The organism is Chitinophaga caseinilytica (assembly GCF_038396765.1).
GTDB lineage: Bacteria > Bacteroidota > Bacteroidia > Chitinophagales > Chitinophagaceae > Chitinophaga > Chitinophaga caseinilytica.
On record NZ_CP150096.1, the window covers coordinates 2,300,901 to 2,531,586 of the forward strand.

Here is a 230,686-nt window from a genome sequence, read left to right on the forward strand (position 1 = left end):
CCGCAGTATTCCGATTATTACCTGGAACCGGGCGGGTTCGTGAAGCTCGACAACGTGACCATCGGCTACAAATTCCCCGTGAAATCCGGCGTGATCCGCCAACTCAGGGCATATGTTTCCGGCAGGAACCTGGCTACCATCACCAAATACTCCGGCCTCGACCCCGAGCTGCAAGACAACGGGATGACCACCGGTATCGACAACCGCGGGTTCTATCCGCGCACCCGTTCGTTCACCGTCGGCCTTAACCTGGGCTTTTAATTCACCGAAACCGAAGAAATCTTATGCAAAAGAAACATATCGTGCTGGGGCTGACCGCGCTGTTGTGCGGAGCGGCTTCCTGCACCAACCTCGACGAAAAAGTATATTCCGAGCTGGTTGCGGACAATTACTATAAAAACCGCACCGAAGTAATGACCGCCGTACTGCGTCCTTTCACCCATGCCAATGCCTGGGCCTCACCCACGGGGCAGGTAGGGTACTGGCGCGTGAGCGAGCTTTCCGGCGACCAGCTTGCCTGGCCGCAGAAAGGTATCCACGGGTTCGACGGCGGGCAATGGATCCGGCTCCATAATCATACCTGGACGGTAGACGACGATGTGGTCTGGAACCCCTGGCGGCTCATGTATTGGGGGCTCGGGTTTTGCAACAGCACCATCGGCGACCTGCAGAAAGTCGATTTCACCAAGATCGGCATGACGGAGGCAGACAAGGTGTCGATCATCGCGGAAACGAAGGTGCTGCGCGCCTGGCATTACCTCCGCCTCATGGACCTCTACGGGAACATTCCCATCGTAACGGAAGTGGGCGTGCCGGCTCAGCCGAAAGTGGCGCCGCGGAAGGAAGTCTGGGAGTTCATCGAAAAGGAGATCCGGGAGAACGTGGAACAGCTGCAGCCGCTGGGGCCGTCGATGGTAGGAAGAGTGAGCAAGGCCGCAGGATACGCCATGCTGGCGGAATTGTACCTGAACGCGCAGAAATGGGCGGGCGTAACGAAGTGGGACGAATGTGTGGCCGTCTGCAACAAAATCCTCAATGGGGACGGGGGCAGCCTGAAAGGTGCGGCGCCTGCGCTGGAGACCGATATCATGAAACCTTTCAATAATGTCAATCACAATTCACCCGAAAACCTATTCCAGATTGCCTATAACTTTACAGTAGGCAAATTCCGTTTCGGTTGGAATGGCGACCTCTGGCATTACGAGCAGCGGCAGGCGTATAACGCCACCGAGCGGGGGAATAACGGCATCGTGGTGATCCCTACGGCGTTTGACGCGTTTGCCGATAACGACCTCCGGAAAAAGCAGTGGATGTTGATCGACACGCTGAAGAAACACCCGGCTGTGCGAGCCAATGTAGCGGATTCGGTGGTGATGGCGACGGAAGAGTATAAGAACAAGCCGCTGGTGTTCGTGAAGGAGATCCGCCGCAATTCGGAAGGCGAAACCGGCGCTGGTGGCATGACGAGAGGGGAGGAGAACAGCGGTGCGCGCTTCTCGAAGTACCTGCCCGGCGCCAAGGATGACGCCGAATATTGGAATAACGATTTCGTGCTGTACCGCCTGGCGGAGATCGTTTTGAACAAGGCCGAAGCCATCATGCGGAAGAACGGCGGGGCCGCAAATGCGGAGGCTGTGGCGCTGGTAAATTCGGTGCGTCAAAGAGCGTTTACGGCAACTGATTGGCCTTCAGCGGCTTATACAACCGCGACATTAACTTTGGACGAACTTTTGGCAGAACGCGGAAGGGAATTTATTTTTGAAGGGAAAAGACGCCAAGATTTGATTAGGTTTGGTAAATTTACGACCGCAACATGGTGGGACCATGCTGCGACGAGCGCCAAAGCCGAATTATTTCCGATACCGGGCCGCCAGATCAGGCTAAACCCCAATCTGGAACAACATGAAGGCTACAAATAGGCGTCGAATGAATATGTGCTTATCATACAAACAATAAAGAGTAGCATCTAACGGCTGGCCCATTCCTGGGCCGGCCCCTTTCTTTTACAAAATCGATTTTGCAACATGAATACATTTCGCTGGTGCCTTGTCGCATTATGTGCAGGCTTTCACGCAAACGCTCAGACCGTAACAAAGATCACAGATCCCGTGGAGTGGGTAAACCCCCTCATGGGCACAGATTCGAAAGGCAGCTTGTCTAACGGTAACACCTATCCCGCCATCGCCACCCCCTGGGGCATGAACTTCTGGATGCCGCAAACCAACCAGAACGGAAACGGATGGGCCTATCAATACAGCGCCGACAAAATCCGCGGGTTCAAACAAACCCATCAGCCCTCCCCCTGGATCAACGATTATGGCCAGTTCTCCCTCATGCCCGTCACCGGCCGCATGAAATTCTCGCAAGACGAACGCGCCAGCTGGTTCTCCCACAAAGCGGAAACCGCCAAACCTTACTATTATAGCGTTTATCTCGCAGACGCCGACGTCACCACCGAGATCGCCCCCACCGAAAGGGCCGCGCAATTCCGGTTCACCTTCCCCAAAACCGATAGCGCTTTCATCGTGGTAGACGCCTTCGACCGGGGCAGCTATATCAGGATCATCCCCTCCGAAAGGAAAATTATCGGTTACTCCACCCGCAACAGCGGCGGCGTTCCGGAAAATTTTAAAAATTATTTCGTGCTCGTGTTCGACAAGCCCTTTGCCCTCGCCCACACCTGGGACGGCAACCGCCTGGCCAAAGACACGCTCGAGCTCAAAGCCGGCAACGCCGGCGCTATCATCGGCTTCGCCACCTCGAAAGGGGAAAAAGTACTCGTAAAAGCCGCCTCCTCCTTCATCAGCCACGAACAGGCCGCCCTCAACCTCCAGCGCGAAGTAGGGGCAGACAGCTTCGAGGCCACCAAACAGAAAGCCAAACAGGCATGGAACAAGGAACTGGGCCGCATCGTTCCGGAAGGAGGCACCTCCGACCAGGTGCGCACCTTCTATTCCTGCCTCTACCGCACCCTGCTCTTCCCCCGCAAATTCTACGAATTCGACGCAAAAAACCAGATCGTACATTACAGCCCGTACAACGGCCAGGTACTCCCCGGCTACATGTTCACCGACAACGGGTTCTGGGACACCTTCCGCGCCGTATTCCCCTTCTTCACCCTCATGTACCCGGAACTGAACGGCCAGATCATGGAAGGCCTCGCCAACACCTACAAGGAAAGCGGTTGGCTGCCGGAATGGGCCAGCCCCGGGCATCGCGACTGCATGATCGGCTCCAACTCCGCTTCCCTCATCGCCGACAGCTATCTCAAAGGCATCCGCGGGTACGACATCGAAACGCTGTACCAGGCGCTGCTGAAGAATTCCGAGAACGAAGGGCCCCTCAGCTCCGTAGGCCGCAAAGGCGTGAAATACTATAACAGCCTGGGATACGTGCCCTATGACGTCGATGTCAACGAAAACGCCGCCCGCACGCTCGAATATGCGTACGACGATTTCACCATCTATAAACTCGCCGTGGCACTGAAACGCCCGCAGGAAGAGATCGAACGGTTCAAAAAACGCAGCCAGAACTACCGTAACCTCTTCGATCCGGAAACAAAACTCATGCGCGGAAAGAACCAGGACGGAAAGTTCCAGGCGCCTTTCAACCCCTTCAAATGGGGCGACGCCTTCACCGAAGGCAACAGCTGGCACTACACCTGGTCCGTGTTCCACGACGTGGAAGGCCTCGCGCGCCTCATGGGCGGCCGCCCGCAATTCGCGCAGATGCTCGACTCCGTGTTCGTGATGGCGCCGGTTTACGATGAAAGCTACTACGGCTCCGTGATCCACGAAATCCGCGAAATGCAGATCGCCAACATGGGCCAGTACGCACATGGCAACCAGCCCATCCAGCACATGATCTACCTCTACAACTACGCCGGCCAACCCTGGAAAACCCAGTACTGGGTGCGCCAGGTGATGGACCGCCTATACCATTCCGGCGCCGATGGCTACTGTGGCGATGAAGACAACGGCCAAACATCCGCCTGGTACGTGTTCTCGGCAATGGGCTTCTATCCCGTATGTCCCGGAACAGACCAGTATGTGTTAGGCGCGCCCTTGTTCCCGAAAATGACGGTAACGCTGCAAAACGGTAAGAAATTCGTGATCGAAGCACCGGGCAACAGCAAGACGAACGTGTATACCCAAAACGTTACGCTGAACGGCAAACCGCTCAACGCGAACTGGATCAGCCATTCGGCGATCCAGCAGGGCGGTGTGATGAAAGTATCGATGGGGGCTAGTCCTAATAAACAACGGGGCACAAACGAGTCTGCTTATCCTTATTCGTTCACAACAACTGGAAAATAATCAAGATCCTGGAATAGTAGCAATCTATGCTATTTCATTGTTCACTGTAAATTTCGCATCCCGGTTCTCCGGGATGTTTTTTTTGTCCCTACTTCGCCGGTTTTGCGCTCATGTGAAACACCAGCGTTCCGCCGTTCATGATGTCGTCGTGGGAGATGAAGCGGTTTAACACTTTACCGTTCAGCTCGGCCTTCCTTACGTACACGTTCTTCGCGCCCTGGTTAACGGTTTTGACGTTGAAAGTGCGGCCGTTTTCCAGTTTGATCTCCGCGGAAACAACGGTCGGGCTGCCCAATGCGTATTCCGTGGAACCGGGGCAAACCGGGTAGAAGCCCAGCGCGGTGAAGAGGTACCAGGCGCTCATCTGCCCGCAGTCGTCGTTGCCGCCAAGGCCGTCTGGCGTGGGTTTGTACATTTTTTCGATGATCATCCGCACGCGTTCCTGCGTTTTCCATGGCGCGTCCGTCCAGTTGTACAGATAGGCCGCGTGATGTGCGGGCTCGTTGCCGTGAACGTAGTTGCCGATAATGCCTTCGCGGGTAATGTCTTCCGTTTCGGCGAAAAACGCGTCGGGCAGGTGCATGGTGAACAGCGAGTCGAGGTGGCCGGTAAACTGTTTCTTCCCGCCCATCATATCGATCATTGTCGCAGGCGCATGGGGCACATACAGACTGTAGTTCCAGGCGTTCCCTTCGATATAGCCCTGCCCGTGAGTGCTCAGTACGTCGAAATCCTTGCGGAACGTGCCGTTGCTGAGGCGCGGGCGCATGAAGCCGGTGGTGCCGTCGAACACGTTGCGGTAATTTTCCGCGCGTTTGGAGAATTCCGTGTAAAGGTCGTTCCGGCCGAGTTTTTTCGCGACCTGCGCAATGCACCAGTCGTCGTACGCATATTCGAGGGTCTTGGAAACGGAAGAGCCGTTCTTATCCTCCGGCACATATCCCAGTTCCATATAATAACCGATGCCGTCGTAAGGTTTGTAGCGGGCGGTGGCGGCACAGGCTTCGAGGGCCTGCAGGGCGTCGTACCCTTTGATATTGCCTTTCATGATGGCATCTGCGATCACCGAAACGCTGTGATAACCGATCATGCACCAGTTTTCGTTGCCCTGGTGGCTCCAGACGGGCAACATTTTGTGCACGCTTTGGTTATAATGTTCCAGCATCGATTTCACCATGTCGGCATTCCGGCCGGGTTGAAGGATGTTGAAAAGGGGGTGAAGGGCGCGATAGGTGTCCCACAGCGAGAAAGTACTGTAGTTCGTCCAGCCCTCCGCGCGATGGTTGTTCTGGTCGATCCCGCGGTAAGTGCCGTCTGCGTCGGCGTAAGTGGTTGGGCCGAGATACGTATGGTACAATGCCGTGTAAAAGTTGACGAGATCGTCTTCCTTCAGCATATCCGCCTTCACTTTGGAAAGCTCGCGGTTCCAGGCGTCGCGGCCCTGGCGGCGCACGGCGTCAAAGTCCCAGCCGGGATTCTCCGCGCGGAGGTTGTTCAGCGCGCCTTCCGTGCTCACGGGCGAAAGTGCCATTTTCACGGTCACGGCTTCGCCGGGTTGCGCGTCGAACCCGAACCAGGCACGGATCTGGCGGCCGGCCATTTCGGGGAAGTTCTCCGTCTGGTTGAATTTGCGCCAGAACCCTTTGTAGACGTCGCTGGCCAGGTTCTGATGGCCGTAGCGGCGGATGGGTTTGGAAAAGGTCATGGCGAAGTAGAGCGTCCGCGTACGGGCCCAGCCGTTGGTTTGGCGGTAACCGGTCACGAGGGTGTCGTTTTCCACCCGTACGAACGTCCACACATTCTTGTTTGTGTAGTTGTAGAGGTTGGCCATGAGGTCGAGCACGATATGCGGGTTATCGCCCGAGGCGAAGGTGTACCGGTGCATGCCGGTGCGGTTGGTGGCGGTGAGCTCGGCGGTAATGCGGCTTTCGTCGAGCAGCACCTTGTAATAAGCCGGTTCAGCGGTTTCGTTTTGATGGGAGAACCTCGACCGGTAACCGTTTTCCGGATGGTCGGCCGTTCCGGGATTGAGCTGTACGGGGCCGTTGGCGGGCATGATGAGGAAATCGCCCAGGTCGGAATGGCCGGTGCCGCTGAAGTGGGTGTGGGAAAACCCGGTGATGGTAGGGTCCTGGTACTGGTAGCCCGCACAGTAACGGTACACGTCCGGGTTGTATTTCCCGTTCATTTCGTACGGGATGGTGTCTGTGTCCGGGCTGAGCTGCACCATGCCGAAGGGGACGGTGGCGCCGGGGTAAGTGTGCCCCATTTTGGCGGTCCCGATAATGGGCCTGACGTACCGGGCCGGGTCCTGCGCAAACAGGAGCGCAGGGGCCAGCAACGCCAGGCTGGTAATGAATAAACGCATGAGTAAGGAAGGATTGATTATTGTAGCCAAAGATAACAAAATCGTTTTTGCACCCATAATTCAGGCAGTTTGCGGATGTTTTGTTAGATTACCGGTTGAATTTTTTTTCGGACGATACACCCTGCGGGGATGCAAATTCCATCTATTAATGTAACACCACTGAGTCTATGGCAGAAAATTTAGATCATATAAGGCAGTTGTACCTCCAGAAACTGGCAGGAGCTACCACCGAAAGTGAGGATGCCGAACTGGCCGCGGCATTGACCGATCCCCGGATCCGGAAAATGTGCGACGAGCTGGACGAACTCTATGAGTCGCCCGAAATGAAGGAACTGTTACGGGAGCGGCCCACCAATAAGCGGTGGGACGAGCTGGCGGCGCAGGCGATGGAAAGCGCCGGGCGCGCCGGGCGGACGATCCGGATTTTCCGGTATGTGGCCGCGGCTTCCGTGGTGCTGATGATCGGGGCGGTCGTTTATACCCGGTACATCCATCATCCGCAGCCCGAAATCCGGGAAATGGCCCGCCTCTCGCCGGAATACGCTTCCGATGAGGTGACGATCAAAATGGCCGGCGGCGACCGGATCCCCCTTTCTCCCAATTCGTCGCGCCTGGTGTCGCGGGTGAAATTGCGGATGGAGGGAGACAAATCCATCAAATATGAAGACCCGACCGGGCAGGCCGACGGCTGGAACCAGCTGGAGGTGCCACAGCGGCTGGATTGCAGGCTGGTGCTGTCTGACGGCACTGAAGTGTGGCTGAATTCCCGGAGCTCGATCCGTTTTCCTTTCACCTTTACCGGCAACAGGCGGGAAGTGGAGGTTACGGGCGAGGCATATTTCAATGTATCCCCCGATGCGGGCAAGCCGTTCGTGGTGCTGACGCCGCAGGGTGAAGTGCAGGTGTTGGGAACGAGTTTCAATGTGAACACCTATGAGCCCGGTAAGGTGGTGACTTCGCTGGTGAGCGGAAGCGTTCGCGCGGAGGGGCACGGCGGTACGGCTGTTTTGAAGCCGGGGCAGGAAGCGGTGTGGACGGAGAATAAAGCCCTGGAAGTGGTGCGGTTCGAGCAGCGTGACAAGCTGTCGTGGATGCAGGGGGTATATTATTTCAAGGCGGCTGATTTCCGGGAGATCGCCAAGATGGTGGAGCGTTGGTATAAGCTGGAGCTGGTGGTGGATAAACCGGAGCTGGCGGCGCTGAAGTTCGATGTCAGGATGGATAAGAACAAATCGATCGATGAGTTCATGAACATTTTGAAGGTCATGAACGGGTTGGATTACCGGATCGAGGGGAAGGAGCTGCACATATTCTAATGTATTTCACGCGAATCACGACCATATATTAATTTTTTCATTATGGAAAATTCATATCTGACGAACCGATTGCAGTACATTTTCCTGACAGATAACCTGAGTTGGGACGATTTCGTTCATCGTGCGGGGGAGAATGGTTCGAACCTGCGGGAGGAGCTGCTGGATTTGCTGGAGGAGTCCAGCGAGTTATTGTCCAGGATCGGCTACCACCTGGAGATCATCAAGAACAATGAGCATATTCTCTAACCTGATTGTTAGTTATTCCCTGAGTTAACCATTATATTTGTTTTACGGGGGTGCATGTTAGACATGACCGGTGTCCATTAACGCGAGATTAACATTTTCGCTTTTTATTGCATGCTGTTTTTTCACTAACTTCAGTGAAGAAATTTTCCGTATAAGCATATGATTGATACATCTGCGACGATTCCCGGAAAATAGACGTTCGGGGATACGGGTGGGTGGTTTTTAACAGATCAAAAACATTGACGCGTAATTTATATGCCGGAAGAATCGTTCTCATCACATCAGGATCATGAGTCTGGAGCAATGCTGGCATTGGTCCGTGATTTGTTCGCACAACATCGTAAGGCGTTGATTGTGGAGGCTACGCTTATTCTGAAGAATATCTGGGAGGCGGAAGATGTGGTGCAGGATACGTTCGAAGTGATTTTGAAAGGCGGCCACCTGAGCAAGGTGGAGCCGGACAAATACCATGCTTACCTGTACCGGGCGGTGCGCAACAATTGTTTGAGCACACAGCGGAAGGCGGTGGCGGATAAGCGGAAGAAAGACCGTTTCGAGGAAACGGAGCCCAGGTTCGAGCCCGGCGAGATGCTGGAGGCCTGGGATACGCGTCAGCGTTTACGCGACGCGGTGAAATCTTTACCGGAGCAAAGGCGGTTGGCGTTCGAGAAAACGTACCTGGAAGGGAAACCGCACCGGCAAGTGGCCATGGAAATGGAGCTGAAACTGGAAACTGTGAAAAGCCACATCAAGATCGCGCTGAAGAACCTGCGCGATCGCCTCAAACACCTGCGATAAATTGCCCTTATGGTTGGGCCTATCATCTACACAAACTTGTTAGCATGCTTGGACAAAAACAAAAATCCTATTTTTGACAATAGGATTTTTGTTCATTTTATGAGACAACCCCCGGTTTCCCACATGGCCCATCTCCATGTTAAGTACCCCGGAGTCTGCTGCCAGAACGAACGAAGTACAAACAACCAAAATTTGTAAATGATTCGCATGGGCAAAATTGCAGCGATTCTGGTCCACACCTTATTAGTTACCATGTTCTTGAGCGTGGGCAGTCCGTCCCGCGCCCAGCAGGAAGCGCTTCCGCCGCCGCAAAACGTTCCTAAAGGACTGACGGTTAGCCTGTCGGGCACGTTTACCGTTGCACAGATATTCGATTCTTTGCACCGGCAGACCAATGTGTACGTCAACCGCAATCACGAGATCATCGATTTCGACCGGAAGTTGACGGTCCATTTCCGCAATACGCCTATCCGAGAGGTGATGGAGAAGGTATTGGGGGATCTGCCGATCGATTGGATGATCACCGGGCTCGATATTGTGTTATTCCCCAGCTCCACGCCGGTGCGCCTGAAGGAGGAAACGATCACGGTCACGGGATTGGTGATGGACAAAGACGGGGTTGTGTTGCCGGGCGTCACGATCATGGTGAAGGGGGAACCGAAGGGCGGGGTAACCAACGGGGAAGGGCGGTTCCGGATCGAGAAGGTGTTGCCGAAATCCACCTTGGTGATCAATTCCATCGGGTTCCTGAGCCGGCAGTACCGGTTAGACGGGGAGCGGAAAGTGACGTTCATCCTGGAACCGGCCGTTTCACAGATCGAGCCTGTGGAGATAACGGCGAACACGGGGTACCAGGTGCTGAAGAAGAAGGAGACGCCGGGGGCTGTAGCGGTGATTGACAGCGTTTTTATTAACCGGTCTACAGGGTTGAGTATTCTTGATCGGTTGGAGGGTGGAGCTAGTGGTATTCTAATGTTTAGGACGGCAGCTTTATCGCAATTCGTACCAAAATTACCTCTGGCCGCAGACATGGGAATGTATATTCGCGGACTCAGTACTATCAACTCAAATCGTGTAAATCCAAATCCGCTGTTCGTTTTGGATAATTTTCCATATGAAGGGAATATAAAGAATATCAATGCTAATGATATCGCCAGTATAACAATTTTGAAAGACGCAACTGCAGCAGGAGTTTGGGGGGCGCGAAGTGGTAATGGCGTAATTGTATTGACGACGAAGAAAGGCCAATACAAAGAGAAAATGAAGGTCGACTTCTCAACGAGCCTGACATTTGTAAAAAAGCCGAATTGGCGTTACGATCGTTCCAATCTGAATGCCACTGATTATATTGAAGTTGAAAGATACTTATATCAGCAAGGGTATTTTGCGTCCGACTTTGCAGATCAAACTAACTTTTATCCTATATCACCAGCTGTGGAGATTTTTGATCGTCGCGCTAAGGGGGAGTTAACCCAGGCCGAAGAAGAGCGTTTGTTAGATAGACTGAGGAAGAATGACTTGCGAGCTGATATTGCTAAATATTCTTACCGGAATGCCTTAAATCAACAGTACTCAATTAGCGTAAGAGGGGGGACTAAGGACTTCGCCTATTATGTTTCACTCGGGCACGATAGAAACCAGGCGAATATGGTAAGAAACCGAAACGAGCGAACAACGATAGTTTCTTCTAACCAATTCAAGCCGATTAAAAACTTGGAGGTTACTGCAATGCTTAATTACAGCCAGCAGAAAATTGAAATGGGGAATGAAATTAAGGCAAATAACATTTACATGATGGGAGGAAAGTACAGATTCCTATACCCATATGCATCACTATATGATGAAACAGGAGCAGCTGCAAGTTATGCGAGAGATATAAGGAAGAGTTTTGCCGACAGTATGCAATCTTTAGGATTCCTGGATTGGAGCTTCAGGCCGGCCGAGGAGATATATAATACTCATAACAATTTCTCACTACAGAATTTGTTGCTGCGAGCTTCTGTTAAGTATAGCTTCCTCAAGTGTTTTAATATTGACCTAAGTTATCAGAATGAACGGCAGATGGTTTTCTCCCAAAAATATTCGGATGGAAATTCAGCTTACTCCAGAAATCTGGTTAATACATTCTCCGTTTACAACTCAAACACAAGAACGATAACCCAAGGGCTGCCTGAAGGGGGTATTATGGCGATTAGCGACTATGATTGGCAGGCAAATAGTCTGAGAGGAAGCGTAGGTTTTCAAAGACAATTGAATTCACATATTATTAATGCAACAGTTGGGGGCGAAATTAGGGAATTGTCTGCTTCAGGATTCGATAGGGTGAATGTCGGCTACGAAAACATTAAAGGGATCCCAGTAACTAACCTGAATCCAAATATTAGTCTTCCACTAACGCCCACAGGAACGGCAACAATCAACGATAAAATTAGTCTCAGTGGGGAAAATGAAGGGTTATTAAACAGGTATTTATCTTATTATGCGATAGTTAATTATAATTTGTTAAGGAAATACGATTTCACAATCCTAGGAAGGAAAGATGGAACTAATTTGTTCGGTGCGCGGACAAATAATCGGATTCAACCTTTTTGGTCGTCTGGTGGTGGTTGGCATATTGATAAAGAGGCGTTTTTTAGGTCTAAGTTGATAAACCAGTTAAGATTGCGAGCTTCTGTAGGTGAGAATGGAAATATCTACAATGGAAGTGCATATGTAACAGCAAACCGGGGTACGGATCAGCTAACAGGGTTACCTAATAGTATTATTGCGAATCCAGCCAACGAAGACTTGAGTTGGGAGAAGGTGAAAATACGCAACCTTGGAGTAGACTTTGCAATATTGAAGCATCGCATTTCGGGTTCATTAGATGTGTATTCAAAGAAATCTTCTGATCTGGTTGAACAAATTAATCTGGCTCCTCAAACGGGATATACATCTGCATTGGTTAATTCTGCCGCAATGAAAGTGAAAGGATTGGAAGTGACTTTGAATGGAAATTTAAAGATAAGGAGATTGGATTGGTTTACGAAGTTGTACATCACTTACATGAAAGATGAATTGGTGAAGTATGATAAGGCACCGGTTAGACAAACCATGTTTTTGAATGATCCTGGCTTCGAAACAATTTTGGTGAAGGAGCATTCATTGAAAGGAATATTTAGCTATAGGTGGGCGGGCTTAGATCCTAAGACGGGCGATCCTCAAGGGTACTTAAATGGTGAGGTAAGTAAGGATTATACTAGGATATTGAACAACATTAATCCAGATAGCTTGAATTATCATGGTTCCGCGGCACCACAATTGTTCGGTATTTGGAGGAACGACTTTACCTTCCATAATTTTACATTTTCCTTCAGCTTAAACTATAAGTTTAAGTATTTCTTTCGTCGGCCTACAACCGAAATCAACTATGCTGACATAATTGGTAAGCTTCCCAATGAGGACTATGGCAAGAGATGGCAGGTTCCTGGAGATGAATTACGTACTAATGTGCCAAGCATTGTTTATCCTGCTAACATTTCGCGTTCACAATTCTATCAGAGATCAGCGGTATTGGTGGAGCGGGGAGATCATATACGACTACAGGATATACGCGTTTCTTATCTTTCCCCAATGAAAGAAAATGGTTTTATTAAGAATTTTGAATTTTTTGCCTATTTAAACAATCTGGGAATATTGTGGCGGGCAAACAAATATGGGTTGGATCCGGATGTTGCGCATTTAAGCACATTTACGAATTTTAATCATATACCTAGCCCGTTTTCTGCATCTATTGGTTTAATTATGAAACTATAAGCTATGAGATTTACATGGTTTGGCATATTGTTTATTGTTATACTTCAGCTTGCATGTAAGAAGGCTAATGATTGGTTAAATGTACCAAGAACAAAGCAGGATGTTGTATTTAGTACATTAAAGGATTATCAGGCCCTTTTAAACAATACGTCAATATTAAACGCGGCCCTACCCACTATCGGACTTATTGGATGTGACAACCTAATAGTATTAGATAAAAATATTCAGAGTCTCCCCGTAATCGAACGAAATTCGTATGTATGGAACAAGGATATCTTTGAAGGAAGAAACTCTGTTGAGTACAGCACTTCTTATCTGGCCATAAATTATGCGAATGTGGTATTGGATGGAATTGAAAAAATCGGAAGGTCGTCTTCAAATTATCATGAATTTAATTCGATTAAAGGACAGGCGCATTTCTTCAGAGCAATTTATTATTTAGAATTGGCTAGTTTATTTTGTAAGCCATTTTATGACCAGACTGCAAGTGAAGATAAAGGTCTCTGTCTGAGGAAGAGTCCTGATATAAATGAAATTGTGAAACGTTCCTCCTTAGCTGAAACTTATAAACTCATTCTGGAAGATGCGCGGTTGTCTGCGGATTTGCTAACTTCTGCTAATAATGTGAAAACCCAGCCAACTAAAAAGGCCGCGTATTTGCTATTGGCTAGAATTTATCTAAACATGTCTAACTTTGAAAACGCTAAAAAATATACAGATTCTTGTTTGTTGCTTGGCAATTCCTTGATAGATTTTAATATAGTTCCAAGAGAAAGTTTGCCCTATAGATTTCCTGATTTTAAAGGGGGAAACGATGAAATCATTTTCTATGCGCAAGGGAATTTATATCAAACGATCTATCCAAGTGAGAATACTGCGGTAAGTTTAGTTGATACTCTTCTTTATAGGCAGTATGAGTTGACAGATCTTAGACGCAAAGTCTTTTATCGTGAATTTGATTCAATTACAATAAAATTTAAGGGAAGTTATACTGGTGTAGCGAGTAATTTCTGTGGGTTAGCAACTAATGAGGCATATATAATTCGAGCGGAATGTAATGCACGTATGGGAAATTTGCCAGATGCAATCAAAGATATAAACGACTTGCTGAGAAAAAGATATCAGAGGGGAACGTATGTTGACTTTTGGTCGGATAACCAAGATGTTGTTTTGAGGAAAGTGTTGTTGGAAAGAAGAAAAGAGCTGCCTTTCACCGGCTTAATAAGGTGGCAAGATCTTAGGAGATTGAATCTTGATCCTAGCCTTGCCACATCAATATTTCGATATAATAAAGGAGTGTTAATTGAATTGAAGCCAAATGACAGTAAATATGTTTATCCAATTCCACAAAATGAAATCAATCTTGCAGGAATTGAACAAAACATACGATAGTTTTCAGTCATCATAAGTTGAAAGGACTACACAGAGATTAGACGGTATCTGTGTGCCAGGAGAATAAGAGCCACTAGCTGAGAAAGTGCAAACGTATGTAAACAAAGCGCCTCCAGAGCAAGAAAATGCTGGCGAAGAAGATGCTACTGTAAAGTGATTTTGGCTCGGTACTACGCTCGGTATGCAATAATAAGTTGTAAACCTCAACCCCCCATAAGCCTGAACACCACCAATTAATAACGCGATTGCAATTAAGCCAATTTTGAGCTTTTTCATAATAAAACGGTTTTGTGAGATCAATACGATTTTTTAAATTTTAGATGCTAGTAATAAAAGACAATACAATACGTGATTAAGAAAAGAGACAATAAACATTACGCGGTTAAAACAAGAGACAAGAATCAATAAGTAACAAAAAAGCGATACTACAAGCGCAGACCATTGTCATAGTCTATCTACTTCAGACGCTGCAATAAAAATGTTAAAGGGAAGGGGAAAGTTGGCGAAAACAGAAAGGAGAAAATGCGTGTGTAGCTTCAGGATAGCTGTACCTCCGAAGGAGTTATATCACTTTGCGGCTTGTTAACCTGAAAGATGGCATATATAGTAACTGTCAAGATTGCAATATTGAAAATGAGATGGTCCGCCCAGCCGAAATGCTTCACGATACCAGCGCAACTGCAAGGTACATGCGAAAACACATTCAACAAAATCATTCCGATATACCCGCTGAAAACAGCCAGCAACCCGGCTCCCGCATATAATCCCCACTTCACCGTTCTCCCTGAAATCATTAACGCGGCAATAACAAATTCAAGCAAGGGCAACCCCCAGGCCAACGGTTCCGCGAACGCATCGCTGAACGGCTGCTCCAGTAACCGGAACTTCCATAAACTAATGTCCGCCAACTTCACCACGGCGGCATATATCCAGAATAAAAACAGGAAAAATATAATACCCTCAAGCAGCCTCTTGTGCTTCATAGATACGTAATTAACGACGGTTATCAGATGCTAGTTCCCTCTTGTGTAGACATTATTTAGCGTAGCATGAATCGTGTTGGTCAGTTGTGCATTCTCATGTCGTTCATGCTTCTAATGTAAATCTACTCTTCTAATTTTATTTTCCAACTACCAAATTGACGGATTTCTTTGCATTTTTTTCATTCGTACAATTTTATTCCCTTCGAATATTCATCGGCGGCTGCTGATAATAATGCGCGAACACCCGCGAAAACCCCGCTGCAGACTCATATCCCACTTCCCACGCGATCTCCTGCACGGGAAGCCCCGTCTGCGTCAGCAATTTGCGTGCCTTGTCTAATCGCAGGTCACGGATGTAATCGCACAAATGCTGGTGGAACACTTTGTAATATCCCCGCCGCAACTGCGTGGGCTGAATCTCGAAACGCTTTGCCAGGTGCTGTATCGACAACTTCTTATCGATGTTCTCGGCGATGTAGCGCTTCACATTGTTAAGCGTTTGGTAATCGCGATGGTACACCGCCAGATCTTCCGCCCGGAAACTTACACCCGCCTTGCCGAGCGAACGGAACAGCAGGTCGAGCAGCAACACCTGGCGCTTCAATCGCCAGATATTGCCTTCCATCCCGCGCTGGTAAAGGCCCTGGAGCTGCTCCAGGTCTGAAGGCCCGAGGAGCACGCGGTCCGGTCCTTCATGCGGCAGCACGATGGATTCTTCTTGCACGAGCGACTGCATGGCCGGCGAAAAGAACAGGAAAAGAAAACGATGTGCGCCTTCCGGCAACTCCAGCTGGTGCGTGCCGGGCTGCAGGTTGAAGATCTGGAAGCTGTTGGGCTCCAGTTCCAGCGCGCCGCGGCCACGGGTATGCAGCCAGGCAGTGCCGTTGAGGTTGTACATGGCCACGGTGGCGGTAGTGGCAAGGAGGACCGACAGCATTTGGGTTTCCGACTGCTCCGTTTCGTATACCCACGTATGCAGGTACTGGTCTGAAAAATACTGGGTGAGGATCTCGCCGCCTGCGTTGCTGTTGTGATTGGCGATGGCTTCTTCGATGAGGCATTCCCGGTAGTTCGGCGGAATCTGCATGGTAAAATCATAGTTGGCCCCGTGCAGGATGCCTGCGGTTGTTTTCATTGGCATGGAAATTCTACTTTATGGTAATGAAATAGGTGTCGTGATATGGTTGTGCGCGACAGATAGCTTGATCGTTTTTTTGGAGCGATGGATGAAACTTCTACTGAAACAATACCGCAGTGGGAAATGTTGTGCCCTGACCCAAATTAGTATGTCATTGGTTCGTCAGCCGAAGCGGGGCCCTTCTGCCCGGGTTCTCCTGTTTTCCGCCGCGGTGTGTTCAAAAAGTTGGCCCGATGAAGGCTGTAAAGGTGGATTTGTTCATTTCCGGTGGATGGACCGCTTCCGGCCGGCGGCGCAATGTCATCCGCTGTTCAGATTTCTGCGGAAGCCGTTCGCGTTGCTTCCGGTGGTGAGTATCTTGTGCGCAGCTATCCGATCTATAGTGAAAACCCTTCAGAGGCCCAAAGCCGTAAGATGCTACACTATATTGTTCGGACGGGCGAAACACCCGTTCACGTAAACGAAAATCAACCGGTACATTCGCAAAAAAGCAGCTATATGGGGCATCCTTCGGGGGTGCCCTTTTTTCATGCGGCAGCTGATCGAAAAGATTTATATTTATCGGCATAACCGAAAACCATGAGATCCCGTACTTTACTTTTCCTGTTCCCGTTCCTGGCGCTGTGCGCCCTGGCTTCCGCCCAGAAAATCGACATTTCCTCCGGCAAGATCGATGCGCTGAAAGGCATCGATACTTTTCAGATCATATATAAATACGATAAACTGATGGTGGGGGATTTAGGGAGAGAATCGAATTATATCCGGAAGAAAAAGGCCGACGCCGAAAAAAGGGCCCCCGGCAGCGGGTACGCCTGGGAAGAAATGTGGATCGGCGACCGGTCGAAATATTACGAGCCCCAGTTCCTGGAAGCCATCCGGAAATTTTCGGAGAAAGAGATCGGCGACCACCCCGGCACCCGCTACCAACTGGTGCTCAGCTCCACCTACATCGAGCCGGGCCAAAGCGGCCTCATCCGGAAATCCGCCAAACTGAAAGGCACCATCACCGTCATCGATACCCAAAATCCGACCAAACCCCTCGTGAAAATCCAGATCGACGAAGCCACGGGCGAAAGCAATAAGGAAGATAACGGTACCGGCGGCCCCCGGATCGGCGCCGCCTATGCCAAAGCAGGGAAGGAGCTGGGGAATTACCTCCGCCAGCGGCTCGACTAATCGGCTTTCTTCAACTGCCGGCGGATGTTTTCCTTGTGCTGGGTGCCCCATTTACGGAGGGCGTCCACCACTTCGCCGAGGGTATTGCTATAATCAGTGATGCAGTATTCTACCAGCACGGGCGTGGTATCGTGTACCCGGCGGGTCACGAACCCGTTCAGTTCCAGCTCTTTCAATTCGTGGGAGAGCACTTTCGCCGCGATGCCGGGCACGGTTTTCTGCAGCTCGTTGAAACGCTTGTTGCCCGAACTGAGGGCCACAATGATCGGCAGCTTCCATTTTCCGTGCAACACGTACAAGGCGTCCTGTACCGCCGATAAAGCCGTACAGGTTTCCCATTCTGCCGAAATTGTTTGTAACTTTAACATAACCGGGTTGTTCTTTATATCTAATCGGGTAACATTGTCAAACTTACCTCAAAGTAACTACTTACCTTTAGGTAACTACTAACAAGTTGAAAGCAAATGTACATAAGTTTGCAATCCTGTTAATAACCAAACAGCACACAATATGAAAAAAGTAATGAGCCTCCTGCTGGCAGTCACCGTATCTGTTGGCGCCTTCGCACAATCCTCCTGGAAATCCGACGCAGCGCACTCCCAACTGAAATTCGATGTGCAGCACCTGGGCCTGTCCACCGTATCCGGTTCCTTCACCAAATTCGAAGCAGCCGTTACCGCATCCAAAGCGGATTTCAGCGATGGCCAATTCACCCTCACCGCAGAAACGGGTTCCATCAATACCGGCATCGAACAGCGCGACAACCACCTGAAATCCCCCGATTTCTTCGACGCAGCTACCAACGCCACCCTCACTTTCAAGAGCACTTCCCTGAAAAGCGCGGGTAATAATAAATATACCATCACCGGCGACCTCACCCTCCATGGCGTGACCAAACCCGTGACCCTCGAGCTCTGGTACCGCGGCACCATCGAAAACCCGATGAGCAAGAAGCCCACCGCAGGTTTCCGCGTAACCGGCAGCATCAAACGCAGCGATTTCGGCATCGGCGCCAAATTCCCCGCGCAAATGCTGAGCGACGATATCGCCATCTATGCCGACGGCGAATTCGTAAAACAATAGGAATTTCCCCTTTCGGATATTCGAAACCCGCCACTACGGCGGGTTTTTCTTTTTTCTAAAATAAAAGTCTACAAATGTAGTGGACTAATAGGTTTTCTCCCTATCTTTGTATCGTCATCAGAAAATCAGCATCAAAAACCAACCTACGATTATGTACACCACCAACCGCTATGCAGATTTGCTCCCCTTCCGTTACGAAATCATTTCGACCCGTCCCAAAGACCGTACCCCCATTCAGCCCGCTTCCGAAGGTTCGGTTGTACCGCTTTCCCATTTGCAGCGGGAAGATTTTATCGTACCATTTTCGTTCCTGGGCGCGGAAGGCGCTTACGTTCCGGGTAGCGAACTGCTGAACCAGCCGCTCGTGCTGGCTTTTTATTCCCGCCACTGGAACGGGTATGCCCCTGATTTTGTACGGCAGTTGGAAGATTTGTATGCGGATATCCAGGTGATGGGAGGGCAGTTGCTGGTAGTTTCCGGCGATCCGGTGGAAGAGCTGAAAGCCCTTGGCGCGAAGTTCCCGCTGGCATATGACAAAGATTACGCCATCGCGAAGAGCGCGGGGATTTATGCGGAAACGGACCCGCTGTGGGCGCGCCTGTCCGGTTTCGAGGAAAATGCGCCCTTGCCGGCAACTTACGTGCTCGGCCAGAGCCAGCGCATCGCCTGGGCGTTTACCGACCCCTTGTTCGACCAGCGCATTCCCCGCCGCGAGTTGCTCACGGCCGTTTATACCGCCGGCCAGGCCCAGGCGCTCAGCCGGGCCATCGCGTAAGGCCTAGAGGTAGGGTTTCATTTCATCTTCAATGTTCTTGCGGAGGTCCATCAACCGGTGGGCGTATTCCTCCATACTTTTCTCGGGCTCTGTGCGCGGCGTCCATTTCGGGACCTGCACGGTCTGGCCCTTTTCGTCGATCGCGGCGAACACCATGATACAGTGGGTCGTTTTCACTTTCTCCTTTTGACGCGGGCTGCCGGCATACACATGAATGGAAATATGCATGCTGGTGTTGCCGGTGTAGATGATGGAGGCATCGATCTCTACGAGGTCGCCGATGGCGATGGGCTTGTAGAAGCGGATGCCGCCCACGTAGACGGTCACGCAGTATTGTCCGCTCCAGTTGGCCGCGCAGGTGAACCCGGCCTGGTCGATCCATTTCATCACGGAGCCTCCGTGCACTTTGCCACCGAAGTTAACATCGGAGGGCTCGGCGAGGAAGCGGAGGGTTACGGTGTGGGGGGATGATGTTTCCATATATTATAATTGAGCGTGAAACTGTGATGTGCGGCGGTGTTGCTTCCGCCAGTTCCAGGGGGCCATGGGCTGTGGTTCTGCCCAGAGCCCTTTCCGTTCGGCCCGCGCTTTTTGCTGGGCGCGCGCCATGTCGGGGTTTTTGCTGAACTGGGTATAATGCCAGGCAAACCCCGCCGCCACGAGGCGATGGTTCAGGGAAGTACCGTCTGGCAGGTAAATTTCCGCCACGATCCTCCCGTACTGGTCTTTGTCTTTCTTCTCCATGCGTACGGTTTTCCCGAAACAAAGGTCGGCCGTGTATTGCCGCGATTTCTCCCCGAAAGGCTGCCCCTTCTCCGGCGCGTCTACCCCAAAAAGCCGGATGCGCACCGCTTTGCCGTTTATCAGCATTTCAATCGTATCGCCATCCTTTACCGAAATTACTTTCCCCGTTTGTGCGCTGGTTGCGCAGCCAGTAAATATTAAAAAGAATAATAAAACAAATCGCATGGATGCAATATGTAAAAAAATCCTTGGATAATCCGGATGGCTTGCTATTTTTATGCAAACGTTTGCACGTTCTTAGATCCATTTACGCGTTTACAGTTTAAATTGTTATCCATGATTTCCACCTTCGGAAAATGGGCCTCCGCACTGGCATTCCTCGTTATGCCGGCCGCCGTTGCCGCCCAGTCGAAAAACGACATGCGCCGGCTCATCGCCGACAATCTCGATTTCGCCGTACAGCAGTACCAGGTGCTGCAAGACAGTACGCCGGCAGACCGCATGCCGCGCACCTTTCAGCACGGCCGCTCCGTCACCTCCGACACCGAATGGTGGTGCAGCGGTTTTTATCCCGGCACGCTCTGGTACCTGTACGAATATTCCAAAGACGCGAAAGTGAAAGCCGAAGCGGAACGCCGCCTCGCCATCCTCGAAAGGGAAAAACGTTACACCGGCAATCACGACATCGGCTTCATGATTTTTTGCTCCTTCGGCAACGCCTATCGCATCACCGGCGATAAAAAATATAAAGACGTGGTAGACACGGCGGCGGTTTATCAAATCACCCGATATCGCCCTTCCATCCGGTCTATCCAGTCGTGGAACAAAAACAAACGCCTCAACTGTCCGGTAATCATCGACAATATGATGAACCTCGAACAATTGCTCTGGGTATCGCAACAGGGCGGCGACAAACGTTTTGCCGACATCGCCGTCACCCACGCCAACACCACATTGCAGAACCACTACCGCCCAGACCACAGCACGTTCCACATCGTGGATTACGACCTGGAAAAAGGCACCGTGATCCAGAAAGTGAATGGCCAGGGCGCGCACGACACGTCTGCCTGGAGCCGCGGCCAGGCCTGGGGATTGTATGGCTGGACGATCATGTACCGCTTTACCCGGGACCAAAAGTATCTCGAGCAGGCGCGCCATGTGGCGAAGTTCATCCTGCATCATCCCAACCTGCCGGCCGATAAAATCCCGTACTGGGATTACAACGCGCCGCAAATCCCCACTTCCCGCGATGCTTCCGCCGCCGCCATCGCCGCATCTGCGCTGCTGGAACTGGGCCAGTATGTCGACAAAAAAGAACAACAGGAATATGTGACCGCCGCGGCCACGATGCTGCGGTCGCTCGCGTCGCCGGCCTACCGCGCGAAGCTGGGCGAAAACGGCGGATTTATTTTGAAGAACAGCGTAGGGCATTTCCTCGCCAACGGGGAAGTGGACGTGCCGCTGACGTACGCGGATTATTATTTTGTGGAAGGCCTGCTGCGCTATAAAAAATGGTATTTGTAAATGGAGAGAAGGAATTTTTTGAAGTGGACATCGCTTTTCGGCGCAGCGGCCGCCGTGCCGGGCGCTGCGGCCATGGGCATTTCGCCCGAAATATTACCGGCTCCCGCCGGCGATCGTGCTTTTTGGGTGGAACTGCTGCGGAAGATGGCGATGCCGGTGCTGGGGAACCTCAGCGCAGGAACGCTCCGCAAAAACTGGGAGATGGAATACGCACCGCAATGGGGCAACCGTGAAAAAACATCCGCCTGGCTGGAGGCGTTCGGCCGGCTGACGGCAGGTATCGCGCCATGGCTCGCCCTTCCGGACGATGCATCCGCCGAAGGCAAGCTGCGCAGCACCCTGCGCGCGCAAATGCTCCAAAGCCTCGACCACTGCGTAGACCCCTCCAGCCCGGATTACATGAACTGGTCTGTAGGCGGGCAACCGCTCGTAGATGCCGCGTTCCTCGTCCATGGTTTTCTGCGCGCACCAAAAGCCCTGTGGGAGCCGCTTTCTGCCATCACCAAGGCAAGATTCGTGAAGGAATTACAGCAATTCCGCCGCCTGGGAGGGTTCAAAAATAACTGGACTTTGTTCGCGGGTATCGTGGAGGCGTTTTTGTGCCACATCGGGGAAGAATACCGGAAAGACCGGATCGATGAGGCGCTCGACAAAACGGCGTCGTGGTACAAGGGTGACAGCCAATACGGCGACGGCCCGTCTTTCCACTTCGATTATTACAATGCGTTCGTGATCCAGCCGATGTATGTGGATATTCTGAAAGTGATGGCCGGTAAAGACGCGGCTTACCGCAAGGCGTACGACCTGGCGCTTCGCCGGATGCAGCGGTACGCCGTGATCCTGGAGCGCCAGATTTCCCCGGAGGGCACATACCCGATCGTGGGCCGGTCTGCCACTTACCGGGCGGCGGTTTTTCAGCCGCTGGCGCAACTCGCACTCACGGGCGAACTGCCGGAGGAGCTAACGCCTGCGCAGGTACGCTGCGGTATGACGGCGGTGATGAAGCGCCAGTTCAACCATCCGGGTACCTTCGACCGGAAAGGCTGGCTCACGCTGGGTGTGATCGGGCATCAGCCGGGCGTGGCGGATTATTATTCCAACTCGGGAAGCATGTACCTGGCCGCGGTGGCGCTGCTGCCTTTAGGGTTGCCGGCGAGCCATCCGTTCTGGGCGGCGCCTTTCGCTGACTGGACGATGCGCAAGGCCTGGAAAGGCGAAGCATTCGGGATCGATCATGCCATAAATTTTTAACGTCACGGTTACGCCTAATCGAAACTTTTAATGGCTGAAATGTGTTATATTGGATGTAGAATGGCGAGCGCCTCATCGTGCCGCCGTTCTGCATTGTTTATTTAGTAGTAATGATGAAAAAAAACTAGGGCTGGTATTTTCATACCAGCCCCTTTTTTATGCGTTGATTATCAGGATGATCATGGCTTTTGGGCCTTCGCGAAATCGCGGAGGTAGCCGCATTCTTTGATAATATCCTGGTAGAAGCGCGTGTTTTTGTAATCTGCCTGCAGCGCAGGGAAATACGGATTTTGACGGATAGCCTGCATATGCCATTCCAGCTGCTCGGAATAAGGCAGGTGCTTTTGGGCGCAGCGGGCGGCCAGGAACAGGGCTTTCGCCTTGAATTCCGGATCGGTGGACGCGTCTGCCGCTTTTTTATAGTATTCTTCCGCGCGGTAGCAACCGTAATATTCTTTCAGCCAGGGCGTTTTATCGTACTCCGGCTGCCACCAGTCGGTACTGGGGCGGTAATCCGCTGCAAGGTGGTATGCTGCGCCGTAGTACGAGAAACTGAACAGTCCGTTGGCGTATTCGAAATACGTTTCCGGGTTGACTTTCGATTTCTTCATCTCCTTTTCCAGCGACACCATTTTTTCCGCGAACTGCAATTCCGTTACAGGCGTTGCCAGCGAATCCGGATCCGTATAGCCATAATCCTGCAACTGCGGGCGGAGCGCCAGTTCCGTTTTCCGGCTGCTGCCGCTGCGTTTGAACCATTCCACCGCGTCGGCGAACTGGTGGTTGCGCACGTAGCTGATGGCGATGGCTTCGCCGAGCTCGTTTTCTGACAGTTTCAGGCTTTGGTAGAGATAGGCTTCGTAGGGCGACTGGTTCCTGGCTTTCCGGCCGTTGTACAGCGAAATCATGGCGTTGGTGCTGAGGCTGTCTGTGATATAGCTTTTGGCGGAAACGAACGTCCAGTAGTATTGATATTGCTTCACGCGGTCGCGGACGGAAAGGGCGAGGGCCTGGCGAACGGGATCGCCTTGTTTGGCGTAGCGCGGGGCGATGATGAAGTCCATCAGGTTGCGGTACAGCCGGGAATAGAAATCACCGTCGAGCGATTCGGGTGCGGGGTCGTACCAGTATTCACGATCGGTCTGTTTGGGTAGTTTGGTATCGAGCCAGCGGAGAGAAGGGAGGAGGGCTTGCTCGAAGGGCGCGTCCAGCCTGGGTTGCTCCGCGATGGTCAGCAACAGTTTCACCACTTCGAACTGATCTTTCACCGCAGGCCGCGCCGGCAGGGTTTGTGCGGTGGCGAGGCTGGCGCGGGCGGATTTGAAATCGCGCATGATGTAAGACAGGTACGCGCTGGAAATGTGGTACAGCGACGTTTCCTTCACTTTGCCTTCTTTCGCGATGCGGTTCACCACTTCGCGGAGGTTTTCCACTTTATCGGGGGCGTATTCGGAAGATTCATAATAGTTTTGGAACATGCCGCTTTCCTTGCCGAGCGCGGCGGTCAGGTAATTTTCTTCCAGCTTCGCGATCTCCCGGCTGAGGAGCACGTCCAGCAGCGGGTGTTTCGGGTCGTGGGCGTAGGTTTGTTCCAATCCCTGCGGATAATAATCCGTTTGCCGCATGGCGTAAATGGCGGTGATGGTACCTCTTTCGTACGGGGTTTTGCAAAGTTGCAGCACGCTGTTTTCGTAAACGCCGGCCCATTTCATATTCAGGAACGCAAGCCTGCGCTGGCTGGGCACTTTGTCGAAAATCTGTGAGAAGAGGTACGCGCTCTGCGCTTTCTTGCCTGTGCGCATGAGGGCGCCGGCTTTGAGGGCGAGGGTGCGGTAGTGGATGAGCGATTCGCCTTTCAGCGGGGCTGCGAGGGAATCGTAATATTGCAGTGCCTGGTTGTAGTTCTTCGCGAAGTGGGCCATGCGCACCGACTGGAAAGCATATCGCTCGCGGATCTGCGGGTTTTGTGCGGCGCGGTACAATTGCATCCCGTTCTTCGCCAGGCGCAGCATGGCGACGGAGTCGCGTTTGGGCTCCTCCCAGGGGTTGTCGGAACCGGAATTGGCTTCACATTGCTTGGCGTACATGAGGTAGCCGAGCGTTTCGCGGTCTTTCGATTCCAGGAAATATTTCGTCAGCCCGTTTTTCTCTACGCTGTCCGGCAGTTGCAGCGGCTGATTTTTTTCAATGTGATTGTACAGTGTGCTCATCTGCGGCCGGGAGTAGGTGTAGATGAATTCCGTCAGATCGTCTTTCGAAACTTTCCCGTTGAAAAACGTTCCCCATTCCTGCAGGTTCAGTGTTTGTTCCGGCGTTTCCGCGGCATAATAATCCGTGAGCGCGGTGTAGTAAAATGGCTCGAAGCCAGGCTTTTCCGCCAGGTTGGGGTTGAACATCGAGGTGTAATAATCGTAGGGGTCGGCTTCTCCGCCGCACGACCATACATAGGCCGCGCCAGCCAGCGTCATCGCCAGGGCGCTACCCGAATAGACGGTAAATCGTTTCCAGTTCATGGAGGTCATATTTTTTGAGAATTCCAGGTTCGAGATGATAGAATATGATGGTGGGCTCGCCGGGCTGGCGCTGGTCAGATAGCTGCCTGGCGGCCTTTTTCAATACATCCGGCGGACTGTCTTCGTGCCTGACCACATCGCCGGGATGCAGCCGTACGCCGCCGATGGCCGTGTCTTTCACAACGGTGTAACTGAATTCGCCCGCGGGCCGGAACACCTGTTCGTTTTGCAGGGGCATGTTGCGCGTGAGGCCGGCGTATTGCCCTTTCCGGAAAAGGACGTCCCATTCAAAGAGCGGCAGCGCGAAATCGAGCGGCAGCGGATAGGTTGAGATGCGGTCTTTGCCGGTATAGGCGCGTAAGGTGTTGAGATCGATGATGGAGTTATGGTCGCCGGGTTTGCGGAGGTCGCCCATGTTGTAGCACATCAGCAAACCTTTATCTACCGGCGGAACCCCGCTGCCGGCGGAGTATTTCACCTGGTGGAGGCGGATGGTGGCCGACAGCAGGCGGTTTTGGAAGAAAGGTTCCCGGCGGATGGCGCGCAGGAAAGCGAAATACGGCTCGCGGGTGCTGCGGGTCCAGTCGCAATCGAGCTGGATTTCCGGGATGCGTTCCTGGGGGATGTTGCGGCACACCTGTTCGAGAAGCTCCGCGGTCCGCCGCGCGATTTCGGTGGTCCAGCTACTGTCTTGCCGTTGCCAGACTTCGTTCATGATAAACAGGACGGGGATGACGAGCGCGCTGTCCGGAAACGGGGCGCGAAGGTCTGTGATGGCAACCGGCACGGCGTTATCCGCTTGCCGGTCGATGTCGAAGCACTTCACATAGAGCCGGGTAACGCCGAGTTTTTGCAGCGCCTGCGATTCGCCGGGGGCGGGTTCGTACCGCTGTTTCCAGTGATAGAAGGCGCGGTGCGTTTCGCGGGGTTGGTGGCAGGCGAGGGCAGCCATCAGGAGGGGTAACCATATATATCGGTGTATCGGCATCAGCTGCAAATATCGGAAAACAGCCATAGAATAAAATCAGTGGAATCAGGGATATTCTGTAATACCGTGTTCAGCGGGAGGCGGTTGCGTTTTGGCGTTGGGGGTTATTGGCGGGCGTGTTCGTGCCAGGCCGAGTACAGCTGCGCCCGCCCGAATTTCGACGGCATGGTGTGGATTTTCTGCAGCGGATGCATGTCCAGCTCCAGCAGTAGCGCCTGAAGGGACGAAAAACTGAGGGGATAGGGCACCCAGGGATTGGGCGTATCGGTATCGTATTCCACAAAAAGAAAAATGCCTCCCGGCAGCAGATGTTCTGCCGCGCGACGGAGAAACGCATGCTGGTCTTGTACGAAATGCAGTGAATTGGCCATGAGGATGCCGTTGAGTGGCGGGAACGGCCAATCTTCGGTCACGAAATTCATGATATGCGGCACGATGCCGGGAGATGTTGGCGGTGTGGTGTCGCGGTCTACGGCGTAAACCTGGCTGTTGGCGGGGAGTTGGCGGAGGAGGGCCTGGGAAAAGAGGCCCTGTCCGGCGCCGAGGTCGGCCCAAGTTTGTGGTTTGCCGGTGGCGGGAAATGGTAGCCGGATGAGGCGGAGGGCTTCTTCAGCGGTCATGGTGGGGATGGGTGGACGGTTATTTCGGATTGATGGCGATGATGCGGTAGCCTTCGGGGAGGGGCGCGAACCAGATGCGTCCGCCGGCGATCATGGCGCCCTGGGAGTTGCGGAAGATGCGGTCGAGCCGGAGGGTGTCGATGGCTGTTTTGAGGGAAGGGTCGAAAACCTGTTGATATTGGGAGGTGAAGTCGGTGGCGGAGGGGTAGAGGCGAAGGGGGAATCGGATGACGGCGGCGATGCTGTCTGCCTGGTTTTCCCGAACCCAGGATTTAAACCGGGCGATGAATTGTTTGAAATCTGCGGGGTCGTCGAACCCGGCGGTTTCCCAGCTGGTGGGGATGGACCCGTCGTCGAACACGGAGTCGGGGGCCTGGATTTGGGCGGTGGTGACGTTGATGGAAGGCGGAGGGGCTACGGGCACGAGGTTTTTGACGTCATTGACGATGGAGGAGTCTTGTGCCGGGGGCTTTGCGGCCTGGTTGCAGGACGCGAAAATGGCGAGGAGGGTTATGGGGAGGAGGTTTTTCATATATCACGGATTGAGCGTGAATGAAATTAGCCAATTCCTGCCGAAAAAAATTCGGTGAAAAGATTTGCGTTTATGGGAATTTTGTCCTTATCTTTGCAATCCCAAAACGGAACAGCCTTCGGGTTTTTTTGTAGGGAATGGATCGGTAGTTCAGTCGGTTAGAATGCCGCCCTGTCACGGCGGAGGTCGCGGGTTCGAGTCCCGTCCGGTCCGCATCTAAAAGCTCATGCAAACTGCATGGGCTTTTTTGTTTTTAGCGACTTCCCTTTCTTTCAATGACCACTCCGGTGAATAACCGTGGATATTTTGATATAAATTCTTTTTTGTTGGTGTCATGCATTTGTTCCAAAGCCGGATTGTTCTATGAATCATTTTACACAAATAATATTAAGGTAAAATGATAGCAGTACTGGAAGGGAAAGAAATAAGGACAACTGATGATTTTCACAAAGCAATCAGTGAGCAATTGGCGTTTCCCAGCTACTATGGAAACAATCTTGACGCGCTTTGGGATTGTATGACCGGATGGATAGATCCACCTGCCAAGGTTATTTGGAGAGATTTTGAATTCAGTAAAATGTACTTAGGTGAATTTGCGGATAAGGCTAAACTGATATTTGATGATACCGTGAAAGTGCTTGAGGGGTTTAGGTTTGAATGTAGCTAAATACAAATCGATAATCGTTCTTCCCGGCCTGTAAATCATTTCAGAGACCCGCGCCTAGTGCGGGTTTTCTATTTTTAGTCGGGTATTTGGCCGAGTTCTCTTTTATTTTCAATGAGCTTTAAGGAAGTTAACTAAATTATTCAAACAGTTGCCGGTGATGAGGCTCGACAGTTAGATTAAAAAGGACTTTGACCTATGATCCAAAGATGATCTCAAGACCGCTGCCGGGAGCGGCTTTTGTGTTTTTGATTATTATTCATCTCCTCTTTTGAGCACATGATTGAGGGCGAGGTCGTCCCGGTCCAGTTGCTGCTCCAGTTTTCTGATGGATTGGTAATTATATCGGCTGTCTTTATGAAGCTTGATCAGTAATTCACGCCGGAACTTGCTGATTTCCAGTTGTGCCATCAGTATGGGTGCTATGGGCACCGCCAGCCAGGGAACTTCATCCAGGTATGCGGGCTGCAGATTTCGGTCGGATTTTATTTTTTGTTGCAGTTGAACGAGCGCAACTTCGTACGAAGCCTTGATCTGTCGCTTAACATCGTCTTCCATGGGGACCGGAATTTCATGCTCTATAAAATGCAGTGTGTTTTGCAACACGAGCAATTGCAGCTCCAATTCTTCTTTTTCGGCCTGTAAGTTGGGCTTTAGGGCCAGTATCCGTATCATGAGCGGAAGAGACATGCCCTGAATGACCAAGGTAACAAATATGACCACGAATGTCAGGAACAGGATCAAGGCGCGGTGAGGAAAGGGCGCGCCGCTGTTCAATGTCAACGGCAAGGCCAGTGCGGTGGCCATGGATACGATGCCCCTGGTGCCCGTCCATCCCACAATCAATACGTTTCTCCATGTCGTCTTCATTTCATCCTGCATCTCCTGCGAGCCGGCGGTTTTGGCGTCGCCCCAGAACAATTTGTGCGAATATGCCGTAGCGAAAACCCACGCCACGCGAACGATAATGACCACGAGGCTAACCAAAAGCCCATAAGCCAGCAGCATCAGCAGCGGATACTTCCCCAGTTCCTTTAATGCATCCGGCAATTGTTGGCCGATCAGTAAAAAAATAAATCCATTCAGTAAATAAATCAAGGTATCCCAAACGGATCTCGACCGCATCCTTGTCTGGTAAGAAAATATCTTCGGCGAACGCCACGCGATGAACAAACCGGTACATACCACCGCCAGCACCCCAGACACATGTAGCCTTTCGGCCAGGATGTAGGAAATGAAAGGCGTCAGCAAGGTAAGACTGGTGCTCGTGATGGAGTTGTGGGTGATCTTTTTGTGCATCCACACAAAAATGTAACCGGACGCGACACCGCACAAAATTCCTCCGCAAACAAGTATGGAGAACTGCAGGCCGGCCTGCCAGAGCGCGAAAGTTCCGGTGTTCACTGCTATCAATGCAAAACGGTAGCCAATAAGGGCGCTCGCATCATTGACCAGGCTCTCGCCTTCAATGATGGTTACCACTCTTTTATTGAGCCCCAGCCCTTTGGTTATTCCGGTAGCAGCCACTGCATCGGGCGGGGATACGATGGCGCCCAGTACGAACGCCAAGGGCCAGCTGAACCCCGGAATAAAATAGTATGCCGTTAGCGCCACCGTAATCGTCGTGAAGAAAACCAGCGCGATGGCCAGCGTGGAGATGGGCAGCATGTCTTTCCTGAAGTCGTGCCACGACGTTCGGGACGCCGCGTCGAACAGCAAGGGTGGAAGGAAGAGGAGGAAAACCACGTCCGGGTCCAGGATGAGGATGGGGAATTGAGGTATCAAACCGAACAATGCGCCGGTCATCACCAAAAGGATGGGGAATGGAAATTTTACCTTCCCCTCAAAAACGGACAAAGCAACTAAAACAACCAATGTAAGGATGACCGCATCAAATTGTTGCATCAGTGGAAAAGGTAGGCTAATTAAGCAGCCTGCCACGTATTTAAAAATACCTTACATAAGCCGGGGTGTGGAGCTGCAGACTATGTATATAAACATTACATACTATTCAGGTAGATGCTGAATTTGCTGCCCATTCCGGGAGTACTTTCCACCCGCAGGTTTCCTCCTGCGGCGTGTATGATCTTGTTGGCCAGGTACAAGCCTACGCCATGGCCTTCCACCTGCATATTCAACCGCCCGTAGATGGTGAATAATTTCCGTATACCGTCCGGTGAGATACCGATCCCGTTGTCTTCAACGCTCAATACAACATATTTCCCTTCCTGGCGGGTATGGATGTGCACCCTTGGTTGTTCGCGGCTGGCGAATTTCATCGCGTTGGAAATCAGGTTGTATAATATGCTCCGGAGATTTTTGGGCGAAAAGTAAACCGATTTCACTTCCAGGCGCGTTGTAATAATGGCATTGGACGCCTTTATCTTTTTCTCAAGGCTCCACTCGATATTGCTGAGCACTTCCCCGATGTCTACCGCTTCCATATCCGTCATGTTGTTTTCCAGTTTGGCGATAGCGGCAATGTTGTTGATCAGCATCCTGAATTTTTTTATGGAAGAATTAATGATGGACAAAAACTGCGTCAGTTCGGCGTTGCTGTTATCTACCAGGTTCATCAGGGCAATACTGGTTTCTATACTGCTCAGGGGATCGAGGAGGTCATGGGAAGCCATATGGATGAAGTGGTCCAGGTCGGCATTGATCCGCAACAGGCTTTCGTTTTTTTCATCCAACTCGATCTTAGCATGCTTGAGTGCGGAAATATCATTATAGGAAACGACCACTCCCTTTCGCCTGTTTTCCGCCTGCTGGATGTATGGCACGATCACCATTTGGTACCAATGGCCATCGCTGGTCTCTATTTCCCGGGTAATTTCCACCCCATCTTGCTGAACACTTTTCACGTCTTTTACCAGGCTGTCTGTTTTAATATTGGTCGAAATATGGCCGATCGGCCGCCCGATGTCCGTTTCCTGCAGATTGATCAGTTTTACGGTTGCGGGCGAGAATTTCATTATGCGCAATTGTTCATCGAGAAAAATCTGGCCGTTGATATTGCTCCTGAAATAATTGTTCAGGTCATCGTTTATTTCCAGCAACTGTTTATTCTTCAATTGGTAGTCTGCGTTAATCGTATGCAGCTCTTCATTGACGGACTGCATTTCCTCGTTGGTACTTTGCATTTCTTCGTTAGAGGAGATCAGCTCCTCGTTGAAAGACTGCATATTCTCATTATATGCGTCTATTCTTTCATCGGCGGCGGAAAGTTGCTCTTTCACTGCTTTTAATTCCTGTTCAAGGCTGGATACGTATTTGATGTTGTAGGTACGTTCGTCGAATGCCTCGTAACCAGGAGCAGTGGTGCCTGGCCCGGTATCTTCTTTCAGTATGACCAGGAATGTGGCCGGCATACCTGGCTTGCGCGGTATCGGGCTGATGGTGAGGTTGACCGTGATAGCGGTTCCGTTTGTTTGGAGGGGAATACGGCTGACGCCGGCTTGCTGTTGCGTTGCAGACACCTGGCTTATCAGGGTATTGAAAGCCAGGGCCAGTTGAGATGGCAACAGCTCCAGCAGATTCGTATTGAAGTTTTGTTGCAGCAGGTACCGGGAAGTATCTCCGTATGATTTGATTACCTGGTAGTTTTCATTGATGCTAATGGCCAGGCAATCCAGTTCCCTGGCCAGCACTTCGTTCACGCTTTCGGCCATGTCAATTCCCCTGTTCCTGCCTGTATTGTCCCAGGTATGAGCGGGCGCATCGATGCTTTGCGATTCAGGGAGCGAAAACGCATCGAAGTTGATGATCCGTTTTTTGCTGATGTTTTTATACAGTCTCCATTTTTTGTTGATCACTTCCAGGTTGTCGATAATGGATGCGGGAGTTTCGCTGGCGCCCAGGAAGAGGTAGCCGTTGAACTTCAGGCCAAAAAGCAGCATGGAGAACACTTTCTTCTGCAGGAGGGGTGTCATATAGATCAGCAGGTTCCTGCAACTGATGAAGTGCATGTTGCAATAGGGAGGATTCCTGGCCAGATCGTGCTGGGCGAATATGACCATTTGGCGGATAGCGGGAATGATCCTGTAGTTTTCCTGCTCTTTAATAAAATACTGGTGGAGTATTTCAGCCGGGATATCTTTTACACTATCCCAGTGATACAATCCTTTGCCGGCATATAATAAGGCCGCACTGTCCAGATCTGTCGCAAAGATCTTTACCGGCACATCTTTATAGGGCCCGGTCAGTTTTTCCTTGACCAGGATCGCCAGGGAATATACTTCTTCGCCGGTGGCGCATCCCGCGATCCACAGTTTTAGTTCTTCGCCCGGCTCCAATTTTGCCAGGAGGTCGGGCAGGATGCTGTTCCCGATGATGTCAAACGCTTCCCTGTCCCTGAAAAAGGCGGTTACGCTGATCAGGAAGTCTTTTGCCAGGGCTGATACCTCCGGAGGGTTGGCACGCAGGAAGTTATAGTAATCTTCGAGTGAGTTCAGATTGGCGGATGCGGCTCTGCGTTTGGTGCGCCGGAGCAGGGTGGTGAGCTTGTAGTCTGAAAAGTCGAGCGGCAGCCGTTCTTTTATGAAATCGACAATGGTGACGATCATATTTTCATTTTCCCGGATTCCGGCCTCTTCTTCCCGTTGATGCAGCACGTAGTTTTCGATCACTTCGGGCATGGCGGAGGGCTCTAATATATAATCAACCGCTTCCGTAGCAATGGCGGCCGACGGCATTCCGGGGAATTTTGAGGTGGCGGGGTCCCTGGCAATCACCAAACCGCCTTCGTGCTTAACAGCAATAATCCCTTCCGACCCATCGGCCCCGAGGCCCGATAAAACAACCGCAATCGCTTTGGGGCCATGGCTCACGGCCAATGAACCGAAGAATGTATTGATCGTGAGATGCGGCGCTTTTTCATTTTCCTTGGCCGTCAGGTAAAGCCGTGAATTGCGGATGGTCATGAACTTGTCATTCGGGATCAGGTAAACATGATTGGGCATTACCTCCATCGAATTTTCGGCTTCCTGCACTAAGAGCTTACTGTGCCTGGAAAGCAGTTCAACCATCCTGCTTTTGAAATCCGGCGACAAATGCTGGACGATTACATAGGCCACCCCATCCAACGGTGTATTATCAAAAAATGTATTGATCTCATCCATGCCCCCTGCGGAAGCACCGATGGCAATGATGTGGTGGGGCTCTCTGGTAATCATCGAGAAATGTGTTTTAATTTGACCGGAATAAAGATGTTCTGGAAGCAGGCGTTAAGAACGGCACAAGTTATGTTAATATTCCAAAAGCCGTTCCACAAAAAGGGACACCGTGGAAGTAATGGTTGTTTTTACAGAATAAATGATGCCATTGCCGCGAAAAATAGCCGATCTTTATGTAAGATGTTTCCCCGGTGCTCCCATTGCCATTCATAGCTTGTTTAAACTAATATAAAATGAAAGTCACGAAGTTGAATATTGTTAGGTTTGCCTCTAAAGGGGATGGTAGTTTTATTGATACCGTTACAGCGCGTGTGCAGGAGTACTTTAGCGTTTCAGGTACCTCCCCATATGCCAACAGGGGGATGTGGATAAAAACAATTTTAATGATATTGGCGTACTTTATACCATGGATATTAATAATCAGTAATACCGGGGCGAGTCATGTGATGCTATTCTGGCTATGCTGGTTTGTGATGGGATGCGGTATCGTAGGGATCGGCACCTGTGTAATGCATGATGCCAACCATGGAGCGTATTCCCCTAATAGGAAAGTTAATGTATTTCTGGGACATATGATGGAATTAATTGGTGGGTACAGCGTGAATTGGAAGATTCAGCATAATTTGCTCCACCATACCTACACCAATATTAACGGCCTTGATGAAGATATCGACAGTGTCGTGTTCCTTCGGCTATCGCCCAGGCAGCAATGGTATTGGTTTCACCGTTATCAGTACCTGTATGCCTGGTTTTTCTATATGTGCATGACCTTATTCTGGATGACGGCGAAAGACTACCTGCAGGTGATCCGTTACAAACGGCGCAACCTGCTGGTTAAACACAAGATTTCGTTAAAGAAAGCCATTTTTCATATTACATGGTACAAAATGTTCTACTACGGCTATGTGCTGGTATTACCAATCTTGTTCTCCGGCCAGCCATGGTACTTCGTGGTGGCGGGGTTTATTGTCATGCATTTTACAGCCGGCCTTATGCTGGCCTGTATTTTCCAGCCTTCCCATATTATGCCGCATGCTACATTCCCAGAGCCGGTGTTGGAAAACGGCAAGCGTTGCATAAAAGACAGCTGGGCCATTCATGAGTTGGCTACTTCCACCAATTTCGCCCCGCGAAGCCGTTTTTTGACCTGGTGTATTGGAGGGCTTAACTTTCAAATCGAACATCATCTGTTCACAAATATCTGTCATATCCACTATAGGAAATTGTCGCCGATCGTAAGGGAAACCGCGGCCGCATTCGGATTGCCGTATCACGTAAAGCGAACTTTCTGGGGAGCCTTGAAGGATCATGCCAGAATGTTGAAGGTCCTGGGGAAGAATCAATTGGCACGATAACCTATTACATTGCCGGGTTCGATAATTGGCCCTCTCAGCCGGCAAAGAGGACAAATCACTTAAAAGGTGATTGTCCTCTTTTTCGTTTTTGGTCGGGTTCCCATTTGCGTAAAATGCGACAATGAACTGCTTAACTTATGATGGAAACACGCCGTGCGTTTCACTGCTTCAAATAAGTTATCGGCGGGCCTACCTTCTCAAATCCGTGCGCTTTTCTAAGTTCATTCCTTTCTTCCTCTGTCATATTCCTGGCTACGCCTTCACTGAGTTTCCTGAAGTATTCTTCCATTTTTCCCGCAGGCTGATGGGCAATCATGACCCTGGCTTCGCCCTTCCCGATTTTTGCGAAAGTGTGAGGCACCATTCGGGGCCCGAATACCAAATCGCCTGCTTTGGCAGTGTATGTCGTTTCACCCACTCTGATAAGGAACTCACCTTGCAGCACGTACCACCATTCATCCGTTTCATAGTGCGTATGCAGGATTGGCCCGCCTTCTTTGATACGGGTGGATTCGAAAACAAACATCCCGCCATCTGTGTCTTTTGCCGATACTTTTGTATAAAAAACGTCTCCTTCAAACGGAGAAATACTTTTTCCGGCGCGATCTTTCCCGGCTTCCACCTTAAAGCCTTTTTCATCCCCGGATCTTGCACTTAATTTTGCAATCAGGTTGAATGGAATAGAAAACAGGGCTCCCATAACAGCCCCAAGCTTTAAGAAAGTACTGCGTTTCATAGCATCTGTTTTGGAGTTTAGGAATGTAAGAAGTTGAGCTGTCTGAAACAATTTTCCAATTGGTGTTTCCCATTAAAGCAATCCGCTGATGTCAAACAATGGCTGAATGAGAATTATAAACGGGATTAAAGGAATTCTTTTCTATATAGCTAAATTAATTTTGCCGGCAGTATTGCATAACCGTACGATTTCCTCAGCGCATATAAGATGATACAGCATGAATGCGACTTTTGGGCTTGCCTAAAGGTACAAATTCTGCCGGAATTGAAATACTACGGCCCTTTCGCGAAAGTTCGATAATTGACCCTCCCTGTCGGCATCCCATGCTCATGCAAACTGCATGGGCTTTTTTGTTTTAACGTCTTCCCTTTCTTTCAATGACCACTCCGGTGAATAGCCGAAGATATTTTGATATAAATTCTATTTTTGTTGGTGTCATGTAATTGTTCCAATGACGGATTGTTCTATGAATCATTTACACAAATAATATTAAGGTAAAATGATAGCAGTATTGGAAGGGAAAGAAATAAGGACAATTGAAGATTTTCACAAAGCAATCAGTGAGCAATTGGCGTTTCCCAGCTATTATGGAAACAATCTTGACGCGCTTTGGGATTGTATGACCGGATGGATAGATCCACCTGCCAAGGTTATTTGGAGAGATTTTGAATTCAGTAAACTGTACCTGGGCGAATTTGCGGATAAGGCTAAACTGATATTTGATGATACCGTGAAAGTGCTTGAGGGGTTTAGGTTTGAATGTAGCTAAATACGAATCGATAATCAGAAATCCACGGCATCGGCGCGTGCTTGCGCTTAACTATAGCATAAAATCGTCTTCCCGGTGATTCGCATATTTTACCCGCGGTTACCGATGGATACAGCATTGAAAGATGGAACGGTTAGCAGATGCATGGAATCGGCATCAGGCATTTATGGATAATTGTTTGAATATTTGCTATCTTTTGGTGATAATCTATTTTTCGGAACCCAGCGCGAATTCAATTTTATGTTGATAATCAATACAAATCCCGCCTAACTACCCATGAAGCAGCTCCATATTTTCTTAATGACATTCCTTTTGTTCCCAGCCGCCGCGTTTTCGCAGGAAGCATCTTCAGACAGTTTAATCGTAATTCTCCAGGAAAAGGATCCCGTACCTGAAGGCGCCACCCGCGTAGGTGCCATCAGGATCAAGGACGGGGGCTTCAAATCCCGGTGTGGCTACGATCAGACATTGGAAGAAGCCCGCGAAAAAGCCCGTACATTAAAAGGAAATCTTATCAAAATAACCGAACTCAAACCGCCCGATAATTGGAGCACCTGCTATCGCCTGCGGGCCGATGTGTACCATCACGACGGGCTCGCCGATATCGTTGCCGCACAACAAGCCGAGGCCGCCGCCGCCATCCGCACGATGCTTCCTGATACTGCTTCCTACGCGCTGTTGTGCGTATACCGGCCTAAAACCGGTGTGGGCACGCTGGTCCAATACAACCTGCATGTCAATGATTCTGTGGTATGCCGCGTAAAGCGCGGAGGCAGCTACATGATCAAACTGCATACCATGGGGCAAACCCAAATATGGGCGCGAACCGAATCCAGGGCCGAAGTCTCGGCGGATATACAGCCCGGCAAAGTCTACTTCCTGAAATGCGGCATCGGCATGGGCGCCTTCGTGGGCCGTCCGCAGTTTTACCTGATGAATACAACGCAAGGAATGTCCGAGTTCAGCTCCATGTACGGATCGGTAGAGGAGGAAGAATGAGGAAATGATAGTTTTGCCCTGACAAGGCCTCCCATCCACCACAACCGAAATTAAAAAAGGGGACATCATTTTAAATGATCGTCCCCTTTTCTGTGGTTCCTTATATCGTATTACCCGTCACTTCCCCATGCCGCTGCTCAGTTTCACGAACAGCCGCGGCGCCGAGCCATCGCGGTTGGTCTTGTATAGGTTCCAGTTGTTGCCGTCTGTTTCTTCCAGGTGGAACGACTGCGTGGCGTCCATCAGTTCTTTTTTACCCACCGCGGGAAAGCGTTGGCCGCCCTTGCGTTCTCCCAGGTCCTGATGACGGTGAAGATCTTTTCCTTCTCCGGACAGCTTTCCACATCCTTTTGATTCAGCGTGAGGCTATAGGTTGTGCCCACGCCCACCGATATGGCCTGCACATGCTCGTAATCGGCGGCTTTCGAATTCGCTTTGATGGGGAAATTGCCGCCCATGCCCACCGGGAAGAAGTTGGCATAGGTAACGTCGCGGAGGTCTTTCCCCTGGCTGGTGGCGCTGCCCCATTCGCGGGTGTCGGTATCGTAGAGGTTTTTCCCGCCGCCAACGTTCCAGATGCTCTGGTAATGCCACGAGCCTTCAGACAGCGTAGCGCCCGTAAACCGGATCGTACCAACGCCCGATCGTTCCGCTTTCTCGAACATCTTCCGGAAGAAACGCTTGGCGGAATAATAGCCATGCCCGTTGTTGAACAGGAATTCCTGTCCGTCGAAATCGTAATATCGAAGTCCGTTGATGGCGCACACATCCGCGTAATGCGCGGCGATCTCGTCTTGCAGCTCCATGTTCGGGATCAGCCCGTCGTACCCGTAATTCACCGTTACCTGCAACTTGTAGATCACATCTCCGGCAGCGTGTGCCGCCGGCGTGGTTTTCCAGTAACCGCGTTGTACCTGCAGGAGCCGGTAAGGCTTCGTGGTGGAAACGCCCATGTAATGAATGAGCTCCTTGCCGATTTTTATCATGTTCAGATTGGCGCAATGCCCCTCCCAACTGGCGATCTCTTCGAGGTATTTGGGATCGTCGACGAGGATAATGGTATCTGTGGCGCCGATGCCTTTGGTCAGCAGGCGCTTTTGTTGGTAGCAGAGGCTGTCGCTGGGAACCGGACTGGCATCGAGGGTGCCTGGGGCGAGGGAGTTCGTGATGGGCGTCCGGCCGATGGTAATGCCTTGCCTGGCGGCGATATCGGCGAATTCTTTATGGGAAAGGTTCCCACTGGTGAGCTTGAGGGGTTTCTTTTCGAAGTTCCTTCCGTCGATGTAACCGGCATTTCCCCTGTCTGGCCGCAGGAACCCCTGGTCGTACAGGCTGATCGTTTTGAATCCGAGCCTGGCCGTGTAGGAAATGATGCTGTCGTACAATCCGCCGGCGGTAATGGCATCGGGAACGTAGGCGGAGGGGTCTTTCACCCATTTGCCGTTGATGGTCGGGTAGGGCAGCTTTTCGGCCAGTACGATTTTTTGGATAACGTCCAGCAGCGCGGTGCTGTCCGGGCTTCCCCACAACGCCACGGAGGAACCGATGTAATCCACGCCGGGCAAGGGTTGTACCTGCAAATGGTTGGGTGTATTGGCGGCCATGTTGGGAATGAGGGAGAAGTAGACTTCCCGTTCGATCGTGCGGTCGCGGGATTGGTAGGCGATGGATATCCTGCCTTTGGCGTCTACCATCGCGGCATTTCCGTACATGATCCGGAACCAGGGCTCCTTATGCGCGTAAAATGCCACATCGCTGATGCCGTTGCCGCCGAGGGTGAAAACCTGTCCTTCGTGAAGGGAATCCGGTAAGGGGAACCGCTTCGCGTCTGGCGTGTGGATGATGTACTGGAAGGGGGCGGCGTCGCCGATGGTTTCGGCCGTTCCGCCGAGGGTATTATCGTTCAGCGCCAGCAGCCCGATCGCAAAATTGACCGCATCGCTGGTATCGCGGCTCACGCCGATGATCTCGCCCATGAGGTTGGTGATATTGGTGTGGATGGAGCCCCATTGCACCGCGTCTATCCCTTTGCGCGGGGAAAGAGAGCGCAACACGAGCCTGAAGTAACGCTGCTGCGGCTGGATGCTGATGGTAGCCACCGAGCCGTTCGGGTATTGCAGCGCCAGGGTGCCGTTCCCTTTCGCGTAAGTGGCCTTTACAGGCTGGTAATACTGCTTCCTTTTACTGTCGTACAGGCTCAGCAGGGGCGATGGCTTGTCTTTCGGACTGAACTCACGGTTCGGCTGAACGGTGATGTTTTTCATGCTGGTGATCCACCCCTTGTTATTGATGTGGATCCTGAAATAATCCGTTTGGAAATCGTGCTGCGCGCGTACAGCGCCGGCCAACACGGTGGCCAGGAGCAGGAAAATACTTTTCTTGAATATCGTTCTCATATAAATGATGCGAAGCGGCCCCGCCGGCTGAACGCCCGGCCGGATGCCGCATGTTTTAATTTACGAATTTGCCGCGAATGATCGTCAATGGCCATATCCCGGTTCGCCGGACGCCATCCGGTGCCGGAATTTCAGCAAGGTAAATTTTCATGAAATATCAGGGGACTGCAACCGGTAAATTGATCTTTTATAATGCTTTATTTGCAGCCTCCGGCCCGCCACTGCTACCTTATTTCCTACGGATCGGCCGATTTTAGCAATGCCCATCAGCATTTAACCTCAACGTGATAACACTATCCCGTACCGTTGTGATGATGATCCTCCCTGAAATTGCCCAAACGACCTATACCCCCGATATCCTCAAAAATGGTTACCATGATCATTGCTGAACTACTCGTCATCGTCTACCTGGCTGCATGCGTCTGCTACAACTTTGCCTTTTCGGTGGCTGGCCATTTTTTGTCTGCCACACCCGCCGCCGGGCTGGACGAAGGAGCGCCCTGTTGCCGCATTGTGGTATTAATACCGGCTTACAAGGAAGACAACGTAATCGTAAATACGGCGAAAAGCTACGATAGCCTGAATTATCCGCGGGCGAGCTACGATGTGGTGGTGATTGCCGATTCGCTGCAGTCCGCAACCATTTCGAAGCTGTTGCAGGAAGGCCTGTACGTGCTACCGGTTCAATTCACCGTCAGCACAAAAGCGAAAGCCCTGCATGCGGCATTGGAGACACTGCCGCCGGTGTATGATATTGCCCTGGTTTGTGATGCGGATAACGTGCTGGAAAGGGATTTTCTGCTGAAAGTAAACCGCGCCTACCGCCGGGGCCACCCCGTCATCCAGGCGCAGCGGGTGGCTAAGAACCTGGATATGCCGTTTGCGATATTGGATGCGGCCAACGAGATGATCGCCAACCACATCCACCGCAAGGGCGCTAATGCATTCCGGCTTTCCGCGTCCCTGGCGGGTTCTGGCATTGCGGTCGATTTTCAGCTCCTCCGGGAAACGATGCAGCAGGCCGTTGCCATCGGCGGGTTCGGGGAAGATAAAGTGTTGCAGCAATTGATCGTGGAAAGAGGGCACCGCATCCATTACCTCGAAGATGCGCTGATCTACGATGAAAAGGTCTCCAACGCACACGCGTTCGAAAACCAGCGGAAGCGTTGGCTGTTCGGCCAGCTATACTGCCTGCGGCAAAACTGGTGGAAAGGGAACCAGGAGCTGCTGAACGGGAACATCGATTACTGGTATATTTCCGTATGGCAGAACCTCCTGCTCCCCCGGCTCCTGTTGCTGACGGCCACCCTGTCGCTTTCCGTGATCTACCTGCTTTTTAACGCTTACCTGGCAATTCCTTCCTATTGCTGGATCGCGCTGCTGGGCATGTGCTGCGGGAGCCTGTTGCTGCCTTTGCCGGTGAAGTTTTACACCCGCTTTCTGCTGCGGGCGGTCTGGCACCTCCCCTGGGCTATGTTCCTCATGCTGATGCTCGTTTTCAGGAACCGGAAAGCCAACAGCGCGTTCATCCATACACCGCATCATAAAACAGGCGTGGATAATGTACTGTTCGACCGGAAATGGCAGCATCCGTGACCGCAGCGCCGGACAGAAAAAAGGCTTCCCCGGGAGGAAGCCTTTTCTTCTGGCATATGTTCCGAATGGCATCGGGAGAGGATAAATAGCGGCGGATCAGTGCGCCTTGAAAACATCGTCCATCGCTTCCAGCGAGCGCCCCTTTGTTTCCGGGACCATCCGCAGAACGGTCCAGAAGGCGAGAAGGCAACAGCAGGCGAAGAACCAGAAAGTGGCGGCGCCCCCGAATTTGCCCAGCAACACCGGCGTGAGCTGCCCCACGATGGAATCCGCGACCCACATGGTCATCAGGCTCACGGCCATGGCCTGTCCGCGAATATGCGTGGGGTAAATTTCGGAAGCGATGACGAACTTCAGCGGCCCCAGCGAAAACGCGAAGCAGGCGAGAAACAGGATGATCGCTACTACCAGCGCCAGGTTCCCCGTGGCCCCGGTATGCATGCAATATCCCGCGAAAATGAGGCTGGCGGCGGCGCCCAGCGAACCCACCATATACAGCGGCCGCCGTCCCATGCTATCTACTTTCCAGATGGCGATGAGCGTAAACACGAAATTGGCGATCCCGAAAATCGTCTGGCTGAGCAATGCGTTCGAAATATTGATCCCGGCTTCGTTCAGGATACGCGGGCCGTAATAGATCACCGCATTGATGCCGCTGAACTGGGAGAACAAAGGCAGCAAAATGCCGATCAGCATGGGTTTGCGCAATGCCGGCGAAAACAGCTCCCGGAAAGCGCCCCGGGAAGCCGCGGCGGGCGAAGCGGGAACATCTATATTACCGTTCATTTTCTGCAGGATGGCCATCCCTTCGGCCGTACGCCCGGTTTGCAGCAACCAGCGTGGACTTTCCGGGATAAACGCGATACAGATGATAAACAGCAGCGAAGGAATGCCGCCGATGCCGATCATGGCGCGCCAGGGCTCGGCAACGAGCAGATTAGCGGCAGGCGCTTGTTGCGCATATTGAAGAACGGCTGCATTCGTCAGATAGGCGAGGAGGATGCCCGCGGTGATGGCCAGTTGGTACAATGTAACCAACCGCCCGCGGATATGCGCCGGCGCGATCTCCGAAATGTACAACGGCGCAACGATAGACGCGATGCCTACGCCCACGCCGCCTGCGATGCGCGCCAGCACCAACACCGTAAAACCCGGGGAAAGCGCGCTGCCGGCGGCCGACAGCAGAAACAGCACCGCCGCGGCGGCGAGCATCTTCTTTCTTCCCAAACGGTCGCTCAGCACGCCGGAAACCGCGACGCCGGCAATGCAGCCCACGAGGGCAGACGATACGAACCAGCCCTGAACGGCGTCTGTTAGCTGGAACTGGTCTTTGACGAAAAGCAACGCCCCTGAAATAACGGCCATGTCAAAGCCGAAAAGGAGCCCGCCGAGCGCGGCGGTAAAAGTGGCGAGACCAACGTACTTGACGAATGGATTCATAATATCGGTATAGAGATTAGCAGCATTCTTCTTTCACGAAAGACCTCACAACTTTCACTTCCTCACCGCTGTCGTTGAGGAGCGTATAAGCGCCGGCGGCGGCGGGGATGATGAAGGTTTCGGCATAATGCACCACCTGCTCCCGGCCGTTCGTCACCACGCGGATGCGCTCGCCTTCCACGAGGCTCAGCACATGGCATTGGTTGCCGGTATCGAGCTGCACGGTGGTAGAGAATTCCACCCGTTCGATGCGGTAGAAATGCTGTGGATGGGTGGGCAGGTGAAGGAGGCGCCAGTCTGCCCCCTGCTGGATGGTCACCGGGGCCGACAGCAGGGTTTCCCTTACCACATCGCCCTTCCGGTCAAAATCAAGGTTCTCGAACGCCCGCGCGATGTTCAGCGTGCGGGGCCGGCCGTTGAGGTCGGTGCGCATCCAGTCGTACATTTTGAAGGTGTAAATATAGGGCGTGGCGCTGATTTCCAGTACCAGGTTGTCTTTCCCGGAACTATGCACGGTGCCGTTGGGGATGAGGAAAAGGTCGTGGCGGTTGGATGGGAAAACCTGTACGAATTTTTCGATGTCGACGGCCTGTTGTTGTTCCACACTGTTTTCGAGCGCACTTCTGAAGGTAGTGGCATCGATATCGTTCTGGAAGCCGAGATATACTTTGGCGCCGGGTTTGGCGTCGAGGATGTAATAGGTTTCGTCTTGCGTGAACGGCTCGCCGAAGTTGTCGCGGGTGTAGGCGACGCTGGGGTGGCACTGGATGGAGAGGTTGCCGCCGTCGAACGTATCGAGGAAATCGAATCGGATGGGAAAGGTGTTACCGAAGCGGGGCGCGGCTTTGCCGAGCACGGCGGTGTTATCGAGCATGAGCATCGTATCCAGCGAAATTTCCTGGAGCAGGCCTTCATGTTCGAGGAGGATGCCGTTTTCCGGAGCGATCAGTTCGAACGACCATGCATAATTCACGACGTTGGGATTGAGCTCCGCGATGTTTTCCCGGATCCAGTGGCCGCCCCATACGCCCGGTTCGAACCAGGGCCGCGCGCGGAACATGTTGCGTGACATTTCGCGGAGCGTATTGCGGAGCGTATCGCCTTCGCACCAGGTGATCTCGTTGAGGCGCTGCTCGTCGATGAACAGTTCTACGGAAGGGAGCAGCGTTTTTTTATGGCGGTTCAGCACGGGCCAGTCTACGAAATAGAACGATTTGTATTGCTGGCGCGCGTCGCCGGAAATACTGTGGTGGCCGATGTTGCAGACCTGTCCGGCGCGGGAGCGGAACTGGATCTCGTTTTTAGGGAGATCGATATAGAGGAGTGCGCCGTCCCAGCCGCAAAGCGAGGCGCCGCAGCCGTAGAGGATATTCAGTTGGCCGTTTTCGGGCTGGATGTTGCGGAGTTTTTCCGGGGTAAAGAAATCGCTCAGTTGGCCGTCGAAGACTTTTCCGAAGAGGGGATCGCCGTTGCCGAGGCTGGGCGCAACGAGCGCATCGCGGTCGGCTGCGGGAATGAGGGCGGCGTTGACGTTAACGAAGCGGGCGTTGGTCTGAAGGCCGGCGAGGCGGGATTGGAGGGCGGCAATGAAATCGTCCCACTGAACGCCTACGTAGCCATCGATGATGATGTTGGCGCGGCGCTGGAGGATCCAGGTGAGGAGGGAGTCGAACCCTGCGTGGATGGGGCCTGCTGCACTGAAGCAGGGATAAATATCATAGCCTGCCTGGTCCCGTTTTTCCTTGGTATGTGGCGCCAGGAATTGTTCTGTGGCCCTGAACCGGTGTTGATGCTGGGTTTGTGCTGGATTAATGGTAGACATAAGGTATATAAATGTAGTAATGTACAAACATATACCAAATCAAATTAAATTCCAAACCAGGGAAGGGGATGGATCAGGAAGAGCGCCTGCTTTCGACGGTGTAGATGAAGCTTTCCGCTTTGTAGTAGCCGAGGTTGTATTCGATGGGGCGGTCTGCCTGGTCGAACACGAAGCGTTTCCGGAGGAGGATGGCGCTGTCTACATCTACTTCCAGCTTTTGGGCGATCAGTTTATCGGCCAGCCGGGCGCTGATTTCTTCTTTAGACAGGGTGGCGATGACGAAGTGTTCCTGTTCCAGCATTTCGTAGAGGGGCATTTTGAAGTCTTCGTCGCCGGTGAGCCCCACCCTTGGGTGGAAATAGGAGATGAAGTATACGAAAGGCTCCTGGGTATTGCCTCTCAGGCGTTCGAGCTTGAGGATTTTCTGGTCGGTTTTGATATCGAAGAAGCCGGCCACGGTTTCGTCGGGGAATACCCAGCTGATGTGGAGCTCGTAGTTTTTGATGACGATCCCCCGGGCCTGCATTTCCTGGGAAAAGCTCAGCCAGTTCATGGATTTGGAGCTCATCTTGGCGTTGGCCACTTTGGTGCCGAGGCGCTTCTTGCGCACCAGCAGTTCTTCGTACACCAGCTTGTTGATGGCCTGGCGCAGGGTGGTGCGGGATATGGCCAGCCTTTTGGCCAGCTCTACTTCGTTGGGCAACAGCTTTCCGGCCTGGTACTCGGGCTGCTTGATGAGCTCCCGTAACAGGTTCTCCGCCTGGATATGCAGCGGCACAGCGCTTTGATGGTCAATCTTTAATCGCATACATGTATAAACATAACTTACCTGCAAATTAGAAAATAAAATCCGTTGCCAACCCATCCCGCCCGCAGATTCCTCCCGAATGTCTGGACCATGCAAAAAAAGCATCATTCAGAATAATGGGGAATTATGCGTAATTATCATATTATCAATTAATTATAAAAATGTTAAAATTTTTCCCGTCAAAATGTTTGTAGTTTCCCGGGTTTATATGTAAATATGTACACACAATTAAAACATATTCACATTCCCGTTCACTATGAAGAAGAACTACCCGATGTTATGTAGAAAGCGGTACCTCTTCCAATGGCTACTCCTGTTGCTCGCCAACGCAGCCATCGGACAGGCACCGAAAATATCCGGCAGTGTGACCGATACGAAAGGACAAGCCATTCCCGGCGTAAACATTCGCATCAAACACACCCAGTCCGGCACCGTCACCACACCCGATGGCAAATTTACCCTCCAGCTGAAATCCGCCGCAGACACACTCGTGTTCTCCTTCGTCGGATTTCAATCCCAGGAAATCGTGGCCGGCGGCCGGAGCACCGTCAACGTAACCCTGCTGGAGGATAAAAACGATCTCGACGATGTGGTGATCGTAGCTTATGGCCACCAGAAAAAACAAAGCATGGTGAGCTCCATCACCACCATCAACCCCAAAGAGCTGAAAGGCCCCACCAGTAACCTGACTACCATGCTCGCTGGCCGCATTTCCGGCATGATCTCCTACCAGCGCAGCGGCGAGCCCGGGGCAGACAACGCCCAGTTCTTCATCCGTGGCATCACCTCTTTCGGGTCCGGCAAAATCGACCCGCTCATCCTTATCGACGGCATGGAATCCACCGCCACCGAACTGGCACGCATCCAGCCCGACGATATCGCAGGGTTTTCCGTGCTCAAAGACGCCGCCGCTTCGTCGCTCTACGGCGCCCGCGGCGCCAACGGGGTGATCCTCGTCAACACCAAATCCGGGAAAAGCGGCGCTACCAAAATGAACGTGCGGCTGGAGAACTCCATGACGTCGAACACCCGCAACTTCAAGCTGGCAGACAATATCACCTACATGCGCCTGGCCAACGAAGCCATGCTCACCCGCGACCCGCTCGGCGTGCTCCCGTATTCGCAGAACAAAATCGACCACACCGTGGCGGGAGATAATCCCTACCTCTATCCGAACAACAACTGGATAGAACAAATGATCAAAAAGAACACGAACAACCAGCGGCTCAATCTCAACCTCAGCGGCGGCACCCCCAAAGCACAGTATTACGTGGCCGCCACCGTGAACCAGGACAACGGTATCCTCAAATCCCAAAGCGGCAGCGGCTTCAACAGCAACATCAAGCTGCGCAGCTATGAGGTCCGCTCCAACGTGAACCTCCAACTCACCAAAACCACAGAAGCCATTTTCCGTACCACGGGCAACTTCGACGATTACAACGGCCCGATCGGCGGCGGTGGCGCCATCTTCGGTAGCGTACTCAACGCCAATCCCGTCCGCTTCCCCGCCATTTTCCCGGCCAGCGACCGCCCGCAGGTGAAACACCCGCTGTTCGGCAACGCCGCCCGCGGCACAGACGGCGCCGTGTTCACGAACCCATACGCCGACATGGTCTCCGGCTTCCAGCAATACAATACTTCTACGCTGAACGTGCAGTTGGAACTGAAGCAGGACTTCAACTTCCTGACGCCCGGCCTCACGGCCCGCATGATGATCTATACCAAACGGTATTCGAGCTTCAGTCTGTCGCGCCAGTTCTCGCCGTTCTATTATTCCGCCAACCCCTCGCTCGAAGTACCGGGCGGTTATACCCTGTCGCTCCTTAACGAGAAAACCGGGACGGAATACCTCAGCTACAACCCCGGCGCCAAGATCGTCAATACCACCACGTATGCGGAAGCGGCTGTCATGTACAACCGCACCTTTAATAAAGTGCACAATGTCGGCGGTTTGCTGATCGGTATCCGCCGGAACTATCTGAACGGCAACTCCACCGACCTGCAGCAATCGCTCCCTTTCCGCAACCAGGGCGTTTCCGGGCGGGTGACTTACGGGTACGACGACCGCTATATGTTTGAAGGCAATTTCGGTTACAATGGTTCCGAGCGTTTCGCGAAAAGGAACCGCTTCGGGTTCTTCCCCTCTGTGGGCGTGGCCTGGAACGTGAGCAGCGAAGATTTCTTTTCCGATTTATCCAATACCGTTTCCCGCCTGAAACTTCGCGCCACATACGGTTTGGCCGGCAACGACCAGATCGGGCGGGCGGAAGACAGGTTCTTCTATCTTTCCAACGTGAACCTGAACTACAATCCGTATGGGGCAACGTTTGGCGAGAATTACGGGTACGGCCGGCCGGGCGTGCTGATCTCCCGCTATCCCAACGAGCTGATTACCTGGGAACGTGCGCTCAAGACGAACGTGGGCATGGACCTCAGCCTTTGGAACTCGGTGAACTTTACCATAGACGCTTACAAGGAGCGCCGCAACAGCATCCTCATGCAGCGGGCTTACGTACCTACCACCATGGGCTTAACGGCGCCGGTGTCTGCCAATGTGGGCGTGGCCGAAGGGCGCGGGTTTGAGCTGCAGGCCGATTACAATAAAACCTTCGGGAAAGCCTGGTTGCAGGCCCGCGGTACGTTTACCTACGCCACCAGCGAAATCCTGGTGAATGAAGAGCCGGAATATGCGGCCAACATGAAGTACCTCTCCCGCGTGGGCCACTCCGTTGGCCTCGCTTACGGTTTGGTGGCGGAAAGATTGTTCGTAGACGATGAAGATGTGAAGAATTCCCCCAAGCAGCATTTCGGCGAAACCCGCGGCGGCGACATCAAATACCGCGACCTGAACGGCGACGGCCAGATCACCGACCTGGACATGATCAACGGGCTGAGCTATCCCGTTACCCCGGAAATCATTTACGGGTTCGGTTTCTCGTTCGGGTACAAAAATTTCGACATCAGCACTTTCTTCCAGGGATCGGCCCGCTCTTCGTTCTACATCGACCCCGCCAAAATCTCGCCTTTCGTGGCCGACGGGCCCAACGAAAACGGATTGCTGAAAGCGATTGCAGACGACCACTGGTCTGAAGACAACCGCAATATTTACGCTTTCTGGCCAAGGCTGGGGATGACGCAGAGCGCCAACAACAATAAGATGTCGAGCTGGTGGATGCGCGACGGCGCTTTCCTCCGGATGAAGAACGCCGAGATCGGGTACAACATCGGCGACAAGGGTTTGAAAAGATACCGCATCAACGGGCTGCGCATTTATGCGAACGCCGTCAACCTTTTCGTGATCAGCGCCTTTAAGCTCTGGGATCCCGAACAAGGCGGCAACGGGCTGGGATACCCCGTCCAGCGGACGTTCAACATGGGCATCAATGTACAGTTGTAACAATTCGCGCCATACATTTCAATCACCTGAAACATTATATTTTCATGTCAGTTAGAATATTAAAGGGCCGGATGGTGGCCGTGGTGCTGCTGGGAGTTGCGGCGATGCTGGGGTCCTGTATGAAAGGGTTCCTCGATATGGTGCCCGACAACGTGCCCACGCTCGACCATGCTTTCGCCAACCGCCTCGAAGCCGAAAAATATCTTTTCACCTGCTATTCCTTTCTCCCGCAGGAAGGCCATCCCGACAAGAATCCCGCTTTCAGCGGCGGAGACGAGGCGTGGACGTATTGGCCCATGCAGGAAGATTACTTTTTCCTCGACCCCTACAACATCGCCCGCGGTAACCAGCAAAAGGCTTCGCCGTATATGAATTATTGGGACGGGTACGACGGGAAGTCGCTCTGGCAGGGTATCCGCATATGCAACATCTTCCTGGAGAACGTGGGCAAGGTGTACGATCTGCAGCCTTACGAAAGGGACCGCTGGATCGCGGAAGCCAAGTTCCTGAAGGCTTACATGCACTGGTACCTTTTCCGGATGTATGGGCCTATCCCCATCATGGATAAAAACCTCCCGATCGATGCGCCGCCGGCAGCCATGAAAGTGTACCGCCAGCCGGTAGATTCCGTCGTGAACTATATCGTGCAGACGCTGGACGATGCCGCCGCCGGCGAAGCGTTGCCCATGAAAATTACCAGCGTTACCACCGAACTGGGGCGCGTTACCAAAGCAGCGGCGCTGGCCGTAAAGGCACGGGTACTCGTTACGGCCGCCAGTCCTTTGTTCAATGGCAATAACGATTTTGCGAATTTTAAGAACAATAACGGGCAGCTGCTGTTCAACGCGCAGGCCGACGATCAGAAATGGGTGCGTGCGCGCGAGGCCTGTAAAGCAGCTATCGACATGGCTGCCGCAGCGGGCCTGAAGTTGTATTATTTCAATTCGGCCGTGGTGGAAGTCAATAATTTCACCCGTACGGAGCTCAACATCCGGAATGCCGTTGGCGAGAAATGGAACAGCGAGCTGATCTGGGGGAATACCTCCGGCGGAGCGCCTACCTACTGGCTCCAAACCTATGCCTGCCCCCAGCTCGATCCCAACAACTTCAACATCGCCCTGAAAGCCAAACTGGCCCCGCCCATGAAGATCGCGGAGCTGTTTTACACGAAGAACGGCGTGCCCATCACCGAAGACAAAACCTGGGACCATGCCAATCGTTTCAAACTGCGCACGGCCACCACGCTCGATTCCGGTATCCAGGAAGGGTATAAGTCGGTAGGGCTTCATTTCGACCGCGAGCCCCGCTTCTATGCAGACATCGCTTTCGACGGTTCCAAATGGTACATGCGCAACGGCGAATTCAAAGTCCAGAGCAAATCCGAACAATGGGCCGGCAAAAAGCAAAGCCGCATTTACTCCATCACCGGCTATTACACGAAGAAGATCGTGAACTGGAACCTCGTGTTCGACAAAACCAGTCTTACCGTTGAGTCTTATCCCTGGCCGGTGATCCGCCTGACCGATCTGTACCTGCTGTATGCCGAAGCACTGAACGAAACCGGGGACGCTGCCAACGCGCTGCGCTACCTGAACATGGTCCGCGAAAGGGCCGGCCTGAAATCCGTGGAAAGCGCCTGGTCCACCTATTCCACCAATCCCGCCAAATACACCTCCAAAGCCGGTCTGCGGGAAATCGTACACCAGGAGCGCACCATTGAAATGGCGTTCGAAGGCAGCCGGTTCTGGGACCTCCGCCGCTGGAAAACCGCGCCGCAGGAACTGAGCAAAGCGATTTACGGTTGGGATATCATTCAGACCACTTACGAAGACTACAACCGCCGTGTGCTCCTGTACAGCCCGCAGTTCATCGCCCCGCGCGATTACTTCTGGCCCATCGCGGAAGGGAACCTGCAGATCAATCCGAACCTGGTACAAAACCCCGGATGGTAACGAAAAACTCATGATAACATTTGCGAAAGCAGTTTAAAAATATCGGTATGCCAAACAAATTCACCCTCGCCGCATTGGCCATTTTACTGGCGGCGGGCGCCTGCAAAAGGGACGAGGCCGGTCCTGTGGAAAAGGACGGAACGCCTCCGGGCGCCGTCCGCAACCTGACCGTGGAAAACCTCCACGGCGCGGCAAGGATCAGCTTCGAATTGCCCGGGGATAAAGACCTTCAGTACATCAAAGCCCGATACACCGCCCCGGGAGGCACGGTGCGCGAAACCCGCGTGAGCCGTTTCAACCGCAGCCTCCTCATGGAAGGGTTCGGCGATACGAATCCCTACACCGTAACGCTTTTTGCGGTAGACAAGAGCGAGAACGTTTCCGCACCAACGGAAATCACCGTCAATCCCCTGGAACCGCCTGTCTGGATCGTGCGCAGAACGCTGGGTATCATTCCCGACTTCGGCGGCGTGAACGTTTCTTTCGAAAACGAAGAAGAGAAAGATCTCGCCATCGTGGTTTTGTCGATCGATTCGCTGGGCCAGTTTTCCCCCCGCGCCACACAATACACCAAACTGAAAAAAGGCGATTTCTCCACCCGGAACATGCCGAACAAACCCACCCGGTTCGGCGTGTACGTGCGCGACCGCTGGGGCAACCTGTCAGACACCCTCCTCACCGAGCTCACCCCGCTTTTCGAAGAGCAGCTCGACCGTACCAAAATGAATGGCGTGATATTGCCAGGAGACGCGCCCATCGGGCACCTTGGCTCCATCGCCGGCCTGTTCGACGGTAACACGCAGGCAGGTTTCTATCACTCTTCAGACGATGCGCGCATGCCGCAATGGTTCACCTACGACATGGGCGTTACCGCCAAGCTGAGCCGGCTGGTGTGGTTCATGCGCCCGGGGTTCTTCTTCAGCCTCCATAACCCGAAAGAAGTAGAGATCTGGGGCAGCAACAACCCCAATCCCAACGGCAGCTTCGACGATAGCTGGGTGCTGCTGGCCCGGTCTACACAGATCAAACCTTCCGGCCTGCCCGAAGGCCAGCTTTCCCAGGCCGACCAGGACGCCGCGCTACTCGGGCACACCGTCACCTTCCCGGTAAACTCGCCGAAAGTGAGATACATCCGCTTCAAAACGCTGAAGAACTGGTCGAACGGTACGTACGTGAATTTCCACGAGATCAAAATGTTCGGAGATACGCATTAATCCATCCCATTAACCAATCAAAATCATGAAAGAGTTACGCATTTCACTGTTAATCGGGATGATCGTTCTGGCCGCCGCATCCTGCTCCAAAGACAAACGCGACGCATATAAAGACTTTATGAAAGGCGGGGAAATCATCTATCCCGGCCGTGCAGATACCGTGCTCGTTAAACCCGGCCTCAACCGGATCAAATTGTCCGTAGTTTTGGGGAACGATCCGCTGGTGAGCCAGCTGCGCGTGTTCTGGAGCAATAACGCCGATTCTGTCACCGTGCCCATAAAGCGCACTTCCGGTATTGATACCATCGACGTGCTGGTGCCGAACCTGAAAGAAGGGAATTATAACTTCGCCGTGTATACCTACGACGATGAAGGCCATGTTTCCATCATGGTCAACGCTTTTGGCGTGGCATACGGCCAGAATTACACCAGCTCGCTGGTAAACCGTACGTTGCGTTCGGTGGAACAGTCGACCGACGGGAGCCAGGTGCTCCTGAACTGGGGAGAGCCGGCCGGCGGGGAACTGGGCACGGAAGTGAAGTATAAAGGCGCCGACGGGGTGGAAAAAACCATCACCGTTCCGTCTACAGAAGCGGTGACCACATTGCCCGATTACGAAAGCCGGTCGCAATTGACGTACCGTTCGCAATACAAGCCCGATACCATGGCGTTCGAGTTTTTCTATCCGCCCCTTTCTTCCGCCACGCTGCCCGTTTTTGAGCGGCAACTGGCAAAATCCGGGTTCAGTGTGCTGGAACTGCCGACCGATGTAAAAAGCAATCACGGCTGGCTGATGCATTACCTGTGGGATGGGAACATCAATTCAGGCTTCGCCACGGCCAACCAGGTGCCGGCGTGGTTCACCATCGACGCGGGGCAATCGGCCGCGCTGAGCCGCATCAAATACTGGCAGGCTACGGACAGGCTGTACAGGATCGAGAACGTGAGAACGTTCGAAGTGTACGGGAGCAACAGTCCGGCGGGCGACGGCAGTTGGGACAGCTGGACCAAAATCGGTTCCTTCGCGTCGGTGAAGCCGTCGGGCAAGCCGGTTGGGGAGAACACGCAGGAAGACGTGGACTTTGCGCTGGCGGGAGAAGATTTCGCCGTTGCCGCAGGCACCGCCAAATTCCGGTATTACCGCTTCAAACTGCTCACCAACTGGGGGAACAGTGCATTTTTTACCATGGGAGAAATATCGTTATTCACGCACGACCGGTAATGCCGGTCTGGATATAGCAACAATCAACAGGAACCACAAACAAGTAGCATGAAACGTTTGATTTTTTTGAGCTTTTTATTCACTTCGGCGGCATCATTTGCGCAGACGGGGGATTTGAAACTGGTGTCTTATCCGGGAAGGATAGAAGAAAGCATCGGGAAGCGCGCATTGGCCAGGCAGATATTGAGCGACAGCCGGCTGGATACCGTGGAAACCCGCGCCCTGCGGATCCTCAACGGGTTCAACGCCGGCAACGGATACGGAGAGATCTGGATCCGCGACCTCAATACCTTCATCACCGGATCGCTGCAAGTGCGCGATAAAAAGGACGTGAAAGAGGCGCTGCTCCTGTTCTTCAAGCTCCAGGGGGCAGATGGAAACATCCCCGACGGCGCCATCGCCAAGAAAGATGCCGCGCTGGCCTACAAATACGCCAGCACAGATCTCGCTCCGGGATGGGTGAGCCACAAGAATACCGTGGAAACCGACCAGGAAACCTCCCTCATCCAGGCCATCCGTAAATACATCGACGCCACCGGCGATAAATCCATCCTCGATGAAAAAGTGGGCGGGCAAACCGTGCTCCTCCGCATGGAAGCCGCGATGAACTTTCTCCTGAAAGAACGCTGGGCCGCGGATTACGGCCTCATCAAAGGCGCCACCACCATCGACTGGGGCGATGTGCAGCCCGAAAAAGGCTGGGGCGTTGCGCTCAACGATAAAACCAAATGGACCATCGATATCTACGACAACGCGATGTTCATCATCGCCCTGAACGATTTCATGACCCTGTTGCCGAAAGGTGACATGCATAAAAAATGGAAACAGACGGCCGGCGATATTAAAAAGAACGTCCGCAAGCACCTCTGGGACGCGGAAAAGAAAAAGTACATCCCGCATATTTACCTCGACGGAAGCCCCTTCCCAGCGGATTTCAACGAAAACGAAATCCTCTATACCGGCGGTACCGCCTGCGCCATCCTGGCCGGGCTGCACTCCAAATCCGAGATCCGCGCCATCAACGACCAGTTCCTGAACGCGGCGGAAAAAGAGAAATTCGCGACGATCGGGATGACCGTTTACCCGCCCTACCCGGTGGAAGTATTCCCCAACATGGCGGCGTACCATTACCAGAACGCCGGCGACTGGACCTGGTTCGGCGGCCGCATGATCCATGCGCTGCACCTCAACGGTTTCAACAATGAGGCTTACGCGGAAATGAGCCCCATGCTCGACCGCGTGATCCAGCACGGGTTCCACGAATGGTACGAAGTGCGCTCCGGCAAACCTTCCGGCTCCGGCGACTTCCGGGGCGAAGCCGGCGTGTTGTATGATGCGATCCAGCTGCTGCGCAAATGGGCGGCCAAAAACCAATAATTAAAGAAAATGAAGATCACAGCGGTGGACATTGGCGGCTCGCACATTACCGTAGCGGCCGTTGATATGGAAAGCAGGACATGTAACGGAGGTTCCCGGATGCAGGTGGATTCCCGGAGCCCGGCAGGCGAAATCCTCGATTGCTGGGCCGCCGCCATCGCCCGGTGCGCAGAAACGCATGATGGTACGCAGATAGCGGTGGCAATGCCGGGGCCGTTCGATTATGCGTCCGGCGTTTGCCGGGTCCGCGACCAGTCGAAGTTCGACGCACTGTACGGTGTGAATGTAAAGGACGCGCTGGCGGAAAGATTACAGATCGATGCCGGCAACATCCTTTTCGACAACGACGCCACCTGTTTCCTGCGCGGACATTACTTCGCAGGATGTTTCCAGGAAAACGAGAACGTGTTGGGACTGACGCTGGGAACGGGTTTTGGATCGGTGATCCGGACTGGAGAAGGGTATTTTTCGCCGGATTACTGGTGCCGGTCTTTCGGGGATTCCATGGCCGACGATTACTTTTCTTCCCGCTGGCTCCTGCATGCATTCGCGGCGCTGGGCGGAGAAAAGCTGACTTCCGTGCGGGAACTGGCTACCCGCGGAAATAGCGGCGAAGTGTTCCGGAAATTCGGCGCGAACCTGGCGGGTTTTCTGTCGGAAGCAGCGCCGGATGTAGATGCCATCCTGCTGGGCGGCAATATCGCAAAGGCGTACCCCTTGTTCGGGGATGCGCTGGAAGCGGGACTGGCCGCGGCTGGAAGGCATTACCGGTTCCAGGTGTCTGCACTCGGCGAAGAAGGCATTTTGCTGGGCGCGGCCGCTTTGCGGGAAAAGGAGCCGGTGGGTTCGGAACGATAAGAAAATGACAATAAAGACCTTGGTTAGTTCAAGCAAATCTTGATTTGGTACGCACGGGCCCTTCTGGGCCCGTGGATTTTTCAGAGACCCGCGCCTGCCGCGGGTTTCTTTTTGCCCTTATTCGGAATCTGTTTCCCTGGGCACCATCAATTCCATCAGCAGGTCTTTGGAAACTTCCTTCCACTCGATCCAGATATGGTCGTGGATGTGCTCGTCGCCCGTCATCCGGTCTGCGATGTCGGATTTGCGTTGCCGGTAGAACGCGATCTTTTGTATCACGCGCCCGGTATCGGTATCCACTTCGCCCTGCATCAAATCGGCATGCACTTCAATTTTCCGGCCGATGTTGATCCGGTTTTCCGTGAGGGTAAGGTGGCCGTTGGGGCCGGAAACTCTGATGCCCGAAGCCTGCAATTCGTCCAGGATGCTGCCGGAATTGTCGTCCTGCCCATCGTCTTCCCAATTACACACGGCGCAGATCTCAAAGTCGCATCGTTCTTGCAGCGTCGGGAAACCACAGCCCGGACAGGTACAAAAGGGAACATCGTTCGCCTGCAGCCAGGTGTCGTAATGCGCCCTGCGGGCGCGGAAAGCCGCTATGATTTCAACGTCGTCCATCCCTTAAAAATACCATAAATATCCGGAAAGGAAGTTTCCCGTAAAAATGAAAAACCCGCGCGGCGCACGGGTTTTTTATTCGATTCGAGAAGGAAAAGTATTTATTCGTACAGCACAAAATTCATCTTGTCGACCCCTGCATTCCCTGTTTTTTCATGCCATGCATGCAACACCAGTTCATAATTCCCGGTTTGTGTGATGGGGCAATCCCCTTCGAAAAGGTTCGCCGAAACGAGCGAAAACTTCACTTCCCGGATCACTTTCCCGTCTTTCTTCAGTACGCCTTTCACTTCCATTTCATCGGAATTCCAGAGGCCGCCTTTGTCGATCACGCAGCCGCACATCATGACGATGTTCGCCTGGAACTGGAAAGGTTTGTCTTTCACGGTTTTTAACGAAATGAACTGATGCGTGCGGGGCCTGAGGATGTCTACGATGAACCCCGGGATTTCGAGGATGATACCGTCGCCCAGCACGTTTTTGCCGGGAAGGAGCCAGAGTTCCGTGCTGACGATCGTTTGCGCCTGCTTCTGGTTGAACGGTGCGATCACTTCGATGTTGACGAACGTGGGCTCGTCGATATCGATGGTCGCTAAAAATCCCGCCGTTTGATCGTCGCAGATAGCGGTGCCCCTGGCCACGGGGTTCTTCATGATCAGCTGCGTGTTCCCGGGCGTGCCGGTGGTTTTCCCTTCCGCGAGGATGCGCTGGTTGGCCTTGTTGCGGATAATAATGTAAGCGCCGCCGAGGGAGCTGCCGATGAATTTGGCGTCCCGCGCTTTGGCCCGCACCATCACTTTGGTTTCGATGGCGGAAGCTGCGAAGGGCAGGAGCAGTGCGATAAATAATGTGAGTGTCTTCATGATATGCTGGAATCTAAGTAAGCTTGCTGGAAGCGGTCGTGAAAAGATCGTGTTTTCAATGCAGCGTCGATTTGGTCGAGGTGGCGGAGGATGGCGAGATCGTCTGCCAGCACCTGCAGGATGGCTTTTTCGCAGCTGTCCCAGATTTTTTCCAGCTGCGGGAGCAGTTTTGCGGCTTTGGGGGACAGGGAAACCAGCTGCTGGCGCCTGTCTTTGCTATCCTGCTTCACCAGCAGGTATTTCTTTTCCGCCATTTTCCGCACCAGGATCACGACCGAGGGGTGCGCATATCCCAACCGCTCGGCGATAGCGGCGATGGGGACCGCTTCGCCGTGGCGCAGCAGCATGAAAACGAGGTACCAGTTCGGTTCAATGTCCAGCCCCTGTTCTTTGTAGAACTTCCGGACGTCGTGCGCGATGCGGTCGCTGATACGCTTCAGCCGGCTGTCCAGCGCCTTGTAACCCAGTTCTTTAATAAAATCCATCTGCATGGCTTTGCCTGTTTGTCAGCGAATGTACGATTATATAGTTAAATATATAGTCGTCTATATAAAATTTTTGGAAAAGGAAAAGGCCTCCTCATGACAAGGAGACCTTTTTTCTATCTGGGCGTACAAAACACTAGGTAGTCTGTTTCCGGGGAGCGAGCAGGAACAGCGCCGCGCCAAGGACAACGATGCCGATCTTGATGGACCAGGCCACCACATCGCCCCACTGATAGATCCACATGAGGATTTTGGGAACACGGTCGAAGTAGCCGGCGGCAATGGATAAAAGGCCGATAATGACGAGGAAGGAGCCGATTTTTTGCATAAAATATGATTGGGAGTTTGATGGAAGGGGTTACGCTTTTGTATCGAGGAAGGGGAATTGCCGTTCGAACATCGCGCCGACTACGGGAACGGGCTTTTGCAGGCCGTTTAGTGCGTTGATGATGCCCAACACCCACAGCACGAGGATCGCGATGTTGGCATATACGACTACTGACAGTGCCGGTACGATCCGCACTACCACATTGATGGCCACGCCCAGGATGATGCTGATGACCGCGATGCCCAATGCCTGCTTCAGATGATAGGCCACGAAAGGATCGCGGGGCTTGTCTTTGTACTGGAAATAGGCGATGAGCCAGCCGATGATGCTGATGTAGGAAATGATCGCGACGGTTTTTCTGTCCATACTGGTTTCGTTTTGATGGTGAATATTTGTTTCCACAAAACTACGCCGGGCAGAGGGGCGCCGATATCCCTGAAAACCGCCATTTTTTCCGCGATCTTACATCAAACCGTATTGCGTCGCCAGTTTGATGACGGCCATCATCGTGCCTGCGTCGAATTTTTCGATGAGGTTTTTCCGGTGGCTTTCTACAGTATGGGAGCTGATAAACAGTTGCTCGGCGATCTGCGTGGTAGTCAGGCCCTTGCTCACGAGCAGCATGATCTCCTTTTCCCGCCGTGTGATCTTGGGGATTTCCGCCAGTTCGCCTTCCTGGATGGTGCTGAGGATATCGCGCGCGGCGCGGCAGAGGTAGGTTTCGCCGTTCAACGCGGTATTGATGGCGGTGATGATTTCTTCCCCTACCGAATTCTTCAGCACATACCCGTTGGCACCGCTGGCCAGGAGGTTTTTGATCACGGGCCGTTCGTTATGCACGCTCAGCGCGATGATGCGGATGTCTTTGTCTTGCTTGCGGACCTGCCGGCAAATATCGATGCCGCTTACGTCGGGCAGGTTGATGTCCAGCAACACCACGTCTGGCGCGAGCTCCGCGATGGCGGCGAGGCCTTCCTGCCCGGTGGCGCAACAACCTGCGATGGTAAAATCTTCCTGCCGGGAAAGCAGGTTCTTCAATCCTTCCATGACGATCGGGTGATCGTCTATCAACAAAACTTTTATCATATCATCAGTTTACGGCACATTCGATCGTAAAAGCGGAACCCGTGCCGGGTGAGGATTCCACTTCCAAAGTTCCCTGTAATATCTCCACGCGCGACTGTATATTGGCCAGTCCCGCGCCTTTGAGCGCATGCAGTTGCGCGGTGTCGAACCCTTTCCCATCGTCTTCCACAACAAGAAAAATCCGGTTGCCACGCTGTTGCAGCTGAACGAGGATTTCCTTTGCTGCGGCGTGTTTTACGGCGTTGTTGACCAGCTCCTGCATGATGCGGTACAACGTCACCTGCCGGCTGGGGCTCATGTCATCGCGGTAATTGAACACCTGGCAGGAAACGGGCACGCCGGATTTTTTCAGTCCGTTGCAGAATTCCCGGATCGCTTCTCCCAGGCCGTAGTTCAGCAATACCTCCGGCATCATGCTCCGGGCGATGCGGCGAAGCTCTTCTACGGCGTTATCGAGATGCCCCATCGTTTTTTGGACCACCGCCTGCTGCGGCGTGGTAGTGGCGGGTTGATGGATGGCCGACAGTTCGATCTTTACGCCAGACAGCAGTCCGCCGAGCCCGTCGTGCAAATCGCGCGCCAGTCGCGTGCGTTCCTGTTCCTGGCCTTCGAGCATGGCGGAAAGCACGGTCATCCGGTGTTCCTGGCTGATGCGGTCCAGCTCCAGGTTGTGCAGTTGTTGCCGTTGCCGCAGGGCTTTCGACCGTTGCTGGAATGCGTAATAGAGGAAAGCGGCGGCCAGGAGCAGCGCCACTGTGAGCACGGCGTAGATTTTGTTCAGTTTGCGGTTGTAGGCGAAGCGCTCACCGATGGTTTTGAGTTCCTGTTCGCGTTGCGTGGTTTTGAAATTGGCGCTGTCGAGGGCTTTTTGCTGTACTTCGGATGCGTATTTCGCGTTGAGCAGGGCTTTATCTTTCACGACGGCGGCGTATTGCGCTTCCAGTAGCTGTTTGTCTTTAATGCCGGAAAGGTACCTGGCCTGGATGAGCTCCCGGTTCCGCTGTTCGGCCAGCAGCTTTACTTCCAGCAGCGCGCGCTCTTTGTGGGCCATTTCGTACCGGGCTTCCAGGTCTTTGGCTTTGTTCATTTTTTCTACGTCGAACAGCTCGCGGTAAAGGTCCATGTACTGTTTGTAATTGAACAGGGCCATGGCGGTGTCGCGTTTCAGCTCGTACGCGTTTGCCAGCACGAGGTACGATTGGGAAAGATTGAATTTGTCGAACAGGGGGTCTTTCATGCTGGTAGCGATGGCGTTGTGGAGGTGCGCGATGGCATCGTTATAGTCGCCCCTGTCCATGGCGATATTGGCCAGGGTGTTGTACACGCCGGCTTCCACGGTGAATTGCCGGGTTTTGCGGCTTTCGTCCAGCGCAATATTGTTGTAATAATCAACACTGTCTTTATTGGCCGCCGTTGCGGGGAAATGGTCGAGGAAGATGTTAGCGATGCCGATGGCGGAAAAGGGAATATTGCTGGGCGTGACGAGCCTGTCGCGGTTGTTGCGCGCCAGGTTCAGGGAGTGCTGCATGTAGAAGAGGGCGGAGTCGAGGGCGGGTTTGCGGGACTCGTCTGTCCGGTAGAGATTCAGGAAATAGCCTCCCCGTTCCTGGGTGGCGCTGATCTTTTTCTCGAGCTCATTCATCCGGAGGGCCGCTTCCAGCGACAATCTCGTGTATTTTTCCACGTTCATCAGATCGTACCATTTGAAGTACACGCCGGCCAGTTCGGAGTACACGGCCTGGCGGTACTTCAGTCCCTCGGGTTCTTTTTCCAATACGTCGAGCGCCTGCTGGAGGGTGCGGATGGCGTCTGTTTCCTTATGGTCCCTGCTTTCCATCCAGCCTTTCATATAAAGCACATATCCTTTGATGAGGCCGCTGTTCGACCGGCGGATGTAAAACTGCGCGCTGTCCAGATACCGGTATGCGGCCTGCGATTCTCCGGCGATGAAGCAGGAAGCGGCCATCATGCCGTAGGTGCGCGCACGGTAGCGGCCGTCTTTCATGGGGGCAGACAGGGCGATGGAGCTACGCAGCACTTCCAGGCCTTCGTTCCATCCCTTATTGAAAAATACCACCTGGCCGAGGCGGTCCATGGCGTCTATCCGCTGCTCCAGCGGCAGGCGGGGCTGCGAAACGATCTTCCGCAGCGAGTCTTCCACCACCTGCGCGTATCCGGCGGCAGACAGCAGGGTGAGGAGCAAAGTATATATGATATTGTATAAAAATCGCATGGTTCCGGTTCAGGTGCAAATTTACTACTCTGCTCGGTTTGAAAATACCGGATTTCAGGGATATTCCAGCAGGGCATTCACTCCTACTTTTGTGATATCAAATCACGAAAAAAATACCGGAACATGAAAAAACTCACGACAATGATGGCCCTTTTCGGATCACTCTTTTTCGCCAGCTGCGGCAACACCCCCAACCCCGTTGAATACAACAACAAACTGATGACCGTGATGAACGAGAACGAAAAACACATGAACGCCATGAACGCGGCCATGACCGGCGACGATTACGCCAAAGCGGAAACCGTTCGCAAAACCTGGTCGGAACAACTCGGCAAATCGATCGGTGAAGTGGAAAAACTGGGCACCATCAAAGAAGACGGCGGCCTGAAAACCGCGGTAACCGAAGGTTTGAAAGGATACAAACAGATCGCCGACGAATCCTACAAACAGCTCATCGAACTGCGCACGAAGGAAAAAGGCGGCGATACCACCGTGCAGGCCCAGATCCAGACCACGCTCGATAAGATCAATACTTCTTTCGAAACCATCGGCGGCAATATCAACAAGGCATCCGACGCGTTCGAGAAGCAAGTGAACAAGCAGTAGTACAGCCATGTCCCTATAGGTTAGAACAGGGGAGCCGCTATGGCTCCCTTTTTTCGTGCCGTCAAAAATTAAAGAAACCATAACCCCCGCATCCCGCAAACCCGCTTAATTTTACACCGGGCGCCCATGCCCTTGCTCAATGGAAACATGCGAACTCACGGATATGGAATTATGGGGCCAGGTCAGGCAAGACGATGGCGCGGCGTTCAGGCAGCTGTTCGACCGTTACTGGGAGCGCCTCTACGTGTATGCCCTCAACCGGATCAAGTCTGAAGCCGACGCGCAGGACGTGGTGCAGGATGTGATGGTCCGCGTCTGGACGCGCCGTGCGTCCATTACCATAGAAACCACGCTGGCGGCCTATCTCCACGCGGCCGTTCAATACGAGACCATCGCGCAGGTGGCCCGTGCGGCCAAAACCGCGGGGCGCAACAGCGAACTGGAACAAAGCATTTTGCCGGACATCACCGCCTTTTCCGATCCATTGCGGTATAAGGAGCTCCAGGCGCTGGCGGAACAGGAGATCGCACGGCTGCCGGAAAAAATGCGGCAGGTGTACCGCCTGCGGCAGGAAGAACATTATTCGGTGAAAGAGATCGCCGGCATGCTCGGCGTGTCGGAACAAACCGTTCGCAACCAGCTGAACACCAGCTACCAGAAACTCCGCAAACAGCTCAGGGAAGCCATCCTCAGCGCCATTTTCCTTTGGTAATAATTTGGTAACATTCCGCGATAGTTGAAATCGATGGTTGGATACGCATATAGTTGGGAACGGAAAATTCCCGTAACGATATGAACGTAGAACAACTCGGAGCAGCGTTTGAAAGGTACCTCGCCGGTACGGCATCCGCGGAAGAAAAGGAATGGATCGGGAAGTGGCTGCAGGAGCGGCCGGAAGACCACCATGCCCTGGAGCCCCATCGCCGGCGGGCGGTCCAGGCCGCCCTTTGGCAATCCGTTTCCCGAAAAGCGGACCTTCCGCTCCGCCCCGTCCGCAATTCCCGGAAATGGCTGGCATACGCCGCTGCCGTGGCTTTGCTGGTAGCCTGCGGTACCTGGGTGCTGCTGTCCAGACAAGCGCCTCCCGCCGCATTCGTCCAAACGATCATCACCCAGCCCGGTTCGCCCAAAACTGTGTACCTGCCCGATAGCAGCGTTGCGCACCTCTTTCCCGGCGCCACGCTCACCATCCCCGATAACTATAATGCAACAGACCGCCGCATCGCGCTGAGCGGAAGGGGCTTTTTCGAAGTGAAGGAAAACCCTTCCCGGCCGTTTTTCGTGCGGGCGGGGAAACTCACCACGCAGGTGCTGGGCACCTCTTTCGAAGTGAAATCGACCGACAGCCTTTCCGCTTCCGTGATCGTTCGCACGGGGAAAGTGGGCGTGGCGTTCGACGGCCAGCACCTGGCCAACCTCACACCCGGCAAGCGTTTGCGCTACAATGCGCGGCAGCACGATTTTATGGTGGATACGGTAGACGCGGCCTTGCTGTGTGAATGGTGGGACCGGGGGATGGTGTTCAACCAGGCGCCGCTCGGCGAAGTGGTACAGTCGATTTCCGACTGGTACAACGTACCCGTCGAAATCCGCAACGCCCGCTGGCAGCAGGAAACCGTGACCATCCGCATCCGTCGCCAGACTTGCACGGAAGCCATTGCGCTGCTGTCTGAAACGCTGGGTTTCCGGTATAAAAAGGAAAACGACAGGATCATCATTTACTAACCGCTCAAAACACCGATCAACCGCATGCTTTAACATCTACCAAAGAAAAAACCGGCCTGCACGAACAGTCCGGTCCATGCCGCAAGGGTATCTCACCACCCGTGCAGCGGCTAAACGCACAGTACTAACATGAGTCTGCAACATTTAATCCATAAAATTATGCAAAACAGGATACTTTGTATCGCTGCATTTATTATCCCTTTGATATTTCCTGGTATTTCCCAGCTCCGGGCCCAGGATATGGCCAAACTGATCCCGCTTCCGAAGCAGGAATTGAAAGGGCGGGAAGTGATCGCCCTGATCGAGCGGTCCGAATCCGTACAGTTCACGTTCGGGAAGGAAGTGAGCGGGCGGCTGGAGAAACCGGTCCATTTCCGCAGTGCGAGCCCTTCGGTGAAGGAAGTCCTCGAAACCCTGCAAACCACGCTGGGCATCACGCATAGCGCCAGCGACATGGGCGCCGTGATCCTCAAACCCGGTGCGCTTCCCGAAGCGCCGGCACCCGTGGCCGCGGCTGTTCGGGCCGACGGGCGCATTTCCGGGAAGATCATCGACGAATCGAACGGTGAGCCGTTGCCTTTCGTGACGGTGCGCATCGGCAGCAAGGGCACTACCACCAAAATCGACGGTTCCTTCGTGCTCAGCCTGCCGCCGGGAAAATACGAAGTGGAGATTTCCTCCATCGGCTACGGCACCAAGCGCGTAACGGGGATCGAAGTGAAGGATGGACAAACCTTCGAGCTGAACGCCACCCTGAAACGCCAGAAAAGCACGCTGAGCGGGGTGGTGGTGACATCTTCCGCGGGAAAGGAATCCGTGGCGTCGCTGTACGCGCGGCAGAAGAACGAAGCCGGTATTTCGAACGGGATGAGCCGGGAGCAGATTTCGGCGCTGCCAGACAAAAACGTTGGCGAAACGTTGAAACGCATTTCCGGCGTGAGCACCAACGACAACCGCCGGGTGGTGATCCGCGGCATCGCGGAGCGGTACAACCTGGCGATGATGGACGGCGCCATTCTCCCTAGCACAGACGTACAAATCCGGGATTTCGAGTTCGACATCATTCCCAGCAATCTCATCGATAACGTCGTTGTTTCCAAAACCGCTACGCCGGACATGAGTTTCGGGTTCGGCGGCGGACTCGTACAGATCAATACCTTCGCCATTCCCAACGAGAATTTCACGACGGTCAGCATCGGCAGCAAATACATCTCCGGCGTTACCGGGAAGGAATTTCTCGGGTACGGCCGCGGGAAGAACGATTATCTCGGATTTGACGACGGCAGCCGTGAGCACTTCCCCGACAACATGATCCTGTTCGACGGCCGGAATTACGACCCCGCCAACCCCAACGCAACGCCCGCGCCCGGGGTGACGCTCATTACACCGGCGCAGGTGGCCGAACAGAATAAAAGGATCGGAGGACTGGAGCGCCTGGGCACCCGCAAATACACCGCCGCTCCGGGACAGAATTACCAATTCAGTCTGGGGCGGAGCTATAACGTGAAGAACAGCCGCATCGGGTTCGTGGGCTCCGTGAGCTACCGCAATGAGCAGTCGATCGACGATGTTTCCCACTTCGAGCGGGGGAACTGGGAGAAGCTGAACAACCGCGTGTACAACGCCGTTACCGGCGAAGAAGAAGAGCCTACCTACGCCAACTACTACAATTTCAGTACTGCCTGGGGCGCGTTGCTGAATGCCGGTTGGAGCGCGAAAAACCACAAGATCACGGTGCGCAATTTCTACTCACGTGTGTTCAATAATCAGTTTTCCCGGCTTGTGGGATGGGGGAACGAGATCGGGTACGGCGATATGCCTGCAGTAAGGGAGTACGATCGCCCGAAGTTCCTCGATATGATACAAAACCGCATCAACGGCGACCATACTTTCGGGAAATTCCGGTTTGAATGGAACGTGGCGCGCAATAAGGTCACCAACCGCGAGAAAGACGCGGTGGAAGCCTGGCTCATGCCCATCCACACCCTCAACGGGATGATGTACAACATAGTGCCCACGGCCATCACGAACCCGGGGACCGGTACCTTCAACCGTGCGCAATATCTCTACGAAGAAACCAACCGCATCGCCGAAGGCGCCCTCAGCTATCAAACCCAACTGTTCGGCCAGAAGCAGATCGCGAAGGCCGGCGTACAGTATATGGACAGGCATGGTTATTATGACTGGATGGTGTTGCCGATCGGCGCGCTGCTGTCGTCTAACGGACTGTATGGCTATGCACCGGTGCAGGAATGGAACAAATTCCTGGAATACAAAGACCCGCTGAACGACCTGCTGTATTACCCCGCCGCGTTCTCGCGCAGCGGGTACGAGGGCAAGAACACCAATAAGGCCGGTTACTTCATGCTCGATAACCGGTTTACGGACTGGATGCGCCTGGTATGGGGGCTGCGCGCCGAATATTATAATTACGAAAGGATCAGGAACGGGGCCAATGACCAGCAGATCAACAACCTCATCCTCGAAGGGGAAAGGGTACGGTACATCGACCCCGAAACCGGTAAAGTCGTAAGCGCCTTCGCCGATCCTGTCAACGAAGAAAAAGCCTGGCGCTATTTGCCGTCGGCCAGCCTGACGATCAGTCCCACCAGGGATTTCAACATCCGCGCCGCATACGCGCAAACGGTGGTGCGCCCCTCGCTGATCGAGAACTCCCGCATGGTCCGTTACGACCCCGCCATCGCGGCCTACCGCATGAACGAAGGCGTATTGTCTACCCTCATCGACCACTACGACCTCCGCCTCGAATGGTACCCCAGGCCCGGCGAAGTGATCTCCTTCGGTTATTTCTACAAATATTTCGACAAGCCCGTGGAAATCTACCGCGACCAGCCCGACGCTACCGGCCGTATTTATGTCAAAACCAACAACTCCGAATGGGCCAAAGTGAACGGCTGGGAATTCGATATCCGCAAGAGCCTCGGGTTCGTGTACCCGCAATGGAAATTCCTCCAGGATTTTTACCTCAGCGGCAACTTCACGCTGCAAAACTCTACCGTTCAGGCGGCGCAATTCGGCGGACAAACCCTCATTACCAATAAATACGGCTACGAATACCGCTACCGCACCAAGCAGCAACTGAAGGAGAAGCGGCCGCTTTACGGCCAGGTGCCCATCCTCTACAACATCGCCATGCAATACGCAGGTAAACGCCTCGGCGCCAACCTGGCTTTCAACCACATGGGGTACAAAACCTTCACCACCGGCCTTACCCCCAATATCGTGGAGTACGAACGCCCCCGCGACCAGCTGGACGCGCAAGTGAGCTACGCCTTCCTTAAAAGCAAAAAACTGATGGTAAGGCTGAATATGAGCAACCTCACCAACAGCGCGTACCGTTTCTACATCAATAGCGACGATACCTACAAGTACCTCGACAAATGGAAGGGCATGGCCGGCTCGGCCATCACCGCTACCGACTGGAACGAGATCTACGAATGGAAATACGGCTTTTCGCAGAAATATGAAGCCGGATACCTGGAAATGACGGAAGACGGAAAGCGGAAACGCAGGATCGGCGACCAGGACACTTTCATCCGGAAAGTGGGCACTTCGTTCAGCTTGTCTGTCGGCTATACATTTTAATTTTTTTGCGCAACAAAATGCAAATTATGAAAACGAAACATATCGGTTTTATCCTGCTGGCGGCCATGGCGATCTTTGCGGCGGCCTGTGATAAAGGGGACGATTTCCTGTACAAGGAAAAAATGCTGTCTTTTGCTTTGTCTGGCTACAACGGCAGCGGCCAGGACCTCGAAGTACAGATCGATACCCTCCAGAAAAAGTTTTATCTCTCCAACGGGAAATTCAATGCCAATGCGGCTTATACCTTTCCTGAAGGTAAAAGCACCGTGCATATGACGGTGAGGGAAAAGTCTGGGAAAGTGGTACTGGAAAAGGATGTGAAGAAAGAAGAGGGCACTTTCAAGCTCAATTTCTTTTACCTGAATGGACAGGTGGGCGACATGCCCGCGCCGCCGCCGTTCGAAGAAGGGAAAATCAAGCTGAAGTACATGTGGATGCCGACACAGACGAAATATACCGGCCCGGTGGATATCGCCGTGGGCAAGTTGTATTTCCTGCCGAAAGTATTCGAAGAGCTGGCCCGTGTGAAAAACGTAAAGCCCGGCGAATTCTGTGAAACGATCTCCATTGATCCCTTCCCGACGGCAGGGCAAACCTACAACGGGCAGCCGACCCCGGTGCTGTTCGTGATCTACATCTACAAAGCCGGCACCAACGAGTTTTACACGAACGGTACTGGCTATGATTGGAGCATCACCACTACCGCGCCGAAACCCGCAGCCAACGTGGCTTCGACGAGGATGTTCATTTTCTCGGAGAACCCGGCGGGCTCGCTCATGGCATTCGTGAAGAACCTGGAAATATAAAACCGAACATCATGCAAACGTTTATCAAGAATAGAATTTTCGTCCTGCTACTGGTATTGGCGCCTTTTGCGATGGCATCCTGCAACAAAGACGATATTAAAATGGAAAGGGCCATGCAGGTTATGGTGACAGGATACAACGGGTCTGAACATGCCTTGCAGTTTTCCATCGACACTACTGTTTTCGACGTGAGCGTCAAGAACGGCGACTATATCGTTAAACCCGCTTCCGTGCTGCATTTCTACGCGATGTACAACTATCCGCAGAGCCGGAAGAACAAAACCCTCGTGATTACGGATACCGTGACGAAAGCGGTGATCTTCCGGCAGGTGCTGCCCGAGTCCGGCTCCAGGGCGCATTTCAATTTCGTGTATATCGACGGGAAGGAAGTGCCTTCGCAACCGCCTGCGGCCGATCCCAACACCAATAAACTGGGTTTCTTCGCGCGCAACCCGGGCAGCAATGAGCCGATCGACATCTTCCTCTACCGGACGGAAGAGAATGGTAACGAGCACCGCGCCTACCTCGCCAAAAACGTGCGGCCCAATAGCTGGACGTACGTCGATTACCTGGCGGCAGAGAACTTCACCACCAAGGGTATGCTCGACAAAGCGTTCATTTGTTTCACCAAAGCCGGGACCACAGACCAATGGGCCTTCCAAAACGATGAAACGCAGAGCCGTATAGCCGCCTCGGGGCTGTACCTGCCGCTGGCCGGCGAAAAAGGCCTGGTGCAGCAGTATTTCTTTACCCCGGGAACGTGGGCGCTGGAGGTTTCGCGGATGTTTTTCGTCCCGGACAGGGCCCGGTAACATTGTTTCCTATATATCCTGAAAGGAGCCGCCGCGAGGCGGCTTTTTTTGTTGGAAAGCAGCGAATGTGGATTTGAGTATATTTGGATGTGATCGCATAGGTTATCAAATTTTTGCAGGATGAACGACATGTACCCTGAACTGGAAGACTACATCTTTAATTATTGTTCCTCGTTCTGGACGCCGGAGGAAGGGAAAGCATGGAAAACGTATAACGTCCAGGTGAATGCGGGGAGTTCCGAAAGCGTCCGTAACAGGGCCGTTGAAATGGGATGGATCAGCCAGGATCCCGCGGTGCTGGCGTTATTGGCGGATGGTTATCCTGCCTTTCGAAGCAATGTTGCCAGACGGATCTGGACCGAACATCGCGATGAACTGGAATTAAATTATTGTTCGTCGTGCCGGAAGATCGCGCGCACCCCGCTGGCAAAGCAATGCCGGTTTTGCGGGCATGATTGGCATTGAAGCGAAGCATCAATGGTTCCAGACCGGCATGCTCACCCGCCTACGCACCCCGGGAAACCGTGGGAACTGCTGCTACATATCGCGGTTTTCTAACACATTACGGCTGTCGAACATTTCTTGTTGCCTGATTGTTAGTAAAATGTACCGTACCGAAGAGTATGGTACAACCTTTGTAACAATATGAATCTTAATCCTTTTGTATGAAAATTATAGGAATATCGACGGCGGTCGTAGCGATCGCCATCTTCGGCAGCAGTTGCGTCAGCAACAAGAAGTTCGCCGCATTGCAAGGCACTTACGGTGAATTACAGAACGACTACAAGGCACTGAACGACAAGTACCAGGATTGCCAGCGCGAAATGACCGGCTCCACCACCCGTGTGCGCAGCCTGGAAGAGCAGATCGCGCAGCAGCGCGCCGGCCTTCGCTCCCTGCAGGACGCGCTGAACAAATGTCTGAACTCCTCCAGCCAGGGGAATGTGAATATCTCCAAACTGGTAGACGAGATCAACGCATCCAACCGCTACATCCAGCAACTGGTAAACTCCAAGAACAAGAGCGACTCCCTCAACATGGTGCTCACCAACAACCTGACCCGCTCCCTCAGCCGCGAAGAAATGCGTGATGTGGACGTGCAGGTACTGAAAGGTGTCGTGTACATTTCACTGTCCGACAAAATGCTTTACCGCTCCGGCAGCTACGAAATTTCTCCCGCCGCCGGCGAAACGCTCAGCAAAATCGCGAAAATCATCACCGACTACCGCGATTACGAAGTGCTGATCGAGGGTAATACGGACAATGTGCCCATTAGTCAGAAAAACATCCGCAACAACTGGGACCTCAGCGCCCTGCGCGCTTCGTCTGTTGTACAGGCCCTCCAGACCACTTATGGTGTGGACCCCAAACGGCTGACCGCAGGTGGCCGCGGCGAGTACAACCCCATCGCGTCCAACGACGCGGAAGAAGGACGTTCCCGCAACCGCCGCACCCAGATCATCATCACGCCGAAGCTCGACCAGTTCATGGAGCTGATCGACAAGGCACCGGAAAAAGCGGATTCGGTATCTCCGACCGGCCAACCGGTAACGGGTTCCTGATCCCGGTAAACGAACTTTTTACAGGCCCGCGCAAGAGCGCGGGCTTTTTTATTTCCGACCGGCAAACACCGGCCCGGTTGCAAAATCCGGCTTAATGCCTTACCTTGGTAACATCTTTTTAGAAGCGATTCATCCGCCCCTTATCAACCAACTAACGAGCATGACCGGGAATTTGCACACGCAGGAGTATTGGAACCAGCTACGGGACGGGAATACGGATGCATTGTCCGCTTTATACCAGCTGCATTACATAGGATTGATCAATTACGGGGTAAAACTCACCGGCGACCGCGATCTCGCCAACGATTGCTTTACCGCCGTGCTGCTCGACCTTTGGGAAAAGCGCCACACGCTGCCCGAGGTCGCCAATGTGCGTGCATACCTCATTACCTGCCTGCATCGCCGGATCATGCACGAGATCGCTTCCGGGAAGAAGCGGCAGGAGCGCCACCTGGCAGTTCCGGATGGTCAGGAGCCCGAATGGTCGCATGAAGATTACCTCACGGCCATCGAAGGGAACGATGCGTTCACCCAGGCGTTTTCCCACGCTTTCCGCCGACTCACGCAGCGCCAGCAGCAGCTCTTGCGGATGAAATTCTTCGATGATCTCGACTACGACCACATCGCCCTCACCTGCGGCATTACCAAGCGGACCGCCTATAATATTATACACGATGCCCTCAAACAGTTGAAGAACGAGCTGAAGGGGCATGTACAGCAATCGGGGCTACCCATTGAAGCCCTCATCTCCGCGGCATTGCTGCTGATTTTGCAATAGCGGAAAAAAAATTAACATTTTCATAGTAAATCGATGTGATCTGCTCCTCTATAGGGTAAAGAGCGGAATGAATTACTTGCGGCATAAGGCGGAAGATCTGGTGATGGATGAGTCTTTCCAGCAGTATTGCACCGGAACGAACCCGGCGGCAGTGCGGTTTTGGAAGCAGTGGCTGGCCGCGCATCCCGAGAAGCGGGAGCTGGTGCAGGCCGCCAAAGTGATTTATTTGCGATTGAACGGCGGGCTGGATGCGGAAACATTCGCCGGCCATCACCGCCGGTTCACGGACGCCTTGCTGGCAGAAGGGATCAGGCCGGGGATGCAGGCGCCGCAGCTGCGGCCGGTAACCCGGGCCAACGGCTGGAAGTGGTACACGCTCGCCGTGGCGGCCACGCTCACGGGGCTGGTGCTCACGATGGTGTGGATGCAGGCCGGGAAAGATGCGCCTGCGGCGGGAGCGGGGGATGGGAGTACGGCCATATACGCCAGCAAACCCGGCGAGCGAAAGGCTTTCCAGTTGCCGGACGGTACGAAGGTAGTGCTCAACGCCGCCAGTACCCTGTGGCTGGACGATGGCTTCCAGAAAGGGAAGCGCACGCTCACACTGGACGGCGAAGCGTTTTTCGACATCGCGCAAGACGCGTCTTCGCCATTCGTGATCCATACCGAAGACATGGATATAACCGTGCTGGGCACGGCTTTTAACGTAAAAGCATACAAAGACGACGAGACGGTGGAGACTTCACTGATCAGGGGGCGGGTGCGGATAGACACGCGCGCCGGCCACCAGGTGTACCTCCAACCGAAAGAAAAACTGGTGATCGCCAGGCATAAAGAGATTCAGGACATTCAACCATTAACGCCCCGGCAGGCAGATACGAAAAAAGCCGGGAGCCACTATCTTATCGACTCTCTCACACACATTCCACACGACAGCGCAATTGTTGAACTATCATGGGTCGACAACCGGCTGATTTTTGCCGACGACACTTTCGGGGACATTGCCCGGAAGCTGGAACGCTGGTACGGCGTGCAGATCCGGTTCGAATCCGAAGAACTGCGCGGGTACCGCTTCACGGGGCATTTCAACAAGGAAACCCTGCAGCGGGTGCTCGAAGTGCTGCAGTTATCGAGGGGCTTCCGGTTCCGGTTCGAAGACGACCATACCGTGGTATTGCATCCGTAGGATGGAAGGGAAGGAGCGGTGACGCGCTGCTGCCCTGCATCAAGACATAAAAAAAGGGGAATGGTGACGCATTCCCCCCGGTAAAAGCTGGGAGACAGGCACACTGTTGACGCGGTAACCTGTTTCCTGTTTATTCACTTTAAACCTGTACGAAAGTATGCAAAAAAACCAACTTCCAGGCTGGGGAAAGGGGGCGCCATGGGTGCCTGTCAAATTGTTGATGTGTATGAAACTAACCATTATCCTTACGGTGATGGCTTGCCTTCACGTAAGTGCGAACACCTATTCGCAGGACACTAAAGTGACTTTGAGACTGAATGATGTTTCCGTTCAGCAACTGTTCAATTCGATCGAGAAGAAAACGGATTACCGGTTCGTTTTTTCCAACGACGTCATCCCCCGCAATTACCGGGTTAGCATAGATGTGCAGAACACCGCCGTGTCTGAAGTGTTGAGCCACGCGCTGGGCCGCACCCTGCTCGATTTCAGGATGCTGGAAAACGATATGATCGTGGTGGCCGACCGGCGCGCGATCAGCCAGATGGTCCGCGTGGAAGGTCGCGTCACGGACGCTTCCGGGGAGCCGCTCGAAGGTGTGAGCATTTCCGTCAAAGGCTCCAGCGGCGGCACTTTCAGCGGTCAGAACGGAGAATTCGCCCTCAACGTTCCCAGCCGCAATTCGAACCTCGTGTTCAGTTATGTGGGCCTGGAAACCCAGGTGGTACCGGTAAACGGCCGCAGAACGATCAGCGTGGTGATGAAAGGCGCGCGGACATTGGGCACCGTAACCGTGGTGAACACCGGTTTCCAGCAACTGAACAAGGAACGTGCGACGGGATCGTTCGGGTATATCGACAAGGAACAACTGGCCCGGCCTTCCACCAACATCGGCAGCCGCATCATCGGCACCACGGCCGGCGTGCAGGCCAAGCTGGACGTAGACGGCAACCCCACGTTCGAAATCCGCGGCAAATCGAGCCTCTATGCCACGGCCGCCCCGCTGGTAGTGGTAGACGGTTTCCCCATCAACGGCGACTTCAACACCATCAACCCCAACGACGTGGAAAGCATCACCGTCCTCAAAGACGCGGCCGCCGCATCTATCTGGGGCGCGCGTTCCGCCAACGGCGTCATTGTGGTGGTAACGAAAAGAGGACAGCGCAATACCCCGCTCCGGATCGATTTTTCCGCTTTCACCAAAATGGGCGGCAAAATGGACCTCGACTACGTGAACCCGCTGGCCACTTCCGCCGAAACGATCGACTATGAAAAACGCGCCTTCAACAAATGGAGCGCCGAGATCAATTCCGGCTCCGTAGACGAGGCTACGTTTGCATGGTCGCCCGGCCTGGTCGCCCTCAGCGAGCATTACCTCGGCATCATTTCAGAAGCGAAGCGCGACGAAATCCTCGCCCAGCTGAGCCGCCAGAGCAACAAAGGCCAGATCCGCGACCTGCTGCTCGATAACCCCACCACGCAGCAGTATAACCTCAGCCTGTCGGGCTCCACCGGCAGAATGACCAACATGGTTTCGCTGCTGTTCGAGAACAATAACTCCAACTTCCGCAACACCGGATACCAGAAATACCTCCTCAACTTCCGCTCCGTGGCCAACCTCACCAAATGGCTGGACCTTAGTATCGGCGGGATGGTGCATTACAATAAACAGGACTCCAGCGGCATACGGCTGTCAGACATCCAGGAGTTCACCCCCTACGAAATGCTCCTGAACCCCGACGGGTCGTACGCCAACATCGCGCAATATTATATGCCCATCCTGGAACGGTCGGTACCCACCGGCAGGTTCCCGTATGCAGACTGGACGTACAATCCCGTGCAGGAAATCAACAACCGCAAACGGACCCGCACGCAGCTGAACGCACGCTTCATGGGCGGGCTTACCTTCAAACTGATGAAGGGGCTCACGTTCGACAGCAAGTTCCAGTACGAGATTTTCAACAACTTCGTCCGCAACCTCAACAACGAGAACACGTTCGCCGTGCGCAAACGGATCAACGAAGCGACTTCGTGGAATCAGAACACCGGCGCGCTGACGCCGAACATCGCCAAAGGCAGCATCCTGGAGCAGAACCGTTACCGGACGCAGGCATACAACTGGCGGAACTCCGTGAACTATAACAATATTTTCAAACGGGACCATGAAGTGAATGTGATCGCCGGTGTGGAAATCGCCAACCAGGTGACGGAATTCTTCGGCAGCCCGATCACGTACGGGTATAACGATGAAACGCTGACTTCGGGGATTTTCCCGAACGGGCCGGGCGGAACGTTCAAAACGATCCAGAACTGGCTGGGGAATAATTTCACCATTCCGTACGGCAGCACTTTCGCGTACAACACCAATCGCTACTTCTCTTCTTTCGCCAATCTGGCCTACACTTACCGGGGCCGGTACACCGTTTCGGGAAGCTTCAGGACGGATGCGTCCAACATCATCGCCGACGATCCGAAATACCGGTATTCTCCGTTCTGGTCGGCCGGTCTGGGATGGGCGGCGCACCGCGAGCGTTTCATGGAAAACGTGAAATTCGTCAACCGCCTGAACGTCCGCGCCACTTATGGTTACAACGGCAACGAAGACAGGACCACTTCCTTCAAGCCGCTCATCGCCATCGGCGCCGTTCCGAACGTGTTTACCAACGATTACACGGCTACCATTTCCAGCTTCGGCAACCCTTCCCTCCGTTGGGAGAAAACCGCCACCTGGAACCTCGGGCTGGATTATGGCCTGTTCGGCAACAAACTGTTCGGCAAGATCGATGTGTATAATAAGTATGGGAAAGACCAGGTAGCGCAGGTGACGATCCCGGCCATCAACGGTACCACTACCCAGAAACTGAACAATGCAGAGATCAGCAACCGCGGCATCGAACTGGAAATCGGTACGCAGCAGCGCATCGCCAAACGGATCAGCTGGCAGGGGAACGTGAATTTCGCGTATAACAAAAACCGCATCGAGAAGCTGTTCATCGCCAACTATTCCGCTTATACGCTGGTAGACGGCGGATCGGCCTCCTATGTGCAGGGCGCCAACGCCAACGATATCTGGCGCTACCGCTACGCCGGTGTGCACGACGGCCAGCCGATGGTATATGGCGACAAGGGGACTTTGTACAATTTCTTCGCTTTCACGCCGGGCGACGGCCGCAGTTACCTGCAGAACATGGGTACCACCGTGGCGCCGTATACGCTGGGCGTGATGAATACTTTCCGGGTGTATGACTTCGACCTGTCTTTCATCGTGACCGGGAAATTCGGGCACGTGTTCGACCGGATGAGCTTCAACTATCCTTCCGTATGGAGCCGCGTGCTGCCCAACAGCAAGTATGCCGGCGTGCTGAACGGCGATATGCAACAGGTAGTGCCGCTGCCGCAGAACGATGTGGAAGACCGCTACTATTTCTGGGACCGCTTTTATCCCTACATGAGCTACCTGGTGGAAAACGCAGGTCATATCCGGATGCAGGAAGTGAACCTCACCTACAATCTCGACAAGGCGAAGCTGGCTAAGATCGGCTTCCAGCAGGTGCAGATTTTTGCGCAGGGGAACAACCTGTTCACCGTGTATGCGAACAAAGCGAAGGAAGATCCCGAATACCCGATGGGCAATATGCGTCCGCAGCCCACGGTTACCCTCGGTATCAAGTGCAGTCTCTAACCTGTTTTTTTTGATGTAAAATCTGTTCACAATGACGATCCAATTCAAACATATATTCCGAACCGCCGTGATTTGCGGCGCCCTGGGCCTGACGGCCTGCGACAAATTCCTGGAAGAGCGCCCCAGCAAAACTTCCGCGCTGGAAGTAAAAACCGCTGCGCAACTGGAATCACTCCTGAATGCGCACAACAGCTTCATCACCGAAACCAACCGGTCCGCGTCTATCAGCACCGATGACTATGGGATTCTGGCGGAAATGTACGCCGTAACGCCTACGCCTTTCAACATGGCGGTTGTCCAGTTCGCTACGTGGGACTGGCAATACCTGCCAGATGATAACCGGGAGCTTTTCTGGACCAACGAATACAAGAAGATCTTCACCGCCAACATGGTATTGAGCCTCCTGGAAACCGTTTCCGGCACAGCGGAACAGAAAGCCTCGCTTGCGGCCGACGCGCATCTCATCCGCGCCTACAGCTACTTCCAGCTGGTGAACACTTATGCGCTGCCGTACAACGACGCCACGAAAAACGAGCCCGGCGTGCCCATCAAACTGTCTACCTCGTTCGACGAGCCCATGGCCCGCGCGCCCATCGAGAAAGTGTACCAGCAGATCGAGTCCGACCTCGCGGAAGCCCTCAAAACTAATGTGGCCCTCGTGCAGAACGGCCGCGCCCGGCATTGGCGCGCCAGCAAAACCGGCGTGAAAGCTTTCGCCGCCAGGTACCACCTCACCCGCGGCAACTACGCCGAAGCCCTGAAATTTGCACAGGGCGCGCTGGACGAGTACAGCACCATGATGGATTACAATACCGACATGCGCTACGGCAGAACGCAAACCCTGACCGTGAACGCCGGTACGCCCGATGCCAAAACCGTTACGCTGCAATACCCGTACACCCACGATAACCAGAGCGATCAGACCGATCTCATGGGCTGGAAGGAAACCCTCTACCTGCGCGTGCTCGGCATCGACAGCTGGTGGTTCATCCCCAGCAAGGCATTGCTGGACCTTTACGACAAAGATCACGACCTCCGCTACCGTTACCATATCGTGGAAGGCTATTCCTACGACCGCGGCATGATCAAGCCGGCATACGATTACCCGGGGTATGTCTGCTTTTATAAGGATCGTATGCTCAACGGCCCCACCGTTGCCGAAATGCTCCTCATCAAGGCCGAGTGCCTGGCCCGCACCGGCAAGCGGGGAGACGCCATGGCGGCCGTTAACCAGCTGCGCGCCAAGCGCATGGAGCCCGGGGCCTGGGTAAACCTTTCCGCCACTTCCGACGACGATGCCATCGCCAAGGTACTGCAGGAGCGCCGCCGCGAAATGCCGTTCGCGCAGCGCTGGTTCGACATTCGCCGGTATAACAACAACAATTATCCGAATGATGATGTGTCGCTCACGCGGGAGTTCTATCCTTACAATTCCGCCGTGGTGCAGAAAGATCAGCCGAAGATCATGTACTCCCTGCCGAAAGGGAGCCGCCGCTTCGCAGCGCCGCTGCCGAGAACGGAAATCATCGCCAGCAACGGCGCCATCATTCAAAACACTTATTGATCCATCGTTCCATAACCAATAAATTATCAGACCCATCATGAAAAAACTCATCATATTGCTGGCCATCGCCGGTATACAAACCATAAACGCCCACGCACAGGGGCCGGTTCCTGAAAAGAAAAAAGGAACGCCTGCCGAAATCGCCGCCGCACGGAAAGCGGTAGAAAAAAACTTCAAGAACGCGAAAGCGCATGAAGATTATATTTACCTCGCCGGCGTGGAAAACCCCGAAGTGAAGGCGCAGTACGACAAATGGATCAAAGCGCACCCGAAATCCGTGGAAATCCCTTTCGCATTCGCCCTGGCGCTGTACGACGCGGAACTTCCCGCTGCCAAGCCCTACCTGGAGAAAGTGATCCAGCTCGATCCGAAAAACGGAGAAACGTATGAAATGCTCTGGATAGACGCTGAAAGATGGGGCGATTTCGCCGCCGGCCGCGAATACCTGCGCAAAGCCACCGAATCGGACCCCAAAAACGCCAACTTCGCATTTTACTACGCCAGCTCGCATGAAGATGTGGATTCGGCCAAGCACCACAACCTCATGCTTTCCATGCCCGACCGTTTCCCCGGAACGGAAAGAGGCGCACAGGCGCTCTACTGGCTGGCCCAGCGTTCTACCAACGCCGCAGTGAAAGTGCAGGTGTGGGAACAGTCGAGAAGGCAGTTCGATCCCGGAAAATCTTCCTGGGCATCCGGCTCCATGACCAGCTATTTCAGCTACCTGCTTCCCAACGATGCGCAAAAAGCGCAGCAGCTCGCCAACGAAATGCTGCAAAACGATTCCCTGCGCGAAAACAAACAATGGCTGCAGAACAGGTCGGTCGCTGAAAAGGTGCTCGCAGGCCGTATCCTGATGGCCAAAGGGAATCATGCCGATGCCATCGAAATGCTGAACTCCGCGCCGAAAATCCGCTACAGCAGTTCGCAAACCGTGCTGCTCAAGGAAATCGCCCTCGCTAACGACGCCATGGGCAATGCGGCCGGATCGTACGACAGCCTGTTGAAATATTACGCCGTAGACCCTACCGACGAAGTGTACGGCCTCATGAAAAAATACGCCGGCAAACTGGGGAAAAACAACGACGCCATCCAGGCAGACGTTTGGAAAGTGCGCAAATCCACCGCCAAGCCCGCTACTTCTTTTTCGCTGGACAACTACATGACCGCCGGTAAAACTTCGCTGGCCGATCTGAAAGGGAAAGTGGTGCTGGTAACGTATTGGTTTCCCGGATGCGGCCCCTGCCGCGGAGAATTCCCGCATTTCGAAGCGGTAGTACGGAAATACGGAAAAGACCAGCTGGCCTACATCGGGATCAACATCGCACATGAGCAGGACCCTTACGTGGTGCCTTTCATCAATCAAAGCGGCTATTCGTTCACGCCCGTGCGCGACGAGCCCACCAAACGCGGAAACCTCGTGGCCCGCGGCGCTCCGACCAATTACCTCATCGACAAGGAAGGGAACATCGTTTTCTCGAACTTCCGGACAGACGAGCACAACCACCGGACGCTGGAATTGATGATCAACGAATTACTGGATAAATAACAAGCTGAAAAAAGCCTCCCGGACCGGGAGGCTTTTTTATTTCCCGGAAATGCTGTTCAGGAACGCCAGCACGAGCGGATGCGGTTTGGCAGCGGTGGAATTGTCTTGCGGAACAAAAAGCGTGGCGATGAAGAAAGGATGATCGCGAAGCTCCAGGATGCGGGCTTCCCGGTGTTTGTCCGTTCCCGTGATGCGGAACCCGAGGTCGTGCAGTTGTTGCTGGTAATCGGGATTGAGGCCGAAATTGCAATAGTATTTTTCGTTGATCTGGCCCGTTCCGTAGATTTTCCGGGTGAGGGAATTTTCGATGGGAAGGTCGATCTGGAGGGTTTGTCCGGCGAGGGAGCAGCTGAGCGGGTTCACGACGAGTTTTGACGCGTAGGGGTCGTATTCGGCGTGTTCCGCATCGGCGATGCCCATCACGTTCCGCGCAAACTCGATGACCATATGCTGGAATCCGCCGCAGGTGCCGAGTGTGGGGATGTTGTTTTTCCGGGCATGTTCGATAATCCGCAAAGCGCCGGCCATGCTGTGGTACGGGCTTCCCGGCGCGATCCAGAAGCCCTGGTAACGGCGAACGATGTCGTCGAACTCATGATCGATCCTGTCGGTGGAAATCCAGTTGTAATCTATTTGATGGGCGAGGTGAGGGAGCGCATGGGCGATGGCTTCGTTGGTGGCCAGGTGTGGTCGGAAAGACGCATTGTAGTCTCCGATGATGGCGATTTGCATGGTCTTCAGGATTGAATGGGTAGGTTGAAATGGTTTGTCGATGTTGAAATTACTGAAATTGGGGAATTGACGGTCAGGTTTACGGCAAAGGAAAACCCGGCCATTTGACCGGGTTTTCGCATATATCGGGTTAATAATCAATGTTTCGGTTCTTCTTCGTTGCGGAAAAACTTCGCGTCGCGGGTGTTTTTCTGCACGGCGATGGCGCCGAAGATGGCCAATACGAAAGACATGGCGTAGAAGCCTTTTTCGCTTTTGGTGAGATCGGCGTTCCACAGCCCTACAGTCAGCAGCACGATGCAAAGGATGGTGCTGAACCACGACAGGCCATAGTATATTGTGGTAACGGGGACGCCTTCCATTTGGTCGCGCACAGATTTTTGCACGGAAACGGCCGCGAACAGGCCGAACATCAGCACGGTGAAGTAATACCCTTTTTCGTTGAGCTGCATGGTGGCGGCATTCCACAAACCGATGTTGTAGGCTACCATGCCGGCGAGCAGGGCTATCCAGGATGCGGCTACGAATGCGGAGGAGGGCTGTTGTTGTTTAGTTTCCATAAAGGTGTTGATTTATGGTACCAAGGTAGGGCGCCCTTTCCTGCAGACTTTTGACATCCGTCAAAAAACAGAACGGGAAATGTTAAATGCGCCCCCGCACCCGGCTCAGCGTTTCCTGCGAAATGCCCAGGTAAGAGGCCACGTACCCCAGCGGCGCGCGCTCCAGGATGTGGGGCGCCTGTTCCAGCAGCTGCTCGTAACGCTCTGCTGCCGTGCGGAACTGGGAATTTACATAACGCTCCTCCAGCCGGAGGTAGTATTTTTCATACGCAATGCGCACCAGCCGCTCCAGTTCATGGTAGGTGTCGAGCAGCCGGAGGAGATCTTCCCGGGAAACCGACCAAAGCACGGCCCCCTCCATCAGCTGAATGTTCTCCACCGCAGGCTGGCCGGTGGTGAAACTGTGGAACGAGGTCACAAAGTCGCGCTCGAAGCCGAACCAATGCGTCACTTCCTTGTCTTCCAGATGGTAATACCCGCGCAAGCAGCCCTTTTCCACGAAATACAACCGGCGGCAGACTTGGCCCTGGGTGATGAGCATGTCGTTTTTGGCGTGGACCTCTTCCCGGAAGCAGGCCGCCGCTGCCTGGCGGGCCGCGTCGCTGATGGGGTGGTACTGGGAAAGATGCGCGAATAACTGTTCCATCGGAATACAATTTTACACCTGCCGTCGGTCAGGCTTGATAAAATTACAGCGATGTACCGCTTATGCAAAAACGATTTTTACGATGGATGCTTTGCATGGCAGACATTAGGCACTAACTTGCACGCCTAAACCATTATTCCCTATGGCAGAAATCCCGTCCCCGGTCCTCCGCAAAACCCGCCCGATACCTCCGTGGTACCATGTTTCACGTATGATCCCCCTGGCTTCCGCCCATCGCTGGCCATAAGTTATATGTTGAAATAAAATAACGTGTCTTGCTCGGTTTCCGGGGGCTAAAAAAGCCGTCGCATTTTCCTGTTTCCTGACAATATTTGCGTAACTTATGTCTGCAATGATGTAGTACCGCCCCTGATTGTCTGTTAAACTCATTGTGTCGAAGCACCCCGGGCAGATAGAAATTTGAGCGACTGACATATCAACCAGATCGAAATTTTTTAAAATCATGTACACCCATGCATATGATGGAATCCTATACAATTGTCCGGGATTGGCTGAAAAAGTCCCCGGCAGTTCTCCTTTTACCTTTACTGGCCGTCGCACCGAGACCTGCTGAAGCCGCGCCACGGTCGTCCTTTTACCAGGACTCCATTCCCATGGCCCGAGGCCGCGTCCTGGACGCGGAAGAAAATTTTCCCCTCCCCGGCGTCACCGTGGAAAACCTCGTCAGCCGAAGGGGCACACTTTCCGATGTCAACGGTTATTATGCGCTCGCCGCCCGCAATGGCGACAGCCTCCGGTTCACCTTCCTCGGCAAACGGCCGCTGGTAGCTATTTACCGCGGACAGCCGCTGAACATCAGTCTTCGTAAACAGGAAGGCCAGCTCTCTGAAGTGGTAGTAACCGGCTTCCAGGACCTGGAAAAGCGCAAGTTCGCCGGTGCCGCCACCACGTTGAAAGCAGATGACGTGAAGATCGACGGTGTGGCAGACCTCAGCCGCATGCTCGAAGGCCGCGCCGCAGGCGTTACGATCCAGAACGTTTCCAGCACCTTCGGTTCCGCTCCCAAAATCCGGGTGCGCGGGGCCACTTCCATCAACGGCGACAACAAACCGCTGTGGGTGGTAGACGGCGTGGTGCTGGAAGATGTGGTGAATATCTCGAACGACCAGCTCTCTTCCGGCGACCCCACAACGCTTCTCGGCTCCGCCGTGGCAGGGCTCAACCCGAACGATATCGAAAGCTACGCCATCCTGAAAGACGCCGCGGCCACCGCCCTGTACGGCGCCCGCGCCATGAACGGGGTTGTGGTGATCACGACCAAGAAAGGCCGCATCGGCAAACCCGTCGTGAATTACACCGGCAACTTCAGCACGCAGCTCGTGCCTTCTTACGGGGAATACAGTATTATGAACTCCGGCGACCAGATGTCGGTGCTGGCCGAACTGGAAAGGAAAGGCTTCCTGAACGTGGGACGCCTCAACGATGCCAACTGGGGCGTATACGGCAAAATGTACCAGGGCCTGCAAGCCGACGCCAACGGGAACTTCAAGGTGCCCAACACCGTCGAAGGCCGGCGGAACTTCCTGAAAAGATACGCTTCCGCCAATACCGATTGGTACGACGAGCTGTTCAAGAATAACTTCCTCCAGGAGCATTCCCTCAGCATCTCCTTCGGTACAGACCGCTCGCAGTCGTATTTCTCCACCAGTTATTATGGAGACAACGGCTGGACGATCGCCGACCGCGTGAGCCGGTACACCCTGAACTTCCGGAACAACTATAAACTGTCTGACCGCTTTTCCGTAGGCTTCTCCACACTGGCCTCCGTTCGCCAGCAGCGCGCACCGGGGTCGCTCAAACGCAATCCGAACCCCGTGCAGGGGCAGATGGACCGCGATTTCGACATCAACCCGTTCAGCTTCGCCCTCAACGCCAGCCGTACGATGACCCCGTACGACGAAAACGGCGATCGGGAATACTTCCAGCGGAACTACGCGCCATTCAACATCCTTACCGAACTGGAGAACAACTATCTCGACATCAACGTGGCCGACCTCCGGCTGCAGGGAGATTTCTCCTTCAAGATCACCGACGATCTGAAACTGGACTTCGTGGGTGCGCTGCGGTACGTGAAATCGTCGATGGAGCACCAGATCAAGGAAAACTCGAATATGGCCAACGCCTATCGCGCCGCAAGCACCTCCGTTATCCGGAACAACAATAAATTCCTTTACCGCGACCCGGCCGATCCGGAAGCGGAACCGGTGGTAGTGCTGCCGTACGGTGGTTTTTATAACCGGACGGAAGACCAGATGGTCAATTACGACATCCGTCCCAGCCTGAACTACATCAAAACGATCAACGACAAGCATTCCCTGAACCTCCTGGCAGGTATGCAGGTGAAATCCACCGACCGTCAGAACGCCAACAATACCGGGTTCGGTTATCAATATGGTAACGGCGGGGTGCCGTTCGTAGACTATCGCATCGTGAAGCAAACCCTGGAGGCGAATTTCCCGTATTATGGTATGAGCAGGGATTACGACCGCTTCGTGGCATTCTACGGCTCGGGTGGCTATTCCTACCGCCAGAAATATAACCTGACGGCAACCGGCCGGTACGATGGTTCCAACCGCCTGGGTAGTTCGTCCCGCGCCCGCTGGCTCCCCACCTGGAGCGTGGCTGGTTCCTGGAACGCTGACGCAGAGCCGTTCATGAAAGAACTGACCTGGCTCGATTACCTGACGGTGCGCGCCTCTTACGGTCTTACGGCGAGTATGGGCCCGGCTACCAATTCCACCATCGTGCTGCGCAATATCAATACCAACCGGCCTTACCTGAACGAAATGGAATCGGTGATCGTGCTGGCGGAACTGGAGAACGAAGACCTGACCTGGGAGAAAGCCTACACCACCAACGCAGGGATCGATTTCGGCCTGTTCAAAAATAAAGTCAACGTGAGCATCGATGCATATATGCGCCAGAGCTTCGACCTGATCAGTATCGTACGTACTTCCGGCATCGGCGGGCAGTCGCTCAAAGCGGCCAACTACGCAGATATGGACGCGAAAGGGATCGAGTTCCTCATCGGTGGACAGGTGATCAAGAAGCAGGATTGGGGTTGGAAAACGAATCTGACCTTCGGATATAACACCACGAAAATCACGCGGCTGCGCAACCGGCCCAATATCTTCGGCCTGGTAGTGGCGGAAGGCGGGGCGAAGGAAGGGTACCCTGCGCGGGGGCTCTTCTCCATCCCATTCGCCGGCCTCGACCCGCGGACGGGCAAGCCCACTTTCAACAACGAGAAAGGCGAAGTGTCCGGAGCCGTTTACCTGCAGGATTACAACGTCGGGTTCCTGAAGTATGAAGGGCCGGTAGACCCCACCATCGCCGGCGGTTTCTCCAACACCTTTAACTACAAATCGCTATCGCTGAACATCTTCCTGACGTACCAGGCCGGCAACACGATCCGCCTGTACCCCGCATTCAGCGAAAACTATTCTGACCTGACGGCTACCCCGAAAGAATTCAAAGACCGCTGGGTAATGCCGGGCGACGAGAAGTATACCCGGGTGCCTTCCATCCTCGGGGCCTTCGAAAAGAGCCAGCTGATCGGGGAGTATCCGTACAATAACTACAACTATTCCACGGAGCGCGTGGCCAAAGGAGATATGATCCGGCTGAAAACGGTGTCGCTTTCCTACCAGGTGAGCCCTTCGCTGCTGAACCGCCTCGGCCTCAACAGCGCCAGCGTCACCGCCGCTGCCATCAACCCCTGGCTCATCTATGCCGATCCGAAGCTGAGAGGCCAGGACCCGGAATTCTTTAACGCGGGCGGCGTTGCGCAGCCCGTGCAGAAACAATTTACGCTCTCCCTGAAAGTTGGGATCTAAAAGTAATGACCATGCAAAAGCATTTAAAAATATACGCACTCCTCGCCCTGCTCTCCACAACAGGCTGCAAGAAGTTCCTGGAACAGCCGCCCGATAACCGGGCGGTACTGAACACGCCGGAACAGGTGTCTCGCCTCCTCGGCACGGCTTACCCCGGCGCGAGTTACGTCGTGTTTGCCGAACTGTCGTCAGACAATGTGACCGACAGGGGCGGTGGAAGCACGGATAACGAATTTCTCGATCCGTTTACTTTTGCGGACGTCCGCAGCGATCAGCAGGATTCACCCGAATTTTACTGGGACGCCTGCTACACCGCCATCGCTGCGGCCAACGAAGCATTGCAGGTTTGCGAAAAGGCACCGAACCCTTCGGCCTACATGGCCCAGAAAGGCGAAGCGCTCCTGTGCCGCGCCTATGCGCACTTCATGCTGGTGACTTTCTTCTCCGAGATCTACGATCCCGCTACCGCGGCTACCAAAGCCGGTATTCCGTATGTAACCGAACCGGAAAAAGAAGTAGTGAAACAATACGACCGCAAAACGGTGGCGTATGTATATGAAATGATCGAAAAAGACCTGCTGGCAGGTTTGCCGCTGATCGATGAAAAAACATATTCCGTACCCCGCTACCATTTCAACAAAGCGGCCGCCAACGCCTTCGCCGCACGGTTCTATCTCTTTAAGAAGGATTACACCAAAGTAGTGCAACACGCCAATGCCGTTTTTTCTGACGGAACGGTAGTGGATAAGCTGCGGCCCTGGAATTCCCGTTACCTGCAGTTTACCGCGCAGGAAATGATGGTGACCTATGCCAAAGCGACCGAACCTGCCAACCTGCTGTTGTGCGAAACGGCGTCCTGGTACGCACGTGGCATCCGCAGCAGCCGGTATGGTCTGAACCGGAACCTGTTCTCTTATTACTTCAACTTCAACGTGGTAGGGGCAGACTGGTCGTTCCTGAACCAGGCCTACATCGGCAGCGGCGGTACTACCAGCGTCTTTTTCCCGAAAGTGAACGAGTACTTCGTGCGCCAGAGCGTGAACGCGGAAATCGGCTCGGGTTATGTGATGGTACCGCTTTTTACGACGGAGGAAGTGCTCTTCAACCGCGCAGAAGCGAACGCTTATCTCAATAATACGGCCAGTGCGCTGCAAGACCTCAACGCTTACAGCAGCACGCATTTCGACAATTACAATCCGTCGGCCGATGCGCTCACCATGCCGAAAATCAAGAATTATTATGGCAACGTCTCCGACCGCGACGGCATCATCTTAACCGTACTGGATTTCAAACAGGCGGAATTCATGCAGGAAGGCATGCGCTGGTTCGACATCCTCCGGTACCGCATCCCCGTTGTGCACGAAACGATCGACGGTAAAACGTATAGTCTGACCGCCAACGATCCCCGCAGGTTGTTCCAGATACCGCAATCGGCCGGAGAATCGGGCGTTCCGCAAAATCCCCGTTAACCAAATCATTCAATCCCGAACCATTATGCAAATGAAGCATTTAACGATATCGCTGCTGTTGCTCGCCTTGTTCGCCGGTTGCCGTAAAGACGACGACCCGGGCAACGTTGATAACATCCCCGGACTGGGGGGCGACGACTGGGTGAAAGGGCCCGTAGACACCTGGATCATCGACAGCATGACCACGCCCTACAACATGACCGTGAAATACAAATGGGAACAGGGCGAACTGGACCCCACCAAGGCGCTGGTGCCCCCGCACGAAGCCAAGATCATCCCCGTGCTCAGCACCATCCGCCGCGGATGGATCAAGCCGTTCGAAGATGAAATGGGCGCCTTGTTCGTGAAACGATATACGCCCAAGTACTTCGTGCTCGTCGGCAGCTCCCAATATAATATGGACGGCACCATCACCCTCGGTACCGCCGAAGGTGGCCGCACCATCGAACTGTACACCCTGAACGATTTCCGGGTGAACTGGATGCCGGGGTTCGTTCCGGGCGACTCCGCCAATGTGAAACAGATGTTCCACACTATCCAGCACGAATTCGGGCATATCCTGAACCAAACGGTATCCTACTCGCCCGACTACAAGCGCATTACCGTGGGGAAATATACCGCCAACTGGGTGAACTATACGGATAACGAAGCCCGTCGCCGCGGGTTCATCACCGCCTATTCCATGTCTGGCCCCGACGAGGATTTCGTGGAAATCGTAGCCACGATGCTGACGGAAGGCCGTAGCGGCTTCGACCGGCTCGTCAACAACGTGACCGTGGCCGGGGGCGACGGTACCCAGCCCGCAACGGCGCGCGCACTGCTCCGCCAGAAGGAAGCCATGGTAGTGGAATATTACCGCAACAGCTGGGGCGTCAATTTCTATAACCTGCAATCCCGGACCCGCGCGGCACTGGTAGCTTTGATCAAATAAAAAGAAACGTCATGAAGAGAATTTTCTCCTGTATCATACTGGCCGCCGTTACGCTCGCCGCCTGCCGGAAGGAACCGGACCCGGTTTTTTCGGAAACGGCCGACCAGCGCATCAACCGCGTGCTGAACGAATACCAGGCCACTCTCGCCGCCTCGGCCAACGGCTGGAACGGCGAATTGACCACGAAGAACAACGTTACCTACCGGTTCCACTTCAGCTTCGACAACGCCAACCATGTGAAGATGTTCTCCGATTTCGACGGCACGTCATCGTCCGTAAGAAAAGAAAGCAGCTTCCGCCTCAAAGCGTTGCAGCAGCCGTCGCTCCTGTTCGACAGCTATTCCTATATCCACATCCTTTCCGATCCGGCAGATTCGATTTCCGGCGGGCCGGAAGGCGTGGGGCTGAACGGCGATTTCGAGTTTTCGATGGATTCGGTGACGGCAGACGTCATCAAACTGACCGGCCGCCAACAGGGCGCCAAAATGACCCTGCGCAAAGCCTCCGCAGCCGACCTGGACGCCTGGCAATCCGGTAAATGGGCCGGCGGTGCGCGGATCGCGGACCTTTCGAAAAAGATCCTCAATTACTTCAAGCGCCTCACCATCAGCGGCCGGCAATACGAAGTGCGCATCGATCCCAGCTTCCATACCATCACCTTCACCTGGCGCGACGGCGGCGGAAACCCGCAGTCGCACACCACGGAATACAATTATTCCGCAGACGGATTGATCCTCACCGAGCCCCTGCAAGACGGTGCCAATACCATTTCCCGGCTGTCGGGCATGACCTGGAACGGTTCCACGCTCAACCTGAGCGTCAACGGCGCTACGGCAGGCACCATCAATGGTGCCATCGCTCCGCTGGTGATAGACGTTAACGCGGGAAGGCGCTGGTACCAGGCTTCCCAGCAAACCTACTGGCGCGGGACTTCCTTCAACATCAAAGGCGTGTGGGATACCTACGGTTTGTGGAAGCTGGAGAATTTCGCCTTCCTCATCTTCCAATACGGCTCCCAATACGATATTTTCGGTTTCGTTTTCCTCGAATCGGGCGGCCTCGCATTGAATTTCGGGATCGGTACCGATACGCCCAATTTTACCGGTGGGAAAACCGTTTTCCCATTTCTCGGTGAGCTCGGGGATGTGCCGCCCGAAGCCATGGACGCATACGTGAAAACCGCCGTCAAATTCCTCAACCCCGACGGATGGTGGTTCATCCAGACGGGCCCGCACCAGTTCGACATGGTAGACGCAACAGACGCCACTTCGTACATGGTTTGGTATTAAACTTTGAATCGTTTAAAATCACGCAACTATTTTATAACCTAAAATCTGATTTTATGAAAACGAACATGCCCCGCGTTTTATATGTCCCATTACTTTTACTGGCGCTATTTGTGGCCGCATGCGGTAAAGACGGAGATGCTGGCCCCGCAGGCCCTGCTGGTCCTGCCGGCCCGGGTGGCGCCGCTGGCCCGGGTGGCCCCGCCGGCCCGAAAGGCGATCCCGGAACGGCCAACGTCATTTATTCAGACTGGTTGGATGTCGGGTTCCCTGAAATAGATACGAACGTGGTGGCAGTAGGCGACACCATCTTTACTTTCTTTGGTGGCATGAACGCGCCGAAGATCGACGCGGATATGCTTGCCAAAGGCGATATCAAGGTATATATCAACTTCAGGACGGCCGCTAATCCCTTGGTAATGCCTTTGCCTGTGGCGGATTTTGCGTTTTTCGGCATTTTTGTGAACATCACGCCTTTGTTTACCGTAGGAGCGGTTAACCTGGTTTCGAATATCGATGCCGGTACCGGTTTGAACGCGCAGAACGAGAAAGTCTGGCAATACCGGTATATCCTCATCCCCGGTGGCGTTGCGGCGCGGAAAGCAGCTGGTGCGGACGTGGACTGGAACAATTACAAATCCGTGCAGAAGTACCTCAACCTGAAAGACTAACCTTCGCCCGAATACAAATGGAAACGGCTGGTGCGTTGTGCATCAGCCGTTTTTTATTTTTGGTGGGATGGGTGATCAGATAATGCCGTGCAGCACGCCGCCTTTCTTCCCCAGCTCGTCCACTTTCGCTTCCACGGCAGCGTCTTTAATGAGCGGTGGTGCGTGATGCGGCTTGATGCGCGCGTCGATGATAAGCGGGCCGGTGCATCCCCAGTGCTTGTGCCGGATGAAGCTGTTGATGCCGTGCATGTCGTGGGATGGATTGCTCCGCGTGAACGTTACCCACACGAAGTTGTTGATATTCTCCGCCGTAAAGCCCGCATCGTCGCACAGCACGATCAGCGGAAGGCCGTCCAGCTGCCGGTTTTTGAGATGTTCATCGAGCAGGGCGATTTGTTTCGCCGTTTCATGCTCGTCGGTAAAAGCGGGAGCTTCCACCGCCAGCACGCCGGGCAAAGCCATTTTGAACTGTGCGAAAGGGCGCGGCAGTTCGAACCCTGTGGGCAGTTCGCGCCAGAGCTCCCTGCGTTTTTCGCCCGCCGCGGCAATGGCTACCTTGCTGCCGGCATTGAGATCGCTGCCGGTATAATCGAGCGTATCGATAGTGGTGTTGGTATAAAAATGCAGGTCGCGCGCGGGATCGATGCGCTCCAGCATATGCAGGAGGAACTTTTCGATGTCGTGCGTGTGCAGCTGCGGATCGTCTTCCTTCGCGCAAATGAACAGGAACTTGGCCAGGCTCAGCTGATTGCTGCCCAGGATGTGGTTGGCGATGGTAAGGATTTCCTGGGGCTTGCGTTCCTTTAGGTACGGCGTATACCGCTCGCTGCCGATGGCGAACAACAGCGGATGTACGCCCGCCGCGTCTACAGCATGGATTTCATGAACGCCGGGAATCTCTTTCGGAATGGCATTGCCCGTGATCTCGTGGATCAGCGCGCCGAAGCTGGTATCTTCCTGCGGAGGGCGCCCTACTACGGTGAACGACCAAACCGGGTTTTTCCGGTGATATACGCGGCTCACTTTCATGAGCGGGAAAGGATGGGTAAGGCTGTAGTAACCGAGGTGGTCGCCGAAAGGCCCTTCAGGCTTGTTCTCCAGCGGCATCACCGTTCCCGTGATAACAAAGTCCGCGTCGGCCGAAATGCAATAGCCTTCATCGTCGTAGAAATACCGGAAACGGCGGTTTCCCAGCGCGCCGGCGAATGTCATTTCCGACAAACCCTCGGGCAGCGGCATCACGGCGGAAAGGGGTGAGACGGTGGCCCGCCCACGAAAATGCTCACTTTCAGCGGTTGCCCTTTCGCGTTAGCCTTAGCCTGGTGGATCCCGATGCCGCGGTGCAACTGGTAATGCAACCCGATCTCCTTGTCCTGGATATATTCATTCCCGCCCATCTGGATGCGGTACATGCCGAGGTTGGCGCCCATAATGCCGGGCTTGTCGGCGTCTTCGGTATACACTTGCGGCATGGTCACGAAGGGCCCGCCGTCCATCGGCCAGTTCACGATCTGCGGCAATTCGCCGATGGTGGTGCGGCCGAAGTTGATGGGCGCGCGGCTACCGGTTTTCATGGGCAGCGCGGAAAGCGCCGTGGCGGCTACGTTCAGGTATCTGAAAGGATGCTTGATGGCTTTGACGGGGTCTCCCTTGATGTCTACCAGCGTTTTGATTTTTTCCAGCGTGTCGCGGAACATGAACTTCGACCGGTCGAGGGTACCGAACAGGTTGGATACCGCGGGGAATTTGCTGCCTTTGATGTTCTCGAACAGCAATGCCGGCCCCTGGTGCTCATATACCCGCAGGTGGATGGCGGCCATTTCGAGGTAAGGGTCCACTTCCTGTTTGATGCGCACGAGGTGCCCGTGCTTTTCCAGGTCCGTAATACAGTCTTGTAAACTTTTATATCCCATGGGTAATTGCCGGTAATGTTGAATCCCGCCAAAATTAAACAAGTTTGGGGAGAATCGGGCCGGCGGTCAGGACAGGGCAGGACAGTTCTGACGGCGAAATTCCTTTTCATTGTTGGGATTTTCCCCGGGGCATGCCTACTTTTGAAAGAAGCTCGTTGCCCGGAACGAACGTTATGAAGAAAATCCCGTCGAACATCGATCAGCCATAAATCAGAAAACCATGTTGAGAAAGAACGCGTCCCGATGCGGGCGATTTTTTGTGGGGATCATGCTGATGGTCGCGCAAATGGCGGTGGCGCAGGTCAAAACGGCCGACCTCCGCATACGCGATCCATTCGTGTTCCCGGATCCGGCAGACAGTACGTATTATCTCTACGCCAACGAAAACCCGCGCATCGCGGTCTACAAAAGCCGGGACCTCGAAAATTGGGAAAAAGCCGGTATCGCCTTTGAACCGCCGGCCGGATTTTGGGGAACGAAAGATTTTTGGGCGCCGGATGTCTACAAATACCGCGGCAAATTTTACATGCTCGCCACTTTTAGCGCACCGGGCCGCAAGCGCGGCACTTCCATCCTCGTCGGCGATCATCCCGCAGGGCCTTTCGCACCGCTGAAAAACGGCCCGGCCACGCCGGATTCCAATATGTGCCTCGACGGCATCATCTATACCGGAAAAGACGGGAAGCCCTGGCTGGTTTGGTGTTGGGAGTGGCTGGAAGTGGGAGACGGGCGCATCATGGCGCAACGCCTTTCCCGCGACCTGAATTCCGCCGTTGGTAAGCCTATTGAGTTGGCCAGGGCTGGAGATGCGCCATGGACGGGGCCGGTAGGAGGTGAAGGGAAGAGGGGCATCGTGACGGACGGGCCTTTCTTCCACCGGATGCAAAACGGAGAAATGATCATGATCTGGAGCAGCTTCACCAAAGCGGGGAAATATGCGATCGGCGTTGCCCGCTCTGAGAGCGGCGAGCTGAAAGGCCCGTGGAAACACGATCCCGAACCGCTGAATACCGACGACGGCGGCCATGCCATGCTGTTCCGCGATTTCAGCGGTCAGTTGCGCATTTCCTTTCATGCTCCCAACGGCGCGCCGCATACGCGCGTCCGGATCCATAAAGTGACGGAAGAAAACGGAAAACTGAAAATCATACAATAGCCCATGCAATCGAAATGGATGTTCCTGGCGCTGATGCTGTGCGCCCAAATCACGTTCGCGCAATCTGCCGCGGTTTCGGCCGTGGAACTGAGTTGCGAATACCGAAGCAATCCCCTCGGCATAGACGCGCCCGCTCCCCGGCTGAGCTGGATGATCGGAGGGAACGGCCGCGATCTCCGGCAGTCGGCTTATGAAATCATCGTCAGCTCAAATATGCAGGGAAATGGCGATGCATGGCGCTCCGGCAAAATCAATTCCACCGAAAACATCCATATCCCCTACGCAGGCACGCCTTTGCGGAGCTTCACGCGGTATTGGTGGAAAGTAAGGGTGTTCGATGACAAGGGCCGCGCATCCGCCTGGAGTCAGCCAGCCTGGTTCGAAACGGCGGCGATGCGGCCGGAAGACTGGTCGGCCAGCTGGATCGGCGACGGCAGCGGCGTTCCCGAAAAGCCACAGGATTTTTACGCCGAAGATCCCATGCCGCTGTTGAGAAAGCAATTCACCGCATCCGGGAAAATCGTTTCAGCCCGGTTGTACATCACGGGCCTTGGCTATTATGAAGCCTACGTCAACGGAAAAAAAGTAGGCGACCAGGTGCTCGATCCGGGATGGACGACCTACAACAAAAGAATCCTCTATGCCGTGCACGACGTTACGCCGATGTTACAGTCCGGCGAAAACGCCATGGGCATCATGCTGGGCAACGGATGGTACAATCCGCTGCCACTGCGGATGTGGGGCTCCCGGAACTGGAGAGATTTTTTACAGACCGGCCGCCCCATCGCCAATGCGATGCTCCGCATCACCTACGCGAACGGTAAAACCGAGACCATCGGCACCGACGGCTCCTGGAAAACCGCGCCCGGGCCTGTTGTCCGCAACAACGTGTACCTCGGGGAGCAGTACGATGCGCGCCGCGAAATCAGGAACTGGGCAGCGTTGCAGCCCGCGGGAACCTGGAAGGACGCAGTGCCGGCAGCCGGGCCGCAAGGCAGGATGGAAGCCCAGGGGCAGCCGCCCATCCGCATCACGAAAACATTGAAGCCCGTCCGCATAAAAGAAGTGAAGCCCGGCGTTTTTCTCGCAGATATGGGACAGAATTTCGCCGGCGCCGTGCGCCTGCGCGTGCAGGGGCCCGCGGGGAAGGAGATCGTATTGCGGTATGGAGAAGATACTTTGAAAGATGGACAACTGAACGTAATGACGGCAGTTGCCGGCCAGATCAAAGGTGGGAACGGCGGCCCCGGGGCGCCGCACATCGCCTGGCAGGAAGACAGCTATATATTAAAAGGCGGCGGCCTCGAAACCTGGCACCCGCGGTTTACCTTCCACGGTTTCAGGTACGTGGAAATTTCCGGATGGCCGGGGAAACCGGGGACAGGGGATATCGACGGACTTCGGATGAGCGCCGACCTCCCGGCTACAGGCAGTTTCAGCTCGTCCAACAAAATGCTGGACCGGCTGGATGAAGTGATCCGGTGGACGTTCCTCAGCAATGTATTCAGCATTCAATCCGATTGCCCCGCGCGGGAAAAACTCGCGTATTCCGGCGATATCCTTTGCAGTGCGGGTTCGTTCATGCATCATTTCGGGATGCCCGCTTTTTATGTCAAAACCATCCGTGACCATATCGACGCGCAGCGGCCGATGGGCGGCATTCCGGAAACCGCGCCCTATGTCGGCATCGCAGACGCAGGCCCCGGCGACGGTTCCGGCCCGATGGGCTGGCAGGCCGGTTTCCCGTTCCTCATCAAAAGAATGTACGAGCATTACGGCGATAAAGGGATCGTGGAAGAAAGCTATCCGGCGATGAAAAAGCAGCTCGAATTCCTCCGGAAACGCGCCACCGGGAACCTTTTCGAGAAGGAAGACCTTGGCGATCATGAAGGGCTCGACGACCGGGAGGTGCCTCTTACCGCATCCATTTTCTACTATCTGACCGCCAAAATGATGGCGGATTTCGCCGCAGTGCTCAACAAAACGGAAGATGCCGCCGATTACGCCAAACTCCGCGACGATATCCGCTTGGCCATCCAGTCGAAATTCTTCAATTCCGCTACCGGGGAATTCCGGAAAGGAACGCAAACAGCCCAGTCAATGGCGCTATGGGCGGGCATTCCGCAGGGCGATGATGATGGAAAAACACAACAGGCGCTGTTGCGGGCCATCGAGAACAAGGATTCCCATCTTTCCACCGGCATCTTCGGTACCAAGATGATGTTCGACGTGCTGCGGGAGCGGAATTTGAACGATGTGGCCTACAAAATCGCCGACCAGCGTACATTCCCGGGGTGGGGACATATGATCGAAAACGGCGCTACCACGCTGTGGGAAACCTGGAAATATTCAGACAATACCTATTCCCAAAACCATCCGATGTTCGGCTCTATCGGCGAATGGTTTTACCGTTCGCTGTTGGGGATCAATGCCGCGGCGCCCGGTTTCAGGAAGATCATCATCAAGCCGCAACCCGCCGGGAACCTGACTTTCGCGAAGGGGCATATCCAAAGCATGTACGGAAAGATCGCCAGTGAGTGGAACATCAGGAACGGTGTATATACCCTCAAAACCACGATCCCCGGCAACACAACGGCTGAAGTATACATCCCGCAGCAATTCGGAACGGTGGTGAAGGAAAGCGGAAAGCCACTGCAACCGGCACGAACGGAAAACGGGTACGCCGTATTCACGACGGGTTCGGGGAATTATGTTTTCACGGTTTCGAAATAATAATCACAAAAAGTTGGCGTATGCGCAAGTTGGCTTTGGGGCTAATGCTGTTGACCGGCACCGTTTCCGCGCAGGAAACGATTTTGCTCTATGGCGGAAAAGTGCCCGGAATGCTGCCGGCCGCCGCTGCTGCGAAAGAGAACGTGCGTACCGATAAAACGGTGGGACTGCTCGTGTCCAACATCACCCAACCGTCGCTGGAGGTATTTGCCCCTGAAAAAGGGAACGCCAACGGCACGGCGGTTATTATTTGTCCGGGTGGCGGATATGGCGTGCTGCTCCTTGGCCGCGAAGGCCGCGATGTGGCCAGGGCTTTTGTGCAGGCGGGTGTCACGGCTTTCGTGCTCAAATACCGGTTGCCCAGCGCCCAACTCATCGCGGAGCCCGCGCAGGCGCCATTGCAGGACGCGCAGGAAGCCATTCGTATCGTTCGGTCGAAGGCGGCGGATTGGAAGTTAGATACCACCAGGATTGGGATCATGGGTTTTTCCGCCGGTGGACATTTAGCGGCCACGGCAGGTACGCATTTCAAGGGGAATGCGGGAAATGTTCGCCCGGATTTCATGTTGCTCGTGAACCCTGTCATCAGTTTCACGGATAGTATCGGCCATGCCGGATCGCGGCGGAATTTGCTCGGCGATGCACCGGGAAATGCTTTGGTAGAAAGCTTTTCGAATGAATTACAGGTGGATGGGCGCACCCCGCCCGCGTTTCTCGTACATGCGGGCGACGATTCCGTGGTCGGTGAGCAGAACAGTATCCAGTTTTACCTGGCGCTCCGGGCGCACAAAATCCCGGCATCGCTGCATATTTATCAGAAAGGGGAACATGGGTTCCTGAAGGAGCCGTCGTTCGACGAATGGTTCGGCCGTTGCCTGTTCTGGATGCGGCAGGCGGGTTGGTTACATTGAAAATTTCTTCCTCCCTTTTTCGGTGAGATAGGGCCAGAAAAGGCCCGCGAAAACCTGCCGGTAAGCCCTGGCGGCCTCTTTGCCTTTGAGCCGGGCGGTGAGCTCGTTGTGGGAAAGCCAGTAATCTCCTGCAAGAAATATCTGGGTGACGAGCGTTTGCAGGATTTGAGGGGGCACATCTTTCCGGAAGATGCCCTTTTCCTGCCAGGCCCTGAAAAACGATAAAAACTCCTTTTCCCTCCGTTTCACCAGTTCCGTGTATTGTTTCTTGACGGAAGGCACGCGCAGCCCGATTTCCGGGAAGTGCAGGAAGATAAAGCGATACTTGAAAACCACCGGGAACGTATGCTCCGCGAAATCCAGCAAAGCTTCCGGCCGGGCGTTTTCGATCCGCTCCATCTCCAGTACCAGCGCGTCCATTTGTGCGGAAAGCGCCTCGTAGAGGGCCACGATGATATCGTCCGTATGCCGGAAATGATAATGCAGGTTGCCCGGACTGATGCCCATTTCGGCGGCGATGTGCCTGCTGGTGACGCTTTGTATCCCTTGTTCGTTATACAGCGCCAATGCTGTTTCGAGGATCCTGGATTTGGTGTCCATACCCAAATATAAGCCGCTATTCCGAAAAACTGATTTTAATTAGGTCTTTTGTTCTAATTGATTAGTACATTTGTTCTAAATCGATATGTATGGAACAGGACGGTTTACAGCAAAAGCAGCATGAAAATTGGTTCCAGGGCATCCGGGCGATGTTCCTGCCCCTGAAGCCGGGCGACGGGCCGGTGGTCAGGACCCTGAAAGACAGTGCATTTTACCTCTTCGGCACCCTGGCGCTGATCATCAGCGTATCGTTGGCGGGGGTGATTTTAATGGTGGTCTGACATGCGGTTGCTGATCGGTTGCGCCACGGTATGGGCGTTTATCCACTTTTTCCGCGGCATCGGGCATCCCTTGCCCTTTCTCAATAGCTACCTGACCGATTTCCTGGCTGTTCCTGCCATGGCGCATCTGGCGTTGCTCATCATCCGGCGCGCCGTGGCCCGCGATCCGGGTTTCGTGTTTCCTTTCGGCTGGGTGCTTTTCGTGGCGGCGTATGTGTCTTTAGTGATGGAGGTGTTCGCGCCGGCATTTTCGCCGCGGTATACGGGAGATTGGGGCGATGTGGTGGCTTATTTCGCGGGAGGGGTTTGCTACCAGTTGTGGATGAAAAGGAAAGCCGTTTTTGCCGGAAATAAAGGGGAGCCGGTATAAGCCGGCTCCCGGTGAGATCGTATCGATATCTGTCAAACGTATTAATGTTCTTCCACGAAATCGAGATCGCGGTGATGGGTTTCGTCGATCGTAAAGATGGAATAAAACCCGATCGCGAAGCAGACGGCGCCCACGATGGCCGCGGCGTTCACTTCATGCACCAGCGGTTTGAGGAATCCGTAGGATAAGGTCATCGCCACAACGGTGCCCCGCACCATGTTGGGAATGGTGGTAGCGGCCGTGGCGCGTATATTGGTACCGAACTGTTCTGCCCCGATGGTCACGAACATCGCCCAATACCCGATCCCGAAACCCAGCCACAGCGTAGCAAAGTAGAGCATGGCGGCGGTATTGATACCGGCGTAGAGGAAAATCACGCTTCCCGCGAAAGTAAATCCCATCAACAGCATCACCGCTTTCCGCCGCGATTGCATCCGGTAGCTGATGTAGCCGCTGAGCAGGTCGCCGCCCGCGAGGCCTACGTAACACCACATCACGGCCAGCCCCGGTTTCACTTCTTCCACGATGCCCAGGGCTTTTCCGAATTCATTGCTGAAGGTCGAAAGTATGCCGATCACGTACCAGGTGGGCAACCCGATCCCGATGCATTTCAGGTAGCGGACCAGTCTGTCTTTCCGCGTGAAGAACGACAGGAAGCTCCCTTTCCGCACGCCCGTCATATCTTTCATGTTCACATACAAACCGGATTCGAACACCCCGATGCGCAGGAGCAATAACATCGCCCCGAGCGCGCCGCCTGCGAAATACGCGTTCCGCCAGCTGAACAGCTCCACGGTAAAGTAGGCCGCCACTGCGCCAAGTAATCCCACACCCGCTACGAGCGAGGCACCCAGCGCCCGCAGATGTTTCGGCAGGCTTTCGGATACGAGCGTGATCCCCGCCCCGAGCTCCCCGGCCAAGCCCACACCGGCAATGAACCGGAGGATTTTGTATTGCGGCACGTCCTGCACAAAACCGCAGGCGAAATTGGCCAGCGAATAAGTGATGATCGACCCGAAAAGCACCGACAGCCGGCCTTTCCGGTCGCCGAGCACACCCCAGAGAATGCCTCCGAGCAGCAGTCCGGTCATCTGCCAGTTGAGGATGGAAGCGCCTTCTCCGGAAATGGCGGCTTCGCTCAGCCCCAGGTCGCGCAGGCTCGGGATGCGCACAATGCCGAACAGCAGCAGGTCGTATATGTCCACGAAATATCCCAGCGCCGCTACGATCACGGGTGCGGAAAACAGTGCGCGAAGGGCAGGTTTTTCTGTTTGCATGGTTTGCGTCATTTTATTCATATTTCATCCACACGGTGGCGGTACAGTCTTTGTCGGCTACAGCCCTTATCCAGTGCGCATTGTAACCTTCCGGGAATTCGTGGCGCACGGTTTGGCCGGCGGGAACGCGGATGTTTTTGTAAGTATGCCAGCCGGTAAGATCGGTATTCACCTGCAGCGTGATCTGCACGGTTTTGTCGGATTGAAGGGTCACCGATTTTTTGTCGTACCCCGTCATGAGGAACGGCAGGGAAGGATCGTTCGCCTTTACCGCCGTGTTTTTCCACATGCCGCCTTCGCCTACGGGCTTGCCGAGTTTCCAGAGGTCGTCGATGGCGCCGAACCACAATCCTCCGGCGGGCCCATGGGTATCGAAGTAATGCCCGTCGGGCGATGCGCCGCCGCGGGTGCCGCTGATCACCAGCAATCCGCGCCAGGTGCAGTAATCCGCGATCTTTCTTTTGTGGGTGGAAACGGGACGGATGGATGCGAACCCTGACTCCCGGCCGATTTCATAAAACGTTCCATGCGCGTTCAGCATGTATCTTTCCGATTCCAGTTCCCTCGCGCCGCGGGGCCAGCCGAACGCCATCGGCTGATCGTACCGCGCGGAGGTTTTCGGCAGGCGGAACGTTCCGGTTTTGTCGGTCACGATCACGGAGGCATCATCCACTTCAAAATCCCTTTCCAACGCGAGTATCTTTTCCATCTGAGCCGAACTATCCCCCACGGAAGCCACGTTCTGCAAGGTTTCCCCGATTTCCGCATACCGCTTTTTCCCACCTTCGATGTTCAATACCTGGAGGTTTTTGTTCCCCGCCGAAGGCCGGATCAACTGTGCGCCGGAAGCACCGTTTTCTTCGATGCCCGCCAGCGAAGCGAAAATGGGATCGGCCTGCTGGTGCAATTGGCCGCCGTAATGGAAGAAAGCCGTAGCCACGCAGTTCTTATCTGCCCGGATGCGGACCCAGCTGGCGTTGAAGCCGTCCGGGAAAATGAAGAAAGCATACCCGTTTTTGCCGGTCGTTATCTTTTTATAGGTCGTCCATTCGTTGGTCCCTTTCCCGTCGGTTTCAATGGTAAAAACCACCGGCGATCCGTTCCCATGGCTGAGGTGCAGCACTTTCTTCCCCGTTCCGGAAGCGAGATAGGGATCGGAGGGAACGCCGGCTTTCACGGAATCGCCCATCCAGGGGCCGCCCCAGCCGGAGGCGGGGCCCCAGGTTTTCAAATCTTCAGGCGTGCCGAACCAGAGGTTGGACTGCGACCGCCCGGCGTAGGGGTTTTCGAGGATCGTGGTTTCGTCTGTCGAAAGCACCAGTTGCCCGTTCCATTCGCAGAAGTCCGGAATGTAGCGCAGGTGGCTGCCGATGGGTGTGATGCCGCCGCTATTGGCCCTGGTGAAGGTTTTGGGGAAGTCGTAGAACATGCCGTGCATATCCATGAGCATTTTGCCGTTCCCGATCTCGCGGATGCGCGGCCATTCGGTGTACCAGCCGCCCCAATGGTCGTAGGTGCGGGCGGCTTTGGGCAAACGGTAGGTGTACCATTGCCCGTTGTCGAGGAGTTTGAGGATGACGGAACGCTTGTCCCACCCGATGCTCCAGGCCGGCGCTTTATCGTCGGGCGAACCGTAAATGCCGCCGGGGCCGGTGATGTCGGTGAATTGCTTCCGCTCCACGATCGTCCATTTCTTCCCGTCCCATTCTGCCAGCACGCCTTTCTCGTCGTCGTTTTTCGGTGCGCTGCCGGTTTGCAGATCGGCCGCTTTGATGTCGAAAACCTTGTGCTCGCCGTTGTTGGCGATGATGAAGCGGCCCTGCGCGGTGTAGGCGCCTTTGCCATGCCATCCGGGAACGGGCTTGTGGAAGAGTTTATTCACGGCCAGGGTGTGCACATTCGCTTCATACACCATCCCTTCCATGTCGTAGAAATATACGCTGTTGGCGGGATCGGTGAGGTGGCGCGCCGTGGCCGTCATGCGGCCGGGCATGGTCGAAAGCGGGACCACGCGCACTTTTCCCTTGTTGTCGATAAAATACGAACCGGTGATCAGTTGGTTGGATTCGCGGTGGATGAGCCGGTTGGCCGGTGTGCCGCCCACGCTTTCCGGATGGGTGGTGAGCCGGAGGTCTTTGCTGATGCTGTACAGCTTGTCCGAACTGCCGTTGGGACAATGCGGGGAATAGGTCACCATCCATAACTGGCCCGCCCAGGGCGTGATGGCGCCTATGCCACCTTCTGCGCCGTCGCCCTTGCAGGGGTAACCGCCGCCTTCGTTGAAGACGGTGAGGTGGGGGTACACGCCGCTGATCTGCAGCGGTTTCCCCCCGCCGTTATCCGATTGGGCCGCCGCTGTGTTGCTGAGCCCCGCGGCGAGGACTGTCATCATACAAACTGTTGATATCTTCATGTGTCTCATATTCACTTTTATCAGTAATGCTCGTTCTGGGTGATGGCCGGGTTCACGCGTCTTTCTACGGCAGGTATCGGCCAGAGGTATTGCTTCGATTTATCGAATTTCCTTTCCACCAGTATTTTCACGTCTGCCCCAAAAGAAGAATAGTCGGCGATGCCGTCGTTATCCAGCGGGGTGACGCCGGGGAAGGGCCATTTGGCGCGGTTTTGATTGGCGGGGTCGGGGAGGCCGATCACCGGCCTGGTCAGGACTTTTTCCGCCAGCCGCCAGCGGATGAGGTCCATGTAGCGGAGGCCTTCCTTCGCCAGCTCCACCCTTCTTTCCCTGCGCACGATTTTTTTCAGTTCGGCAAGATCGGCGGTGGTAACGGAAGGATAGTTCGCTATATCGGTAACGGCTACACTGTAAGCCCGTGCCCTCACGCGGTTGAGCGCCTCGCGGACGGATGCATCGCCTTCGCCGAGCTCGATTTTGGCTTCTGCATAGGTCAGCAGTATTTCGGCGAAACGGATAATGATGGCGTCGTTATCTTCCACCAGCCTGTCTGCCCAGGTCTGATCGATCCCTTTTTCCAGAGAAAGCCAGTGTAGCTGGCAAAGGGGCGTACGGCGCGGTTGTCGAAATTGGGGACCATGCCGCCGGTTTTGAAATTGCGGGTTGTAAGCGAATCCGGGTGCGGCTGATAGGAGAACCCGAGCCAGGGCGTCCCGAATTCGACGATGGTCATCGTAAGCCGGGGATCGCGGTTTTGGAAAGGATGTTGCGGATCGTAGGACGCCGATTCGTCGATGGGTTTGCCGTCCGTACATTCGTAAGCGTCCACGATGTCGCGGGTGGGGAGCCATGCGCCGAAGCCGCCGGCATTCCGGCAGATATAATCCTGTACGAACCCCGCGCCGTTGAACACTTGCTGCTTTTCGTCGCGGGGAATGCTGAGGATGATCTCCTTGCTGGTTTCCCCGGCTTTCAGGAAAAGCTGGTCGTATTTCTCTTCCAGCTTGTACACACCGGTATTGGCGAGTTGCATCACCTTGTCTGCCGCGGTTTTCGCTTCCGCCCATTTCCCTGCGTACAATGCCGTACGGGCTTTGATGGCCAGCGCGGCGCCCTTCGTCAGGCGTTTCACTTCGCCTGCTCCGTATGTGGCGGGCAGATTGTCTGCCGCCCAATCCAGCTCTGCGAACACGAAATCGAGCACGGTACTTTGCGAAGTGCGCGTAATGCCGCCGGATTCCTCCAACGTCAGCGGCTTCGTGATGAACGGAACATCGCCGAACCTGGCGATGAGGCGTGCGTATTGATAAGCCCGGATGAGGCGCATCTCGGCTTCGAGTCGCGTCATTACCGCAGCGGGCGTGGTGGCGGCGGCGCGCTGCATATTCGCCAGGTAAGAATTGGCCCGGGCGATAGCCTTGTAGGCATTCAGCCAGTACGTTTGCACGCTGGCGTCTTCCGCGTTCATGGTACCGCCGATTACGGCATTGGTCAGTTGCGCGCGGTGCCAGTCGTTGTCGGTAAACAGCTCATTGTCGTTCCCCCAGAACGGCAGCCGGTACAGGTCGTTCACGGCCAGTTCCAGCTCGGTCTGGTTGGAATAGAACCCGCCGGTAGAGGGTTCCGACGGTGGTGTAAGGTCCAGTTTGGCGCAGGAAGCGAGCCCCGCGGCCAGGCATATGATGGATAATGTCTTTTTCACGTGAAATCGTTTTTGGTTGAACTTAGAATTTGACGATGGCGCCCACCATAAATGTGGCCACAATGGGATAGCTGTAACTGCCGGCCTCGGGATCGAGGTATTTGGGCAATTTGCTGAAGGAAAGGAAATCGTTGGCGGACAGGTACACCCGCAGCGACTGCACCCCAACCGTCTTCAACAATTGCTCCCGCAAGGTGTAACCCACCGTCGCGTTTTTCAGGCGGAAGTAGGCGCCGCTTTTCAGCCAGTAGTCAGACAGCGTGTAATTATTCCCGTTAGACGTTCTCGACAGGCGGGGATAGGTGGCCTGGAGGTTTTGCTCCGCCGTATTGTTTTTGCTCCAGAACTTGCCGACCATTTCCTGCGGCACGTTCCCGAAAGCTTCGGCGAACGGTTGCACGATGTCTGTCCCCAAACGGCTCAGTTTTTTCCCGATGCCCTGGAACGTAAGCCCCGCGTCGAATCCCATGTAATCCGCCCGCACGTTGCCGCCATAGAGGTAACGGGGCAGCGCGCCGCCGAGGAGGATCTTGTCGTCCGGCGTAATCACCCCGTCTTTGTTCATATCCACATAACGGACGTCGCCGGGCTTGGTGTTGGCGCCCATCACGGGGCCGGCCGTTACTTCTTCCGGTGTTTGGAACAGTCCGTTCGACACATATCCGAACCATTCGTTATACTCCGAGCCGTTGCGGATGATCTGATCGCCGCGGAACTCGGTGCCTTTCAGGTCGCCGATGCGCGAGCGGGCGTCGGAGAAGTTGGCGCCGATGGAATAGCGGACTTTTCCGATCTGGTCTCTCCAGTTCACATCCAGTTCCCAGCCTTTCACATGCAGAGTGCCGGCGTTCTGATTGGGTTTGTCGTAGCCGATATATAAAGGAATATCGAGCGGGAGGAGGATGTCGAAAGTCGATTTTTTGAAGTAGCCGGCGGAAATGTTGAGCCGGCTATCGAGGAACGCCGCGTCGATACCGATGTCTGACGTGCGGGTGGTTTCCCAGGAAATATTCTCGACGGCATATACCTGCTGGCCCGCGCCGCTCAGCGGCACTACGCCGCCGCTTTGGTAGAATAGGGCGTTGGTGAAATCGAGCGTGGCCTGGTAGGGGTAATTGCCGATCCTTTCATTGCCGGCTTCGCCCCAGCTGCCGCGCACTTTCAGGAACGACAGCCAGCTGGCGCCCTTCAGGAACGATTCTTCGGAAACCGTCCATCCTGCCGAAACGGAAGGGAAAACCGCGCCGCGGTAAGCTTTGCCGAAGCGGGAAGATTTATCGTACCGGAGGTTCCCCTGCACCAGGTACTTCCCTTTATACGCATATTTCAGCCTGCCGAAAAACGAGCGGAGCGCAGATTCCGATGCCGCGCCGGAATTCGTGCGCAGCTCGATGGAGCCGGCGTTGAGATAGGGGTACCCCGTCAGCGGAAACCCGCTGCGGCCCGCGCTCAGCGATTCATAGTTATTGTAATTTTCTTCGTATCCCGCCAGCACATCGATGTCGTGGCCGCCGCGCAAACTGCGGGCGTAATTGGCGAGGAGCTGCCCGTTGATGGAAATGTTCTCGTTCCGCGATTCGCCGAGCGTGGTGCGCGGCTGGTTAACCACGGTGCTGGGAGATCCGTTCGGGTTCGTGAATTTGATCTGGGTGGAAAAATTCTTGAATTTATCCATGTCGAACGTCGGCGCCACCTGTGCCGTGAGCGTCAATCCATCCACCGGCCTGAAATTGAACAAGAGCCGCCCGCCGATCTGGTTGTAGCGGTCGCGGTTGAAGCCGCCGCCATAGAGTTGTGCCACGGGGTTGCGGCCGTCTTTGGAAATGGCGAAACGCCCGTCGCTGTAATAATCGTCGTAAATACCGGGCATGATGCGGCTCAGGTAAATGGGATCGGTGTTGGGGGAATTCTCTTCCGTCCGTTTGTAGAAAATGTCCAGGCCGGCGGAAAGCTTCGAATTGATCTGCAGGTCGTTGTTGACGCGCAGCAAATACCTTTCGAAATCATAGTTATCGTAAAACGCGCCTGCTTTCGAGTAACTGAGGGAGGCTTTGGTCTTGAGCTTATCCGTTCCCGAAGTGAAAATGACTTCATGGCGCTGCCGCGGCGCGGTGCGGTGGCGGAGGAGCGATTTCTCCCAATCGGTCACGGGGAATTCGTCGGGGTTGACGCGATTGCTGTCGAGATAAGCATCGATGAACGGCTGTGCATAAGCGCCGGAAGCGGCGCCGTCGTTTACGGCCTGTTCGTTGAAGTAGCGCATATAATCCTGCGGGCCCACGTATTTGGGCATGGCCGTGGCTTTCTGGGCGCCGTATTCGTAGTTGTATTCGAGGCTGGGGCGCCCGTTGCCGGCGCGTTTGGTGGTGATGAGGATCACGCCGGCCGCGCCGCGGGAGCCATAGATGGAGGCGGAGGCCGCGTCTTTGAGGACAGACAAGCTTTCCACATCGTTAGGGTTTACGTTGTCTACGCTGGAAACGGGCACGCCGTCTACGATCACCAGCGGGCCGTTCGTTCCGATGGTGGTGATGCCGCGGATGAGGATGGAGGAGCCTCCGCCCGGGGAGCCGCTGCTGCGGGTGACGGACACGCCGGCCATGGCGCCCTGCAGGGCATCGGAGACTTTCAGCGTCTGCCGGCCGCCCACGTCTTTGGCGCTGATGGTGGCCACGGCGCCCGTGAGGTCTTTTTTCTTCTGCCGGCCGTAACCCACCACCACCGTTTCATCCAGCTCGCGGGTGTTGGTGACGAGGGAAACTTCGACCGCCTGGCCTGGCGTAACGTCCAGCGTTTGGGAGGCATAGTTGAGCATCGAAACGGTGATCTTGCCTGCGCCGGCGGGAAGGCGGAGGGTAAAATGACCGTTATTGTCTGTGGTGGTGCCGGCCGGTGTGCCCGGAACGGAGACGGTGGCCCCGGGCAACGGCGTTTTGCCGGCAGCGTCGGTCACCGTGCCTTTGACCTGCCGGTCCTGGCCCGCCAGCCTAACGGCCAGCAACATCACGGCGCAAAGGAAGAGTAGTTGCTTTTTCATAATCCTGGAATAAATGATTTTGGTGATTTCCGCATCGGGCGGAAAAAAGTCGTGGTTGAGCGATCGAAACAAATGTAAAAGTAACGGCACCCCGTCGCCAAGTTTAGGGCTGATCAATCACCGACCAAAAGTTTGAACAGGTTAATAGTTTGATAGTCAATGTGTAATGAACGCCCATCCACCTGAGATGAACAACTGTTTTTCCTGTTCCACATATATATTATTATGTATCGCCGGCAATGCAGTCACATGCTTGCCGATTACAATCGATTTAAGTTTGGGGTACGTTCCATTTTTGGAAAAGTGGATTATCTTTGGCCGCAACGGGCGCGCCACGGCCCATCAACCAACTGTAACCAGCAAGCCTTTCGGAGGCTACCTATCGGGATGGAACAACACGAAAACAAAGAATCATTTTATCATTTGGACCTGGTATGCCGGTATATTGCCGGCAACTTCGGCAATCCGGAAATCGCTTCGTGGACGAATGGCGATTACCTCCGGCTGAGCGGGATATTGAGCCGCGCGTCCGAAATCCAGTTGAGCCCGAGCACGCTCAAGCGGATTTTCGGCAAACTGAAAACGACCGAACGCTATTATCCCCAGAAAGCGACCCGCGACGGCCTCGCCCGGTATGCGGGGTTCGCGGATTGGGACGATTTCGTGGACAAGCACCCCCGCCCTGCGAAACCAGGAGACGCGGCGGCCACCGAAGCGCCCGGCCCGCTCACCAAAATCCCCCAGCCCAAAGCGCCGCACATCAGCTGGTGGCCCGCATTGATTTTAATGGCCGGCGCCTGCGCCATCTTCGCCTGGCAATGGCTGAAGCATTTCGACCACCCGCCGGAACGCCCCGCCGGCGCAAAGCTCGTCTGCTCCAATCCCGTGGGCGATAACCCGCATTCCGCCGTGTTCCGCGTGCAGCTGCCAGATCGCTTCCGGGGCGACAGCAGTAAGTTCGTCATCGTTTTCGGCGACGGAGAACGCGATTTATCCATATCTCCCGGCGCGGTGCTCACGCATTATTATGAAAAGCCCGGCCGATTTTACGCCAAACTATTATACGATTCGCAGCCCGTCGATACTATTCCCATTTACCTGAAAACCAACGGGTGGACGGCCACCGCCAACTCCCAACTGGACACCACGCGCGTTTATCCCCTGGAAACGCCGGGGTTCGGTGCTGCAGGCATGTCGGTAACGCCGAAAGAAGTCTACGCAACGGGCGTAGACACCCTGCATACGTTTTACGTGGATTTCGTGAATACGCAGGAGTGGGACGCTACGGGCGACGATATCGAGCTGACGGCCCGGCTGACCACGTCGCGCCTGCGGCCGGGGATCCGCTGTTCGCAGGTGATGATCACGCTCTACGGCGAAAAATCGCAGCATGAAATGTTGCTGCTGAAGCCGGGCTGTGTGTCCTGGGCTTATCTTGTTTTCTCTGAAAAGGGGATCCATGGCAGCAGAACGGACCTCAGTCCTGTGGGTACCGACCTCACATCCGGCGGTACCGTTCACCTGCGCGTAAAAGACAAACATGCCTGGCTTACCGTCAACGGCAAGCCCCTTTACGATATCGCGTACAATCAGCCCGTGGGCAAGTTGTACGGCATCCGCATTAACTTCGCCGGCATCGGCTCCATCCAGCAAGTATCCCTGAAGAAGCCGGATGGGAGCATGGTATTTGAGGATGGAAGTAAATAATTAAACCCTGATACAATGAAATACCTCTTTTTCAAGTGTGGTCTTCTTCTCGCGCTGATCGGTTGTTCCCATCATTCCGAACAACAATTAACGCCCGAAGCGATCATTGAAGAATTGACCAAAACTGGTTTCGAACAATCCTGGCCTGCCGCCAGCACCCGGATGCAACAAGATCATCCTACACCGGCGGATTGCTTTAAGGCTATTTTTCTTGCCGGGCGCTTGCATAAGAAAGAAGAAAGTAAACGCTTTTTGCTGAAAGGGTTTGCAGTAACGGAAAAATCCGACCCGATGTATGCCGAGTTGCTTATTTATCGCTCTCAGCAACATGTGGACAATCAAGACTACGTGCGGGCTGCAAAAGATCTGGATTCCGCACTGGCCATCAACCCGAAAAGTATCGTCGCTTTACAGAATTTGGGATATATCGCCGCCATTTCGAATGAAAATGAATTGGCGGTCAGTTATTCTCTTCGCCTGTTGGAAGTTGCGCCAGGGGATAGCGGGGCGTTGGTGAATCTATCTTATAGTTGTGGTGAATTGGGGATGTACAGTGATGCAATTAAATATGCAAAGCAAGGCCTGGCAAAAGTAAAAGAGGAGCAGATGAGGGCGTCATTATTGAATAATATGGGCTATTCCATGGGGATGTCGGGAGATATGGAAAAAGGAATGCAGCATATCGATTCCAGTCTGCGGTTGCGTCCCGAGAACCCTTACGCATGGTGCAATAAAGGTATTTTGTTGTTGAAACAGGATAAGAAAGGCCTTGCCTGTGAGGCTTTTCGTATGGCTAAGGATAAAGGAGGGCTGAATATGACGGAGCACTACATCCGTCAATACTGCCAATAAAAAAAGCCGGCTTTCGCCGGCTCCTTCGGGTTTTCACAAGCATGATCATATTATGGGCGTTGCCACCACAGTTTGGTACCGGGGTTATCCAGTCCACCCAGGAGGGCCGCGGCTTTGGTGGTTTCGTCTTTGTTGTTTTTATATTCATCCGGCGGGAATGGCAGGCGGTTGATGAAGCCCGTCACCGTGCCGCCGCTGAGGTTCACCACCACGGGCCATAGTTTGGGATACCCCGTGCGCCGGAACTCCGTCCAGGCTTCCTGTCCGTCGGGGAACAGGCTGATCCATTTCTGGGTCAGGATCCTTTCCAGTTTCTTTTCGAAACCGTCTCCTTCGTTCCACGCGATGGTCATGGTGCTGAGGTAGCTGTCTGCCGCCGTAACGTTGTTGTCTGCGTTCACGGGATCGGTGTAGGTGGCGGGTTTGGCAGTGCCGTTGGCGATATAGGCGGATGCGTCTCCGGCGTCGAACTGCGCGAACGAGGTGCGGATGCCTTCTTCATATAATGTTTTCGCTGTCCCTTTCATGTCCCACCCGCGAATGGCGCCTTCCGCCCGAAGGAAGAACATTTCCGAAGCAGACATCACGCGGATGGGCGTGCTGCGCTCGATGTTGAGGGGCGAGAATGTTTCGTAATCGGTTTTCACTTTTATATCGATCCCGTTGCGGACGCCTTTGAACCCGCCGCCGGCGAGCGCCGATGCGCGGAAATATTTCGGCAGCCGCGGATCGTTGTACCCTTTGAGGAACGATTCCATGGTGGCGCCCATCCGGATGTCGTTGTATTCCTGGCTGATCACGTACAGGGAATTGCTCACGGTAATACCATTGCCGGAATGGACGGTCGCGTTTTGGGCGTTGCTCGTGAAAACGCCGTATTCGTTGGCAACGGCTTCTTCCGCCTTTTGCTTCGCCAGTGTGGGCTTGATGTAAGCGAGCCGCATGGCCAGGCGCAGTTTCAGGGAATTGGCGAGCCGGATCCAGTTGGCGTATTCACCTCCGTACACGAGGTCGAAAGGTTTGAGCTGGGCCTTGCCGCCGGGGTTCGTTTTGTCGAACGTGGTGAGCGAAGCGATGGCCTGGTCGAGCTCGGTGAAGAACGCGTTGTACACGCTTTCCTGGCTGTCGTACGGCGTGGAAAACCCGCCAGCACCGAATTTGCTGTAAGGAATGGGGCCAAACACGTCCGTAACGCGGTGCATGGCCGTCACCTTCACGATCGTGGCCACGGCAAAGAGATCGGGCCGCGTTTTGGCGCCGCGTTCCTGCACGAGCTTCCATCCGCTCATGATATTATCGTACGGCACTTTGAACACCCAGTTGTTCCAGTCCATCATGAAATAGTTGGAATTGTTTTTCCCGCTGTTGAACGGTGTGGGGATGCCCATGAAACCGGAGTAGATATCGGCGTTGAGGTTTTGCTGGAGCTGGTATTGCCAGTCTACGGTGCTGTAAATGCTGGTGAGCATGCCGGGGATGAAGGCGCCTACGTACTTGTAATCGTATTTCAGCAGCGAGTCCGTCAGTTCGTTGGGATTGGTGTTGAACGACTCGAAGTTCTTCGTGCAGGCGGTTTGCCCGGCGATGGCCAGTGTGAGCGCGGCTGCGGGGATGAGTTTATATATGGAAGTGATTTTTTTCATGTTGATGTCCGTTTTTGGTGAGCATTAGAAGGTGACTTTCACGTTTACGCCGAGGTTGCGTTGGCTGGGGAGGCCGAAATAATCGTACCCCTGGAACTGGTTCGTCGTAAACGCCGTGATTTCCGGATCGTACGGCGCTTTTTTGTGGATCAGCCAGAGATTGCGCCCCACCAGCGAAACCTGCAGCTGCCGCACCTTGTTGCCCAGTGCCTTCGCGGGAATGCTGTACCCGAGGGAAAGCTCGCGCAGGCGAACGTTCGTGGCGCTGTAGGTGTACAGTGCCAGCGCGGAAGAAGTGGCGCCGGTAATGCTCTGGTAGTAATCCTTCGCCGGAACGGTTTTGTCGCCCACTTTCACGCCGCCGTTATCGCGGGCTTCGGCGGTACGTTGCGACACCCCGAAATTATCCATGATCGCTTCCGTCGTAGACACCACTTCGCCACCGATGCGCGCGTCTACCAGGAACGACAATTGGAACTGTTTCCAGTTGAAGCTGTTGTTCCAGCCCATAAGGTAGCGCGGATTGGCATTCCCCACTTTCTTGTAATCACCGATCTCGGGCACGCCCTTGTTGTTCAGCGCAACACTGCCGTCTGCCGTGCGTTTCACGTCTTTGGCGTAAATATCGCCGTAGCTGCCGCCCTTGCGGACGATGAGCCGGTACCCTGCGAAGTCGGACACCACAAATTCTTCCTGCGTTCTCCTCGTGCCGGTAAACGGATCGGAATAATCCATCATTTCCACCACTTTATTCCTATTCAATCCGTAGTTGAGGGTAGACGTCCACTGCACCTGGCCGATCTTCCCGTTATATCCCAAACTCGCTTCGATACCGCGGTTTTCGATGTTGCCGGCATTCACGTAATAGGCGTTATATCCCACCGACGGCGAAACTTCCACTTTGAAATACTGATGCAGCGTGGAGGATTTGTAATAAGTAAGGTTGAAGGAAAGTTTATCGTTCAGGAACCGCGAATCCAGGCCCACTTCGAAAGAGCGGGTGCGCTCTGGCTGCATTTCAGAGAAAGGTTTGGCGTGGATGGCCTGGATGGAGCCGCCATTGGTCAGCGTAATGGTAGGCATGGAAATGTAGATGGGGATGGAGTTGGCCACTTCACTGTAAGACGCCCGCAGCTTCGCGAAGGATATGGCTTCTGGGAATTTCACCATTTCGCTCAGCACGGCCGACAGGCCCACGGAGGGATAGAAGTACGAAGGGTTTTTCGTGAACGCCAGGGCCGATGACCATTCGTTCCTCGCCGTCACGTCTACATACAGCATATCGCGGAAACCGAGTTGTGCGGTACCGAACACCGCCTGCGTTTGCAGCCGGTCGTTTTTCTCGAACGGCGCGAAACGTGTAAAATCGATATTGGCGAAGGAAAAGAAGTTGGCGAATTGCAGGAGATATCCGTTCCCCCAACCCGTGGTGTTATCCACAACATCCTGGATACTGCTGCCCACGTTGGCTTGCAGCGAGAACTGCCCGAACCGCTGTTGCGCCGTGAACATGATGTCTGCATAGGTCTGCCGGATGGAAGTGCGCGTTTTGTCGTACCGGCCATTGTCGCCGGCGAGGAACTTGGGGGTAGACGCATAGCTGCGCGCTTCATACACATCGTTGGTCCTGTCCTGCTTCGCGCGGCCGGTCACGCTGAGCCAGGGCGTGATCGTGTATTTGGCGGCCACGGAGCCGATGAAGCGGTTGCGCTGCAGCGAGTTGGTGTTGCGGTTCACCACCCAGAAAGGGTTTTGGAGCATCATGCCAGGGTCGGAATACGGCCAGCGTTGGGTGCTGAAGTTGCGGTTGACGTCGTACTGTTCGAACTGGCGGAAACTGTTGAAGTCGTGCGCCCGGGGGAACAGGTAAACGCCTACCAGCGGATTGTAATATTGTCCCTGAACAGGCACATTGTCCTGCTCCATGTTCACATATTGCGCGTTTACGTCGATGCTCAGGCGATCGTTGAGGAGGCTGGTGGTGTTGCGGGCGTTGAAGTTGTAGCGCGCGTAGCTGTTTTTGGGAACGATGCCGTTGGCGTTCACCGCGGCGGCGGAGAAATAGTTCTGGCTGTGGTCGTTACCGGCGGAAACGTTGACGGCGTGCGTATAGGCGTCCCCGGTTTGGAAGAAGCTTTTGTTATCCGCGTTGGCGGCCTGTTTGTCGCCCCAGCTGTAAAACGATCCCGTGGTGGGCGTGGCGCCGTAGCTGCTCTGGAAGTCCGGGAGCAGGAGGGGTTTGCTGTAATTGGCGTTGAAGGAATAGTTGACGGAGGGTTTGCCCGACCGTCCTTTTTTGGTGGTGAGCAAGATCACGCCGTTGGCGGCCTGGCTGCCGTAAAGCGCGGCAGACGATGCGCCGGTGAGGGCGGTAACGCTTTCTATATCGTCAGGGTTGATGTTGGCGATGCCATCGCTGCCGCCGGGAACGGAGAATCCGTCGGTTTTTTGTTGGGTAAAGAGGTCAGGTAAGGGGATGCCGTCTACCACGAACAGCGCGTTGTTGTTGCCATAAATCGATTTGTTGCCGCGCATCACCACTTTGGTGGCGCCTCCCGGGCCGGAGGAGCTATTGCTCACGGCCATGCCGGCCACTTTGCCGGCGAGGGTGTTGACGAGGCTGGGATCTTTGACGTTGTTGAGCTCGGCGCCGGAAACGGTCTGAACGTTGTAGGTAACGCTGCGGGCCTGTTTCCTGATCCCCAGGGCCGTAACCACCACCAGCTCTTTCAGTTTGTTCACGGCGGGTTTGAGGACGATGGCGATGTTGAAGGCGTCGTTGCCGGTTTGCACGGCGGTGTCGAGGGTTTCGTAGCCGATGAAGCTCACGCGCAGGGTGTGCTGGCCGGCGGGAACGTCGGCGAAGCGGAAGCGGCCCTGTGCATCGGTGACGGTCCCTTTGCGGAGGTCGCGCAGTTCTACGGAAGCGCCCGGGATGGGGGCGCCGGCGTCGTCGGTCACGGAACCGGTCATGATAGCGGCCACGGGAGCGGCTGCTGCGGCAGACTTCTCACGGATGACGATGATGTTGTTATTGATCACGAAGGTGAGGTTATGGCCCTGGAGGCATTTTTCCAGGACTTCGGCCACGGAGGCGTTCTGCACGTCGATAGACACGGGGGCCGCGCTGCGGATGAGTTTCATATCGTACAGCAGGGAATAGCCGCTCTGCTTCTGTATCTCACTGAATATCCGTCCCAGCGGCGCGTTCTTGCGGCTGAGGGTGATGGTCTGGGAGAAGCCGGCGGCGCTTACATGCAAGGCTGCGGCAAGCATCAAAATGGCCGTTAATTTCATAACGAGTAATAATTTAGCGGGCAATAGCCGAAAACGTGGCATGGCTTTGCCGGACACAAGTAGTTTCATACTTTTGTACAGTTTGGGTTTGGTGATGTAAATAGTGTTTAAGCGCGCTTTTCCGGCCAACCCGAACAATCCCGCCGGGAGTGTTGACGCACTCCTGGCTTTGTTTACGGGCTAACCGAACTGATTAGCTGGTCGTTTTCATGTTTCGATTTTGGTTTGATGTTCGTTCTGAATGTCTGGATACCTCAAGTTATGTTGACTTTGTTATATTGATTTGATAGTCAGGTTGTAAGCATGAATTACGGCGCCACTTCGAGCGTCCGTCCCGTTATTTTGCAGTTGACGCCGCTGCTGCGGAGGGCTTCCACCATGGCCTCGAGCGAAACGTTCCGCGAGATCCGTCCGGCAAATTCCTTCTCCGGCACTTCTCCTTTCCATACCACTTCCACATCGTACCACCGCCCGATCTGGCGCAGCAGCACGGGCAGCGTGGCGCCTTCGAACTGGAAATACCCGTTCTTCCAGGCGAGTACCTGCTCCAGGTCTGCCGGCGAAACGGCGATTTTCCCTTCCTGACCGATGCGCGCTTCCTGCCCCGGCGCCAATTTCACCGCATCGTCTTTCCTCCGCACGCGTACCGACCCTTCCAACAAGGCCGCCCGGGCCTGGGATTCTTCGGGATAGGCATTAATATTGAATTTCGTGCCCAACACCTCCACCCGTACGTCTTTCACCGCTACCTTGAACGGCTTCTCCACATCGGCGGCCACTTCAAAATACCCTTCCCCTGTAAGCTCCACCAGGCGCTCGTTCCCTGTAAAAGCTGAAGGGAACCGCAGCGATGATGCGGCATTCATCCATACCACCGTTCCATCCGGCAGCTGCACCTGGTATTGCCCGCCCTTGGGCGTGGAAATAGTGTTGAATACAGGCGCTCCGCCATCTGCCTGCGGGTCGTACACGATCCGCCCGCCCTGCAGCTTCACGATCTTCGTATTGCCTTGCTGGGAAAGGGCGCCGGCATCGGCGTCGTCGAGGGTGATGATGGAACCGTCGCCCAAGGTGAGCGTGGCTTTGTTGCCCCCCGGCTGCGGGCCGGAATGCAGGACAACGTGGTTTTTGCCGGGTTGGGGTGTGGCCTGGAACAACCAGTAACTTCCGCCGGCCAGCAGCAACACGGCTGCGGCTGCGGCGATCTTCCGCCAGGTGGGGCGCAGGCGGTGCGCAGGTACAGGTTCGGTGGGTTCAAACGGGCGATGAAAGGCCGCTCTTCCGGTCAGTTTTTGCCAGAATGTACGCTCGGGCACCGGCTCCCGCAGTTCCAGCTTCCGCCGGAAATCCGCCACGGAGGCGGATGTTGGCATAGGGTACGATTTGAGGGCGTCCGGAACGCCGGCTGCGTCGAGCAGGGCGTGGAACTCGTGGGGTGGGGCCGTTTCCAGCCAGGCGAACAATGATCGTTCCTCCTCCGGCGTCAGCGTGCCGGCGGCATATTTTTCCAGGCTGGAGATGATAGCTTCCCTTGTCATGCGCTAAAGACGAACGACCGGAAAAAAAGGACACCCCGTTCACCAAAAATTTTTTATCGGGAAAGAAAAATCAGCGCCAGCATCCCTGCCGTCCACTCCGCATGTTGCCGCAGGTATGCTTTCACCTGTGTGGTGGCCAGGCCCAGGTGCTTTTTGACGGCCGACCGGGAAATGCCCAGCGTGGCGGCGATCTCGTCCAGCGAAAGGCCGCCGTCGGTGCTCAGGAGAAACACTTCGCGCCGGCGCTCCGGCAGCTGTGTGATGGCCTCGCGGGCCAGGCGGTGATATTCGCGGTAGGCAACGGCAGACTCGGTAGGGCTATCCAGCGGAAGGTCTTTCTGCTGAAGGTTGTGGATCACCTTCATGCCGGTTTTGTTCCTGCGGAGGAGGTCGGTCATTCGGTTTTTCGCCATCCGGAAAAGGTAATCTTCCAGCGAGCGCACGGTGCCGAGGCTTTCGCGGCGGTCCCAGACTTTGAGGAACACGTCCTGCACGATCTCTTCGGTGTCTTCGTGTTGGCGGGTGATGAAAAAAGGAAGCGGTAAAGGCGTGGGTAAAAATGAACGTACAGTTGGGTAAACGCATCCATATCCCCGGCAGTGGCCAGTTGCAGCAAAGTGCGCTCATCGCCGGGAGAAAGGTGTTCACTGTCGGTACGTCCGGATAACATGGAAAGTAGTCTGATGATGCCGAAAGGTAGTAATAATTTGGAAACTACTCATACCCGCCCCGCATGCCCAGCAGCCGGTCGAAAATGGCTTTGGCGACGGGGCCGGGCCGGCCGCTTCCGATGGGGAGGCCGTCGATATGGGTGACCGGCGTCACGATTTTGGTGGTGCTGGTGATGAAGGCTTCGCGGGCGGTGGAAAGGGCGGAAAGGGGGAGATGGGCGGCCTGTGGACGGAGGTCTTCCATCCCCAGGATCATTTTCCGGGTTACGCCTTTGAGGATACGGTCTGCCGGGGTGACGAGCGTCCCGTTTTCGGTAACGGCCCAGAAATTGGCGCGGGGGCATTCGCGGACGGCGCCGTTTTGATGGTACAGCACATCGTCGGCTTCGTGCTCGCGGATGAAGGGTTGCAGGTATATCGCCTGGAGGTAATCGATGGTTTTGACTTCGGGGAGCTGGCGCTGGAAGTCGTGCGTCACGAGCTTGATGCCTTTGTCGAAACTGGCGGGGTCGTAGTGATAGGGGGCCAGCGTAATGAGCAGGTTCGGAGCAGCCAGCGTGTACCCGTTTTCAGAATAGCCGCCCGTCAATGTGATGCGTATCCCTGCATTCGGCGCGCCGTTGATCTCGATCAGCTCTGCCAGCAAGTGTTTCAGCCGTTCACGGTCCACTTCCGGCGAAAGCCGCATCACCGACGCGGAATGATAGAACCGGTCGAGATGGTCTTCGAGGAACACCGGTTGCCCGGCCCTTGTGCGGAAGTAATCGAAAATGCCGTACCCGCGCTGGATGGAGAGGTCGGAAATCAGGACTTTCGCTTCGCTTTCCGGCACAATGGCGCCGTTAATGATGGCATAGCTCATGGCTGCAGGCGGTTAAATTTTTGGAGAATGGGTAAAACCTGGGTCAAAGGTAATGCTTCCACCGAATTGCCGTTCCGGCCTTTCATGCCGCCGGCCATGAACAGCGAATTGATGATCGCTTCTTCGGTGGCTTCAATCGCGGCCATGAACAGGGGCGACATGCTATCGTTTTGCAGCAACGTCACCGTTTGCGTGGCGGAATTGCCGCTGTGGGGGATGCGGAGCCCTTCGGCCGTGGAGAATGCGATCACATAATCGCCGCTCCCGTTCGAGGCGATGCCGCCCGTTTTGCCCAGGCCCAGCATGGCCCTTTGCGCCAGCCGCATGAGGTTCCGGTGATCGATGGGCGCATCCGTAGCCACTACGATCATGCACGACCCGTCTACGTTATTCAATAACCGGTCGCTGAAATCGAACTTCCCGAGCACTTTGCCAACCGGCGCCCCGTCGATTTCCAGTACGCCGCCGAAATTGGACTGTACGATCACGCCCACTGTATATCCGCCCAAACTGGCCGGCAGCTTGCGCGAGGCGGTGCCGATGCCGCCCTTGAACCCGAAGCAGATCGTTCCCGTTCCCGCACCCACATTGCCTTCTTTCACCTTTCCGGAAGCAGCGGTTTTTACGGCCGCTTCCACATCGGTTACCGACACATGCCGGCCGCGGATATCGTTGAGGTAACCATCGTTCGTTTCGCCTACCACGGCATTGACGGAGCGGAGGTTTTCATTCCCTTTCTCTGCCATGGCCAAACCCGCAACGGCCTGCATGGCGATCGGCACGCTGAGGGTGTTGGTGAGCACGATGGGCGTTTCGATATTGCCGAGCTCGTTTACCTGCGTGATGCCGGCCAGTTTCCCGAAACCATTGCCCACAAAGATCGCAGCGGGGATTTTCTGCTGGAAGAGGTTCCCTTCCGCCGGAACGATGGCCGTTACGCCGGTGCGGATAGAATCGCCTTTGATCAAAGTGGTGTGCCCCACTTTCACGCCGCGAACGTCGGTGATGGCGTTGAGCGCGCCGGGCTGCATGACGCCGATACGGATACCGAATTCCCGCGCGCGTTTGCGCTCCTGCGCCGCCAGCGCACCGGGCAGCAATAAGGCGATAATGAACCAACTTTTGAACATGCTGCAATGATAATGATTTCGCAGGAAAGGCCACCGCTTTAAACGGCAGCGCCCCCGTTTCCGGAGGCGCACTCATTTATCGATCGAAATCGGAAAGCGTTAATTGCGGCAGGGAACGAATGTGAACATCCATTTTACCGGGTTTTGCCAGTCGCGCCCTTTGAACGTGGTGACGGGCGCTTTCACTTCCACGATGTTCCAACCCTTCTTCAGCCGCACTTTCGTGGGCGTGCGGTAAGCGTACCCTTCGTTTGTATAGGGTGTTTCCAGGGTGATGGTTTTGCCGGCACTTTCCCATACGGGTGGCGGGATGAGCTCACCGTTTACACGGATGCTGCTGCCCCGGTTGTCCCACTTACCGGCCGTGGGCGGTAAAGACGCGTGGGAGCGGGAGAAGTCGTGGAACCCGATCCAGCAGTCGGTTTCGCCGTTACGATCGCTCCAGATGCGGGTGGAGGCGTAGTATGTGGTATTTTCAGCGGGGGAAGACAGGACGCCCTGCAGCTCGGGCCACCACCAATGGCGGAGGATGATCGTGCCGCCGGTCGCCGTTTGCGATGGCCTGACGCCGGTGGTGTCGAACTCCCGGCCGGGGTCGCCGTTGTTGGGGAACGGCCCGTACAACTGCCACTGCTGGGCGCTTTGCGGGAAATACCCGAACGGCATTCCTTTGAAGTATTTCTGCTTATGGTCCATGAGCCGGATTTCGAACGTCGCGAAATCCGCGGCGATTTCCGGGCCTATGGCGACTTTGATGCCCGGCGTGCCGCCGCCCCTCCAGGTGCGCTCGGCGAAGGTCAGGAGCGCAGGATAGGCGGGGTTCATGATCATGACGTCTTCTTCTTTGGCCACGTTCCTGTCGTGCCAGAGGCACAGCGTGGCGCCCAGTTCGGAGGCATTTCCCACGGCGGAATTGCAGAGCTGCCGCTGGAAGATGCTGGTCACGCTTTCCAGCGGGTCCATGTGATTGATGTACAGCTGGCGGGAATCGATGTATTTTACAGACCCGTCGCCCGATTCGATTTTCCCTTCCGACCACAATTGCCGGATCACGCTTTCCGGGAAATTGCCGCCAGGCATCCAGCCGATCACTTTCGTGCCGTAACTTTCCACCAGCTTCGTCATGTCCGGCAAAAAGTTTTTGTTCGTGATCTTCACTTCATCCGCCCCGATGTGCAGGTACGGCAATTTGTATGCTTCACAGAAATCCCGGACGATCTGTTGAATGATCGCCATTCCCGAATCGCTTTGCATATCGTGCCCCATCGCGCGCCGGAAAGCGGCGCTGTGGCCCGGCATATCGATTTCGGGTACCAGTTCGATGTGGCGCAGTTTGCAGTATTCGATCAGTTCGTGTAAATCTTTTTCGGAATAAAATTTCCCCTTTTGCCGGATCATATTTTTCGCGTCGGTGAGTTGCGGGTACCGTTTGAAGTGCAACCGCCAGGCCACGTCTTCCGTGAAATGGAAATGGAACACGTTCATTTTGTACCGGCTCATGACGTCGATCTGTTGCTTGAGCAGCGCCATGGGTTGATAGTTGCGGCCTACGTCCACCATGTACGACCGCCAGGAAAAGGCCGGCCAGTCGCGGATCGAGCAACCCTGAACGGATTTTCCGGTCATCAGCTGTTGGAGCGTCTGAATAGCGTAGTACATGCCTTTTTCGGTGCCGGCGGTCAGCGTGATCTTTTTTTCGCTCACCTCCACCGAATAGGCTTCGTCTTCATGGACAGGCGCTTTCACGGCGGATTTTACCAGCTCGATGTACGGCCCGTTTTTGGGTTGCTCCAATCTGACCCTCACCGTGCCTGCACCCGCGTTGAAGATCGTTGTCTGCAATAGGTTGGCATACCGGAGCATCGTGCGGTCGGTGTAAAGTATCGCGCGGCATTTCCGCAGATCGAAACTTTCGTTGCGCCACTGCAGTTCCGCGGGTTCCGGCAGGAGCGAGGGTTTCGCGTTTTCGTTGTTCGTGATATGCGGCGGGACGGCCAGCGCCACCGCGCCCGGGCCCAAAAGGCAAGCCAGGAGCCACACGGAGAGGAAACGGTTCAATCGGGTTTTCATGGATCAATAGGCAATTGTGGTAAATACGATTTGCTTGTAGTCGTCATATTCGAATAGCACGCCTACTTTCCGGCGCCCGTTTTCCACGAGGTCGGAATAAGCGGTATGGGAGTTGCGGCGCGGATTGTTGGGCCGGTTGGCGATCGGGATGTTTTTGTAGTACGACTTCCCGTCGTTGCGGCTCACGCGCAGCACGAGGTTGTTCCGCTGTGCGGTGTCGGCATTGTTGCAAACGATCAGCCGGCGGTTGCGGGCATTCCCGACGCTCAGCACGGAGCCCTGGCACACGGGGTCGGGCAGTTGCCGGTCGAAATAGGTACTGTCCCACGACTGGCCGCCATCGCTGCTTTCGGCGATGATGCGATACCGTTCGTTGCCCTGCTGGTTGCGGATGTTCATGACCATCCGGTTGCCTTTCAGTTGCGCGGCCATGGCTTCGTTGCCGCCGGGGAAAGTCACCGTTTCGCTGAGGTGGAAGGTTTTGCCATGGTCGTCTGAATAGTAGCCGTGGGCTTTGTAATCCCCGAAATCGGGTTGCGGTTTACCGGCAGAATGGTTCGCGGAAACGTAAATACGGCCCTTGAATGTACCGTCGGCGAACTGGAGGGCATGGCCAGGCGTGTTGGCATAACTGCGCCAGTCTTCCGGGAAGTTGTACGCCGGGTTTTTGCCGGGCATGTTGGGGCGGTGGGCCTGCGTGGTGATGTTCACCGCATCCGACCAGGTGGCGCCGCCATCGATGGAGGTTTTATACCAGACCTCGCGGAGCCCTTTGCCTTTGCGCACTTCTCCTTCGTGGTTATCCCCGGTATTGTAAAAAGAAAAATCCGGCCCTTCGGGTACGCGGGATCGGTAAGATCCACCACCGGCGCGGGATTGCCGGCTTGCAGGTTGTTGTAGTCGACTACCGTGCGCAGCGGCCCCCAGGTTTTTCCGCCGTCTTTACTTTCCTTCAATACGATATTGATATCGCCGAAATCGCCGGCATGGTCTACCCGTCCTTCGCAAAAGGCCAGCAACTTACCGCCGGTGGATATGATGGCGGGGATGCGGTAACTTTTGTGCCCTTCCTGCCCGCCGGTAAAAACGGGCGTGAAAGATTGCGCCTGCGTTTTCCAGCCAGCGAGCGCCAATACGATACATAGAAAATATGCTTTGATCATGATCTGTTTTTAAGGTTCGATACGGATGCGGAACGTGGATGCCGGTAATCCGGCGGCGTTCACGAGGTTTGCGTCTGTAAAGGGCTGCCATCCGTAATATACGAAAGCAGGCTTTGCGGAAGAGGGGATTTCCACGGTATTTCCATGAACGGAAGCCGGCGCGGAATGCGTCCCGTCCAGCGAAAACCCCTTCAGCAAGGCGCCCCCGGCGGCTGCCAGTCCCTCCGCCCATTTGAAATGAAGAATGATTTTTCCCTGCCGGTACACCGCCTTTTCCACGAGCGGGCCCGACGGCACCACGTTCCCGAATTTATAAAAATCATGGAGCGCCCAGGCGGCGAGGCGGTAGCCTACGGTCCGTTTGTCGGTCGGGTGCACATCGTTGCGGGCGCCCACGTCGCTGGAAACGGCCATGCCGGTGTTGGGCGTCATTTGCAGTATCCGGCGCTGTTCGTCGCGGAATTGCGGCCATAGTTGGGAGCGGTAACCGGAACTGTCTATCGAGGAAAGCTGCACGAAGTAGCAGGGCACGCCGGGCCAGAAAGCCCTGTACGCCTGCATCATCACATCGAATAGCCTGCCGTATTCCGCCACCCGTGCGGTTTCCTGCGCGTTGGTTTCGCCCTGGTAGAAAAGGATCCCTGCCACAGGGTTGCCCGTCAGTTCCCGCAATCCCTTTTCGAACGCGAACCCGGGTTTATATCCATGCGCAGGGCCTCCGGCACTTGTGTCGTGCCCACGGTTCTGCCGCCCGCGCTCCCTCGACCAATCCGGCAATGCGGGATTGCGAAGCCAGTTGCCCCACACCTTTTGCGAAAATGCACTGTCGGCCAGCAGGGCTTCTTTCGGCACGAACGTTTCCAGCGGAGCACCGCCGATGGCGAGGTGCACCAGGCCCACCGGCACGCCGGCCGATGCCGTCACTTTCTCCGCGAAATAATACGCCACCGCGCTCATATCCGCCAGGGAGGCGGAATCGCAGCGTTGCCAGGCACCGGTGTAAAACACGCCGTTGTCGATAAGCTGCATCAGGCTGTCGGAGAAAAGTTGGTTGTAAATCCCTTTTCCCACGTACGTCGGATTATACCAGCGCACCGGCCCACGCGTGATGTTCTGGCGCGCTTCGGCATAATGCGCTTCGTTGCGCATCGGGAATTCCATGTTCGACTGCCCCAGGCAAAGCCAGACGTCGCCGACGAGGAGGTCTTTCAGGACCAGGGTGTCCTTTCCCGCCGTGATGCGCATATCCGCCGGCTGTGCGTTCGCCCTCAACGGCCCGATGCGGATTTGCCAGCTGCTGTCTTTCCCGGTGCGCACGGAGGCGGATTTTCCGGAGAAGGAAAGCTGCACGGTTGCGCCGGGCGTGGCTTTTCCGCTGATAGAAACGGGTTTTCCGCGCTGCAACACCATATGGTCCATCCATTGCGGACTGATTCTGATCTGTCCGAAAGCCGTTACCGGAAAAATTATCAGCCATGCGATGCTCCTGACCATACGGCGTTCTTTTGCAGGTGATTGTTCAGGATTTGCATGCAATACCATTCCTGCCGCGGCAAATGGAACGGGCCTTTGAACAGGTTGCCCTTGGCCGTTTGCGCGATGCTGCCGTCGCGGTGGAGGTAGCCGTACCATTCGCCGTTTTCCTTGTCGTGGAAGCGGGAGTAGGAATAGTCGTGTACCATCCGGTGCCATTCGGCATATTTGGGATTGCCCGTCACCAGGTAGGCGAGGAGCGTGGCGATGATGGCTTCGTTGTGCGGCCACCAGAACTTCATGTCCTGCCAGTATTCCTGTACGGGTTTGTTGTAGACGTCGCGGAAATAGAGGATGCCGCCGTGCTGGTGGTCCCATCCGCGTTCCCACATATAATCGAGCATGCGGCAGCCGAGGTCGATGAGCCGGGGATCGTTGCCGCGATGCACCGCTTCGTGCAGGATGAACCACGCGCCTTCGATGGCGTGCCCGGGGTTGAGGGTGCGGCCGTCGATATGATCGATGATGCTCCCGTCGGGCGCCACCTGTTCCATCACGCAGCGGATATCATCTTTCACGAAGTATTTTTCTATCTCGTCGATCCATTGGCTGATCAGCGCATCGCACCGGGGATCGCCGATGGTGTCGCGGAGTTGCTGGGCGGTGTTGAGCATGATCATGGGAACGCCGATCCCTTTGGCCGGGCGCGTAGGTTCGAATTTCGGATCGAGCAGGCCCGGTGTGGTGGCGTATTCCACGCATTTGCCGAACAGCGCCCGTGCACGGGTGGCTGCTTCTTCGCTTCCCGTAGCCCTCGCATAGGCCGCCATGGCGATCACGGCAAAGGTTTCGGAGAAGAAATACCGGCGCTTGCGGATGGGAGCGCCGTTGCGCGCCACATGGAAAAACATCCGCCCGTCGGTATCGAAGCAATGCCGGTTGAGGAAATCATATCCCAGCTTCGCACCTTCCAGCCACTCCGGGCTCTGCACCACGGAATTGTACAGAGTAGACAGCAGCCAGGTAGCCCGCCCCTGAATCCAGACGGCCTTGTCGTCGTCTATGAGCTGGCCGTTGGCGTCGCGCATGAGGAGGAAACCGCCGTGCTCGTGGTCGTACGACCGCGGGAACCAGAACGGAACGGTATCGTTCAGTAGTTGGCCGGTGTAAAAGTCGCGCAGCGCTTCGAGTTCGGGAAAAGAATATTGCATAAGTCGTTATTTTTTTATCGATAGATGGTTAAACCGGAAATGTTTTGTGTTTTCGGGAAAAGCACGCTCCAGCCGTATCCGGCTATCACGCAGGATGCGAGCCCTGTGAAGGCGTACATCAGCAGGTGCATGTCGGTGAATTGCAGCAGTACGACCTGTATCGCCGCGCTGGCCACGAACCCCGCAACCGCGCCGGCGTCCGTGGCGCGGCGGGTAAAGATCCCCAGCACGAAGAGCCCGCCAACCCCGCCGGTAAACAGGCCGAGGATGAGGTTGAACTGGTCCCACAGCGAGGTGGCGCCATGTTCCGCCATCGACCAGGCGATCCCCGTTCCCGCGAGCCCCACGATCAGCGTGGTGAGCTTCGCGGAACGGAGATAGAATTTGTCGCCCTTTCCGGGTTGCAGGCGCCGGAGGAAATCATTCACGAAAACCGTGGAAACCCCGTTCAGACTGCCGTTCAGGCTGCCCATGGCCGCGGCGAAAATGGCGGTGATCACCAATCCTGCCACGCCGGCGGGCAATTGCGTCACGATGTACCAGGGGAAAATGGTGTCCTGTGCATCCAGCGCCATGTTGACCTGCCCGGGATGATCGCGGTAAAACAAAAAGAGTAGCGTGCCGATGGCGAAAAAAATGATGGTAGACGGAAGGGTGAGCCAGGCGCCGAGTTTGAGACTGCGAACGGCCGTTTTCTCGTCGGGCGTGGTCAGGTAGCGTTGCACCACGGTCTGATCGCAGCCGTACTGGATGAGATTGAGCGTGAACCCGCCGATGATCACCACCCAGAAGGTGGCAGACGAAAAATCGAAACGGAAGTCGAACAGCTTCAGTTTGTCGTATTGCGCGAGCGTCCGCGAAACCGCCGCCCCGTCGCTGGTGAGCGACATCGGGATGAGGACCAGCGCCAGCAGCGCGCCCGCCAGCAAAATGATCACCTGTACCACTTCCGTCCAGATCACCGCCTCGATGCCGCCGAGCACGGTGTAAAACAGGCTCACGGCGCCCATGAGGAGAATGCTCAGTTTAACGTCGATGCCGGTTACGACAGACAGGGCGATGGCCGGCAGCAGGATCACGATGCCCATCCGCCCGAGCTGCAATAAAATGTACATGCCCGCGGAAACGGAGCGCACGGCGTAGCTGAACCGTTTTTCCAGGTATTCGTAAGATGATGTAACCCCCAGCCTGCGGTAATACGGTATGAAAAAGCGCACCACGAACGGCATGCAGCAAATGATGGTCATGAGGAGGAAGAAGTACGTCCAGTCGGTGGCATAGGTTTTTGCCGGAATGCCGATGAACGTGATGGCGCTCAGTTTGGCGCCGAAGATGCTGAGGCCCGTCGCCCACCCGGGGATTTTTTCGCCGCCTTTGAAATAGTCGGCGGTGGAATGCTGGTGCCGCGACGTCCACAACCCGATGATCACCATCCCGATGAAATACAGCGCCAATACGATGTAGTCGGTGGTGGAGAAGAAAGACGGTTTGCTGATGGAGCCCCGCAGCACGTCAATGGTCCGCGTGCCGGGGCGCACCTCCCCGCTGGGGATGTAAATGTCGCCGTTCCATTTCACAGCCGTAGCGGTGACCGGCGCGAGGTAAGGGAGCTGGCCTGCAACGGTCCAGGTGTCGGTAATGGTATTGTATAAAAGAATGTCGGTATTAAAACCGGGATGGTTGTTGAGGATGCGCAGTTTTTCTTCCGTCAGTTCCGCTTTGGCTTCGCCGGTTGCCCGGGCGATTTGCGCGTTGAGGTTTTCGATCCGGTGGAAGATGTTGCCCTTGTCGCCGCCGGCCACCAGGATATAACTGGCGCCGGTGGCCACTGCGGTGGCAGCGGAAAGATGGGTAATGCCTTTTTCGTCGTGGATGGGCGCGATGGCCGACCAGCGGTCGCTGCCGGGGTCGTACCGCCAGGCGGCGGAGCTCAGTTCGCTGATGCCGGAATCGGTGCGCGCGCGGCCGCCGATGAGAAATAGTTGTGTTTTGGAACCGTTGGACTGTGCCACCAGCACGCTGTGGGAAAGCGGTTTGGGGATGGGCGAAAGCCGCTTCCATGCGGGAGCGGCGGAGGAAAGGTCGATGGAAAGGAAAGCGTCGGAAACGCGTTCGCTGTTTTCGCCGCCGGCCACGAATACGGTGGAGCCGATGGCGGTGGCCGAAGCATTGGTGAGCGGGAAAGGCAGGGATGGCAGGTCTTTCACGACTACGCGCCCCTGCCATTGGAGGAGGAACGCCTGCGCGAGGGGGCCGCCGGCATTTTCGCCGCCTATGCACACTACGCCAGCTGGCACGGTGGCACTGGCACCATAGGCGACAGACCGGCCGAGCGGGAACGTGGAAACCGTATCGCCGCGGAGCACATAAACTTCGTTGCGGTAGGTTTTGGTACCGCCGGCCCAGGGCTTGGCGTCGGGGAAATTGGCGCCGCCGGCCAGGAGCAGCACATTGTTGTGTACGCCCGTGAAGGCACCCGCAACACCAGGTTGCGGGGCGCCATCGGGCAGTTCAGGCAGTTTGGCGGCAACATCCCATCGGATATGGTTCGGTTGTTGCGCGCTGCCTTTATTGATCCAGGAAAAAACAGGCTTGCTGTCAGCATGAATCTGATGTCTCGGATGAATCGCATGTTATTCAGGAATGGGTCTTGGCCGCGGGCCGGGATTTAAATTGATCGAACCCCAACGCGGCAACGTCTTCTTTAAACAGCTCGAACTGTGCGCCGCTCATGTTGGAGACCGGAAGCCGGAATTCCCCGCAATCCAGCCCGATCAGTTTCATATACGCTTTTCCGGTAGCGATGCCGCCGTATTTGCCGAGCAGGCGGATCATGTCGATCGACTGCTGTTGCAACTGCGCGGCCTTTTCCAGCTTACCGTTTTCGAAAGCGGCCGTCAACCGGTGATATAGCGGCGCTGCGTAGTTGAACGTACTGCCCACGGCCCCTTTGGCGCCGATGGCGAGTGCCGGCAGCATGTTTTCGTCGCGGCCCCAGAGCATGTCGTACTTACCGGCTTTGAAATTCCTGCAGGAAAGGAAGTCCATGAAATCCTCGTGCGTGTATTTCACCCCGGCGAAGTTGGGGATCTTCCCGTCTACGGCCTGGAGCAGGTCGTACATCGCGAAGCTCACACCGTTCAGCACGGGGATGTGATAGTAGTAAAACGGCATGTCGGGCACAACGGCGGCCAGTTCTGCGCAGCACCGGGCGAGGGCTTCCACGCTGGCGGGCTTGAAGTAGAACGGCGCGGTGAACGATACGGCGTAAATACCTGCGTCTCTCGCATGCAGCGCCAGCTCTTTACAGTCGGCGAGGCAGGTGCCGCCGAGCAGGAGCATTACTTTGAAATCGTCGTCGCCCCGGGTACATTCGGCCCAGGCCGTGGTCACGGTTTTCTTTTCGGCGACGGTCATGGAAACGCCCTCGCCGGTGGAGCCGCAGATGAAAGCGCCTTTAACGCCGTTGGCTCTCAACAGGCGGTAATACTCCGGGATCAGTTTCGTGTTCAGTGCTCCGGCCTCGTTCATGGGCGTGAAGGGAGCGGCAATCAGTCCTTGCAAATGTTTCATGCGCTTCAGAATCGTTGATGATGGATATGTAGTTATTGTGGTTTGGCGGTCATGTATCCGGGCGTCTGGTTTACGAGCGGATCGTTCGTCCAGATGGCGGGCTCCACGGGCCAGAGGACCTTGTATCCCTGGGTGGCTTTATCGAGCACGCCGAAAGGATGCGCGGCGGATTTGAAGACCATGGGCTGGCCTGCCACCTGCATGCGGCGCAGATCGTACCAGCGTTTGCCTTCGAACACGAACTCCTTGCTCCGCTCCCGGAAAATCGCCAGTTCATTGGCGTCTTTGCCGCCGTTCACGAAAGGCGTGGGGTCGTTGCCCGGCCCGTAAGCCCTGTCGCGGATGGCTTTGATGTAAACCGTGGGGTCCTGGCCCTGGGCGTTGGCGATCTCGGCGAGCATGAGCTGCCGGTCGGCCTCGCGGTATACCGGCCAGTCGTCGGCGAAATAGCGCTTGTTGGCATCGATGGTGCCGAGGAACTTCACCAGGGCGGTGTTGCGGACGGTCACCACGTAGGGCGTGGTGCTGGTGGTCACTTTGTAATAATCATAGAAGGTGGCATTGCGGCGCGTATCCGCCACATCGTACGACTGGAAAAGCTCGAACGTATACCGGTACCGCTGGATCACCTGGAGGGAATTCACATCCGCGATCTTCAGCGGGTCAACGAGGAAATTGCCCACGCCTTCGCTCACGAGCGAATCTTTATAATGCAGCCCGTTGAAGTTGAACGTCGAATACAGGTGGGAGGCTACGTTCATTTCCGATTCGGCCACCCGGTAACGGATGGCGAAGATAATTTCCGCATTTCCCTTGTTGTTGTAGGCGAACACGTTGGCGAACGAAGGCAGCAACTGATAGCCGCCGATGGCCGTGAGCGCGGTTTTCGCTTCGTTCAGATCGGCGGTGTTGCCGTATACTTTGGCAGACCATAGAAAAACTTCGCCTTTCAGCATCCTCGCCGCATCGGGCGTGAACTGCGTTTTATCTGCGGAAGCCGAAGTGCCGAAGAATTGCATCGCCTGGTTGATGTCGCTTTTCACGAGGGTGAGCACGTCCGCTTCGGAGGCTCTTGCCTTGCGCAGCTGCACAACGTCGGTGGTGCCGTTGAGGACTTCCGGTTCGGTGCGGATGGGCACGCCGCCGTAAGTGCGCAGCAGCTGGAAGTAATACCACGCCCGCATGGCATAGGCCTGTCCGAGGAGGTAATTTTTCTTTTCGGTGGAAAGGAAACCAGACTCGTTGGCTTTCTGGATGAAGAGGTTGAGCTGGAGGATCGGTGCGTAAAATCCGGCCCATCCCGTAACACCGGCAGAATTCTCCTCGATCCGCTGTTCGATGACCTGGAGCTCGTTGAGGGAAGTATTCTGCACGTCCACGTTGCTCATGCCGCCGCCGCGCATTTCGCCCAAACGGTAAAACATGAACTGGTTATCGCGGAACTGTTTGTGCAGCCCCACCATGAAATTGACGACCTGTGTCTCGTTCTTCCAGAAGTTGCCGTCACCGAAATAATCTTCGGGCGACAGTTCCAGCGTTTTCTGACAGGAGGCGAACAGTACCGTGACGAGCAGCGCCTTCGCGAAATATGTAAGTTTTTTCATTTCGGAAATTTTTTGGATGGATTAGAAAGTAAGGTTGGCGCCGAATACGAGTTGCGTTGGGATGGTGTAGGCACTGTTCTGCGAACCGGTGCGCTCGGGCAGTTTCAGCTGGCTGTTGGTGATGTAGCCGAGGTTCTGGCCGGTTACCGTGAGGGTGAGCCCCGTGATCCGCGCGGGTTTCAGCAGGCTGGCAGGCAGGCTGTAGCTGAGGGATACGTCGCGGAAGCAGAGGTAGCTGGAATTCACCCAGAACATGCTGCTGGGCCGGTCGTAGTTCTTGGTGTTCAGTTGGTCGGCCCAGGTGTAGCGGGGATATTTAGCGTTAGGGTTCTCCGGCGTCCAGGTGTCTTTCACCGCCGTGGTGGCGTTAAATTCTCCCTGGAAGCTCCCGAGCGACCACATCTGCATAAAATCCTGCTGGATATGCCCCAGTGCAAAGTCTACACGGGCAAACAGGCGGAAGTTCTTCCAGTTCACGGTGGTATTTACACCGCCGGTCCAGCGGGGAACGGAGCGCCCGAGCCTGCGCATATCGCGGTAATCGATCGTATCGTTCTTATCGAAATCGTGCCACATCATATCGCCCAGTTTGGTGCTGATGTGGTTGGTGAGCCCTTTTTCGGTGATGAGTTGCTGACTGGCCACGCGTTTCCCGGCGGCGGCGCCGTATTGCGTTTCGCCTGCCGCGATGTCGATCTTGTTGTAGGAGGCGAGGTCTTTGTCGTTCCGGATGATCCCATCGCTCACGAACCCATACACATCGCCCCATTCCATTCCTTCCTGCAAACCGCCCACCCAGATGAGCCCGCCGGTAGCAGGGTCGTACACTTGCTGGCCACCCTGGCGGTTTTTGTCGTTGCCGTTGTAAGGAAGTTTCACGATGGTATTCTTGTTCCAGCTGGCGTTGGCGGCTACGGTCCAGCTCAGGTCTTTTTTCTGGATCACCTTTCCGCTCACTTCCATCTCGAACCCGCGGTTGCGCATGCTGCCGTTGTTGGTGCGGATGGAGGAAATGCCGGAGGAAGTGGGCAGCAGGATGTTGGCGATCTTATCGGTCGTCAGCCTGTTGTAATACGCGAAAGACGCTGTGATGCGGTTGTTGAGGAACCCGAGCTCCGTTCCCACTTCCACCGTTTTCGATTTTTCCCATTTCAGCTTCGGATTGGCGATGCCGGTCTGCAGGTAGCCGGTAACGCCGTTGTAGGGCGTTTGTGTGCCGTACGAGCCCTGGAGCTCATAAATCCCGATGGCGTTGGCCGTGCCGATGCCGATGTTGCCGTTCATGCCCCAGCTGGCGCGGAGTTTCAGGAAAGAGAGCCAATCTTTCACGCTGCTCATAAAATCCTCTTCATGTGCGAGCCAGCCCACGGAAAACGCGGGGAAGGTACCGTACTGGTTGTCGCCGATGAGGCGGGAATATCCGTCGCGGCGCACGGTGAACGTGGCGAGATATTTCCCGTCGTAGTCGTACATCAGGTTGCCGATGCCCGACATGATCCTTTCGCGGTTGTGCCAGGAATCGGTGCCGCGGGTTTGGGTCAGGTTATTGTTGAGGGTGAGGCCCAGGTCCATGAAATCGTCTGTGGGCGCAAGTCTTCCGCTGGCGGACACGCCTTTGTTATACGCATCGTAATATTCGAAACCGGCCATTGCGTCGAGGTTATGCTTGCCGAGGGATCCTTTGTAATTGAGCGTGGCATTGTACGTCTGGCGGATGGTGCGGTCGAAGCCGGCTGAGCTGGAGCGGTCGCGGTTCCAGCCGGTGTTCGGATTGGTGAGGCTCAGAAGTCCGGTGCGGAAATCCTTGTTGAAGGACTCGTCGAAGCCCTCGTCGTACATGAGGATGGCGCGCACGCGGCCGTAGAGTTGTTTCGTGAAATCGATTTTCAGCGCCTGGCTGAGGGTGAATTTATCGGTTTGGAACTTGCGGATGTATTTGTCGGCATTGACGATGGGGTTGCCGTCGCTGGCGTCCCTTCCGAGGATGAGTTCGCCTTTGGCGTTGGTGCCGCGCATGGTGGGCGGGGCGGAGAGCATGCGGCCCCAGTAGTTGGATTCGCCGTTGTTCAGGCTCTGATCGCGCCAGTTGGCCATGGTGTACTGGAGGCCCGTTTCGGAGGTCAGCCAGTCGCGGATTTTATAATCGCCGTTGCCCGTAAAGGAAATGCGTTTGTAGAAAACGTTGATGGGCAGGCCTTCTTCGTCGTAGTAGCCGATGTTGGCGTAGTATTTCCCACGGTCGTTGCCGCCGCTCATGCCCACGTTGTAATCCTGTGTTTTGGCGGGCGATTTGAAGGCGTAGTCGCCGTAATTGAAGTTCTTATAGAGCAGTTGCGCGTTGGTGCCGTTGGGATCGTATTCGCCGGCGGCGTTGGTTTTCACGGCGTCGGTCATCACTTTCCAGCCGTCGTTGGTATTGAGCAGTTCGCGGTTGGCGTCGGTGAGGCGCATGGTAGACCATATGGCGCGGGAGTCGTAATTACCGTCGAGGATGTTCCCCTGGGCGTCTTTATAGAGGTTCCCGGTGCCGCGGGGGCCAACGGCCGCGAGGGCGGAGGGGGCGAGGGTGCCGTTTTTGATGGCTTCCACTACGCCGAGGCGCGTCCAGCGGATATAATCTTCCGCGTTGAGGAATTCGTAAGGGGAGTTGAGATAGCTGTATCCGCGTTTGGCGTTGAGGCTGATGGAGGAGCTACCGGCTTTGCCGCGTTTGGAGGTGATGAGCACTACGCCATTGGAGGCGCGCGCGCCGTAAATAGCGGTGGCGGAAGCGTCTTTGAGGACTTCGACGGAAGCGATGTCGTCCGGGTTGATGTCGCTCATGGAGCCGCGGACTTGTCCGTCGATAATAATTAAAGGACTGCCGGACCCGTCGAAGTTGGTGCCGCCGCGGAGCACGATGCTGGGCAGGGCGCCGGGCCTTCCGGAGCCGGTGGCCACGCGAACGCCGGGGATGGTGCCGGCGAGGGCCTGGGCGGGGTTGGAGCGGAGGCCGGTCTCGAGGATTTTGTTGTCGAGTTTAGCGATGCTGGAGGTGAGTTTGGACCGTTTGGCGCTGCCGTAGCCGGTTACGACTACTTCATCCATTTTGGAGGCGGCGGAGGCGAGGACGATGTTGATGTGGCGGTTCTGGCCGACGGGGATATCCTGCGGGGAGAACCCGATGTAGGAAACGGAGAGTACGTCTCCGGGTTGCGCATCGATGGAGAATTCGCCTTTTGTGTCGGATTGAACGGCTTTCTTTTTGGCTTTGATGACGATGGTAACCTCGATGAGGGGGGTGTTATCGTCTCCGGAGATGACCTTCCCGGTGAGGGGCCCGGATTGCGACCGGGCGGAGATGGAGAGGAGGAGGCTGGTCAGGAAGACGAGGCCCCGTAAGCACGCGAATTTCATAATGGAAAGGAATTTTGGTTGTATTATGTATAACATAACAAAAGTAAACAAATCCGGGAAGAAGCCAATTTTAAATCGGGATTTTGGGTTGCGTTAACAAAAAATCAAGAAGTTTACATGATAAGATATTGATATACAGCTAGATTAGTTAAAATTTTGGAATCGATTGTTTAGCGAAGATTTACAATGACAATTCCTATATTTGCCTTATAAGTAATACATATTTATGAACCTGGTCGATCTAAAAGACAGTTTAAAGACGGTGGATACCAGTTCGCTGGTAGACAAGGTGGAGGCCAACCTGGTGGCGTTGTTGCAGGACCGGAAGCTGAAAGTGGGGGATTCGATTCCCAAGGAGCTGGAATTGGCCGAGGCATTGGGTGTGAGCCGCACAGTGGTGCGCGAGGCCCTGTTGCGCCTGCGGATGATGGGGCTGATCGAGTCCAAAAAGAAGAAGGGCGCGGTGATCACGAGCCCTGATATCCTGGACATCATGGGCAAAAGCATGAATCCCTACATCCTGAGCGAAGAAACGCTTAAGGATATTTTCGAGATACGTTTGGTGCTGGAGATCGGAATGGCGGATTTGCTGTTTCAGAACCTTCGTCCACAGGATATCGAAGACCTCAACAACATCGTCAACAACGAGCCCGCGAACGTGGGGGAGAACCATATTTTCAACATCAGCCACGAGATCGCTTTCCACGGAAAGTTGTATGAGATCACGGGGAACGCCACGCTGAAGAAGTTCCAGAAAATGCTGTTGCCTGTGTTCGACTACGTGCATCACAGCGGATTGCTCGGTAAGCAGTCTACCGTTCGGAATTTCGTCAGCCACAAGGGTTTGGTGGATATCCTGCAAAACGGTTCCCCGGAGCTTTTCCGCAATGCGATGCGCAATCACCTGGAGAATCATTTCGCCCGGCTTTTCGATTGATCACAATTTTCCGGAAAAAAATTGGTCAATTAAAAATTAAATCTTTTCTTTGCTGCCCCGAAAGGGGAAATGGATCGGTAGTTCAGTCGGTTAGAATGCCGCCCTGTCACGGCGGAGGTCGCGGGTTCGAGTCCCGTCCGGTCCGCACGATTTTTCAGAGACCCGCGCTAGGCGCGGGTTTTCTTTTTTTAATCGAGTGAGTTAAGGTATAGTTATACCCCAAAATTGAATGTCATATCCCTTTCTCTACGACTATATGATTGTTGCGAATCCAGACATGGAACCCATGTGACCTGTCAAGCAAATCGTATGAATTTTCTTCTAGTTTGTTCAGCCATTCTTTAAATTCATTGGCTATTGTCGAAACCAGAGCGTCTTTGATTTTCCTATACTCACTTAATGGAACTGCATGAATATCAATATTTATAGTCCCTGGAGATGCAAAAAACCTATCCTTTTTCCCTTTGTAATGTGCTCCGAACAAATGCTCATGTCCTTTAAGGGGGAAGTAATCAACATGCTCGATATTGGCGATATCAAATTTTGATTCCAGAATTACTTGTTCGAGAAAAGATGATTTCAGTGAATACGCCATTGTTTTTGGAAGCTTAACTTTCTTAACTCTCAAATTCATAGATAAAATCGCTGATGGGATATAACTTAAAGATAGACAAATTGGGGATTGAGTTCGATAATCGTCCCTCCCAGCCCGCACGATATAGAAGAGACCCGCGCTAGGCGCTGGTTTTCTATTTTTAGTCGAGTATGTTTTCCTGTCAACGTTCTATCCGAAGGAAGCGTTAACATTTGTACAATTATCCTCTTTACCAGATTTTCCACCAAGGTTTTTTGACCTCTCTGCCGATAAGGTAACTCCCTCCGTTGATTTCAAAATTACTGATATCCAGCGTAAAAGGCTTCCAATCATCAGCATCTTGAATAGGGTCATAAGCTAATCCTCTTACTAGGCCATCCTTCAGACTTACTTCTTTAATACCATCCCAGGAAATTCTCTCGGAATGCTTAAATTGGCAATTCAATTCGACAAGCGTAATTTCTGTCAGATCGTATAAAATCAGCCGACCATCGGATAATGTTAGGCTACCTTCATAGTAAATCCCAAAGATAGCAACCGGCTCCGTTGATTCGGGATTCATGACATAACATCGCCCGCCTGCAACTACAAGCAAATTTGGGTAACCGGGAAACTCATGGACCAGGTTGAACCTAGTCCACCCCTTTTCAAAGTTTGCCACCCAATCTGTACCGTCCACGCGGTGAAAACGAACGACAAAACCCTCAGAAGAGAACCCGTTTTTGCTTTCAGTTACGGGAATGTACATGGGGCCATATACTGGTAACGATGCTAATATTTCAAATCTTGATTTCATCTAAATCTTAATCGGAATCTAAAATATGGAAACAAATGGAATGATATATGAGTTTATCATTTGGCGTTGCTACATCGCATTTATTTGGTGATTTGATCCAGACAGTTCGATAATCGCCCCTCCCTGCCCGCACGATCCTTCAGTGATCCGCGTATTTCCATTTGTTTTCCATTATCTTTCTAAATCAACTTAAATTGCTAAAGTCTGATTACATCCCCGCTGTCCATGGCGTATTGGATGTACTCAGAACTTCATTAAACCGATCGAGTTATGCCTTATGACTTCACATTCAAAAGAACGATTGAACTGGACAACCAGACTGCATTGGTGAGAAACATTTCTCTAGCCAAAGCATTGACGGAATCCTTCAGCGAAATAACCGACTTGAATCTGCCCAACCCCGATTTTCACTTTTCCAAAACCGTAATTGACTCAGAAAAAGAGTTTCCCGAACAACATTTTTACCTTGAGGCAGATATTGATGGCTGCTACTACATCTTTTCATTTTGGAAAGACAATTTATATGTTGAGCTGGGAGCTGGAGGAAATATGGATAGGCGGTTTAACCATTTACGGGATTGTTCCGAAATCATACTGGACCATGATTTTCAGATTCAATCGCCAACAGAAGGCAAACTATTAACCACAGACATCGGTTTTGAACAACATATCGAAGCGTATAAAGAGTGGGTCAGTTTTATTGACAAGGTCAGGAAAATCCGCAATTCATCGGAATAATTGCTTCCGGTTTAGATAAATTGCCTTCACGATTTTTCAGTGGATCGCATGTTACGCACCTTTTTTCTTCACGCAAAACATACATGCATTACATGAAATGAACGTTGTTAAAGCAAAAATATATTTTGCCATATTGTCCCGTATCTTTACTTTCACACAAGTCACTGAACCAATCATTGGCGTGACTATTTTACGCAAGTTGTTATCCCTTTTTTTGTAAGCAGCGCTGTCTTGAACAGCATGTTAGCATTACTTCCTTAACGAACTGGCACACATCCTCAAAGTTCAAGCTCTCCCCCAATTAAACAGCACAATACGTAAAAAGTATTATTGTCAATGTTTAGAGCTATGTTAAGAAAAGTACTTACTTGTTTGGTAATCACATGGGCGAAGCTTTCGTTGGCCCAGGAAAAGGCAATTATTCCTCCCGCGCCAAATGCAGCCAACCTGGTATTTAATACCGAAACGCAGATGGGGCTGTATACAGGTACGCCGCAGATATCAATACCTGTCTGGACGGTGAATGCAGGTGTTTTGCAGCTTCCAATTACACTGAGTTATACCTCCGGTGGGGTCAAAGTGGCCGACATGGCCTCCTGGTGCGGGCTGGGTTGGAATCTCAACGCAGGCGGAGTTATCACGAGGTCGGTAATGGGGCTGCCGGATGAAACACCGACCTTTGGCTATATTGACTACACCGTGCCGCCGCAAACGCCTTATAATTCAGCCTTTCTGGGCATGGCGGAAGGCACGATCGATTCGCAGCAGGATTTATTTTTCTATAGCCTTCCCGGTGGTTCGGGCAGATTCGTCTTTGATACCACCGGAACGCCCCGGTTAATTCCCAAAAGTAATTGTAAGATTACTAAGGGGAATGTTTCCATTTTCCAGTTTTCAGATGGTACCGCTACATGCATTTCGGAGTGGCAGATTATTGACGATAAAGGAATTATTTACCGCTTTAAGGACTTTGAAAAAACACTTTCGGCTTCCAGGAATAATGAGCTACCCGGAAGCGGGTTCGCTACTACCGGACGATGCGTTAACAGCTGGTACTTAACGGAAATGGAGGCGCCCTCTGGAGAAAAGATAAAGTTTAATTACGTAACCATTAATTTGGCGTATGACCTTGCGCCCACAAAAACAAGTCATGTGAAATTAAATGGCCAATGCGAAAATTATCCGTCGGCCACCTCCATACCCAGGCAGTATGTGAATTCCAAAAGATTGTCTTCAATTGAATTCCCGGGCGGGAAAATCAGGTTCATTCCTGCAACACTGGGACGGGCGGATCTTGTGGGCGACCATGCGCTTAATAGAATTATTGTCGAAGACAAACCGGGCCATGTAGTAAAACAATTTAAGCTGGATTATAAATATTTGATCGGGAACAGCCTGGTAGATTACGCAAGCATCAATCCTGCAGGCAGCAGCAATTTCTTCGTTTCTTCGACTATTACGCCTCCCGCGTCTTTTAGCCGGCGATTAATGCTAATGAAATGGACAGAACAGGATGCAAACGGGGTTCCGCTGAATAATGGCCAGCGCTTTGAATACCATACGGAGTACGGACTGCCGCATAGGGCTTCTCCATTGACCGATCACTGGGGGTACGCGAATAAAGCAGATAATCCATCAGCGGAGATCCCTTATGTATTGATAGATCCTCTTCAGACCGGCAGCCCCAACCCAATGGTTTATATTGGAGGTAAAAGCCCCGATGCTCAGTATGCCAAACAAGGAAGCTTGTACAAAATAAACCATGCCGCAGGAGGCTTTACGGAGTACGAATTTGAATCAAATGATGCAGGCCCAAGTCCTTACATACCTCCAAAAGTTACCAAAAGAACCGAAATCTATTCCATCTCCCTAAGCCACTATAAGTATAACGTGAATGGGTGGTATGAAGGTTTGAATTACGAAATGCGGCCAGACGGGAATGGCAATATGGTTAGGAACTATTATGTTGAGTTTAATGTATTAAATGGGAGTACGGGTAGTGCACAGGTACTGCTAACTGATGTTCCTTACTATCCCGCCGGTGGTTTGAGGTTCTACATTATGCATGTCGCAACCGGCCGTGTCATCTGGAGTGGGAATCACGATGGAAATTTCAATGTTAACCTTCAACCAGGAGCTTACCGCCTTTACCATTGTCCTTCTTATGCATTGTTAAACAATCCGCAAAATCCTGACCATCAAAAGTTACATAGCGCCGTGATATCCGGATTGTATACGATAACGAGCGAGCAGGGCTCGCAAGGGCAGCCGCCAAAAGTAGGAGGGATACGGGTAAGAAAGTGTAGGCAGTATGATTCGGTGACCCGGCAATCGTTATGTAAGGAATATAAGTACGAACAGGACGGAAGTTCGGGTCAATTGCTGGCTACACCGCTATATCAGTTTTTATTTGATGTATATGATAAAAATGGCGGCCCTTGCAGATACCTGGGCATTTCCTACAATTCCGTAAATCCTTTAAGCACCACGCATAATTCCTTTGTAGGATACCGGTATGTTGAAGAGAAAGCCGTGTCTGAAACCGGTGTGCCGCTGGGGAAAACAGGGTACTCGTTTATGGGGCCTTTGGAATCGCCGGACTTGTTATATAGAGGTAGTGCCAGCGCCGCAGGGTTTTCCTACTACGATGCCCCCAATCCTCCTGCAGATCGCCGGGACTGGTTGCGCGGCTTTTTGACGCAGCAGGTGGATTACAAATATGATACTGTAACGCGGTCTTATAGCCCTGTCCGTAAAATTGAAAATACGTATAGGAAGACGCTCGAACCGGTCAGCAAAGGTTTACAAGTGAATATAAACAGCCGGGATCTTGTGAATGGCCGGCATTCTGTTTTGTTTACATATTATGGTCATCATTCCGGAACCATATTACTTGAAAAAACAACAGAAACACTTTATCAGGAAAACGGAGCATTTACAACAACGACTATGATAGAAAATAGCGGCAAGAGTTTTCTGCCTGTTTGTAAATCCATCGCCCAAAGCGATGGCTCCCTGTCAAAGGAATATTACACCTATCCAAAGGAATATGCACCTGGGAATGCTGCCATTGATAATTTGATCAGGAAGAATATAGTATCGGTGCCAATAGAGACGGTGAAGCTAAAAGAACAGCCATTGGGTACCCTTTCGGTTACCGGAGGTAGCCTTACGAATTATTATCCCACGGGATGGGGGAAAGTTCAATCCGTTAACATATTGGAAACCAACCAGGCTATTCCGGGGGCCTCATTTAAGTTCTCCAACGCACCCGTCGGGCAATTGCCTGCTTCCCGGAATGCTACCCAATTTGCTGCAGATGCCCGCTACAAAGCACGCGTATTGTTCAGTAACTATGACGCTTATGGGAATCCGACGGAAAAGCAAAAGGCAAACGATGTGAAGGAAGTATACCTGTGGGGATACAACGGTTCCTATCCCGTCGCAAAAGTCGTAGGAAGTGATTATGCGACGGTATCGAGCCTTATCAATCAGAGTATGCTCGATAATGCGAGTGCATATACGGATGCGCAGATCAGGGCTGAACTGAATAAAATCCGTGCCTGGTTTGCCAATAACGGCCAGGTAAGTGTATCGACTTATACTTATGCGCCATTGATAGGCATGACCAGCCAGACGGATGCCAATAATTTTACCACTTTCTACGAATATGATTCCTTCGGGAGATTGGTATTGGTGCGCGACCATAACAAGAAAATCCTTAAAAAAGTGGAATACGGCTATGCCGGACAGTAGGAAGGGGCCTCCCTTACTCCATCACCCTCGGCATCCACATCCCCATCGTTGCCGCGAACGACCCAACCGCCATCCCAAGCGAAACCAGCGTCAGGAAAGTGGCGAAAACCGTTCGCTGGTAAGCGGGGCCGGAACCCCTCACGCCGAAGTACCACGCTGCTATCGCCTGGGGCATAATATATACGGACACCGCCAGCACCGTCAGAAAGGGCCCCGTGAAAGTTTTGGGATCAAAGCCCACGGGCGCGCGGTGGATCAGCAGCCAAAGCATGAGGAAAACACGGAACATCCAAACCCCGCTCATCCCCAGGAAAAGATGCACCGCCCATTGCTGATGCACCTTGAACCTCCGTTCCATGGCGCTCCTGATCGCGAAATAAGCACAAATAAGAATGATCGCGGCATTGGCGCTAATCATCACCTGCATCACCGGGCCTCCCACCGCCCCCCGCACCCAGGTAAGGTAAATCCCCGCCACACTCACCAGGAACGCGGATGCGATGTAAACCCGCCCGCTGATCCGGTGGAACCGCGGCACCCGCGCCCGCAGCGATGGCACCAGCTGCAAAGGCCCTAAAATGGTGATCACCGCCGCCAGCGCCACATGCAGCCCGAAAATAATGTTGCCGGTAAGATCGCTTTTGTCGTAAAAATGAGGATTGACGTTGTTCCACTTTTCCAGGTCCCCCAACGCCGTATTCCGGTAATACTGCATCAGGATGTAATAGGCAAAGATGGATTGGCCCAGGCAGATGACGATAAACCATAGCCGGACCGCATAATGTAAGGGATGAGCCGCTTTTTTGTTCATAATATGAAAATAACGGCTATATCATGAGCGGCACTTAACAATTGTTAGGAAATGATCTCCCGCCTGATCCGGCTTAAACTTTCCGGCTTGATCCCCAAATAGGAAGCGATAAATTTCAATGGTACATTCTTGATAATTTCGGGACTGCTCTTCATGAATTTCAAATATCGCTGTTCGGCGGTCAGCGTAGCCAGGTCGTTCATCCTTTGCTTGTCTTCATCCATCACCTGGTTAAACAACTTTATCGTGAAATCCTTCTGCGTGATACTGGTTTTCACCGTCCGGTCCGCATCCTGTTTCGATATCCGCAACAATTCGCAGTCGGTAATGCAATGCAGGTTTTCGCCGGATGGCGTTTGATTGGCGAAATGAAACCAGGAAGTGAAGAAACGCGGTCCGTTGTTCAGGTCAACCGTCACTTCTTCGCCGTTGTCGTTCACGTAAAACTTACGCATGAACCCCGAAACGATGAAATTGTGATGCTGGGGGATTTTTCCCGCGGTTTCCAGCATTGTATCTTTTTTCACCTGCAAAACCTTGAATGTGTTCCGGCAACTATCCTTATCCGATTCGGGCATTTCAATGAATTGTTGAATATACCGGAAAAGCGTTTCGTAATAGGGGTCCATATCGGCTCATTTTCACAAAGATAGCCCCGCCGGGCGATAGTGCCATCGCAGATTCCAAAATGCAGGCCGGCTGCAAACGGTTAATTTGCAGGCCGCGGGGCTGCGGTGCCCGCTACTACCCGGCGCCGGTGGAAGTATTGCTGGCCGGCCCATTCATAATCCAGGTAGCAATAGCCGCCCTCGAGCGAGAGGTCGCGGAAGGGGAGGGGGCGCGCCATATCGTCGGTAAACACGGTGAGCAATAGTTTCGCGGGATTATAGGGATTGGGCGATACGGTTATCTCCAGCGTATTCTTGCGATCGGGGTTTTCGGGCCGGGGGATTTTCTTCAATCCGCTGTGCCCGCTATAGGTACCGGGAACGATGAGATGGTGGGTTTTGAGCATCTCCGGACTGAGATCCCTTTCGTGAATATGCCGGCAGTTCGTCCACGACCGGTTCTGCCAGTGCCGCACAAGGGAATCGGCCAGCGCCCCGTTCTCGTCGTTCCCCACGATGATAAACGCGTCGCTGTACACCTCGCTGATCGTATGTGCGTTATGGGCGCTGGCAACACCGGCGTCCAGCAGTACGACGGCCGTATCTTTCGAATGTACGATCCGGGCCGGTTGATGATTGAGCAGGATGGGGAACCGGCGCGCTGCGGATGGAAGATCGCTCAGGCGGATGGCCACCTGCCAAACATTCCGGGTTTCGATGAAAATACTGTCGCGGGCAATGTGCGCGTCAACGCTCGCGGCAGCCCCGCAGGTCGCCGGCTGAATGCGCAGCCACGCACTGCCGGTATACAGGTGGCTGAATGTGGTAAACCGAATGGTATCGGGGGAGGTAACTCTTTTCTTATCCGCGAAAAAACGGAAAACGTCATGCGCGCGCTCCGTAGTCGACACGTAGTGGCTTCCTTCCGGCGTCATGACCAACGCAGAAGTCCGGAACCTGCTGAAATGAAGGTCGTAAAACTGGCGGACCTGCGCCGCTGGAGCCTTTTCGTCCTTTTCACTGCTTTGAACAAAAACATGTGCATTATGCAGGTTGGGCGAAACCACCAGGGGATGCATCCGCTGTTCCAGGCTGGTAAGTCCGCCGGTGTCAGCCGACATTGTTGGCCCGAACAGCGCGCATCCCGCAAAAATATCCGGTCGCCGGGCGGCATGCATCAGGGCTGTAGCGCAACCGGCACTGCTGCCCACAACAAAAACACGGTCCGGATCAATGGAAAACCGCCGGGATGCGGCAGAAAACGTTTCGGCAAGGTCGGCTGAGGAAATGGCATGTGTGCCCGTGGCGCCGCGGAGATCGACCCACATCACGGCGAACCCGTACAGGTCGGCCAGCCACTTCGTTTTGTTGAGCTCGTCCAGGTTGGAAATCCACCAGCTGAATTCCAGCGGCGTGTTTTCGTTAGGGAAAGGCAGCATGATCAGTAAAGGCACCTTTTCCCCCACCGGCATGTGCAGGTAATAATATTGAATAGTGGAATCGAGGGAAGAAGGGAAACTGTTCAATCCGAACCGGAACTTCGTGTCTGCTCTGCCTCCCGGCCGGAGGGATTGACAGAAATCTGCGAGCTCCCCGCCTACGGAAATGCGGCTTTTGTCCCAGAAACTTACATAAGGATTTTCTCCGGCCAACCCATAGCCGACAAGGCGTTGCAGGCGTTCATGGGTTGCGGCGAAATCCCTTTCCAGCTGCACATCGCCGAATTTCGCAAGGCCGTCTGACCGGAGGTTCTGCAATTGCTGCATAAAGTTTGCGAACCGGCCGTAGAATAAGTCCTGGCGCAGCGTGTCCTTCCCGGTCACCACTTCCAGCACGAGAAATTGCTCCAGGGCCGTTTCCGGGAAAATGAACCGCCTGTAGCCGTTCAGCGAATCCGGTTGCATGCGCGACAGGTTGCCCGTCTGCAACATGCGCCCCTTGCGGTCTTTCAGCTGATAGGGGACGGAAGCGTCCTGGGAATAGGGGCCCAGGTAAATCCGGGCAAATCGGCCACTGTCGATGATAGACCGCTGCACGAAATCGGAATGGTATTCAATGGAGAAATTCTTCCGCGCATACGCCTCCGTGGCCATGGCGGCACTGAACTCCCAATGCGTCAGCGACGAATGCAGGTCTTTCACCCCGATCTTCACCTGCAGCCGGTTACTGCCTTTCCGGAGTTGAACTGGTATATATTCCTCATACAATTTGCGCTGGCGCTGCCTTTCGATGCCGGTGTAGATATGTTGCCCGTTCATCCATACTTTCAGATACTGCGCAGCATACATGAGCAAATACACTGTGGTGTCCCTGGGCGCTTCGATAGTGGCAAACAGGTATTTGACGGCCATTTTCTTATCCTTCTGGTTGGAAATGAAGTTGAAGTAAGGGACGCGGCTCGTGTCCCGCGTCAGCGGTAGCAAACTTTCCAGGTCGTCGAATTGTTGCGGTGTGATGCCGTTTTCTTCCAACCCGGCCTGTTCCAGGAAATTGTGATGCATGAAAGCATTGCCGGATGCCTGCGCGGAATCGAAAGGAAAATCGCCGGAAATTACCCAGTTCCGGATCGGGGATACGTCGCCGTTTTGATCCGCCATCCGGTTAAGGGCCAGGTGCTGTCTGCAGCTTTGCAGCATCCCGCAACAAAAAAGCGTCAATAATAAAGTAAGTCTTCTCATAACATGAATGGGTAGGTATAATGAGGGTTTGATATGCAGTTTCCTGCATACACGCGGTATGTTTTTGCAGTGGCGTTTATGCGGGGATGTTAGTTGCGCAAAGCCGGTATGGGAAAGGGATCAGGTAGTGGAATCGTTTTATCACGTGGCGGAATTTAAAAATTGAATCGGGTTATCGGTGTTGAAAGTAGGGAAAATTAATTATTATATCATTATTAATTAGGTAAATAATTTAAAATGTGATTCGGTTGATAGGCGATTGTTCTTTCAGTTCCGCGATATAACGCACCTGGTGGAGTTTTACTTTGAAGAATTTGGTGGAGCAGTAAGCAGCTCTCCGTGTGAGCAATGCCGTGAGGGCCGCTCCTCGCGGCTTGCTTTTCTGCTTTCATCGGGCGTCCTTACGAAAACGATATCAGCCGCTCCAGCAGCAGTTTTAATTGAATTTTAAGTCGTTCGTCCAAATCCAATCTTTCTAAAAAAACTATATTGCGGGATGGAGTTATACTATTCGTTTTCGATCCTTATCTGTTTGGCGTCGTTGTTCGCGTACATCAATCACCGGTTCATGAAACTGCCTTCCACCATCGGGATTATGCTGATGGCGATCTTGGTTTCGATCGGGATCCGCTTCGCGGGAAACTCGATTTTCCCGGGTATGACGGGGAAACTGATGAAATTGTTGACCGAGTTCGACTTCACGGAAGTATTGATGGGCGCCATGTTGAACTTCCTGCTGTTCGCAGGTGCCATCCATGTGAATTTCGCCGATCTGAAAAAGCAGCGCCTCCCGGTGCTGACGTTTTCCACGCTCAGTGTGATCCTTTCCACCTTCGTTATCGGCTTCGTGCTGCATTTCATTGTTCCCTGGTTCGGGATCGATCTGCCTTTTATTTACTGCCTGCTGTTTGGTGCGCTCATCTCGCCGACAGACCCCATCGCCGTACTGGGCATCCTCAAGAAAGCGGACGTTCCCAAATCCCTCGAAACCAAGATCGCCGGAGAATCGCTGTTCAACGATGGCGTGGCCGTTGTACTCTTCGCTGTGATCCTCCAACTCGCGGAATCCGCTACCATGGACGTTTCCCTCGCGCATGTCAGCTGGCTGCTGGCGAAGGAAGCCCTCGGTGGACTGGCACTCGGCGCCATCCTCGGTTTCTCCGCATCCAAAGCCATCAAATCCATCGACGATTACATCATTTCAGCGCTCATCACCATGTCTGTCGTAATGGGCGGCTACATGATCGCGCATACCATGCATATTTCCGGTCCGCTCACCATGGTGGCCGCCGGTTTGATTATCGGGAACTTCGGCCGAAGGGTTGCTATGTCGAACCAAACGCGCGATTATCTGGCCAAGTTCTGGGAACTGATCGACGAGATCCTGAACGCGATTCTGTTCCTTTTCATCGGGTTCGAACTGCTCATGATCAAAGACCTCGAAAGTTACTGGTTAATTTCCACATTCACCATCCTCGTGGTGCTGTTTGCCCGGTTCCTGTCGATCTATCTGCCATCGCTCGTGGTGCCGTTCAATCCGCCACTGTCGCGGGGCTCGCTGACCATTTTGGTATGGGGCGGCCTTCGGGGCGGTGTTTCCATTGCGCTGGTACTTTCGCTGGCCAGCGGGCCTTACAAGGAAATCCTGCTGGAGATGACTTACTTCGTGGTAGTGTTTTCTATCATGGTGCAGGGTTTGAGCGTGGGGAAAGTGGCCGGGAAAGTGCTGAACTAATTGAAAGAACATATTATTCATCCGACGGGCCGCCGATGTGCGGCCCGTTTTTGTTATCTTTAAAGACCGCCGCTTTTTCCCTTCAAATCCAATTCACGATGAAGACTATCCGAAAATATGCCTGGATCGCCGGCGTGGCGATGTTGACCGCCTGCAAGGAAACCACCTCCGCTCAGTCGCAACCGCTGCTGCTCCGGGATGTTACGTTAATAGATGGAAACGGTGGCGCACCACAGGAACATATCGATATTTTGATGCAGGATGGAAGTATCGCCCGGATCGGCACTGGCCTGGATACGAACGGGGTTTCCGTGTTGCGCCTATCGGGGAAAACGGTGATGCCGGCCCTTATCAGCGCGCATGTGCACGTGGGCACGCTGAAGGATTCGGCGAACGACGGCCGTTTTTATACCCGCGAAAATGTGCTCCGGCATCTCGAAAAGTACCAGGATTTCGGGGTGCTGCAGGTGCTCGTGATGGGGACAGACAGGCCGCTGCTTTTCGAAAGCGGATTGGCGGATTCCTCGCTGAAAGGGCTCGCCCCCGGCGCAAGGCTGCACTCCGCCGGATATGGTTTCGGTGTTTCGGGCGGCGCGCCGCCCGCAGCTTTCGGGATGGACCTCGTACAGCGCCCCGCCACACCGGAGGAAGCAGCAGCGCAGGTGGCAGCTCTCGCACGGCTTCCGGTAAAAACGATCAAGATGTGGGTGGATAATGCCGGGCCGGGGAAACCGAAAATGGATCCTTCCGTATATCATGCATTGATCGGCGCGGCACATGAAAACGGGATGAAAGCCGCCGCCCATCTGTATTATATCGCAGACGCGAAGCAACTCGTCAAAGATGGGATCGATATCATCGCGCACAGCATCCGCGACCGCGAAGTGGACGATACATTGGTGGCGGAAATGAAGGAAAAGGGAGTGGTGTACATCCCGACGCTCGCGCTGGATAAATTTGCGGTTGCATACGGAGATACGCCCGCCTGGGTGAACGATCCGTTTTTCCGGAAATCCCTCGAGCCAGGTGCCCTCGCATTCATCACGTCTCCCCAATACAAAAACAATATCCGCAACAACTCCAATTACCCCGATAAAATACGCGCGCTGGAAACAGCCTTGAAAAATGCGTATAAACTCCACAAAGCGGGCGTGCTCGTGGCATTGGGGACCGATTCGGGTGCCAGCCCCGCGCGGGCGCAGGGTTTTTCGGAACACCTGGAGCTGGTATTGCTGGTGGAGGCCGGTTTTACACCGCTGGAAGCGATCACGGTTGGCACTAAAAATGCAGCAAAAGCCATGCGGGTAGACGCGGATTACGGTACCGTCGAAGTGGGAAAAAAAGCGGATCTGCTGGTATTGAACGAAAATCCGGCGCTCCATATCGAAGGCACGCAAAGTATTTACCGGGTCTTCAAAGCAGGACGGGAAGTGAGCAAAGGCCCGCTGGAACCATAAAACCCGAAAACATGGCGCAGCTCTTCAACAGGAAAATAAATGTAAACGGGGTGGAGATTTTCTACCGCGAAGCGGGCGACCGGCGCAAGCCTGCCATACTGTTGTTGCATGGTTTCCCCACGTCGTCGGTCATGTTCAAAACGCTCATGACCGCCCTGTCAGACGATTTTTACCTGGTGGCGCCCGACTATCCGGGGTTCGGCTTCAGCGCATTCCCTTCCATCGACGAATTCGAATACTCGTTCCGGAACATCGCGGCGTGCATGCATGCTTTCACCGAAGCGATCGGCCTGGAGCGGTTCACGATTTTTCTGAATGATTACGGTTGCCCCATCGGATTGCGGATTTGCGTCGAACATCCTGAAAAGATCGAGCGCCTGATCGTCATGAACGGCAATGCGTACGAAGAAGGGGCCGGGCCGCAGTGGGACGAAATGCTCGATTACTGGAAACACCCCACGCCGGAAAAGAAGGCGAAGGTATATGCTTTTTTGAGCGAAGAAGGCACAAAAGCGCAATATGCCGCCGGCTTGCCAGACGAGCTCCTGCCGCGGGTTGCGCCCGAAACCTGGATGCTCGATTGGCAGCTGATGCAGCGCCCAGGCAACCTGGACATGCAATACATCCTCAATTGCGATTATCTGGACAATATGCTGCTGTTCCCCATCTTTCAGCTGTATTTCCGTACGTTCCAGCCACCGGCGCTGATTATCTGGGGCCGGTACGATCCGTATTTCAACGTGGAAGAAGCTCACTGTTACCGGCGCGATATACCGGACGCGGAAGTGCATATCCTCGACGGCAGCCACATGCTGCTCGAAACACATTTCGATGAAGTGCTGCCGCTGATGCGGGAGTTTTTGAAATGAGGGCGTATCTTTGTATCATCTCTATACATTTTTAACCCATGCAATACATATTATCTGCAATCGACCCCGCATTGATCGAAGCCTGGAAGGCCTTCTTCTCCGATATTCCCAATGTAGTTATACATGAAGGCGATATCACCAAACTGAAAGTAGATGCGGTCGTTAGCCCGGCAAATTCTTTCGGGTTTATGGACGGTGGCCTCGATCTCGCCCTCTCGGAACGCCTGGGATGGGACCTGGAAAGAAAGCTGATGGACCGCATCAAGGCGCTGCCGGAAGGGGAGCTGCTGGTAGGTCAGGCTATGACGCTGGAAACGGGAGATCCGGAGATTCCGTACCTCATTTCGGCGCCCACTATGCGCATCCCGACAAATTTCAACATCGATACTTCGGTGAATGCCTATCTGGCGATGAAAGCCATATTGATAGCGGCGAACAAGGAACCTGAAATTCAATCTGTCGCCATTCCGGGATTGTGCACCGGCACAGGCCGGATGGACCCGAAGATCGCTGCAAAACAGATGTTTTATGCGTTTGAGGAAATCGTAAATGGAAAACGGATGGATTTCGAAGCCTTCGGCGATGCGCAGAAATACCAGCGCACCCTCAATCCAACAGGTATGATCTGGACGCATTGATATTACACCACAAAGCCCGCGCAACGCGCAGGCTTTGTGGGATCTATTCTTATCCTTACAAATTGCTATCGTCCGCAATCTGCGGTCCAGGCGCGGCCGGCACGGGTAAAACCTATGCTCAGCTTGTCTTTGGTGATGGTAATAATACCGGTACCGTCGCTGCCGATGCTGACCATCGTATTGGCGTCTTTCTTTTCGAACTGGACGCCGGTGAGGTCGGGTATACCGTCGGAGAACCGGAAATCATACCTGGAGCCGACTTTCGTAACGAAAACGCTACCATTGGCTTGTGTGATATCTTTTTCACTGTCTTTGTACGAAATATTTCCTCTAAAGGTGCCGGCAAATACGTCAACGTCTGCGGGGTCGGTGTCTTTGCTGCAGGAAGTAAATGCAAATGCAGCCAACAGCAATACAGCAATGCTCTTCAACATGAATTTCATAAACATCGGTTTTAGTCAATAAAGATTGTTCTGATACTCTATTTGCAATTCCTGTACCAACAATATAAACAGCTGTAAAGCACGACGTTGGCGGATTAACTCCACAATTTCCTGCCCCGGCATGTGGCATGCCCGCCGCGATGCGGTGGTTTCGCGGTGGACGCGCCTTTTAAATCAAAGACCTTGCGGCAGATGCGGCAAGGTCTTTTTGCTTTGGGTATGGGATCATAGGACAATAGTCATAGGGTAGTAACGCAGGCTGTATGTCTGATCGCTTCGATTTGTGTTTCGGCTTCGTTCAGCATTTGCCCGAATCCTTCGCCGGCGATCACTTCCGAATGATGGAGCTGGCGGTAATAGGTGATCCCTTTCAGCAGGTTCTCCCGGAAAACATCGAGCTGCTTCGCCATTTTGTCGCCGGTACATTGCTGCATTTGCTCCTGCAGGTAAGCGATGTAAAGCCGTAGCTCGTTGATGAACATATGCGGCCGGTCCACGCCTTCGAGAATATCCGCGCGACCGTAAATATGATCGCACATTTCCTGCAGTGACGCTTCGCGGTTGAAAAATGCGATGTTAGGCCCCGGGCAGATGGTAATGCTTTCCTGGTTCTTTACGAGCGTGGTGTTGTACGTCACCGCGGCGGAGTTGCTCAGTCCGGTGCAGAGGCATTCCTTGCCGAGGACTTCCGCCAGTTGCGCCTGGTATTCCTTTTCGGGGAGTTGCGCTTTTTGCAGCTGGTCGATCTTCAGGCGTTGATATTGGATGGATGCGGTGCAGATGGGCCTTTCGGTGAATTCGGTGTTGAACGACAGGTGTTTTTCCGTGCAGGGGCTTCCGGGTTTTCCGTCACGGATGCGGCGGAGGCGCTCGGCTTCCCCGCTCAGGCCTTTGAGGTAATGGAAGCGCACGCCCATGGGGGAGTGGTGGCTTAAGACCACGTCTTCCGCTTTGGCCTTGCCGAGTTGGAGGCGGGTATGGGCGTCTACGGTAGTGGCTTCGGGCACGAGGAGGAACGGGGTTCCCCAGCCGGTGGTGCCCAGTTGGTAATATTCGCGGAGCATGTTGTGCTCAGCGTGGCTCCCGATGCCGCCCTGCGCCGTGATGACCATGGGCGGCGGGCCGGGGGAATGTGCGCGTCGCGCTTGCGGAGCGCGTCGGTGTATAGCTGGAAAAGGGCGTTGCAAAGCTCGGTTTTGCCGGTGCGGAATTCTTCGAGGATGGGGCCCATGAGCATGCCGTCTGTCGCGAAGGCGTGGCCGCCGCAGTTCAGGCCTGATTCGATGCGGAACTCGCTCACCCAAATGCCTTTCTTCGCCAGGAATTTCCCCTGGATGAGGGCCGAACGGTAATCGCTCACCTTTACCACCACTTTTTTCTGCATGACGCCGCCCGCGTCGGCATCGAACTGCCGGCATTTTTCGAGGTAACCGTAAAGCCTGGGGTTCATGCCGGCGGAAAACACGATGGAGGAACCGCAGAGATCGCTGTTGGCGTATCCGCGGAGCGCCGCCACGGCGTCCGACCCGTCTTCGATCGGCTGCCCGTCTTTCCCGTAGTTGTTCTTGTCGGTTTTGGTCATGATGTTGACGTCGATGGCGCCGGGAGCGATGAGGGCGCGCAGCTTCGCTTCCATGGCTGCTCTCGATTCTGCGCTGGTGGCTGATCTGAACTGGAGGTACAGTTGTTTGACAGCGCTCTTATCCGGCAGCATCTCGAAATATTTGACGATATCCGAGCCGGTCTCGAACGCGGCCGTCCGCAGTTTTTCGACCTGCTCCTGGACCATCCGGTTCACGAGATTGAGGTAATCGGTGATGCGCCGGGCGCGGTAATCTTCTTCTTTGGAGGAGATCGGGATGTAAGGCTCGTGGCGCTCCGTATAGTAATGTTTGCGCATCATCTCGATCAGGCGGTCTTCAATGATGGAAATAACGGAACTGATGCCGAAGCGGGCCACTTTAACCGGACTGTCGATCGTGTAAGCCAGCCCCATGACGGGGATGTGAAATTCATGCACCATAAATTCGGATTGATGTAGGTTGAACAGCGGGCGCCGTGATAGGGCGGATGCTGCTGCGAAATGATTGCCTTCGGTTGGCAGTGTAAAGGTATTTAAAATAAGGATAAAAGTATCTTTTATTAGTATCTTTGCGGGAAATAAAAATGGATGATCCAGGTAACTAAAATTTTCCGCTTCGAGACGGCGCACGCATTGCATGGTTACAACGGCGCCTGCCGGCATGTGCACGGCCATTCGTACCAACTGCACGTTACGGTGAGGGCCGAAGAGCCGGAGGGATTCTTCCCCGCGCCGGGGATCCTCATCGATTTCAAGGACCTCAAGCGCACGGTCAACGAAAAAGCCGTAGACCGCTTAGACCATGCGCTGGTAGTTTCTACCACCTACCTCCGCGCCAATCCCGACATTTCCGCGGAAGAAAACCTGCTGGTAATAGACGCCGAGCCCTCGGCCGAAAACCTCCTCCTTTTCATCCGCAATTCCATCCGCCCGTATCTCCCGAAAAGCGTCACCCTGTCTTCCCTTCGCCTCTACGAAACAGCGGATTCGTTTGCGGAATGGGTTTTATGATTATTTTGCAGGCAAATCGAACGCCATTATGCTGTCCAAATCTGCGGAATATGCGCTCCGGGCCACTATCTACATCGCGTTGAAAGGCTCGGAAGACAATAAGCTCGGAATAGACGAAATCGCCACGGCGATCGATTCTCCGCAATATTTCACCGCCAAGATCCTCCAACTGCTGACCAAAAACAACCGCGTGGTCAGCTCCGTCCGCGGGCCAAACGGTGGCTTCTACCTCTCCGATGCCGCCCGTAAACTCCCCGTGCGCGCCGTGCTCGAAGCTGTAGGGGAAGACGGTATCATCACCAAATGCGTGCTCGGCCTCAAGGAATGCTCCGAATCCCGCCCTTGCCCCATGCACGACCAATACCGCGCCATCAAGGCGCAACTCCGCCAGATGTTCGAGAAAACCACCATTCAGGCGCTGGCCGAAGAATCCGCCAAAGGCAAAATCGTCATCAACAACCGCCCGCCCAAAAAGAAAGCCTGATCAAAGATCTTTTTTCCGGAATATCCGCAACGCCAGCCACAACGGCACCACCGTCCACAATCCCAGGCAGCCCACCGCGTACAAGCTGCCGGTGGATGAACCGAGGAACTCCTTGAACAGGGCACCCGAATAGCCCATCAGCACCGCCACGTCCAGCTGCAACAACATGAGGATCCGCGCCAGGTCTACCGGGTTCAGCCCCACCATCGCCACCACGGCCCGGTCTATCGGGTAATCGCTGAAGGTGAAGATGAAAGCCATCATCAACCCGTCGAACAGCAACGTAAAAAACAGCGACACGATAATGGCCGCCCCGATGCCGCGGGTCTTGTCGCGCGAGAGCACGAAAATCAACAGCCCCAGCGAGGTAAAAATGAACGTGAGCAAAACCCCCGTCATGATCAGCACGAAAGATGCGGTAACCGGCAGCAGCACCGTCAGCGGGAAACCCACGCCCACCACGAACGCCGCGGAGAGCGACAGCGCCATCCCGCCGTATTCGGACAATAGGATCCTCGTCCGCTTCACGGGTTGGGATAGCAACAACTCGATGAATTCCAGTGAATTGAAAAAGTAGATCGCGGAAAAGAGGGTGGTGATCACCGGCACAAAAAGCAAGGTGATGTTCAGCAGGCTCAGCAACCCTTTGGCGCTGCCGCCGTCCAGCCCCAGCAAGGTGAAGCTCAGAACGGCCAGCACGGCGGTATATACGAGGATCGACCGGTTCTTCAACAGGTCAAGAAATACATATTTGCTTACGGTCCGCATGCGTGAGGATTTTTGCGATGATGGTATTGAGTTTCGTTTCGCCGGTTTGTTCCTGCAGTTGTTCGATGGACTGGTGGAACATCAGCTTCCCGTCTTGCAGGTAAATGATGTGGCTCGTGAGGCCGTCGAGGTCGCTGAGCACGTGCGACGTGATGAGCACGAGCTTGCCCCGCGCGCATTCGGCGGCGATCTTGTCTTTCAGGATCTCGTTGGCCACGGGGTCGAGCCCGGCGGTAGGCTCGTCGAGGATGTAAACGTCGGGCGAGAAGAGGAAGGCGATGCAGGCACTCACTTTCTGGCGCGTTCCGCCGGAAAGCGTCCGCATCTTTTTATGTTTGATCTTGTCCAGCCCGAAACTTTCGTACAGTTCTTCGTCGAGCGCCGATTGCCCTTTCCGGATATCCTTGATCATATGCAGCACCTGTTCGATGGTCATATTGTCCGGATATCGCCCGATTTGCGGCATATAGCCGATGTGGGCGCGGTAGGCGGGATTGTTGCGGATGGGCTGGCCGTTGATGATGATGTCCCCTTTTTCGGGGATAACGAGGCCCAGGATGGATTTGATGAGGGTCGTTTTGCCGGAACCGTTGGGCCCGAGCAGGGAAACGGCCTGTCCTTTTTCCAGGGAAAGGTCGATCCCGTCGAGGGCTTTGAATTTGCCGAAAGACTTCGTCAGTTTTTCTATCCGGATCATAGCTTCCATTTTTTCGTTTGAGGTGAATCGTCCCGCAGCTGGTCGGGGATGATGGACGGCATGATTTTTTCCGCCTGGTCCACGATGTTGGTGAGAAAACTCCTGTAGAGGATCATGGTGGAAGGGATCCTTTCCGAAAGGATGGAATAGACGCTCACGGGATGGTAGGGCACATCGCCGGTGCCATCTCGGTTGAGGTCGTATCCTTCGTATTTGTCCCAGTAATTGTTCCGCCAGGCGTTGAGCATGAGCGTGCCGTTGGTGGCCACGTCGAAGGAGTTGTCGAGGAAATTGTTCGTTTCGATGGTGTTCCCTTCGCAGCTGGCCTGCACGCGCATGGCCCAGCCGTTGGCGGAAAAGGTGTTCCGCGCGATGTGGATGCGGCTGCTCCCTTCCATATACACGCCCATCGTGTTCCGGGCGAAGGTGTTATGCTCGATCCTGCTGTCGGAAATATCTTTCAGGAGAATGCCGTACGAAGCGTCTCCCCAATGTTCGCTGAAGGTATTGCCCGTCATGATCACTTTTTTCGAATACATGACCGCAACGCCCGCGCCGTTGTGGCGGAAAGTATTGCGGCTGTAACCGTCGTTGTGCGAAAACATGAAGTGCAGGCCGTAGCGGACATTGTTGGTGGAAACGTTGCCGATGATGGCGGAGCCGGTGACGAATTCGAAGTAAATACCGTCGCGGTGCCCCGAGATGTTGTTGTCCCGGATGAGGAGGGAGTCCGACTTCCAGGCGTGCACGCCGTTGCCGGCCTGCAGCTCGTCGGTTGCGGAAGAGCGGATCTCGTTGTTTTCGATCACGCAGTATTTACTGTTCTGGAGGTAGATGCCGTAGGTGGTGTTAAGGACTTTGCAATTACTGACCCTCACGCGCGCCGCGTTCTGGAGGCGGATGCCGGCCATGTCTACCATACTGCTGCGGCCGGTGTTCTGCACGGTGATGCCCTGTACACAAACACCGCTGGCGGTAATTACGAAAAGCTGGTATTTGTTTTCACCGTCGAACACAGGGAAGTTTTCCCCGATGAGGGTGATGGGAGTGCGGATAACGATCTCGTGCTGCAGGTAATGCCCCGGCGCCACGATCACCGTGTCGCCCGGCCGGGCCCTGTCGAGCGCGTGCTGGAGGAGGCTGTCTGGCCCGGTGCGGATCACCGTGGCGGAAAGCCCCATCGGCAGGAGGAGAAAAATTAATATGGTACGTAAAATGGTCATGGCAATTTTTCCCAGGTGAGGAAATCGAGCCCGAGGCTGTCTTTCAGCGCAGTGGCGGCGGCTTCGTCCGCAAAAGCGGGGAAGTTGCCAGCCATGGGGCTTTTGAACGATTCGTGGTGAAGGAAAACAGCTTTTTCGGCCAGCAGCGGTCCCGCCGCTTTGCCCGAATAATCATTGACGAAGAGGAGGCTTCCCGGTTCGATGTCGAACCCGCGGAGGCAGGCGATGTCGTCGAATTTGAACACGCGGCCTTTCGGGTTCACGATCTCTGCGGAAAACCGCTTGTCCATAATGGTCATTTTGCAATGTGCGCAGGCGTCTTTCCCGTATGCGATCGGTTCGTATTTCCTGCCGCAGGCGCTGGCGAGGAAAAGGAGGAGCGTCAGCGCGGGTAGATACAGCTTCATAACCTTTGTTTTTTTGCGCGGCGCCATTCGTAAAAGGCTGCGCTGGTAAGCAATAAAGCGGCCGCGATGAAGAACCATCCGCCGATATCAGGCTGGGAAAGGGCTTCGAAGTTCAGCATCTTCTTGTACCCGATGAGCGGCGGCTGGTACGCCATTCCCGGTACTTTGATGGGAGCCGTGGGGTCGAGGTTATGCCCGTAATCATATTCCCATTTCCAGAAATCGTACATGGATACGGCGGCGATGAGGAGCAAAAGGCCCGTCCAGGCGTAAAACCAGGCCCTGCGGTTCAGGACCAGCACGAGCAGCCCCAGGAGGCAGAACGCGCCAAGGGCAACGGGCATGTACACGAATTCCTTGAAATCGTTTTTGTGGATGGTTTTCATGCCGATGTAGTGGTTCAGGCCGTTGATGATCTCTACGTCGCCCTTTACGTCGTTGATCCAGATCTGCATGGAAATCCCTTCCGGGTATTGCGGCGCAGCGAGATCGATCCGCCACATGGGCACTATCCAGAGCATCACGATGCAGCCGATGGCCAGTATGATGCTGACTTTCCCGAACGCGCTTAATTTTCTGTTCATAACTGGTAGTAAGGATGGCAGTACGTTTCCGGGGAAACGTACTGCCGGGGTTTTGTAATTATTTGGCTGCCACGGCGGCGGTGGAATCCGTTCCACCGGTGTGCCATTTCAGCGGTACGTTGCTTCCTTTCGGAGAAACGCGCATGTAACCTTGCATTTCCTGGTGCAGCGCCGAGCAGAAGTCGGTGCAGTAGAAGGGATAAACGCCCGGTTGGGTGGGGATGAACTTCAGCGTGGAAGTTTCGCCGGGCATCACCAGCAGTTCCGCGGTAGCGGCGTGCTTGATGGCGAAGCCGTGGGGAATGTCCCAATCCTGCTCCAGGTTAGTGATGTGGAAGTACACCTCGTCGCCCACCTGGACGCCTTCGATGTTGTCCGGGGTAAGGTGGGAGCGGATGGCCGTCATGTACACATGTACCTGGTTGCCTTTACGTTCCACTTTCGTCGCTTTTTCGCCGGCAGCCACATAAGGGTGCTTGTTTTTGGCGATATCGAAGAACTTCACGCTCTGGTCTTTGATCTTCTCCGCCGGGATGGCCTGTGCGTAGTGCGGCTCGCCGATGGTGGGGAAGTCGAGCAGCAGCTGCATCTTGTCGCCCTCGATGGAGTACAGTTGCGCGCTCTGTGCCAGCTCCGGACCGGTAGGCAGGTAGCGGTCTTTGGTGATCTTGTTATAAGCCACCACGTATTTGCCGTAAGGTTTTTTGGTGTCGCCGCCGGGTACCATGAGGTGACCGATGGAGTAGTACGTCGGCACACGGTCGAGCACTTTCAGGTCTTTGATGCTCCATTTCACGATCTCGGAAGACACGAAGAAGGAGGTGTACGCGTTGCCCTTGCCGTCGAATTCGGTGTGCAGGGGGCCCAGGCCGGGTTTCTGCACTTCGCCGTGGAGCGCCGCTTCGTATTTGATAACGGGGATGCCGTTGTATTCGCCTTCAAACGCTTTGTCTTCGATCGCTTTCACGAATTTCTGGAAGGCGAAAACCGGGATCAGCGCGGCCAGTTTGCCCGAGCCCACGATGTATTCGCCGGAAGGGTCCACATCGCAGCCGTGCGGCGATTTGGGGCAGGGGATGAGGTACACGAGGTCTTTGAGCTCTTCCGGGTCCAGCGTCAGCACTTCCTTGATGATCTCGGAAGTAGCGGTGTGGTTTTCTTCGTTGAACGTGTTGTGGTAGTATTCGGTGGCCATTTTTTTGGCTTTACCGGCTTTCACGTATTCTTCCGCCTTTTTCCAGTTTACCGCCACGATAAAGTCTTTGTCTTTCTGCGAAGCATTCACTTCCAGCAGGGTGCTGGCCTGTTCGGTGTTGTAGGTGGAGAAGAAGAACCATCCGTGGCTGGGGCCTTTGCCGGCACGGCTCAGGTCGAGGTCCATACCGGGGAGGATGATCTGGAAGGCCACGTTCATGTGACCGGAATTTTTGTCGATACCGATGAAGGACGCGGTGCTTTTGAAGTTCTTTTTGTAGGATGCGTTGTCCAGCGGCGATTCTGCGTTGCCTACGGGCACGGAGAAGCGCGTACCTGCGATCACGTATTCGGTGTTTTCGGTGAGGAAGGGGGAAGAGTGGTTACCACCGCTGTTGGGCAGCTCGATGATTTCCATGGTCTTGAACGCCTTCAGGTCGATGCGGGCCACGCGGGGTGAGTTGTTGGCGTTGGCGAAGAGCCAGCGGCCGTCGTGCTCGCCATTGGTCTGCGAAAGCGCCAGGTGGTGCTGATCGTCCCAGGGAACGAAGCCGTGGGAAGTGTTCAGCATGGGTTTGGTTTCTTCGCTGTAGCCGTAACCGTTTTCGGGGTTCACCGAGAAAACGGGCAGCACTTTCAGGAGGCGGCCGGAGGGCAGGCCGTACACGGCAACCTGGCCGGAGAAGCCGCCTGAAACGAAATTGTATAGCTCATCGTATTTGCCGGGAGCCACGTACGTACGTGCAGCGGCGTCGCCGCCCACGGCCGATTCGGTGCTCTTCATCTTGCAGCTCTGGACGGTCAGCGCAGCGGCTGCGGCCAGGAGTAAGGGAGAAAGTTTCATAATAAAGTATATTAACGGGAATGAAAATTATCAGTTCTTGCCGTCGAGCTTGCGCATGTATTCCAGTACAGCGCGGGCATCGTCGTCGGAGAGGTTCTGGTTGGGCATTCTGACCATACAGATTTCCAGCATGGCCTGAGCTTCCGGATCTTTGTCGAGCATTTCATCCACGTTGGTGACGAAGTTCATGATCCATTCGGGGGTCCTGCGGTCGGTAACGCCTTTCCAGCCGGGCCCTACGAGTTTTTCTTCGGTGGTTTTGTGGCAGGAAGTACATTTTACTTCGGCGATTTCCAGTCCTTTTTTGGCCATGGCTTCATCCAGCGGGTGGGTGAGCTGCACGTCCTTGAATTTGCCGATGCCTTTGGGGTCTACGGCGTTGCTGGCCGCGGCGTTGTTGTCTGCGGCGGGCGTTTCGGAGGCTGGGGCTTTTTCTTCGCCGGCCTTTTCCTGTCCGCCCCCGCACCCGGCTGCCGCAATTGCGATGGCCACGGTGCAGATGAAGAGGTACCTGAGCTGTTTCATGATGTTGTTTGTTTGGTTCAAAGGTCTGAATCGGTGCATGCATCCTTCATGACGGCCGTCAACGATTTTGATGACACTCGGCAACGGAGCCCCCCGTTTTCCATGATATAGATCGTAACCGGCGGCGCAGTGGTCATGGGTGAAAAATGGCAAGGAGCGGCCTGCCCGCCGCACGGGTAAGTGCTGCCGGCAGGTAAGTCAGAAGGATGGATTCTATGGTCTGTTTGGTTGTGGAACTATTTCCCGGCAGGCCGGAACCCAATTTCCAGGTCGGCCGCTTTCGGGAAAAGGATGTTGTTCTCGAGATGGATGTGAAGGTGCAGGTCGTCCTGGAATTCTTTCAGGAGCGCATAGGTCACGCGGTAGGTATTGCACCCGTCCGGCGGAACGGTGTAGTCGCCGCTCAGTTGCTGGATCTGGCGGAAGCGTTCGCCTTCCTGGTCGTGCTCGTGCATCATCATGGAAATGGGCCCGGCCACGGTGCCGAAATGCGCCGGAGCGGCCGATGTGCCGTTTTCCCGGGCTACCACCATCTGACGGATGTAGGGGAAAAGGACGAGCTCCTCTTTCTTCATGTGCATGGTTAGTTCCGCGGCGCTTTCATTAAAAAGCTGCGCGATGCGGACGAGCTCGGGATGCGCGCCGCCGTGTACGTTCGACAGTTTATGGAGATAAGCCTGTAAAACTGGGATCTGGTTGGCAACGTATGCATGGTGCCGGTCCACGATGTGAATGGCCAGTACGTCTGGTTCCCAGGTGTTGTAGTCCGTGCCGGTCTCGGGCTGAACGCCGAGCACTTCCGCCAGGTCTGCGGTGACGGCCGAAATGTCGATTTTCTTTTGGGCGCAGGCTTCTTCCACGGTGCGGTTTCCGTTGCAGCAGAAGTCGATCCGGTATTTGCTGAAAACGGCGGCTGTGCGGTAATTGTCGGATACGAGCTGGCCGATAACGGCTTGTTCCAGGTGTGTCATGGTAATTTGTTTATCGATTTTAAATAAATACATAATTGTCCTTTATAGGAGCCGGAAAAACAGCACAAAGCTACGGGGAAATGCTTTAATAAAAGACAAAATAGTCCTTAATTATAAAATGGGTTTTCCGCTGTAATGCAGCATGGGCGGGAGGTATGATAAAAATCAGTTTTCGGGGGATGGGAGACGCCGGTGCCGGAAGCGAAAAAAGGGCCCGCGCAGCTGGCGGACCCTTATACTTGTCTCCCCCGGAAACAATGCATCGTAATTTTAGCGGCGCGCCCGGTTATCGGGCACCCGGCAATTGCCGGCAGCGCAGGGGCTGGCGTTGAGTACCGCCATCAGCGCGAACAGGCCGCCGAAAATGGCCAGTGGCCATTCCTTCATAAGCATACTGTAAATAAAAATGGTCGCTCCGGCACCCAGCCTGATCCATCGTCCGGCAGACCATTGCGAAAAAATTCGTTTCATGCTGCAAATATGGGCCAATTCGCACCCCGTGAAGGTGACTTGAGTCACATAAACCGGGAATATGGGCAGGAATAATATTTTTCCACATCAGTGCTTTATCATAAATATTTATATATTTTCGTGATACGTGATGATACACGGATGTTAATCGACATGAGGAATTGTTAACCAAATTATCCCGACCCGGTTTTCATTAATTTATTGTAGCAGAAGAATTGATTGCGTTGCACTACGTTGCTGCCGGTCTGTTACTTCATGTGTTTTCACCCGTAAGGCGTGTTCGCTACCTCCATATGGTAGTATCATGATCCCTATTTCATTAGTTAACCAAAAATCAATATCTATGAAGTTCAGAATTTTAGCAATGGCAGGATTGGTTTTCCTGTTCAGCTGCACTAAGAACGACAATGCAGTGCAGGAAACGCCGACGAAAGACACTAAACGTTATCCGGTGCACCTAAGCCTGAAAGAATTCATCCACAAATTGGAGCCGCTGCCCGGGAACGGTGCAAGAAAACTTCAGGGAGGAAGCGCAGCAAAAGATTCCTTACTGGCCTCGAAACTTTGGGGATTACGTATCGTCATCCATGCGAGTTCCAACCCGGTCGCCGTTGTGTCTACCCAACTGCAATATGCCACCGATCCGGATTTTGGAGAATTGACGGATTCATTGCCGGTTGGCAACTATCTGGTTAAAATTGCAGCTATCGCAGACTCAGGAATGTTGACTACCCACGAAGTGGTTCCGCCGACGGTTTATGACGGGGAAGGATATGCACGTGAAATCTTGAAATGGCCGGAACTGTTTTTTAATAGCCAGGAATTTACAGTTAGTGCCACCGGAACAAATGAGGTGAACATGTCGCTTAACCGCGCTTCATCTGCCCTGGAAGTAAATATACTCGACGCACCGGCTGTTCATCCGGATTCGATCGTTACCGTTAGTACACATGTATTAGCGACATATTTCAGTTTCGTAACAGGGAAAGGAGAAGAAATGGCAGCCACGCCGTCGCTGGTTTTTCCAAGGGGAACGGGAGGTGCGTTCTCGGGGCTGTTGGTGAAAATACCGAATGGCAACGAAACCGTCGTGTTCATCAAATACCGGGATAGGGTCACAGGAAACTGGATGACAAAAACGATCTATAACGTACCGGTACAACCGAATGTGAAAACGATTTTGACCGGGAGATTATACCCGCTTCCAGAAGTACCTCCATCCAAGTATAACAATGGCTTTCATATTGAATTGAACGAAGCCTGGGGCACGCCTGTGCAGTCGGAATTCTAGTTTATGAACGGGAAATATTAACCGAGGGCCGGCGAATAATGCCGGCCCTTGTTGTTTTTTTATGAAAAGTACCGGGAATCAGGGATGCCTCGGGCTGAATAAAACCCGAAATTCGCAGGGAACGTTTATTTTAGACGCTCCTGAACCCGATATGCACCTGTTCTCATTCAAATTCCAACATCCCAGCGCCCTGCGGTACGTATGGCTGGTAGTGCTGGCGCCCATCGTCTGCGTGGTCCCGGCCATTCTGCTGGTGGAAGACAATGTGGCGCTGATCATTGCCTCCGTCTTCGCCCCCATCGTCATCGGCTTTTACCTATTGTTCACGAAAGGAAAGGCACAAGACGAAATTTCGCTGGACAATTCCGGTTTCACGTCCGCGTTTTTCGGACGCGTGCAATTCAATGAAATCAAAGCCGTGAAAGGAAGCTCCCTGTTCATGGACCCTCCATCCATACGCATCGAGCTGAACAACGGCCGTAAACTGACCTGGCGCATCACCAGCAAGGGCAGCATTTACAATTCCGTGGAAGACGCGGAAACGTTCCTACGGTTCACTGCCGAACTTTCCCTGAAAATGGACGCCTGGGCACCGAGGGCACAAGTTCGCCAGTCCACCTTGTCGTACGAAAAAGCCCCGCCCTCGGAGCAACTCCGGAAAGTCGTGAAGCGCAACCGAAAACCGGCCCTGGTCATCCCCATCGGCGCCGCTTTCGCGCTGCTGGCGCTCGTCAGGACCTGCGGGAAAGACTGGTTCAAACGCGACGATATCAACTTCGCCCAAATCGCGGCGCAGCAGGAAGAAAAGTACCAAAGCAATATCGGGGAAGCCAAAGCCGTGATGAGCGAATACCTCAAGCGCCAGGGCGCCCATTTCCTCTATACGAACGATACGGCCGCCCGCGCCGAGCTGCTGCCGGATATCAACGTGTCTGACCCCACCGGCATCGCGGCTTTCCGGCATACGGAAGCCAACCGGGAACTGGAAGCCTTCATCGAAAACCCGGATTCCTTCCGCATTCAAACGGTCATCATCGCCGGCGACGGGTCCGTCAAACCCATGCGCGGCAGCATCCTCAACATGAACGACAGCGCAGACGTCCAGCTTTTCATCCGTTTCTACGACCCCCAGCAACGCATCGCGCCGCCCCGGATGCGCGGCGCCGCGCCGGTAGATTCGTCGGAGTTTCCGGTGTTCGACGTAATGACCGGCATTCCCCTGTACGACACCCTGAAGATCGGCGGCGCCATTTCCGAATCCTTTCCCGCCATGCACATGATGCTGGCGCAAGTCCGCCACCGGTCTTCGTTCCGCGTATACCTGACCGGCCGCGAAAAGGACGGTATTTCGGAAACCCTCTTCCGCAACGCGGTCCGGGAGCTCAACAAACAGCTGGCGGCGGTGAAGGCGGATACGAGCGGCTTTGTGGTGAAGATGTACAACCGTTAGTCCTTTCCGGCAATCGGCGGAGCAGCCTTTTTCGTTATATTGCCTTCATGAATACCGCATTTGAACCAACCGTTACTTTCGCCGCGGCATTAGATCAGCAAGACGTGCTCGCCGGCTTCAAATCCCGATTCCACTTCCCGCAACACGCAGGGAAAGACGCTATTTATTTCTGCGGAAACTCCCTCGGCCTGCAAGCCAGGTCTGTCGCCGGCGCCATTGAACAGGAACTGGAAGATTGGCGGAACCTGGCGGTGGAAGGGTATTTCCGCGCCAAAAATCCCTGGCTTTTCTATCATGCCAATTTCAGCGAAACTTTATCCGGCATGATGGGCTGCTCGCCCGAAGAAGTGACGGTCATGAACACGCTCACCGTCAACCTGCACCTCATCCTCCAGAGCTTCTACCGCCCAACGAAAGAGCGGTACCGCATCGTGATGGAAGCCGGGGCGTTCCCGTCCGACCAATACGCCCTCGAAACGCTGGTCCGCCTCCATGGCCTGGACCCCGACGATGCCCTTGTGGAAATTTCGCCGCGGGAAGGGGAGAAGCTCCTCCGCACGGAAGACATCCTCGACGTGATCGCCCGCCAGGGCAATAGCCTGGCGCTCGTGCTCATGGGCGGCATCAATTATTACACTGGCCAGTTTTACGATATGCCCGCCATTACCGCCGCCGCGCAACGGCAGGGCGCCTTTGCCGGGTGGGACCTGGCCCATGTGGCCGGCAATATTCCCCTCCGGCTCCACGATTGGAACGTGGATTTTGCGGTATGGTGCTCCTATAAATACCTGAACGGCGGCCCCGGCGCGGCCGGCGGGCTTTTCGTGCATGAAAGGCACGGCAGCGATCCCGCTTTTCCACGTCTCGGCGGCTGGTGGGGGAACGATGAAAAAACGAGGTTTAAGATGGAAAAGGGCTTCGTCCCGAAACCCGGTGCGGCCGGCTGGCAGATCAGTACCGCACAGGTTTTCAACATGGTGGCGCTGAAAGCTTCGCTGGAACTGTTCAGGGAAGCGGGGATCGAAGCGTTGCGGGCCAAAAGCCTCCGGCTCACGGCCTACCTGGAGTTCCTGCTGGGCCAGGCTTCACTGCCCTGCGAGATCATCACCCCGGCCGATCCGCTGCAAAGAGGCGCGCAGTTGTCGCTGTATTTCCCGAAAGACGGGAAGGCGATCCACGCGCGCATGATGGAAAACGGGATCATCTGCGATTACCGCGAGCCCGGCGTGATCCGCCTGGCGCCCGCGCCGCTGTATTGCTCCTATTCAGATGTGCTCCGGTTCCACGACGTTTTAAAATCATTCGCATGAGTACTTCCATCAAAAACTGGCTCGCCCTTGGCGATTCGTACACTATCGGCGAAGGCGTTCCGCTGTTCGAGAGCTTTCCGTACCAGGCGCTCCAGCTCCTGCGCGCGGCCGGCATGCAGGTACAGGCGCCGGAGATCGTCGCGAAAACGGGGTGGACCACCGGTGAGTTGATCCATCACCTGCAACACAACACCCGGCTGCTGCCGGCGTACGATTTCGTGTCGCTGCTGATCGGGGTGAACAACCAGTACCGCGGGCTGCCGGAAACGGAATATGCGCAGGAATTCGAATGGCTGGCAAACCGGGCGCTGGAGCTTGCAGGCGGTGGAAAAATAGTGGTGGTGAGCATCCCGGATTGGGGCGTGACGCCCTTCGCCGCGGGGCGCGATACGGATACCATTTGCAACCAGATCGACGAGTTCAACGGCATCAGCCGCGAAATCAGCGGAAAACTGGGCATACCTTATATTAATATCACGGAAAGTTACCGGCTTACCGGCGGCCGGCCGGAAAGCGTGGTGGAAGACAAACTGCACCCTTCCGGGGCCGTGTACGCAGGGTGGGCGGAAAAAGTGGCCGCCGCCTTCGGGAATGGATAATCCGCAGCAACACAATACTTTTTATATGATGAATCCCTGCCCTCCGCGGCAGGGATTTTGATTCAATGAGAATTATCCTACATTTGCACCCCTGACCCGCCGGCAACATCCGGGAAGGTCACTTTTTGCGGATCCCTGTACGAAACAGCCATTGGGCGCAATACAGGGTTTACTATCTTTATGAAGTACTTTAACCTTTATTAAAACTGTTTATGCAATTTCTGGATTTTGAAAAGCCGATTGCGGATCTGTACGAACAACTGGAAAAACTGAGGGAAAACGGGGAGAAGTCCGGCGTGGACGTTTCCGCTACCGTGAAAGAGTACGAGCAGAAAATCATCGACACCAAGCAACAGGTCTATAACAATCTCTCCAGCTGGCAGAAAGTGCAGCTGAGCCGCCATCCCGAAAGGCCGTACACATTGGAGTACATCGAAAGAATGACGGAAAACTTCGTGGAGCTGCATGGCGACCGCAATGTGAAAGACGACAAGGCGATGGTTGGCGGATTTGCGGAAATCGGCGGTGAAACTGCGATGTTCATCGGCCAGCAGAAAGGCGTGAATACTAAGATGCGGCAGATCCGCAACTTCGGTATGGCCAACCCTGAAGGTTACCGCAAAGCCCTCCGGCTCATGAAGCTGGCGGAGCGTTTCAACAAGCCCATCATCACCCTCATCGATACCCCGGGCGCATATCCCGGCCTGGAAGCGGAAGAGCGCGGACAAGGCGAAGCGATCGCCCGTAACCTGTTCGAAATGGTGAAGCTCCGCGTTCCCGTGATCTGCGTGATCATCGGCGAAGGCGCATCCGGCGGCGCGCTGGGCATCGGCATCGGCGACCGTATCTTCATGCTCGAAAACAGCTGGTACACCGTAATCTCCCCCGAAAACTGCTCCACCATCCTCTGGAGAAGCTGGAATTTCAAGGAAAAAGCGGCGGAAGAGCTCAAGCTCACTTCCGGGTACATGAGCCAGTTCGGACTGGTAGACGGGGTGATCCCCGAACCCGTGGGCGGCGCACATTCCAACCACGAAGAAATGGCCGAGATCCTGAAGAAACGCCTCATCGAAACCCTGGCCGAATTGAAAAAGATCGACCCGGACACGCGCATCGAACAACGGATCGATAAATTTTCCAATATGGGCTTCTTCGAAGAACGTTGATCAAAATTGACATTCGTCCGGCAAAAAAGAGCGCAGCTGTATTGCGGGTATCAATCCAATTGACAATCTTTGCATTTTCTAAGGCAGCACTGCGGCCATTGACCATTTGAAATATGTTACAGGAACAATTAAGGGGCACCGGCGTGGCATTGGTGACACCGTTCACCGCCAGCGAAGCGATTGACTGGAATGCCCTCGAAAGGCTTATCGATCATGTGATCACCGGGGGCGTAGACTACGTCGTGACCCTCGGCACTACCGGGGAAACACCCACACTTTCCTCCGAAGAAAAACTCGACCTGATCCGCTTTACCTTCGAAAAGGTGAAGAAGCGCGTGCCCGTAGTGGTGGGCGTTGGCGATTATAACACCGCCGATGTCGTGAAGCGACTGGCATCCTGCCCGCTCGACGAAGCCGCCGCCATCCTCAGCGTGGCGCCTTATTACAGCAAACCCACGCAGGAAGGCATCTTCCAGCACTATAAGGCCATCGCCGCCGCATCTCCCAAACCCATCATCCTGTACAACGTTCCCGGCCGCACCGGCCGTAACATGACGGCAGAAACCACCCTGCGCATCGCGCACGAAGTGGAAAACGTCATCGCCATGAAAGAAGCATCGGGCGATATGCTGCAATGCATGCAGATCATCCGCGACAAACCGAAAGGCTTCCTGGTGATCAGTGGAGACGATGGCGTTGCCATGCCGCAGCTGGCCTGTGGAATGGACGGCGTAATCTCCGTGGCTGCGAACTACTTCGCGAAAGACTTCCCCGCGATGGTGAAAGCCGCGCTGGCAGGAGATTTCGAAACGGCCCGCAACCTGCACTACCGCATGCTCGAAGGCTTCGATCTCATGTTCGCGGAAAACAATCCCGCCGGCATCAAGGCGTTCCTGCACCAGGCCGGCCTCATGGAAAACGTGTTCCGCCTGCCGGTAATCCCCGCCACGGAAGCGCTCCAGCAACAGATCAAAAAGTATCTCTCCGCATACTAACCCGGTTTCACCGGAAAGCGGAAGGGCTGACGGCCGGTTTTTATACCAGGCGTCAGCCCTTTTTGTTTTGCGGCATGTGCGTAGCGGCCGGATGGCGCAAAAAAGGGCGCCCTTGCCAGGCGCCCAGGGGGTATAGGGTTGAACAGGATAATCAACTAAAAAGCAAACCCAACGGTAAGTCCGAGCCCGCGAACGCCGAGGAAAGGCATCTTGATGTCTGCCCGCACCCCGTCGTTGCGCACATCGGCTTTGATGTTTTTTTCACTTCCGCCGAGGTCTATCAGGTCTTCCAGGTCGGCCTTCAGTTCGGCACGGTCTGCTTCGTCGAGATCGCTGAGGTCGGTAAGCCCTTCCACCTTACCTGTCATTTTGCCGTAATGGGCGCCGATGATGTAGAGGTCAATCACCACGCGCTTGGCGATCATGAACTGTCCGCCCATGATCACACCGCCGCCAAAGCCTTTGGTATGGCCGTTGAGGGGCACGAGGGTGGTGGAGCCGTCCGGTTTTTCGTAATCGTAGGGGTAATCGTACTTGAATTTGCTGTAACGGCCGTAGATGCCGCCGTAAAAGCCCCTGGCGCCGGGGCGCTTCCCGGTGTAAATGCGGAATTCCGCCGTGAGGGCGCCGCCGCTCATCTGCAACTTATCGAGCTGGCTTTGCAGATCGTCTTCCCCGTCTTCCTTGATCTGGTCCATCACGTTTTCGCCGAGCATGCTCTTGGTAAGGGCGCTTTTCGGCATGTAACGGTACCCCAGCGATGCGGAGATCTTGCGGGTCAGCATGCGCTCGTAGGTAAGGCTGTAGTTGTTGAGGGTAAGGCTGGAAAGATTGGTTTTCAGGATGTTGGAATACATCGGGAGGTTGCGTAACCGCTCTTTCCGGGATGGGGGCGTTTCAATGGTACTGTCGACAGGTGCTCCGGTCTGCTGCGCCATGGCCGCAGTGCCGAGGCAAAGGGCTGCGACGAGGGTAAGTGCTGCGTGTTTCATGTTATAGGAAAAATATTTAATGCATAAAGATAAATGCATGCTTTTTCCCCTGCAATACACCATTTTAGGTATTGCTTTTATAAATAAATTATATTTTAATTAAGGATTATATGATGTAGGTCGCCCCTTCGAGCGCGAGTTCCGTATTGGGGAAAACGGGGATGCACTCGTCGAGGAAAGGTTGCAGTTCTGTGTATTTGGAAGAAAAATGCCCGATCAGGAGCCGCCGGGCGCCCGCCATTCCGGCGAGGGTAGCGGCCTGGACGGTGGTGCTGTGGTACCGGTCGGCCGCGCGCTGGCGGAGATCGTCGAGGTAAGTGGTTTCGTGGTACATGAGGTCGGCATCCTGCAGCCAGGGCACCAGTTCTTCGTCGTAAATGCTGTCTGCGCAATAAACATACCGCCGGGCGGGGTTCGGGGGCAGCGTCACCCAGTCGTTTTTTACGATGGTCCCGTCTTTCCTGATATAATCTTCGCCGTCGGCCAGGTGGGAGAAGAAGGCAGACGGGATTTCGTAGGCGCGGGTTTGTTCGGGTATAATGCGGCGCTTGCGGCGCTGTACGCTGAAAGCAAAGCCATAGCAGGGGATGCGGTGGCGGGTAGGGAAGCAGGACACTTCCATGTCTTTGTCCTGGAAAAGCACGCCTGCCGACTCCGGCGTCAGCGGCTGGAACTGCAGCTCGAAACGCAGGGTGGTGGCGGCGTGGCGGAGTTGCAGCTCGAGGATGTCCCACAGGCCCGGCGGACCGAATACCGTCAGCGGTTCGATGCGGCCGAGGAGGCTCATACTGTTGATGAGGCCGATCAGGCCGAAATAATGATCGCCATGCAGGTGGCTGATGAAGATGTAACGGATTTTTCCGCGGCGCACCTTGTATTTGGCGAGCTGCGTTTGTGTGCCCTCACCGCAGTCGATCAGCATGAGCTGATCGTTATACGTGAGCACCTGTGCGGTGGGGTGCCGCTCCGGGGTGGGTATCGCCGAGTTGTTGCCGAGGATGGTGACCGCAAACATGAGCCAGTAGTTAAAATTTATTCGTCGCCGAGATCCAGTTCGCGTTCCAGGTCTTCCATCATCACCATATCGATGGCTTCGGATTCGGTGGGCACGATATTGAGCATTTCGGGGTGTAGTTCCGAGAGCTCGGCTGTTAAAACCTTGTTAAGTCCGGTTACGGCGGCGGAAAGGCCATGGTCGTACCGGTGCTGATACACTGTAAAAATGGCTTCCAGCGCCCGTGCATCGGCAGATTGCAGGGAATGCAGGTCCAGCACGAGGTTGAGGCCGGTCAGTTCGGGGATGCCGAGCACTTCCTTTTCGAGTTCCGCAGCCATTTTGGCATCCAGCGCGGCTTCTTCCAGCCTAAAAATCAGTATTTTCTCTTTGGTATCAATTTTGAATTGCATACGGCGGATGTTATCAATCACAAACATTATAAAAAAAGGATTCGGCAAAAAGGAAACCCGTCGAAGAACGTACCTGGAGAAGTAAATAACACCCAATCGTCAACATCCCTCTTCTCGTAGATATATTCAGCAAACAAGGCCCTTCAGCGCAAAAGTAAATCTTAACCAATAATGTGCAAGGATAAAAAGTAAATCCAATTTAATTTGGTAATATTGTATAAGCATGCCCCCGTAAGGGTTTAACAAAATCAACAAACAATGGATCAGAATTTTTCACCGCAAGTAAAGGAGATCATTACGTTCAGTAGGGAGGAGGCTTTGCGACTGGGTAATGATTTCATCGGTACGGAACACCTGCTGCTGGGTATTATTCGTGAAGGTGAGGGAACGGCTGTAAAAATCCTACAGGCGCTGAACGTTGATCTGTATGAGTTACGCAAGGAAGTGGAGTTGGCGATAAAAGACAAGACAGGCAAAAACATTGCGAACATCAACAGTCTTCCCCTGACCCGCCAGGCAGAGAAAGTGATCCGGGTAACCGTGCTGGAAGCAAAGGCGCTGAAGAGTCCCACCGTGGAAACAGAGCACCTCATGCTATCCATCCTCAAGAATAAAGAAAACGTTTGTACGCAAATCCTTCAACAATTTGACGTGGACTACGATACTTTTAAAAACGAACTGGGCTTCGTAAAATCTGCCGATCCGAAAGCAGAATTCGATGACCCCGGAGAAGAGGAGTTCGAAGACGAACGCAAAAGTTATGCTTCCAAACAGAAGCAGACCAACACCAAGTCGAAAACTCCCGTTCTCGATAACTTCGGCCGTGATATCACCAAACTGGCCGAAAGCGGCAGCCTCGATCCGATCGTGGGCCGCGAAGCGGAAATCGAACGCGTTTCGCAGATCCTTTCCCGCCGTAAAAAGAACAACCCCATCCTGATCGGTGAGCCCGGTGTAGGTAAAACTGCCATCGTGGAAGGCCTCGCCCTCCGCATCGTGCAGCGCAAGGTTTCCCGCGTGCTGTTCGACAAGCGCGTGGTTAGCCTCGACCTCGCCGCCCTCGTGGCCGGTACCAAATACCGCGGCCAGTTCGAGGAAAGGATGAAGGCGATCATGAACGAGCTGGAAAAGAACCGCGACGTAATCCTGTTCATCGATGAGATTCACACCATCGTTGGCGCAGGCGGCGCTTCCGGTTCGCTGGACGCTTCCAACATCTTCAAGCCCGCCCTCGCAAGAGGCGAGCTCCAGTGCATCGGCGCCTCCACTTTGGATGAATACCGCATGTACATCGAGAAAGATGGCGCCCTCGACCGCCGGTTCCAGAAGGTAATGGTTGATCCCCCCTCCGTGGAGGAAACCATCCAGATCCTCAACAACATCAAACCGCGCTACGAGGAATACCATAACGTGTCTTACACTGACGACGCCATCGACGCATGCGTGAAACTCAGCGACCGTTATATGACCGACCGCCTGCTGCCCGACAAGGCCATCGACGTGCTCGATGAAGTTGGCGCCCGCGTCCATCTCAAAAACATCAACGTTCCGCAAAATATCCTCGACCTCGAAAAACAGATCGAAGACATCAAGCAGGAAAAGAATAAAGTCGTGAAGAGCCAGCGCTTCGAAGAAGCCGCCGCCCTCCGCGATACCGAAAAGAAACTCGGCGAAGACCTCGAAAAGGCCAAAGCCGTGTGGGAAGAAGAAGTAAAACACAAACGCTACCCGATCGATGAAGAAGCGATCGCCGAAGTGGTGAGCATGATGACCGGCATCCCCGTAAAACGGATGGTGCAGGCCGAAAACGAAAAGCTCCGCCGCATGGGCGAAGACCTCAAATCCGCCGTGGTGGGTCAGGCCGAAGCCATTTCCAAAGTCACGAAAGCCATCCAGCGTAACCGCGTTGGCCTGAAAGACCCGAAGAAACCCATCGGTACCTTCATCTTCCTGGGCCCCACCGGTGTCGGTAAAACCGAGCTGGCAAAAGCCCTCGCCCGGTATATGTTCGACTCGGAAGACGCGCTCATCCGTATCGATATGTCCGAATACATGGAGAAATTCTCCGTAAGCCGCCTCATCGGCGCGCCTCCGGGATATGTTGGGTACGAAGAAGGTGGCCAGCTCACCGAAAAAGTACGCCGCAAACCGTACTCGGTGATCCTGCTCGACGAAATCGAGAAAGCCCATCCGGATATCTATAATATCCTGCTGCAGGTGCTCGACGATGGTATTCTGACAGACGGCCTGGGCCGGAAGGTGGACTTTAAGAACACGCTCATCATCATGACCTCCAACATCGGGGTGCGCCAGTTGAAAGACTTCGGTGCAGGCGTGGGCTTCTCTACCGGCGCCCGTGTGGTGAACGAAGAAGAGAACACCAAAGCGGTGATCGAAAAAGCCCTGAAACGGACGTTCTCTCCCGAGTTCCTCAACCGTATCGATGATGTGATCATCTTCAACTCGCTCAGCAAGGAAGATATCTACACCATTATCGATATCACGATGAAAGGGGTGCTCGTTCGCCTGCAGAACCTGGGCTTCAGCCTGGAACTGACAGACGAGGCGAAAGGGTTCCTGGCCGAGAAAGGGTACGATCAGCAGTTTGGCGCCCGTCCGCTCCACAGGGCCATCCAGAAATACCTGGAAGATCCCCTGGCGGAAGAGATCCTCAACATGAATATCCACAACGGGGATATCCTCATCGCAGATCTCGACAAGGAAAACCAGAAACTGGTGTTCTCCCTGAAGAACCCCTCCAAAAGCAAATCGGAGAAATCCGAAGCGTAAACCGTAAAACAGATCAATCGATCATACAGCTGCCGGCGATGAGCCGGCAGCTTTTTTTATGCACAATTTTTCAGTGATTATCAATTCTATATATGTTTTCCCGATCATATTACATATTGATTAAATAAAAAACATGATTGAAATGATATATTAATCAAAATTTATATGTAACATTGCGGAAGATTAGCATGCGCCCGTAAAATGGGTCGGGGCAGAACAGTAATTATTAAAGGACTTGGTTTTCAATTCATCTCTATAAACGCATATTTTTTAACCTTTTACCTATGAAGAAGTCGTTACGCATAGCGGGTGTATTCCTCGCGTTATTTTTCTCTTACGACGGCGTGAAGGCACAGGTCAAGATCGGGGGAGACCCGGCGGTAGTAGACGCTAACGCCATTCTTGAACTGGAGAGCGCCAGGAAGGGCCTTTTGCTGCCCCGCCTCAATAAAACCGGATATGAGCTCCTCGTTAGCCGCAACCCGACACCGGGTATGGTGGTGTATGTAAACGATGGCACTGCCGATTCGAGAGGTGTCGGTTTCTACGTGAAAACCGCAGACGGCAACACCAAAGCCGCGTGGACCAAAATGGCCGGCGACGCGGGCGGCGCCGGGCCCTGGAAACTGACCGGCAACGACGTGAGCGCCGGCGATTGGCTCGGTACCACCAACGCCTTTCCGCTGCTCTTCAAAGCCAATAACAATGAAGTAATGCGGTTCGATCCCACCACCGGCAACATCACCATTCCCTACGCGAACGTCCCCGACGCCGCGGCCAGCTCCAACCAGGTGGTGATCATCGGAACAGACGGCCTCATCCAGAAAAAAGACCTTTCGCTCACTTCCGTAACCGGCGTAAACGGCCTGCAGGGCAACCTGACGATGAGCGTTTCTCCGGCAACCACCAATAACATCGCAGAACTGGTGATCACCGGCGCTTCCAAAACGCTGGACGTGAAACTGCCGATCATGATCGGCGGCACCACACAGCAATACGGTTTCATGACGATCGATGACTGGAAGAAACTCCAGGCCATCACTTCTGTAGACGGTATTTCAGTAGGTAATATCGTGTCCGACGGTACCGCTACCGAACAGGGCGCGCGCATCGTTCGCCTGACCGGGGCCGACGAAGGCAAACTGGTACTGCATATGATCGAAGCGTCTGCAACGGCGGCTGGTGTTGTGAGCACGGGCGCACAGGTTTTCGCTGGTGCAAAAACCTTTAACAACGCCGCTACGTTCAAGAACACCGTAACTACAGAAGGCGCGGCTACTTTCAAAAACACCGCTGCTTTCGAAAAGGCAGCCACTTTCGCTGAAACCGTAGCCATCACCGGCAACACCACTGTAGGCGGTACCTTAACCGTAACCGGCGATGCAACATTAAATGGTAACACGATCGTAGACAAGTCGCTTTCCTTTAACAATCCGACGCCTTTCAGCACCGCGGTCCCAGCTACATATTATATGGCCGTTCTGAACGACCAGGCCGGCTATGCGCTGGAAACGGTTGAAATCCCCGCGCACCGCCTCAATGGCATTTCCAAGATCAACGTCGGCGCGGCATCCGTAGAAGCTGATCCCACTGACGGCCACATCAACCTCATCGCAGATAAAACCGGCACCGGCTTCGCCATCGAAACGGCTCCGAACACCATCACCATTAAACTCCCCGACGCAAGCGCCACCGCAAATGGTACCGTAACAACGGAAACACAATCCTTCAAAGGTCAGAAAACCATCCTCGATACCCTGAACATCGGCGGTAACGCAGTGGTAGGTTCCAAAGTGAACATCAACGGCTCCATGTCCGTTCCCTTCCGGATCCTCACCCCCGGCGACCATACGCTTGGCATCGACGACTATATGGTGGTGGCGAAATGCGCCTCCAGCGGTACAGGTGCGGTAGGTGAAGTAGAACCTATTTCTACGATCACCCTTCCTGCAGCAGCCAACGCGAAAAACCGCGTTTACATGATCCGCCGCGAACAGCGTATCGCCGACGAGATCGCACAGCTGCACATCGTTGCCAGCGGCGGACAGATCAGCGGCCGCGCATCCGTGATCATCAGCGAGCCCGGGTTTACTGTAACCGTAGTGTCTGACGGTACTACCTGGTACATGGTTTCCCGCTCTGTAATGTAATAGATTTTCGATTGAAAGGAACGGCGGTAAACGCGCCGCCGTTCCTTTATAATCCAACAATCCCCCGCTATGAAATTTTCCTTCTCTCTTTGCAGCATCACCGCATCCATCTTCCTTTCCGCCCTTTTCTCGGGGCAGGATGCAAAGGCTCAGCTTAAACTCGGCGGCAACACGAGCATCATCCGTGGAGACGCCCTCCTTGAAATGGAAAGCTCCCGCAAAGGCCTGCTGCTGCCCCGCGTCAATGCAACGGCGCTCACCAAAGCCCCGCTAGACACAGCCGCTGCGGGCATGATGATCTACAACACCACCGACAACAAAGTATACATCCGCTCCAGTGGCACCTGGAAACCCGTAAGCGACGCCGCTTCCACGGGTTGGAACCTGACCGGCAATTCCACCATTAACCCCGCATTGAACTTTTTGGGCACTACAGATGCCCGGCCGCTCATTTTCAAAACCAATGCCACCGAATACGCACGGATCACGGAAACGGGAAAGATGGGCGTAGGCACGTTGTACCCGAATTCCGCTTTGCATGTCAACGGTTCTACCGCCACCAATGTGGCCGTGGCCACGGGGAACTTCGCCATGGCGGATTCCAACAGCGTCGTGATCATGAACAACACGGCAGATGCCAATTTTGCGTTACAAAATCCTGCTAACTATAAAGGCCGCGCTATTGAAGTGGTGGCGTACGGCACAGCGAACGTAAACTTCACGGGTTTTAATATTCGTGCACAAAATGCCGCCAACCCTACTATTTCATTGACTCCGGGCTATAGTCTCCGTCTTGTCAGCGATGGAACCAGCTGGGTGATTTCCGGCAAACAGCGAAGCGGTCTGCCTTTATATATGGCTACTACGACCGGCGCAGGTGAAGGTGAAGTTGTCCGCGATTACAATGGATATGTCAGCAAAGGAAATGGTGTATTCCAGACAGACGTGCAGGCGGTACCGTTAAATCCAATCCCCAATGAAGGCGCCTGGTTCAGCATGATGCTGCAAACCGTTGGTGGCGGATATTTCGGGCAATTCAACCTGAACGATCATAATGCCTATTTCCGGGGGAATGAAGTTGCGAATCTGGGCACCTCGGTATGGCAGAAATTCATCAGCCACCCGGCTACCGTCCAGTTTAACGCTCAAAGCACCGGAACAGACAGTTTGAATTTCAATATGACCAATAACCGGAACGTCATATTTAGTACCAACAATACGCCACGCATGCGGCTTACTGGTGATGGCACAACGCGGCTGCACACTGCAGTTGCTACCAATATCAAACTGGTAACTACAACGCCTTACAACGTGGATCCAACAGATTATACGATCGTTGCAAGAGTCACTGGTGGCAATAACCCTGATATTACGATCAACTTGCCAGATGCTTCTACAACACCCGGACGAATTTTGATAATTCGTGGCCTTGTGCAAGGAACCGGGACAGCACCGGACATCATTATTCACCCAACATCGGGCGATTCAATTAACATGACGACCGGTGACCTCACCTTTCAAGCTTCTAACAGTAGAACTGCTACACTCAATTCCATAATGCTCCAGGCGTTGGATGACAATAACTGGGTCATAATCAGCCGATAGAATCACTCGCATATGAAATGCTTCTCGACCATACTCGCATTTTCCTTCCTGCCTTTCCTCGCGAAAGCGCAACAGGCGGCCGTGTACATCGCGCCGGGAGAGCGTTTGCAGGTAAACCCGGGAGAAAATTTCAGCGTTTACGGCAACATGGTGAATAACGGCGCCCTCGGCTCCGGCAACAATGCATCCATCTATTTCTTCGGGAAATCGTGGAGCAACGGCGCAGGCGCTTCCCTGCCCGACGAAAGCGTCAACGGCATCACAGGCAAGGGCGGCATGTTCCGGTTTTACGGAAACAATCCCCTGTACGGCAACCAGGGCTCGCAACAGGTTTTCGGTGGATATAACGCCGTAAGCCGCCTCGGTGCCACTTTTCCCAATATCGACATCAATAATCCACTGGGGCTGATCATGTCTGACCTGACAGACCTCAAGATCCGCAATACTCTCAATTTCACCGCCGGCCACCTCTTCCTCAACGGCTGGAACCTCGTGATCGGGAACGGCAATCCCGGACAGATAACAGGTTACAGCGAACAGGCCTTCATCGTGACCGGCACCGCCATCGCAGGAGGGTTCCTCTTCCGCGAACAGGTAAAAGGCGCAGACGGAAAGGTCGTTTTCCCCATCGGCTCATCCCCGGCGGGTTATGCCCCCTTCCAGATCGAATACAGCGGCCCGGCCGATGATTTCCGCGCCCGCGTGTTCGACAGCGTGTACCAATACGCCATTTCAGGCCTCGTCAATAAACTGGACTTCACCAACAAAACCTGGAACATCGCCCGCGGGCGGACAGACGAGTCCGACACGCGCCTCACCATCCAGCACATGGATGCCGACGAAGGCCGCGAATACAGCGCCTGGCGATCCTCTTCCTACGTTTCCCGCTATCTCAACAACGCCTGGGACAATGTGGAGCCGGAATCCTTTCCCACAGCGGGCAACATCACCACTACCGGCACACTGCGAAATGCCACGATGCACGTGCGCCGCTTCAACAAAGGCATCCGCAACAACGAATACTTCACCAAAGCCTCGATACTGTACGGCCCATACGCGCCGGCCGTTTTCATCGTGTTTAACGCCTACCGCATCAACGAATCGCTCGTGCAGCTGGAGTGGTCGGTTGCCCGCGAACTGAACAACGAAAAATTCATCATCGAGCGGCGGCTGGATAAAGACACGGGTTTCGTGAAAGTAGGGGAGGTCTTTTCCATGGCCCCCAACGGCAATTCCACCACCCGGCTCGATTATAAGTACGTAGACCCCAACGGCCATGACGGCTGGAGTTACTACCGCATCCGCGCCGTATCGCGCAATGGCGGCCGCGAAAGCGTGACGGAAATCCGCGAAGTGCCGCCGTTCCTCCGTCTCGACGTGTTCCCCAATCCCAACTTCGGGAACTTCCAGGTGAGGGTGCGCGGCCTGCAATCCAAGCTCCTCATGCAGATCGTAAGCAGCGTGGGGCAGGTGATGGAACAATACCACATTGAAGGAGAACGGACGATTTACGTGAACAACCTGGCGAAAGGGACCTATGTGCTGGTGTTTTACGACCGGCAGACAGGCCGGCTGGTGCGGACCTTCAAGATCGTGGTGCTGGAGCGATAGGCAACAAAATCCTTGTTAAATTCCCGGAATTGCAGCAAATTTGCAGTGTCTGATTACCCAACACTGCACACGCTTAAAAATACCGGGCTTTGAAAAAGATCATCATCACGATTGACGGATATTCCTCCTGCGGGAAAAGCACGCTGGCCAAACAACTGGCGGCGAAGCTGAATTATCTGTATATCGACAGCGGTGCCATGTACCGCGCGATCACCCTGTATTTCATTCAGCAACGTGTGGACTGGGCAGACACTTACCAGGTGAAAACCGCCCTGGAAAGTATCCAGCTCGAATTCGTCTACAACCAGCTGACCGGCCAGAGCGATATGTACCTCAACGAAGAGAACGTAGAGCCCATGATCCGGGAGATGGTAGTGGCGGAAAAAGTGAGCGAGGTGGCGGCGGTCCGCGAAGTGCGGGAATTTGCCGTTGCCCAGCAGCAGCAAATGGGCGCCGCGAAAGGGATCGTGATGGATGGTAGGGATATCGGCACCGTGGTGTTCCCCCATGCGGAACTGAAAATCTTCATGACGGCAGACCCTGCCGTGCGCGTGCAACGCCGGTTCAAGGAACTCTACGCCAAGAACCCCAACATCTCGCTCCACGAAGTCAAAGAAAACCTCGAGCTCCGCGATTATATCGACTCCAACCGCGCCGTTAGCCCCCTCCGCAAAGCAGACGACGCCATCATCCTCGATAACAGCAACCTCACGATGGATGAACAGCTCGATCTCGTGTCGCAATGGGTCGAAGACGCGATCATGGCACATTCCTCCTGATTTTTTTTGTATATCAAAAAAACGTTATTACCTTTAGGTAACGATACTATACCTCCTTAACCTCATCCTCCGAAATTCCTGCATAATTAATGGTCTTGGCGTCATTTTCCCAATTGGGATCATGAACATTGTATGCCGCCCGATATTTGGACCTGTGACTTTATTCCTGGAAAAAAACCTGCTACTTTGTTGCCAGTCAACCTGTTGACTCATGTTCCCGGACGCCGCGCTGCGCCGCCGGCAACATGCCATCGCAGCAATCAGCGGTTTTTGTGATTGTCCAAAGGCTTTGAGCCATATCCGGACTGCATCCAGTTAAAAGACCATGCTATTAACCGTATAGTAATGAACGCTGAAATATATTTCGCGCCGCCATGCCCATCTGGCTGGCCGGCTTGTAAAATCAATGTGGACCGGTGGCGATACCCGCCCCGATTCATATTTTCAGTAGGTGTATTCGGTTAATAGGAAAGGGGCGAATTCTTTCGCCCCTTCACTTTTTCTGGAAGGTTCGGGATATCGCAATTATACTTTAACTTGTGGAAGCTGTTTGCACCTTTAAGCATGTTTCTCAATAGGTTCATCGTCCTGCTCTCACTGCAGCTATATTTCATGGCAAGTGCCTCGGCACAGGATTCCGTGCGGGTTTTCCGCACCCTTGACTCCATCCGCGCCCTGCACGACGATACTGCCAAAGTGAACGCCTACCTGGCCAAATCCAGGTCCATGTACCGGTATTTCGACCAGTCGGGGCGGGATAACCCCTTCCTCCAGGAAGCCCTGGCCCTTTCCGGCCGCCTCCGATACCCGAAAGGCCAGGCCGAAGCGTATAACGACATCGGCACCTCCCGCCGCAACAAATCCCTGTACATCCTCGCCACAGAATACCACGAAAAAGCCCTTAAAGCCGCGATCGAAAGTAAAAACGAACGCCTCATCGCCACCTCGCACAACAACGTGGGCGTCGACTACCGCCGCCGCGAAATGCTCGAAAAAGCCTTCGAACACCACTTCCAGGCCCTGAAAATCGCCGAAAGGATCAACGAGACCCGGTCGCTGACGGTCGCCATCAACTCCATCGGCAATATTTACCTCTCAGACGCCAAATACGACGCCGCCATCCGCGAATTCACCCGCGCGCTCGACCTCGAACAGAAATCCGACAATCCGCTCGGCGTAGCCATCAACCTCGGCAACCTCGGATATGCGTACGAAGGGCTCAACCAGCTCGATAAAGCCATCGATTTCTACGAACGCTCCCTGGCCGTAAACCAACAGCTGAACAATCATACCGGCATGGCCATCTGCTACACCTGCCTCGGCACGGCCTGGCAGAAAAAGGGCAACAACGCCGCCGCCATGACCTACCTGCAAAAAGCGCTCACGGCCAACGAACAGGTGGAAGACAAAGTGCACCTGGCCGAAAATTACCTCTCCATCGGCCGCCTCCTCAACGACGAAGGCAAGCTCCCCGAAGCCCGTAAATACATCCAGCAGGCGCTGGACATGGGGCATACCTGGACGTTCAATTACATCCTCCAGGAAGGGTACAAGGCCATGGCCGACAATTACAAACGCGCCGGCGAATTCGCCAAATCCCTCGATAATACGCAGCTTGCGCTCCAGTATAAGGACAGTATCCTCGAAGAGCGCACCAGCACGGAGTTTGCGCAGATGAAAGCCCTGCACGAAGTGCATCAGAAAGACAATCGCATCAAAGAACTGCAGAAAGACCAGGAGATCAACCAGCTCCGCATCCGCCGGAACCTGGCGCTCGTGATCGCCCTGGCGGGGTTCCTGTTCATGCTCATCGTTGGCGGGTTCTTCTATATCCGCCACCGCAACCTCCAGGCCAACCGCCAAACGCTCCAGCTCGAGCTGCGGTCGCTACGGTCGCAGATGAACCCGCATTTCATCTTCAATTCCCTCAACTCCATCCATCGCTACATCTGGAGCAATAACCAGGAAGAAGCGTCGGAATACCTCACGAAGTTTTCCAAGCTCATGCGCATGATCCTCGACAACAGCCAGCACACCTTCATCCCGCTCAACAAGGAGCTGGATTCCCTGCGGCTGTACCTCGATCTGGAAGCACTGCGTTGCAACCATATGTTTGATTATCATATTTTCGTGGACGATGAGATCAATGAAGAGGAAGTCCTCATCCCGCCCATGATCATCCAGCCATATGTGGAAAACGCCATCTGGCATGGGTTAGTGCACAGATCGGAAAAGGGGCGGCTGGATATAGAAGTAGGTTTGAAGGGAAGGATTCTGGAAGTGACGGTGACGGATAACGGGATCGGGCGGAAGCTGGCGATGGAAATCCGGGAGAAGAAAGACAGGCTCCACAATTCCATGGGAATGAAAGTTACAGAAGGGCGGATCGCCCTCATCCGGAAAATCAATAATACCAAAGACGCGAACGTGGAAATCACCGACCTTCACGGGCCGGAAGGGGAGGCAGCAGGCACGAAGGTACGCATCGTGCTGCCCGCGGAGTTTCTATTTTAACTGCATAAACATTCCTACATGAGCGAAATCAGGACCATAATTGTAGACGACGAACAGCATTGCATCGAGGCATTGCATACGATGTTGACCAAGAAATGTCCGGACGTTACGGTGCTCGCCGGCGTGAAAAGTGTACAGGAAGCCCGCAACGTGATCGACGAGCTGCACCCCGACCTGGTGTTCCTCGATGTGGAAATGCCCCATCAAAACGGTTTCGAGCTGCTCAAGCAATTCGACCGTATCCCCTTCGACGTGATCTTTACCACCGCTTACGAACAATACGCCCTCAAAGCGATCAAGTTCAACGCGCTCGACTATCTCCTCAAACCCTTCAGCATCCAGGAGCTGCAGGAGGCGCTGCGCAAGTTCCACGAGCGCCGGCAAAACCGGCCGGAACCAGGCATGGCACCGCTGGAAATGTTTTTGCAGAACATGAAAACCCTCCAGCAAACGAACAAAAAGATAGCACTCCCGACCATCAACGGCCTGGTGTTTATGCCCGTCCAGCAAATCGTCCGCTGCGAATCCACCGGAAACTACACCAAGATTTTCTTCACCGACCGCAAGCAACTCCTCGTTTCCAAACCACTCAAGGAATTCGAGGAACTGCTCACCGACGTGGATTTCTTCCGCGTCCACAATTCCCATCTTATCAACCTCCAGCAAATGGACAGCTACATCCAGGGTGAAGGCGGATTTGCGCTCATGAGCGATGGTACGCAGGTGGAAGTGTCCCGCAGACGCAAAGCGGAGTTCCTGCGCAAGGCCATGCACTTTTAAGTCGTTTTATCTTCCAATTTTCACTTTTCAGCCGCCAGTTATGCGGTTATGGATACCGGATATTAATTCCCGGTTGCGGGCGTATGTGCGCGATAGTACTTTTGTACCAGCATTAATCACCATGTTTGTTACCAGGCCCCAAAATTAATTTTCTCTGCATTACTAGCGTTTGATTACCCCCAAAGAAAAAAAGCACCGTTCGGCGGTGCTTTTTTCGTTTATCCAATATTTTGTTGGTCAGTAAGGTTGTCTAATTAAGACCAGGCCGCGGCGGTTTCGTCGACCAGGTGCTCCAGTCCATAAAACCCCGCCAGCTTGCGGATCACCCCTTCCACGATGGCATCCGGGCAGGAAGCGCCGCTCGTCAGCAGGAGCGTGACTTTCTCTTTCGAAGGCAGGAAACCGGTGCTGCGGAGCTCCTCGTGGCGATGGAAATCGTAATGCAGCAGTTCGTTTTGCGAGATGAGTTTTTCTTCGGAAGAAATGAAGAACGTAGGCAGCTGCGCTTCGCACAGCTCCACGAGGTGCGAAGTGTTCGAGCTGTTGTACCCGCCTACCACGATGGCAAGGTCTGCCGGCTCGTTGAGCATGCCGGTAACGGCGGTCTGGTTATCGTTGGTAGCGTAGCAAAGCGTGTCGCGCGTGTCGGCGAAACGCTCGGCGATGCGCTCGTCGGGCAACTGGTAATGTTCCTGGATGGCCTGGCGCACGTAATCGGCGATGGCCTGCGTTTCGGAAGCCAGCATGGTGGTCTGGTTCACCACGCCCACGCGCTGGAGATGTTGGGTAACGTCGAACCCTTCGCTGTATTGGCCTTTGAACTCTTCGTAGAAGTTTTCCGCCGGAATTTCTTCCCGGATGTAAGCGGCGAGGCGATGCGTCTGCGCCATGTCTTTCACCACTACCGTTGGCGTATGCGAGCGGCTGTGGGAGAACGTGGCCCGGGTTTCCTCATGCTTCGGCTTGCCGTGAACGATCACCGTGTAGGCTTTCTGGCCGATCTGCTCGGCCTTGTTCCACACACGTTCCACGAAGGGGCAGGTAGTGTTGTATTTCAGGGGCGCGATACCGAGGGATTCCAGCCGCGATTCGATCTCCAGCGTGGTGCCGAAAGCGGGGATGATCACGATATCGTCAGACTGTAAAGATTCCCAGGGAATGAGCTGCTTGCCGGAAGTGTCCATGAGAAATTGGACCCCGCGCAGCAGCAGGTCGCTGTTGACCTGGGGGTTGTGGATCATTTCGCTCAGCAGGAATATCCGCTTCCCTTCATTTTCGTCCACCGTCCGGAAGGCGATCTCGATGGCATTTTCTACGCCGTAACAAAACCCGAAATGCCGGGCCAGCAAAATCGTAAGCGGCCCAAATTCCAGCCGGGTAGGCGTAAAGTCTTTCTTCATGCGGTCGTCCTGTTTCCGTTGCTGTTTGATGGCAGAAATCAGCGGACTGCGGTATATGATCGGTACGTTGAATGTTTTCATGGCTTGACGATAGGCAAAGATAGGCATTTCGCCGCTGGATTTCCGATCATGACCTGACGGTCGACAGACAATTCCCGCCGGGCCGCCGCCGTTTTTCTCCCTTCGCCGTCTTTTATCGGCCAATACTATGATCCGGCGAACGGGGGGCGTATATTGTAACCACTTTTTATTGTTACTGAATATTTGTATGATGATAAACTTTCACAGCCTCCTGGCCTTACCGCTGGCAGGCCTCCTGCACCTGCACGCAGCTGCCGGCCCCGCGCCGGTAGCCGATACTTCGGAAGTGACGCTTTCCGGCAGCGGTTATCTTTATCCCGCCGGTAACCGCGAAGCCGGCCGCATCGGGCGCAGCGGGCTCACGGGTTGGAAAAGCGCCGACGCATATGTCAAAACATTTTTCGTGGCGGATAAAACGGGGGAATTGAACATCGCGCTGAAGATGGAAGCCGCCCATCCCGTAAAACTCAACATCAGCTTCGGCGGAAAAACGAAAACGGTGGACTGCGCGCCAACATCCGGCGTCGCCATCATCCCCGCCGCCACTTTCCGGGTCACGAAAACCGGCTACCAGGAAGTGACCATCGCCGCGGCCGGCAAATCCGCCGCCCACCTGCCCGCCATCCGCTCGCTCCTCCTTTCCGGCGAAGCCGCCTCTGCCATCCGCGCCAATAACAGCCAGTACCGCGGCGCTCCGGCCACGCACCTCGCGTACCCGGTGCCGAAAGACACGCTCGTGGAATGGTTCTACAACGAAATTTCCGTGCCCGAAAACGCCCAGCCCCTTTATGCTTATTATATGGTCAACGGCTGGAATGGCGGCTACTTCGGCATCCAGATCAATTCGCCCACCGAGCGCCGTGTGCTGTTCTCGGTCTGGAGCGCGTTCCATACAGACGATCCCAAACAGATCCCGGAAGCTTACCGCGTGAAACTCCTGAAAAAAGGCGCCGGTGTGGTCATCAACGATTTCGGGAACGAAGGGTCTGGCGGACAAAGCTTCTGGCGCTTCCCCTGGAAAGCCGAAACCACGTATAAACTCCTGTTGCACGCCAAGCCCTCGGGCGACAATACCACCTATTCCGCCTGGTTCTTCGACCCGGCCACGGATAAATGGAAGTTCATGGCCACCTGGGACAAGCCCAAATCCGGCGGCAAATACCTCAGTGGTTTATATTCCTTCGTGGAAAACTTCGGCGCCAACGGCAACGATCTTTTCAGGGCACGGTACGGCAACCAATGGGTGCGCACGGCCGCCGGCAACTGGCTGGAGCTGACGCAATCGCGCTTTTCCACCACGGCCGATCCCGAAAAGCACCCGCGCTTCGACATCGGCGCCGGCCTCGAAAACGGCTGGTTCTACATGTTCTCCGGCGGTTTCCGCGAACTGGGTACCACCCGCAAGGGCGACGTGCTCACGCGGCCGGCTACGGGCCGCGCGCCGCAGATCGACCTGGAGCGGTTGCCCACAGAATAAGTTTTGGATTTTACGTTTACTGATAAATGATCTGAACAAGGGTCCCGGTTCTCCGGGGCCTTTTTTATTTCACGCAGCGCCCCAGTGCTTCCTGTAGCATCCCGAAGCTGATGGGCTTCTGGAGGAAAGCGGTGGCGCCCGCTTCCATGAGGAGCTGGCGGGTAGATTGATAGGCGTCTGCCGTAGCCATGATCACCGGGATGTGCTTGAGGCTGGCTTCCTCGCGGACTTTCACCAGCACTTCTTTCCCGTCCATCACCGGCATATGGTAATCGAGGATGATGACGTCCGGGCTCGTATGTTCCGCCTGGCGGTAGGCTTCTTCGCCATTCACGGCCATCGACACGCGGCAGCCCATCCGGCGGAGGAATTGCGCGAGCAGCAGGTTGTTCATGTCGTTGTCGTCTGCGATGAGCACATGCAGGTTGAGCGGCGCGCCGTTGCTGCCGGCGTCGGGAACGAGATTGGGGCTGGGGCCGGGTTCTGCAGGAATGAGCGGGAGCGAAACGATGAAAGTGGTACGTTCGCCCGGTTGATTTTCCACGTCGATCCGGCCGCCCATGGAAAGGGTTTTGGCGCGGGTGATGAAAAGCCCGAGCCCGGTGCCTTCCACCGCCAGGTTGCCTTCGGTGACGAATGGTTCGAAAACGTGTTCGATCCGGTCGTCCGGAATGCCGCGCCCCGCGTTGCTGACGCGGATTTCCCAGCGGTTGTCGGCCGTTCCCCGTACAAACACCGTCACGATGCTGTTGCGGTCGGCGAACTGGATGGCGTGGGAGAGGAGATTGCTGGTGATGACGTGCAGTTTGGCCGGGTCGGCGGATATGAACGGCGGCATGTTTTCCATGTCGAAATCCAGCGAAACGCTGCTGTACTGCGCCACAACGCCGTGTAGTTCCACGATTTGGGAAAAGAAGGATCGCGGCGCTATGGGAACGGCTTTCAGCTCGTCGTGCCGCCCGGATTCCTTCCTGGCCAGTTGCAAAACGTTGCCGAGAATATTATCGGCGTTGTTGCCGGCCGCGAGGAGGTGATCGGTTAACGCGGAGATGCGGCGTGCGTCGGGTTTGTAAGTCAGTTCCCTTTTGATGAGCTGCCCTGCGAGCATTACGGCGTTGAGCGGTGTGCGGAGCTCGTGGGTGACCTGGTAGAGGAATATCCGGCGGAAATCGCTGCTGCGCACGTAATGCCGGCCGGTGAGCACGATCAGCAACAGCATGCCGGCCATGGAGCACCAGCGGAAGAAGAAGGCGGTTTGCCCGTCGAGATAAATGAATTGTCCGACATGGAAGTAATGCCCGGCTTCGAGGGCCACCAGTACGGTGAGCGCGGTGAGGAGGCAGAACCTGCGGATGCGGGATTTGTTGAAGATGAGGAAAGTGACGGCGATGAGGAACACGACCATGAGCTGCAGCAGGAGCACGTCTCCCAGGGCGAGACCGAAGTACAGAACGGCGGCGCACTGGTTGAGGAAGGTGACGAGGGCGGCGGTGGTGTGTTTGTTGAGGTAATTTAAATAAAGGGCTGAGGCGGCGATGATGCATTCCGCGAGCGCAGGAAATACGATATAGGGGTTGCCGGTCAGCAAATAAAAGATCGGGCCGATGACCAGTACCAGCGTACTAAGTGCGATGCTGAGACTGTTGACGAGGACTACGCTCTGGATCGCGGATTCCTCATGAAGCCCTTTGGTCCCCGTTTTGATGACGGAAGTAATCTTTTTGCCGGCCCAACGGACAATGGAGTGGACGGACATGGGACGCGGGATTTTACATACCCAATGTACGTATCTCCACGGATCGGCCGGTTAACCGGATGTTAAGGGCATTGTTAACGTTTACTTTTCGTTGCTGTATTGGCGGAGCCACTGTTTTTCTTCGGAAGTGAGGCTGTTGTAGCCTTTTTCGGAGATCTTATCGAGCAGCTGGTCGAGCTTGGAGGCGTGGGAGGCGTCTGTCGCATTGCGGACCACGCGGAGTGGGGATTTTTTGGGTTTGAAGGTGCGGGTGGTGGTTTTGTTCCCGGTGAAGAGGCCGTTAATGCCATCGAAGAGCCGCATGAGCGGGGTGCAAAGGTCGGTGCCGGTGGATTTGAGGATGCGGACGTACCCGAACCCGAAGAGCGCGCCGCCGAAGTGGGCGAGGATGCCGCCCGCGTTGCCGTCGGGGATGGAGATCAGGTTGAGGACGAGCACGGCTATGGCGAGCCATTTCAGCCGGACATGCGCCACGAGGATGCTGATCTCCAGGTTGGGCATGAGGGTGGCGCTGGCGATGAGGAAGGCCATGGAAGCGGCGGAAGCACCGAGGAGGGAGCCGCCGAGGTAGGGTGTGGCGGGGAGGAGGTAATAGAACAGGATGTACAGCCCGGCGCCGAAGAGCCCTGCCATAAGGTACAGTGGCAGCACACGGCGGTTCCCCAGTTCGGCACGGAAGAAATTGCCGAACCAGAAGAAAGTCAGCATGTTAAAGAGGATATGCAGTACCTGGACGTGGAAGAACATGTAGGTTATGAGGCCCCAGGGCTTATAAAGAAGGACGTTGTCTACATGCAGTACGAGATTATCTACCAGGAATGCCCAGGCTTCTGCCGCGAAAGGGAGGCGCAGGGTGCCGAGGAGCCGCAGGATGCCCACTATCAGGAACACGGCTATGTTAATGATCATCAGATGGTTAACCGTATTGTCCTGCCTGAGCCAGTATTTAATGTCCGCTTTGAATGTAGTTCCGTTCATACCGGAAAATTAAGGAAAAAAATGCTCGCCGGCCTTTCCCACGGCCAATTTTCCAATTTCGCGCAGAAAACGGATAATCGGGATGGAAATACATAAATGCTTCATTATCAGTAACACTTTTTGCCAAATAAAGTTGTCTCCGAGGTAGATTTGTCGTATCTTTGCCCCCTTAAAACTTTATATTTTGGAAGAAAACAACATTATTAACGAACAAAACGCTGAACAACAGGCTCCTGTGGCTACGGCTGCGGCAGAAACAGCGACAAAAAATGCTCCTGTTGTAGAGACCGCTCACGATGATTTCGACTGGAGCGTAGACAAACGTAACGTAACTTCCTATTCCGCTGAAGAAAAAGCGAAATACGACGCTACTTACGACAGTACCTTCAAAGTGTTCGACGAGAACAGCCTCCTGATGGGTACTATCGTTGGTCTGACGAAGACCGACGTGGTGATCAACATCGGCTTCAAATCCGACGGCCTGATCTCCTTCAACGAATTCCGCGACCTGCCCGGCCTCAAAATCGGCGACGAAGTGGAAGTACTGGTAGTTGAGAAAGAAGACCGCGACGGCAACCTGCACCTGAGCCGCAAACAGGCTCGTATGCAACGTGCATGGGAACGCATCGTGGAAGTTTACAAAACCGGCGAAGTGGTTACCGGTACCGTTACCAGCAAAACCAAAGGCGGCCTGATCGTGGACGTTTACGGTATGGAAACGTTCCTGCCTGGTTCTCAGATCGACGTGAAACCCGTTACCGATTACGACCAGTTCGTGGGCAAAACCATGGAATTCAAGGTGGTAAAAGTGAACGAGGCTATCCGCAACGCAGTAGTATCTCACAAAGCGCTCATCGAATCCGATATCGAGCAGCAGCGTGTGGATATCATCAGCAAACTGGAGAAAGGCCAGGTGCTGGAAGGTACCATCAAGAATATCACCGACTTCGGTGCGTTCATCGACCTGGGCGGTCTGGACGGCTTGCTGTATATCACCGATATCAGCTGGGGCCGTATCAGCCATCCGAGCGAAGTGCTGCAGATGGACCAGAAGATCAACGTGGTTGTTCTCGACTTCGACGACGAGAAGAAACGTATCTCCCTGGGTTACAAACAACTGACCCCCCATCCTTGGGATACCCTGCCCGCTACCATCTCCGAAGGAGCGAAAGTAAAAGGCAAGGTAGTGAACATCGAAGATTACGGCGCGTTCCTGGAAATCCTCCCCGGTGTGGAAGGCCTGGTGCACGTATCCGAGATCTCCTGGGCGTCTACCCCCATCAACGCGAAAGAATTCTTCAAATTGGGCGAAGAATACGAAGCAGTGGTGGTTACCCTCAGCAAAGACGAGCGTAAAATGTCGCTGTCTATCAAACAACTGACCGAAGATCCCTGGTCTACCATCGAAACCAAATTCCCGCTCGACAGCCGTCACAAAGGCATCGTGAAAAACATCACTCCCTACGGCGTGTTCGTTGAACTGGAAACCGGCATCGGCGGTATGATCCACATCTCTGACCTCAGCTGGATCAAACGCTTCAACCACCCCTCCGAGTACACGAAAGTGGGCAGCGAGATCGAAGTAGTGATCCTTGGTATCGACAAAGACAACCGCAAGCTCTCCCTCGGTCACAAACAGATCGAAGAAGATCCCTGGAACACCTTCGAAACTATCTTCCCCATCGGTTCCATCCATGAAGGTACCGTTGTGAAGAAAGACGACAAAGGCGCTACCGTGCAGCTGCAATACGGCCTGGAAGCTTACGCTCCCGCCCGTCACCTGCGCACCGAAGATGAAAAACCGATCGCTGTTGAAGACGTGAAAGAATTCCAGATCATCGAATTCGATCGCAACGAAAAACGCATCCTGGTTTCTCATACCAAGGTTTGGGAACAAGCGAAAGCCGACGAAAAAGATGCTGTCATCAAAGAAAAACGTGCTGACGCTGAGAAAACCCGCAAGACTGTGAAAAACATCCAGTCTAAGGTAGAAAAAGCCACCCTGGGCGACCTGGGCGCGCTGGCCGAACTCAGAGAAAAACTGAAACAATCCGAAGGCGGCGAAGAAAAGAAAGCCGAGTAGTAGTATTGTTTTCGTAAAATAAAAGATCCCTTCCCGGTCAAACGGGGAGGGATTTTTTTATGCGCACATCTTTCGATCCGACTTTGCGGGAACAGGCACACTGCGCTGGATTCGCTACAAGTGGAAGCCCTGGTTGTAAGCCCGTTTCCAATTTGGAATTGGGTTTTGACACATCTTTGAACCATCCTTTTGACGGAAAATATGCCCCGGAATTCCCCTGAAGTGGTATTTATTTCACGATTACCTTATTGCACAAATCAAGGGCCGTCAATTTTGAAATCGGCTGAAACCCTTTGCTATCAGGCAGTATAGCCTATCTATATCTACTATAACCAAAATTTATTAGGTTTTTCTTAACACATCTTTTACCTTCGCACCCTATATAGTCTATAAAAATAATAGGGTAAAACCATGTCACATTTGTACAAGCTTACCTTGCTTATGCTGCTAACTAGCCTGACTACTTTCGCACAAAGCAGGAAGATCACCGGAAAAGTCAGCTCCGGCGATGGCCAGCCGCTCCCCGGCGTTACCGTTTTCATCGCGGGCACTTCCACGGGAACGATTTCCTCGGCCGACGGGTCCTGGAGCCTCTCCATTCCCGATACCGCAACAGCCGTTTCCTTCCGCCTCATCGGCATGGAAACCCTCGTACTGCCCATTAACGGTCAAACGGAAATCAACGCCGTATTGCATTCGTCAGACAAGCAACTGCAGGAAGTAGTGGTAACGGCACTCGGCATCTCACGCGCCAAAAAAGCACTCGGGTACTCCGTTCAGGAAGTGAAAAGCGCGGAACTGCAAACCCGCCCCACCAACGCCATCGGCGCCCTTTCCGGTAAAGTGGCCGGCCTGCAGGTAATATCCGTAGGCGGCAACATGGGCGGCTCCAACCGTGTGCTTCTTCGCGGCATCAACTCCATCTCCGGCAACAACCAGCCCCTGTTCGTGATAGACGGTATCACCATCGATAACGCCGACATGAACACCCGCAGCACCGCACAGGGCTCCGCCGGTAAAGACGTGGGCAACACCATACAAGACCTGAACCCGGACGACATCGAGTCGGTCAACGTGCTGAAAGGCCCCGCCGCTGCGGCGCTCTACGGCACCCGCGCCGCCAACGGCGTAATCGTCATCACCACCAAAAAAGGGCGCGAAGGCAAAGGGCTCGATGTTACTATCAACTCCGGCCTCGAACTGGAAAGGGTTGTCCGCCTCCCCGAACGCCAGCATCTCTACGGCGGCGGTAAAGCCAACACTTTCCAGACCGCCACCATCAACGGCAAAACCTATAACCTCGTGGATTATGGCATGGACGAAAGCTGGGGCCCCAAACTCGACGGCACCCCCGTTCTCCACTGGTATAACCTCGACCCGGAATTTTCCGCCGATTACCTCAATCCCCAACCTTGGGTGTATCCCAAACATGACGCTACCGACTTCTTCCGCACCGGCATCGCCACCACCAATAACGTGGCCGTGAGCGGCGGGAACGACAAGCAGACCTTCCGTCTGTCGTACACCAACAAGATCGTTCGCGGTACCGCACCTAATTCGAAATTGCACCGCAACACCCTGAATTTCTCCGGCTCCAACCGGTTCGGGAAATTCCTCGCCACAGGGAACTTCAATTACGTGAAGAACCAAAGCACCGGCAGGCCCTGGACCGGCGCCACCAACCGCGGCATCATGCTCGAAGCCTTCCAGTGGGGGCAGGTGCAGGTGGACTACGATAAACTCCGCGACTACAAACGCGCCGACGGTACGCCCCGCGCATGGAACCGCAACAGCTGGGAAAACACCGCCGCCGGGCGCGCCACCAAATATATCGACAACCCCTTCTGGTCGGCCTATGAAAGCTATCTCGAAGAAAACCGCGATCGCTTCTACGGAAACGTGGGCCTGAACTACGAAGTCAACAACTGGCTGCAACTCAGCTCCAAAATCAATGCGGACCTTTACGGATACGATTACCAGGACCGCATCGCCGTGTATTCCCGCTCGCAAAGCAACTACATCGAATACAACAATAAATTCAGCGAATTCAACTACGAATTCCTCGCCAACGCGAAGAAAAGCTGGAACGAATTCTCGCTCAGCGCGTTCGCCGGTGGTAATATCATGAACCAGAAACGGACGGTTTCCAATGCCGCCACGCAAGGCGGGCTCATCATCCCCCTGTATTACAACCTCAAAAACGCGAACAGCGTGCTCAACGAAAGCAACCGCTATCACAAAAGCATCTATTCGCTGTTCGGAAGCGTGTCGCTGGGGTATAAAAATATCCTGTTCCTCGATGGTACCATCCGGAACGACTGGAGCTCAACACTGCCGCTCGATAAGAATTCCTTCGCGTACCCTTCCGTTTCCTCCAGCTTTATCGTGAGCGAACTGAACGGTCTGAAGAACACCTCCTGGCTCGATCTGCTGAAGGTTCGCCTGAGCTGGGCGCAAGTGGGCAACGATACCGATCCGTATCAATTGCAGCAGGTGTATGAAGCGGTGCAGTCGTTCAACGGCAACCCGGGCTACAAACTCCCCGCCGTTTTGGCGAACAGTCGCCTGAAACCGGAGATCACTTCCTCGCTGGAAGCGGGCGTGAGCTTCAGGATCCTCAAAAACAGGCTGGGCCTCGACGTGACGGCATATACCAACGACAGTCGCAACCAGATCATCAATATCCCCACATCCACCGCTTTCGGCTACGACAGTAAGTTCATCAACGCCGGCAAGATCAATAACAAAGGGCTGGAAGTGACGCTGACAGGCGTTCCGGTTTCCACGAAGGATTTCAACTGGGACGTGAGCCTCAACTGGTCTGCCAACCGCAATAAAGTAGTGCAACTGACCGAAGGCGTGACCCGCTTCCCCATCAACGATGCCAACAGCCTCATCGCGCTGGTAGCGCAGGAAGGCGAATCGTTCGGGCAGCTGCGCGGATATGATTTCGTGTATGATGCGCAGGGCAACAAAGTGATCGGTGATAACGGATCGTACCTGCGCACGGAACAGATGCGGCCCCTCGGCAGCGTGCTCCCCAATTGGCAATTCGGTATCGGACAGCACTTTACCTACAAACGTTTCGATGCCGGTTTCCTGGTGGACGGGCGCGTGGGCGGCAAGGTGTTTTCGCAAACCTATAGCGTGGGCATGCAGACGGGCGTGCTGAAAGCGACCGCCGAAAACGGTATCCGTGAAAACGGCCTGGTGCTCGACGGCGTGAATGGAACAGTGGTGTTCAATGCAGACGGCAGCTATTCCGTTTCCAACACCAAACCCAACACCACCCGCATTTCCGCACAAACCTGGGGATTGGGCTTTTCCAACGGGCCTACCACACAAAGCATCTTCGACGCTACTTACGTGAAGCTCCGCGAGATCACGGCCGGTTATACCATTCCGTTCCGCAACAAAACGGTGCAGCAACTGCGCGTATCCGCCTACGGCCGCAACCTCTGGAACATCTACCAGGACAACCGCAGCGTAGACCCGGAACTGACGAGCAGCAGTGGCAACATCCAGGGCATCGAAGGCGGCAACATCCCCGTGCCGGCCACATTCGGCGTAAACGTACAGGTGAAATTCTGATAAACCGACATCAACATGAAACAACTCACTTTTCTGAAATATACATTCGCAGCCGTGGCCGGACTTTTACTGGCCGCCTGCAGCGACGATAAATTCCGGGATATCAATACCGATCCCAACCGTCCGGCAGATGTGCCGACCACGACCATTATTTCTACCGCGCAAAAGCAACTGGTAGACGGACTGCGGGGCTCGGCCGCCAATTTCCGCGGCAGCATGCTGTTTGCACAGTATTTTTCCCAGAACCAGTACACGAACGAATCGCGGTACGACATCGGGCGTACCAACGCCGACGCGGTGTGGGACAATACTTACAAAGCACTCAACAACCTGGAGCAGATCATCCGGCTCAACACCGATCCGCTGACCAAAGACAGGACCGCCGGCACGGTGGGGCCTAACGAAAACCAGATCGCCATCGCGCGGATCCTGAAATCGTTCGCTTTCCTGTCGCTCACCGACGTGTTCGGCGATATTCCCTACAGCTCGTACGGCAGTTCCGATCCCGATTTCCAGGCGTTGAAAATCAACCCTGAAATCCTGAAACCGAAATACGCTTCGCAGGAGAAAATCTATACGGATATCCTGAAAGAGTTGAAAGAAGCAGCGGCGCAACTGACCGCCGCCAATACCTTCCAGGCGTACGACGGCATTTACAAAGGCAACACCGCACAATGGAAGAAGTTCGCCAACTCGCTGCGCCTGCGCGTAGCCGTGCGCATCCAGGCGAAACTGCCGCAGGTGGCGGCTACGCATATCCAGGAAGCCATTGCCGGCGGACTTATCACCACGAACGCCGACAACGCCACCCTGAAATACGAGAACAAATCGCCGAACGAGGCGCCGCTGTTCCGTGCTACCGTCACCGAGAACCGCCGCGACTTTTCCGTTTCGCACATCCTGATAGACGTGCTGAAAGGGGAGAAGGGCCCCTTCACCACAGCGGACCCCCGCCTGGCCGTGTACGCCCGGGTAAACAACAGCGGCGTGTACCGTGGCCAGCCTTATGGCCTGATCCCCGCCGTGGCGAGCATCCTGAAAGCGGAAGACATCAGCCTGCCTGGAACGGTGGTGAACGCGGCAGATTATGCGGAAGTACTGATCGAAGCGGCGGAAGTGAATTTCCTTCTGAGCGAGGTGCATGGCTGGAACCAGGCGGAATACCTGGCCGGTGTACGCGCTTCCCTGGAGAAATGGGGCGTTGCGGGAACAGCGGCTACCAATTATGTGAACGCATTGCCCGCCGCCAGCGCCGCGAATGTGCTTTCGCAAAAATACCTCGCATTGTACATGCAGGGGATCGAGGCATGGTCGGAGATCCGTCGCACGGGGTACCCCGCCTGGCTGGTGAAGCCCGGAGACGTAGTTTGGCCGGGAGCGCCGAGCACCGAACCGGGTGCGGACAAATTTACGCCGCTCGTGGGAACGGGGATTCCGGCGCGCCTGTATTATCCGCAGAAGGAGCAGGCCGTGAACCTGGAGAACTATCGCGCCGCGATCCAATCGCAGGGCGGAGATAACCTGGCCACGAAGGTTTGGTGGAATAAATAAGACCAGCCATATATTTTTTAAGATGGAGGAAGGCGTCCCGGGAGGGATGCCTTTCTTTTTGTATTTTTCGGGGGATAGGATCCTTCTTTAGTCATGCTGGACTTTCTGGTTGAAATATTTATCCGGATGTTGGGAATGTATCTGCTGATCGTTCCCGGGAGTGCCTTGCGCTGGTGGTTTTCCGGGAGGGAACGGCCGTGGAAGGAATTCCTGGAGGATGATGACGTGTACAACTATCGCGCAGGGCTGCTGTTTTGGATAACGATAGCCGCTTTGATCGCCGGAAGTGTTTATTTAATGAAGTTTTGATATGGAATGGATAAAGGCTTTGATCTTTTTTGCAATTATAATCTGGTGGAGAAGGGAGGCCGTCGATTTGACGGGCGGAACCTTACGCTGGTTAATTGCCGGCAGGAAGCGGCGTTGGAAGGACTATCAGCATGAAGATGAACAGTTCGATAATTTCCGGGTGCTTGTTTTGTGCCTGTTGATATCCGCTGCCGTGATCGGATTCGGCTATTGGTGTTATGTCAATCTGTTGTAAATCAAAATATTACATATTTTATCCTATATCTACGCTAAGTTTGTTCCCCGTATTTTTCCCGATCGCGTAAATCAATTTCCCATTTCGTCAAGATTAGCCCCTCATCCTGTGCCACCTTTGCGACGGATTATCATACCGTTTTAAAGCCCGTTTTGTTCCCCCGCAACGGGCTTTTTCTGTTCAGCCGGTATGCGCATCAACATAAATATTTGCTTTATTAAACATAGACGATGAAACAATTACTGTACGTATTAACGCTGATCCTTGGATGCACTTTCGTGGCGCAAGCCGAAGACCAGGTGCCCGGGAACATCTTGGGTATCGTTCGCACGAACGACGGCCAGCCGGCTCCCATGGTAACGGTGTTGCTCAAAGGCAAGAACCGCGGCGACATGACCAACGAGAAAGGCGAATTCAACATACGCCGGGTACAACCCGGAACCTACACCCTCCAGGTTTCCCTCGTAGGGTTCGAAACGGCCGAACAAACCGTGACCGTAGAAGCCAATCAAACGGCTGAAGTCAACATCAATCTGCAGCTGAACAACACCCAGCTGAACGAAGTGATCGTAAAAGGAACACAGCTGAAAGGCAAACGCGAAAGCGACCACATCGCCCGCCTGCCCATCAAAAACCTGGAAAATCCGCAGGTCTATAACACCATCGGGCAGGAAGTGCTGAAAGAACAGGTGGTCGTTTCCTTCGACGATGCCATGCGCAACGCACCAGGCGTGAACAAAATGTGGTCGTCTACCGGCCGCCCCAACGACGGCGCCAGCTATTTCTCCATGCGCGGCTTCGCCGTTCAGCCGTCTATGATCAACGGCATTGCCGGTCTCACCAATGGCAGCATCGACCCCGCCAACGTGGAACATATCGAAACCATCAAAGGCCCTTCCGGAACGCTTTTCGGCAGCAGCCTCGTTTCCTTCGGCGGGCTTATCAATATCGTAACCAAGAAACCATACGATCATTTCGGCGGCGAACTGTCTTACACCGGCGGCGGCTTCGGGCTTACCCGCATCACGGCCGACGTGAACGCGCCCCTGAACGCCGACAAATCCGCATTGCTGCGCGTGAATGCCGCGTACCATAACGAAAATTCCTTCCAGGACGCAGGGTTCCGCAAATCGTTTTTCGTGGCGCCCAGCTTCTCCTACCAGGTGAACGACCGGCTGTCGTTCAACGTGAATGCCGAGTTTTACAATGGCGAAGGCACCAATCCGCTCATGGTATTCCTCAACCGCAGCCGCCAACTGAAAGCCCGCACGCCGAAAGAACTGGGGATGGATTTCGACCGTTCCTATACCAGCAACGACGTGACCAACCGCACGCCTACCGTGAACCTCTACGGACAAATGAATTATAAACTGTCCGACAAATGGACGTCTCAAACTAACCTGTCGCGCAGCAACCGCAAAAGCGACGGTTACTATCAATACGTGATGTTCCTGGATGCGCCGTACAACCCGCTTCCAGCAGGACAAACCGCCCAGCCGCAGGATTCCTTCATGACCCGCTACGCCTACACGCAAAATTCCTCGACGGTGGTGACTGGCATCCAGCAGAATTTCATCGGCGATTTCAAGCTCGGCTCCATGCGTAACCGCCTGGTGTTCGGCCTCGACTTCCTCGGCATGGAAACCACCAACAACAATTCGCCCTATGCCGTGTTCGACGTGGTAAGCGCCGTTAATCCGGCAGATCCGCGATATGGACAGCTCAATCGCCCCGCGATAGACGCGAAACTGGCCGGCCTCACAGCAGGCATGACCCGCAACCGTCTTACCAATTACACTTATAGCGCTTATGTTTCCGATGTGTTGAATGTTACCGACAAACTGCTCGCCATGGCCAGCGTTCGTGTGGATTATTTCGAGAACAAGGGAACGGAAGACTTCGTGAAAGGCACCAAAACCGGGAACTTCAACCAGACTTCCATTTCTCCGAAGTTCGGGCTCGTGTACCAGGTGGTGAAAAACAGGGTAGCGCTCTTCGCCAACTATATGAACGGGTTCAAGAACGTGGCGCCGGCTACGATGCCACTGCCCGAGCTGAACGGCAACTTCAAGCCGCAGCACGCCAATCAGTATGAAGGCGGTGTGAAAGTGGACCTGCTGAAAAATCGCTTGAACGCTTCCCTCAGCTACTACGACATCGAAGTAGACAATATGAACATGCAGGGCTCGATCGTAAAAGAAGGCGTGACCTATAATTATACTTACCAGGGCGGTACCCAGCGCAGCAAAGGCGTAGAGTTCGACCTGAACGCTTCTCCCGTGGAAGGTCTGAACATCATTGCCGGTTACGCTTACAACAACAGCAAAATGGTGAAAGCCGACAAATTCACGCTCGGCCGCAGGCCGGTGAGCGCGGGCCCGGAGCATTTCGCCAACCTGTGGGCTACCTACACGGTGCTCAGCGGTAAGCTGAACGGTTTCGGGATCGGTGCTGGTGGCAACTATGCCGGCGATAACGTGATCACCAACGATTCCCGTACCGGTACCTTCACGTTGCCTGCCTACACGGTGTTCAATGCTTCCGTGTTCTACAACGTAAAAGCATTCCGGCTTGCGCTGAAGATGGACAATATCGCCAACAAGGAATATTTTACCGGTTGGACGACCATCGAAAAACAAATGCCGCGCCGTGTTTCCGCGAACGTGACATTCAAGTTCTAAGATATTTTAGTGAAGGAAAGGGCGCCTCCGCAAGGGGCGCCTTTTTTGTTTTCAGGAAAATCCTATCTTTGCGCCTTCCGACGAAGTCGGCTGCTGACATCTCTGTAAGGGGCGGATGTTAACCCAAAGCCCTGAGAATTATCGCTTGTATTTACTGAAAATCAAGGAGTATGCAAACTATTGCATTCTATTGCGACGCACAGGGCATCGAGAAAAACGCCCTGGAGCAACTGCAATCGTATGCCGGCAAGCCGCACGTGGAAGAAATCTGCGCGTTTACCGACATACATTATTGTGCCGAGAAAGCCTTGCCTGTGGGCGTCGCTTTCCGGACGAAGGATTATTGTTATCCGCTGATCACGGGGAAAGACATCGGTTGCGGCGTCATGTACCTGGCGGTCAGCAAGGAAGACTGGTTGAAGCCGTTCGATAAGCAAGCCCATTATCCCGCGCTGTATCACGCCCATAAGGCGATGACGGACGATGGGTTGGGGGGCGGCAACCATTTTTTGTCGATCGAGGAAGACGACGCCAACGTTTACATTATTTGTCATACCGGTACCCGCGACCGCGGGATCGCGCTGTACCAGGAGTGCCTGGACCAGACGCGCCGTTTTTCACTGGAATATGGCAGTAGTGTGGATTTTGTGCATCGCGACTTTTTGGGCCCCGAATTTTACGGCACGTATGAACGGACGTTGCGATATGGTTACGAGCGGCGGAAGGATTTCTGCGTCAAGACGTTGTTGTTCCTGCAGCAGGCTAATTATGTGCGTAGCCGGAAGGCCGGGATCCGCCGCGATTATCTGCGGGAGCGGTTTTCGGGGTTGGAAGAAGTGGGCGCGTTGCACGGAACGGATTATGTGATGGGCGATTCCATCCATAATCATTTGCGGTTCATGGATGGAGGGATCGTTCACCGGAAGGGGAGCACGGAGTTGCGTGAGGGGAAAACGGCGGTGATCCCATTATCGATGGTGCGCGGGAGTTTGCTGGTGAAACCTGTTCGCGGAAGTGCGGGCGCGGCGCTGGATTCCTGTGCGCATGGAGCGGGGCGGCGGTTGTCGCGCTTCGATGCGATGAAGCATTGGCGGACGGTTTTGAAGGAAAAAGACCGGAAGGCTTACCGGGTGCGGTTTCCCGAGTTGCTCGACCGGAGCGGGGAATTCCCGTCAGGTTACCTGCAGGAGTTCGACTATGCTTATAAGGATGCGTCGGAGGTTTTTCGTTACCAGCCGCATTTGAGGCGGGTGACGCAGACGGTTCCGATCGTGACGATCAAGTATTCCGAAATCTGATCGGATAAACGATAAAAGGGAAGGCGGAATGCCTTCCCTTTTTGTTCATTTTTTTCATCAAACGGTATATAAACCACATTTTGAAAATGAACGGATCATTTTGCTGTATTGGGTTTCAGCAGAAATTTTTCGGTCCGTTTTTTCGTTACATTACCGCAAAACTGATCATCATGTTTGCAGAAAAAATTGAGGTCCCGGGATTGCGTCCGGGGCCGGCATTGAGGAAGCGGCGATTGACGAATTTGTTGTCGCGGATCAAGATAGGGATGTTTGGGGTGGAGAGTTTGCGGCCGGAGTTTGTGGAGGGGAAGGATGTTCGGGCGTTGAATACGCGGTTGGTGGAGGAGTTGATGCGGCGGATGTTTTCGCAGCGGTATGCGTTGATTGAGAAGGTGTATCAATCTGACAGGGATCCGCTGCGCTTTTTCCTGTTGTTGAAGGAAGATCGTCATGATGCATGGATTTGCGTACGATCCTTGTTGAGTGAATATGGGTTGCTGGATGTATCGGAGCGGTATCCTGTATGGTTTGATTACATCCCGGGCGACAGGAAGCAAAAATTCTTAACACTGCAAATGCCGGAATTTCAAATTATCCGAGATGAACAGACACATTCAACAGGCGAGGCACAATTTGCGGTTGCATGAAGAATTATGCGATCGCTATCCGGGTGAATTTTATGACTGGAAGGTTACGTTGTTGTTCTATTCGGCTTTACATTGGATTAGAGCGTTGGCGGTGTATCGAAAGATCCATATTGGCAATTCGCACTGGGAAATGGAGCGCAGCTGTAATCCCTGGCATAAAGGGCCTATGCCCATGTCAAGAAAAGCCTGGGAAGAATTTTGTGATTTAAAGCTTCGGTGTTATGAAGCACGGTATGCTGGATTTGAGGAGCAAAGCGCATTTGATGAAGCGTTTCTGCAGAAACATTGTTTGAGTATCCCGAGTATTGACTATCTCCGTAAGTACATCCAGGGGCGGGGTATCGATATCTGATACTTTCTGCCAATTTCAAAAAAGTTATTGGGATCAGTATTGTCATGACTTCTTTTCCGGATTTCCGGATGAAAGGAGAAGGATATTTCATGCCTGAATTGAAGGGCACCAATCGACCTGCTTAGCTTTATGCGTGGTGGCGTGGGGAGTGTGTGCGTTGGCGTTTCAATTGCCAGGATGTGTAGATATGATGCTGGTGTTCGGGTAAGGGGGTACTTTTTCCAATTTATGGATGAGTTCGGTGGATGGATATGTTTTGTTTGTAGCCTCGGGAAAAAGGCTTCTCCAGTTCCGCTTTGCCAAATGCGAGGAGGGATGGGCGTTGCATGTCTGCCGGAACCAAGCAGTTGTTGCATGTCAGCCAATATAAAATTAGAAGAATTACGCTCGCAGCCTCAGGACGAAAGCTTCTCCAGTTCCGCTTCGCCAAATGCGAGGAGGGATGGAAGCTGCATGTCTGCCAGTACGAAGCGGGGCTCCGTGCGCTTGTGGGCTTCGGGAACTACGACCACTTTCATGCGTGCGGCCTTCGCGGCAATCATGCCGGTAACCGAGTCTTCGAAGGCCAGGCAGTTGAGCGGGTGAGTGTTCAGTGCTTCCGCGCAGGCGAGATATACTGCGGGGTGCGGTTTGCCGTAGGGTTCGAATTCTGCGGAGGAGACGGCGTCGAAGTAAGGACGGATGTCGAGATGATCGAGCACCGATTGTATGAGGCGGCTGGGGGATGAGGAGGCCAGGCCAATGCGGTAATTCCGGGAACGAAAGAAGTCCAGGATGTAGCCGAGGCCTTCCATGGCTTGTCCGTTCCGGAGTATCTTGGCGGTCACGCTTTCGATGATCTCGTCGCTCACTTGCTCAGGGCTCTTTGTGTCCCACCCGAAGTAATTATGCCAGTAGCTCACCACTTCGCGGGTGCGAAGTCCGGTGGTGAGGTGCGTAAGTTCGGGGGAAAGGGAAACGCCTACAGTGGAGAATACCTCCCGCATCGCGATACCCCAGAGGGGCTCGGAGTCGATAAGCAGGCCGTCCATGTCAAAAATCGCCGTCTGGATCATACAAATGTGTCTTTTTGCGCCGCAAAGGTACGCGGTTTTCGGGGAAATAGGGAGGGATTGGATGAATTTCAAGACGTTGTGTGGCGCATGTGATTGATATTTAATTGGTTGGTGAGGATGTGCCTGGTTGGGGCGGATGCTGATATGGTGAAGCCCCTCCGCCCCCCAACCGATAAATAATAGTTATGGGCCATAACCATGGGTACACCACGCCCGGAAGCCGCCGATCGCCGCTATCCCGCCGTGGAAGGGTGCGACGCAACGGCTGCCTCACCGGAGAAATCCCGCCGGCCCACCCCCGTTTTAGAAAATTTCTAAAATCACCCTGCCTTTTTATGAAAAAAGTTTTGCGGTCTCCGGGTGGACGGCTACCTTTGTATTACTCTACAAAATCTATAGGAATATGGGTTATGAAATCAGGAAAAAGACGATGATGCACATGTGCGGCCGCTGTTGGGGTAACTCAACAGACTAGGGTGGAGGCGCTTACATAGGAACATCTGTTTACAGAATACTACAGGAGCCTCCCATGTTCAGGAGGCTTTTGCTTTTCAGGCGCTGCCACCACAATGTTATGAATACCATTTTATCACGAGCAACTCATTAATCATGCAAAGTTTCAGAACCGAACTGGAAAATCCGATCGTTGAAAAAGATATCATCGAACTGGAACAAAAGATCAGACTCTACCGCGAAGGCAAAATGTCGGACGATAAATTTCGCTCCCTCCGCCTCGCCCGTGGCGTCTACGGCCAGCGGCAACAAGGCGTGCAGATGGTCCGTATCAAACTCCCGTACGGCAAAATGACGCTCCGTCAATGGAAACGCATCTCCGATATCTCCGACGAATACTCCACCGGTAACCTGCACCTCACCACCCGGCAAGATATCCAGATACACTTCGTGTCGCTGGAACGTACCCCGGAACTCTGGGCCAAACTGGAACTCGACGATGTCACCATCCGCGAAGCCTGCGGCAACACCGTCCGCAACATCACGGCGTCTGACACCGCCGGCATCGACCCCAACGAGCCCTTCGATGTTACACCCTACGCAGACGCCGCGTTCCGCTACTTCCTCCGCAACCCCATCTGCCAGGAAATGGGCCGCAAATTTAAAATGGCGTTCTCCTCCAGCACAAAAGACACCGCCCTCACCTTCATGCACGACGTAGGCGTGATCCCGAAAATCCGCGTGGTAGACGGTAAGGAAGTCCGCGGGTTCAAAGTGCTCGTAGGCGGCGGCCTCGGCGCACAGCCCTACCTCGCCAAAACCACTTTCGAATTCCTGGAAGCCGATCAGCTCGTTCCATATATAGAAAGCCTCCTCCGCGTGTTCGACCGCCACGGCGAAAGATCTTCCCGCCACAAAGCCCGGCTCAAATTCCTCATCCAGAAAATCGGGATCGAAGAATTCGAACGCCTCGCCAAGGAAGAATACAAAGCCCTCAAGGTAAAGACTTACCCGATCGACCACGCCGCGTGGGCGGAAACAACACCTCCCGCGGCCAACCCCGCACTGCCCGCTTTCACCATCCGCGACCGTAAAGCTTTCGAAGCCTGGAAAAGGACCAACACCTTCGAACAGAAACAGGCAGGATTCTTTGGCGCCTACATCCGCGTTCCGCTGGGCAATATCAGCTCCACCACTTCCCGCTCCCTCATCGAAAAGCTGGAAGCCGTTGTGGCAGATGATGTCCGCGTAACCGTGAACCAGGGCCTCCTCCTGAAATACATCCGCCCCGAGCACCTGGAATACGTGTTCAGCGTACTCGAAGAACACGAGCTCCAGAAAGGTGGCTTCGACTCCGTGGCCGACATCACCGCCTGCCCCGGCACAGACACCTGCAACCTGGCCATCTCCAGCTCCACCGGCATCGCCGCAGCGCTGGAAGACGTCATCCGCGACGAATTCCCCGACCTTATCTATAACAACGATATCAAAATCAAGATCTCCGGTTGCATGAACTCCTGCGGCCAGCACGGTCTTGCCCATATCGGGTTCCATGGCTCCTCGCTCAAAAGCGGCGGGCGTGTGCTCCCCGCCCTCCAGGTGCTCCTCGGCGGCGGCGTGCTGAGCGATGGCGAAGGCCGTGTATCCGACAAGGTGCTGAAAGTGCCCAGCCGGAAAGGGCCCGATGTGCTGCGCGCCCTCCTGCATAACTACGAGGCCAACGCGCAGAAAGGCGAACTGTTCAACGACTATTACGATCGCAACGGCGAAAAATATTTCTACGAGCTCCTCAAACCCCTGGCCGATCTCACGGCGCTCAGCGACGGCGATTTCGTAGACTGGGGCCAGGCGGAAAACTACTCCACCGCCATCGGTGTGGGTGAATGCGCCGGCGTGATGATCGATCTCATCGCCACCCTGCTGTTCGAAGCCGAAGAAAAACTGGACTGGGCTACGCAGTCGTTCGCCAACAACGCCTGGGCCGACGGGATTTACCATTCCTACGCCTGCCTCATCCAGACGGCCAAGAGCATCCTGCTCGACGAGAACGTGAACTGCAACACGCAGCACGGTATTATGAACGATTTCGACAAGCATTTCGTGGAAACGGGGAAATTCCCCGTGGAAGGGACATTCCGCGCGCTGGTACTTCAAATCAACCAGCACGAGCCTACAGAAAGCTTCGCCAAACAATATTTCCAACAGGCAAAAGCGTTTTTCGACCGTGCGCAGCAATACCGCGCTGCCCGCCAGTCGGCCGCCGCCAATGCTTAATCAGACCACCATTCAAAAAAACACGATCATGCAAACATTACATCCGAAAGTGACACTGGTAGGCGCCGGCCCGGGCGATCCCGAACTGATCACCGTGAAAGGGCTGAAGGCCATTCAACAGGCCCGGGTGATCCTGTACGATGCCCTGTCGAACAACGAACTGCTGGACCATGCGCCGCAGAATTGCCTGAAACGCTTCGTAGGCAAGCGCGCTGGCATGCACGTATACACGCAGGCTGAAATCAACCGCATGATCGTGAAATATGCGCTCACTTACGGTAGCGTGGTACGGCTGAAAGGAGGGGACTCCTTCGTGTTCGGCCGCGGCCAGGAAGAAATTGCCGCTGCACAACAGTACGGGATCGATACCGAAGTGATCCCCGGCATTTCGAGCGCCATTTCGGTGCCGGGCGTTAACAAAATCCCCGTGACCGCACGCAACGTCAGCGAAGGGTTTTGGGTGATCACCGGCACTACGCAAGACGGAAAACTGAGCCGCGATCTCGAATTCGCCATCCAGGCAGATACGACGGTAGTGATCCTCATGGGCATGAGCAAACTCGCGGAAATCGCCTCTATCTACGAAGCGAAAGGCCGCGGACAGGTACCTGCCGCCATCATCCAGAATGGTACGCTGCCCGACCAGAAAGTAGGGGTGGGCGTGGCTTCCGACCTGGTAGCCATCGCAGAAGGACAAGGTTTGCGCAACCCCGCCATCATCGTGATCGGTGAAGTGGTACGTTTCCACGAAGCGTTCCAGGAACTGCAAACCAAACTGGCAGACGATTATAAACTGGCCGTTTAATTTTTTAACTTGTCGGTATGGAACAAAACCATCTTTTTCCCATTTTCCTGAAACTCGATCAACTGCAGGTACTGGTAGTTGGCGGGGGGAATGTGGGCTGCGAGAAAGTGGGCGCGATCCTGAACAATTGTCCCAACGCCCGGGTAACCGTTGTGGCTACCTGGTTTGCCCCCGAAATGGCGGGCATCGTGGAAGGCTTTCCCAACGTGACGCTGGTGGAAAAAGCGTTTTCCTGCGGGGATATTTTCGGGAAAGACCTGGTGATCGCCGCTACGGCCGACAGGGAATTGAACTATTGCATCTGGGAAAAATCCAAAGCCGCGAAGGTGCTCATCAACGTGGCCGATACCCCGGCATTGTGCGATTTTTACCTCAGCTCGGTGGTCCAGAAAGGGAATTTGAAAATCGCTATCAGTACCAACGGAAAATCGCCCACCATCGCCAAAAGGCTGAAGGAAGTGCTGAACGAAGCGATCCCCGAAGGCCTGGAATCGATTTTACAGCACCTGCACACCATCCGCGACCGGCTGAAAGGCGATTTTTCGGAAAAAGTGCGGAAACTGAACGAGTTGACGAGCGTGCTGGTCAACAAACGGGATTGACGTATACTTAGATAGATCCAACATAGAAGGGAGCGTGGTGGCACGCTCCTTTTTTATGCGGGGAAACATATAAAATGGGAATTATATACACGAAATTTGCCGTTTGGGCAAAAGGAAGGGCCGTCCACCAGGACGGCCCTTCTCATATATCATTGTTGAAAGCTATGCTTCCGTTGCTTCGGTGAAGAGGGCTTTCAGCTCGTTGGCGTCGGCCGGTTTCATTTTGCCGCCGAGGATGAGGCGGAGCTGGCGGCGGCGAAGGGCGCCTTCGTAGAGTTTTTTCTCCTCTTCCGATTCGGCGATCACCTGGGGAACGGGGCGTGATTTGCCGTTGGGGTCCAGGGCTACGAAGGTCATGAATGCTTCGTTGGATTTGTAACGGTATTGTAAAACCGGGTCTTCTCCCCAGACTTTCATATGCACTTCGATGGAAGTGGTGAAAGCGCGGGTGACGATGGCTTCGATATGCACCACATTACCCAGTTTGATGGGATTTTCGAAGGAGATATTGTCGACGGAGGCGGTTACCACCGGGGCGGCGCAGTGTTTCATGCAGGCCAGGGCGGCGGCAATGTCCATCCAGTACATCAGGCGGCCCCCCATCAGATTGCCGAAAGTGTTGGTATCGTTGGGCAACACCAGTTCGGTCATATTAACGAGGGATTCGTGGGCCTTTTTAGGCATCAAGGTCATAATGGAACGAATTTCAGGGGGCAAAATTACGGGAATGCAACGACAATTCCCGTGGCCTGCCGCCGGAGGGCATTTGAAATGCACTTTCCTCGGGAAATTTTTGAAAATGGCCGTGGTAGCGGGTTTGCGGATGATTTTCAGCGGCCGCCGGAAAATTCGGTTTGGGAGCGCAGCAAATTTGTGTAACTTTGCATGACCTTACGGAAGTAAATTACTTGACAGGATACCACCATTACAGTCCCGGCATCACTTCCCGCTTTGGTCAAGTAAAAGAATCAGGAACTTAGTTTTTATGGCAAAATATATCTTCGTTACGGGAGGTGTTACTTCCTCATTGGGTAAAGGAATTATCGCTGCGTCCCTCGCTAAACTATTGCAGGCGCGCGGCTTTAAAGTGACAATTCAGAAATTCGATCCGTATATCAATGTGGATCCGGGAACATTGAACCCTTACGAGCACGGCGAGTGCTACGTGACTGAAGATGGCGCAGAAACCGACCTGGACCTCGGGCACTACGAGCGTTTCCTCAACACGCCCACCACACAGGCCAACAACGTTACCACCGGCCGCATTTACCAGACCGTTATCAACAAGGAGCGCGAAGGCGCTTACCTCGGTAAAACCGTTCAGGTAATCCCACACATCACCGATGAGATCAAACGCCGTATTCTCCTGTTGGGGAAAGACGGTAAATATGATATCGTCATCACCGAGCTGGGCGGCACCGTGGGCGACATCGAATCGCTGCCCTACGTGGAGGCGGTTCGCCAGTTGCAATGGGAACTGGGCGAAGAAGACTGCCTGGTGATCCACCTCACCCTGATCCCGTACCTGCGTGCGGCCAAGGAGCTGAAAACCAAGCCTACACAGCACTCTGTACGTTTGCTGAGCGAAAACGGCGTGCATCCCGATATCATCGTTTGCCGCACCGAAGAGCCGATGTACCGCGAACTGAAAAAGAAAATCGCCCTGTTCTGTAATGTACAGGTAGACGCGGTGATCGAGGCGAACGACGTACCCACCATTTACGAAGTGCCCCTCGAAATGATGCGCGAGAAACTCGACGTCATCACCCTCAAAAAACTGAACCTGCCCGTCGAAAAGGAACCCGAGCTCACCAAATGGCGCGAATTCCTCGACAAGCTGAAATATCCCAAAACCAAAGTGACCATAGGCCTCATCGGCAAGTACGTGGAGCTGCAGGACGCTTACAAATCCATCCTCGAATCATTCATCCACGCAGGTGCGGTGAACGAGTGCAAGGTGATCGTACAAAATATTCACTCTGAACATATTACGCCCGATAATGTCTGCGAAAAACTGAAAAACCTGGACGGCCTTCTCGTAGCCCCCGGTTTCGGCCACCGCGGCATCGAAGGCAAGATCACGGCCATTCAGTTCGCCCGTGAAAACAACCTGCCGTTCTTCGGTATCTGCCTCGGCATGCAAATGGCCGTAGTAGAATACGCCCGTAACGTGATGGGCCTGAAAGACGCGCATTCCACCGAGATGAACCCGGAAACCCAACACCCGGTGATCAACCTCATGGAAGAACAGAAAAAAGTGACCAAAATGGGCGGTACCATGCGCCTCGGCGCTTATGCGTGCGACCTGAAGCCCGGTTCCCAGGCTTCCGCTATCTATAATGGCGCCACCGCTATTTCAGAACGCCACCGCCACCGCTACGAATTCAATAACGATTTCCTCGACCAGTTCGAAAAAGCAGGCCTGGTTGCTTCCGGTAAAAACCCGGAAACCGGCCTCGTGGAAATGATCGAGCTGCCCGGCCATCCCTTCTTCGTTGGCGGCCAATTCCACCCCGAGCTGAAATCTACCGTGGAAAGCCCGGCCCCTCTCTTCGTGAGCTTCATCGGCGCTGCCAAAACCTATGCCGAATCCAAGAATGGAAAGGCTAAGCAGCAGGAAGAGAAAGTAGTACATGAATAAAAAAATATTGATGTGAGATGAATTTCTGTTAGCGGAAGACTTTAACATTTCCGCTAGCAGAAATCATGCATCATACCCGCCTTTATATTACCTTTGCTCCTTAAATTTTAATTTTCGACATGGATAGAAATTCGGTCATTGGTTTTGTGTTACTGGGCCTCCTTCTCGTGGGGTACATCTGGTGGAACCAGAAAAGCTCCCAGGACGCAAGAATCGAAAAGGCCCGCCAGGATTCCATCGCCAACCTGAACAAGCCCAAAGAGCAACAAGCTAAAACCGTTGCCCTCAGCGATAGTACAGCAGCAGCAACCGGCATCACCAGCGCAGATTCAGCCCGCCTCAGCAGCGAATACGGTCCCTTTACCCTCGCGGCCACCGGCGCTGAAGCCACCACCGTGCTGGAAAACAAACTGGTTAAGATCACCTTCACGAACAAAGGCGGTCAACCCAAACAAATCCAGCTGCTGGAATTCAAATCCTCCGCAGGCGAGCCCCTCATGCTCCAGGAAGGTTCCTTCAACCGCCAGGGCATCAAAGTTCCCCTCGCCAATAACCAATCGCTCAACACCGCAGACGTATTCTTTACCCCCGGCAATGTGGAAAAGCATCCAGACGGCAGCCAATCCATCAGTTACCGCCTCCCCACCACCAACCCGGGCCAATACATCGAATACACCTACATGCTGAAAAACGACAGCTACCTGGTCGATTACACGATCAACCTCGTAGGCATGCAGGGCATACTCGGCACCAAGAACGTGGAATTCCAGTGGAACAGCCAGTCAGACCTCCAGGAGCACAGCATGCAACAGGAGCGTCTGAACAACCAGATCCACTGGCGCGACGCGGCCAAAGACCACGACTACTTCACCCTGACCAACAGCAGCGAGAAGAAAGTAGACCGCCCCCTCCAATGGGTAAGCTTCAAGCAGCAGTTCTTCAACACCACGCTCATCGCCAGGAAAGATAACTTCGCATCCGCCGACTTCCACAGCAAGGTGCCCGAAAGCGCCAACATCGTGGGCCAGCAGATGAGCAGCCTCGCCATTCCGTTCAACGGTTCCGCCAACTACAGCTTCCCCATCGAAGTGTATTACGGTCCCAATAAGTACAAGACCCTCAAGTCGATGGACATCGAGCTGCAGAAGATCATCCCCCTCGGCTCCGGTATCTTCGCCTTCGTGAAATACGTGAACATCTGGATCATCATCCCCGTGTTCGATTTCCTTGGCGGTTTGACTTCCAACTATGGCCTCATCATCCTCCTCCTGACCATCTTCATCCGCCTCATCATCGCACCGTTCACTTACCAAAGTTATGTGTCGGCCGCCAAGATGAAAGTGCTGAAACCCGAGCTGGACGAGCTGCGCGCCCGTTACAAAGACGATCAGCAGGCCTTCGGTATGGAGCAGATGAAACTGTTCAAGAGCGCCGGTGTGAACCCGCTGGGAGGCTGTCTGCCCGCACTGCTGCAGCTGCCGATCCTCGTGGCGATGTACTCGTTCTTCCCCAGTTCCATCGAGCTGCGCCAGGAAAGCTTCCTGTGGGCGAACGACCTCAGCACCTACGATTCCATCTATAACTTCGGTTTCACCATCCCGCTGTATGGCGATCATATTTCGCTGTTCACGATCCTGATGACGATCACGAGCCTTATTCTCGCGTTCTACAACAGGGGCATGGCCGACCAGAGCAACCCGGTGATGAAATACATGCCGTACGTGTTCCCCATCATGCTGCTGGGTATCTTCAACGGCATGGCCGCGGCACTCACGTACTATTACTTCCTCAGTAACGTGATCTCGATCGCGCTGCAGTGGGTGATCCAGACGTTCATCATCAACCACGACAAGATCCATGCACAGATCCAGGCGAACAAATCGAAACCCCAGTCCAAGTCCAAATGGGCGGAAAAACTGGAAGAGATGCAGAAGCGCCAGGCAGAAATGCAGAAAACACGCAAAAAATAATTTTACCGGATAACACAAAAAGGCTCCACGGATGTGGGGCCTTTTTTACTTTTGACGCTATGAAGCAGATTGCGATTTTGACGATTTGGCTGGCCGCGGCAGGCGCAGCCTTTGCACAGGAAACAACGCCATCGCCGGAACGCATACGGGAAACGGTGAACTATCTCGCGTCCGACAAACTGAAAGGCCGTGGAACGGAAACGAAGGGAGGGGAGAAGGCTGCGGGATATGTGGAGAAGCAGTTCCGGCAGATCGGGCTGCTGCCCGCCGTGGGTGGACAATACTTCCAGCAATTCGTGTTCGCCCGCGGGAAGCATTACAACCTGCACAGCAAGAATGTGATCGGGTACATAGATAACGGTGCCGCACGTACGGTGATCATCGGGGCGCATTACGACCATCTGGGGCATGGGGAGCTGTTTAACGGCCGCTATCCCAATGAGATACACAACGGGGCGGATGATAACGCTTCCGGCGTGGCGGGGCTCCTGGAACTGGCGCGGCATTATCAGCAAAATAACGTGAAAGAGCCGTTCAATTTCGTGTTCATCGCTTTCGGCGGTGAGGAATTGGGGCTGCACGGGTCGAAATATTACACGCGCTACCCGTTGGATTCGCTGAACAAGGTGCAGTTCATGTTGAATATGGACATGATCGGGCGATACAATGCGCAGCGTGGCGTGGGGATCGGCGGATACGGTACCGCGAAGGAGTGGCCCGAGATTTTCAAGGGCGTGCAGGATGGAGGGATCAAATTCTTCACCGATGGATCGGGGAAAGGCGGCAGCGATCACCACAGTTTCTATATAGCCGGGGTGCCGGTGTTGTTCCTGCATACCGGCGGGCACGACGATTATCACAAACCTACCGACGACGCGCCGAAAGTAGATGCGAATGCGGAGGCGGGGATATTGAAAATCGCGATCCAACTGATCGACAACGCCATGAAATTCGACCGGCTGACGTATGTGACGCAGGATTAAAAGAGGAAAAATATATTTCGATGGAAGTGCGCACCGCGGCCGGTGCGCACTTTTTTTATGGGTAAATCCCGGTTTCACTGAGATATTCTTCGTTTTTCGGAGATATTCTCGGAGTTTTTTGAAGGTGCTGGTCGTTGGCCCATCTAATTTTGTACTTCCAATACGATCACCCAAAAACGAATTGTTATGTTAACGCCCATCGATTGGGAAAAGTTCCACAAAGTATTTTCCAGCTATCTGCGGTTGGAGCGTAGTGTAGTGCCGGGGTCGGACGAGCATCTGGACCTGTTGCTGCATATCGGCGACGATTTGCGGGAGATGACGCGGTTGACGGTAATGCTGGCGAACGGGATCGCGAGTGATTTTTTCCGGTTTACGGAGGAAATGGCGCGCGATACCTTGCAGGACATCTGGCCTTGTGTGCGCATGTCGAGGATCATATGCAGGGATATCCGGCGGTCGCCGTTGTTACGGTCCCTCGCGCCCGAAGCGGATGCTTTCGAGGAGGAGGTGCTTGGGCTGAGCGATGTGATTGGTGATATGATGCATTGTCATGGAGGCGTTTCGAAAAACTAAACCATTAAAATAGAAAACATGATGTACACTGCGAATCAAATTGCCAGTTGGTTTCTGGCGAGCCTGGAAACCAATTCGGGTGATACAATATCGCCCATGAAATTGCAGAAGTTGATTTATTATTCACAGGCCTGGTACCTGGTTAAGTTTGATAAGCCGTTATTCAATGACAAGATCGAGGCCTGGATGCATGGCCCTACCATTCCTGCCGTTTATGAACGGTTCGATAATGCTTACAGGGATAGCATTCCATTCGAAAAGATGTTTAGCAAGGAACATCCCTATAAAAAGCTTCCAATTGAATTGGATGATTTTTTGGAGGAGATATTTTTTAAGTATGGAGAACATTCTGCATGGTTTCTTGAAGCACTCTCCAAAAAGGAATTGCCTTGGCGAATGGCAAGAAGGCATACTCCTTCCCTCATGCATTGCCACCAGGAAATTACACAGGAATCAATGAAGAATTATTATTCAAAATTACAACATGAAGGAAAGCCGTAAAGGGCGATCTGTTGATTCATCCGTTGCAGTTAATCTTGATAGTCTTGTCCCGGAAGTGAAAACAGCCGCGTTACAGGGCGATGGAATCAATATTTACGTCTCAATAACTTTTTTACAAAACAGGTTTGAGTGTTTTTCTGATTGGGGAAAACAGGAAATGAAGTGTTTCTGGCGGTTTATTCAAAAACTGAAAGGACGCAATTGGAAAGACCTGGTCCATTCGGGGGAGGAGCTCATAAATCGGGCTTGGGAATGACCAAGATTCACAGAAGCAGGTATCCTTTGAATGGGTATATTGAAGGGCTGGAAAAGGATTTGGACATTTTTGAGTTAAGGGTAGATGGTAAGCGGCGGATTCATGGATGTCGTGTAGGCAACATCTTCCACATCTGCTGGCTCGACCGCAATCACCGTATCTGTTCATAAAAAAAGAGCGTGTATTGTTGGTACACGCTCTTGGATTATCGTTAGTTATTGGTTTTTGGTTTCGGAGGGAGCTGGGCTTTCGGTTGTTGACCTGCGGGTTGCGGCTCGTCGCGTTTCGGCGGTTTCGGCGTTTCCTTCGGGTCTTTCGGTTCTTTCTGTTCCTTTTGTTCTTTCGGAGTTTCCCTGGGCGCTTCCTTCGGTTGTTCTACGGGTTCGCCGTATGCGCCAACGTCGACGCTTTCATAATCACTTGCGCCACCGTTGCCTACATCTTCGGCTTCTGCGCCAGGTTGCACGTTGTTCTCGTAATTGAAATAGAGATCATTGCGCATATTCGGCGGGATGGGGAATTTAGAAGCCGGATCGATGCCGAGGGTTTTGTCTGCATACACTTTCTGCATGAAGAGGGCGAAGATGGGCAGGCCGGTGTTGGCGCCCTGGCCGAGTGCGGTGCTGCTGAAGCGGAGGTAGTTGTTGTCGCAACCCACCCATGCGCCTGCCAGCAGTTGCGGGGTGTAGCCCAGGAACCAGCCATCGGTGTTGTCGTTGGTGGTACCGGTTTTACCCGCTACTTCGCCGGGAATATTGTATCGGAAGCGCAATCTCGCGCCCGTACCACCGGGAGCGGTAACGCCTTCCATCATTTTGACCATGGTGTACGAATCGATCTCGCTGATCACTTCCTTTTTCTCGGGAACATAAGTTTCGAGAATGTTGCCGAAGCGGTCTTCGATACGGGTGATGTAGATCGGTGTAGTGATCACGCCGCGGGCGGGGAACATCGTGTAGGCCCGGAGCATATCGAACAGGGAGATCGTGGAAACCCCCAATGCGATGGAGGGATACGGTTCGATCTTGGTGGATTGGAACCCGATCTTGTCGTTTGCGAAATTGGCGAATGCCTTGGCACCGAATTGCTTGATGAGGTAGGCGCTCACGAGGTTGAGCGATTTTGCCAGCGCGCCGGCCATGGAAATGGAGCCGCCCACGCTGCCTTCGGAGTTGCGGGTAAGCGTCCAGTTACCGATGGTCACGGGCTCGTTCGGCAGCATGGTGTTCGGGTTGAACCCGTTCATGAGCGCGAACAGGTAAAGGAACGGTTTGAACGTAGAGCCCACCTGGCGGGTGGTCTTGAATACGTGGTCGTTCTTGAAATACCGGAAATCCGGGCCGCCCACCCAAGCCTTGATCTCCCCGCTTTCCGGGTCCATGGCCATGAAACCGGATTGCAGGATGGCGCGGTGGTATTTGATGGAGTCGAGCGGTGTCATCACCGTGTCGATCTCGTTCTGGTCGGTGTTGGTATAGCTCCTCCAGCTGAAGGCTTTCATTTTAACAGGCGTATTGAAAGCCTTTTCGATCTCTTCGTCGGTGGCTTCTTCTTCCTTCATGCTGCGATACCGGTCGGTATCCTTGATGAAGTTCTGCAGGTCGCGGGAGGCGATGTTGCCTGTCCACACTTTGCCGGATTTGATGTTGGCCTGTTGCTGGAAAGATTTCTGCAGGTCTTTCAGGTGGTGCGCCACCGCTTCTTCGGCATACAGTTGCATGCGGGGATTGATGGTGGTGTAGATTTTGAGACCGTCGCGGTACAGGTTGTATTCCGTGCCGTCGGGTTTCTTGTGTTCCTTGCACCAGGCCTTCAGTTCGCTGCGCAGTACTTCGCGGAAGTAGGGAGCCAGGCCTTTGTTGTGGTCGAGCTTGTTGTAGCGGAGCACGATGGGCCGGCCTTTTGCTGCGGCACCGTCTGCGCTGGTAATATATCCTTCGCTCACCATGTTGTCGATCACCGTATTGCGGCGGTTGAGCGCCAGCACGGGATTACGGCGGGGATTGTATTGGGTGGAACCTTTCAGCATGCCCACCAGCGTGGCCGCTTCCTCGATGGAAAGCCTTGCGGGGTCTTTGCTGAAAAAGGTACGCGCACCGTTCTCGATACCGTACACATTATCGCCGAAAGCCACAGTGTTGAGGTACAGCGTGATGATCTCTTTTTTCGTAAGGTTACGCTCCAGCTTGATAGCGATTACCCATTCGGAAAGTTTCTGGAAAGAACGCACCACCAGGTTGCGGGCACGGGTCTTGCCCTCGCCGTCCTGCTGCAGGTTCAGCGCCAGCTGTTGGGTGATGGTCGAGGAACCACGCTTTTTGCCGATCAACAGGTAAAAAGGGATCGCCGCCGTTGCCTTGGCGTCGATGCCGGAGTGACTGTAAAAGTTACGGTCTTCCGTTGCCAGGAGGGCATTGAATACATTGGGGGAAATATCCTTGTAGTCTACGTTGGACCGGTCTACCTGGAGGTATTTACCCATGATGGTCCCGTCTTCCGCGATCACTTCAGAGGCGAGGGCCGTCCGCGGGTTTTCCAGTTCTTCCATGCTGGGCATATGTCCGATGATGCGGAGATTGATCAGCAGGAGGAGGATGAGGAATAAAGCCACCCCGCATCCGAAGGTCACCCATAATATTTTTACGGATTTTTTCATATGTTAAAAAGTGTGAAACAGTCTGTTTAGTGCAATATTATGCTTTTTCCCCTGCGTTTCATAGGCCGGGCGGCATAGCATACTTGTTTGTCTTGCAAATATTATTCCGTTATGTAGTTGTTCCCGAAGAATTTGCGATAGCCTTCCAGGTCTTTGGTATTATTTAACAGGATGAAGTTTTCGCGGGAAATGATGAACAGGCGGTAGTCGGTAGGACGGATCCGCGGAATGATCGTTTCACTCGCCACCCGGCTCACTTCATCGAAATACGTAAGTGCCTTGTTTTCATCGGGGAACAGCCGCACGATCACCATGATCTCATTCGGCGTCAGTGCGTACATGCTTGTTTGCAGCTGTTCGGAAGCGTGTTTCTCACTGTTGTATTTGGAGAACTGGGCCACGGCTTCGTCGATCAGCACTTTCGACACCCGGTCGAAATGGATCACCACAAAGTGCGGAATGGCTGTCTTTTCGTCGCCCAGCTGGTACGGTGTAACCGGTTTAGGCGGCGGCGGAGGCGGAACGTTGGCCGCAGCTGCTACGGAATCGGCTTTGGCCTTCAATGCCAGGGAATCCGGCAGGTTGGGCGCAGGCGTCTGCCAGGGATAGCGGATGCGGATGTTTTCGTCTACTTGTGCCGTGCTGCTGCTGTCCCGCTGGATTTCCAGCTGGGTCAGGTAGTCGGTCACCTGCTGGCGGCGCTCCAATGCCTCCTGGATGGCCTTGGCCTGGTTCAGGATACCCTCTTCGCCGGGATATTTCGTGATCACAGACGCGATGGCGGCTTTGCCTTCGTCTTCCGGCCGGGTCTTGATGATCGCCATGGCTTCCAGAAGGTCGAATTTGGCCTGAACGGGACTGAATCCTACCGTGGAGTCGGAGAATTTACGGAGCACGAACACCGTGTCGTAATTCCCCTGGCGGAACGCGTTGTAAGCGGATTCATAAATGTTTTCGGCGGCTTTGTTCTTTTCCTTGTCCTGGGGGCTGAGCGCGCCGTAGGTGAGGATGCTGGCGTATTGGGTCCCCGGGAACTGCGTGAGCACCTGGTTCTTGTACTTGGCTGCCAGTTCGTTGTGGTTCAGTTTGTTATGCCAGGCGTACAGGCTGTACAGCACTTCCACCTTGCGGGGATGTTCCGGGAAGCGGGACAGGAGCGTATCGTAAGTGAGGATGCCCTCGCGGGTATCATCGAGTTTGTCGTTATAGAGCTTGCCGAGGTCGAAATATGCTTCCTGCTGGCGCCCGCGCGATGCTTCCAGTTTCTCGGGCGTATCGGGTAACTGGTTGGCCAGCAGGGAGACGTTGATACTGTCTGCCGGCAGATCGGCGATCGACGGGGCGGCATTATTCCCCTCATTCACCTCCGGTTGCGGAGGCGTCGGGGCGTTGTTATTGGCGAGCAGGGCGCCGGATTGCTGGCTGCGGCGCCAGTTATCGCCCAGGGCGCGGTTGCCCCAGCGCCTGCGGAATTCGCTGAAGCCGGTCGACTTATTGCTCTGGTTATAGAAATACCATTCGCCGCCTTCGTTGGCGGGCCCGAATGATGGATTGTTGTAGTTGTTGTTGGCCGTGAAGGAGGGAGGCGCCTGTGCGGTACCGTTTCCGCCTTTTTTGCCGCCTTCGGTTGGTGGCGGGTTTTTCGCCGCTTTGAGGGCAGCTACCTGTTTGGCCAGCAGGGTATCGCGCATCGCGGGAGGCAGACTGGCGATTTGTTGCAGGCTGTCTTCGTCGCGGATGGTTTGCACTTTTTCGGCCACGGCGCCCAGGGTTTCCTTGCGGGCGTTCACGAGTTCCGCATCATGGAAATCCGGGCCCATGATAGACGCGGTGCTGTCGTAATACCGCTGTGCATTGCGGTAATCTTTCCGGAAATAGTAAATATCCGCCATGCCCTTGAACGTCAGTGTTTTCTGGAGCATGTTGGCGCTTTCAACCCGCAGTGATTTGTTCAGAAAATCGATCGCACGTTCCGGATCTTCATTGGCGCACAGCGATGCCATGTTGTAATAGATCGCGTCGCGGAAGGGGATAAAACGTTCTTTGCGCAGCATGCTTTGCAGTGCGGCGATGCTTTCTTCCAGGCTGCCGCCGTTCACTTTGGTATTGGCTTTGGCGATCTGGACGCGGGCGTTGAAATCGATGGTGGCGTCCGATTTGGCGGCGATCACTTCGCGGAAAGCCGTCATGGCCGAATCGTATTTGTTCTGCGAAACGTACAGCTGGCCCAGGATGTAGTACATCCGCGCCTTCTGGTCGCGGCCGCTGTGGCCTTTTTTCAGCGCCAAGCGCAGCGGTTCTATCGTTTCGGCGTATTGTCCCTGTTTATAGAATTTCCAGGCCTGGAGCTCGGCGAGCTGGCCGTCGAGGCGGCGGGGGAAATAGGGATCGGTTTCGAGGATATTGAGGAGCGACTGGGCTTCGTCGTGCTTGTTCTGTTCTATGAGCGTGCGCGCCTGCCAGAGGAAAGCGTCGTTACGGGCACTGGTATGCCGGAATTGCCGGGCGTACCAGGTCTTTTCCTTTTCGCGGCTGGAGATAGACAGGAGGTCGTTCTGGCTGCTGCCCACCACGGCGTTGTAATCCGATTTCTTTTTCGGGGCGAATGTGGTGTTGATGAACTGGAAAGTATTGGCGGCGGCTTCCCATTCGCCTTTGTAATAATATGCCTTCCCGATGAGCAGGTAACTGTCGTCTATCCAACGCCCGCGCGGGTCGTGGATCTGGACGGCTACCGAGGCTTTCTGGACCACGGAGTCCAGCTCGTTGACATCGAGGTTGAGCTTGTCGACGGTGAAGGGGTAGAAGGGCAGGTAAACGTTGTAATTGTCCTGCCGCTGCTTGTTGATACCGGTCAGTACCTTTTCCAGCTTGAGTTTGGCGTGGTAATAGTAGTTATACCGGGTCACGGTGTTTTGCACCACCCTGCGGGTGAAGGAATATGGTTTTGAGGCCATCTTTTCTGACGGGGGGCGCCGGTCTTCCACCTTAAGGGGCTTCTCGGGCCTGGCCGGGGGCTGATTGGCAGGTTTATCCTGCCCTAAAACCGTTGCGGTTGCGGCGAAAAAGAACATTCCTCCCACCACACCGGCACGTAATAGAGATATATTAGAACAATGCATGTAAAGCCAGGTCGGTAATAACTTCTTTATTAACTTTTATTTGGGAAAAAATATTTTAAAGATAGGATAATTTTTTTCGGACTGCGCGTATTAGGGCTAACTTGGGGCAAATCCGGAATCGTATTTACAAATTATGAATTTTTGATGGATATTTCGGTAAAAACTTCAATCTTTACATTTTTGCAGAAATATGGCTACTGAAGACAAAAATAAGGGCAGAAGCCTCGACCGGTTGAACCATAAATACCGGTTGGTGATCATGAACGACGATACCTATGAGGAGGTGACCGCCTTCCGCCTGTCGCGCATGAGCGTATACGTAGCGCTCAGCACCCTGTTCGTGCTGCTGGTGGCCATCACGGTGGCAACGGTGGTGTTTACGCCCCTGCGGTATTACATCCCCGGATACGGCGATCTCAAGCAGCGAAAGGAGTTCCTGCAGCTGAAAATGCGGACGGATTCCCTGGAACGCGCGATCTCCACCCGCGACCGCTACCTGCAGAACCTGAAGAACGTCATCGGCGGCAACATCCAGCTCGATACCAATATGCTGAAAGTCCCGAAAGTCGAAAACAGTACTTATTAAATATTTTTTCACTATCTTACACCATCTTTATTAAAAGAAAAACCTTCTGACCTATGTTTAACCAAAGTAAGAAAAGTGAAGGCAAGAGCATTATGCCTTCCTCCAACATCAACCTTATTGGCAACGGAACCACTATCCAGGGAGACATCGTGTGTGAAGGGGATATCCGTATTGATGGACAGGTTACGGGCCTGGTTTCTACCAAAGCGAAAATCGTGGTAGGACCGGAAGGGGAGATCCTGGGAGACCTGATCTGCCAGAGTGCGGACATCCTGGGTAAAGTGACCGGGATCATCAAGGTAGACGACCTGTTGTTCCTGAAAGGCAACGCCTACATCAAAGGCGATATTTATACCGCGCATTTCGAAATGGAACCGACCGTGAAATTCAACGGCCGTTGCTATATGGACCCTGCAGACGCACCGCCGGCGCGCACCGGGGCCGAAATCACCGCAGACGTAAAACATGGAAGACCCATCGTCCAGGAAGAAGAAACAGAAGCCGTCTAACCTGCTGCTCAGGTACGCCGGACTGGCCTTCCAAATGATGGCCACCCTCGGCGTGGCCGTATGGCTGGGTCACCTGCTGGATAAAAAGGTCAACATCGGTTTTCCGTTGTTTATGATCATTTTTTCTTTACTCGCTTTAGCCCTACTTTTGTGGCAAATTGTAAAAGATACCAGCAGGCATGACCGATAAATTTATCTTCTGGCTGGCGGCAGTGGTCGCGGCAATCACGGGTTTGTTGTTTACGTTGGAGAACGGATGGCTCGCGGCCCTCGGGGTCGATTTCCCCGTTCTCGTAGCCGGCAACATCGTTCTGGCCCTCATCGCCCTCGTCAGCTATTCCCTTTGCCGTAAAGGACTTGCGGCCGAAAATCCGAACGTTTTCGTTCGTTCCGTTTATGCCTCCACGCTGAGCAAACTGATGCTCTGCGTGGCGGGCATCGGCGTGTACGTGTTCGTTACCCGAGACCATGTCAGCAAAGCCACCATCTTCATCCTGCTGTTCTTTTACCTCGTGTATACCGTGCTGGAAACCTGGCAGCTGTTCCGCGCCAGCCTCCGGCAGAAGAAACATCAGTAGCCGTTGAAGCAAGAACATCCTCTACATGCATTGGCCGCATACCTGCCGGATGGCACTTTCGAGCAGGTAATCGCCTATATCACCGAGTATAAAGTCCATCTCACCATCACCCGTGAGCGCCAGAGCGTACTGGGCGACTATCGCCATCCCTTCCAGGGGAAAGGCCATCGCATCAGTATTAACGGCGGCCTTAATAAATACGCTTTTTTACTCACGCTCCTCCACGAGATCGCGCATCTCACCACCTTTAATAATTATAGCCACAGCGTGCAGGCCCATGGCCGCGAGTGGAAGAACGAATACGGTAAGATCCTCAAAGAATTCATCGGGAAAGGTTATCTCCCGATCGACGTGGAAACCGCCGTCCGTAAAAGCCTTCACAACCCCGGCGCCACTTCCTGCTCCGACGAGGAACTGATGCGCGTCCTCATGCGGTACGATCGCAAGAAGGAAAATCATTACCTCGTAGAGCAACTTCCCATCGGCCAGCTCTTCAGGACCAAAGATGGCCGCGTGTTCAGCCGCGGCGAAAAAATCCGCAAACGCATCCGCTGCGAAGAAATCGAAACGAAAAGGGTGTATCTCTTCAGCCCGGTGTACGAAGTGGAGCTGGTGAGCGAGTAGTGAAACGCCATGCGCAGCTTCGTGCTACTTTTGATAAGATTTGTCGAGCTCCTGAATGATTTCCGCGCCATGGAAGGCGAGGAGCAGGTCGCGTACCTCCAGGTAGATGCCTTTCGCTACCCACAGCGGCATTGAATCCCGCGTTTCACTTCTGGAGGGAAGATGCCGGTAAAAGCTTACGTCTGCAGCGTTCCATAGCGCATTATCCTGCTGGCAATGGCATCAGGCCGCAAAATCATAACATTTTCTGAGGGTAACGGCATCGTTTTCCCGATGCGCCTGTACAACGCCTTCCAGCAGAATGCTAAACACGACATTTATGGAATTTTCGGATGCGATGGATGTCCGCTTCGCGGGAAGGCACTCGATGGCCTTTCGTCTCCAGGTACTCATTTGGTAACAGGTAAGGGATTATAACAGGATAAAATAAAAATCCTCCGGCAGCGGGAGCCGCCGGGCCATCATACATTATGGATTACTCACGCCTTCAGTATGTCGATCGAATTGAGTTTAACGGCAGTGCCGACGCGCAGTGAATTCGGAATATCGGCCGATTGATCGACGCTGCGGATGAGGGCTTCGACGTCTTGCCGCGGCGCGGAAGATTCCACACGGATATCGTACCGGATGTTCCGGGCCTGTGCGGGCTCGCCGCTCCAGTCGCCATTGACGATGATCTCCACATGCGCCACGGCGATCCCGCGGGCGGCGGCTTCGTGGTAAAGGCTGTTGCACACGCTTGCGGCGATAGACATCATGAATAATTCTTCCCCGCTGAACCCGATGCCCAGGCCTCCCGCGCGCGGCGTCCGGTCTATCACCAGGCTGCGGGGGCCCGCCCAGCCTGCCGCTGCACTCGTTTCGTGGATGGTTTTGAGATGTACCTGCATAGTATGTTTAATGTACGCAATGTTCGGATGATTCCCAAATTGGAAGGTGTACGCATGCACCGGTTTTGGGCCGCCTGGTAAAGTCTCCTGCGCGATGCGTCGTCAGCCGGGGATTTCAACCCCCAGCTCACACATATGCCGTTTCTTCTTCCGCTTTCCGGATCCGCGCGTCTGTCTGCATTTCCAGGATGGCTTTCTTTTCTTTCCGGTGCATGGCGAAGGCGAATTCGTGCTGGTCGAGCAGATCGTCGTAAGGCCCGCGGGGCGAGATGAGCTTCACGAGCACGGGAGCGGTTTCCAGGGCAATGAACAGCAGCATGATGAACCAGTTGGCCCATTGGATGGGGGCGCTTTTCCCGGTGATGCGGCCCAGTGCTTCCAGCCGGGAGGCCATCCCGTCGGGTTTGTGGCGTTCCAGGGCGGTGAGGCGCGCGGCGAGGGAATCGTCTTCCGCCTGGATTTCCCCTGTGAGGGATGCACGTTGTGCCTGGAGGGATTGCAGGGCCGCGGTGGCGCTGTCGGCATCGGCTTTCTTGGCTTTATAGATGGGGCCGAGGTTCTTGACGCGGGATCCGCCGGTGCCGTCGGCTTCCTGCTGGGCGCGCAGCTGGAGCGTGTCTACCCGCGTGGTTTGCACGGAGATTTGGGACTGGAGGGCATTCATCCGGGTGGCGAGTTCGGCTTTGCGGGAAGTGAAGGCACCGCGGACGAGGGAGTCTTCCGCCTGGCGCTGTTCCTGTTCCATGAGGGTGAGCTCGGCGAGGATTTCCCGTTCGAAGATTTTCAGTTCCAGGGGTTTGGAGATCACCACGGCGATCATCACGGCGAGGAGGAGGCGCGGAACGGCCATCCATAGCTCTTTGCCGAAGCGGTCGCGCTTCTTGAGGCTCGACACGATGTAGCGGTCGAGGTTAAAGATCATGAGCCCCCACAGCAAAGCGAACCCGACGGCGGCCCAGGGGTTGCGGAAAACGGTCCACAGCGCATACCCTGCGGCGATGGCGGCAAACAGTCCGGTAAAGAAAATAGTAGCCCCTATGCCGGCGTACTTATTGGTTTCGGCAGGTGCGCGGCGGAGCAGGGGCAGGTGTGCGCCCGAGCAGATGAGGAAGAAATGACGGATACGTAACATGCTGTTTCGTTTTCAGGTAAGCCGTCATGTTTTTGATAAGAAGGATGGAAGTCAAAAATAGGCAATTTTTTTGCCCGCACCGCAAATTTACCGCGGGCGGCGGGGATCGATGCCAGGCGGTCGATGGTGGGAGGGGCGGATTGTTTGGAGGGATCGGTGGAAAAGATGCATCGCCGGGTTTGAAGGCAGGTGGTCGATGGGGAAGGGCGGATTGTTTGGAGGGATCGCGGGGGCGTTTGCCGGTTTTGATGGCAAGGCGGATTTTGAAGGTGGACTTTGTTGGAGGGGATGGGTGGATAAGAAGCATCGCCGGGCGGCGCACGGCTGTTGAAGGGAGTGACACAACGGCGGCCGGGCCAGCGGGCGGATGCCGGCCTATAACGAAAAAGGACGGCCAATAAGACCGTCCTTTCCGGAAAAATATGAAGGCGATAGCTTAGCTAACGGCTTTGTTTACGAGTGCAGCTGCTTCGCTGAGCAGAATGGCGGATTGAACTTTCAGGCCGCTTTCCTCGATGAGGGCTTTCGCTTCGGCAGCGTTGGTGCCCTGGAGACGCACGATGATGGGCACTTCGATGGTGCCGATGGATTTGTAAGCGTCGATCACACCCTGGGCAACACGGTCGCAACGAACGATACCACCGAAGATGTTGATGAGGATCGCTTTTACTTTCGGGTCTTTCAGGATGATGCGGAAACCGGCTTCAACGGTTTGCGCGTTGGCGGTGCCGCCTACGTCCAGGAAGTTGGCGGGCTCGCCACCAGACAGCTTGATCATGTCCATGGTAGCCATGGCAAGGCCTGCGCCGTTCACCATGCAACCTACGTTACCGTCGAGTTTCACGAAGTTGAGGTTGTGTTTGCCGGCTTCCACTTCGGTGGGGTCTTCTTCGGTAATGTCGCGCAGGGCAACGAGTTCCGGGTGGCGGATGAGGGCGTTGTCGTCGAGGTTCAGTTTGCAGTCTACGGCGATGATTTTCTCGTCGCTCGTTTTGAACAGCGGGTTGATCTCGAGCATGGCGGCGTCGAGCCCAACGTATCCGTTATAGAGGTTGGTCACGAATTTCACCATGTTTTTGAACGCTTCGCCGGAGAGGCCGAAGTTGAAGGCGATCTTGCGGGCCTGGAAGGCTTCGAGTTTGCCGCCGGGGTATACCCACTCCTTGAAAATTTTGTCGGGCGTGTTATGGGCCACTTCCTCGATGTCCATGCCTCCTTCGGTGGAGTACATGATCACGTTCTGACCGGTTGCACGGTCGAGGAGGATGGAGAGGTAGAATTCTTTGATGGGATTGGCGCCGGGATAGTAAACGTCCTGGGCTACCAGTACTTTATTGACAACCTTGCCGGCTTCGCCGGTCTGGATGGTTACGAGGGTGCCACCGAGGATGTTTCCGGCGATGGTTTTTACATCTTCCGCGTTTTTACCAACGGCTACGCCGCGTTGTTCGGTGCCACGGATCTTGCCTTTACCGCGCCCGCCCGCGTGTATTTGCGCCTTTACTACGGCGAACTCGTTTCCAAACTGCACCTTCAGTTGCTTGTAAGCCTCGGCGGCAGCTTCGGGCGTGTCAACCGGGATACCTTCCTGTACCGGTACGTTGTATTTTTTCAGCAGTTCTTTAGCCTGGTACTCGTGTAAATTCATCGGAATACAAATTTGGCCGCTAATTTAGGCATTTTATGTTTTAATCCGGGGATTTCTTTGGATGGGATGGATGATATGCCACGAACAATTAACTTTGCCGGGCACAAAATCCGCAAATGCTGGAACAGATCAACGAATCGAAGGCCTATATTCAGCAGTTCGCTCCCGGGCGTCCTGCGGTGGGCATCATACTGGGCAGCGGCCTGGGGAACCTGGCGGGGGAGATCACCGACCGGGTGGAGATCCCTTACGACCAGATCCCCCATTTCCCGCCGGCAACGGTGGAGGGGCATTCGGGCCGGCTCATCCTGGGGAAGCTCGCCGGCAAGCCTGTGGTGGCCATGGCGGGGAGGTACCATTATTATGAAGGCCTTTCCATGCAGCAGGTCACTTTCCCCGTTCGGGTGATGAAGGCCCTCGGCATCGAGACCCTCCTCATCTCCAACGCGGCCGGCGGCATGAACGCCAAATTCCGGGTCGGCGATCTCATGATCATCACCGATCACATCAACCTCCAGCCCGAACATCCGCTCCGCGGCCCCAACAACGCCGCCCTCGGCCCCCGGTTCCCCGACATGAGCGAGCCCTACAGCAAAGCGCTCATCGCCAAAGCGAAGGAAATCGCCGCGGGAAAAGGGATTCATTTGCATGAAGGCGTATACGTTGGCGTGCAGGGCCCCACGTTCGAAACACGGGCCGAATATAAATTCATGCACATCATCGGCGGAGACGCCGTGGGCATGAGCACCGTTCCGGAAGTCATCGTAGCCGCCCACAGCGGACTGCGCGTTTTCGCCATGAGCGTCATCACCGACCTCGGCATCCGTGAAGAAGAAAACGTCATCACCCACGAAGAGGTACTGGCAGCCGCTAAAGCAGCGGAGCCGCATTTAACTTATATTTTCAGCGAATTGGCCCGGCAATTGTAGCATATGCCGGACCTTACACGAATCATCCCGATGAGGCAATTCTCGATCCTTTTCCTCCTGCTGGTTTGCACCGGCACCGCCCTCAGGGCACAGTTCAACACCGGCCGCCTGCCCATGCGCGGCGGGGGCGGCGGCAATACTTCCATGCAGCGGGACACTACCAAGCACGACCATGAGCCCGATACGCTCACGCTCCGCTACCGGTTCCTCGACGAGCCCACCGATTTCATGATCGACTCTTCCATCGCGGATTTCTCGCTGAATTACCTCGGCTTCCCCGCCACCTACATGACCCTCGGCAACAATGGCAACGCCGCCCGCAACCTCGTTTTTTCCCCCGCATGGCCCCCGGGTTCGACGCAGGGTTCCATTCGTACGACGTTTACGGCTTCAACCACCAGAACGCCAAATTCTATAACACCAACCGGCCTTTCTCGGAGCTGTGGTACCTCATCGGCGCCAAACAGGAGCAGATGATCAACCTGCAACACACCCAGAACCGCGGCGAGAAATTCAACTTCTCGTTCCAATACCGGAAAATCAACAGCCCCGGGTTTTTCCAGAACCAGGCCACCAACCACGATAATTATAATGTAACGGCCAATTACAACAGCCAGGACAAACGCTATCACCTTTACTTCAGCTATTACCTCAACAAGATCAATGGCGGCGAAAACGGCGGGCTGCAAAACAATGCCGATCTCAAGGACCCGGAATACTCCGATCCGCGGCTCATTCCCGTACGCCTCGGCGGCAACAATCCGCGCCTCGGCGGCCTCCTCAACACCAATATCCCCGTAAAAAGCTATAACCAGGAAGCGAGCATCCTCGTGCGCCAGCAATACGACTGGGGCCATGGCGATACGGTACATGTGAACGATACCACCGAATATTACAAATTCGACCCCGTTTTCCGCGTAGAGCACACCCTCACCTACACCGAAAACACTTACCGCTACCAGGACGCCGAACCGGATTCCCTGTACTACCGCACCTTTTACAACCTGAACATCCCCCTGAACAATCCCGATACGATCCGGACGCGGCACCGCTGGCGGATCTTCAGCAACGATATTTCGCTCATGCAGTTCCCCATGCGCGGGAACCAGGCGCACTTCATCCGCGTAGGCGCGGCTTTCGAAATGATCAAAGGGCAGTTCGACACCTCCCTGGCCGTCCGCTCGTTCAACGAAGTCTCCTTCACCAACCTCCGCCTCCATGGCGAATACCGTAACAAAACGCGGAATCAGAAATGGGACATCCAGGCCAAGGGAGACCTGTACCCCATCGGCGAGAACGCGGGCGACTATGCCGTTTCCGGCCGCCTCAGCAGCCATCTCAACGAAACACTGGGCCGCATCAGCCTCATGGCCTCCAACGTCAACCGCGAGCCCTCTTACGTTTACCGCTATTTCGGCACCCGCAACAAACAAATCTGGACGAACAACGATCTCAACAAGGAAAACATCACCCAGATCCAGGTGCGGGCCGATAACAAGAAACTCAAATACAGCCTCACCGCCAATTATTTCCTCTACACCAACTACACCTATTTCAAAAGCTTTACGGAAAGCGCGCAGAGCAGCGGTTTGTTCAACCTCCTCCAGCTCGTGGCGTACAAAAGGTTCGATGTAGGCGGATTTACCTTTGACGGAGACGCGGCCTTCCAGCAGATCGCAGGAACGGCGCCCGTGCAGTTGCCCACCGTTTGGGCCCGCCTGCGCGTTGCCTACACGGCCAAGCTCTTCAAAAACCTGAACCTTTACACCGGTCTCGAAGGGAAATATAACACGCCGTATTATGCGGACGATTATTCTCCCATGCTCAGCCAGTTCTTCTACCAGGACGTACTGCAGATCAACAACAAACCCGAAGTGGCGGCTTTCGTACATTTCAGGATCAAGTCTTTGTCGGCCTACGTGCGCGGCGAAAACCTGAACTCCCTGGTGTGGGACAATAACTTCGTATCGCCCCTGTACCCCGCGAACAATTTCGGGATCCGGGTGGGCCTGCGCTGGTGGTTCGTGAACTGATGCCCGTTTCGGCCGAAAAGCGTATATTTGTCATATGAAGAAATTCCTCACCATTTGTATTGCAATACTTTACTCGCTGATTACCAGTGGGTTCAGTGTTAATGTGCATTACTGTATGGGGGAATTGGCTTCCGTTGACCTGCACGATTCCCATGACGAAGGCTGTAATAAATGCGGCATGGAGAAAAAGGGAGAATGCTGTAAAGACGAAGCCCGCTTCGTGAAGTACGACGATTCGCACCAGGGCGCCAAAGCCGGTGTGAGCCTTCCGGAGCCTTCTCCGGTAATTTTGACGCTGTTGCAGCCCGCCTGGCAACCCAGCCTCGCCGCCGCTCCCGTCTTCGCCGAATGGGCGCCCATCAATGCGCCACCACCCAACGGCGTTCCCCGCTACAAACAATTCTGCCTCTTCCTGATTTGATACAACCGTTCGTCACCCGACCCACTGTTGTAACTGAATTTACGTATCCATTCAAACGGCCCCCGGGCCTCAAATCAAGGAAAAATGAAAACGATCCTCTTTGCGCTGGCGTTGACCGGCATTACGTTCTCCGCATCCGCGCAGCAATATAAAAAAGCATCCCTCCAGGCTGCAGGCCTCACCTGCGCCATGTGCTCGAACGCTACCCAGAAAGCACTGAAAACCCTCACTTTCGTTGACAAGATCGACACAGACCTCAACACCACCACCTTCATCCTCCATTTCAAGCCCGGCGCCAACGTCAATATCGACCAGATCCGCCAGAAAGTGGAAGGCGCAGGTTTTTCGGTAGGGAAACTGGTGATGACGGCCGATTTCAACGGCGTGAAAGTGGAAAACGACGCACATGTACCCTTCGCGGGCCAAACCCTGCACTTCGTGAACGTGAAACCCCAGACCCTCAGCGGTGAAAAAGACGTAACGGTGATCGACCGCGACTTCCTTCCCGCCAAATCCTTCAAGAAATACGCCGCCTTCACCAAGATGAAATGCATCAACACCGGTGTCATGGAATCCTGCTGCGGCAGCGACAAGAAGGGTACCCGGGTTTATCACGTCACTATTTAATCTGTCATGATGCTGAAAAAACTGACCATTATCCTCGCCCTCGCAGGCGCAGGCGTTTCGGCACGGGCGCAGGAACTCTACGTGCAAACCGAGCCCGCCAGCAATATGCCCGCCAACTCGATCGGGCTGCGGCTCACCAACAAGTTTTACCCCATGGACCATGCCAGCTATACCGGCTACCGCCTTCAACCCGAAGTGATGCTCGGTATCAGCAAGAAGCTCATGGTGCATGCCAGTGGATATTTTTCCAATGTGATGGAAAACCGCTTCAAGGCGGAAGGAGCGGGGCTGTACGCCAAATACCGCTTCCTGTCTGTGGATGATATGCACTCGCATTTCCGCATGGCAGCCTTCGCGAAGGGCTCCATCATCAACAATCCCTACGCGCCGCCCATGGGCCCCGATCACGATCATACGGCAGGAGCCTTCAATAACCAGGACCTCGATCTCGATGGCATGACCTCCGGCGTGAGCGCGGGCGTGATAGCCACGCAGCTCGTGCATAAGCTCGCCGTTTCGGGGAGTTTGGCGTACGACCGGTACATGAACAACACGCAGCATAATTTGCCCTACGTGTCGCGCAGCGCGCTGAATTACACGCTGTCGGCCGGGTACCTGCTGCTGCCGCGGTCGTACAAAAGCTACAAGCAGACGAACCTGAACCTCTACGTGGAATTGCTGGGCAAATCGAACCTCGACCAATACCGCAGCGGTTATTACGTAGACGTGGCGCCGGCGGTGCAACTGATCATCAACAGCAATTCGCGCATCGATCTCAGCTACCGTACCCAGCTTTTCGGGGACATGGCCCGCATGATGGACCAAAGTTTCCTCGTTCGGTACGAATACAATTTGTATAACATTTTCAAAAAATAGCATGAGCACGGTACTACATATCAAAAACATGGTTTGCCCGCGCTGCGTTAAAATGGTGCGGTACGTGCTGGAGCACGAAGGACAGGTTGTGAAGGATGTGACGTTGGGGAAGGCCGAAATCGAAACCGAGCCCGATGCAGCGGCTACCGCGCGCATCGCCAGGGCTTTGCAGGACGAAGGGTTTCTGTTGCTGGACGACAGGAAAACCCAGATCGTGGAAACCATCAAGAACTTCGTCGTTGAAACCGTCCACTACGGTGAGCTGGATGAAATGAACGAAAACTTTTCCACGCTGCTTTCGCAAAAGCTGCAGAAAGATTACCACATGCTGAGCAAACTGTTTTCCGAAACCGAAAACACGACCATCGAGCAGTTCATCATCCAGCAGAAAATCGAAAAGGTGAAGGAATTGCTTGTATACGGCGAACTGACGCTCAGCGAAATCGCCTACAAGCTGGGATACAGCAGCGTGGCGCATCTTTCCGGACAGTTCAAGAAAGTGACGGGCCTTACGCCCAGTCATTTCAAACAGCTGAAGGAAGAGAAGCGCCGTTCGCTCGACAATATCTGATTCAGACCGCGTTGCTGAACAGCTGCGTTTGCGGCACGTTCCGCCACAGCCGGGCATCGAAAGCCATGCATATGTTCCGTATGTATGGCTTTCCTTTTTCTGTCACGATCACGCCATCGGGCCGCACTTCCACGAGGCCGTCGCGCTCGGGCTCCTGCAGGCGCTGGAGGCTTTCGGAAATGGCGTCGCAGTTAGCGTCCTGCCGGTCCCAATGCGTTTCGAACCGGCACATCAGGTGGAGGATGTGGTTGCGGAGCCGAAGGTCTTCTTTCGTAAGCATATGTCCACGGAAAACAGGGAGCTTCCCCTGGCGGACTTTCTCCTGGTACGCGGCCAGTGATTTTTCGTTTTGCGTATATGCGTTACCGGTATCGCTGATGGCGGAAACGCCCAGCCCGATGAGCAGCGATGTGCGGTGATCTGTATAGCCCATGAAATTCCGGTGGAGGCTCCCGTCTGCCGCGGCTTCGAAGAGTTTGTCGTCGGGCAGGGCGAAGTGGTCCATCCCGATTTCCACGTAGAAATAATTTTCCAGGATCGATTTCCCCAGTTCATACAGTGCGCGTTTCTGATCGCCGGAGGGGAGGTCTTTTTCGCTGAAGAGACGTTGCCCGTTCCCTTTGATCCAGGGTACGTGGGCGTAGCTGTAGAACGAAATGCGCTCTGGGAGGAGGAACATGCATTGCGTGAACGTTTCGCGGATGCTTTTGGGCGTCTGGAGCGGCAGGCCGTAAATGAGGTCGAAGTTGATGGAAGTGTACCCGATCCTGCGCGCCGCTTCCACACAGTTGCGCACGTTTTCGAAGGGTTGTATCCGGTTGATGATGGTCTGGACGTTGAGGTCGAGGTCCTGTATCCCGAGGCTCATCCGCCGGAAACCGAGATCGTACAGCGCCTGCATGTGTTCCGGCGTGGTGTTGTTGGGATGCCCCTCGAAGCTGTGTTCCGCGCCGGGCAGTACGTCGGCCGTTTCGAAGATGGCGTTGAGGAGGCGGGTGAGGTTGGCTGGACTGAAAAACGTCGGCGTTCCCCCGCCCAGGTGCACTTCGCGGATGCGCGGCTTTTCGGGGAAGTGTTGCAAGTACAGCTCCCATTCCTGCAAAACCGTGTTGATATATGGGATTTCGTGATCGTGGTTAACGGTGATGTATTTGTTGCAGCCGCAGTAGGTGCAGAGCCTTTCGCAGAAGGGGAGGTGGATGTAAAGACTGATCCCGTCCTCATTGTTCAGCGCGGCGAATGAGGGCGCGAGCCCTTCCTGCCACTGGTCTTCGCGGAAAGCCGTGGTGTCCCAGTACGGGACGGTCGGGTAACTCGTATATCGCGGGGCGGCTACCTGGTATTTTTTTAACATGGTTGTCATGACTCTCATTTTATGACGCTATTTATGACAGCATTTTTCGATCACTTTTTCTGCATGCGGATGCATTTCGGGGCTAACATAAGGGATGCCGAGGTTGAGGCCGCGGAGGATGAGCAATATCGCCATCACGCCCATCACGTAAGGTATGGCGCGCCTTACGGCGATGCGCCCCCGTATGCCCAGGAGCTGGCTGAACCAGGACACGGCCGCCATCGCAGGAAGCGTTCCTGCGCCGAAAGCGCCCATGAACAGCGCGCCGCCCCACACGCTCCCGGAAGCTACCGCGCCTGCAATGGCCATGTACACCAGTCCGCAGGGCAGAAAACCGTTCAGGAAACCGATGGCGTACAGCGTGCCGGTGCTGCGGCGGGCGAGTAATTTCCCGAGGGCCCGTTGCACCCATCCCATCTTCAGCTTCGGCGTCAGTTTGCCGAAAAGCACGGCGGCCAGGAGCAATACGCCCAAGCCTATCGATAATCCCTGTTGCCATCCGCCGAGGTAAAACTGTTGCCCCAGCCAGCCGAACACGAGGCCCAGCAGCATGTAGGCGGTAACGCGGCCGGCGTTGTAGAGCAGGATGCCACCCATCTTCTTCCAGCCGCTGAGGTGCCGGACGGGCAGCGTGAGGGCGATGGGGCCGCACATGCCCACGCAGTGGAAACTTCCGAGGAAGCCCAGCCCGAGGCCGGAAAAGAGCCATGCGGCGGTGATGGCGGCGGTCATTGTACGTAGAATTGCGTTTCCTGGAAATAGTCTTTACCATCGTGCTGCCATTGCAACTTGATGCGGTAGGGCCCGCGGTCGAACTGCGCGCGGCTCACCAGCAGCTGGCCGGAGGCGTTGAGCAGGAGGGGCAGCACGAAGTCGCGGCGGGAATCCGCCGGACGGTAAAAGTGTACCTGGCCTTGCAGCGGCGCGCCTTTCAGCTCGCCGGGGAAGGTAATCTCGATACTGTCTCCCGGCTGCGTCACGCGCACCGGGGCGGAAAGCTGCCCGGTATTGTTGCACGCATCGATGGTAGCCTGGTATTTCAGCTCTTCGGCGTAGTAGTCGGGCGTTACCATATCGATGCGGGTTTGCATGCTGCGGGTAACGAGCGTGAGGATGCCGATGGCGAAAAGGACGAATACGATGATGATGGAATGACCCCAGTTCATAACAGTACGTTTTTTATTGGCCGACGGGCCCGAGGAAAGTGGTCTTCTTTTCCCCGATCCGTTGGCCGTTTTCATATAATCCTATTTTGAGGACCGATTTTCTTTGATGGATCGCCGTACGCGGCAGCACGATGAAGAAAGTACCTTCTCCCTGCGCTTCCGGTTTCACATGGATGGGCTTGCCCACCACTTCCACTTTTCCGATGCCGCTTTCGATACGCAGTTCCAGCGGCACGTCGGTCTGCGTTTTATTCACGAGCTTGATGCGGTAGAGATTGGTAACGCTGTCTGTTCCGCGCTCCTGGTACAGCATTCCGGCCGTCCGCATGATAGACCCGTCTACCGGTTTGCGGCTGATGAGCAGGAACGTAATGGCTACCAGCAGGAGGGAAAGAATGACGGTGTAAGTCTTCAATCTACCCGTATACCGCAGCGGTTGTTTATTCGCGATGCCGTCTTCGGACGCATACCGGATGAGCCCCGTCGGCCGGCCTACTTTTTCCATCATGAAATTGCAGGCATCGATACAGGCCGTACAGTTTACACATTCCAGCTGCGTGCCGTTCCGGATGTCGATCCCCGTGGGGCAA

General features: G+C 54.3%; 185 protein-coding genes and 2 tRNA genes (2 of these 187 only partly in view). 102 read left to right on the top strand and 85 right to left on the bottom strand.

Translation table 11 applies throughout. The features are described 5' to 3' along the window. The 3 genes from WJU22_RS09685 to WJU22_RS09695 all read left to right on the top strand — a co-directional run. On the top strand, positions 1-261 hold the 3' end of the coding sequence (locus tag WJU22_RS09685) for a SusC/RagA family TonB-linked outer membrane protein (protein ID WP_341843038.1). The gene continues 2,670 nt to the left of window position 1, outside the view; 261 of the gene's 2,931 nt are visible here — the last part of the coding sequence; the start codon falls outside the window, past its left edge; it ends in the stop codon at positions 259-261. A 23-nt stretch (positions 262-284) separates the two neighbouring features. Next, positions 285-1,919: a RagB/SusD family nutrient uptake outer membrane protein gene (locus WJU22_RS09690; protein WP_341843039.1), complete on the top strand. Its 1,635-nt coding sequence runs from the start codon at positions 285-287 to the stop codon at positions 1,917-1,919. A gap of 105 nt (positions 1,920-2,024) precedes the next feature. Then, a complete protein-coding gene (locus tag WJU22_RS09695) occupies positions 2,025-4,316 on the top strand; it encodes a GH92 family glycosyl hydrolase (RefSeq protein WP_341843040.1) in 2,292 nt (763 codons plus the stop codon). Between the two features lie 88 nt (positions 4,317-4,404). Here the strand turns inward: WJU22_RS09695 and WJU22_RS09700 are convergent, their stop codons facing one another. After that, positions 4,405-6,684: a GH92 family glycosyl hydrolase gene (locus WJU22_RS09700; protein WP_341843041.1), complete on the bottom strand. Its 2,280-nt coding sequence runs from the start codon at positions 6,682-6,684 to the stop codon at positions 4,405-4,407. 167 nt (positions 6,685-6,851) lie between these two features. On the opposite strand from WJU22_RS09700, the gene WJU22_RS09705 reads away from it, so the two are divergent. The 5 genes from WJU22_RS09705 to WJU22_RS09725 all read left to right on the top strand — a co-directional run bounded on the left by WJU22_RS09705 (position 6,852) and on the right by WJU22_RS09725 (position 14,231). Next, on the top strand, positions 6,852-8,000 hold the full coding sequence (locus WJU22_RS09705) for a FecR family protein (RefSeq protein ID WP_341843042.1): 1,149 nt from the start codon (positions 6,852-6,854) through the stop codon (positions 7,998-8,000). 42 nt (positions 8,001-8,042) lie between these two features. Beyond that, entirely contained in the window at positions 8,043-8,246 is a 204-nt protein-coding gene (locus WJU22_RS09710; protein ID WP_126245188.1) for a hypothetical protein, read from the top strand. 324 nt (positions 8,247-8,570) lie between these two features. Continuing rightward, entirely contained in the window at positions 8,571-9,044 is a 474-nt protein-coding gene (locus tag WJU22_RS09715; protein ID WP_341843043.1) for an RNA polymerase sigma factor, read from the top strand. A gap of 642 nt (positions 9,045-9,686) precedes the next feature. Continuing rightward, positions 9,687-12,839 (top strand): SusC/RagA family TonB-linked outer membrane protein, encoded by a 3,153-nt coding sequence (locus tag WJU22_RS09720; protein ID WP_341843764.1) that lies wholly within the window; start codon positions 9,687-9,689, stop codon positions 12,837-12,839. A 3-nt stretch (positions 12,840-12,842) separates the two neighbouring features. Continuing rightward, positions 12,843-14,231, top strand: a complete 1,389-nt coding sequence (locus WJU22_RS09725) for a RagB/SusD family nutrient uptake outer membrane protein (protein WP_341843044.1) — start codon at positions 12,843-12,845, stop codon at positions 14,229-14,231. A gap of 536 nt (positions 14,232-14,767) precedes the next feature. Here the strand turns inward: WJU22_RS09725 and WJU22_RS09730 are convergent. Together WJU22_RS09730 and WJU22_RS09735 are read right to left on the bottom strand one after the other, a co-directional pair. Then, positions 14,768-15,214, bottom strand: coding sequence for a MauE/DoxX family redox-associated membrane protein (locus WJU22_RS09730; protein ID WP_341843045.1), 447 nt, complete (start codon positions 15,212-15,214; stop codon positions 14,768-14,770). Positions 15,215-15,407: 193 nt separating this feature from the next. After that, a complete protein-coding gene (locus WJU22_RS09735; protein WP_341843046.1) occupies positions 15,408-16,349 on the bottom strand; it encodes an AraC family transcriptional regulator in 942 nt (313 codons plus the stop codon). Positions 16,350-16,931: 582 nt separating this feature from the next. Between WJU22_RS09735 and WJU22_RS09740 the strand changes: the two genes are divergently transcribed. Then, positions 16,932-17,528 carry a hypothetical protein gene (locus WJU22_RS09740; RefSeq protein ID WP_341843047.1) on the top strand — a complete coding sequence of 199 codons (597 nt, stop codon included), beginning with the start codon at positions 16,932-16,934 and terminating at the stop codon, positions 17,526-17,528. On the opposite strand, the gene WJU22_RS09745 is transcribed toward WJU22_RS09740, so the two are convergent. Further along, the gene (locus WJU22_RS09745; RefSeq protein WP_109693981.1) at positions 17,525-17,896 is read right to left on the bottom strand and encodes a winged helix-turn-helix transcriptional regulator; all 372 of its coding nucleotides are present in this window, start codon (positions 17,894-17,896) and stop codon (positions 17,525-17,527) included. The genes WJU22_RS09740 and WJU22_RS09745 overlap by 4 nt on opposite strands. Positions 17,897-18,038: 142 nt before the next feature. Here WJU22_RS09745 and WJU22_RS09750 point away from each other — a divergent pair, with 142 nt between their 5' ends. Beyond that, positions 18,039-18,611, top strand: coding sequence for a YceI family protein (locus WJU22_RS09750; RefSeq protein ID WP_341843048.1), 573 nt, complete (start codon positions 18,039-18,041; stop codon positions 18,609-18,611). A 151-nt stretch (positions 18,612-18,762) separates the two neighbouring features. After that, entirely contained in the window at positions 18,763-19,386 is a 624-nt protein-coding gene (locus WJU22_RS09755) for a redoxin domain-containing protein (protein WP_341843049.1), read from the top strand. A gap of 3 nt (positions 19,387-19,389) precedes the next feature. Here WJU22_RS09755 and WJU22_RS09760 read toward each other — a convergent pair whose 3' ends face one another. Both WJU22_RS09760 and WJU22_RS09765 read right to left on the bottom strand, forming a co-directional pair. Continuing rightward, positions 19,390-19,866, bottom strand: coding sequence for an acyl-CoA thioesterase (locus WJU22_RS09760; protein ID WP_341843050.1), 477 nt, complete (start codon positions 19,864-19,866; stop codon positions 19,390-19,392). A 3-nt stretch (positions 19,867-19,869) separates the two neighbouring features. Then, on the bottom strand, positions 19,870-20,256 hold the full coding sequence (locus WJU22_RS09765) for a thermonuclease family protein (protein ID WP_341843051.1): 387 nt from the start codon (positions 20,254-20,256) through the stop codon (positions 19,870-19,872). Positions 20,257-20,466: 210 nt separating this feature from the next. Here WJU22_RS09765 and WJU22_RS09770 point away from each other — a divergent pair, with 210 nt between their 5' ends. Both WJU22_RS09770 and WJU22_RS09775 read left to right on the top strand, forming a co-directional pair. Next, entirely contained in the window at positions 20,467-21,654 is a 1,188-nt protein-coding gene (locus WJU22_RS09770) for a glycoside hydrolase family 88 protein (protein ID WP_341843052.1), read from the top strand. Beyond that, on the top strand, positions 21,655-22,905 hold the full coding sequence (locus WJU22_RS09775) for a DUF2264 domain-containing protein (protein WP_341843053.1): 1,251 nt from the start codon (positions 21,655-21,657) through the stop codon (positions 22,903-22,905). A 179-nt stretch (positions 22,906-23,084) separates the two neighbouring features. Here the strand turns inward: WJU22_RS09775 and WJU22_RS09780 are convergent, their stop codons facing one another. The 4 genes from WJU22_RS09780 to WJU22_RS09795 form a co-directional block, all read right to left on the bottom strand. Next, positions 23,085-25,418, bottom strand: a complete 2,334-nt coding sequence (locus WJU22_RS09780) for a hypothetical protein (protein WP_341843054.1) — start codon at positions 25,416-25,418, stop codon at positions 23,085-23,087. Continuing rightward, complete coding sequence (locus WJU22_RS09785) at positions 25,384-26,370, bottom strand: hypothetical protein (protein ID WP_341843055.1); 987 nt, start codon at positions 26,368-26,370, stop codon at positions 25,384-25,386. The genes WJU22_RS09780 and WJU22_RS09785 overlap by 35 nt, the downstream gene beginning before the upstream one ends. A 140-nt stretch (positions 26,371-26,510) precedes the next feature. Next, the gene (locus WJU22_RS09790) at positions 26,511-27,026 is read right to left on the bottom strand and encodes a class I SAM-dependent methyltransferase (protein WP_341843056.1); all 516 of its coding nucleotides are present in this window, start codon (positions 27,024-27,026) and stop codon (positions 26,511-26,513) included. A 19-nt stretch (positions 27,027-27,045) separates the two neighbouring features. Beyond that, a complete protein-coding gene (locus WJU22_RS09795; protein ID WP_341843057.1) occupies positions 27,046-27,558 on the bottom strand; it encodes a hypothetical protein in 513 nt (170 codons plus the stop codon). A 139-nt stretch (positions 27,559-27,697) separates the two neighbouring features. On the opposite strand from WJU22_RS09795, the gene WJU22_RS09800 reads away from it, so the two are divergent. After that, a tRNA-Asp gene (locus WJU22_RS09800) sits at positions 27,698-27,771 on the top strand. Between the two features lie 184 nt (positions 27,772-27,955). Next, positions 27,956-28,225 carry a barstar family protein gene (locus tag WJU22_RS09805; RefSeq protein ID WP_341843058.1) on the top strand — a complete coding sequence of 90 codons (270 nt, stop codon included), beginning with the start codon at positions 27,956-27,958 and terminating at the stop codon, positions 28,223-28,225. Between the two features lie 252 nt (positions 28,226-28,477). On the opposite strand, the gene WJU22_RS09810 is transcribed toward WJU22_RS09805, so the two are convergent. Both WJU22_RS09810 and WJU22_RS09815 read right to left on the bottom strand, forming a co-directional pair. Next, a complete protein-coding gene (locus WJU22_RS09810; protein ID WP_341843765.1) occupies positions 28,478-30,127 on the bottom strand; it encodes a Na+/H+ antiporter in 1,650 nt (549 codons plus the stop codon). 95 nt (positions 30,128-30,222) lie between these two features. Continuing rightward, on the bottom strand, positions 30,223-33,396 hold the full coding sequence (locus WJU22_RS09815; protein WP_341843059.1) for a chemotaxis protein CheB: 3,174 nt from the start codon (positions 33,394-33,396) through the stop codon (positions 30,223-30,225). A gap of 233 nt (positions 33,397-33,629) precedes the next feature. Between WJU22_RS09815 and WJU22_RS09820 the strand changes: the two genes are divergently transcribed. Then, a complete protein-coding gene (locus tag WJU22_RS09820; protein ID WP_341843060.1) occupies positions 33,630-34,751 on the top strand; it encodes an acyl-CoA desaturase in 1,122 nt (373 codons plus the stop codon). Between the two features lie 160 nt (positions 34,752-34,911). On the opposite strand, the gene WJU22_RS09825 is transcribed toward WJU22_RS09820, so the two are convergent. Then, positions 34,912-35,487, bottom strand: a complete 576-nt coding sequence (locus WJU22_RS09825) for a cupin domain-containing protein (RefSeq protein WP_341843061.1) — start codon at positions 35,485-35,487, stop codon at positions 34,912-34,914. Between the two features lie 499 nt (positions 35,488-35,986). On the opposite strand from WJU22_RS09825, the gene WJU22_RS09830 reads away from it, so the two are divergent. Next, positions 35,987-36,256 (top strand): barstar family protein, encoded by a 270-nt coding sequence (locus WJU22_RS09830; RefSeq protein WP_341843062.1) that lies wholly within the window; start codon positions 35,987-35,989, stop codon positions 36,254-36,256. A gap of 276 nt (positions 36,257-36,532) precedes the next feature. Beyond that, positions 36,533-37,255 carry a hypothetical protein gene (locus WJU22_RS09835; protein WP_341843063.1) on the top strand — a complete coding sequence of 241 codons (723 nt, stop codon included), beginning with the start codon at positions 36,533-36,535 and terminating at the stop codon, positions 37,253-37,255. A gap of 117 nt (positions 37,256-37,372) precedes the next feature. Here WJU22_RS09835 and WJU22_RS09840 read toward each other — a convergent pair whose 3' ends face one another. Then, a complete protein-coding gene (locus WJU22_RS09840) occupies positions 37,373-37,498 on the bottom strand; it encodes a hypothetical protein (protein WP_341843064.1) in 126 nt (41 codons plus the stop codon). Then, positions 37,498-39,651: a hypothetical protein gene (locus tag WJU22_RS09845; protein WP_341843065.1), complete on the bottom strand. Its 2,154-nt coding sequence runs from the start codon at positions 39,649-39,651 to the stop codon at positions 37,498-37,500. The genes WJU22_RS09840 and WJU22_RS09845 overlap by 1 nt, the downstream gene beginning before the upstream one ends. 375 nt (positions 39,652-40,026) lie before the next feature. Here WJU22_RS09845 and WJU22_RS09850 point away from each other — a divergent pair, with 375 nt between their 5' ends. Further along, positions 40,027-41,247, top strand: a complete 1,221-nt coding sequence (locus tag WJU22_RS09850; protein ID WP_341843066.1) for a glycosyltransferase family 2 protein — start codon at positions 40,027-40,029, stop codon at positions 41,245-41,247. A gap of 96 nt (positions 41,248-41,343) precedes the next feature. Here WJU22_RS09850 and WJU22_RS09855 read toward each other — a convergent pair whose 3' ends face one another. The 3 genes from WJU22_RS09855 to WJU22_RS09865 all read right to left on the bottom strand — a co-directional run bounded on the left by WJU22_RS09855 (position 41,344) and on the right by WJU22_RS09865 (position 45,317). Continuing rightward, a complete protein-coding gene (locus tag WJU22_RS09855) occupies positions 41,344-42,687 on the bottom strand; it encodes a sugar porter family MFS transporter (protein ID WP_341843067.1) in 1,344 nt (447 codons plus the stop codon). 16 nt (positions 42,688-42,703) lie between these two features. After that, a complete protein-coding gene (locus WJU22_RS09860) occupies positions 42,704-44,509 on the bottom strand; it encodes a class I mannose-6-phosphate isomerase (RefSeq protein WP_341843068.1) in 1,806 nt (601 codons plus the stop codon). Positions 44,510-44,582: 73 nt separating this feature from the next. After that, on the bottom strand, positions 44,583-45,317 hold the full coding sequence (locus WJU22_RS09865) for a GntR family transcriptional regulator (protein ID WP_341843069.1): 735 nt from the start codon (positions 45,315-45,317) through the stop codon (positions 44,583-44,585). Between the two features lie 256 nt (positions 45,318-45,573). Here WJU22_RS09865 and WJU22_RS09870 point away from each other — a divergent pair, with 256 nt between their 5' ends. Genes WJU22_RS09870 through WJU22_RS09895 form a run of 6 tightly spaced genes read left to right on the top strand, consistent with a single transcriptional unit; the run spans position 45,574 to position 55,337 of the window. Continuing rightward, positions 45,574-48,714: a TonB-dependent receptor gene (locus WJU22_RS09870; RefSeq protein WP_341843070.1), complete on the top strand. Its 3,141-nt coding sequence runs from the start codon at positions 45,574-45,576 to the stop codon at positions 48,712-48,714. 44 nt (positions 48,715-48,758) lie between these two features. Beyond that, entirely contained in the window at positions 48,759-50,666 is a 1,908-nt protein-coding gene (locus WJU22_RS09875) for a RagB/SusD family nutrient uptake outer membrane protein (RefSeq protein ID WP_341843071.1), read from the top strand. A 47-nt stretch (positions 50,667-50,713) separates the two neighbouring features. Then, entirely contained in the window at positions 50,714-51,880 is a 1,167-nt protein-coding gene (locus WJU22_RS09880) for a DUF5000 domain-containing lipoprotein (RefSeq protein ID WP_341843072.1), read from the top strand. 25 nt (positions 51,881-51,905) lie between these two features. Further along, on the top strand, positions 51,906-53,102 hold the full coding sequence (locus WJU22_RS09885) for a DUF4998 domain-containing protein (protein WP_341843073.1): 1,197 nt from the start codon (positions 51,906-51,908) through the stop codon (positions 53,100-53,102). A gap of 48 nt (positions 53,103-53,150) precedes the next feature. Then, positions 53,151-54,479, top strand: a complete 1,329-nt coding sequence (locus tag WJU22_RS09890; protein ID WP_341843074.1) for a hypothetical protein — start codon at positions 53,151-53,153, stop codon at positions 54,477-54,479. 9 nt (positions 54,480-54,488) lie between these two features. Beyond that, the gene (locus WJU22_RS09895) at positions 54,489-55,337 is read left to right on the top strand and encodes an ROK family protein (RefSeq protein ID WP_341843075.1); all 849 of its coding nucleotides are present in this window, start codon (positions 54,489-54,491) and stop codon (positions 55,335-55,337) included. 117 nt (positions 55,338-55,454) lie between these two features. Here WJU22_RS09895 and WJU22_RS09900 read toward each other — a convergent pair whose 3' ends face one another. The 7 genes from WJU22_RS09900 to WJU22_RS09930 form a co-directional block, all read right to left on the bottom strand. After that, the gene (locus WJU22_RS09900) at positions 55,455-55,955 is read right to left on the bottom strand and encodes a CPCC family cysteine-rich protein (RefSeq protein ID WP_341843076.1); all 501 of its coding nucleotides are present in this window, start codon (positions 55,953-55,955) and stop codon (positions 55,455-55,457) included. Between the two features lie 101 nt (positions 55,956-56,056). Next, complete coding sequence (locus WJU22_RS09905; RefSeq protein ID WP_341843077.1) at positions 56,057-56,818, bottom strand: hypothetical protein; 762 nt, start codon at positions 56,816-56,818, stop codon at positions 56,057-56,059. Next, entirely contained in the window at positions 56,815-57,303 is a 489-nt protein-coding gene (locus tag WJU22_RS09910; RefSeq protein WP_341843078.1) for a MarR family winged helix-turn-helix transcriptional regulator, read from the bottom strand. The genes WJU22_RS09905 and WJU22_RS09910 overlap by 4 nt, the downstream gene beginning before the upstream one ends. A gap of 136 nt (positions 57,304-57,439) precedes the next feature. Beyond that, positions 57,440-57,631: a hypothetical protein gene (locus tag WJU22_RS09915; RefSeq protein WP_341843079.1), complete on the bottom strand. Its 192-nt coding sequence runs from the start codon at positions 57,629-57,631 to the stop codon at positions 57,440-57,442. Between the two features lie 30 nt (positions 57,632-57,661). Beyond that, positions 57,662-57,997, bottom strand: a complete 336-nt coding sequence (locus WJU22_RS09920) for a DUF4870 domain-containing protein (protein ID WP_341843080.1) — start codon at positions 57,995-57,997, stop codon at positions 57,662-57,664. Between the two features lie 96 nt (positions 57,998-58,093). Then, a complete protein-coding gene (locus tag WJU22_RS09925; RefSeq protein WP_341843081.1) occupies positions 58,094-58,717 on the bottom strand; it encodes a response regulator transcription factor in 624 nt (207 codons plus the stop codon). Between the two features lie 4 nt (positions 58,718-58,721). Next, positions 58,722-60,950 carry a sensor histidine kinase gene (locus WJU22_RS09930; protein WP_341843082.1) on the bottom strand — a complete coding sequence of 743 codons (2,229 nt, stop codon included), beginning with the start codon at positions 60,948-60,950 and terminating at the stop codon, positions 58,722-58,724. 123 nt (positions 60,951-61,073) lie between these two features. Between WJU22_RS09930 and WJU22_RS09935 the strand changes: the two genes are divergently transcribed. The 13 genes from WJU22_RS09935 (at position 61,074) to WJU22_RS09995 (ending at position 78,823) form a co-directional block, all read left to right on the top strand. Beyond that, positions 61,074-61,556 (top strand): LIC11966 family surface protein, encoded by a 483-nt coding sequence (locus WJU22_RS09935; protein WP_341843083.1) that lies wholly within the window; start codon positions 61,074-61,076, stop codon positions 61,554-61,556. Positions 61,557-61,695: 139 nt separating this feature from the next. Beyond that, complete coding sequence (locus tag WJU22_RS09940) at positions 61,696-62,268, top strand: RNA polymerase sigma-70 factor (RefSeq protein ID WP_341843084.1); 573 nt, start codon at positions 61,696-61,698, stop codon at positions 62,266-62,268. A gap of 80 nt (positions 62,269-62,348) precedes the next feature. Continuing rightward, positions 62,349-63,281, top strand: coding sequence for a FecR family protein (locus WJU22_RS09945; RefSeq protein ID WP_341843085.1), 933 nt, complete (start codon positions 62,349-62,351; stop codon positions 63,279-63,281). A 240-nt stretch (positions 63,282-63,521) separates the two neighbouring features. Beyond that, on the top strand, positions 63,522-66,887 hold the full coding sequence (locus WJU22_RS09950; RefSeq protein WP_341843086.1) for a TonB-dependent receptor: 3,366 nt from the start codon (positions 63,522-63,524) through the stop codon (positions 66,885-66,887). A gap of 26 nt (positions 66,888-66,913) precedes the next feature. Beyond that, entirely contained in the window at positions 66,914-67,693 is a 780-nt protein-coding gene (locus tag WJU22_RS09955; RefSeq protein ID WP_341843087.1) for a hypothetical protein, read from the top strand. 11 nt (positions 67,694-67,704) lie between these two features. Beyond that, positions 67,705-68,505, top strand: coding sequence for a hypothetical protein (locus WJU22_RS09960; RefSeq protein ID WP_341843088.1), 801 nt, complete (start codon positions 67,705-67,707; stop codon positions 68,503-68,505). Positions 68,506-68,625: 120 nt separating this feature from the next. After that, positions 68,626-68,970: a hypothetical protein gene (locus WJU22_RS09965; protein WP_341843089.1), complete on the top strand. Its 345-nt coding sequence runs from the start codon at positions 68,626-68,628 to the stop codon at positions 68,968-68,970. Between the two features lie 200 nt (positions 68,971-69,170). Further along, on the top strand, positions 69,171-70,067 hold the full coding sequence (locus WJU22_RS09970; protein WP_341843090.1) for an OmpA family protein: 897 nt from the start codon (positions 69,171-69,173) through the stop codon (positions 70,065-70,067). Positions 70,068-70,227: 160 nt separating this feature from the next. After that, the gene (locus WJU22_RS09975) at positions 70,228-70,845 is read left to right on the top strand and encodes a sigma-70 family RNA polymerase sigma factor (protein WP_341843091.1); all 618 of its coding nucleotides are present in this window, start codon (positions 70,228-70,230) and stop codon (positions 70,843-70,845) included. A gap of 67 nt (positions 70,846-70,912) precedes the next feature. Continuing rightward, complete coding sequence (locus tag WJU22_RS09980) at positions 70,913-72,031, top strand: FecR family protein (RefSeq protein WP_341843092.1); 1,119 nt, start codon at positions 70,913-70,915, stop codon at positions 72,029-72,031. A gap of 226 nt (positions 72,032-72,257) precedes the next feature. Next, entirely contained in the window at positions 72,258-75,710 is a 3,453-nt protein-coding gene (locus WJU22_RS09985) for a SusC/RagA family TonB-linked outer membrane protein (protein WP_341843093.1), read from the top strand. Positions 75,711-75,741: 31 nt separating this feature from the next. Further along, entirely contained in the window at positions 75,742-77,274 is a 1,533-nt protein-coding gene (locus tag WJU22_RS09990; RefSeq protein ID WP_341843094.1) for a RagB/SusD family nutrient uptake outer membrane protein, read from the top strand. A 37-nt stretch (positions 77,275-77,311) separates the two neighbouring features. Continuing rightward, positions 77,312-78,823 (top strand): redoxin domain-containing protein, encoded by a 1,512-nt coding sequence (locus WJU22_RS09995; protein ID WP_341843095.1) that lies wholly within the window; start codon positions 77,312-77,314, stop codon positions 78,821-78,823. A 36-nt stretch (positions 78,824-78,859) separates the two neighbouring features. Here WJU22_RS09995 and WJU22_RS10000 read toward each other — a convergent pair whose 3' ends face one another. From WJU22_RS10000 to WJU22_RS10010, 3 genes are all read right to left on the bottom strand, one after another. Then, the gene (locus WJU22_RS10000) at positions 78,860-79,555 is read right to left on the bottom strand and encodes a CTP synthase C-terminal region-related (seleno)protein (RefSeq protein ID WP_341843096.1); all 696 of its coding nucleotides are present in this window, start codon (positions 79,553-79,555) and stop codon (positions 78,860-78,862) included. Between the two features lie 137 nt (positions 79,556-79,692). Next, the gene (gene yiaA, locus WJU22_RS10005; RefSeq protein ID WP_341843097.1) at positions 79,693-80,115 is read right to left on the bottom strand and encodes an inner membrane protein YiaA; all 423 of its coding nucleotides are present in this window, start codon (positions 80,113-80,115) and stop codon (positions 79,693-79,695) included. Between the two features lie 82 nt (positions 80,116-80,197). Beyond that, complete coding sequence (locus WJU22_RS10010) at positions 80,198-80,761, bottom strand: Crp/Fnr family transcriptional regulator (RefSeq protein ID WP_341843098.1); 564 nt, start codon at positions 80,759-80,761, stop codon at positions 80,198-80,200. Positions 80,762-81,375: 614 nt separating this feature from the next. Between WJU22_RS10010 and WJU22_RS10015 the strand changes: the two genes are divergently transcribed. The 5 genes from WJU22_RS10015 to WJU22_RS10035 are packed head-to-tail and all read left to right on the top strand — an operon-like array spanning position 81,376 to position 88,975. Continuing rightward, a complete protein-coding gene (locus WJU22_RS10015) occupies positions 81,376-84,618 on the top strand; it encodes a SusC/RagA family TonB-linked outer membrane protein (RefSeq protein WP_341843099.1) in 3,243 nt (1,080 codons plus the stop codon). 11 nt (positions 84,619-84,629) lie between these two features. Beyond that, positions 84,630-86,087, top strand: a complete 1,458-nt coding sequence (locus WJU22_RS10020) for a RagB/SusD family nutrient uptake outer membrane protein (RefSeq protein ID WP_341843100.1) — start codon at positions 84,630-84,632, stop codon at positions 86,085-86,087. A 31-nt stretch (positions 86,088-86,118) separates the two neighbouring features. Next, positions 86,119-87,018 carry a putative zinc-binding metallopeptidase gene (locus WJU22_RS10025; protein ID WP_341843101.1) on the top strand — a complete coding sequence of 300 codons (900 nt, stop codon included), beginning with the start codon at positions 86,119-86,121 and terminating at the stop codon, positions 87,016-87,018. A gap of 11 nt (positions 87,019-87,029) precedes the next feature. Continuing rightward, positions 87,030-88,307, top strand: a complete 1,278-nt coding sequence (locus WJU22_RS10030; protein WP_341843102.1) for a DUF4302 domain-containing protein — start codon at positions 87,030-87,032, stop codon at positions 88,305-88,307. Positions 88,308-88,360: 53 nt separating this feature from the next. Then, complete coding sequence (locus tag WJU22_RS10035; RefSeq protein ID WP_341843103.1) at positions 88,361-88,975, top strand: hypothetical protein; 615 nt, start codon at positions 88,361-88,363, stop codon at positions 88,973-88,975. A 75-nt stretch (positions 88,976-89,050) separates the two neighbouring features. Here WJU22_RS10035 and WJU22_RS10040 read toward each other — a convergent pair whose 3' ends face one another. Both WJU22_RS10040 and WJU22_RS10045 read right to left on the bottom strand, forming a co-directional pair. Then, positions 89,051-90,214, bottom strand: a complete 1,164-nt coding sequence (locus tag WJU22_RS10040; protein ID WP_425165455.1) for a UbiD family decarboxylase — start codon at positions 90,212-90,214, stop codon at positions 89,051-89,053. Further along, the gene (locus tag WJU22_RS10045) at positions 90,214-90,888 is read right to left on the bottom strand and encodes a UbiD family decarboxylase (RefSeq protein ID WP_425165449.1); all 675 of its coding nucleotides are present in this window, start codon (positions 90,886-90,888) and stop codon (positions 90,214-90,216) included. The genes WJU22_RS10040 and WJU22_RS10045 overlap by 1 nt, the downstream gene beginning before the upstream one ends. Before the next feature lie 220 nt (positions 90,889-91,108). Between WJU22_RS10045 and WJU22_RS10050 the strand changes: the two genes are divergently transcribed. The 3 genes from WJU22_RS10050 to WJU22_RS10060 are packed head-to-tail and all read left to right on the top strand — an operon-like array spanning position 91,109 to position 95,688. After that, a complete protein-coding gene (locus tag WJU22_RS10050; RefSeq protein ID WP_341843104.1) occupies positions 91,109-92,044 on the top strand; it encodes a glycoside hydrolase family 43 protein in 936 nt (311 codons plus the stop codon). A gap of 3 nt (positions 92,045-92,047) precedes the next feature. Continuing rightward, positions 92,048-94,777: a family 78 glycoside hydrolase catalytic domain gene (locus tag WJU22_RS10055; RefSeq protein WP_341843105.1), complete on the top strand. Its 2,730-nt coding sequence runs from the start codon at positions 92,048-92,050 to the stop codon at positions 94,775-94,777. Positions 94,778-94,797: 20 nt separating this feature from the next. Beyond that, entirely contained in the window at positions 94,798-95,688 is an 891-nt protein-coding gene (locus tag WJU22_RS10060; RefSeq protein ID WP_341843106.1) for an alpha/beta hydrolase, read from the top strand. Here WJU22_RS10060 and WJU22_RS10065 read toward each other — a convergent pair. Beyond that, the gene (locus WJU22_RS10065) at positions 95,680-96,288 is read right to left on the bottom strand and encodes a TetR/AcrR family transcriptional regulator (protein ID WP_341843107.1); all 609 of its coding nucleotides are present in this window, start codon (positions 96,286-96,288) and stop codon (positions 95,680-95,682) included. The genes WJU22_RS10060 and WJU22_RS10065 overlap by 9 nt on opposite strands. Positions 96,289-96,377: 89 nt before the next feature. On the opposite strand from WJU22_RS10065, the gene WJU22_RS10070 reads away from it, so the two are divergent. Beyond that, positions 96,378-96,569, top strand: a complete 192-nt coding sequence (locus WJU22_RS10070) for a hypothetical protein (protein WP_341843108.1) — start codon at positions 96,378-96,380, stop codon at positions 96,567-96,569. A 1-nt stretch (position 96,570) separates the two neighbouring features. Beyond that, positions 96,571-96,939 carry a hypothetical protein gene (locus WJU22_RS10075; protein ID WP_341843109.1) on the top strand — a complete coding sequence of 123 codons (369 nt, stop codon included), beginning with the start codon at positions 96,571-96,573 and terminating at the stop codon, positions 96,937-96,939. Positions 96,940-96,980: 41 nt separating this feature from the next. Here WJU22_RS10075 and WJU22_RS10080 read toward each other — a convergent pair whose 3' ends face one another. From WJU22_RS10080 to WJU22_RS10100, 5 genes are read right to left on the bottom strand one after another with little or no spacing between them, the layout of a single operon-like run. Continuing rightward, the gene (locus WJU22_RS10080; protein WP_341843110.1) at positions 96,981-98,216 is read right to left on the bottom strand and encodes an MFS transporter; all 1,236 of its coding nucleotides are present in this window, start codon (positions 98,214-98,216) and stop codon (positions 96,981-96,983) included. Positions 98,217-98,229: 13 nt separating this feature from the next. Beyond that, on the bottom strand, positions 98,230-100,608 hold the full coding sequence (locus WJU22_RS10085) for a hypothetical protein (protein ID WP_341843111.1): 2,379 nt from the start codon (positions 100,606-100,608) through the stop codon (positions 98,230-98,232). 41 nt (positions 100,609-100,649) lie between these two features. Next, the gene (locus WJU22_RS10090; protein WP_341843112.1) at positions 100,650-101,171 is read right to left on the bottom strand and encodes a RagB/SusD family nutrient uptake outer membrane protein; all 522 of its coding nucleotides are present in this window, start codon (positions 101,169-101,171) and stop codon (positions 100,650-100,652) included. Next, entirely contained in the window at positions 101,123-102,331 is a 1,209-nt protein-coding gene (locus WJU22_RS10095; RefSeq protein WP_341843113.1) for a RagB/SusD family nutrient uptake outer membrane protein, read from the bottom strand. The genes WJU22_RS10090 and WJU22_RS10095 overlap by 49 nt, the downstream gene beginning before the upstream one ends. Before the next feature lie 22 nt (positions 102,332-102,353). After that, positions 102,354-105,368: a TonB-dependent receptor gene (locus WJU22_RS10100; RefSeq protein ID WP_341843114.1), complete on the bottom strand. Its 3,015-nt coding sequence runs from the start codon at positions 105,366-105,368 to the stop codon at positions 102,354-102,356. A gap of 423 nt (positions 105,369-105,791) precedes the next feature. Here WJU22_RS10100 and WJU22_RS10105 point away from each other — a divergent pair, with 423 nt between their 5' ends. Further along, positions 105,792-107,075 carry a hypothetical protein gene (locus tag WJU22_RS10105; RefSeq protein ID WP_341843115.1) on the top strand — a complete coding sequence of 428 codons (1,284 nt, stop codon included), beginning with the start codon at positions 105,792-105,794 and terminating at the stop codon, positions 107,073-107,075. Between the two features lie 15 nt (positions 107,076-107,090). Continuing rightward, positions 107,091-107,927, top strand: a complete 837-nt coding sequence (locus WJU22_RS10110) for a hypothetical protein (protein WP_341843116.1) — start codon at positions 107,091-107,093, stop codon at positions 107,925-107,927. Positions 107,928-107,977: 50 nt separating this feature from the next. Here the strand turns inward: WJU22_RS10110 and WJU22_RS10115 are convergent, their stop codons facing one another. The 15 genes from WJU22_RS10115 to WJU22_RS10185 form a co-directional block, all read right to left on the bottom strand. Continuing rightward, a complete protein-coding gene (locus tag WJU22_RS10115; RefSeq protein WP_341843117.1) occupies positions 107,978-109,570 on the bottom strand; it encodes a RagB/SusD family nutrient uptake outer membrane protein in 1,593 nt (530 codons plus the stop codon). A gap of 24 nt (positions 109,571-109,594) precedes the next feature. Further along, complete coding sequence (locus tag WJU22_RS10120) at positions 109,595-112,867, bottom strand: SusC/RagA family TonB-linked outer membrane protein (protein WP_341843118.1); 3,273 nt, start codon at positions 112,865-112,867, stop codon at positions 109,595-109,597. Between the two features lie 308 nt (positions 112,868-113,175). Continuing rightward, the gene (locus WJU22_RS10125; RefSeq protein ID WP_341843119.1) at positions 113,176-114,405 is read right to left on the bottom strand and encodes a FecR domain-containing protein; all 1,230 of its coding nucleotides are present in this window, start codon (positions 114,403-114,405) and stop codon (positions 113,176-113,178) included. A gap of 53 nt (positions 114,406-114,458) precedes the next feature. Continuing rightward, entirely contained in the window at positions 114,459-114,899 is a 441-nt protein-coding gene (locus WJU22_RS10130; protein WP_341843120.1) for an RNA polymerase sigma factor, read from the bottom strand. A gap of 220 nt (positions 114,900-115,119) precedes the next feature. After that, a complete protein-coding gene (locus tag WJU22_RS10135; RefSeq protein ID WP_341843121.1) occupies positions 115,120-115,938 on the bottom strand; it encodes an aminotransferase class IV in 819 nt (272 codons plus the stop codon). After that, positions 115,935-117,068 (bottom strand): P1 family peptidase, encoded by a 1,134-nt coding sequence (locus WJU22_RS10140; RefSeq protein ID WP_341843122.1) that lies wholly within the window; start codon positions 117,066-117,068, stop codon positions 115,935-115,937. The genes WJU22_RS10135 and WJU22_RS10140 overlap by 4 nt, the downstream gene beginning before the upstream one ends. A 99-nt stretch (positions 117,069-117,167) precedes the next feature. After that, complete coding sequence (locus tag WJU22_RS10145) at positions 117,168-119,138, bottom strand: family 20 glycosylhydrolase (protein ID WP_341843123.1); 1,971 nt, start codon at positions 119,136-119,138, stop codon at positions 117,168-117,170. Positions 119,139-119,141: 3 nt separating this feature from the next. Continuing rightward, positions 119,142-119,924, bottom strand: coding sequence for a sialidase family protein (locus tag WJU22_RS10150; protein WP_341843124.1), 783 nt, complete (start codon positions 119,922-119,924; stop codon positions 119,142-119,144). Next, the gene (locus WJU22_RS10155; protein WP_341843125.1) at positions 119,846-120,301 is read right to left on the bottom strand and encodes a sialidase family protein; all 456 of its coding nucleotides are present in this window, start codon (positions 120,299-120,301) and stop codon (positions 119,846-119,848) included. Before WJU22_RS10155 ends, WJU22_RS10150 begins: the two co-directional genes overlap by 79 nt. A gap of 9 nt (positions 120,302-120,310) precedes the next feature. Next, positions 120,311-121,795: a sialate O-acetylesterase gene (locus WJU22_RS10160; protein WP_341843126.1), complete on the bottom strand. Its 1,485-nt coding sequence runs from the start codon at positions 121,793-121,795 to the stop codon at positions 120,311-120,313. Beyond that, positions 121,771-122,985, bottom strand: a complete 1,215-nt coding sequence (locus WJU22_RS10165) for an AGE family epimerase/isomerase (protein ID WP_341843127.1) — start codon at positions 122,983-122,985, stop codon at positions 121,771-121,773. The genes WJU22_RS10160 and WJU22_RS10165 overlap by 25 nt, the downstream gene beginning before the upstream one ends. A 14-nt stretch (positions 122,986-122,999) precedes the next feature. Beyond that, positions 123,000-125,435 (bottom strand): sodium:solute symporter family transporter, encoded by a 2,436-nt coding sequence (locus tag WJU22_RS10170; RefSeq protein ID WP_341843128.1) that lies wholly within the window; start codon positions 125,433-125,435, stop codon positions 123,000-123,002. Between the two features lie 187 nt (positions 125,436-125,622). Continuing rightward, entirely contained in the window at positions 125,623-126,558 is a 936-nt protein-coding gene (locus tag WJU22_RS10175; protein WP_341843129.1) for a dihydrodipicolinate synthase family protein, read from the bottom strand. A gap of 32 nt (positions 126,559-126,590) precedes the next feature. Further along, a complete protein-coding gene (locus WJU22_RS10180) occupies positions 126,591-128,162 on the bottom strand; it encodes a RagB/SusD family nutrient uptake outer membrane protein (RefSeq protein ID WP_341843130.1) in 1,572 nt (523 codons plus the stop codon). A 21-nt stretch (positions 128,163-128,183) separates the two neighbouring features. Beyond that, positions 128,184-131,558, bottom strand: coding sequence for a SusC/RagA family TonB-linked outer membrane protein (locus tag WJU22_RS10185; protein ID WP_341843131.1), 3,375 nt, complete (start codon positions 131,556-131,558; stop codon positions 128,184-128,186). A gap of 226 nt (positions 131,559-131,784) precedes the next feature. On the opposite strand from WJU22_RS10185, the gene WJU22_RS10190 reads away from it, so the two are divergent. Together WJU22_RS10190 and WJU22_RS10195 are read left to right on the top strand one after the other, a co-directional pair. Beyond that, positions 131,785-132,495: a FadR/GntR family transcriptional regulator gene (locus WJU22_RS10190; protein ID WP_341843132.1), complete on the top strand. Its 711-nt coding sequence runs from the start codon at positions 131,785-131,787 to the stop codon at positions 132,493-132,495. 71 nt (positions 132,496-132,566) lie between these two features. Next, positions 132,567-132,640 (top strand) — tRNA-Asp (locus WJU22_RS10195). A gap of 87 nt (positions 132,641-132,727) precedes the next feature. Here the strand turns inward: WJU22_RS10195 and WJU22_RS10200 are convergent. Continuing rightward, a complete protein-coding gene (locus WJU22_RS10200; protein ID WP_341843133.1) occupies positions 132,728-133,129 on the bottom strand; it encodes a hypothetical protein in 402 nt (133 codons plus the stop codon). 190 nt (positions 133,130-133,319) lie between these two features. Further along, on the bottom strand, positions 133,320-133,886 hold the full coding sequence (locus WJU22_RS10205) for a hypothetical protein (protein WP_341843134.1): 567 nt from the start codon (positions 133,884-133,886) through the stop codon (positions 133,320-133,322). 270 nt (positions 133,887-134,156) lie between these two features. On the opposite strand from WJU22_RS10205, the gene WJU22_RS10210 reads away from it, so the two are divergent. After that, entirely contained in the window at positions 134,157-134,624 is a 468-nt protein-coding gene (locus WJU22_RS10210) for a hypothetical protein (protein ID WP_341843135.1), read from the top strand. A 348-nt stretch (positions 134,625-134,972) separates the two neighbouring features. Further along, complete coding sequence (locus WJU22_RS10215; protein ID WP_341843136.1) at positions 134,973-138,380, top strand: hypothetical protein; 3,408 nt, start codon at positions 134,973-134,975, stop codon at positions 138,378-138,380. Positions 138,381-138,393: 13 nt separating this feature from the next. On the opposite strand, the gene WJU22_RS10220 is transcribed toward WJU22_RS10215, so the two are convergent. From WJU22_RS10220 to WJU22_RS10230, 3 genes are all read right to left on the bottom strand, one after another. Next, positions 138,394-139,191, bottom strand: a complete 798-nt coding sequence (locus tag WJU22_RS10220) for a DUF2306 domain-containing protein (RefSeq protein WP_341843137.1) — start codon at positions 139,189-139,191, stop codon at positions 138,394-138,396. 44 nt (positions 139,192-139,235) lie between these two features. Then, positions 139,236-139,820 (bottom strand): Crp/Fnr family transcriptional regulator, encoded by a 585-nt coding sequence (locus WJU22_RS10225; protein ID WP_341843138.1) that lies wholly within the window; start codon positions 139,818-139,820, stop codon positions 139,236-139,238. An 80-nt stretch (positions 139,821-139,900) separates the two neighbouring features. Next, positions 139,901-142,396: an alpha/beta hydrolase family protein gene (locus WJU22_RS10230; RefSeq protein ID WP_341843139.1), complete on the bottom strand. Its 2,496-nt coding sequence runs from the start codon at positions 142,394-142,396 to the stop codon at positions 139,901-139,903. 577 nt (positions 142,397-142,973) lie between these two features. Between WJU22_RS10230 and WJU22_RS10235 the strand changes: the two genes are divergently transcribed. The 4 genes from WJU22_RS10235 (at position 142,974) to WJU22_RS10250 (ending at position 147,176) form a co-directional block, all read left to right on the top strand. Next, the gene (locus WJU22_RS10235; RefSeq protein WP_341843140.1) at positions 142,974-144,212 is read left to right on the top strand and encodes a sodium:proton antiporter; all 1,239 of its coding nucleotides are present in this window, start codon (positions 142,974-142,976) and stop codon (positions 144,210-144,212) included. A gap of 98 nt (positions 144,213-144,310) precedes the next feature. Then, on the top strand, positions 144,311-145,669 hold the full coding sequence (locus WJU22_RS10240; protein WP_341843141.1) for an amidohydrolase family protein: 1,359 nt from the start codon (positions 144,311-144,313) through the stop codon (positions 145,667-145,669). Between the two features lie 11 nt (positions 145,670-145,680). Further along, positions 145,681-146,538, top strand: a complete 858-nt coding sequence (locus WJU22_RS10245; RefSeq protein WP_341843142.1) for an alpha/beta hydrolase — start codon at positions 145,681-145,683, stop codon at positions 146,536-146,538. 38 nt (positions 146,539-146,576) lie between these two features. Next, entirely contained in the window at positions 146,577-147,176 is a 600-nt protein-coding gene (locus WJU22_RS10250; protein WP_341843143.1) for a macro domain-containing protein, read from the top strand. A 65-nt stretch (positions 147,177-147,241) separates the two neighbouring features. Here WJU22_RS10250 and WJU22_RS10255 read toward each other — a convergent pair whose 3' ends face one another. From WJU22_RS10255 to WJU22_RS10265, 3 genes are all read right to left on the bottom strand, one after another. Further along, complete coding sequence (locus tag WJU22_RS10255; RefSeq protein ID WP_341843144.1) at positions 147,242-147,619, bottom strand: hypothetical protein; 378 nt, start codon at positions 147,617-147,619, stop codon at positions 147,242-147,244. Between the two features lie 239 nt (positions 147,620-147,858). Then, positions 147,859-148,683, bottom strand: coding sequence for a hypothetical protein (locus tag WJU22_RS10260; RefSeq protein WP_341843145.1), 825 nt, complete (start codon positions 148,681-148,683; stop codon positions 147,859-147,861). Further along, positions 148,605-149,642 (bottom strand): hypothetical protein, encoded by a 1,038-nt coding sequence (locus tag WJU22_RS10265; RefSeq protein ID WP_341843146.1) that lies wholly within the window; start codon positions 149,640-149,642, stop codon positions 148,605-148,607. Before WJU22_RS10265 ends, WJU22_RS10260 begins: the two co-directional genes overlap by 79 nt. 147 nt (positions 149,643-149,789) lie before the next feature. Between WJU22_RS10265 and WJU22_RS10270 the strand changes: the two genes are divergently transcribed. Beyond that, on the top strand, positions 149,790-150,212 hold the full coding sequence (locus WJU22_RS10270) for a 6-carboxytetrahydropterin synthase (protein ID WP_341843147.1): 423 nt from the start codon (positions 149,790-149,792) through the stop codon (positions 150,210-150,212). Positions 150,213-150,240: 28 nt separating this feature from the next. Next, on the top strand, positions 150,241-150,696 hold the full coding sequence (locus WJU22_RS10275; protein WP_341843148.1) for an Rrf2 family transcriptional regulator: 456 nt from the start codon (positions 150,241-150,243) through the stop codon (positions 150,694-150,696). Here the strand turns inward: WJU22_RS10275 and WJU22_RS10280 are convergent, their stop codons facing one another. From WJU22_RS10280 to WJU22_RS10320, 9 genes are all read right to left on the bottom strand, one after another. Continuing rightward, positions 150,697-151,464 carry an ABC transporter permease subunit gene (locus WJU22_RS10280; protein WP_341843149.1) on the bottom strand — a complete coding sequence of 256 codons (768 nt, stop codon included), beginning with the start codon at positions 151,462-151,464 and terminating at the stop codon, positions 150,697-150,699. It abuts the gene before it with no gap. Further along, positions 151,433-152,161: an ABC transporter ATP-binding protein gene (locus tag WJU22_RS10285; protein WP_341843150.1), complete on the bottom strand. Its 729-nt coding sequence runs from the start codon at positions 152,159-152,161 to the stop codon at positions 151,433-151,435. Before WJU22_RS10285 ends, WJU22_RS10280 begins: the two co-directional genes overlap by 32 nt. Beyond that, complete coding sequence (locus WJU22_RS10290; RefSeq protein ID WP_341843151.1) at positions 152,158-153,384, bottom strand: nitrous oxide reductase family maturation protein NosD; 1,227 nt, start codon at positions 153,382-153,384, stop codon at positions 152,158-152,160. The genes WJU22_RS10285 and WJU22_RS10290 overlap by 4 nt, the downstream gene beginning before the upstream one ends. After that, positions 153,381-153,791: a nitrous oxide reductase accessory protein NosL gene (locus WJU22_RS10295; protein WP_341843152.1), complete on the bottom strand. Its 411-nt coding sequence runs from the start codon at positions 153,789-153,791 to the stop codon at positions 153,381-153,383. The genes WJU22_RS10290 and WJU22_RS10295 overlap by 4 nt, the downstream gene beginning before the upstream one ends. After that, complete coding sequence (locus WJU22_RS10300; RefSeq protein WP_341843153.1) at positions 153,788-154,375, bottom strand: hypothetical protein; 588 nt, start codon at positions 154,373-154,375, stop codon at positions 153,788-153,790. The genes WJU22_RS10295 and WJU22_RS10300 overlap by 4 nt, the downstream gene beginning before the upstream one ends. Positions 154,376-154,433: 58 nt before the next feature. Beyond that, positions 154,434-156,413: a Sec-dependent nitrous-oxide reductase gene (gene nosZ, locus WJU22_RS10305; protein ID WP_341843154.1), complete on the bottom strand. Its 1,980-nt coding sequence runs from the start codon at positions 156,411-156,413 to the stop codon at positions 154,434-154,436. A 30-nt stretch (positions 156,414-156,443) separates the two neighbouring features. Then, complete coding sequence (locus WJU22_RS10310) at positions 156,444-156,938, bottom strand: cytochrome c (RefSeq protein WP_341843155.1); 495 nt, start codon at positions 156,936-156,938, stop codon at positions 156,444-156,446. Between the two features lie 236 nt (positions 156,939-157,174). Continuing rightward, entirely contained in the window at positions 157,175-157,909 is a 735-nt protein-coding gene (gene ric / locus WJU22_RS10315; RefSeq protein WP_341843156.1) for an iron-sulfur cluster repair di-iron protein, read from the bottom strand. Positions 157,910-158,179: 270 nt separating this feature from the next. Further along, the gene (locus tag WJU22_RS10320) at positions 158,180-158,380 is read right to left on the bottom strand and encodes a hypothetical protein (protein WP_341843157.1); all 201 of its coding nucleotides are present in this window, start codon (positions 158,378-158,380) and stop codon (positions 158,180-158,182) included. A gap of 343 nt (positions 158,381-158,723) precedes the next feature. On the opposite strand from WJU22_RS10320, the gene WJU22_RS10325 reads away from it, so the two are divergent. From WJU22_RS10325 to dapA, 6 genes are all read left to right on the top strand, one after another. After that, positions 158,724-159,671 (top strand): hypothetical protein, encoded by a 948-nt coding sequence (locus tag WJU22_RS10325; protein WP_341843158.1) that lies wholly within the window; start codon positions 158,724-158,726, stop codon positions 159,669-159,671. A gap of 151 nt (positions 159,672-159,822) precedes the next feature. After that, a complete protein-coding gene (locus WJU22_RS10330) occupies positions 159,823-161,121 on the top strand; it encodes a hypothetical protein (RefSeq protein WP_341843159.1) in 1,299 nt (432 codons plus the stop codon). Positions 161,122-161,168: 47 nt separating this feature from the next. Next, on the top strand, positions 161,169-162,431 hold the full coding sequence (kynU, locus tag WJU22_RS10335; protein ID WP_341843160.1) for a kynureninase: 1,263 nt from the start codon (positions 161,169-161,171) through the stop codon (positions 162,429-162,431). Beyond that, entirely contained in the window at positions 162,428-163,030 is a 603-nt protein-coding gene (locus WJU22_RS10340) for an SGNH/GDSL hydrolase family protein (protein ID WP_341843161.1), read from the top strand. Before kynU ends, WJU22_RS10340 begins: the two co-directional genes overlap by 4 nt. Positions 163,031-163,242: 212 nt before the next feature. Continuing rightward, positions 163,243-164,196 (top strand): acetyl-CoA carboxylase carboxyltransferase subunit alpha, encoded by a 954-nt coding sequence (locus WJU22_RS10345; protein WP_341843162.1) that lies wholly within the window; start codon positions 163,243-163,245, stop codon positions 164,194-164,196. 113 nt (positions 164,197-164,309) lie between these two features. After that, the gene (dapA, locus tag WJU22_RS10350; protein ID WP_341843163.1) at positions 164,310-165,191 is read left to right on the top strand and encodes a 4-hydroxy-tetrahydrodipicolinate synthase; all 882 of its coding nucleotides are present in this window, start codon (positions 164,310-164,312) and stop codon (positions 165,189-165,191) included. A gap of 155 nt (positions 165,192-165,346) precedes the next feature. On the opposite strand, the gene WJU22_RS10355 is transcribed toward dapA, so the two are convergent. From WJU22_RS10355 to WJU22_RS10365, 3 genes are all read right to left on the bottom strand, one after another. Then, on the bottom strand, positions 165,347-166,183 hold the full coding sequence (locus tag WJU22_RS10355; protein ID WP_341843164.1) for a hypothetical protein: 837 nt from the start codon (positions 166,181-166,183) through the stop codon (positions 165,347-165,349). Between the two features lie 106 nt (positions 166,184-166,289). After that, positions 166,290-167,198: a ribonuclease Z gene (locus WJU22_RS10360; protein ID WP_341843165.1), complete on the bottom strand. Its 909-nt coding sequence runs from the start codon at positions 167,196-167,198 to the stop codon at positions 166,290-166,292. 17 nt (positions 167,199-167,215) lie between these two features. Further along, the gene (locus WJU22_RS10365) at positions 167,216-167,590 is read right to left on the bottom strand and encodes an STAS domain-containing protein (RefSeq protein ID WP_341843166.1); all 375 of its coding nucleotides are present in this window, start codon (positions 167,588-167,590) and stop codon (positions 167,216-167,218) included. Positions 167,591-167,848: 258 nt separating this feature from the next. Here WJU22_RS10365 and WJU22_RS10370 point away from each other — a divergent pair, with 258 nt between their 5' ends. The 7 genes from WJU22_RS10370 (at position 167,849) to WJU22_RS10400 (ending at position 179,819) form a co-directional block, all read left to right on the top strand. Continuing rightward, entirely contained in the window at positions 167,849-170,380 is a 2,532-nt protein-coding gene (locus WJU22_RS10370; protein WP_341843167.1) for an ATP-dependent Clp protease ATP-binding subunit, read from the top strand. Between the two features lie 284 nt (positions 170,381-170,664). Beyond that, complete coding sequence (locus WJU22_RS10375; protein WP_341843168.1) at positions 170,665-172,530, top strand: hypothetical protein; 1,866 nt, start codon at positions 170,665-170,667, stop codon at positions 172,528-172,530. 69 nt (positions 172,531-172,599) lie between these two features. Further along, a complete protein-coding gene (locus tag WJU22_RS10380; RefSeq protein ID WP_341843169.1) occupies positions 172,600-174,135 on the top strand; it encodes a hypothetical protein in 1,536 nt (511 codons plus the stop codon). Between the two features lie 12 nt (positions 174,136-174,147). Then, on the top strand, positions 174,148-175,746 hold the full coding sequence (locus WJU22_RS10385; RefSeq protein ID WP_341843170.1) for a T9SS type A sorting domain-containing protein: 1,599 nt from the start codon (positions 174,148-174,150) through the stop codon (positions 175,744-175,746). Positions 175,747-175,835: 89 nt separating this feature from the next. Then, the gene (cmk, locus tag WJU22_RS10390; protein ID WP_341843171.1) at positions 175,836-176,525 is read left to right on the top strand and encodes a (d)CMP kinase; all 690 of its coding nucleotides are present in this window, start codon (positions 175,836-175,838) and stop codon (positions 176,523-176,525) included. Between the two features lie 612 nt (positions 176,526-177,137). Beyond that, the gene (locus tag WJU22_RS10395) at positions 177,138-179,039 is read left to right on the top strand and encodes a tetratricopeptide repeat-containing sensor histidine kinase (RefSeq protein WP_341843172.1); all 1,902 of its coding nucleotides are present in this window, start codon (positions 177,138-177,140) and stop codon (positions 179,037-179,039) included. An 18-nt stretch (positions 179,040-179,057) separates the two neighbouring features. Continuing rightward, positions 179,058-179,819 (top strand): LytTR family DNA-binding domain-containing protein, encoded by a 762-nt coding sequence (locus WJU22_RS10400; protein WP_341843173.1) that lies wholly within the window; start codon positions 179,058-179,060, stop codon positions 179,817-179,819. Positions 179,820-180,073: 254 nt separating this feature from the next. Here WJU22_RS10400 and WJU22_RS10405 read toward each other — a convergent pair whose 3' ends face one another. Continuing rightward, positions 180,074-181,300, bottom strand: coding sequence for a 4-hydroxy-3-methylbut-2-enyl diphosphate reductase (locus WJU22_RS10405; RefSeq protein WP_341843174.1), 1,227 nt, complete (start codon positions 181,298-181,300; stop codon positions 180,074-180,076). 187 nt (positions 181,301-181,487) lie between these two features. On the opposite strand from WJU22_RS10405, the gene WJU22_RS10410 reads away from it, so the two are divergent. Further along, positions 181,488-182,777, top strand: coding sequence for a DUF3472 domain-containing protein (locus WJU22_RS10410; protein WP_341843175.1), 1,290 nt, complete (start codon positions 181,488-181,490; stop codon positions 182,775-182,777). A 64-nt stretch (positions 182,778-182,841) separates the two neighbouring features. Here the strand turns inward: WJU22_RS10410 and WJU22_RS10415 are convergent, their stop codons facing one another. Together WJU22_RS10415 and WJU22_RS10420 are read right to left on the bottom strand one after the other, a co-directional pair. After that, entirely contained in the window at positions 182,842-184,533 is a 1,692-nt protein-coding gene (locus tag WJU22_RS10415; protein ID WP_341843176.1) for a hybrid sensor histidine kinase/response regulator, read from the bottom strand. An 81-nt stretch (positions 184,534-184,614) separates the two neighbouring features. Beyond that, the gene (locus tag WJU22_RS10420) at positions 184,615-185,511 is read right to left on the bottom strand and encodes a rhomboid family intramembrane serine protease (RefSeq protein ID WP_341843177.1); all 897 of its coding nucleotides are present in this window, start codon (positions 185,509-185,511) and stop codon (positions 184,615-184,617) included. Between the two features lie 184 nt (positions 185,512-185,695). On the opposite strand from WJU22_RS10420, the gene rpsA reads away from it, so the two are divergent. The 8 genes from rpsA to WJU22_RS10460 all read left to right on the top strand — a co-directional run bounded on the left by rpsA (position 185,696) and on the right by WJU22_RS10460 (position 197,906). Then, entirely contained in the window at positions 185,696-187,594 is a 1,899-nt protein-coding gene (rpsA, locus tag WJU22_RS10425) for a 30S ribosomal protein S1 (protein WP_341843178.1), read from the top strand. 441 nt (positions 187,595-188,035) lie between these two features. Then, positions 188,036-191,185, top strand: coding sequence for a SusC/RagA family TonB-linked outer membrane protein (locus WJU22_RS10430; protein ID WP_341843179.1), 3,150 nt, complete (start codon positions 188,036-188,038; stop codon positions 191,183-191,185). A 15-nt stretch (positions 191,186-191,200) separates the two neighbouring features. Further along, positions 191,201-192,736, top strand: coding sequence for a SusD/RagB family nutrient-binding outer membrane lipoprotein (locus WJU22_RS10435; RefSeq protein WP_341843180.1), 1,536 nt, complete (start codon positions 191,201-191,203; stop codon positions 192,734-192,736). Positions 192,737-192,829: 93 nt separating this feature from the next. Continuing rightward, on the top strand, positions 192,830-193,045 hold the full coding sequence (locus WJU22_RS10440; RefSeq protein WP_341843181.1) for a hypothetical protein: 216 nt from the start codon (positions 192,830-192,832) through the stop codon (positions 193,043-193,045). Position 193,046: 1 nt separating this feature from the next. Further along, a complete protein-coding gene (locus tag WJU22_RS10445; protein ID WP_341843182.1) occupies positions 193,047-193,280 on the top strand; it encodes a hypothetical protein in 234 nt (77 codons plus the stop codon). A gap of 230 nt (positions 193,281-193,510) precedes the next feature. Continuing rightward, the gene (locus WJU22_RS10450; protein ID WP_341843183.1) at positions 193,511-195,961 is read left to right on the top strand and encodes a TonB-dependent receptor; all 2,451 of its coding nucleotides are present in this window, start codon (positions 193,511-193,513) and stop codon (positions 195,959-195,961) included. A 170-nt stretch (positions 195,962-196,131) separates the two neighbouring features. After that, on the top strand, positions 196,132-197,259 hold the full coding sequence (locus WJU22_RS10455) for an RtcB family protein (protein ID WP_341843184.1): 1,128 nt from the start codon (positions 196,132-196,134) through the stop codon (positions 197,257-197,259). An 86-nt stretch (positions 197,260-197,345) separates the two neighbouring features. Next, positions 197,346-197,906 carry a hypothetical protein gene (locus WJU22_RS10460; RefSeq protein WP_341843185.1) on the top strand — a complete coding sequence of 187 codons (561 nt, stop codon included), beginning with the start codon at positions 197,346-197,348 and terminating at the stop codon, positions 197,904-197,906. 747 nt (positions 197,907-198,653) lie between these two features. On the opposite strand, the gene hxpB is transcribed toward WJU22_RS10460, so the two are convergent. Further along, on the bottom strand, positions 198,654-199,313 hold the full coding sequence (gene hxpB, locus WJU22_RS10465; RefSeq protein WP_341843186.1) for a hexitol phosphatase HxpB: 660 nt from the start codon (positions 199,311-199,313) through the stop codon (positions 198,654-198,656). 609 nt (positions 199,314-199,922) lie between these two features. Between hxpB and WJU22_RS10470 the strand changes: the two genes are divergently transcribed. From WJU22_RS10470 to WJU22_RS10480, 3 genes are read left to right on the top strand one after another with little or no spacing between them, the layout of a single operon-like run. Then, entirely contained in the window at positions 199,923-202,040 is a 2,118-nt protein-coding gene (locus WJU22_RS10470; protein ID WP_341843187.1) for a nitrite reductase, read from the top strand. A 28-nt stretch (positions 202,041-202,068) separates the two neighbouring features. Beyond that, the gene (gene cobA, locus WJU22_RS10475) at positions 202,069-202,845 is read left to right on the top strand and encodes a uroporphyrinogen-III C-methyltransferase (RefSeq protein ID WP_341843188.1); all 777 of its coding nucleotides are present in this window, start codon (positions 202,069-202,071) and stop codon (positions 202,843-202,845) included. A gap of 17 nt (positions 202,846-202,862) precedes the next feature. Then, entirely contained in the window at positions 202,863-203,447 is a 585-nt protein-coding gene (locus WJU22_RS10480) for a bifunctional precorrin-2 dehydrogenase/sirohydrochlorin ferrochelatase (protein ID WP_341843189.1), read from the top strand. Positions 203,448-203,609: 162 nt separating this feature from the next. On the opposite strand, the gene WJU22_RS10485 is transcribed toward WJU22_RS10480, so the two are convergent. Then, positions 203,610-204,140 (bottom strand): acyl-CoA thioesterase, encoded by a 531-nt coding sequence (locus WJU22_RS10485; RefSeq protein WP_341843190.1) that lies wholly within the window; start codon positions 204,138-204,140, stop codon positions 203,610-203,612. A gap of 292 nt (positions 204,141-204,432) precedes the next feature. On the opposite strand from WJU22_RS10485, the gene WJU22_RS10490 reads away from it, so the two are divergent. From WJU22_RS10490 to WJU22_RS10515, 6 genes are all read left to right on the top strand, one after another. After that, entirely contained in the window at positions 204,433-206,088 is a 1,656-nt protein-coding gene (locus WJU22_RS10490; protein ID WP_341843191.1) for a CTP synthase, read from the top strand. Between the two features lie 119 nt (positions 206,089-206,207). Then, complete coding sequence (gene yidC, locus WJU22_RS10495) at positions 206,208-208,058, top strand: membrane protein insertase YidC (protein WP_341843192.1); 1,851 nt, start codon at positions 206,208-206,210, stop codon at positions 208,056-208,058. A gap of 59 nt (positions 208,059-208,117) precedes the next feature. Further along, positions 208,118-209,041: a M20/M25/M40 family metallo-hydrolase gene (locus WJU22_RS10500; RefSeq protein ID WP_341843193.1), complete on the top strand. Its 924-nt coding sequence runs from the start codon at positions 208,118-208,120 to the stop codon at positions 209,039-209,041. A gap of 186 nt (positions 209,042-209,227) precedes the next feature. Then, positions 209,228-209,617 (top strand): hypothetical protein, encoded by a 390-nt coding sequence (locus WJU22_RS10505; RefSeq protein WP_341843194.1) that lies wholly within the window; start codon positions 209,228-209,230, stop codon positions 209,615-209,617. Positions 209,618-209,635: 18 nt separating this feature from the next. Then, a complete protein-coding gene (locus WJU22_RS10510; RefSeq protein WP_341843195.1) occupies positions 209,636-210,118 on the top strand; it encodes a Panacea domain-containing protein in 483 nt (160 codons plus the stop codon). Beyond that, complete coding sequence (locus WJU22_RS10515) at positions 210,102-210,374, top strand: hypothetical protein (protein WP_341843196.1); 273 nt, start codon at positions 210,102-210,104, stop codon at positions 210,372-210,374. Before WJU22_RS10510 ends, WJU22_RS10515 begins: the two co-directional genes overlap by 17 nt. A 211-nt stretch (positions 210,375-210,585) precedes the next feature. Here the strand turns inward: WJU22_RS10515 and WJU22_RS10520 are convergent, their stop codons facing one another. Then, positions 210,586-213,030: a transglycosylase domain-containing protein gene (locus WJU22_RS10520; RefSeq protein ID WP_341843197.1), complete on the bottom strand. Its 2,445-nt coding sequence runs from the start codon at positions 213,028-213,030 to the stop codon at positions 210,586-210,588. A 101-nt stretch (positions 213,031-213,131) separates the two neighbouring features. Further along, on the bottom strand, positions 213,132-215,987 hold the full coding sequence (locus WJU22_RS10525; RefSeq protein ID WP_341843198.1) for a tetratricopeptide repeat protein: 2,856 nt from the start codon (positions 215,985-215,987) through the stop codon (positions 213,132-213,134). Between the two features lie 355 nt (positions 215,988-216,342). On the opposite strand from WJU22_RS10525, the gene WJU22_RS10530 reads away from it, so the two are divergent. Genes WJU22_RS10530 through WJU22_RS10550 form a run of 5 tightly spaced genes read left to right on the top strand, consistent with a single transcriptional unit; the run spans position 216,343 to position 218,449 of the window. Next, a complete protein-coding gene (locus WJU22_RS10530; RefSeq protein WP_341843199.1) occupies positions 216,343-216,738 on the top strand; it encodes a hypothetical protein in 396 nt (131 codons plus the stop codon). 53 nt (positions 216,739-216,791) lie between these two features. Then, positions 216,792-217,247, top strand: a complete 456-nt coding sequence (locus tag WJU22_RS10535; protein ID WP_341843200.1) for a polymer-forming cytoskeletal protein — start codon at positions 216,792-216,794, stop codon at positions 217,245-217,247. Continuing rightward, a complete protein-coding gene (locus tag WJU22_RS10540) occupies positions 217,204-217,437 on the top strand; it encodes an AtpZ/AtpI family protein (RefSeq protein ID WP_341843201.1) in 234 nt (77 codons plus the stop codon). The genes WJU22_RS10535 and WJU22_RS10540 overlap by 44 nt, the downstream gene beginning before the upstream one ends. Further along, positions 217,427-217,825 carry a hypothetical protein gene (locus WJU22_RS10545; protein ID WP_341843202.1) on the top strand — a complete coding sequence of 133 codons (399 nt, stop codon included), beginning with the start codon at positions 217,427-217,429 and terminating at the stop codon, positions 217,823-217,825. Before WJU22_RS10540 ends, WJU22_RS10545 begins: the two co-directional genes overlap by 11 nt. A gap of 3 nt (positions 217,826-217,828) precedes the next feature. Continuing rightward, the gene (locus tag WJU22_RS10550; protein ID WP_341843203.1) at positions 217,829-218,449 is read left to right on the top strand and encodes a SprT-like domain-containing protein; all 621 of its coding nucleotides are present in this window, start codon (positions 217,829-217,831) and stop codon (positions 218,447-218,449) included. A gap of 479 nt (positions 218,450-218,928) precedes the next feature. Here WJU22_RS10550 and WJU22_RS10555 read toward each other — a convergent pair whose 3' ends face one another. The 3 genes from WJU22_RS10555 to sucC all read right to left on the bottom strand — a co-directional run bounded on the left by WJU22_RS10555 (position 218,929) and on the right by sucC (position 222,119). Next, positions 218,929-219,339: an OsmC family protein gene (locus WJU22_RS10555; protein WP_341843204.1), complete on the bottom strand. Its 411-nt coding sequence runs from the start codon at positions 219,337-219,339 to the stop codon at positions 218,929-218,931. Between the two features lie 127 nt (positions 219,340-219,466). Continuing rightward, on the bottom strand, positions 219,467-220,471 hold the full coding sequence (locus tag WJU22_RS10560) for a DUF4407 domain-containing protein (RefSeq protein WP_341843205.1): 1,005 nt from the start codon (positions 220,469-220,471) through the stop codon (positions 219,467-219,469). Between the two features lie 436 nt (positions 220,472-220,907). After that, a complete protein-coding gene (gene sucC / locus WJU22_RS10565; protein WP_126245409.1) occupies positions 220,908-222,119 on the bottom strand; it encodes an ADP-forming succinate--CoA ligase subunit beta in 1,212 nt (403 codons plus the stop codon). Between the two features lie 116 nt (positions 222,120-222,235). On the opposite strand from sucC, the gene WJU22_RS10570 reads away from it, so the two are divergent. The 6 genes from WJU22_RS10570 to WJU22_RS10595 all read left to right on the top strand — a co-directional run bounded on the left by WJU22_RS10570 (position 222,236) and on the right by WJU22_RS10595 (position 227,576). After that, the gene (locus tag WJU22_RS10570) at positions 222,236-223,048 is read left to right on the top strand and encodes a purine-nucleoside phosphorylase (protein WP_341843206.1); all 813 of its coding nucleotides are present in this window, start codon (positions 222,236-222,238) and stop codon (positions 223,046-223,048) included. Between the two features lie 341 nt (positions 223,049-223,389). Then, positions 223,390-225,081, top strand: a complete 1,692-nt coding sequence (locus WJU22_RS10575) for a putative porin (RefSeq protein WP_341843207.1) — start codon at positions 223,390-223,392, stop codon at positions 225,079-225,081. A 34-nt stretch (positions 225,082-225,115) separates the two neighbouring features. Then, positions 225,116-225,502 carry an HYC_CC_PP family protein gene (locus WJU22_RS10580; protein ID WP_423736279.1) on the top strand — a complete coding sequence of 129 codons (387 nt, stop codon included), beginning with the start codon at positions 225,116-225,118 and terminating at the stop codon, positions 225,500-225,502. 84 nt (positions 225,503-225,586) lie between these two features. Further along, on the top strand, positions 225,587-226,129 hold the full coding sequence (locus tag WJU22_RS10585; RefSeq protein WP_341843209.1) for a heavy metal-associated domain-containing protein: 543 nt from the start codon (positions 225,587-225,589) through the stop codon (positions 226,127-226,129). A gap of 6 nt (positions 226,130-226,135) precedes the next feature. Continuing rightward, positions 226,136-227,005, top strand: coding sequence for a hypothetical protein (locus tag WJU22_RS10590; RefSeq protein WP_341843210.1), 870 nt, complete (start codon positions 226,136-226,138; stop codon positions 227,003-227,005). A 1-nt stretch (position 227,006) separates the two neighbouring features. After that, positions 227,007-227,576 (top strand): AraC family transcriptional regulator, encoded by a 570-nt coding sequence (locus WJU22_RS10595; RefSeq protein ID WP_341843211.1) that lies wholly within the window; start codon positions 227,007-227,009, stop codon positions 227,574-227,576. A 1-nt stretch (position 227,577) separates the two neighbouring features. Here WJU22_RS10595 and hemN read toward each other — a convergent pair whose 3' ends face one another. The 4 genes in view from hemN to ccoG are tightly spaced (at most 18 nt apart) and all read right to left on the bottom strand, a layout consistent with a single transcriptional unit that may run on beyond the window. Continuing rightward, entirely contained in the window at positions 227,578-228,939 is a 1,362-nt protein-coding gene (gene hemN, locus WJU22_RS10600) for an oxygen-independent coproporphyrinogen III oxidase (RefSeq protein WP_341843212.1), read from the bottom strand. A gap of 18 nt (positions 228,940-228,957) precedes the next feature. Further along, positions 228,958-229,662: a sulfite exporter TauE/SafE family protein gene (locus WJU22_RS10605; protein ID WP_341843213.1), complete on the bottom strand. Its 705-nt coding sequence runs from the start codon at positions 229,660-229,662 to the stop codon at positions 228,958-228,960. Beyond that, positions 229,659-230,096: a FixH family protein gene (locus tag WJU22_RS10610; RefSeq protein ID WP_341843214.1), complete on the bottom strand. Its 438-nt coding sequence runs from the start codon at positions 230,094-230,096 to the stop codon at positions 229,659-229,661. Before WJU22_RS10610 ends, WJU22_RS10605 begins: the two co-directional genes overlap by 4 nt. A 13-nt stretch (positions 230,097-230,109) precedes the next feature. Next, a protein-coding gene (gene ccoG, locus WJU22_RS10615) for a cytochrome c oxidase accessory protein CcoG (protein ID WP_341843215.1) crosses the window boundary here: on the bottom strand, positions 230,110-230,686 show its end. The gene runs 809 nt beyond the window's last position; 577 of the gene's 1,386 nt are visible here — the last part of the coding sequence; its start codon lies beyond the right edge, outside the window — the gene reads right to left on this strand; the stop codon is at positions 230,110-230,112.

Excerpts from the sequence above, each read along its gene's own strand:
- WJU22_RS09690 (WP_341843039.1), top strand. The coding sequence starts at position 285 with ATGCAAAAGAAACATATCGTGCTGGGGCTGACCGCGCTGTTGTGCGGA.
- WJU22_RS09695 (WP_341843040.1), top strand. The coding sequence starts at position 2,025 with ATGAATACATTTCGCTGGTGCCTTGTCGCATTATGTGCAGGCTTTCAC.
- WJU22_RS09700 (WP_341843041.1), bottom strand. The coding sequence starts at position 6,684 with ATGCGTTTATTCATTACCAGCCTGGCGTTGCTGGCCCCTGCGCTCCTG.
- WJU22_RS09705 (WP_341843042.1), top strand. The coding sequence starts at position 6,852 with ATGGCAGAAAATTTAGATCATATAAGGCAGTTGTACCTCCAGAAACTG.
- WJU22_RS09710 (WP_126245188.1), top strand. The coding sequence starts at position 8,043 with ATGGAAAATTCATATCTGACGAACCGATTGCAGTACATTTTCCTGACA.
- WJU22_RS09720 (WP_341843764.1), top strand. The coding sequence starts at position 9,687 with ATGGTGAAGGGGGAACCGAAGGGCGGGGTAACCAACGGGGAAGGGCGG.
- WJU22_RS09725 (WP_341843044.1), top strand. The coding sequence starts at position 12,843 with ATGAGATTTACATGGTTTGGCATATTGTTTATTGTTATACTTCAGCTT.
- WJU22_RS09730 (WP_341843045.1), bottom strand. The coding sequence starts at position 15,214 with ATGAAGCACAAGAGGCTGCTTGAGGGTATTATATTTTTCCTGTTTTTA.
- WJU22_RS09735 (WP_341843046.1), bottom strand. The coding sequence starts at position 16,349 with ATGAAAACAACCGCAGGCATCCTGCACGGGGCCAACTATGATTTTACC.
- WJU22_RS09740 (WP_341843047.1), top strand. The coding sequence starts at position 16,932 with ATGAGATCCCGTACTTTACTTTTCCTGTTCCCGTTCCTGGCGCTGTGC.
- WJU22_RS09745 (WP_109693981.1), bottom strand. The coding sequence starts at position 17,896 with ATGTTAAAGTTACAAACAATTTCGGCAGAATGGGAAACCTGTACGGCT.
- WJU22_RS09750 (WP_341843048.1), top strand. The coding sequence starts at position 18,039 with ATGAAAAAAGTAATGAGCCTCCTGCTGGCAGTCACCGTATCTGTTGGC.
- WJU22_RS09755 (WP_341843049.1), top strand. The coding sequence starts at position 18,763 with ATGTACACCACCAACCGCTATGCAGATTTGCTCCCCTTCCGTTACGAA.
- WJU22_RS09760 (WP_341843050.1), bottom strand. The coding sequence starts at position 19,866 with ATGGAAACATCATCCCCCCACACCGTAACCCTCCGCTTCCTCGCCGAG.
- WJU22_RS09765 (WP_341843051.1), bottom strand. The coding sequence starts at position 20,256 with ATGCTGATAAACGGCAAAGCGGTGCGCATCCGGCTTTTTGGGGTAGAC.
- WJU22_RS09770 (WP_341843052.1), top strand. The coding sequence starts at position 20,467 with ATGATTTCCACCTTCGGAAAATGGGCCTCCGCACTGGCATTCCTCGTT.
- WJU22_RS09775 (WP_341843053.1), top strand. The coding sequence starts at position 21,655 with ATGGAGAGAAGGAATTTTTTGAAGTGGACATCGCTTTTCGGCGCAGCG.
- WJU22_RS09780 (WP_341843054.1), bottom strand. The coding sequence starts at position 25,418 with ATGAACTGGAAACGATTTACCGTCTATTCGGGTAGCGCCCTGGCGATG.
- WJU22_RS09785 (WP_341843055.1), bottom strand. The coding sequence starts at position 26,370 with ATGGCTGCCCTCGCCTGCCACCAACCCCGCGAAACGCACCGCGCCTTC.
- WJU22_RS09790 (WP_341843056.1), bottom strand. The coding sequence starts at position 27,026 with ATGACCGCTGAAGAAGCCCTCCGCCTCATCCGGCTACCATTTCCCGCC.
- WJU22_RS09795 (WP_341843057.1), bottom strand. The coding sequence starts at position 27,558 with ATGAAAAACCTCCTCCCCATAACCCTCCTCGCCATTTTCGCGTCCTGC.
- WJU22_RS09805 (WP_341843058.1), top strand. The coding sequence starts at position 27,956 with ATGATAGCAGTACTGGAAGGGAAAGAAATAAGGACAACTGATGATTTT.
- WJU22_RS09810 (WP_341843765.1), bottom strand. The coding sequence starts at position 30,127 with ATGCAACAATTTGATGCGGTCATCCTTACATTGGTTGTTTTAGTTGCT.
- WJU22_RS09815 (WP_341843059.1), bottom strand. The coding sequence starts at position 33,396 with ATGATTACCAGAGAGCCCCACCACATCATTGCCATCGGTGCTTCCGCA.
- WJU22_RS09820 (WP_341843060.1), top strand. The coding sequence starts at position 33,630 with ATGAAAGTCACGAAGTTGAATATTGTTAGGTTTGCCTCTAAAGGGGAT.
- WJU22_RS09825 (WP_341843061.1), bottom strand. The coding sequence starts at position 35,487 with ATGAAACGCAGTACTTTCTTAAAGCTTGGGGCTGTTATGGGAGCCCTG.
- WJU22_RS09830 (WP_341843062.1), top strand. The coding sequence starts at position 35,987 with ATGATAGCAGTATTGGAAGGGAAAGAAATAAGGACAATTGAAGATTTT.
- WJU22_RS09835 (WP_341843063.1), top strand. The coding sequence starts at position 36,533 with ATGAAGCAGCTCCATATTTTCTTAATGACATTCCTTTTGTTCCCAGCC.
- WJU22_RS09840 (WP_341843064.1), bottom strand. The coding sequence starts at position 37,498 with ATGGACGCCACGCAGTCGTTCCACCTGGAAGAAACAGACGGCAACAAC.
- WJU22_RS09845 (WP_341843065.1), bottom strand. The coding sequence starts at position 39,651 with ATGAGAACGATATTCAAGAAAAGTATTTTCCTGCTCCTGGCCACCGTG.
- WJU22_RS09850 (WP_341843066.1), top strand. The coding sequence starts at position 40,027 with ATGATCATTGCTGAACTACTCGTCATCGTCTACCTGGCTGCATGCGTC.
- WJU22_RS09855 (WP_341843067.1), bottom strand. The coding sequence starts at position 42,687 with ATGAATCCATTCGTCAAGTACGTTGGTCTCGCCACTTTTACCGCCGCG.
- WJU22_RS09860 (WP_341843068.1), bottom strand. The coding sequence starts at position 44,509 with ATGTCTACCATTAATCCAGCACAAACCCAGCATCAACACCGGTTCAGG.
- WJU22_RS09865 (WP_341843069.1), bottom strand. The coding sequence starts at position 45,317 with ATGCGATTAAAGATTGACCATCAAAGCGCTGTGCCGCTGCATATCCAG.
- WJU22_RS09870 (WP_341843070.1), top strand. The coding sequence starts at position 45,574 with ATGAAGAAGAACTACCCGATGTTATGTAGAAAGCGGTACCTCTTCCAA.
- WJU22_RS09875 (WP_341843071.1), top strand. The coding sequence starts at position 48,759 with ATGTCAGTTAGAATATTAAAGGGCCGGATGGTGGCCGTGGTGCTGCTG.
- WJU22_RS09880 (WP_341843072.1), top strand. The coding sequence starts at position 50,714 with ATGCCAAACAAATTCACCCTCGCCGCATTGGCCATTTTACTGGCGGCG.
- WJU22_RS09885 (WP_341843073.1), top strand. The coding sequence starts at position 51,906 with ATGAAAGAGTTACGCATTTCACTGTTAATCGGGATGATCGTTCTGGCC.
- WJU22_RS09890 (WP_341843074.1), top strand. The coding sequence starts at position 53,151 with ATGAAACGTTTGATTTTTTTGAGCTTTTTATTCACTTCGGCGGCATCA.
- WJU22_RS09895 (WP_341843075.1), top strand. The coding sequence starts at position 54,489 with ATGAAGATCACAGCGGTGGACATTGGCGGCTCGCACATTACCGTAGCG.
- WJU22_RS09900 (WP_341843076.1), bottom strand. The coding sequence starts at position 55,955 with ATGGACGACGTTGAAATCATAGCGGCTTTCCGCGCCCGCAGGGCGCAT.
- WJU22_RS09905 (WP_341843077.1), bottom strand. The coding sequence starts at position 56,818 with ATGAAGACACTCACATTATTTATCGCACTGCTCCTGCCCTTCGCAGCT.
- WJU22_RS09910 (WP_341843078.1), bottom strand. The coding sequence starts at position 57,303 with ATGGATTTTATTAAAGAACTGGGTTACAAGGCGCTGGACAGCCGGCTG.
- WJU22_RS09915 (WP_341843079.1), bottom strand. The coding sequence starts at position 57,631 with ATGCAAAAAATCGGCTCCTTCCTCGTCATTATCGGCCTTTTATCCATT.
- WJU22_RS09920 (WP_341843080.1), bottom strand. The coding sequence starts at position 57,997 with ATGGACAGAAAAACCGTCGCGATCATTTCCTACATCAGCATCATCGGC.
- WJU22_RS09925 (WP_341843081.1), bottom strand. The coding sequence starts at position 58,717 with ATGATAAAAGTTTTGTTGATAGACGATCACCCGATCGTCATGGAAGGA.
- WJU22_RS09930 (WP_341843082.1), bottom strand. The coding sequence starts at position 60,950 with ATGCGATTTTTATACAATATCATATATACTTTGCTCCTCACCCTGCTG.
- WJU22_RS09935 (WP_341843083.1), top strand. The coding sequence starts at position 61,074 with ATGAAAAAACTCACGACAATGATGGCCCTTTTCGGATCACTCTTTTTC.
- WJU22_RS09940 (WP_341843084.1), top strand. The coding sequence starts at position 61,696 with ATGGAAACATGCGAACTCACGGATATGGAATTATGGGGCCAGGTCAGG.
- WJU22_RS09945 (WP_341843085.1), top strand. The coding sequence starts at position 62,349 with ATGAACGTAGAACAACTCGGAGCAGCGTTTGAAAGGTACCTCGCCGGT.
- WJU22_RS09950 (WP_341843086.1), top strand. The coding sequence starts at position 63,522 with ATGGCCAAACTGATCCCGCTTCCGAAGCAGGAATTGAAAGGGCGGGAA.
- WJU22_RS09955 (WP_341843087.1), top strand. The coding sequence starts at position 66,914 with ATGAAAACGAAACATATCGGTTTTATCCTGCTGGCGGCCATGGCGATC.
- WJU22_RS09960 (WP_341843088.1), top strand. The coding sequence starts at position 67,705 with ATGCAAACGTTTATCAAGAATAGAATTTTCGTCCTGCTACTGGTATTG.
- WJU22_RS09965 (WP_341843089.1), top strand. The coding sequence starts at position 68,626 with ATGAACGACATGTACCCTGAACTGGAAGACTACATCTTTAATTATTGT.
- WJU22_RS09970 (WP_341843090.1), top strand. The coding sequence starts at position 69,171 with ATGAAAATTATAGGAATATCGACGGCGGTCGTAGCGATCGCCATCTTC.
- WJU22_RS09975 (WP_341843091.1), top strand. The coding sequence starts at position 70,228 with ATGACCGGGAATTTGCACACGCAGGAGTATTGGAACCAGCTACGGGAC.
- WJU22_RS09980 (WP_341843092.1), top strand. The coding sequence starts at position 70,913 with ATGAATTACTTGCGGCATAAGGCGGAAGATCTGGTGATGGATGAGTCT.
- WJU22_RS09985 (WP_341843093.1), top strand. The coding sequence starts at position 72,258 with ATGAAACTAACCATTATCCTTACGGTGATGGCTTGCCTTCACGTAAGT.
- WJU22_RS09990 (WP_341843094.1), top strand. The coding sequence starts at position 75,742 with ATGACGATCCAATTCAAACATATATTCCGAACCGCCGTGATTTGCGGC.
- WJU22_RS09995 (WP_341843095.1), top strand. The coding sequence starts at position 77,312 with ATGAAAAAACTCATCATATTGCTGGCCATCGCCGGTATACAAACCATA.
- WJU22_RS10000 (WP_341843096.1), bottom strand. The coding sequence starts at position 79,555 with ATGCAAATCGCCATCATCGGAGACTACAATGCGTCTTTCCGACCACAC.
- yiaA (WP_341843097.1), bottom strand. The coding sequence starts at position 80,115 with ATGGAAACTAAACAACAACAGCCCTCCTCCGCATTCGTAGCCGCATCC.
- WJU22_RS10010 (WP_341843098.1), bottom strand. The coding sequence starts at position 80,761 with ATGGAACAGTTATTCGCGCATCTTTCCCAGTACCACCCCATCAGCGAC.
- WJU22_RS10015 (WP_341843099.1), top strand. The coding sequence starts at position 81,376 with ATGGCCCGAGGCCGCGTCCTGGACGCGGAAGAAAATTTTCCCCTCCCC.
- WJU22_RS10020 (WP_341843100.1), top strand. The coding sequence starts at position 84,630 with ATGCAAAAGCATTTAAAAATATACGCACTCCTCGCCCTGCTCTCCACA.
- WJU22_RS10025 (WP_341843101.1), top strand. The coding sequence starts at position 86,119 with ATGAAGCATTTAACGATATCGCTGCTGTTGCTCGCCTTGTTCGCCGGT.
- WJU22_RS10030 (WP_341843102.1), top strand. The coding sequence starts at position 87,030 with ATGAAGAGAATTTTCTCCTGTATCATACTGGCCGCCGTTACGCTCGCC.
- WJU22_RS10035 (WP_341843103.1), top strand. The coding sequence starts at position 88,361 with ATGAAAACGAACATGCCCCGCGTTTTATATGTCCCATTACTTTTACTG.
- WJU22_RS10040 (WP_425165455.1), bottom strand. The coding sequence starts at position 90,214 with ATGCCGCTGCCCGAGGGTTTGTCGGAAATGACATTCGCCGGCGCGCTG.
- WJU22_RS10045 (WP_425165449.1), bottom strand. The coding sequence starts at position 90,888 with ATGGGATATAAAAGTTTACAAGACTGTATTACGGACCTGGAAAAGCAC.
- WJU22_RS10050 (WP_341843104.1), top strand. The coding sequence starts at position 91,109 with ATGTTGAGAAAGAACGCGTCCCGATGCGGGCGATTTTTTGTGGGGATC.
- WJU22_RS10055 (WP_341843105.1), top strand. The coding sequence starts at position 92,048 with ATGCAATCGAAATGGATGTTCCTGGCGCTGATGCTGTGCGCCCAAATC.
- WJU22_RS10060 (WP_341843106.1), top strand. The coding sequence starts at position 94,798 with ATGCGCAAGTTGGCTTTGGGGCTAATGCTGTTGACCGGCACCGTTTCC.
- WJU22_RS10065 (WP_341843107.1), bottom strand. The coding sequence starts at position 96,288 with ATGGACACCAAATCCAGGATCCTCGAAACAGCATTGGCGCTGTATAAC.
- WJU22_RS10070 (WP_341843108.1), top strand. The coding sequence starts at position 96,378 with ATGGAACAGGACGGTTTACAGCAAAAGCAGCATGAAAATTGGTTCCAG.
- WJU22_RS10075 (WP_341843109.1), top strand. The coding sequence starts at position 96,571 with ATGCGGTTGCTGATCGGTTGCGCCACGGTATGGGCGTTTATCCACTTT.
- WJU22_RS10080 (WP_341843110.1), bottom strand. The coding sequence starts at position 98,216 with ATGCAAACAGAAAAACCTGCCCTTCGCGCACTGTTTTCCGCACCCGTG.
- WJU22_RS10085 (WP_341843111.1), bottom strand. The coding sequence starts at position 100,608 with ATGATGACAGTCCTCGCCGCGGGGCTCAGCAACACAGCGGCGGCCCAA.
- WJU22_RS10100 (WP_341843114.1), bottom strand. The coding sequence starts at position 105,368 with ATGAAAAAGCAACTACTCTTCCTTTGCGCCGTGATGTTGCTGGCCGTT.
- WJU22_RS10110 (WP_341843116.1), top strand. The coding sequence starts at position 107,091 with ATGAAATACCTCTTTTTCAAGTGTGGTCTTCTTCTCGCGCTGATCGGT.
- WJU22_RS10115 (WP_341843117.1), bottom strand. The coding sequence starts at position 109,570 with ATGAAAAAAATCACTTCCATATATAAACTCATCCCCGCAGCCGCGCTC.
- WJU22_RS10120 (WP_341843118.1), bottom strand. The coding sequence starts at position 112,867 with ATGAAATTAACGGCCATTTTGATGCTTGCCGCAGCCTTGCATGTAAGC.
- WJU22_RS10125 (WP_341843119.1), bottom strand. The coding sequence starts at position 114,405 with ATGACAAGGGAAGCTATCATCTCCAGCCTGGAAAAATATGCCGCCGGC.
- WJU22_RS10135 (WP_341843121.1), bottom strand. The coding sequence starts at position 115,938 with ATGAGCTATGCCATCATTAACGGCGCCATTGTGCCGGAAAGCGAAGCG.
- WJU22_RS10140 (WP_341843122.1), bottom strand. The coding sequence starts at position 117,068 with ATGTTCAAAAGTTGGTTCATTATCGCCTTATTGCTGCCCGGTGCGCTG.
- WJU22_RS10145 (WP_341843123.1), bottom strand. The coding sequence starts at position 119,138 with ATGAAAACCCGATTGAACCGTTTCCTCTCCGTGTGGCTCCTGGCTTGC.
- WJU22_RS10155 (WP_341843125.1), bottom strand. The coding sequence starts at position 120,301 with ATGATCAAAGCATATTTTCTATGTATCGTATTGGCGCTCGCTGGCTGG.
- WJU22_RS10160 (WP_341843126.1), bottom strand. The coding sequence starts at position 121,795 with ATGGTCAGGAGCATCGCATGGCTGATAATTTTTCCGGTAACGGCTTTC.
- WJU22_RS10165 (WP_341843127.1), bottom strand. The coding sequence starts at position 122,985 with ATGCAATATTCTTTTCCCGAACTCGAAGCGCTGCGCGACTTTTACACC.
- WJU22_RS10175 (WP_341843129.1), bottom strand. The coding sequence starts at position 126,558 with ATGAAACATTTGCAAGGACTGATTGCCGCTCCCTTCACGCCCATGAAC.
- WJU22_RS10180 (WP_341843130.1), bottom strand. The coding sequence starts at position 128,162 with ATGAAAAAACTTACATATTTCGCGAAGGCGCTGCTCGTCACGGTACTG.
- WJU22_RS10185 (WP_341843131.1), bottom strand. The coding sequence starts at position 131,558 with ATGAAATTCGCGTGCTTACGGGGCCTCGTCTTCCTGACCAGCCTCCTC.
- WJU22_RS10190 (WP_341843132.1), top strand. The coding sequence starts at position 131,785 with ATGAACCTGGTCGATCTAAAAGACAGTTTAAAGACGGTGGATACCAGT.
- WJU22_RS10200 (WP_341843133.1), bottom strand. The coding sequence starts at position 133,129 with ATGAATTTGAGAGTTAAGAAAGTTAAGCTTCCAAAAACAATGGCGTAT.
- WJU22_RS10205 (WP_341843134.1), bottom strand. The coding sequence starts at position 133,886 with ATGAAATCAAGATTTGAAATATTAGCATCGTTACCAGTATATGGCCCC.
- WJU22_RS10210 (WP_341843135.1), top strand. The coding sequence starts at position 134,157 with ATGCCTTATGACTTCACATTCAAAAGAACGATTGAACTGGACAACCAG.
- WJU22_RS10215 (WP_341843136.1), top strand. The coding sequence starts at position 134,973 with ATGTTAAGAAAAGTACTTACTTGTTTGGTAATCACATGGGCGAAGCTT.
- WJU22_RS10220 (WP_341843137.1), bottom strand. The coding sequence starts at position 139,191 with ATGAACAAAAAAGCGGCTCATCCCTTACATTATGCGGTCCGGCTATGG.
- WJU22_RS10225 (WP_341843138.1), bottom strand. The coding sequence starts at position 139,820 with ATGGACCCCTATTACGAAACGCTTTTCCGGTATATTCAACAATTCATT.
- WJU22_RS10230 (WP_341843139.1), bottom strand. The coding sequence starts at position 142,396 with ATGGCGGATCAAAACGGCGACGTATCCCCGATCCGGAACTGGGTAATT.
- WJU22_RS10235 (WP_341843140.1), top strand. The coding sequence starts at position 142,974 with ATGGAGTTATACTATTCGTTTTCGATCCTTATCTGTTTGGCGTCGTTG.
- WJU22_RS10240 (WP_341843141.1), top strand. The coding sequence starts at position 144,311 with ATGAAGACTATCCGAAAATATGCCTGGATCGCCGGCGTGGCGATGTTG.
- WJU22_RS10245 (WP_341843142.1), top strand. The coding sequence starts at position 145,681 with ATGGCGCAGCTCTTCAACAGGAAAATAAATGTAAACGGGGTGGAGATT.
- WJU22_RS10250 (WP_341843143.1), top strand. The coding sequence starts at position 146,577 with ATGCAATACATATTATCTGCAATCGACCCCGCATTGATCGAAGCCTGG.
- WJU22_RS10255 (WP_341843144.1), bottom strand. The coding sequence starts at position 147,619 with ATGAAATTCATGTTGAAGAGCATTGCTGTATTGCTGTTGGCTGCATTT.
- WJU22_RS10260 (WP_341843145.1), bottom strand. The coding sequence starts at position 148,683 with ATGCTCCGCGAATATTACCAACTGGGCACCACCGGCTGGGGAACCCCG.
- WJU22_RS10265 (WP_341843146.1), bottom strand. The coding sequence starts at position 149,642 with ATGGTGCATGAATTTCACATCCCCGTCATGGGGCTGGCTTACACGATC.
- WJU22_RS10270 (WP_341843147.1), top strand. The coding sequence starts at position 149,790 with ATGATCCAGGTAACTAAAATTTTCCGCTTCGAGACGGCGCACGCATTG.
- WJU22_RS10275 (WP_341843148.1), top strand. The coding sequence starts at position 150,241 with ATGCTGTCCAAATCTGCGGAATATGCGCTCCGGGCCACTATCTACATC.
- WJU22_RS10280 (WP_341843149.1), bottom strand. The coding sequence starts at position 151,464 with ATGCGGACCGTAAGCAAATATGTATTTCTTGACCTGTTGAAGAACCGG.
- WJU22_RS10285 (WP_341843150.1), bottom strand. The coding sequence starts at position 152,161 with ATGATCCGGATAGAAAAACTGACGAAGTCTTTCGGCAAATTCAAAGCC.
- WJU22_RS10290 (WP_341843151.1), bottom strand. The coding sequence starts at position 153,384 with ATGACCATTTTACGTACCATATTAATTTTTCTCCTCCTGCCGATGGGG.
- WJU22_RS10295 (WP_341843152.1), bottom strand. The coding sequence starts at position 153,791 with ATGAAGCTGTATCTACCCGCGCTGACGCTCCTCCTTTTCCTCGCCAGC.
- WJU22_RS10300 (WP_341843153.1), bottom strand. The coding sequence starts at position 154,375 with ATGAACAGAAAATTAAGCGCGTTCGGGAAAGTCAGCATCATACTGGCC.
- nosZ (WP_341843154.1), bottom strand. The coding sequence starts at position 156,413 with ATGAAACTTTCTCCCTTACTCCTGGCCGCAGCCGCTGCGCTGACCGTC.
- WJU22_RS10310 (WP_341843155.1), bottom strand. The coding sequence starts at position 156,938 with ATGAAACAGCTCAGGTACCTCTTCATCTGCACCGTGGCCATCGCAATT.
- ric (WP_341843156.1), bottom strand. The coding sequence starts at position 157,909 with ATGACACACCTGGAACAAGCCGTTATCGGCCAGCTCGTATCCGACAAT.
- WJU22_RS10320 (WP_341843157.1), bottom strand. The coding sequence starts at position 158,380 with ATGAAACGAATTTTTTCGCAATGGTCTGCCGGACGATGGATCAGGCTG.
- WJU22_RS10325 (WP_341843158.1), top strand. The coding sequence starts at position 158,724 with ATGAAGTTCAGAATTTTAGCAATGGCAGGATTGGTTTTCCTGTTCAGC.
- WJU22_RS10330 (WP_341843159.1), top strand. The coding sequence starts at position 159,823 with ATGCACCTGTTCTCATTCAAATTCCAACATCCCAGCGCCCTGCGGTAC.
- kynU (WP_341843160.1), top strand. The coding sequence starts at position 161,169 with ATGAATACCGCATTTGAACCAACCGTTACTTTCGCCGCGGCATTAGAT.
- WJU22_RS10340 (WP_341843161.1), top strand. The coding sequence starts at position 162,428 with ATGAGTACTTCCATCAAAAACTGGCTCGCCCTTGGCGATTCGTACACT.
- WJU22_RS10345 (WP_341843162.1), top strand. The coding sequence starts at position 163,243 with ATGCAATTTCTGGATTTTGAAAAGCCGATTGCGGATCTGTACGAACAA.
- dapA (WP_341843163.1), top strand. The coding sequence starts at position 164,310 with ATGTTACAGGAACAATTAAGGGGCACCGGCGTGGCATTGGTGACACCG.
- WJU22_RS10355 (WP_341843164.1), bottom strand. The coding sequence starts at position 166,183 with ATGAAACACGCAGCACTTACCCTCGTCGCAGCCCTTTGCCTCGGCACT.
- WJU22_RS10360 (WP_341843165.1), bottom strand. The coding sequence starts at position 167,198 with ATGTTTGCGGTCACCATCCTCGGCAACAACTCGGCGATACCCACCCCG.
- WJU22_RS10365 (WP_341843166.1), bottom strand. The coding sequence starts at position 167,590 with ATGCAATTCAAAATTGATACCAAAGAGAAAATACTGATTTTTAGGCTG.
- WJU22_RS10370 (WP_341843167.1), top strand. The coding sequence starts at position 167,849 with ATGGATCAGAATTTTTCACCGCAAGTAAAGGAGATCATTACGTTCAGT.
- WJU22_RS10375 (WP_341843168.1), top strand. The coding sequence starts at position 170,665 with ATGAAGAAGTCGTTACGCATAGCGGGTGTATTCCTCGCGTTATTTTTC.
- WJU22_RS10380 (WP_341843169.1), top strand. The coding sequence starts at position 172,600 with ATGAAATTTTCCTTCTCTCTTTGCAGCATCACCGCATCCATCTTCCTT.
- WJU22_RS10385 (WP_341843170.1), top strand. The coding sequence starts at position 174,148 with ATGAAATGCTTCTCGACCATACTCGCATTTTCCTTCCTGCCTTTCCTC.
- WJU22_RS10395 (WP_341843172.1), top strand. The coding sequence starts at position 177,138 with ATGGCAAGTGCCTCGGCACAGGATTCCGTGCGGGTTTTCCGCACCCTT.
- WJU22_RS10400 (WP_341843173.1), top strand. The coding sequence starts at position 179,058 with ATGAGCGAAATCAGGACCATAATTGTAGACGACGAACAGCATTGCATC.
- WJU22_RS10405 (WP_341843174.1), bottom strand. The coding sequence starts at position 181,300 with ATGAAAACATTCAACGTACCGATCATATACCGCAGTCCGCTGATTTCT.
- WJU22_RS10410 (WP_341843175.1), top strand. The coding sequence starts at position 181,488 with ATGATGATAAACTTTCACAGCCTCCTGGCCTTACCGCTGGCAGGCCTC.
- WJU22_RS10415 (WP_341843176.1), bottom strand. The coding sequence starts at position 184,533 with ATGTCCGTCCACTCCATTGTCCGTTGGGCCGGCAAAAAGATTACTTCC.
- WJU22_RS10420 (WP_341843177.1), bottom strand. The coding sequence starts at position 185,511 with ATGAACGGAACTACATTCAAAGCGGACATTAAATACTGGCTCAGGCAG.
- WJU22_RS10430 (WP_341843179.1), top strand. The coding sequence starts at position 188,036 with ATGCTGCTAACTAGCCTGACTACTTTCGCACAAAGCAGGAAGATCACC.
- WJU22_RS10435 (WP_341843180.1), top strand. The coding sequence starts at position 191,201 with ATGAAACAACTCACTTTTCTGAAATATACATTCGCAGCCGTGGCCGGA.
- WJU22_RS10440 (WP_341843181.1), top strand. The coding sequence starts at position 192,830 with ATGCTGGACTTTCTGGTTGAAATATTTATCCGGATGTTGGGAATGTAT.
- WJU22_RS10445 (WP_341843182.1), top strand. The coding sequence starts at position 193,047 with ATGGAATGGATAAAGGCTTTGATCTTTTTTGCAATTATAATCTGGTGG.
- WJU22_RS10450 (WP_341843183.1), top strand. The coding sequence starts at position 193,511 with ATGAAACAATTACTGTACGTATTAACGCTGATCCTTGGATGCACTTTC.
- WJU22_RS10455 (WP_341843184.1), top strand. The coding sequence starts at position 196,132 with ATGCAAACTATTGCATTCTATTGCGACGCACAGGGCATCGAGAAAAAC.
- WJU22_RS10460 (WP_341843185.1), top strand. The coding sequence starts at position 197,346 with ATGAACGGATCATTTTGCTGTATTGGGTTTCAGCAGAAATTTTTCGGT.
- hxpB (WP_341843186.1), bottom strand. The coding sequence starts at position 199,313 with ATGATCCAGACGGCGATTTTTGACATGGACGGCCTGCTTATCGACTCC.
- WJU22_RS10470 (WP_341843187.1), top strand. The coding sequence starts at position 199,923 with ATGCAAAGTTTCAGAACCGAACTGGAAAATCCGATCGTTGAAAAAGAT.
- cobA (WP_341843188.1), top strand. The coding sequence starts at position 202,069 with ATGCAAACATTACATCCGAAAGTGACACTGGTAGGCGCCGGCCCGGGC.
- WJU22_RS10480 (WP_341843189.1), top strand. The coding sequence starts at position 202,863 with ATGGAACAAAACCATCTTTTTCCCATTTTCCTGAAACTCGATCAACTG.
- WJU22_RS10485 (WP_341843190.1), bottom strand. The coding sequence starts at position 204,140 with ATGACCTTGATGCCTAAAAAGGCCCACGAATCCCTCGTTAATATGACC.
- WJU22_RS10490 (WP_341843191.1), top strand. The coding sequence starts at position 204,433 with ATGGCAAAATATATCTTCGTTACGGGAGGTGTTACTTCCTCATTGGGT.
- yidC (WP_341843192.1), top strand. The coding sequence starts at position 206,208 with ATGGATAGAAATTCGGTCATTGGTTTTGTGTTACTGGGCCTCCTTCTC.
- WJU22_RS10500 (WP_341843193.1), top strand. The coding sequence starts at position 208,118 with ATGAAGCAGATTGCGATTTTGACGATTTGGCTGGCCGCGGCAGGCGCA.
- WJU22_RS10505 (WP_341843194.1), top strand. The coding sequence starts at position 209,228 with ATGTTAACGCCCATCGATTGGGAAAAGTTCCACAAAGTATTTTCCAGC.
- WJU22_RS10510 (WP_341843195.1), top strand. The coding sequence starts at position 209,636 with ATGATGTACACTGCGAATCAAATTGCCAGTTGGTTTCTGGCGAGCCTG.
- WJU22_RS10515 (WP_341843196.1), top strand. The coding sequence starts at position 210,102 with ATGAAGGAAAGCCGTAAAGGGCGATCTGTTGATTCATCCGTTGCAGTT.
- WJU22_RS10520 (WP_341843197.1), bottom strand. The coding sequence starts at position 213,030 with ATGAAAAAATCCGTAAAAATATTATGGGTGACCTTCGGATGCGGGGTG.
- WJU22_RS10525 (WP_341843198.1), bottom strand. The coding sequence starts at position 215,987 with ATGGCCTCAAAACCATATTCCTTCACCCGCAGGGTGGTGCAAAACACC.
- WJU22_RS10530 (WP_341843199.1), top strand. The coding sequence starts at position 216,343 with ATGGCTACTGAAGACAAAAATAAGGGCAGAAGCCTCGACCGGTTGAAC.
- WJU22_RS10535 (WP_341843200.1), top strand. The coding sequence starts at position 216,792 with ATGTTTAACCAAAGTAAGAAAAGTGAAGGCAAGAGCATTATGCCTTCC.
- WJU22_RS10540 (WP_341843201.1), top strand. The coding sequence starts at position 217,204 with ATGGAAGACCCATCGTCCAGGAAGAAGAAACAGAAGCCGTCTAACCTG.
- WJU22_RS10545 (WP_341843202.1), top strand. The coding sequence starts at position 217,427 with ATGACCGATAAATTTATCTTCTGGCTGGCGGCAGTGGTCGCGGCAATC.
- WJU22_RS10555 (WP_341843204.1), bottom strand. The coding sequence starts at position 219,339 with ATGCAGGTACATCTCAAAACCATCCACGAAACGAGTGCAGCGGCAGGC.
- WJU22_RS10560 (WP_341843205.1), bottom strand. The coding sequence starts at position 220,471 with ATGTTACGTATCCGTCATTTCTTCCTCATCTGCTCGGGCGCACACCTG.
- sucC (WP_126245409.1), bottom strand. The coding sequence starts at position 222,119 with ATGAATTTACACGAGTACCAGGCTAAAGAACTGCTGAAAAAATACAAC.
- WJU22_RS10570 (WP_341843206.1), top strand. The coding sequence starts at position 222,236 with ATGCTGGAACAGATCAACGAATCGAAGGCCTATATTCAGCAGTTCGCT.
- WJU22_RS10575 (WP_341843207.1), top strand. The coding sequence starts at position 223,390 with ATGGCCCCCGGGTTCGACGCAGGGTTCCATTCGTACGACGTTTACGGC.
- WJU22_RS10580 (WP_423736279.1), top strand. The coding sequence starts at position 225,116 with ATGAAGAAATTCCTCACCATTTGTATTGCAATACTTTACTCGCTGATT.
- WJU22_RS10585 (WP_341843209.1), top strand. The coding sequence starts at position 225,587 with ATGAAAACGATCCTCTTTGCGCTGGCGTTGACCGGCATTACGTTCTCC.
- WJU22_RS10590 (WP_341843210.1), top strand. The coding sequence starts at position 226,136 with ATGATGCTGAAAAAACTGACCATTATCCTCGCCCTCGCAGGCGCAGGC.
- WJU22_RS10595 (WP_341843211.1), top strand. The coding sequence starts at position 227,007 with ATGAGCACGGTACTACATATCAAAAACATGGTTTGCCCGCGCTGCGTT.
- hemN (WP_341843212.1), bottom strand. The coding sequence starts at position 228,939 with ATGACAACCATGTTAAAAAAATACCAGGTAGCCGCCCCGCGATATACG.
- WJU22_RS10605 (WP_341843213.1), bottom strand. The coding sequence starts at position 229,662 with ATGACCGCCGCCATCACCGCCGCATGGCTCTTTTCCGGCCTCGGGCTG.
- WJU22_RS10610 (WP_341843214.1), bottom strand. The coding sequence starts at position 230,096 with ATGAACTGGGGTCATTCCATCATCATCGTATTCGTCCTTTTCGCCATC.